This window comes from Streptomyces sp. NPDC051940 (genome assembly GCF_040680895.1).
Taxonomy (GTDB): Bacteria; Actinomycetota; Actinomycetes; order Streptomycetales; family Streptomycetaceae; genus Streptomyces.
Window position 1 is genome coordinate 1 of sequence record NZ_JBFAXR010000004.1, and the last position, 166,600, is coordinate 166,600.

Sequence of the window (166,600 nt, forward strand, 5' to 3'; positions counted from 1 at the left end):
GAGGCGCGCAGCGCAGATTCGGGGGGCCGGGGGCGGAGCCCCCGCAGCGGGACGCGACCAGCCGGGGGTCTGGGGGCGCGGCCCCCAGGAACCGGTGACGGCCCTCAGGCCGCCCCCGAAACCAACCCCGCGGAGCGGAGCGCCTGCGCCACATCCCGCCTCCGATGCTCAGAAACACGCCCCGCCGCCACAAGAACCGGCCGCGAAAGCCGCTCGGGCGCAGCCCGAACAAGCTCCACCGCCTCATCCGCCGTGCGGTTCCGCACGAACGCCGCCAGCAACGCCCCCGCCTGCTCCCCCGCACCGAGCCCGGCAAGAGCAAGAGCCGCGGTGGCGACATCCGCGACCGGCCGAGCCACGGACTGCCGCAACAACCCCTGGCTGTCCGGGTCACGCCCCGCCGCGGACAGCGAGGCCGCGACGGCCGCGAGCCGCTCCGCCGGCAGACTCGCGGCCTCCCAGAGCAGGGTCGTCACATCCGCACCGAGCCCCGACCGCTCCAGCTCCCCGACGAGATGGGGGAACTGCTCGGGCGGCCCCGCCGCAGCGATGCTCAGCTCCGCGTACGCCTCACCGCTGCGCCCCTCGGCCCGCAGCCGCCGCACGCGTACAACGGCCGCGGCGGCGGCACGCTGATCCTGCGCCGCACTCTCGGCACTGCGCCGCCCGCCACCGCGACTCCCCGCACCGCCGCTCCCCGCACCGCGACTCCCGGCCCGCGCGGAGGCGTCCGCACGGTCCGCCGCACCCCGCCCGCGGGCGGACCCCGCACCACCGGTGGCCCCCGCGAACCGGGCCCCGCGCGGCGCGGGAGCCCCGGCCGCCCCGGCGAACCGCGCCCCCCGCGGCGCCGCCGGAGCGGCGGGGGCGGCCGTGGCCTCGGGCACGGCGGTGCCCATGACCGGCAGCACCGGCGCCGCAGGCGCCTCCGCGGCCCCGGCGAACCGCGCACCACGCGGCGGCGCGAGCGCCGGAGCAGGCTCGGCCTCGGTCCGTGCCAGGCGCAGCGCCTCGATCCGCTCCCGCAGCTCGGCCCCGCGGGCCTGCGCACGCCGGTGGTCGTCACGCACCCAGGCGAGCTCGTCGGCGAGGCGCTGGCGGTCGTGGAGGTTGGCCGCGTCGGCGATGTCGCGGCGCAGCCGGGCCATCGCCTGCTCACTGCGGCGCTGCTCGTCCCCCATCACGGCAAGGCTCGACCGCAGCCCGTCCTCGCTCCCGTGGCGCAGGTCGACGGCGTGCAGCGCGGCGCGGTGCAGCCGGCGGGCGTGGTCGGCGGTCCGGGTGGCGGCCTGGGGGCCGCGCTGGGTCTCCAGGTCCGACAGCAGCGCCTCGACGACGTCCCAGGGCGGTATCTCGTCGCCGTCGACGCAGGCCCGGATACCGGCGGGATCGCTCTGCAGGAAGACCCCGTACCAGCCGGCGCCGGGATCCAGACCGCCCGCCAGCTCCCGGAAGAACGCGGTGAACGCCTGGGCCTCGGGGAGTCGCGGTTCGTCTCGCACCGGGTCGCCGTCCTCTCCGGGCCGCCTGGTCGTCCGGCCCGTCCGTCTGCTGCCGTCGTACGCCGTGCCATTCGACGGACCCGGGCACCGGACACGGCGCCGGCGGAGCCCGGTCCGCCTCCGGGCACCCGACCGTTGGGCGGCCCGGTCCCCGGCCGTGACCGGCCGGACGGGGCGCCAGTGCCCGGAGGACGGACACGCGGACCGCCGGCTGCCGGGCCGGGACGCCCCCGTGTCCCCGGCCGGCGCAGTGCCGGTGCGCTCTTGCCCCCGGATGGTTCAGCCGCATTCGACACCCGCCGTGTTACGAGGGCGCTACGGGGAGTTTGCGGGGACGGCACACCGTGTCCGGGACTGCGAACCGACGGAGCGGGAGCTTCATCGGCAAAAGGAAGGCAAAGGGGCGGAGGGCACAATCGCTGAGGTATGCCGCCCGTCCTGCTCCCGGCCTCGAACAACGGTCCGGTGCACCAGTAACATGCCGCCCCATGAATGACGGCATGGTCACCATCATCCTCGTCGCCGTGGGTCTGGTCGTCGGCTGCGGCCTCGGCTGGTACGGCCGCAAGTCCTCCACGAGCCGCGCAAGCGCCCGCCGCGAGCGGTTCTTCGGGCTGCCCGAGAACTCCGAGTGCCTCGTCGTGGTCAACCGCGACGCGAGCGGCAGTGACTGGACCGTCGCCAAGCACGACGTGTTCGCCCTGGTCGAGCTCGCCGCCGTGATCAAGGGGTGCGGCGCGCACCTGCAGATCGTCGCGCACGACACCGCGAACCAGGGCTTCGGCGACCGCACGGAGTTCTGCGTGGGCACCCCGATATCGAACCGCCGGATGGCCGCCCATATGAGCTCCCTTCTGCCGGGCGTACGGATCAACACCGACCCCGAGCCGGGGCCGGACCGGGGCGCGTTCGCGATCGGGTCCGAGCGCTACCGGCTCGACAGCGGCATCACCGAGCACGTCCTCCTGGCCCGGCTCACGGCGGGCCAGGACGCGCGTCCGGTGTTCATCTCCTGCGGCCAGCGCTCGATCACGAACCAGGCCGCGATGCGGTACCTGGCCCGTAACGAGGCCAAGCTCGCCCGCAAGTACGGCAACACCTCCTTCGTCCTGCTGCTGAAGGTCGTCAACTCCCAGTCCTACGGCCCCGACGTCGTCGAACTGGTCGCCGACGTCACCAAGGCCGCGAAGGCGCCGTCCCCGCTGCCGTCACCCGGCAAGGGCAACGGCAAGTCGGTGTAGCGCACCGCGGGTCAGGGGCCCGGGTCCGCGGCCAGCCGTATGGCCGGCTGCGGGGGCAGGTGCGCCCAGGCACGGGTCCCGACGGCGCTGCGGATGATGCCGCAGCGCGCGGCGAAGTGGTGAACCAGCAGCAGTCCACGCCCCTCCTCCGCGATGTCCGCCGTCACGGCCGGACACCCGGGAACACCGGGACGGTCCGGGCGCTCGCCACCGTCCAGGCGCTCGCCACCGTCCCGTCCCGGACGCCACGCGCCCGCGTCCGCCACCTCGATGCGGACCTCGTCCGCCGCGCGGCTGAGTTTCAGCTCCACGTGAGGTGAGCCACTGTGCCGCACCGCGTTGCCGACGAGCTCCGTGACGATCGTGCGGGCGGCGAAGGACGTGTCCTCGTCGGCGCCCCAGGCCGCCAGCACCGTCGCGGCGAAGGCCCTTATCTCCGGCACCGCCCGCTCGGTCGCCGCGAGCGCGCAGGCCGCGAAGGCCCCGCTCTGCTCGCCGGAGAGCCCGTCCCGCACCCCCCGCGAGGATGGTTCCCCGGGCGGCGTCACCTCGCCCCCGGCGGTCATGCCGCACCCCACGGAAGCTCGGCCCAGACCGTCGACGTACCGGAGAGCTGACTGACGGAGGAGCCGTAGCGGACGCCCTCACCGCGTACGAGGTCCATCGGGCGAACCACCCCTGCCGGGGATGGCGCCGCCCCCGGGGACTCCGGCAGTATGGCCGTCACTGTGATCCTCAACGTGCCTCCAGCCAGCAGCACTGCCACCTCGCAGGGTCTGCCGTCGAAGTTCAGCCGGGTGTCCGCCGCGAGAGCGGTGGCGATCCGGACCGCGTACGCGCCCAGTTCGTGGTCGTCGAGCACATCCGCCACGAACGCGCCGACTCGTGTCGCGTCCACCCCGGAAGGCAGCGCGAGGATTTCGGACAAAGGGTCCACTGGCACCCCCAGATAACAACCTTGTTGCCTAGGTACCAAAAATCTCCCTGAGTACCTAGCCTGTCAAGCGAGTTGCGGGAAAGGAGCCCGGAATGGGCGACACGAGGCCGGTGTACCAGCGGATCGCGGACGATCTGCGGGACCGTATCGACAGCGGCGATCTCAAGGTCGGGGCGCAGATCCCGTCCCGTTCCGAGCTGAAGCGCGCGTATGAGGCGAGCGATCAGACCGTGGACCGCGCGGTGCGCGTGCTGAAGGCCGCCGGATATGCCCAAGGGCAGTTCGGCCGGGGCGTGTTCGTGACCGACCGGACGCCGCTGGGCACCCTGCTGCGCACCACCGGCGCCGTGGACTCGCCGTTCGCCGCACAGATCTCCGCCGCGGACACCTCGCTCAGCTGGGAGGCCACCTCCGTCACCACGCCGGCGCCGCGGAACATCGCGGAGCGGCTGGGCATCGAGGCGGGCGACCGCGTGATGTGCACCCAGTACGAGTATCTGGCGAACCGCAAGCCCGTGCAGCTCGCCACCAGTTGGGAGCCGCTGGCGATCACCGAGGGCACGGACGTGGTCTTCCCCGAGCGCGGCCCGTACGCCAAGCGCGGCGTCCGCGGCCGGATGGCGGCCATCGGCGTGCGCGTGGTGCGGGCCAGCGAGCTCGTCGGCTCGCGCGCGGCGACGAGCGCGGAGGCGGAGACGCTGGGCTGCACGCCGGGCCAGTGCCTCACCGTGCTCGAGCGCACGCACTACGACGAGGACAACCGGCCGGTGGAGACCTCCGACGTCGTGGTCCGCGCTGACCGCTGGCGGCTCGAGTACGTCATCGACTACACAGCCTGAGACAAGGAGCCCCGCAGGACCCGTACGGGCCGGCTCCCTCACCCACGACCTCATCGCCCACCCCCGCGATCCGTCCGACTACCAACAGTGACGAATCTAGCGGGCAGGTCTGACAATCCGTGACGGGGCGGCCCTGACGTGGGCGTTTACGGGGGAACGGAGTCAGTCCTCCGAGACCTCCGCGTACAGGTGGGCCAGCTCCGGCGTACCCGTCTCCGCCCAGGTGTGGCCCATCTCCACCACGTCGATCTCGCGGCCGGAGTCCAGCTCCACCACGGGCTGGTCGTCCGACGCGATCACCCAGTGCGCGCCCGGCACCGTGCGGACGATCACCGTGCCGAGGTACAGACCCGCGTCGTTGCCGAGCCAAGGGAGCACCTCGGGATCGTCCCGCCAGCGCGGAACCAGCTGGTCGAGGGCCTGCAACGACGATTCGGAGTCGTCGAGTTCGACGCCGGACACCGCCGCCTGCGAGCGCAGCAGTTGGCATTCGGAGAGGAGTTCCGCGATCCCGGACTGATCCGTCTCCCGGGCTGCAGGGTCGTCGCTGGAGAGCGCGGACGCACCGGGGGCCGCGCCGTGCTTCCGGCGCCAGTTGTCCAGGAAGGAAATGTTCATATCCCTACGGTCGCAGACCGACCAGCGCGAACGCCACAGGCACGCGCAAAGCGGATCACCACGCTCACCTTTCACTCACGTCACGAAGCCGCGCTCCGAAGGGCGGGCGACTCGCCCCATGATCACCAACAGCCACGCCCGCAGGCATTCTTGACCCGTCACTCGTGTCTCTCTACGTTCGTGGCGCCCCTGTCGTCACACGGGAGGATCCTCCCTTGGCACCGACCCTGGCACCGACACGCTCGATCACCGTCAGCCTGCTCGCCCTGGCCGCCCTCTGTGCGTCCCAGCCTGCCGTTTCCGCCGCCACAGACGCCGTCGCGGCCCCGACCGCTCCACGCCCCCTGGAGCAGTTCTTCGACAACACCGCCATCAGCGACGACTTCGCCACCGGCGCCGCCGACCTCGACGGGGCCGGCAACTCGATCTCCGCGCAGGACCTCATGGCCGCCGGCTGGCACCCCGGACAGCGGCTCACCCTGGACGGCGCCGGCCACGAATGGCCGCGCTACGGCGACGGGGCGCCGGACAACGTCCGCACCGACGGCCAGACGGTGAAGCTGCAGGGCCGCGGCAACGCGGTGTCCTTCCTCGTCGCCGCCTCCACCGAGGGCGCGGCGGGCTCCGCGGCCACGGGCACGGGCACGATCCACTACCGCGACGGTTCGACGGGCTCGTACACCCTCACCGCCCCCGACTGGCGCTCCGGTCCGCACGCGACGAAGGCCGTGGGCCTCCCCCACCTCAACACTCCGGGCGGCCAACTCGCCGAGAAGACCCGTCTGTACGCGGTCACGGTGCCCGTACGCCGCGGCGCGATGATCGACGCCGTGACGCTCCCGGCCGATCCCGGTCCGACCACCGATCTGCACGTCTTCGCCGCCTCCGTACGCCCCGAGGCGGACGGCTGGACGGGCAGCTGGGGTGCGGCGGCCTCCGGCTATCCCGCGGTCGGCCCGTGGACGGACCGCACCCTGCGCCTCGTGGTGCACACCAGCGCCGGCGGTACGGCGGCGCGGATCCGGCTGGCCAACACGTTCGCGGCGGCCCCCGTCACGGTCGGCGGGGCCACCGTCGCGCTGCGGGCCGACGGCGCCTCCGCTGCCACGGTGCCGCAGCCGGTGACCTTCGACGGCGGCCGTCCGTCGGCGGTGATGCCGGCCGGGGCGCAGGCTGTCAGCGATCCGGTCGGCTTCGACGTCCCCGCCGGGGCGGATCTGCTGGTCAGCTTCCATCTCCCCGGCACGGTCGTCTCGGCCCCCGTGCACAGCCTCGCCCTGCAGACCTCGTACGTCTCGGCGCCGGGCAGCGGCGACCGCTCCGGCGACCAGGGCGGCGAGAACTTCACCGGGCAGATCCGCACCTGGCCGTTCCTCACAGGCGTCGACGTGTCCGGCGGCCCGGGCTCCGTGGTCACCCTCGGCGACTCCATCACCGACGGAACGGCGACCACCCCCGACACCAACCGCCGCTGGCCCGACGTGCTCGCGAGGCGGCTGCGGGAGCGGCCGGGAGCCCCCGTGTACGGCGTGCTCAACCAGGGCATCTCCGCGAACCGGGTCGCCTCCGACCGCTATCAGGGCGACGGCGTCAGCACGGACCTGGGCGGCGTCAGCGCGCAGAACCGGCTGGAGCGCGACGTCCTCTCCCAGACCGGCGTCCGTACGGTGCTCGTCTTCGAGGGCGTCAACGACGTCCGCTGGGGCTACTCCGCCGCGGACGTCATCGACGGACTTCGGCGGATCGCCGAACGGGCGCACAGCCGCGGGCTGCGGGTCGTGGCGGCGACGATCCTGCCCTGCGCGGGCGAGCGGATGTGCACCGCGGAGGCCGACGCCCAGCGGGAGGCGGTCAACGCGTTCATCCGCGACAACGGCGGCGTCTTCGACGCGGTGGCCGACTTCGACGCGGTCGCCCGTGATCCGCAGCGCCCGCAGGCGCTCCTCCCGGCGTACGACAGCGGCGACCACCTCCACCCCAACGAGACGGGCCTGACGGCCCTGGCCGAGTCGGTCGACCTGGGCACGCTCGTGCCGTGAGCCGGGGCGGCGGGGGTGGCGTGCCGGCCGCTCCCGCCGCGGTGGCGGTCCGCTTCTGGGGCTCCATGTTTACAGGTCCAGGTCCACGACCACCGGGGCGTGGTCCGACGGGGCCATGCCGGCGGGGGCGTCCTTCTTGCCCGGGCGGCGGGCCTCGCGGTCGACGTACGCGTCCTTCACGGCCTGGGTGAAGGGGGCGTTGCCGTAGACGTGGTCGATGCGCATGCCCTTGTTCTTCTGGAAGCCCAGCTGGCGGTAGTCCCAGAACGTGAACGGGATGTCGTACTTCAGGGCGCGCGGGTAGACCTCGTCCAGGCCCGTCTTCTGCAGCTCGATCAGCGCGGCCCGCTCGGCCTCGGAGACGTGGGTGGCTCCCTCGAAGAGGGCGATGTCCCAGACGTCCTCGTCCTTCGGGGCGACGTTGAAGTCACCCAGGACGGCGAAGGGGCGGCTGCCCGTGGCGTCCTCGGCCACCGCCGTGCGCAGGGCCTCCAGCCACTGCAGCTTGTACGCGTAGTGGGCGTGGCCCACCTCGCGGCCGTTCGGTACGTACAGCGACCAGACGCGGACCGGGCCGCAGGTCGCGCCCACGGCGCGGGGTTCGACGACTCCGTCGTACTCCGGCTGGCCGGGGAGGTCGCGGGTCACGTCGTCGAGGCCGGTCTTCGAGATGATCGCGACGCCGTTCCAGCGGCCGTCGGCCACGATCGCGGCTTCGTAGCCGAGCTCGCGGAGGGCTTCCGTGGGGAACGCCTCCGGCGTGCACTTCAGCTCCTGGAGGCAGACGATGTCCGGCTCCGTCGTGCGGAGCCAGGTCAGGACGCGGTCCAGGCGGGTGGTGATCGAGTTGACGTTCCACGTCGCGATACGGAGTGCCATGCGGCAAACCTATCGCGTGGGTCTGACACCGGGTGTCCTCGCGCGGTCGCCTCACGCTGCGGGGGCTCCGCCCCCGGGCCCCCTCGTCGGCGCTGCGCGCCATCCGGCCTCAAACGCCGGCCGGGCTTCGACCCGCGGTGCGGTCGCGCTGGCTGACGCAGTCGGCGCTGCGCGCCTCGTCCTCAAACGCCGGACGGGCTGGGGTGCGGTCTCCGCCCTCCGGCGAGGGACGGGGTTCGGGTGCGGTCGCGCCGGCTTAAGCAGTCGGCGCTGCGCGCCTCGTCCTCAAACGCCGGACGGGCTGGGGTGCGGACTCGGGTCTCAGACCTCCACGCTCTCCCCCGGTGTCAGGCGGAGGTGTTCCGCTCCGGCCACGCCTGGGCCGTTCGGGCCCAGCATTCGGTCGTAGATCAGGGGGGCCACGTCCGACAGGAGGGCGTTGTGGATGTCGATCGCTCGGGTCGGCTTCAGTTCGCGGACGTAGTCGATGACTTCCGCGATCTTGTTCCACGGGGCCATCACCGGCAGCAGCAGCGTGTCCACCGGGCGGTCCGGGACCGTGAGCGCGTCGCCGGGGTGGAAGACCGAGCCGTCCACGACGAAGCCGATGTTCGTGATGCGCGGGATGTCGGGGTGGATCACCGCGTGGAGTTCGCCGTGGACCTCGATGTCGTAGCCCGCGGCCGTGAACGTGTCGCCGTGGCCGACCGTGTGCACGCGGCCCGGGTACGCCGCCGCGAGCTGGGAGGCGACGCTGGCGAGGGTCCACAGCTCGCAGCCCGGGTTCGCGTCCAGGGCGGCGCGCAGACGCTGCTCGTTGAAGTGGTCGACGTGCTCGTGCGTGACCAGCAGCGCGTCGGCGTCCGCCGCCGCGTCCTCCTCGGTGAAGGCTCCCGGATCGATGACGAGAACCCGGCCGCCCGTCTCCAGCCGGACACAGGCGTGGCCCTTCTTCGTCAGTCGCATCGACTGCTCGCCTCCCTCGATCAGGACGTCGGAACGTCGGAACGTCGGACGTCAGTCGTCAGAAATCAATGGTGGACACCACCCGGACCGCCGGATGGTTGAAGCGGTCGTACGAGACCGCGATCTCCACGTCCGGGCCGCTGCCCGGGCGGTCGATCCTCGTACCCCACCAGGTGCGGCCGTCGTTGAGGTCCCAGCCGACCTTGTCGGCCTGAGCCTTGGTGATGGGCACGTAGCCCTTCTTCAGGTCGGCCTCGGAGGTGCCGGCGTCCTTCAGGAAGATCGGCAGCTTCATGGGGCTGGTGTTGAACTCCACCCACAGGGTGCTCGACTTCCACGAATTCGTCTCGTAGTGCCGCACCGTGCCGGCCTTCTCCGGCATGGGCACCTCGTAGATGCGGCGCTGCACCTTCGTGGGCCAGCCGTCGGTGAGGTTGGTGGCGTTGGCCTTCTCCGCCTTGTCGCGGCCCGCGTCGCGGCTCTGCAGGAACGAGATGCAGAGGTAGACCAGCGGTACGCCGATCAGCAGGGCGATGATCGTGCGGCCCTTCCAGCCGGGCGGCAGCCGGCGCGGGACGTACTCCTGCTCCGCGTCGCCGGACCCGTCCCCCGGCCGGGGGCCGTCGCGCCCGTCGTCCCGGCCGCCCTCGTGCGAGGGCCCGGACGGCTGCTCCGGGCCGGACCCGGACTCCGTCAGCATTACTTTCCGACCACCTGTGCGAATCGTTCGTAGCGTTCCACCCGCCGCCGGTTCGTACGCCGGAAGCGGCGGGCGACCAGCCGGGCCAGGTCCGCGGCGCCGACGAGGCCCGCGTCGTTGCCGAGCTGCGCCTTGGCGATCCGGGCCTCCGGCCGGTAGCCGCGGCCGGTCAGCGAGCGCCGGAAGGCGTCGCGGGCGGGGCCGATGAGCAGGTCGTCGGCCGCGCTGACGCCGCCGCCGATGACGAAGCAGCCGGGGTCGAGGGCCGCTGCGAGGTTGGCGAGGCCGACGCCGAGCCACTGGCCGATGTCCTGCAGCAGCTCGACGCACATGGCGTCGCCGTCGCGGGCCAGCTCGGTGATCAGCGGGCCGGTGATGTCGCCGATGCGGCCCTGGACCTTGTCGATGATCCCGTACGCGACGGGCGACTCGGCGGCGGCCAGCTCGCGGGCCTCACGCACCAGGGCGTTGCCGGAGCTGTACTGCTCCCAGCAGCCGCGGTTGCCGCAGGGGCAGCGGTGGCCGCCGGGCACGACCTGCATATGGCCGAACTCGCCGGCCACGCCGAACTTGCCCCGCTTGACCTGGCCGTCCTCCAGGATGGCCCCGCCGATGCCCGTACCGAGCGTGATCATGACGAGGTAGTCCTCGCCGCGGCCGGCGCCGAAGCGCCACTCCGCCCACGCGGCGGTGTTGGCGTCGTTGTCGACCATGACGGGGACGCGCAGCCGGGACGACAGGGCGTCGCGCAGGGGCTCGTCGCGCCAGGACAGGTGCGGGGCGAAGAGGACGCGGGAGCGGTTGGCGTCGACCCAGCCGGCGGCGCCGATGCCCACGGCGTGCACGTCGTGCCGCTCGGACAGGTCCAGCACCAGCTCGACGATGGTGTCCTCGACGACCTTGGGGCTCTTGGACTTGTCCGGGGTCTCGGCCCGCATCCGCTCGAGGATGTTGCCGTCGGCGTCGACGACGCCGGCGGCCACCTTCGTACCGCCGATGTCGATGCCGACGGTGGGCACCCTGGGTGCCGTCAGGTGCGACCTCCGCTCGCGGCTGCTGACGCTGCGCAGAACGGTGGCGCGGGCGGCTCCCTTGGGCTGCACTCTTTCGCGGTTCGAGGTCATCGCTTGTGATTCTGCCTTACGGCGGGGGGCGCCGCTCCCTCCGGGTGGGGGTTCGGCGCCCGTCTCGTCACACGTCGTGACCGCCGATGTGGTCGGGGACGGGGGCGCGCTCCAGCTCGTGGGAGAGCTGTTCCAGGTCGCCGCCGCCCGCCATCTCGCGGGTGAGCTCGTCCAGGTCGATCTCCGCCTTGGAGTGGCTGCCGGCCATCGCCCCGCGCTTGAGCAGGATGAACCGGTCGCCGACGAGATAGGCGTGGTGCGGGTTGTGTGTGATCAGGACCACGCCGAGACCGGCGTCCCGGGCCGCCGCGACGTACTTCAGCACGACGCCGGACTGCTTGACGCCGAGGGCCGCGGTCGGCTCGTCGAGGATGAGCACCTTCGCGCCGAAGTACACCGCACGGGCGATGGCCACGCACTGCCGTTCGCCGCCGGAGAGGGTGCCGATCGGCTGGTCGACGTCCCTCAGGTCGATGCCCATGCGCAGCAGCTCGTGGTACGCCGTCCTGCGCATCGCCTCGACGTCCAGCCGCCGCAGCGGGCCGCGGCCCTTCGTCGGCTCGGAGCCGAGGAAGAAGTTCCGCCAGACCGGCATCAGCGGGACGACGGCGAGGTCCTGGTAGACGGTGGCGATGCCGCGGTCCAGCGCCTCGCGCGGGTTGGCGAGCTTCGTCTCCCTGCCGTCGATCAGGAAGTGGCCGGCGTCGTGCTGGTGCAGCCCCGCGATGATCTTGATCAACGTGGACTTGCCGGCGCCGTTGTCGCCCAGGACGCAGGTGATCTCCCCCGCGTGGACCTCCAGCGAGACGCCCTGGAGGGCGCGGATGTTCCCGTAGTACTTACTGACGTCGCGCAGCTCGACCAGCGGGCTGGCGGCGGGCTCCGGCGTACGCTCCACAGACGTCATTTCGCGGCCTCCGCCCGCTTGCGGACCCATGCGTTGAGCAGCGTGGCGAGCAGCAGCATCGCCCCTAGGAAGAACCAGAACCAGTCCGCGTCCCACTGCGCGTACACGATGCCCTGCTTGGTCATGCCGAAGATCAGGGCGCCGATCGCGGCGCCGATCGCCGATCCGTAGCCGCCGGTCAGCAGGCAGCCGCCGATCACGGCCGCGGCGATGTAGTGCAGCTCCAGGCCGCGGCCCTCGGCGGACTGGATCACGCCGAACGAGAAGAGCAGGTGCTGCCCGGAGATCCAGGCGCCGAGGGCGACGCCCAGATACAGGCCGATCTTGGTGCGGTGGACGGGTACGCCGACCGCGCGGGCGGCCGGTCCGGCGCCGCCGACCGCGAAGATCCAGTTGCCGGCCCGGGTGCGCAGCAGGATCCAGGTGGCGACGGCCACCAGGACGATCCACCACAGGATCGTCACCCGCAGGTCCCAGGAGCCGATGCTGAGGGTGGAGGAGAAGACCGCCTTGGCGGACTCGAAGCCCTCCATGTCGGAGATCGACTTGGTGGAGACGGTGCCGTTGACCGCCTTGGTCACGCCGACGTTGGCGCCCTGGAGCATCAGGAACGTGCCGAGCGTGATGATGAAGCTGGGCAGCCCCGTACGGACCAGCATGTAGCCGTTGAAGAAGCCGATCGCCAGGGTGACCAGCAGGGAGATCAGGACGCCGACCCAGACGTTGGCGGTCAGCTGGTACGAGAACATCGACGACACGAGTGCGGACGCCGTGACCAGCACACCCGCCGACAGGTCGAACTCGCCGCCGATCATCAGCAGCGCCACCGGCACGGCCATGATGCCGATGGTCGACGCGGCGTAGAGCACCGTGTCCATGCTGCTGAGGAAGCTGTCGGTGATGGCCGAGAAGAACACGAACACGGCGACCGCGCCGATCACCGAGCCCAGCTCGGGGCGGCTGACCAGCTTGCTGAACAGCGAGCGGTGCGCGAGCCGCTCGTCCTCCGTGTCCGTCTTGGTGAGTGTCTGGCTCATCGGGTCCCCCGCTTCGCGTACTCCTCGAGCTCCGCGGCGTCGTCCTTGGTGACGATCTGCGGACCGGTGAGCACCGGGAGACCGCCGCCGAGCGTGTTCGCGTTGTACCGGTACAGCCAGATCAGGTCGACCGCCTCGTAGCCCTGGAGGTACGGCTGCTGGTCGACGGCGAAGGCGAGCATGCCGTCCTGGAGGGACTGCGCGACGCCCTCGTTGAGGTCGAAGGTGGAGATCTGCGCGTCGCTGCCGGCACTCTGCTTGGCCTTCACGGCGGTGTTCGCGAAGGGGGCGCCGAGGGTGACGACGGCGTCGACGGCCTTGTCGGCCGTCAGCTTGGCCTCGATCGACTGCTCGACCGAGGGCATGTTGGTGCCCTCGACGTAGAGGTTCTCCACCACGCCGTCGAAGGTCTTCTTCACGCCGGCGCAGCGCTCCTCGTGACCGACGTTCCCCTGCTCGTGCAGGATGCACAGGGCCTTCTTGCGGCCCGTCCCGTTCAGCTTCTCGCCGACCGCCTCGCCGGCGATCGTCTCGTCCTGGCCGATGTGGGTGAGCGCGCCGAACTCCTTGGACTCCTTGGTGCCGGAGTTGATCGTCATCACCGGGATGCCCGCCGCCACGGCCTTCTCCACCACGGCCTTCATGGCCTCCGGCTTCGCGAGCGAGACGATCAGCCCGTCGACGTCCTGGTCGATGGCGTTCTGCACGAACTGGGCCTGCTCGTTGCCCTCGGGGCTGGCCGCGTAGGTGAAGTTGATGTTGTCCTTCGCGGCGGCCTCCTTGGCGCCCTTCTGCACGATGTCCCAGAAGGTGTCGCCCTGGCCCGAATGGGTGACCATGGCCACGGTCCAGCGCGGGGTGCTGACGGCGGGCCTGCCCCCGGCCTCGGCCGCGGCCTCCTCGGCACGCTTGCCGCCGGTGCTGCTGCATCCGGCCGCAAGGACTCCGACCACGGCCGCCAGCGCCCCCCAGACCCTCGTCCCCGTCAGTGCCGCGCGCTGTGCCACAGCCAGTGTTCCCTTGCGTAGTGCGTCCTGGTACCGCCGGAGCGCGGTAGCCGCCCGGCTACCGGAATGACCCGCTCCGACGGCCCCAGTATGTGTCACTACGTACGAACAGGTGCTCACCGGGTACCGGCGTCCGTGTACTTCTTCAGCGCGGGCGCGTCCTCGGCGGTGACGATCGCCGGGCCGGTGAAGACGGGGCGGCCGCCGCCGATGACGTTGAGGTTCTGCTTGTACAGCCACAGCTCGTCCACGGCGAGGTAGCCCTGCAGATACGGCTGCTGGTCGACGGCGAAGGCGACCTCGCCCTTCTCCATCGCGTCCATGACGGCCTTGTTCAGGTCGAAGGTGGAGATCTCCGCGCTGCTCTCCGCGCCGCCCTTCGCCTTCACGGCGGCGGCCGCGATGTCGGCGTTCAGGGCGACGACCGCGTCGATGTCCTTCGACGCCGTCAGCTTCGCCTCCACGGCGGCCTCGACGCCCGGCCGGTTGGTGCCCTCGACCTGGAGGTTCTCGATCGTGCCCTGGAAGGTCTTCTTGACGCCGGCGCAGCGCTCCTCCAGCGACACGTTGCCCTGCTCGTGGATCAGGCAGACGGCCTTCTTCTTGCCGTCGGCGTTCAGCTGCTCGCCGACCGCCTCACCGGCGACGCCCTCCTCCTGGCCGAAGTGCACCAGGGCGCCGTACTCCTTCGCGAACTGGGCGCCGGAGTTGATCGACACCACGGGTATGCCGGCGGCGACGGCCTTCTCCACCACGGCCTTCATGGCGTCCGGCTTGGCGAGGGTGACGATGATGCCGTCGACCTTCTGGTCGATGGCGCTCTGCACGAGCTGCGCCTGGTCGTTGGCCTCGGGGCTCGCGGAGTAGTTGAGCTTGACGTTGTCCTTGTCCGCGGCGACCTGGGCGCCGCTCTTCACGATGTCCCAGAAGGTGTCGCCCTGGCCCGAGTGGGTGATCATCGCGATGGTCATCCGCGCGGTGTTCGCCTTGCCCGCGCCGTTGCTCTCCGGCTTGTCCTCCGAGTCCTTGCCCCCGGAGTCGCTGCAGGCGGTCAGGGCCATCGCGAAGACGGCCGTCGCGAGCAGAGCCGTCGTACGAGCCATCCTGCTGTACGCCATGATCGTTCCCCGCCTCTCGTCACGGAGCCGCCTCGGTGCGGCTGACGGAGTTGTAGCGGGGGCGGTCTGCGGCGTCAATGCCCCTTGTCATAACATTCTGACGAACGGCGGGAGTTGGGCGGCGAACGGCGGTTCAGCGGCGCTCGGGCGGCTGAAACCAGAGGACGGCGGTTCAGCCGCGCTCCAGCAGCTGGAACTCGAAGGTGTAGCGCGACGCCCGGTAGAGATGCGTTCCGAACTCCACCGCACGCCCCGTCACGTCGAACGCCGTCCGCTCCATCGCCAGCAGCGCCGCCCCCTCGGGCTCCCCCAGCAGCTCCCCCTCCTGCGCGCCGGCGGCGCGCGCCCCGATGATCTGGCGGGCGCTGTGCAGGGTGATACCGGCGCGACGCATCAGCACGTACAGCCCGGTGGCCTCCAGCTCGGCCGTGGGCAGGGGCAGCAGGCCGAGCGGCAGGTGGTTCCGCAGATACGCCATGGGCTCGCCGTGTGTCAGCCGCAGCCGCTCGATGACCGCGACCGCGGTCCCTTCGGCGACGCCGAGGGCGCCCGCCACGGCGGCGTCGGCCGGCTCGGTGTCGTTGCGCAGCACGCGGGTGCCGGGCTGCTGCCCGGCGGCGGCCAGATCGTCGTACAGGCTCGTCAGCGCGAGCGGACGGCGGACCTGGCTGTGCACGACCTGGGTGCCGATGCCGCGGCGGCGCACCAGCAGCCCCTTGTCGACCAGGGACTGGATGGCCTGGCGCACCGTGGGGCGGGACAGGCCGAGCCGGGCGGCCAGGTCGATCTCGTTGCCCAGCAGCATGCCGGGGGCGAGGCCGCCGTTCTCGATCGCGGCCTCCAGTTGCTGGGACAGCTGGAAGTAGAGGGGCACCGGACTGTTCCGGTCCACGCTCAGCTGGAGGGATCCCCCGGACCCCGCGTCGCGCCTCGCCACGGCCATCAAGTTAACCGCCAGGGCGGGCGTGAGGAAGACGTCACGTCCAGTTGTCCGGACAACCGATTGACAAGGCCCGCGACCCGGGGGACGTTGGGGCCCATGCGGATCGGCGTGATGGGCACGGGGCGGATCGGGGCTTTCCACGCCGCCTGTCTGGCGCGGCATCCCGACGTCCGTTCGCTGGTGGTGACGGACGCCGATCCGGCGCGGGCGGCGGAGGTCGCCGCGCAGACGGGGGCGCGGGCCGTACCGACGCCCGACGAGGTGCTCGCCTGCGGCGTCGACGCCGTGGTGGTGGCCGCGGCGACGTCCGCGCACGCGGAGCTGATCGGCACGGCGGCGCGCGCGGGGCTGCCGGTGTTCTGCGAGAAGCCGGTGGCGCTGGACCTGCCGGGCACGCTGGCGGCCCTCGCGGAGGCCCGGGCGGCGGGCGTCGAACTGCAGCTGGGTTTCATGCGGCGCTTCGACGCGGGCTACCGCGCGGCCCGCGAGGCGGTGCGCACGGGCGCGCTGGGGCGGCTGCACACCGTACGGGCGACGACCTCGGACCCGGCGCCGCCGCCGGCCGCCTATCTGCCGCTGTCCGGCGGGCTGTACCGGGACTGCCTGATCCACGACTTCGACATCCTGCGCTGGATCACCGGCCGGGAGGTGACGGAGGTGTTCGCGTACGGGTCCGACGCGGGCCCGCCCGCGTTCCGCGAGGCGGGGGACGTCGACACGGCGGCGGTGCTGCTCACCCTGGACGACGGGACGCTCGCCACGGCGACCTCGACCCGGGTGAACGGCGCCGGCTACGACGTACGGATGGAGCTGGCCGGCGAGCTGGACCAGATCGCGGTGGGGCTGGACGCACGCACCCCGCTGACCTCCGTGGAGCCGACCGCACCGCCGCGCGGCGGCAAGCCGTGGCAGGGCTTCCTGGAGCGCTTCGCGCCGGCGTACGAGGCGGAGCTGGACGCGTTCCTGCGGGTGGCGCGCGGTGAGCTGGCGAACCCGTGCGACGGAGGGGAGGCGCTGAGCGCCCTGTACGTCGCGGAGGCGTGCGAGGTGTCGCGGCGGGAGCGGCGGCCGGTGGCGGTGGCGGAGCTCATGGCGTGACGGCGTTCCCCCGACGGCCTAACGGGAGCCGCCGGGGTCGGCCCGCCGCTGCCAGGAGCCGCCCGGGTCGGCCCGCGGCTGCCAGGAGCCGCCGGGGTCAGCCCGCCGCGGCCTCCACCAGCCGCTCGAGGTCCGCCAGGTCCGCCTCGAACTCCTCGTCCAGGTCCAGCGGCAGGTCCAGCCACCCGGCGAGCGCGGTGTGCCGGGGCAGCGCCCCCTCGGGCAGCCGGCCGCGGCGGTCCCGCGGGTCGAGGGTGCCCGGCGCGAAACGGCCTCCGTTCTCCGAGGCGACGAAGCCGAGCACGAACGTGCTGAACAGCCGCTCCATGCGCGGCACCTGGGACGGCGGCACGCCCGCGTCGAGCAGCGCGCCGTAGAGCTGGTCGACGAAGGCCACCGCGTCCGGTGTCACGGCGGGCCGGGAGAAGAGCAGGCCGACCACCCACGGGTGCTCCGCGGAGTGGCGGCGGGCGACGCGCGCGAAGGCCCGCAGCCGCACCCGCCAGTCGCCGGCGGCGGCCGCCCGCCATTCGGCGTCCTCGAGCAGGGTCGCCAGCGCCGTGCCGACCATGCCGTCGAGCAGCGCGGCCTTGCTGCCGACGTGCGGGTACAGCGCCATCGGCGTGACGCCCACGCGGTCCGCGACGGCGCGCATCGACACGGCCGCCAGCCCGCGTTCGTCCGCCAGGTCCATGGCCGTCTGCAGGATCTCTTGTCGTCGTCCGCTCACATCTATACAGTGTAGATCTATACGGTGTAGATCATTTACCTGCGCTCGATCCACAGGGGGTCCCGATGCTCGCGGCGGACGCGCTCCGCAAGACCTACGGCCGCACCCCGGCCCTGGACGGCTTCAGCCTGACCGTCGCGCCCGGCGAGATCGCCGGGCTGGTCGGCCACAACGGCGCCGGGAAGACCACGTTCGTCGAGGTCGTCACGGGGCTCACCCGGCCCGACGCCGGCTCGGTGACCATCGGCGGCGTCGACGCGCTGCGCCGGCCGCGCGCCGCCCGCCGGCTGTTCGGCGTGGCCCCGCAGGAGCCCGCGCTCTACGCGCCGGCCACCGTCCGCGACCATCTGCGGCTGTACGGCGCGCTGGCCGGGTTGCGCCGGCAGGCGCTGAACCGGGCGATCGGGGCGGTGGCGGAGGAGCTGCGGCTGACCGGTCAGCTCGACCGCCGGGCGGGGCTGCTCTCCGGCGGCCAGCGGCGGCGTACGCAGGCGGCGACGGCCCTCATCGGCGATCCGCCGCTGCTGCTGCTCGACGAGCCGACCGCCGGCGCCGACCCGGAGACCCGGGACGCGCTGCTGGCGGCCGTCCGGTCGCGCGCGGCGGCGGGCGCCGCCGTCCTCTACACCACGCACTACCTCCCCGAACTCACCGGCCTCGGCGCCACGCTGGCCGTCGCCCGCGCGGGAAGGGTCATCGCCCGCGGCACGCGGACGGAGCTGCTGAAGGACCTCCCCGGTGAACTGCGCCTGGTCCTCGACCCGTCCGGCGCTCCGCTCCCCGCGACGAGCGGAGCGCGGATACGGGACGGGGTCGCCCATCTGACGACCCGTGACCCCGCCGGCGACCTGGCCGCCCTGCTGGCCGCCGGCTGCCGCCCCTCCTCCGTCGACGTACGCAAGCCCGGACTGGACGACCTGTACCACTCCCTCGCGAAGGACACCGCCCGTGCCGCATGACAGCGCCCTCCGTCTCGGCGCCCTGGTCCGCCTCAACACCGCGCTGCTGCTGCGCGAGTCGGGTCCGCTCGCCAGCCGGCTGGTGATGCCTCTCGTCCTGCTCACGCTGCTGCGCCCCCTCTACCAGGCGGCACAGGGCGACGAGGCGGGCAACGAACAGGCGGTCGTCGGTGTGCTGGTGATGTTCTCCCTGCTGGCGATGAGCCTCGTCGGCACGGCCGTCCTCACCGAGCGGGTCTGGCACACCTGGGAGCGGCTGCGGGTGACCGCCGCCCGGCCGGCCGAGCTGCTCGCGGGAAAGGCGGTGCCGGTCCTGGTGGCGCTGCTGGCGCAGCAGGGGCTGGTGCTGGGGTACGGCGTATGGCTGCTGGACCTGCGGCTCGACGCCCCGGCGCTCCTCGGCGTCGCCTGTCTGGCCTGGACGCTGGCGCTGCTGGCCATGGGGGCGGCGCTGGGCGCGGTGGCGCGCAGCTTCGGGGAGCTGTCGGCGGCCTACGACATCGGCGGCATGCTGCTGAGCGCACTGGGCGGAGCCCTCGTGCCCCTCTCACAACTGCCGCACTGGGTGGGCACCGTCGCGCCCCTCTCCCCCGGCTACTGGGGCTTCGGGGCGCTGCGCGGCGCCCTGCACGGGGACGCGGGCGCGGTGTTCACGGACGCGGCGGCCCTGCTCGGGTTCGCGGTCGCGGCGGCGCTGGCGGCGGCGTACGCCGTGGGCCGCGGGCGGGCACGGTCGGACCGGCTGTGAAGGGGACTCTCAGAGCGACCCGAAGACCTCGCCGAACACCTCGTGGAACTCCGGGAACGTCTTCTTCACGCACCCCGGCTCGTCCAGCGTCAGCCCCGGCGTGCGCAGCCCGGTCACGCTGAAGCCCATCGCGATGCGGTGGTCGCCCCGGCAGCCGATCTCCGCCGCGGCGGGCGTGCCGGGGTGGATCTCGATCCAGTCCGGTCCGGTCTCGGCCCTGATGCCGAGGCGCCGCAGGTTCTCCGCGCAGGCGTCGAGCCGGTCGCACTCCTTCACCCGGGTGTTGGCGACGTCCTCGATCCGCACCGGGCCGTCGGCGAACGGCGCGAGGGCGGCCAGCGTCGGCATGGTGTCGGAGATGTCGCGCATGTTGACGGTGATCCCGCGCAGCCGCCCGGTGCCGCGGACGGTCGTCGCCCCGGCCCCCACCGCGACCTCCGCGCCCATCGCCCGCAGCGCCTCCACGAACCCCAGGTCGCCCTGCAGCGCGCCCCGTCCGAGACCCGGAACGGTGACCTCCCGGCCGGTGAGAGCGGCGGCCGCGAAGAAGTAGCTCGCCGTCGAGGCGTCCGGTTCGATGGCGTACTCCGTCGCCCGGTAGCCGCCCGCCGGTACCTCGTACACCTCGCCGTCCCGCCGCACCTCGACACCGAAGGCGCGCATCATCGCGAGGGTGATGCCGACGTACGGGGCGGAGACCAGCTCCGTCACCCGGATCCGCAGTCCGGTCCGGGTGAGGGGTCCCATCAGCAGCAGCGCGGTGAGGAACTGCGAGGACAGCCCCGCGTCGAGGGTGACCTCACCGCCCTCGACCCCGCGCGCCCGGACGCGCAGCGGCAGGTGTCCCTCCGCCTCCTCGTGCGTCAGCTCGACGCCCAGGTCACGCAGCGCGGCGGTGAGCGGTCCGACGGGGCGGCGGCGCATCTGCGCGGAGGCGTCGAAGCGGAACTCGCCGTGCCCGGCGGCGGCGAGCGGCGGCAGGAAGCGGGCGGGCGTCGCCCCGTCCCGGGTGAAGACGTCCGCCGTCTCCGCCGCGGGCCCCTCGGGCCGCCCGTGCACCCGCCAGACACCGTCCCCCTGCTCGATCCGGTAGCCGAGCCGGGACAGCCCCGCCGCGAACGCCTCGGTGTCGTCCGACAGCAGCGGCCGGCGGAGCGTCGTCACGCCGTCGGCGGCGGCCGCGAGGAACAGCGCGCGGTTGGTGAGGGACTTGGATCCGGGTACGGCGGCGAGGCTCATGGCGCGACCCTATCGACGGCGGTGTCCGGCGCAGCGGGGCTGTTCACAGGGTGATACGAGGGCTTGCGCCGGGTCAGTCCGACCCCCGCCAGGACGACCGCCATCCCCGCGAGCACCCGCGGCCCCGCGTCCTCGCCGAGGACGACCGCGCCGAGCGTCACCGACACGACCGGCAACAGATAGCCGACGGTGGCCGCGCCGGTGGGGCCCTCCGTTTCGATCAGGCGGTAGTTGAGGTAGAACGTCGCCCCCGTGCCGAAGACGCCGAGCACCGCCACCGCGACCAGGGCGGTGGCGTCCACGCGGTCCGGGAGCAACCCGCCGGTGAGCGGCAGCGCCGGGGCGCTGAGGGCCGCCGCGGTGAGCAGTTGGGCGGCGGAGACCGCGACCGGGCCCGCGTCCAGCCCGGTGAGGGTGCGGCCCATGTACGCGAAGGCGACGGCGTAACTCGCCGCGGCGGCCAGCAGCATGAGCGCGCCCCAGCTCGCGAGGCCGTCCTGCCGCCACGGCGCGAAGATCAGGGAGACGCCGGCGAACCCCAGCAGCAGCCCGAGGAGTCGGACGGGGCGCAGCCCGCGCTCCGTGCCGAGGGCGAGGCCCAGCAGCAGCGAGAAGAGCGGGGTGGTGGCGTTGAGGACCCCCGCGACACCCGAGTCCACCGTCCGCTGCCCGAGGCCGAAGAGCGTGAAGGGCACGACGTTGCACAGCAGCGCCGCCACGGCGATCCGGAGCCAGGCGCCGCGCCCCCGCGGCAGGGGCCGCCCGGCCCGGCGGGCGAGGGCGAACAGGACGGCGCCGCCCAGCACGGTGCGGGCGACGGTGATCTGCACGGGGGTGAGGCCGTGGTCGAGCGCGACTTCGATCCACAGGAAGCAGGAGCCCCAGAGCAGGGCCAGCGCTCCCATCCGGGTCGCCGTGGCGGTGAGCACGCGGTGCCTCCTTCTGTGGATTCCCGGGCCCGTGCGGACTTCCCCGCGTCGGTCCGGACTTGCCCAGCCGGTGTGGACTCCCCCGGCCGGTCCGGCCTCCAGCATCCGCAGCCCGATCACGTAGGACAAGCACAGGTTCCTGCACCCTGGATTAAGCTCTGCTACATGCTCGACACCCGCCGCCTCCAGATGCTCCGCGCCGTCGCCACCACCGGCTCCGTCAGCGCCGCCGCGGCCAACCTCGGCTACACGCCCTCCGCCGTCAGCCAGCAGATGACCGTCCTGGAACGGGAGGCCGGTCTGCCGCTGCTGGAGCGGATCGGACGCGGGGTGCGGCTCACGTCCGCCGGCCGGCTGCTCACCGAGCACGCGGGGCGGATCGGCGACGAACTCGCCGCCGCCGAGACGGCACTCGCCGCGCTGCGCGAGGGACGCACCGGACGGATCGCGGTGCGCTACTTCGCATCCGCCGGGGGCGGTCTGCTGCCGGTCGCCCTCGCCCGCTTCCGCGAGGAGCACCCCGGCGTCGAGGTCGAGCTGAAGCTGATCGACCCGGCCGACCCGCTGCCGGAGGTGAAGGAGGGGCGCGCCGATCTGGCGCTGGTCGTCCGCCCGCCGGGACGCGGCGGCCCCGGCGTCCGGCTGCTGCACCTGCTCGACGATCCGTATCTGGCGGTGCTGCCGCAGGGGCATCCCCTCGCGGAGCGGGAGGAGATCGCGCTGACGGAGCTCGCCGGTGAGCCGTGGGTGGACAGCGAGGTCGGCGGTCCGTGCCGGGAGCCGCTTCAGGAGGCCTGCGCCGCCGCCGGGTTCAGCCCGTCGTACGGCGTGCAGAGCGGCGACTACGGCTCCGCGCAGGGGTTCGTGGCGGCGGGCCTCGGCGTCGCGCTCGTACCGCGTCTGGGGCTCGCGCAGCGGCACCCCGGGGTCGTCGTCCGCCCGGTGCGCGGACCGGAGCCCGTACGCGTCATCCAGGCGGCCGTGCGGGAGGCCGCGCTGGGACTGCCGGCGGTACGGGGGCTGCTGGACACCCTGCGGAACGCGGCGGGGCCGCCGCCCGCCTGACGAACACGGCGGACCCGTCCCCCGCTCGACGCGGCAGTCAGGCGAAGCGGCGGACGACACGCGGCAGTCGCGGCCCGCTGCGCACGGCGGCTGGTACAGAGGGGAGCGGTATGTCCGCCGACCCCCAGCGAAGGCTTCTCCGTGCGCCATCCCGCCGATCCGGTCGCCGTCCGGCCCTCACTCCGGCGCGTACGGCTCTGGACCGTGTTCCTGACGCTCTTCACCGTGGCCGTGGTGGCCGCGGATCTGGCCACGGACCGGCAGTACTGGATGGGGATCATGCTGCTCCTCGCCCCGGCGGCCGCCGCCGTCGAGCTGTCGCCGGCCAGGACCGCCGTCTTCGGCATGCTGGCCGTCACCTTCCTGACCGGCCTGTACGGCTTCGATCCGGGGCCGTGGCCGCCCATGGACTCCTGGATCACCATCGCCACCGTGGCCGTCGCCGCGGCCGGCTGTGTGGCGGCGAGCTACCGGCGTGAGGACCGCTGGCTGGAGTTGGCCCGCTCCCGTTTCACGGTCCGGGTGCTGCAGCAGACACTGCTGGAGGAACTGCCCGTCACCACCGACGAGGTGGATGTGGCGGGCTTCTACCGGGCGGCGGAGGCGGAGACCAACGTCGGCGGCGATCTGTACGAGATCGTGCCCTCGGCGTACGGCACCCGCGTGCTCATCGCCGACGTCCAGGGCAAGGGGCTGGCGGCCGTGCAGCTGGGCGCGGCGGTCATCACCGCGTTCCGCGAGTCGGCGTACCACCAGTCCGATCCGCTCGTGGTGCTGCAGCGCCTGGAACAGGCCATCGCCCGCCACCGCGCCCGTATTCGGGCGCGCGAGGACGCGCGGGACGAGCGCTTCGTCACGGCGCTGCTGCTGGACTTCGCCGCCGACGGCCGCGTGCGCTTCCTGCACTGCGGGCATCCGCTGCCGGTCGTGGTGAGTACGCACGACACCCGCAAGGTCTGCTGTGCGAAGCCGGGGCTGCCGCTCGGGCTGCTCGACCTGGACGGCGACCCGCGTCCGCTGCACGACGTGTCCCTGCGGCCCGGTGAGCGGCTGCTGCTGTGCACGGACGGCGTCGTGGAGGCCCGCAACGCCTCGGGCGCGTTCTATCCGCTGGCGCGGCGGCTGCGGCGGTGGGCGGCGTTGCCGTCGCCGGACCTCGTCCACGACCTGGCGGTCGACCTCGACGTCTACGCCGCGGGCCACGCACCCGACGACCAGGCGGCCCTGCTGGTCACTCCGCGCACCGGCTGAGGGTCACCACCGCACCGGCACCCTCTTCGGCCCGCGGATCAGCATGCCCGGACGCCAGTCGGCCGCCTCGCCGTCCAGGGCCAGCTCCGGGCACCGCTCCAGCAGGCCGCGCACCGCGATCCGGGCCTCGAGGCGCGCCAGCGGGGCGCCCAGGCAGTAGTGGATGCCGTGCCCGAACGCCAGATGGCCCTGCGTGTCGCGGCGGATGTCGAACGCGTCGGCCGCCGGGAAGCGCGCCGGATCGCGCTCCGCGGAGGAGATCACGACGCGGACCACGGCGCCCGCCGGGATCGTCACGCCGCGGAAGTCGACGGGCGCGGCGGTGAAGCGGTACGTCGAGGTCTCCACCGGACCGTCGTAGCGGAGCATCTCCTCGACGGCCCCGTCCAGCAGCCCGTCGGGGTCGGCGCGCAGGGCGGCCAGTTGCCCGGGGTGGGTGAGCAGGGCGTGCACGCCGTTCGCGATGAGGTTCACGGTGGTCTCGTGGCCCGCGACGAGCAGCAGGAAGGCCATGCCGATCAGCTCCCGGCGGGACAGCGCGTCGCCGTCCTCCTGCCGGGTCCTGATCAGGGCGCTGAGCAGGTCGTCGCGGGGCTCGGAGCAGCGCTTGTCCTCGATCAGCTCGTCGAGGTACGCCTCCATCGCGGCCACGGCGGCGTTCGTGGCCTGGGCGGAGGTCGGGGAGACGATCGCGTTGGACCAGTCGCGGAAGGCGGCCCGCTGCAGATCGGGTACGCCCAGCAGTTCGCAGATGACCGTCATCGGCAGCGGGAACGCCAGGGCGTCGACGAGGTCCGTGCGCCGGCCGGGTGCCGCCAGCATGGCGTCGAGCAGTTCGTCGGTGATCTCCTGGACACGCGGGGCGAGGGCGGCGATCCGGCGGCCGGTGAACTCGCGTGCCACCAGCCGCCGCAGCCGGGTGTGCCGGGGCGGGTCGGACTCCAGCATGTGCTCGTCGATCGGGGAGGCGTCGACGGCCTCCCCCGGGCTCATCAGGGCGCGCCAGTTCTTGGTGAACCGGACATCGGTGAGGGCCTCGCGCACGGCGTCGTAACCGACGATCAGCCAGAGCTCGCCCTCGTCGCTGAGCACGCGGTGCACGGGGCCCTGTTCGCGGAGCTTGGCGTACACGGGATAGGGGTTGCGGGTGAACTCGTCGCCGTACGCCGTCAGATCCACCGTCCGCTCCCTCCGGCGGACGGACGTGCCCGCCGGAGGGAGAACGGATGACGGATACAGGGGGTTCCTGGACGTCACCCCTACCGTCGTCGCGTCAGCGCCCCCGCCCCGGCGCCGCCAGCAGGCCGAGGACGGCGTCCGCCATCGCCTGCTCGCCCTTGGCGTTGGGGTGGAAGGGGGCGGCCGGGTTCGCGGGGACGAGCGGTTCGACCCAGCGGTCGGCCGGGGACTTGCAGATGTCGTGGCCGACCGTCGCCGCGTAGCTGTCGGCGTACTGCGCGCGGTTGCCGGCGGCGACGGTGCGCAGCATGTCGTTGAGCCGCTTCTCCGTGTCGCGCAGATACGGGATGTCCTTGTCGGCCATCATCACCGCCGGGCGGCAGCCCACACCGTCGTCCGGGACGATCACCGGGTAGCCGACGACCACCACACGGGCGCGCGGGGCGCGGTCGTGGATGGCGTCGATCACCTTGTCGACCTTCGCGGAGGCGTCGGCGATCCGCGCGGCCAGCTCGTCGGTACCCGTCGCCGTGTAGCGGCGCTCGCACGGGTTGCCCGTGGGGTCGGTGAAGCTGAGGGCCGTACAGGTGCCGATGATCTCGCCGAAGCCGATGTCGTTCCCGCTGATGCCCAGGGAGACCAGGGTGGTCGTCTTGTCCAGGGCGTCCAGCTGGGGCGGGTTGCTGCCCTGCTGCTCCCACATGTGGACGGTACGGGCGCCCCCGCAGCTGGCGTCCTTGAAGGTGGCGACGCCGAGCGCCGCCGCCGTGAGGGACGGGTAGTTGTGGTCGGAGCGCTCGCAGTCCCCGTTCACCACGGTGGGGATGCGCGGCCCCGAGGTGTACGAGTCGCCGAGGGCGACATAGTGCTCGGCGGGCGTCGCCCCGGCCGGAGCCGCGGTTCCCGCGACGACGAGGGCCGCCGCCCCCGAGGCGGCGAGCGCGGCGACCGCCGAGCGCCTCGGCTTCTTCCACCCCTGCCGGTCGATCCCGCTGCTGCCGCACGTCGTTGTGCGCCCCTGCTCGGCCATGGCCGTCCCTCCGGTCCCCACCCAGCGGATCCCCTGTGGATCACGTACTGGGCAGTACATTCGACGGCCGGTGAGGGTCTGTCAATGCGCCTGACGGATGATGGCAGTTGCGCGCACCCACGCAGGGAGGAAGAACGGATGGCACAGCAGTCGGTCCGGTTGCGGCCCGTGGCGGAGGAGGACCTGGAGTTGTTCCGCCGTTTCGGCTCCGAACCGGGGCTGATCGGTCTGGACTGGGGCGGGTTCCGCAATCCGCACGCCCCCGCACGGCGGTTCGCGGAGGACGGGTACCTGGCGGAGGACAACGGACGGCTGATGGTCGAGACGGCCGAGGGCGAGACGGCGGGGTTCGTCGGCTGGACGTCCCGTACGTACACGGGGCCGCGCTCGGCGTTCTGGGAGATCGGGATAGCGCTGCTGCCCGAGTTCCGCGGCCGGGGCCTCGGATGGCGGGCGCAGGCGGCTCTCTGCGACTACCTCTTCATGCACACCCCCGTGCACCGGATCGAGGCCGCCACCCATCCGGAGAACGCGGCCGAGCAACGGGCGCTGGAGAAGGCGGGCTTCACCTTCGAGGGCACGGTGCGGGGTGCGGAGTTCCGCGCCGGGCAGTGGCGCGACGGGCTCGTGTACGGACGGCTGCGGACGGATCCGGCGCCGGGGGTCTGAGGGCGCTCCCGGGACGGCTCCCGGACGGCCTCCAGACGGCTCCCGGAGCTCAACGGCTCCGGGAGCCGAAAAGGAGCCCCTCAGACCTCTCCGAGCCGCGCCAGCAGGTCCGCCACGCGCTTGGCGACCTCGTCGCGGTCGCCGGCCGCGAGGGCCGAACCCATGCCGCAGGCGACCGCGCCCGCCGCGATCCAGTCGGGCGCGTTCTCCACGGTCACCCCGCCGGTCGGCAGCAGCGGCGCCTGCGGGAGGGCCGCCCGTACGTCCTTGATCCAGGACGGCTGGTGGCCGGAGGCGGGGAACAGCTTGAGCGCGTCCGCGCCGAGTTCGAGGGCGCGGACCATCTCCGTGGGGGTGGACACCCCGGGGAAGACCGGGATGCCGTAGCGGTGGCCGGTCTGGATGACCTCGGCGTTGAGGTTCGGCGAGACCAGGAAACGGGCGCCGGCCTCGATGGCGCGGCCCGCGGCGGCCGCGTCCAGGACGGTGCCGGCGCCGATGACCGCGTCGTTCACGTCGGTCTCGCGGCGCAGGGTGGAGACCAGTTCCAGGGCGAACGGGGTGGTGAGCGAGATCTCCAGACTGGCGATCCCGGCCGAGAGCAGGGTGTCGGTGGTCTCGGCCGCCTGGTCGTAGGACGGGCTGCGGACGATGGCGAAAACCCGCTGCGCCAGCGCGGCTCGGGTGATCTCCCAGCGGTACAAGGCAGTTCCCTTCGGGTGGATCGTGCTCCGGGTGGGGCCGGATGGTCCTGGGGTACGGACGGGAGGCGGGGGCGGTTCAACGCCGGGCGGGGTCGCCGCCCGCGTCGAGGCGGCTGAACTCGCCGCCCTCCGAACGTGCAGGCCGTTCAACGCTGCACCGAGTCGCCGCCCTCCGTGAACGCGGTCAGCGCCCGGTCGCGCGCGGCGGCGGAGGGCAGACCGTCGGTGTCGGTGGCCGACTGGACGACGAGCGCGGCGACGCACGCCGCCTCCGCGAGCGCACGCGGCGTGGGCAGCCCGCGCAGCCAGGCGGAGAGATATCCCGCCGCGAACGCGTCGCCGGCACCCACCGGGTCCGCGAGCGGCACGCGGAACGGCGGCTGGTCGTACCGGGGGCCGTCCGCGGTGAGAGCGGTGGCGGAGTGGTCGGCCCGCTTGAGGACGACGGTGTGCGCGCGGCCGCGCAGCAGCCAGTCGGCGGTCTCGTCCGCGCCGCGGCCGGCGAGCAGTTCCAGCTCGTCCTCGCCCGCGAACACCAGGTCCGCCTGCGGAAGCAGCGGCGCGACGGTCTCGGTCCAGCGCTCGGGGGCGGCGAGCTTGCGCCGGATGTTCGGGTCGAAGGAGACCGCGGCGCCGGCGGCGCGGGCCAGTTCGATGAGCTTGGCGGTGGCCTCGGCGGCGGACGGCGACAGCATGGGCGTGATACCGGAGATGTGCAGCAGCCGGACGCCGTCGAGGGCCTCGGCCCGGATGTGCTCGGGGGCGAGCCGGGAGGCGGCGGAGCCCGCACGGTAGTACTGGACGTCGATCGCGCGCTGCGGATGGCTGTCGCGCAGCAGCAGGCCGGTGGGGGCGTCCGGGTCGCTCTGGGCGTACGAGACGTCGACGCCGTCCGCGCGCAGCTGGCTGAGCACCGCCTCGCCGGCCGGGTCGGCGCCCACGCGGCCGAGCCAGCGGGCGCGGTGGCCGAGACGGGCCAGTCCGGCGGCGACGTTGGACTCGGCGCCCGCGACGGAGCGGCGGAAGTTCACCGCGCGGTCCAGGGGGACGCCGGGCTCCGCGAGCATCAGCAGCATCGCCTCGCCGCAGGTGACTGCCTCGGGTGACGAATCCGGCATGGCCCCTCCCTGAGCGCTGGTTCCTCCGAACGTTATCCCGAAGGGGCGCGGTCCGGCCCGCCGCCCCCTGGGGCCGCCGGGGCCCACGGGGCACGACGTACCAGAGCGATGTCCATCAGCGCGGGCGGAAAGTCCATTGCCTTCACCGGAGTTGAGGGCGAGCCTTCAGCGGAGATTGTCGTGGACGCAACACAGCCGCCACCCGCACGGGAGGAACTGGATGCACCGCACAGCACTGGCCGCTCTCCTCGTCCTGGCCTTCGGCCTGTCCCTCACCCCCTCCGCCGCCTCCGGCGCTCCGCCCGGCGGCAGCCCGCCGCCGATCACCCCGGCCCCGCGGTCCGCCGAACCGCGCACCGACACGGTCACCGTCACGTCCACCGTCGACCTGGTCGCCGGTCCCGACGCCGACGCGCCCGCCGTACGCGCCGTCGAGGACGCCCTGTACGCGGCGGGAGCGGACACCGTCCGCCGTACCGCGACGGCGGCCGGCGGCGACCGGCTCGCCGTCTACCTCGACGGCGCCGGATCCGCACTGGACGCCCTCGGCATCCCCGGCCACGCGGGGCTGCCCGCGGAGGGGTACGTACTCGGCGCCGGAAAGGCGGCCGGTGACACGGCGGGACGGATCGCGCTGGACGGCGTCGACGCCACCGGCACGTTCTACGCCGCCCAGTCGCTGCGCCAGCTGCTCCCCCACCGCTCCGACCCGGGCGCCCGCGTCGGGGGCATCGCGGTCCGGGACTGGCCGGGCACGGCCTGGCGCGGCGTCATCGAGGGCTTCTACGGCATCCCCTGGTCGCACGAGTCGCGGCTGGACCAGCTGGACTTCTACGGCGCCCACAAGATGAACATCTACGTCTACTCCCCGAAGGACGACCCGTATCTGCGGGAGAAGTGGCGCGACGCCTATCCGGCGGCGGAGCTGGCGACGCTGAAGGAGCTGGTCGACCGCGCCCGGGCGAACCACGTGGAGTTCACCTACGCCCTCTCCCCCGGCCTCTCGGTCTGCTACAGCTCCGACGCGGACATCGCCGCCCTGAACAACAAGTTCCAGACCCTGTGGGACATCGGCGTACGCACCTTCGCCGTCCCGCTGGACGACATCAGCTACACGAGCTGGAACTGCCCCGCCGACCAGACGGCGTTCGGCACGGGCGGCGGCGCCGCGGGCAAGGCGCAGTCGCATCTGCTGAACCGGGTCAACCGCGAGTTCATCGCCACCCACGAGGGCGCGAGCCCGCTGCAGATGGTGCCGACGGAGTACTACAACGTCTCCCCGTCGCCGTACAAGCAGGCCCTGAAGGACCTCCTCGACCCGGACGTGCTGGTCGAGTGGACGGGCATCGGCGTCATCGCGCCGACGATGACCGTGGCGCAGGCGCAGAGCGCCCGCTCGGTCTTCGGCCACGAGATCCTCACCTGGGACAACTACCCGGTGAACGACTACGTCCAGCACCGCCTGCTCCTCGGTCCGTTCACCGGGCGCGAGAAGGGGCTGCCGGGCGCGCTGGCGGGTATCACCGCCAACCCGATGAACCAGGCGGCCGCCTCCAAGCTCGCCCTGTACACGGTGGCGGACTACGCCTGGAACGACGGGGCGTACGATCCGCGCGCCTCGTGGGAGGGAGCGCTCAAGGAGCTGTCGGGGGGCGACACGAAGGCCGAGGCGGCGCTGCGCGCCTTCGCGGACGTCAACTACAGCTCCCGTCTGGAGAAGCAGGAGGCGCCCGAGCTGTCGGCCGCGGTGGCCGCCTACTGGGCGGGCGGTGCGGCGTCCGCGCTGGACGCGCGCCTTCGCGAGCTGCAGGCGGCGCCCGGTGTGCTGCGCGAGCGGCTGCCGGAACGGGCACTGGTGGAGGAGTCCGCCCCGTGGCTGGACGCGACCGCCGACTGGGCACGGGCGATGCGCACCGCCCTGTCGGCCGTCGAGGCGGCGCGCTCGGGCGACGCGGCGACCGCGTGGCGGCTGCGGCAGCAGGTGCCGGGGCTGGTGGCGTCCGCGCGTGCGCACGTGTACGTCGGTCTGGGCGGCTCCCGGGTGCAGGTGGCCGTGGGCGAAGGGGTCTTCGACACCTTCGTCGCCAAGGCGCTCGCCGAGCACAACCGGCTGCTGGGGGTACGGGGCCGTCCCACGGCGTTCAGCAGCCTCGGCGTCTACTCCGGCAACGCGGTCTCGCGGATGGCCGACGGCGACGACTCCACGTTCTACTGGAGCGACTCCTCGGTGCGCACCGGCTCGTACGTGGGCATCGACCTGGGCTCGGTGCAGGACGTCTCCGGCGTCCGGCTGGCGATGGGCAAGTCCTCCAGCCCGAACGACTACATGCACCAGGGCGTCCTGGAGGTGTCGGACGACGGCAGCAACTGGACGGCGCTGACGGCCTTCTCGGGAACCGCCGAGGTGACGGCGACCGCCCCCGCCGGTACGAAGGCCCGCTACGTCCGGGCGCGGGCGACCGCGTCGCAGGACTACTGGCTGGTGGTACGGGAGTTCGCGGTCACCGGCGGTGACACGGCGACCGTGGCGGGCGGACCGCCCGGAGCCCTGGCCGCGGCGGCGGACGGGAACCCGGACTCGGCGTACACGGGGGCGCGGGCGCCGGAGCCGGGCGAGGCGCTGACCGTCTCGTTCGCCACACCGCGCGCCGCCTCCGAGGTCGTCGTCCTGCGCCCGGAGAGCGGTGTCGCGGCGCAAGCGGACGTCGAGGTGCGGGTGGCCGGTGAGTGGCGTCCGCTCGGCGCGCTGACCGGCGCCTACAGCGCGCTGCCGACGGGCGGCGTGCAGACGGACGCCGTGAGGCTGCGGTGGCGCGAGGGCACGGAGGTGCCGGCGGTGGCGGAGGTGATCGTCCGCTGACACGGCGGACCAGGGGGCGCTCCGGCCGGGGCGCCCCCTGGGCTCCGGCCGGGGGGCACCCCGGCTGTCAGACCCCCCGGGTAGGTTGGGTGGACCGCACAAGGAGATCCACATGGCCGACCGTCCCGCTGTCCTGTTCGTCACCGACCTCGCCTACCCGGCGCGGGGCCGGCGCTACTGCGACGAGGACATAGCCCTGACCTCCCGGCTGCGCGAGAGCTTCGACATCGCCCTGTGCCACCCGCTGGACGCCGCCGCACTGATGGACCCCTACGACGTGGTCGTGGTCCGCAACAGCGGCCCCGTCCTGCACTACCAGCGGGAGTACGACGCCTTCCGCGAGCGGGCCGCCGCCCGCGGCACGCGCGTCTACAACCCGCTCACGGGCCGCGGCGACATGGCCGGCAAGCAGTACCTGCTCGACCTGACGGCGGCCGGTCATCCGGTCATACCCACCGTCGACCGCCGCGCCGACCTGCACCTGCTGCCCGCCGCGGCCGAGTACGCGGTCAAGCCGAAGGCCGGCGCGGACTCCATCGGCCTGTCCTTCGTACCCGCGGACCGGCTGCCCGGCCTCGACTACGGCGGCATCCTCGTCCAGCCGCGCGTCGACTTCCGCTACGAGGTGTCGTTCTACTACATCGACGACACCTTCCAGTACGCCCTGTACGCCCCCGACCCCGACCGCCGCTGGGTCCTCGAGCCGTACGAGCCGACGGGCGAGGACCTCGCCTTCGCCCGCCGGTTCATCGACTGGAACACCCTCGACCACGGCATCCAGCGCGTGGACGCCTGCCGCACCCGCGACGGCGGGCTCCTCCTGGTCGAGCTGGAGGACCTCAACCCGTACCTCTCCCTGGACCTGGTCCCGGACGCCACGCGGGAGGCCTTCGTGGCGGACCTGACGAGGTCCCTGCACCGGTATCTGGACACCCCGACCCCGTCCTGAGCGGGCGCTACTCCGCGCCCCGCCGCCCTCCGAGCAGCTCGATGACCAGGGAGAGCGGCTGACCCCGAAAGGACCGTCAGGCCCTCGCGCTCCCCTCGGCGCGAGGGCCTGACGGACGTCCGCGGGTCAGCCCTCCAGCTCCACGTGGCGGGACGCCAGGTCCTTGGCGCCGGCCTCCGTCAGACTGCCGTACAGGCGCAGGCGGGAGATGCCGCCGTCGGGGTATATGGCGATGCGCACCCGCTGTCCCACCACCGGCTCGGGGAGGACGAACCGGTGGTTCGTGTCCGGCTGCAGACGCGTGCGCGGGAGGATCTCCGTCCACTCGTCGCCCTCGGCCGAGGCGACCGACAGGGAGGCCCAGCCCGCCGCGTTCCCCTTCAGGTACGCCGTGTCGATCTCGACCGCCCGGATCTCCGCCTGCGCGGCGAGCGCGTAGCGGATCCAGTCGTGCCCCCTGTCGCGGCGGCGGCGGGTCTCCCAGCCGTCGTCCATCTTCCGGGAGCGGCCCGGCTGGACGGTGTTGGTCGCCGGCGAGTAGAAGCGGTCGGAGGCGTCCTCCACCCGGCCGCCGTTCTCCAGCGCCGCGAGGTCGAACGTGCCGAGCGCCGCCAGCCACACCGGGTCCGGCGCCACCTCGCCGTACACCCGCAGCCGGGCGATGCCGCCGTCCGGGTACTGGCGCAGGCGCAGATGCGTGAACCGGCGCTCCAGCGCGACCTCGAAGCCGTTCGCGGCGTGGCCGCCGATCTCCGTGCGCGGGACGATCACCGTCCAGGTGACGCCGTCCGCCAGGAGGTCCTCGGGCGAGGGCGAGCCGGCCACCGAGGTGCCCTCGACGGACACGTACTTGCCGTAGTTGCCGCGGAAGTGCGCGGTGTCGACGACGATGCCCCGGATCACGCCGGGGGCGCCCAGGCGGACCAGCGCCCAGTCGTGGTCCTCGTCCGCCGGGTGCGGCTGTTCGGCGGAGACGCCGCGGCGGCGGCGGGTCTCCCAGCCGTCCATGACCTTGCCCTTGTGCCCGAACGCCTCGGGGTCGAAGAGCGCGGGCCCGGGATTGAGGAGGTTCTCCCGCTGGGCGAAGAACTCGTCGTTCGCGGCGATCACACCCGCGCCGAGCCGGCGGTCGGCGAGGTCGGCGTACACGGCGAAGGGGAAGTCGGCGGTGCGGTAGTCGGCGTAGGGGTCGCCGCCGCCGTACGGGCCGGCGTCACCGGTGAAGCGGGGGGTCGCCGCTGTGGACGTCATCGTGGAGTGCTTCCTTTCGGCTGACGGATGGGGTCGGTCGGTCATGCGCGGCGCAGGAGTTCCCCGCGCGGCTCGGTGAGCACGCCGTGGTCGGCGATGCGGACGCCGCGCAGCCACGTGGAGGTGACGACGCCCTGCAGCGTGCGGCCCGCGTAGGCGGTGACGCGGTTGCGGTGCTGCAGGTCCGCTGGGTCGACGGTGAACGTGCGGTCCGGGTCCAGCACCACGAAGTCCGCGTCGCGGCCCGGGGCGATCGCGCCCTTCTGCGTCAGCCCCGCCAGCTCCGCGGGCGCCGTCGACATCCAGCGCGCCACGTCCGCCAGCGTGCGGCCCCTGCGGCGGGCCTCCGTCCAGATCGCCGGGAGGCCCAGCTGCAGGGAGGAGATGCCGCCCCAGGCGGAGGCGAAGTCCGCCGTCTTCAGGTCGGCGGTCGACGGCGAGTGGTCGGAGACGACGCAGTCGAGCGTGCCGTCCAGCAGGCCGGCCCACAGGGCGTCCTGGTTGGCGGCCTCGCGGATCGGCGGGCAGCACTTGAACTCGCTCGCCCCGTCCGGCACCTCCTCCGCCGTCAGCGTGAGGAAGTGCGGGCAGGTCTCCGCCGTGATCCGTACGCCCTCGGCCTTCGCCTCCGCGATCAGCGGCAGTGCGGTGGCGGACGACAGGTGCAGGATGTGGACGCGGGCGTCGTACTGCCGGGCCAGGGCGATCAGGTGCTCGATCGCGCGGTCCTCCGCGGTGTGCGGGCGGGAGGCCAGGAAGTCGGCGTAGCGGGCGCCCGGCACCTGGGGGGCGGCGTCCAGTACGGCGGGGTCCTCGGCGTGCACGATCAGCAGTCCGCCCAGGCCCGCGATCTCGGCGACCGCCGACTCCAGGGCCTCGCCGCCCAGCTGCGGGAACTCCTCGACGCCGGAGGGCGACAGGAAGCACTTGAAGCCGAAGACGCCGGCGTCGTGCAGGGGCTTGAGGTCGTTGAGGTTGCCCGGGATCGCGCCGCCCCAGAAGCCCGTGTCGACGTGGACCTTGGGGCGGGCGACGTCCTGCTTCACGATCAGGGCGCGGCGGGTGGTCGTCGGCGGCAGGCTGTTCAGGGGCATGTCGACGATCGTCGTGATGCCGCCGGCCGCGGCGGCGCGGGTGGCGGTCCAGAAGCCCTCCCACTCCGTGCGGCCGGGGTCGTTGACGTGCACGTGGGTGTCGACGAGGCCGGGCAGTACGACGTGGTCGCCGGCGTCCTCGACGCGGGTGCCTCGCGGGGGCGGCGTGTCGTACGGCTGCACGTCCGTGATGCGGCCGGCGGTCACGCTCACGGCCGCGGGGCGTTCCCCTTCGGGGGTGAGGACGCGGCGTGATCGCAGTACGAGGTCGATGGGCACCGGTTGCCTTTCGTGTCGGTTGTTGTCGCCTTCCGCTGTTCGCCTGCGGCGGGCATCGGCTGTGGTCGCGTCGGGCGGCGAATGGTGCGGTGCCGCTGCGCCCACCCGTGCCGCCCCAGCGGCACGACTGCCCGCAGCATTGCGCTTCCGCGCGGCGATGCGGCGGCGCCCCTCCGCAACGTGCAGCGTCGCCCGGGGACGGCCCGCCCGCAGCGTTACGTCGGCGGCGGGGTCGGTCGTCTCCAAACGACCGACCCGTCCATCGACCCATCGCGAATTTCAACGAACTGTTGAAGCGGAGTCTTCATCGAACCGTGCGGGGCGTCAAGGGCCACCCGTGTGGATTCGTCGGGCGCGTTGGGGTGGGGGTGGTCGGTTTGGAGGATTCCACATAACGGAAGGGGGCTTCCGGCCGATAAGCTCAGCCGTACCCGCCAGGAAAGGATCATCAGACGTGGCCGAGCCCAAGACCTCCGGCGGAGGCGGCGTGCAGTCCCTGGAGCGCGCGTTCGACCTCCTCGAGCGGATGGCAGACGCCGGCGGCGAGGTCGGACTGAGCGAGCTGTCGCAGAGCAGCGGGCTCCCCCTGCCGACCATCCACCGCCTGATGCGCACCCTCGTGGCCTGCGGGTACGTCCGCCAGCAGACCAACCGCCGGTACGCCCTGGGCCCGCGCCTCATCCGCCTCGGCGAGAGCGCCTCGCGGCTGCTCGGCACCTGGGCCCGCCCCTATCTGGCGCGGCTGGTCGAGGAGACCGGCGAGACGGCGAACATGGCGCTGCTCGACGGCGACGAGGTGGTGTACGTCGCCCAGGTGCCCTCCCGGCACTCGATGCGGATGTTCACCGAGGTGGGCCGCCGCGTGCTGCCCCACTCCACCGGCGTGGGCAAGGCCCTGCTGGCGCACACGCCGGACGACGAGGTACGGGCGCTGCTGGCCCGTACGGGCATGCCGGCCGCGACCGAGAAGACCATCACCACCCCGGACGCCTTCCTCGACGCCCTCGCCCGGGTGCGCCGCGACGGCTACGCCGTGGACGACAACGAGCAGGAGATCGGCGTCCGCTGCCTGGCCGTCGCCCTGCCCGACGCGCCCACCCCGGCGGCGGTGTCGATCTCCGGCCCCGCGGGCCGGGTCACCGACGTGGCCACGGATAAGATCGTTCCCGTACTGCAGCAGGTGGCGCGGGAGTTGTCCGAGGCTCTCGCCGATACGACGGGGGTGGCGCCGTGACGCGTCCGGTGTTCGAGGAGCAGGTCGAGATACGGGGCGAGGGCCTGGTCCTGCGCGACTGGCGGGAGGACGACGTCCCCCTCATGCCCGCGCTCTTCGACGACCCCGACATCGCGTACTGGACCCCGCTGCACTCCCCCTTCGACGAGGAGGCGGCGAGCAACCGGCTGAAGAAGTCCCGCGAGAACCGCGCCGAGGGCAAGGCGCTGCAGCTGGCCATCACCCTCGACGGCGACGACGCCCCGCTGGGCGAGGTGCTGCTGATGCGCACCGGCCATCCGGAGGGCGTGCTGGAGATCGGTTACGCCGTGGGTCCCGCCCACCGCGGGCAGGGGCTGGCCGCCCGGGCGGTCCGGGTGATGACGGCGTACGCGTTCGCGGAGCTGGGCGCCGACCAGGTCGTACTGGAGCTGGAGGCGGAGAACGCCGCCAGCGTGGGCGTGGCCCGCGCGACGGGGTTCCGGCTGCTCGACGTACCGCTGATCCCGGGCACGGAGAAGGGCCGCTCGTTCGAGCTGCAGACATGGGGGCAGGACCGGCCGTGACGGCCGGCCCGTCCCCCGTACGGCAGGGCGCCGCCGCCGAGCGGCGGCGCGCGGCCGCTATCCGCCGTCCCTCGCGCGCGGGACCTCCGCGCCGAACAGGTCGATGACCTCCCTCAGCTGCGCCACCCCCGCGGCCAGCGCGCTCACCGAGCCCACCGCTCCGGCCACCGCCAGCAGCGCGCGGCGCAGCCGGGGGACCTCCGGCGTGCCCGTCTGCGCCATGGCGGCGAGTTCGGCGAGGGCGTCCTCCGCGACCGAGCGGTCCGAGAGTTCGGCCGAGAGTGCCGCGAGCTCGCGGCGCACCCGCGACACGGCCGTCCGCAGCGCCTCGACACGCGGATCCTCGACACCCCGCACAGCCCGGGACTCCACGTCGTACGCGCCCTCCGCCGGTGCGCCGTCCACGGGCCTTCCACCCGTACGATCCTTTACCACTGACCTTCCCCCTTGCTGCCCTGACCGGCGGCCTGCCGCGGTGGTCAATCGCGGCGGGCCGCGGATCAGTTAACGCCACTTGCGCACCGACTCGCTACAGACCCAGGGATATTCAGATGAATCTGCCAAACGGAACGAACGAATCCGGTCCGATTGTGGCAGGTCTGCTGCTGGCCGCGGGCGGCGGGCGGCGTCTGGGCGGCCGGCCGAAGGCCCTGCTCACGATGGGCGGGCAGCCGCTCGTGGAGCGGGCGGCGGAGGTGCTGCGGGCCGGTGGCTGCGGTCCGCTGCACATCGTGCTCGGGGCGGGCGCACAGGAGGTGCGGGAGCGGACCCGGCTTGACCGCTGCCGGGTGATCGTCAACCCGGACTGGGCCGAGGGCATGGGCGGTTCCCTGCGGGCGGGGCTCGCCTCGCTCGCGGCGACGGACGCGGAGGCCGCCCTGGTCATGCTGGTCGACCAGCCGCGGATCGGCCCCGAGGCGGTCGCCCGGCTGATCGCGGCGTACGGGCGGGGGGCCGCCCTGGCCGCGGCGGCGTACGACGGCGAGCGCGGGCATCCGGTGCTCTTCGCCCGTCGGCACTGGCCGGAAGTCGCCGCCCGCGCGTCGGGCGACCGGGGCGCACGGGATTTCCTGCGCGCCCATGCGGGCGAGCTCACGCTCGTGGAGTGCGGTGACGTCGCGGCGCCCGACGACGTGGACACCCCGGAGGACCTGGGACTGCTGGAGGCCTGAGGCCCGCGGCTGCCCGCTCGCGGTCAGCCCTCGATCACGCACGGCCGGCCCGCTCGCGGTCAGTCCTCGATCACGCACGGCCGGCCCGCTCGCGGTCAGTCCTCGATCACGCACGGCCCAGCCCGCTCGCCGTCAGCCCTCGATCGCGTACGCCCCCGCGGCGATGTCCTCGAAGAGCGTCGGGCCCGTCGGCGTCCAGCCGAGGGCCTCCCGCGTGCGGTCGCTCGACGCGGTGACGTCCATCCCGAAGAAGCGCCCGATCCAGCCGAAGTGCGCCTCGGCGTCCGCCGGGTCGACGGGCACCGCGGGTACGCCGAGGAAGCCGCCGATCGCGTCCGCTATGTCGCGGGAGGGCAGACCGGTCTCCGCCACCGCGTGCATCCGGGAGCCCGCCGGGGCCTCGTCCAGCGCGAGCCGCACCATGCGCGCGGCGTCGGAGCGGTGGACGGCCGCCCAGCGGGTGGAGCCGTCACCGACGTAGCCGGCCGCGCCGCGCTCCTTCGCGATGCGCGTCAGCTGCGCCGTGAACCCGTGGTCCCCCATGCCGTGCACGGTCGGGGAGAAGCGCAGCGCCACGGGGCGCACGCCCCGGTCGGCGTACTCCAGGGCGAGGTTCTCGCTGCCTCCGCGCATCGAGTCGGCGCCGTGGAACGGCGAGGCGTCGTCCTCGTTCACGGGGCGTCCCGTGACGCCCGAGGCCAGCCCGGAGGCGAACAGGAACGGGCGGTCGCTGCCCTTCAGCGTGTCGAGCATCCTGCGGACGGCGGCGTGCTCGGTGCGGCCGGCGCCGGCGTAGTCGGTGAAGTCGTGCTTGAAGGCCAGGTGGATGACGCCGTCGGCGGACTCCGCCGCGGCGGCCAGGCCGTCGAGGTCGTCGAGGCTTCCGCGGTGGGCGGTGGCGCCCTTGGCCTCCAGGCCGGCCGCCGATCCGGCGGAGCGGGCGAGGCCGACGACCTCGTGGCCGTGGGCGAGGAGTTCGTCGGTGACGGCGGAGCCGATCCAGCCGGAGGCACCGGTGATGAAGACGCGCATGGCGGTTTCCTTTCGCTTCAGGCCATGTCAGTGACTGACATCCACCGTAACATTCGATGTCAGGCACTGTCATCACTACACTTCTCCCATGAGTCGCTGGGAGCCGGACGCACGAGGGCGGATGATCGACGCCGCGATGGAACTCTTCGCCGAGGGCGGCTTCGAGCGCACGACCGCCGGGGACATCGCCCAACGCGCCGGGGTCACCGAGCGGACGTTCTTCCGGCACTTCGCCGACAAGCGCGAGGTGCTCTTCGACGGCTCGCGGACGCTGGAGCGCACGGCGTACGACGCGATCGTCGCCGCGCCCGCCGGCGCCTCGCCGCTCGACGCGGCGGTGGCCGGGATGGCGGCGGGGGGCGCGCTGCTGGAGGAGCGCCGGGAGCACGCCGTACGGCGGTCGCGGATCATCGCGGCCAATCCCGGTCTGCAGGAGCGCGAGCTGCTGAAGCTCGCGGCGATGACCGTGACGGCGGCCGAGGCGCTGCGGGCGCGCGGCGTCGGCGAACCGGCGGCGGAGCTGGCCGCGCACAGCGCGGTGACGGTGTTCCAGCTGGCGTTCGCGCGCTGGATCGCGGCCGGGGAGCCGCCCCCGTTCGCCGTGTGCGTCGCCGAGACGGCAGAGGCGCTGCGCGCCCTGCGGTGATCCCGGCGTCCCCGGTCCGACCAGCCGCGGGACCTCCTCGTCCGCCGGCCAATCCCCCGGCCCGCCGGCTCCGAACACCCAGTAGGGAGGCTGCGGCGCGCGCCGCGGCCGGAGCCGAGGGAGCTGTGTTGCGATCCATCGACGTGGCCGCGAGGCCCCAGCCCGATCCGTCGGACAGCCCGCTGGACGGGCTGCTGACGCGGGTCGCGCGGGGCGACCGCGAGGCCTTCGGGGCGGTGTACGACGCGGCCGCGGCGCCCGTGCTGGGCCTGGTGCGGTCCGTGCTGCGCGATCCGGCGCAGTCGGAGGAGGTGATGCAGGACGTGATGGTGGAGGTGTGGCGTACCGCGGCCCGCTTCCGGCCGGAGCGGGGCCGGGCGATGACCTGGATCCTGACCCTCGCGCACCGCCGCGCCGTGGACCGGGTGCGCTCGGAGCAGGCCGCGACGAACCGTGAGCGCAAGGCGGCCCTGCTGGCTCCCGGCACGCCGTTCGACGAGGTGACCGAGCAGGTGGAGGCCCGGCTGGAGCACGCGCAGGTGCGCCGCTGCCTGCGGGCGCTGACCGAGTTGCAGCGGGAGTCGGTGACGCTCGCCTACTACCGGGGGCTGACCGGCGCCGAGGTGGCCCGGCTGCTGTCCGTACCGCTGGGCACCGTCAAGACCCGCCTGCGGGACGGACTCATCCGGCTCCGCGACTGCCTGGGGGTGACCGCATGACCGCCGCCGACCTGCACACCGCGACCGGTGCGTACGTCCTGCACGCGCTGCCCGCCGACGAGCGCGCCCGCTTCGAACGGCATCTGGCCGCCTGCGCCGCCTGCGCCCAGGAGGTACGGGAGCTGGCCGCCACCGCCGCCCGGCTGGGGCTCGCGGTGTCGGTCCCGGTCGCCCCGGAGCTGAGGGCCCGGGTGATGAGCCGGATCGACACCGTACGGCAGGAGCCGCCGCGCACCGCCGGCCTGCCCCGGCCCCGGCGCCTCGCGGGTGACGCGGGCCGCTTCGTGCTCGCCGCGTGCCTGGCCGCCGCGGCGGCGCTGGGCGGGGTGGCCGTCTGGCAGCACCAGGAGGCCGAGGACGCGCGGGCCGGAGCGCGGGCGATCGAGGAGCGGGCCGCGCGGATCGACGCCGTCCTCGGCGCGCCCGACGCCAAGGCCGCCTCAGGTGCCATGCCGGACGGCGCCACCGGCACGGTCGTCGTCTCCCGGGAGCGGGACCGCGCGGTGTTCGTCGCCGCGGGGATGCCGGAGCCGCCCGCGGGCAAGGTGTACCAGCTGTGGTTCGACGACTCCGGGACGATGCGTCCGGCCGGCCTGCTGAGCGGCAGCGGCGCGGTCCTGATGGACGGCCCCGTGGGCGACGCCTCGGGGATGGGCGTCACGGTGGAGCCGGCGGGCGGCTCGGAACAGCCCACGTCGGCGCCGGTCGGGGCCGTGCGGCTGCCGGTGTGAGATCGGCCGGATGACGCCGCCGGTGGCTCACTCCTGAGGGTGATGTCGGCGAGCCTGACCAATCCCCGGGCCGCCGGTGATCCGAATGTTCCACGTGAGCACAGGATGGAGCAGAGTGGGCCGCGGGGCGGCCGCGGCGGTCTGCGGACTGCTGGCGGCGGCCGCGGCGCTGGGCGCGGCGGAGCTGGCGGCGGCGTTCGTCAGGCCGGAGGCGGCCCCGCTGACCTCGGTCGGCGGGGCGGTCATCGACGCCACGCCGCAGCCCGTGAAGGACTGGGCGATTCGCACCTTCGGCACCGACGACAAGCTGGTGCTGCGGATCGGCATCCTGACGCTCCTGGCGCTGTTCGCCCTGGCCGTGGGCCTGCTGGCGCGGCGGCATCGGCGGACGGGGGCGGCGGCGGTCCTGGCGTTCGGGGTGCTGGGCGCGGCGGCGGCACTCGGCCGGCCGGGCGGCGGACCGGGCGACGCGGTGCCGTCGCTGGTCGGGGCGGTCGTCGGGGCGGGCGTGCTGTACGGGCTGGCGGGGATCCTCACCCCGGCACCCGCGGCCGTTCCCGAGGCCCCGCCCCCGACCGGCCCGCACGAGACACCCCCGACCGGCCCGCACGACACACCCCCGACCGCCCCCCACGACACACCCCCGCTCCCCGCCGCCACCCGGCGCCGCTTCGTCACCGCCGCCACGGCCGTCGCCGCCGCGTCCGCCGGGGCCGGTCTGCTGGGGCGGGAGGTGGCGGACCGGCGTAACGCCCCGGCCGTGGCCTCACGCCGCGAGATCCGGCTCCCGGCTCCCGACTCCCCCGCCCCGCCCGTGCCGCGCGGCGCGCAACTGGGCATCAAGGGGATCGGCCCCTTCTTCACCCCGAACCGCGACTTCTACCGCGTGGACACCGCCCTCGTCGTACCACGGGTGAACGCGGACCGCTGGCGTCTGCGCATCCACGGCGACGGTGTGCGCGAGCCGCTCACGCTCGACTACGCCGAACTCCTGCGACGCGAGCTGATCGAGCGGGACATCACGCTCAACTGCGTGTCGAACGAGGTCGGCGGCCCGTACATCGGCAACGCCCGCTGGCTCGGCGTACGGCTGGCGGACGTGCTGCGGGAGGCGGGCGTGCGGCCGCCGTCGCAGGGCGGCCCGGCGGACCAGCTGGTGGCCCGGTCGGTGGAGGGCATGACCATCGGGACGCCGGTGGAGACCGTCATGGACGGGCGCGACGCGCTGCTCGCCCTCGGCATGAACGGCGAACCGCTCCCCTTCGACCACGGCTTCCCGGTCCGCATGCTGGTGCCCGGCCTGTACGGCTACGTCTCCGCGTGCAAGTGGCTGACGGACCTGGAGCTGACGACCTTCAGCGCGTACGACGCGTACTGGGTCCAGCGCGGCTGGGCCGAGCGGGCACCGGTGAAGACGCAGTCCCGGATCGACACGCCGAAGCCCTTCGCCCGCCCGGCCGCCGGCCGCGTCGCCGTCGCCGGTGTGGCCTGGGCGCAGCACCGCGGCGTGGAGCGGGTCGAGGTACGGGTGGACGACGGCCCGTGGCGGGCGGCGCGCCTCGCCGCCGAGGACACGTCGGACACCTGGCGCCAGTGGGTCTGGGAATGGGACGCCACGCCGGGCAGGCACACCCTCCAGGTCCGGGCCACCGACGGCACCGGCGACACCCAGACCGCCGACCGCGTCAGCCCCTTCCCGGACGGGGCCACCGGCCGGCACTCGGTGGTGGTGACCGTGACCTGACCCGCCTCGGGCCCGCCCGAGATCCCCCGTAACCCCTGAAGCACAGTGCCCTCAGCAAGGAGTGAACCCTCATGTACACCCTCACCCGCCGCCTCGCGGTGACAGTCGTCGCGGCCACCGTCCTGCCCCTCTCGCTCGCCGCGTGCGGCAGCGACGACGGCGCCAAGGACCGGGCGAGCGGCACCAGCACCTCCGCCGCACAGGCGGCCGACCCCACGAAGAGCGCCGGGGGGTCCGCCCCCTTCGGTCCGGGGTGCGCCGCCGTACCGAAGGACGGCGCGGGCAGCTTCGCGGGCATGGCGAAGGACCCCGTGGCCACCGCGGCCTCGCACAACCCCGCCCTGTCCACGCTGGTGTCGGCGGTGAAGCAGGCCGGTCTGGTGGACACGCTCAACAACGCGAAGAACCTCACCGTCTTCGCGCCCACCAATGAGGCCTTCGCCAAGATCCCCAAGGCGGACCTGGACAAGGTGCTGAGCGACAAGGAGCAGCTCACCAAGATCCTCACGTACCACGTGGTGGGTGAGCGGCTCGCCCCGAAGCAGCTGGAGGACGGCACCTTCAAGACGCTGGAGGGGAGTGAGCTGACGACGAAGGGCTCCGGAGAGGACTTCACCGTCAACGACACCGCCAAGGTCGTCTGCGGCGACGTGCAGACCTCGAACGCGACGGTCTACGTCATCGACACCGTCCTGATGCCTCCCATGTGATCCGGCACGGAACCCGCCGACGAGGCGGCGCCCGGGGGCAGCGCACCCCCGGGCGCCGCCCGTTCGTGCTCCGGCACGCGCCGGTACGTGTCGGCGCCCGCACGGTGCGCGACCATGGGGCAGGAGCGGTGTCTCGACATCAACAGACCGTTGAAATTCCGCGATAAGGAAACTAGTCTCCACAGGTCAGAAGCGATGCACGCCGTCAAGATGCACGCCGTCAAGGAGTGACAGCCATGTCCGCACCAGCGCCGTCCCCGCTGGCCGTCGTCGAAGCCGAACCGGTCGCCCGCCAGGAGGAGGTGCTCACCGACGCCGCGCTCGCCTTCGTGGCGGAGCTGCACCGCCGTTTCGCGCCGCGCCGGGACGAGCTGCTCGTACGCCGGGCCGAGCGGCGGGCGGAGATCGCCCGCACCTCCACCCTCGACTTCCTGCCGGAGACCGCCGCGATCCGCGCGGACGACGGCTGGCGGGTGGCCCCCGCCCCCGCCGCGCTCGAGGACCGGCGGGTCGAGATCACCGGGCCCACCGACCGCAAGATGACGATCAACGCCCTCAACTCCGGCGCGAGGGTCTGGCTGGCGGACTTCGAGGACGCCTCCGCGCCCACCTGGCACAACGTCGTCGACGGCCAGGTCAACATGATCGACGCCTACGAGCGCCGGATCGACTTCACCGACCCCCGGTCCGGCAAGTCCTACGCCCTGAAGCCGAACGAGGAGCTGGCCACCGTGGTGATGCGGCCCCGCGGCTGGCATCTCGACGAGCGGCACCTGACCGTCGACGGCCGGCCCGTGCCCGGGGCCCTGGTCGACTTCGGCCTGTACTTCTTCCACAACACGAAGCGGCTCATCGACCTCGGCAAGGGGCCGTACTTCTACCTCCCGAAGACCGAGTCGCATCTGGAGGCCCGCCTCTGGAACGACGTCTTCGTCTTCGCCCAGGACTACGTCGGTATCCCCCAGGGCACCGTCCGGGCCACGGTCCTCATCGAGACGATCACGGCGGCGTACGAGATGGAGGAGATCCTCTACGAGCTGCGCGACCACGCCTCCGGGCTGAACGCGGGACGCTGGGACTACCTCTTCTCCATCGTGAAGAACTTCCGCGACGGCGGCCCCCGGTTCGTCCTCCCGGACCGCAACGCGGTGACGATGACGGCCCCGTTCATGCGCGCGTACACCGAACTCCTCGTGCGCACCTGCCACAAGCGCGGCGCGCACGCCATCGGCGGGATGGCCGCGTTCATCCCGTCCCGCCGCGACGCCGAGGTCAACAAGGTCGCCTTCGAGAAGGTCAAGGCGGACAAGGACCGCGAGGCCGGTGACGGTTTCGACGGCTCCTGGGTCGCGCACCCGGACCTGGTGCCGCTCGCGATGGCGTCCTTCGACGCCGTCCTGGGCGAGAGGCCCCACCAGAAGGACCGGCTGCGCGAGGACGTCTCCGTCGCTGCCGCGGACCTGATCGCGGTCGACTCGCTGGCGGCGAAGCCGACGTACGACGGGCTGGTCAACGCCGTCCAGGTGGGCGTCCGTTATATCGAGGCGTGGCTGCGGGGCCTCGGCGCCGTCGCCATCTTCAACCTGATGGAGGACGCGGCCACCGCGGAGATCTCCCGCTCCCAGATCTGGCAGTGGATCAACGCGGGCGTCGTCTTCGAGAACGGCGAGAAGGCGACGGCCGAGCTGACCCGCCGGATCGCCGCCGCGGAGCTGGACGCGATCCGCGCCGAGCTGGGCGAGGAGGCCTTCGCGGCCGGCAAGTGGCGGCAGGCGCACGATCTGCTGCTGAAGGTCGCCCTGGACGAGGACTACGCCGACTTCCTCACGCTGCCGGCGTACGAGCAGCTCGCCGGCTGAGAGCCGCTGAAGGGGCCGCCGTCGGTACGGCGGCCCCTTCCGTCGTACGAACCCTCAGCCCGCCGCCATCGCGAAGACGTGGAGGCGCGGGTTGTCCGGCAGGGAGACGAGGGCCACCCGGCGGGCCGGGTCCAGGGGGACCGAGTTGTAGAAGACCCGGTAGCCGTAGCCGTGGTTGGCCGGGCCCGAGGCGGTGAGCCGGTAGCCGCACTCGGCGACCAGTTCCGCGCCGCCGAGCGGCTCGCGGCCCGCCCAGTTCGGGAAGTACACGTCGTGCTGCTCGGCCGTGCCGTCGGTGTAGACGACGGTGACGGCGCCGGTCTGCCCGAACACGCCCGCGCCGAGGAAGCCGAGCCTGCTGCCCTGCGCGTCGAGGCGGATCGTCGCCGCCCCGGCCACGTTGTCGGGCGCCTCCGGCGGGCCGTCCGGCCAGCGGAACGTCAGGCCGTCGCGCTCCACCACGGCGCCCGCGGGCAGCCCGGCGGCGGCCAGCGCCTCGGCGGAGAAGCCGTTGGTGCCGTCGAAACGCGCGTACTGGGGCTGGGCGTCGGCCGAGATACCGCTGTTGCCGTACGCGGCGGCCAGACTCTCGGCGGGCGTCTGCACGCGGGCGGTCAGCTCGGTGCGGACGCCGCCGGCGTACACCGTGACGACCGCCTCCGTGCCGTCGGGGGTGTCCGCCGGGGGCGTGACGCGCCAGGTGTACGTGGCGCGGTCGTAGCCCTTGACCGTGGGGACGTCGCCGGGCTCCCAGCCCGCGGGCTCCGCGCTCCAGCCGTCGGGGAGGTCCAGCGCGGGTGCCGGTTCCAGCGGCGTGGGCCGCCAGTTGGCGAGCGTCGCGGTGAGCTGGGCGGCCAGGCCCGGCACGGGGCGGCCCGGGGCGAGGACGGCGGTCAGCTGCGGCTGCGGGTGCAGCAGCGCCGCCACCGCGCGCGCCTCGTCCAGCGGGTCGCCGGACGGCTGGACGGGGAACGGGGTGCGGTCGCGGCGGAACGCCTCGCCGTACGCGTACCAGTCGACGGTCTCCGGGGTGCTGCCCGAGACGAGGGCGGCGCGCAGGGCGGTGAAGTACCGGCGCCAGCGCGGCTTGTAGTACGCGCCGACCAGTCCGGCCCAGTCGCGGTTGGCGTAGTCGCGGTTCACGGTGGCGGCGGCGCGGGTCTCGCCCCAGGTGGTGAGCAGCGTACGGGCGTCCTCCTCCAGCGCGTCGCGCTCCGCGTCGTCCGCGCCCCAGCGGCGGGCGTCGGCGATCCAGCGGCCGACGAGGAACTCGCCGCGGGTCGCCAGCAGCCGGTCGAGGGCGTCCATCAGCGTCAGCCATTCGGCGGTGGACTGGTCGAACTCCGCGACGTCCCGCGCCTCGTACGCCGTCTTCAGCCGGGGCAGCAGCACGCGCGCCCGGTCCACCAGCGCCTGCCGGGCGACGTTCACCAGGTCCCAGCGGTACGTGTCGGTGTGCCCGATCCCCTCCGCCGCGCGCAGCAGGTCCTGGAAGGCCGGGTGCAGGGCGTCCGGGGCGTAGCCGAGGGACTGGGGGGCGTTGGGCGCGGCGCGGGTGGCGGACAGCGAGGGCTGCGCGTTGAAGAGGGAGTCGGGGCCGCCGCCGCCCACGGTGGAGCTGTAGCAGGTGCGCTGCAGGGTCCGCCAGGCCGATTCGGCGGCCTCGTCGCGGCGGCCGTAGCGGCGCAGCGGGTACGCCGTGATCCACTCAGTCAGGTCGATGGGCCGGTCGTGCCAGTGGGCCTCGGCGAAGAGGGTGCCCCACACGGGGTTGGTGTCGACGCCTTCGTTCACCATGCAGGTGCCGGCGAGCTTGTCGGCGCCGGGGTTCGCGGCGAGGGCGGGCAGGTTCGCGGTGGGGGCGAGGGGCCCGTACAGGCCCGTGCGCCCGCCGTAGTTGGTGAGCTGGCCCCAGGTCCACTCGGTGCCGGAGAACTGTCCGCTGCCCTGCCAGCGCCCGCCGGTGAGGTCGAGGACCAGCACCCGGGTGCGGTCGAGCGCGGCGAGCAGCTCGCGGCGCGGGTTGGAGCCCCACGCCTGGACGTACCAGCGGTAGTCGGGGACGGACGCCTTGAGCGACCGCTCGATGCCCAGGCCCGCCTCGGTCAGGTCGACGCCGCCGGACTGGCCGCCCTCGTGCAGCAGGTCGATGGCCTGCGCGTGCAGCAGGCCGAAGCGCTCGCGCTGGGCGGCGTACCAGACGGCGGCGACCTCCTGGAACAACGGGTCGGTGGAGTCGAGCCAGTCGGGCCGCTCATAGCCGTACCACTGGCCCTGTTCGACGACGTGCGCGCCCGGGTGCCGGGCGGCGAAACCATTCGGCACGGAGCCGGAGAAGCCGGGCGCGACGGGCGTGATGCCCAGTTCGCCGAGCCGGGTGAGGATGCGCGAGCCCAGTTCGACGCGCTTGGCCAGCAGACCGGTGGAGACGCCGCCGCCGGAGCCGAAGAGGTTGCTCATCCACTGCCAGGGCTGGTGGCAGGGCAGCGATATGTGGCGCAGCGCCTCGGCGCCGGTGTAGCCGAACTGCCGCCAGGTGTCGTACCACAGGACCTCCATGCCGGTGGTGACGAGCAGCTCGTTCACACCGCCGGCGGCGAGCAGGTCCAGCTCGCGCTCCCACTGGGACCAGGACCAGTTGGGGTTGGTGTAGCCCATGACGCAGAAGTTGTACGCGTACCGGTGGGCCAGCTCCGTGGTGCGGGTGACGGGGGCGGCCGGCAGCGGGAGGCGGGCGGGCAGCTGGTCGCCGCCGCGGGAGACCTGGCCGTGGGCGTGCTGCTCCAGATACCAGGTGAAACCGGACAGCAGCGAGCTGGTGTCGGTGCCGGTGATCTCCACGGCGCCCTCGACGGCGCGGAAGGTGAAGGCGGCGGGCCCGGCGGAGGGCGCGATCCGCAGCGCGAACCGGTCGGCGAGGAGAGGGGCGAGCCGGCGGATCGCGGAGCGGGCGGCGTCCGTGCCCGGTCCGTCGGCCAGGGCGGCGGCCGCCGCGGCGGCGACGGGGAAGGCGGGCAGCGCGGGCAGCACGAAGGAGGCGGCCGTGGCACCCGTGGCCGCCAGGAATGTCCGGCGCGAGGGCTGGATGCCTTCGGGCATGAAGGGACTCCTGTCGGTCGGCTGTGCTGCGTGCTGGCGGGCGGGGGCCCGGCGGCCCTCGGATGATCCTAAGAGGTCGGAGGGCCGCTGGTAAGCGTGCGGGTGGGAACGTACGGAAACCGTTCACCGTTCCGACGGGCGGCACCGCGTGCGCCCCGGCACGGGCCCGTCCGGGTCGGCGGCGGCGCGGGCGCGCGGGCGGACGGTCACCAGGGCGATACCGCCGCAGCAGACGGCCAGCAGCGCCAGTTCGTACGGCCCCGGCGCGGGCGAACCGCCGAGCGCCCACTCCCCGATCCGTACGGTGAACGGCACCGCGAGCTGCAGCGCGGCGACGAACACGGGGCCGCGGAGCAGGATGAGGCGGTGCTGCACCAGATAGGCGGGGGCGTACACCGCGCCGCCGAGCAGCACGATGCCGCCCCACTGGGCGGGGGTGGGCGGATGGGCGAGCAGCGCGGGCAGGGAGAGGGGGACGAGCAGGACGGACGCGGCGCCGAGGAGGACCGGCAGCACCGCGAGCGGCGGCAGGGCGGCGAGGCTGCGGCGGTAGAGGAAGGTGTACGCCGAGAAGCCGGCCGTGGCCCCGGCCGCGAGCAGCAGCCCGGCCGCGTCGAGCGGGGCGCCGTCCGCGCCGAGCGCCGCGTAGCCGGCGGCGGCGGCCGTGGCCAGCAGCGCACCCGCCGCCATCCGCGCGGAGGCGCGCTCGCCGAAGAAGAGAGCTCCGATCACCACGGAGAAGCAGGGGAGCAGGGCCACCGTCACGTTTGTCAGTGATGTACCTATTCGCGGCATTGCGAGCAGCGTCCCGGCCGCGTACCCGGCGAACCCCAGCAGCGCCAGCGCCGCCACCGCCCCGGGCCGCGCCAGCACGGCGCGCGCCCCCGCACGCCCCTCGGGCCGTGCGGCGGCCAGCGCGCACAGGACCGCGGCGCACACGGCCGTACGCCCCAGCGCCACCCCGAGCGGCTCGGTGTCCGCGGCGAGCTCGCCGGACAGCAGCCAGGTCAGTGCCAGCAGGGCCACCAGGCCGGCGGCAAGGAGAGGGGTGGTGGGCCGCTGGGTGCCCGGTGCTGTCCGTCGGCTGTCCTGGAGCACCCGGCCTCGTTTCGGATCGTCGGCGGACGGCTGTCACCGCGGCGGATTTCCGCCACCTTCTGGCATAACCCCGATGATGGGGGCGTCCGTCGGCCGGGTCAACCAGGCATGTGCCCGTCCGGCGGGCGGCGTTGCCAGGTGAAAACCGACCACCGATGGTGACTGGCGCCCACGCGCCGCGGACTCCCGGCCGCCTAGCGTGGGCGGCATGCCGATGCAGCAGTGGTTCCGCGACGCCAAGCTCGGGATCTTCGTCCACTGGGGCGTGTACGCCGTGGACGGGGTGCCCGAGTCCTGGGCCTTCTACACCGGTCAGGTGCCGTACGAGCAGTACATGAAGCAGCTGGACGGCTTCACCGCCGACCGCTACGACCCGGGCGCCTGGGCCGACCTCTTCGCCCGCGCGGGCGCGAAGTACGCCGTGCTCACCGCCCGGCACCACGACGGGGTCGCGCTGTGGGACACGGGCCAGGGGGAGTTGTCGGTGGTACGCCGTACGCCCGCCGGGCGGGATCTGCTCGGCCCGTACGCGGAGGCGATGCGCGAGCGGGGGCTCCAGGTGGGCTTCTACTACGCGCACAACGACTGGAGCCACCCCGACTACGCCACCGCCGTCCACCCGCAACCGCCCGAGGAGTGGGTCGCGGACAACCGTTACGCCTCCGCCGCCCCCGGCGCCGAGGACCCGGAACGCTGGGCCGCGTATCTGCGCTACCGCGACGAGCAGGTGGCCGAGCTGATGGAGCGCTACCGCCCGGACCTGATGTGGTTCGACGGCGAGTGGGAGCGCGCGGAGGAGCAGTGGGGCATCGACGCGCTCGCCGACCGGATCCTGTCGGTGAACCCGGACGCCGTCCTCAACGCCCGGATGCTGTCGCGCGGCGACTACACCACGCCCGAGCAGGGGCTGCCGGTCGTGCCGCCGGACGGGCCGTGGGAGCTGTGCCTCACCGTCAACGACTCGTGGGGCTACCAGCACGGCGACGACAACCACAAGTCGGTCGGCCAGCTGGTGCGCTACTTCGCCGAGGTGATCGGCATGGGCGGCAACCTGCTGCTCGACGTGGGCCCGAAGGCGGACGGCACGATCACGGCGGAGCAGGCCGACCGGCTGACCGGCCTCGGCGACTGGATCGCCCGCCACCGGGACGCGGTCCACGGAACCGTACGCGGACTGCCGCCGGGCCACTTCCACGGCCCGAGCACGCTCTCGCCCGACGGCCGCACCCTCTACCTGATCTGCTACGACCCGCCACGCGAGCACTTCGCCCTCAACGGCCTGCGCACACCGGTCCGCAGGGTGTCGGTGCTGGGGACGGGCACGGAACTGGCACACCGCCGGACGGGCGGGCTGCACGACGTACCGGGCATGCTGTGGATCGACGCCCCCGCACCGGCGGACGCGGACCCGCACGCCACGGTCCTGGCACTGGAACTCGACGCCGCCCTGGACCTCTACCGCGGCCGAGGCCGCGACTGACCACCGCTCGGGCCGGGCCGGCCCACGAGCGTCCGGCCGGCGCGGCCCGGCTGCAGGAGCTGAAGGATCGCCAACCGGCGGGGAGCGAGGAGTGGTTCGCGGTCCGCGTGCTCCTGAACACGGTCCTCTTCGACGCGGACCGCCTCGTGGAGTGGATCGGCGGACCCACCCTGACTTCGACAGCGAGCACTGGCGGCCACGCCACTGCCTCAACCCCGCCCGCCGGGCCGCGCTATGGCGGGGCCACGACACCTGGGCCGGCCAGACCGGGCCGGGACGCATCAGCGGCCGCGGACCGCCCGCGGGGACGCGCCGAGTTCGCGGCGGCACGCCTTGTTGAACGTGTGCAGGTCCGCGATGCCCACCGTCGCCGCTATCGCCGGGATGGAGAGCGTGGACTCGCGCAGCAGATGGCCGGCCAGCTCCAGCCGGCGGCGGCGGATGTACGCGACGACCGTCAGGCCCGTCGCGGCGCGGAACAGCCGGATGAGGTGGTTGTGCGAGACACCGGCCGCCGCGGCCACCTCGGGGACGGTGAGGGGGGTCGAGAGCCGGTCCTCGATGTACGCGAACGCCGTCGCCAGGGCGTCCCGTCGGCCCCGCTCGCGGGGTGGGGTGTGATCGAGGCGCGCCGCCCGCCAGAGCGCCGCCCACACCTCCGCGTCGGTACGCCGCGGGTCGACCGGCGCGGCGGCGAGGGCCTGGCGCAGCTGGGCGCGCAGTGGCGGAGCCTGGGTGGCGGCGTCGCGTACCACCGGGACGGCGGTCCCCTCCTCGCCGTCGGTGGCGAAGTGGACGTACAGGTGCTCGGAGCGGCCGCCGTAGCGGAACTCGACGACCGCGCCGGGCGGTACGAGGCTGACGCAGCCGGGCCGGACCCGGTGGACCTCGCCGTCGACGACGAGGTCCGCCTCGTATCCGTACAGATGGAACTGCCAGAGCCCCGGCAGGCGGAACACCTCGCTCGCCACGTCGGTGCCGTGCACGCCGACGCCGGCCGCGGACACCCGCGGCGGCCGGTCGAGCGGCAGCAGGGCGGTACGGCCCGGGACCTGCCAGTACCCTCCCGTCACGGCACGGGTCCCGCCTCGTGGCCGGTGCGGTGGCCGGTGGCGGCGTCGAGGCGGGCGCCGGGGCCGGTGAGGCGGACGGTCAGCTCGGCCGTGGTGACGGCGGGGAAGGCGTGGACGCGGCGTACACCCACGGTGTGCCCGGCGGCGAGCACCGTGTCGCCGTGCAGGATCCGGTGGGAGGTGACGCGCTGGCCCGCGGTCAGGTCCTCCGCCAGCTCGAGATGGTCCAGGGTGACGGGCTCGGGGAAGCGCACCACGTACTCCCCCTCGGTCCGCGAGGTGAGGTCGGCGCGCAGCGGCCGGGCGAAGCGCTGCCGCAGTTCGTCCGTGAACTCCAGCAGCCGCGCCCGGTCGTGCGGGTCGATCAGCCCGCGCCGGTCGGGCGGCACGTTCAGCAGCAGGCCGGCGCCCAGGCCCACCGAGCGGTACCAGATGCCCAGCAGGTGCTCGCGGGACTTCAGCGTGTCCAGGTCGTCGGGCTGCCAGAACCAGTTGGCGCGGATGGGGACGTCGCACTCCGGCGGCAGATAGCGGGCCTCGCCCAGGGCGACGGTCTCGTCGGTGTAGAGGTTGAGGTCGGTCGAGCCGGTGACGTACTCACAGGGGTCGGCGGCGAGGCCGTCCTCGTTGCCCACCCAGCGGATGGTGGGCCGGCCCATGTTGAAGACCATGGCGTCCGGCTGGTGTTCGTCGACGACGGCCATGATCCGGTCCCAGTCGTACGCGCGGCCCTCCGACCCGGCGCCGTCGAACCACAGCTCGTAGAGCGGGCCGTAGCGGGTGCACAGCTCGGTGAGCTGGCGGACGTAGAAGTCGTCGTACGCGGCGGGGTCGGCGTAGCAGGCGGCGTTGCGGTCCCACGGGGAGAGGTAGAGGCCCAGCGGCAGGCCCGCCGCCCGGCAGGCCTCGGCGAGTTCGCCGACGACGTCGCCCCGGCCGCCGCGCCACGGGGACGAGGCGACCGAATGGGCGGTGGTCGCGGTGGGCCACAGGCAGAAGCCGTCGTGGTGCTTGGCGGTGAGGACGACGTACCGGGCACCGGCCGCCAGCGCCGTCTCGGCCCACTGCGCGGCGTCCAGCTCCGCGGGGTCGAAGCGCGCCGGGTCCTCGGTGCCGTCGCCCCACTCCTGGCCGTAGAAGGTGTTGACGCCGAAGTGGAGGAACAGGCCGAAGCCGTCGCGCTGCCAGCGCAGCTGGGCGGGGGTGGGGGCGAGGGACACGTTGCTCCTGTCAGGCCGAGCGGTGCAGGTCGCGCTCCGACACCGGGTGCGCGAGGGGCAGTCCGCGGGCGAACCGGTCGATCTCGGCGATGGCGGCGTCGGCCATCCGGCCCAGCTCGTTGCCGAGGGAGCCGGCGACGTGCGGGGTGAGCAGCACGTTGGGCAGGTCGAAGAGCGGCGAGTCGGTCGGCAGCGGATCCGGGTCGGTGACGTCGATGACCGCCTCGATCCGGCCGGTGGCCAGCTCGGCCACCAGCGCGTCGGTGTCGACGAGGGAGCCGCGGGCGGTGTTGACGAGGGTGGCGCCGTCCGGCAGCAGCGCCAGCCGGCGGGCGTCGAACATGTGCCGGGTCTCCGGCAGCTGCGGGGCGTGGATGGAGACGACCGTGCTGCGCCGCGCCAGCTCGTCCAGCTCCACCCGTTCCACGCCCAGCCCGGCCGCGTCCTCCTCGTCCAGATACGGGTCGTACACCAGCACCTCGAGGTCGAACGGGCGCAGCAGGCCGATCACCAGGCGGCCGATGGTCGAGGCGCCGACGATGCCGACCGTGCGGCGGTAGTTGCCCGCGCCGGTGAAGAAGGGCAGCGCCTGGAAGGCGTCGCGCTGCTCGCGGAACGCGCGGGCGCTGGGCAGCACCCGCTTCCCCGCGAGGAGGATCGCGGCGACCGTGAACTCGGCGACGGGCACCGCGTTCGCCGCGGCGGCACTCGACACCGCGATGCCGCGCCGCCAGACGGCTTCCGTGGCCAGTTGCTTGACGGAACCGGCCGCGTGGACGACGGCACGCAGCCGGGGCATGCGCGCCACGGCCTCCTCGGTGAGGGCCGGGCAGGCCCAGTGGGTGAGGAGCACCTCGGTGGTGGCGAGGGCCTCGGCCTCGGCCGCGCCGAGCTCCGGGCCGAAGGTGGTGAGCAGCAGACCGGTGTCGACGTCGGCGACCGCGGCGAGCTTGTCCAGCACCCCCTCGGCGCGCAGGGCGTCGCGGACACCGGCGTTCATCGCCAGCAGGGTGCGCGGCCGGGGGGTGCCGTTCGGGGCGTGCAGGTTCAACGGTCCGCCTTCTCGTGCCAGCATGCGCTTACTTCACCGCGCCCGTGGTCAGTCCCGAACGCCAGAAGCGCTGCAGGCAGACGAAGGCGACGATGAGGGGGACCACGGCGACCAGGGCGCCGATGATCGTCAGAAGATAGTACTCAGGGTTCTGGTGGGCCGCCCGGCTCCAGATCGCCAGGCCCAGGGTGACCGGGTAGAGCTCGTCGTCGCTCAGCATGAACAGCGGGAGGACGAAGTTGTTCCAGGCGGCGGTGAAGGAGAACAGGAACAGCGTGACGAACCCGGGCGCCAGCATGGGCAGGGCGACGCGGAGGAAGACGGCGAACTCGCCCGCCCCGTCCACCCGGGCCGCCTCGATCACCTCGCCGGGCACGTACCCCTCGGCGAAGACCCGGCCGAGGTACACGCCGAACGGGCTGACCAGCAGCGGGATCAGGACGCCCCAGTAGCTGTTGTCGATGCCCGCCTCACTCGCCAGCAGGTACTGCGGCAGCACCAGCACCGGGGAGGGCACCAGGATGCCGAGCAGCACCAGGCCGAACAGCTTCTCCTTGTGCGGGAAGTCGTAGACCGCGAAGGCGTAGCCGACCATCATGCTGAGGAAGGTCGTGGCCAGGCAGCCGAAGCCGAAGTAGACCACGCTGTTGAGCAGCCAGCGGCCGTAGATGCCGTCGCCGAAGGCGAACAGGTCGCCGAGGTTGTCCAGGAAGTGGAAGTCGGCGAAGGTGAACCCGCCCGTGCCGACCAGATCGCCGTGGTCCTTGGTGCTCGCGATGACCAGCCAGGTCAGCGGCATCAGGGTGTAGAGGGAGAACAGCCCGAGCAGGCCGTTCACGACCGACCGGGAGGTCCAGGAGCCGTCGGAGACCCGGCGGGGGCGGGAGCGGGGGTGCGCCGGCGGCACGGCCGTCGCGGCGGGTCGCTCGGAGACGGTGCGGGTGCTCATGCTGCCTTCCAACGGTTGCCCAGCTTGGTGACGACGAAGGACAGGACCCCGGCCAGCACCGCGACCAGCAGCGCCGCGGCGGAGGCGAGTCCGGGCCGGTGGTCGATGAACGCCGCCTTCTGTACGAACTGCACGGGCGTCCAGTCCGGTCCGATCTCCTTCGAGGCCGTGTTGAGGATGAACGGCTCGTTGAACAGCTGCACCGAGCCGACACACGTGAACAGCACGCTCATCACGACCGCCGAGCGGATGTGCGGCACCTTGATCTGCAGCGCGGTACGGACCGCCCCGGCCCCGTCCACCCGCGCGGCCTCCAGCGTCTCGCGCGGCACGGCCTGCAGGGCGGCGTACAGGATGACCATGTTGTAGCCGACGTAGTGCCAGGTGACGATGTTGACCACGGACGGGACCGCCCAGGTCGAGCCGAACATGTCGATCTCGAACCCCGCGCCGCGGAACAGGTCCATCACCGGGCTCAGCGAGGGCGAGTAGAGATAGAGCCAGATGATCGCGGCGATGACCGTGGGCACGGTGTACGGGAGGAACAGCGCCAGCTGGAAGAGCCTCTTCGCCCGGGCGACCGCGGAGTCCAGCAGCAGCGCGAGCAGCAGCGCCGAACAGGTCATCAGGGGGATGTAGAGGACGACATACCCGGCGATGTGCCCGAACGCGGCGCGGAAACTCTCGTCGCCCAGGGCGTCCGTGTAGTTGCCGAGGCCGACGAAGACGTTCTCGACGCCGCCGAAGCCGAGGCCGGCGGACTGCTCCTCGTACAGGCTGGTCCAGGCCGCGTAGCCGACCGGGGCGAGCAGCACGGCCGCGAACAGGACGAAGAACGGTACGAGGAACGCGGCCGCGGCCCGCCGCTGGGCGCGTCGCGGGGAGGGGGTGGCTGCCATGGGGACTCCTGGGGGACGTGGACCGGGGAGGGGCGGTCGGCGGCCCCCCGCATCCGCGGGGGACCGCCCCGGCCTCACTCCGCGGTCTTCAGGCCGCGGTCGGCGAGCGCCTTCTCCGCGGCCTGCTGCGCCGCGGCCAGCCCGGCCGTCCAGCCGCCCTTGGCGACTGCGGCGTTGAACGCCTCGTCGACGGTGCCCTGGACCGGGCCCCAGGTCCAGCCGGGGACGATGGTGGGGATCTGGGCGGCGGCGGTCTCGTAGATGTCGTTGGCGAAGTAGCCCTGCGACACCTCCGCGAACCTGGTCCGGGCGACGTCCTGCAGCTCCTGCTTGACCGGAAGCGCGCTGCTCGGCGCCTCCGCGTTCTTCAGCCGGGCCTCCATCGCCGCCGGGTCGGTGGTCATCCACTCGGCGAACTCGACGGCCTCCTCGACGTGCCCGCTGCCCTTCGGTACGGCGACGGAGGTGCCGCCCCACATGCCGGTGGCCGGCTTGCCGTCCCAGGTCGGCAGCGGGGCGGTCGCCCACTTGCCCTTGAGCTCGGGCATCTGGGCGATCAGCCCGCCGCCGCTCCACGGGGCGCCGATGAAGGAGGCGATGGTGCCGTTCTTCTTCGCGGCGCCCTCCTCCTCGCTCCAGGAGACGAGGTTGGCGGCGAGGTCGTCCTTCACCAGGCCGTCGAAGAACTTCGCGGCCTTCTGCGCCGCGGCGTCGTCGACGTCCACCGTCCAGGCGTCGCCCTCGATGCCGAAGGCGGCGGAGCCGGCCTGCCAGAACAGGCCGTTGATGACCGGGACGTCGCCGCCGGCGGGGACGTTGGTGATCCGGACCTTCTTGTCGGCCTTCTTGATCTTCTCGGCGGCGGAGCGGAACTCGTCCCACGTGGCCGGGACCTCGACACCGGCCTTCTCGAAGAGGTCGGTGCGGTAGTAGAGCAGCTGCGGGGTCACGTCGAACGGCACGCCCCAGGTCTTGCCGCCGGGGCTGACGAGCGACCGGATGTTCTCCGGGAAGGTCTTCACCAGCTCCCCCGCCGGCCCGCTCAGGTCCTCCAGCTGCCCCTGGCTGGCGAACTCCGGCAGCCGTCCGTACTCCATGCCGATGATGTCGGGCGCGTTGCCGCCCTTGATCGCGCCGCTGATCTTGGCGTAGCCCTCGACGCCGCCGGGGATCTCGGTGAAGTCGATCCGGATGTCCTTGTGCGTCCGGTTGAACTCGGCGACGACGTCCTTCTGGCCGACCATCCACGACCACATGGTGAGCGTGACGGGCTTGCCACCACCGCTCTCGGCGTCGGCCGAACCACCGTCGCCGCCGCCGCAGGCGGTGGCCAGCAGCGCCAGGGAGACCGCGGAGGCCGCGAGGGCGACGGATCGGTACGTGCGGGAGATGGGCTTCATTGCTCTGGCTCCTACGGTGACCAAGGGCACGACTCACGCCGGCCCTGCGGCGACGGGGGTGGACGCGGGTCATCATTTGCGCCGGAACGATCGCGGGTCAAGAACGAACGAACGAATCGATCAAAACGATCAGCTTCGGATTCGCGCACCCACAACGCTGCGGGAAGCGCAGCGACAACGCGGGGGCACGCACAGCGGCAACGCGGGCGGGCGCGCGGCGAGCACAGCCGCGATGCTGCGGGCAGCTGGGCCGCCCAGAGGGCGGCACGGGTGGGCGCAGCGGCACCGCACCCGACGGCGGTACGCGACCACGACCAAGCGAACGCGGGGCCACCCGCAGCGAAAACGACGGGGCGCGCACGTCAGCGCGCGAGACAGGACTCCCGCACACTCACCGACGGCACGAGCGTCACGTGCCGAGCCGCCTTCCCCCCATCACCGGCGGCGGAAAGCCGCCGACGCATGAGGCTGACCGCCGCCTCCCCCACCGCCCGCCGAGGCGGCGCGACGGCCGTCAGCGGCACATGCGCGAGGGCCGCCATCTCGTCCTCGTACGCGACCAGCGACAACTCCCGCGGCAGGTCCAGCCCCAGCTCACGGAGCCGCTGGACCACGTCGATCGCCATCTGGTCGTTGTGCAGGACCGCCGCCGTGACACCGTCCTCCCGGACCAGCCGCCGCAGCCGCTCGGCCGCGTCGTCGAGCGCCCGCGGCCCGGGCAGGTCCTCGATCTCCACGCCCGCCGGCTCCGCGGCCCCGAGCGCCGCCATCGCCGCGTGATACCCCTCGCGCACCTGCGGGGACGTCGGGTTGTCCTGGGAGCACAGCGCGATCCGGGTGTGCCCGAGCGAGGCGAGGTGGTGTACGGCGGCGGCCGCGCCCAGCACATGGTCGGACCGCACGCTGTCCAGCTCCGCGAGCCGCCCGCCGGGCGGGATCCGCCGGTCCACGAGCACCACGGGCACCGGCATGTCCAGCAGCTGGCGCTCCTGCTCCGGGCTGGGCAGGCCGAGCTCCCAGCTGGGCATCAGCAGCAGTCCGTCCACCCGGGCGTCGAGCATCCGCTCGATCTGCGCGGTGTCCTCCTCCGGCCGGTAGTGGGCGATGCCGAGGACGAGCCGTCCGCCGCACGCGGCGACCGCCTGCTGCGCCCCGTGCACCAGCTCGGCGAAGTAGTGCTGCAGACTCGGCACGATCATGCCCAGCACGGGTCCGGCCGCGCCGCCGCCCGGCGCGGCCGTCGCCCGCGCCCCGGCGTCCCGGGGCCAGCTCACCGAGCCGTGCAGCCGGGTGAGCCGGCCCTGTTCGGCCAGGGTCTCCACATCGCGGCGGACGGTGACGGCGGAGACGCCCAGTTCCTCGGCGAGTTCGGCGACGCGCAGCGTGCCGCGCCGCCGGACGATCTCCAGCACCCGCTCGTGCCGCTGGTTGACGTGAAGCCGCATCCGTCCTCCTGCCGATCCCCCGCGGTCCGCTCCCGGCGCCACCGTACTCCATCGATCGTATCGATCAATACGGTCGTCTCGACCAGCCGTAGAGACAGGAGCGCCGACGGCAACACCAGCGGCCGGGAAGCGGCAGCAGCATCGGGAAGCGGCAGCAGCGCTACGCCCCGACCGGACCGTCGCCCAGCGGGTTGAGCAGCTCCGCGTCCCCCTCGAAGGCGTGCAGCAGCAGATCGGTCATCGTGAAGACGCCCTTGCGCCGCGCCGGAAGCGTCGGCCGCCAGTGCCGGTCCTTGACGATGGAGTGCACGCTGGCCTCCATCGCACGGTGGAAGACCTCCGCCACCAGCTGCCCGCCGACACCCGTGAGCCGGCCGGAGTGCAGCCGGTTGGTCTCGGCCTCGCGCAGGATGTGGAACCACAGCGGCGTGTGCTCGACGATCTCGTCCTGCTCGGCCGGGTCCAGGCCGGTGAGGCCCGCGCCGCCGGCGCCCTCCAGGATCTTCTCCCGGGTGAGCGGGGGGATGCCCATCTCCTTGGCCAGCTGCGGACCGGTGGCCAGTTCGACCATGGCGGCGCGGGCGAGGTTGCGGAAGGCCAGATTGCGGTGGTCGACGGGCGGTTCGCCCTGGCCGCGGCCGCCGAACGTGCCCGTGGGCAGCGTGGCCAGCGGGTCGACCAGGAGCGTGTCGATCCGCTTGGCGACGTTGAAGTCGGCCGCCGGGACCACCAGGTCCTTGCGGTCGGCCTCGGAGAAGTCGAAGAGCCGGCGGAAGTCGGCGATCCAGTTGCTGGGCAGGCGCAGCAGGTCGCCCAGGTTCGGGTCGTCGAGGTCGCTGAGGTCCTCGGGGCCGGGCCGGGGGCTGAGGTTGCCCGCGGTGCCGCTGAAGCGGAACAGGGCGCCGAGCGTGGCGGCCTGCCCGGGACCGGACGCGTTGAACACGCGGTTCCACTGGTACCGGGCGCGGACCATGCTGTGCCCGAGGCGGTACGCGGCGACGGAGAACTCGACCGGCATCGCCCCCCGGTCGCCGGGCCGCAGCACCTCGAACGGCCCGTCGCTGCCGGGTGCCAGCTCGAAGCAGCGCCGGCCGCCGAGGAAGACCCGTTCCACGATGTCCGGGTCGACGATCCGCGGCAGGAAGTCGGTGCGGAGCATCCACTGGTAGTGCTTGACGACGGTCTCCCGGGCGCGTTCGAAGAGCAGCCGCTCGGGGACGCCCCGGTCGGCGAGGTCGTCCAGGACCCGGTTGTGGAAGCGGATGAAGGCGTTGTGGAGCTGGGCGACGGCCAGGTTCTCGTCGTTGCGGGCGTCGGGGATGAGCGCCGCGCGCATGTCGGCCCTGGTGCCGCCGGCCGCCTCGCCGGCGCGGGGCAGGTCGAAGCCCTGCTGGTCGGTGTTGGCCGGCGGCAGTCCGGCCGGGAAGCCGACGCCGAGCGTCGTGCCCGTCCTCAGCCGCCCGCCCGCGGTGTAGAAGCGGCGGCTCGACGCGTGCCGCGGGCCCAGTCCGTACAGGGAGTCGAGGTCCAGCGAGGGCGAGCGGCCCTGCAGCATGTCCTCGACGTCGACCGGCTCGCCGAGGGCGACCTGGGAGCGGTCGAGGGTGAGGTCGTGGTCGACGAACTGGCCGAGGTAGGTGAACCCGGCCGGGATGCCGGGCACGGAGTCGGGGTCGGCGGTGGTGGTGCCGGTGGTCATGGCCCGGGCCAGTGTGGCCTGCAGCTCGGGGCTGAGCTGGACGCCCTTGGCCCGGCTGAGGCGGGAGAAGCGGAAGCTCTGCTGGTGTTCGGCGGAGGTGGGGCGGCGGGAGTGGCTCCGGCCGCCGGCGGATTCGATGATCCGTCCCTCGTTGACGATGAAGTACGACTCACGGCTGTGGCGGTGCGCCATCTCTGATCCCCCGTGGATGTGTGGTGTGCGGCCCGGACCGTGCGGGGGACGGCGACTCGCGTCCGCCCCGCCCCGTCCCGCGCCCGCGGGTCCGGGGTGCGCGGACCGCTCTTGAGGGGAAGACGGGTACGGGAGGGGGAAGAGTTCCATCCGATTCGGGAGGTTTCGTAACGCCTTCGTCCGACAGCAAGCGCTTGCGCGAGACCCGGGGTGATCGTCAGGATGGGGGCCATGCGCGAACTGCCCCTCCCCCGCCATGATCTGTCGCCGTACACCGGCTGGACCCGGTCCCACTGGGAGGCGGTGGCGGACCGGCTGCTGGACGCGCTGGTCCCGTACGCCTCGCCGGGCTTCGCCCAGTACCGGCTGCCGGGGCGGACCAGCGGCTCCGGCGTCGAGTCGGACGGGCTGGAGGGCTTCGCGCGCTCGTTCCTGCTGGCGGGCTTCCGCATCGCGGGCGCGCGCGGCGAGGTCGACGAGGCGCTGATCGAGCGGTACGCGGCGGGGCTCGACGCCGGTACGGCGCGGGGCGGCGGCGAGGCGTGGCTGCCGGTGACGGACTACCGCCAGCCCATGGTGGAGGCGGCGTCCATCGCGATCGCCCTGCACGAGACGCGGCCGTGGCTGTGGGACCGCCTCGACGCGGGCGTCCAGGAGCGGGTGGCGGACTGGCTCGGGGGTTTCGTCGGAGCGCGTCCGCACGACAACAACTGGCGGCTGTTCCAGGTGGTCAGCGAGCAGTTCCTGGCCTCGGTGGGCGCCCGGTACGCGCAGGCGGACATCGATGGCGGGCTCGACCGGATCGAGGACTGGTACCTCGGAGACGGCTGGTACACCGACGGCGAGGGCCGGCACTTCGACTACTACAACGGCTGGGCGATGCACCTGTACCCGCTGCTGTGGACGCGGATCGCGCAGGCGTCGCCGGGCGGCGACGGCGGCCGGGGCGAGGTCTACCGGGAGCGGCTGCGGGCGTTCCTGGCGGGCTACCCGCACTTCTTCGGCGCCGACGGCGCCCCCGTCCACCAGGGCCGCTCGCTGACGTACCGCTTCGCGGCGGTCGCGCCCGTGTGGATGGGGGCGCTGGCGGACTGCACGCCCCTCTCCCCCGGACTGACCCGCCGCCTGGCCTCGGGCACCCTGCGGCACTTCACGGAGCGTGGAGTGCCGGACGAGCGGGGGCTGTTGACGCTGGGCTGGTACGGCGAGCACCTGCCGACGACGCAGACGTACTCGGGGCCGGCGTCCCCGTACTGGGCGAGCAAGGGCTTCGCGGGCCTGCTGCTGCCGCCGGAGCACGAGGTGTGGACGGCGGTGGAGGAGCCGCTGCCGGTGGAGGAGGCCGACTTCGCGGTGCCGCTGCGCGGGCCGGGCTGGCTGCTGCACGGCACGCGGGCGGACGGGGTGGTCCGCCTGCTCAACCACGGCGCCGACCACCAGCCGCTGGACCCGGCGGCCCCGGCGTGGCCGGTGGACCCGCACTACGCGAAGTTCGCGTACAGCACCGCCACGGCACCGGAGACGGGCGCGGAGGCGTGGCGGGAGGGCGTCGACAACCACCTAGCGGTGCTGACGGGTTCGGACGCGGCGCCCGGCAGCCAGCGGGAGCGGATGCACGACGCGGAGGTCTCGCCGGCCGGCGCGTCGTCGTGGCACGAGGGCCCCGGCTTCCGCGTCACCACGACCTCCCGGCTCCACGGCCCGTGGGAGGTCCGCGTCCACCGCGTCACGGCCCCCGCGGGCGCGACACTGCGCGCGGGCGGCCACGCGGTGGCATCGCCCGCGGAGCCGTCGGCGACGACGGGCGAAAGCTGGGCGCAGACACGCACGGCGGACGGCCTGACAAGCACGATCGCCGGCGTGTACGGCTGGGACACCGAGCCGGGGATCGCGCGCGCCACAGACGCGAACGCCTTCGGCCCGCACTCGGCGACCCCGTACCTGACGCTGACGGACCATCCGGGAGGCACGACGGTGCACGTCGCGCTGGTGGGCCTGACCCGCGGGCCGCTTCCCGCACCGGAGGGCGTCGTCGTACGGGAGGAAGGCGCCGAGGTGGTCGTGGACTTCCCGGACGGGAGCGCCGTCCGGGGCTGACCGCCTGCCCGGCCGGGTCCCGAGCACCTGTTACGCACTCACCCCCTTCACCGCACCCCTCAGCGGCGCTATGACGACAGTGCTGCCCCGATGGCAGCGGTGTGGCCTGTGGACCGTTGAGACCTTGGGGGGTTGCCATGCGGCCATTGCGTACCACCGGAAAGATCGTGCTGGCTGTCATGGCCCTGCTTGCAGGGCTGACGTCGGCCGCTGCCGGATCCTCGCCCGCGCAGGGCGGGGACGGCTCCGACAGACTCGAGTTGTACAAGGCGACCGTCGATGCCGCCGCGCTGCAGGGTCTGCAGCGCCGCGGCTACGACATCGCGAACGTGAGACAGCAGGCCGGCGGCACCCAGGTGGAGCTGGTGCTGACCGACGCGGAGCGCGACCGGCTGCGGGGGCAGGGCATCAGCCTGACCCTGTACCGCGACGCGAAGGGCCGCACGCAGCGCGAGCGCGCCGCCGCGGAGGCCGCGGGCGGGTTCACCGTGTACCGGTCGTACGACGAGCCGGGCGGCATCCGCGACGAGCTGTACGACGTGGCGCGGAGCAATCCGGGGCTGGTGAAGCTGGAGGTGCTCGGCAAGACGGGCCAGGGGCGGGAGTACATAGCGCTGAAGGTGACGGCCGGCGCGCGCGGCGTCGCCGACGGGGCCCGGCCCGCCGTGCTGTACGCGTCCACGTACCACGCCCGCGAGTGGATCGGGACCGAGGTCAACCGCAGGCTCCTGCACTGGTACCTCGACCGCTGGCGGGCCGGCGACCCGTCGGTCAAGAGCCTGCTGCAGACCACCGAGCTGTGGTTCGTGCTGGTCCACAACCCGGACGGCTACCAGTACACGTTCGACCACGAACGGCTGTGGCGGAAGAACCTCCGCGACAACGACGGCGACGGTGTCATCACCGGCAGCGACGGCGTCGACCCCAACCGCAACCACTCCGAGCACTGGAACTACGACGACGAGGGCTCGTCGTCGCTGTTCCCCAGCCAGACCTACCGCGGCGCCGCGCCGGAGTCGGAGCCGGAGACCCGGGCGATGGCGGGCCTGTTCGACAGGGTCCCGTTCAAGTTCGCGATCAGCTACCACTCCTACGGTCCGCTGCTGCTGTACCCGCAGGGCTGGCAGACGCTGACGCCGTCCGCCGACGACCCGGTCTACGTGGCGCTCACCGGCCGCGACACCGACCCGGCGGTGCCGGGCTTCAACCCGGGGGTGTCGGCCGACCTGTACACCACGAACGGCGAGTTCACGGACTGGGCGCACGCCACGCGCGGCACGCTGGCGTGGACGCCCGAGCTGGAGGAGGGCTGCGCGGGCTGCGGCTTCGTCTTCCCGGACGACGAGAGCCTCGTCCAGGCCGAGTTCGCCAAGAACCTGGACTTCGCCCGCCGCGTGGCGCAGTCCGCGCTCGACCCGGACGACCCGGTCTCGCACATCGGTCTCGACACCAAGAACCTGTACGTCGACGAGTCGGCGATCGACCCGTGGAAGACCAACTGGCCCACCTCCGACCTCAGGGTCGACGTCTCCTACGCGGGCGGCTCGTCGCAGCCGGTCGAGGTGCTCGCCAAGCGGGCCGCGGGGCGGGTGACCCTCCACTACACGGTCAACGGCGGCCCGGAGCGCACCGCGAGCACGAAGGAGTCCCCGGACGGGGAGCGCTACGGGGGCAACAACGCCTACAACGTCTACTACCACTACCTGCGGGGCAGCATCCCGGGCCTGCACGTCGGCGACTCGGTCGCGTACTGGTTCACGGCGCGCCGGGACGCCACCGAGCACGTCGCGTTCGACGTGGTGGAGGACAGCGACGACGCCCGCGTGCTGATCGTGGCGGCGGAGGACCGCACCGGCGCCTCCACCTCCCCGGCGTACGCCAGCACCGACCCGGCGACGCCGAACCAGCTGTCGTTCTACGAGGACGCGCTCACCGCGAACGGCATCGGCTACGACGTGTACGACGTCGACGCCCGCGGCCGCCGGGCGCCCGACCACCTGGGCGTGCTGGGGCACTACGACGCCGTGGTCTGGTACCGCGGCAACGACGTGCACGTGCGCGAGCCCGGCTGGCCCGGCGGCAACGTCTCCCGCCTCGCCGTGGACGAGACGCTGGAGATCCGGCAGTACCTGAACGAGGGCGGCAGGCTGCTCTACACCGGCCAGTGGGCGGGCGCCACCGAGAACGGCGTCGGCGGCAACCAGCTCTACGACCCGGTGGCGAACGCGGCGTGCACGACCGGCGCGCCGGAGGTCCGGGCGCGGTGCCTGAACTGGGGTGACAAGAACGACTTCCTCCAGTACTACCTGGGCGCCTATCTGTACGTCTCCGACGCGGGCTTCGGCGCCGACGGCAACCCGTTCCCGGTCAACGGGGTGGCCGCCCCGTTCATCGGTCCGCCCGCCTCCGGCTGGACGCTGGGCGGCGGCACGAGCGCGGACAACCAGGTGCACAACGCCTCGTTCCTCGCCACCAGCGGACTGCTGGACCCGGGTACGTACCCGCAGTTCACCAGCTCCGTCGCGGCGAAGTGGGACCGCCCCGGCGGCCCGTTCGCGCCGCACACCGGCGACTTCTACGCGTCCTCGGGGATCGCCGACATCTCATACAAGCGGCTAGCGCACACCGTGGACGTGCCGGCGGGCGGGGCCACGGTGTCGTTCTGGACCTCGTACGACACCGAACCCGACTGGGACTTCGTGTTCGCCGAGGCCCACACCGTCGGCCAGGACGACTGGACGACGCTGGCGGACGCCAACGGGCACACGACCCAGAACACGGGGCAGAGCTGCCTCGCCGAGAACTCCGGCGGCTGGCGCACCCTGCACCCGCACCTGGACCACTACCAGACGCAGAACGGCGCGTCGGTCTGCGATCCGGCCGGCAGCACCGGGGCGTGGCACGCCGCGTCCGGCAACTCCGGCGGCTGGCAGCAGTGGCAGGTGGATCTGGGCGCGTTCGCGGGCAAGCAGGTGGAGGTCTCCGTCTCCTACGCGAGCGACTGGTCGAGCCAGGGTCTCGGCGTGTTCGTCGACGACTTCACCGTGTCGACGGGCCAGGGCACGACGTCCTTCGAGGCCGGTCTGGACGGCTGGACCGTCCCGGGGGCGCCGGCCGGCAGCTCCCCGAACTCGAACGACTTCGCCCGCATCACGTCCGCCGGCTTCCCGGAGGGACCGGTCGCCGTCACCTCCGACACGGTGTACTTCGGCTTCGGCCTCGAGGGCATCACCGAGGCCGCCGACCGGAACGAGGTGATGGGCAGGGCGATGGCCCACCTGCTGTCGTAACCGCCGACCCGCCGCGTGGTGTCCAAGCCACGGACGCCGCGCGGCGGTCCGGTCCCGGCGAGCCGGCTCTCAGGAGGCGTCCTCCCACCAGTCCGCGATCAGCCCGACCAGGCCCGCCACCCGGCGCAGCAGCGCCTCGGGGTCCGTGTCCCGGGCGTAGTTGGACGTGCCGACGTCGTCGCGGACCGCGCGGTCGAGGACGGCCGGCGCGAACCAGCTGTACTTGGCGGCTCCGCAGGCCTTCACAGCGGTACGGACCGCGTCCGGCGAACCCGTCCAGCCGCCGTCCGCCAGGCCCGCGACGTACGCGTCCACCGCCTGCTCGGCCAGCTCCGGCAGGAGGCCGGGGTCCATCAGGCCGTCGGTGAAGCTGTCGACGACGAGGTTCGCGATGTCCTCGCCCAGCGCGCCCTCTCCCACGAACGACCAGTCGAGGAGGACCGAACGGCCGTCGGCGTCGATCAGGTTCGCGGGCCAGACGTCGAGGTGGCACAGCGTCCGCTCGGCGGCCCGGGCCGCCTTGAGCGCCACACCGCGCTCGGCCCACAGCCGGCGCAGGCGCTCCCGTACGAACGCGGGCCAGACGGCCGCCCGCGGGTCGTCCCAGCGCGCCGGCGCGGGGTCGACGGACCGGCTCGGGCCCTCGGCGAGGTACGACGTCAGCCAGTCGCGCGACAGCCAGGGCGTGTCCGGCACCCGGCCGGCCCAGCGCGCCTGGCCGGCGCCGAGTTCGTACGCGAAACGGGCCAGTCTCGGCACGGTCCAGGCGAAGCCCTCGGCGCCGGACTCCTCGCCGAGCCACAGCTCGACCCGTCCGTCGTCCCGGTGGTGCGAGGCCAGCACCTCCGGGACGGTGACGCCGTCGAAGGCGGTGGCCGCCAGGCCGCTGGTGTAGGCGAGTTCCTCGCGCCGCCAGTAGTTCCAGTGGGCGGGGTCGTCGCTGGTGGGCCAGTAGAGGGAGGGGTCGCCGTGGGGCGGCGGGTTGTAGACCTTGAGGACGGCGGAGCCGGCCGTGCCCCGGATCCGCCAGATCCCGCAGGTGGCGTCGTTGTTGGTGTTGTGCCGCAGCACCTCGGCGGCGACGGGGTCGCCGAGGTGCTCCGGCACTCCGGCGGGGGTGAGGGTGTGGTCGTCGCCGAGATCCAGCATGCGGTTCAGCTTAGGCGGGCTGCTTCTCCGGCACCGGCAGCTGGTTGAACGCGTAGTAGAGCGCGAGCAGTCCGTGCACGGCGAGCGTGAGCGGCGCGGAGACGAACGCGAGGCCGACCGTGACCGGGTAGCCGATCGACCCGAGCGCGAAGCGCGTGCGCATCCGGCGGGCTGCGGCCGTGTCGACGCGGTCGTCGAACAGGTGGCCGGTGCGGGTGAGATGCCACCACAGCGCGGTGTAGGCGGCCGCCATCAGCACCATCACCCCGCTGTAGACGACGGCGGCGGTCCGGCCCGAGTCCCCGTCGCGGAGGTACTCGGCCATCATCGCGGCCGGCCAGGGCATCACCGCGACGGTCATCAGGAGGAGGAGGTTGAGGAAGAGCAGTACACGGTCGACGCGCTCGACGTAACCGAAGATCGTGTGGTGGTTGACCCAGGTGATGCCGATGACCAGGAAGGTGACGACGTAGGCGGCGTACGAGGGCCACTGGGCGCCCAGCGCGTGCCAGAGGCTTTCGCCGTGTTCTGTCTCGGGGACCTTGATCTCCAGTACGAGGAGGGTGATGGCGATGGCGTACACGCCGTCGCTGAAGGCTTCGACTCGGCCGGATTCGTTCATGAGGCGTCATCGAAGCAGAACTCGGGCCTCCCGAAGGGATGTTCGCTGTGAGATGAGCGGGACGGACCCCCGAAGGCGGGCGGCGCGCCCCCCGCGGCCGCGCCACCCGCCCCGTCCCGCTCCGGCTCAGGCCGTCACGCGCTCCACCTCAGGCCGTCACGCGCTCCGTCAGCGGGATGATCGCCGTCGGGGCGTGGCCGGGTTCCGTGGCCAGTTCCTCGAACTCCTTCACCGCGCTGATGTCCGCCGTCGGGCTCATCGCGATGTTGGTGATCCGCTCCAGGATCGCCTCCACGACGACCGGCACGCGGTGCTCGGCCGCCAGGCGCCTCGCCTCCGCGAAGGCGGCGCCCAGCTCGTCCGGGTCGGTGACCCGGATCGCCTTGCAGCCCAGGCCCTCGGCGACCTTCACGTGGTCGACGCCGTAGACGCCGATCTCCGGGGTGTTGATGTTCTCGAACTCCAGGTTGACCTCGAAGTTGATCTCGAGGCCGGCCTGCGCCTGGCGGATCAGGCCGAGATAGGCGTTGTTGACCAGGACGTGCACGTACGGGATGCGGTGCTGGGCGCCGACCGCCAGCTCCTCGATCAGGAACTGGAAGTCGTAGTCCCCGGAGAGGGCGACGACGGGCGTCGACGGGTCGGCGACCGCGGCGCCCAGGGCGGCCGGGATGGTCCAGCCGAGCGGGCCGGCCTGGCCGCAGTTGATCCAGTGCCGCGGCCGGTAGACGTGCAGCATCTGCGCGCCCGCGATCTGGGAGAGGCCGATGGTCGTGACGTAGCGGGTGTCGCGGCCGAACGCCTTGTTCATCTCCTCGTACACCCGCTGCGGCTTGATCGGGATGTCGTCGAAGTGCGTACGCCGGTGCATGGTGCCCTTGCGGCGCAGGTGCGACTGGATCCACTCGGTGCGGTCGGGCAGGCCGCCGGCCGCCTTCAGCTCCTTCGCCACCTCGACGAACAGCTCCAGCGCCGCCCCCGCGTCGGAGACGATGCCGTAGTCCGGGGCGAAGATCCGGCCGATCTGGGTGGGTTCGATGTCGACGTGCACGAAGGTGCGGCCCTCGGTGTAGACGTCGAGCCGGTAGCCGGTGTGGCGGTTGGCCCAGCGGTTGCCGACGCCGAGGACGAAGTCCGACTCCAGGAACGTCGCGTTGCCGTAGCGGTGGCCGGTCTGCTGGCCGACCATGCCGGCGTTCAGCTCGTGGTCGTCGGGGATCGCGCCCCAGCCCATCAGGGTGGGGACGACGGGCGTGCCGGTCAGCTCGGCGAACTCGACGAGCAGGTCGCAGGCGTCGGCGTTGATGATGCCGCCGCCGGCGACGATCAGCGGGCGCTCGGCCTCCACCAGCATGCGGATCGCCTTCTCCGCCTGGGCGCGGGTGGCGGCGGGCTTGTAGAGCGGGAGCGGCGCGTACGTCTCCGGGTCGAACTCGATCTCCGTCTGCTGGACGTCGATCGGCAGGTCGATGAGGACGGGGCCGGGGCGGCCGGAGCGCATCAGATGGAACGCCTCCTGGAAGACGCCCGGGACCTGCGCCGCCTCCAGCACGGTGGTGGCCTTCTTGGTCACCGGCCCGGCGATCGCGGCGATGTCGACGGCCTGGAAGTCCTCCTTGTGGAGCTTGTCCGTGGGCGCCTGGCCGGTGATGCACAGGATCGGGATCGAGTCGCCGGTCGCGGAGTAGAGCCCGGTGATCATGTCGGTGCCGGCGGGGCCGGAGGTGCCGATGCAGACGCCGATGTTGCCGGGCCTGGAGCGGGTGTAGCCCTCGGCCATGTGCGAGGCGCCCTCGACGTGGCGGGCGAGGGTGTGCGCGATGCCGCCGGCTTCCTTGAGGGCCTTGTAGAAGGGGTTGATCGCCGCGCCGGGCACGCCGAAGGCGACGTCGACGCCCTCGCGCTTGAGGATCTCCACTGCCGCTCGGGCGGCGGTCATACGAGCCATGCGCTTGCTCCCGCGTCTCTGGATATTCCGTATTACGGAAACTATGTTTTGCTATGTGAAAGCAATGTAGGCGCGCGCCGAGGCGACGGTCAAGGGGCGGCGATGACTGCGGGATCCGGGAAGGGAGCCGGGGCGGTCCGTCATGTCGTACGGACCGGGCGGCTCGTCAGGCGCAGGTGTCGGGGGTTTCCACTGCTAGGACCAGTTTGCGGAGGAGGGTCGCGAGTGTGGCGCGTTCCGCGGGGGTGAGGGGGGCGAGGAGGGCCAGTTCGCCCTCGTCCTCCGAGGTGAGCTGGCGTTCCAGGGTCGCGTTGCCCGGCGGGGTCAGGGCGACGTGGACGCGGCGGCGGTCCGCCGCGTCCGCGACGCGGGTGATCAGGCCCGCGTCCTCCAGCGGGGCCAGGCGGGCCGAGAGCGCGCCGCGGGTCAGGCCGAGCTGGTCGGCGAGCTCCGACGGGCTCGCGGTGTACGGCGGTCCCTGGCGGCGCAGTATCAGCAGGACCTTGAACTGCCACTGCCGCAGATCCCCCGCGGCCAGCGACTCGCGCCGCGTCGCGGCGATCCGGCGCCCGAGGAGCGCCAGCCGGGCGATGATCGCCTCCTTGACCGCGTCCAGACCGTCGATCTCCCGCGCCCAGACCGCCACGTGCCGGTCGACTGAGTCCTCCATGGCCACCCCCAAAGTAGTTTCCTTGTGGATAGTTTTTCGGATAACTACCGTCCCCCGCATGCCTGTTTCCCACCTCAACGAGGCCGGCGCGACGACCCGCGCCCACGTCCCGACCGACCGGATCACCACCACCGCCGTGGAGCTCGCACGAGCCGCGCGGTGGCAGAGCGCCGCGGCGCTCCTCGACTCCGCCGAGCCCGCGGACGCCGCGGACGAGGCCCGTATCGCGATCGCGGCGGCCGAAGTCGCCCTGGAGAGCGACTGGTTCGCCGGCACGTCACTCGCCCACGGGCGTATCGAGGCGGCGAGGGCCCGCTGCGCCGAGGCCGCGGAGCTGGGCGAGACCGAGCGCTGGGACCTGGCGTTCCTGGGGCTGCGGTACGCGTACGGCCGGCTGGTCCTGGCCGACGGGGCGTTCCACCCCGGCCCGGAGGGCAAGGACCCCGCCGCACTCACCGCCGTACGCACGCAAGGGCTGGAGCTGCGCGCATCGGCGCCCGACGGCGTACGACGGGGGTGGGCGGAGTTCTATCTCGGGGTCACCGCCGACAACCTCTTCGGCGAGCGGGACAGCGCCCCAGCGCACTACGAGGCGGCCCTGCACGCCGGGGACGGCCATGACGACCGCCTGGCCCGCGAGGCCCTGCGCCACCTCGGGGACCACGCCCTCGACGCGGGCGACCGTCCGCTGGCGCGGGCGCACTGGGAGCGGGCGACGGCTCTCGGGGCGCGGGCGGGTCTCGTCTCCGGCATGCTCACCCAGCAGTTCCTGCTGGCGGTCCTGGCCCGGGACGAGGGCGACGAGGCGGGCGCGGTGGCGCTGGCGGGCGAGATCGAGCGCTGGGCGCATGAGGTGGGCGCGGCACGCGTCGAGGCCCAGGCAGCGGCCTTCCGCGCGGGCGCGTGACGACGCGCGGGCGACGGGCCACGGCCCGGGCGGCGGGGGCGTAACGCCACCCGCCGCCCCCGCCACCCGCACGCCCCCGCAAGGGCGTTCACGCGTCGCAGAAACCGCTCTTCTTCAGCACCTCGTTGATCCCCTTGCCCTGCTCCTCCGAGATGTACATGTCGCCCTGCGCGAAGCGGTCCGCGGCGGCCTGGTCGAGACCGCCCTCCCCCGCCCGTATCGCCTCGCACTGCTCCCGGGCGGCGTCCATCGTCGCGTCCTCGTCGGCGCCGACCACGGCGGGCCCGACGGCCCGCAGCGCGTCGAGCAGCGCCTCCCGGTCCGAGCCGGACGCGGCCGGGGGCGCGGACGACGGCGCGGACGACGGCGCCCCCGACTCCCCGGGCGACTCGCTCCCCCCGGCTGCGGTCGTGGGCGTGGCCTCGTCGCCGCCCGTGCCGCCACCGCCACCGCAGCCGGTGACGGCGAGGAGCAGAGCGGCGGCGACGCCGACGACGGTGGTGCGGATGCGCATGGTCCCCCTCGGGATGATCGTGCTCGAGGGGCCCATCCTGCCCCCGCCGGGCGGCCGGGCGCCCGCGGTGTCGCCGTTCCGTGACAGGAGTCGCACCCGGTACGCACAGGCAAGCCGTCGCTTGCGCTTGATATGCAAGCCGCCACTTGCCTATGGTGGAGCCGTGGCAGACGAACTGTTCAAGGCGCTGGCCGACCCCACCCGCCGGCTCATCCTCGACGAGCTGGCGGAGCGGAACGGCCAGTCCCTGTTCGAGCTGTGCACCCGGCTCGCGACCAAGCACGGTCTCGGGCTGACCAGACAAGCCGTCAGCCAGCACCTCGCCGTGCTGGAGAGCGCCGGTCTGGTCACGGCCCGGCGCGAGGGCCGCTTCAAGTACCACGATCTGGACACCCGGCCGCTGCAGCGCATAGCGGCCCGGTGGCTCAGCCCGAAACCGCCGGAGGGCACCCCATGAGGATCCATCTGACCAGTGTGTTCGTCGACGACCAGGACAAGGCGCTGGCCTTCTACACCGACGTCCTGGGCTTCGTGAAGAAGACCGAGGTCCCGCTGGGCGAGGACCGCTGGCTGACGGTCGTCTCGCCGGAGCAGCCCGACGGCACGGAGCTGCTGCTCGAGCCCTCCGGGCACCCGGCGGTCGGCCCGTACCGGGCGGCGCTCGCCGAGGACGGCATCCCGCTCGCGTCCTTCGCCGTGGACGACGTACAGGCGGAGTACGAGCGGCTGCGCGGCCACGGCGTGCAGTTCACCCAGGAGCCGCTCGCGATGGGGCCGGTGACGACCGCCGTCTTCGACGACACCTGCGGGAACCTGATCCAGATCGTCCACAACGCAGGCTGACCGCGCACCGGTGGCCGGGGGCGTCGGCGTACCCCGGCCACCGGCCGTTCCGGCCGTCCCGGCCGCTCAGTGCGCCGCCAGCGGCGCGCCCTCCGCCACCCGCGCCCGCCGGCCGCGCAGATGGTTGAACGCCAGGTTCAGCACGATCGCCACCACGCACCCCGTGCTGATCCCCGAGTCGAGCACGACCAGCAGGTCCTTGGGGAACGCGTGGTAGAACTCCGGCGCCGCGATCGGGATCACCCCGATCCCGACGGAGGCGGCGACGATCAGCGCGTTGTCGCCGCGCTCCAGCGCCGCCCCGGCCAGGGTCTGGATCCCGGACGCCGCGACCGAGCCGAAGAGCACGATGCCCGCACCGCCCAGCACCGGCAGCGGCACCAGCGCGATGACGGAGGCGGCGACCGGACAGAGTCCCAGCAGGACGAGGATGCCGCCGCCCGTCGCGACCACGAACCGGCTGCGCACCTTCGTCATCGCCACCAGCCCGATGTTCTGCGCGAACGCGGACGCCATGAAGCCGTTGAAGAACGGCGCCAGCGCGCTGCCGAGGGCGTCGGCCCGCAGCCCGCCCTCCAGGGTCCGCTCGTCGGCGGGGCGGTCCACGATCTGGCCGAGGGCGAGCATGTCGGCGGTGGACTCCGTCATGCACACCAGCATCACGATGCACATCGAGACGATCGCCGCGACGGAGAACTGCGGCGCCCCGAAGTGGAACGGCGTCGGAAAGCCCACCAGGTCCGCGTCCCGGATCGCGTCCAGGCTCGTCATCCCCAGCGGGGCGGCGATCAACGTGCCGGCGACGAGGCCCAGCAGGATCGCGATCTGCTTGAGGAACCCGGTGAGCAGCCGCCGCAGCACCAGCACGATCACCAGGGTCAGCGCCGCCATCCCGACGTTGCGCAGCGAACCGAAGTCGGCCGCCCGGTCGTTGCCGCCCTGCGCCCAGCGGAAGGCGACCGGGAGCAGCGACAGCCCGATGAGGGTGATGACGGTGCCGGTGACGACCGGCGGGAAGAAGCGGACCAGCTTGCAGAAGTACGGGGCGAGGAAGAAGCCCAGCAGCCCCGCGACCATGATCGAACCGAAGATCACGGGGATCGCGTCGTCGGGGCGCTGCGACGTACCGATCGCGATCATCGGCGTCACTCCGGCGAAGGACACGCCGTTGACGAACGGCAGCCGTGCCCCCACCTTCCAGAAGCCGATGGTCTGCAGCAGGGTGCACAGACCGGCGGTGAACAGGGACGCCCCCATCAGGAAGGCGGTGTCCCGGGCGGACAGGCCGACGGCCGGCCCGACGATCATCGGCGGGGCCACCACACCCGCGTACATCGCGGCCACGTGCTGCAGTCCGCTGGTGAACATCCGAAGCGGCGGCAGGGTCTCGTCGACCGGATGCCTCCCGCCGTCGGCGGTGTCTTGCGCATTGCTCTGAGCAGGCACGGATGCCTCCTGTCGGTTACACGTGTACGAGACGTGGGTGTCAGGGAGGTGGTGCGCGGCCGCTCCGCGGCGGGGGGTTTCTCCGGGGCTCCGCCCCGGACCCCTTCGCCGTGTCGTGGCCGGGTCGTCAGCTGGTGCTACTCGTGGGGGCGGTGCCCGGGGCGTGCGAAGCGCCCCGGGCACGGCTGACCTGCGGAGCGGCGGTGTGCCGCCGTCCGCGGTCCCGGCAGGGAGCCGTCCCTCCCGGCCGGAGTCGGTGGTGTGTCAGGCGCCGGCCGCGATCCGGGCCAGGCGCCGCGCCTCCTCACGGGTGGAGCGGGCGATGGCGTCCTCGTCCACCGTCGTCAGACGGCTGTCGGCCACGATCTGGCGGCCGTTGACGAACGACGCCGTGACCGGCGCCGCGGCGCCGAAGACCAGGGCCGTCACCGGATCGGCGATCGAGGCGTGGGCCAGGGTGTCGAGCTTCCAGAGCACGAGGTCCGCGAGCTTGCCGGACTCCAGCGAGCCGATCTCCGCCGCGCGGCCGAGGACCTGGGCACCGCCGTAGGTGCCGAGCCGCAGCGCCTGGCGGGCGTTCAGCGCCGACTCGCGGTGGGCGCCGAGCCGGTTGATGAGCAGCGCGTTGCGCAGCTCCGTGTGCAGCTCGCCGGACTCGTTGGACGCCGTACCGTCGACGCCGAGGCCGACGGGGACGCCGGCCGCGAGCATGTCGGGGACGCGGGCGATGCCCGCCGCGAGCCGGGCGTTGGACGACGGGCAGTGCGCGACGCCCGTCCGGGTACGGGCGAAGGCCTCGATGTCGGAGTCGTTCATGTGGACGCAGTGCGCCATCCACACGTCCTCACCGAGCCAGCCGGTGGACTCGAAGTAGTCGGTGGGGCCCATGCCGAACAGCTCGTGGCACCACTTCTCCTCCTCGACCGTCTCCGAGCCGTGAGTGTGCATCCGTACGCCCTTGCGGCGGGCGAGTTCGGCGCCATGCCGCAGCAGTTCGGTGGAGATGGAGAACGGCGAGCAGGGGGCGGCCGCGATCTGCACCATCGCGTCGAACGAGGCGTCGTGGTACCGGTCGATCGTCTCCTCGGTGCCGGCGAGGGCCCCTTCCAGGGTCTCGACGGCGAAGTCCGGCGGCAGCCCGCCGTCCTTCTCGCTGCGGTCCATGGAGCCCCGGGCGAGGGTGAAGCGCACGCCCGTCTCCTGCGCGGCGCGGATGATCGCGCCGGAGAGGTCGCCGGCACCGCGCGGGTAGACGTAGTGGTGGTCCATGGCGGTGGTGACGCCGCCGCGGGCCATCATCGCGAGGGAGCCCTGGGCCGCCGAGTAGCACATGGCCTCGTCGATGCGGGCCCAGGTGGGGTAGAGGGCGACCAGCCAGTCGAAGAGGTTGTGGTCGGTGGCCATCCCCCGGGTGATCCACTGGTAGAAGTGGTGGTGGGTGTTGACCAGGCCGGGCGTGGCGAGGTGGCCGGTGGCGTCGATGCGGCGGACGACGCCGGTGAGGCCGTCGGGGGCCGCGCCGGGGCCCAGGGACTCGATCCGGTTGCCCGCGATGACGATGTGCCCCGTCGCGTACTCCGTGTCCTGCGCGTCCACGGTCGCGATGGCGCAGTTCTCGATGACGATGCGCTGAGCTGCACTCATGGAGTGTGTCCTCGTGCTTCCTTGTGGGTCGGGCCCGGCCGGGCGGGGTGCCGGCCCGGGTCCGCGGGTGGTTGTGCGCAGATGCCCCCGCTCCCCCGTGGACCGGTGCGGGGCCGGAAGTGAGCCCCGCACCGGTCGACGCCCGGCGCGTGCGTCGGGGGAGGACTGTCAGAGGTTGGTCATGTCGACCGGGATCCTCGCCTCGGCGCCGTCGCGCAGCACCGTCGCCTCGATCAGCCCGTACGGGCGGTCCGCGGCGAAGTACACGGCGCCGTCGGCGGCGTCGTTCTTCAGCCCGAAGGGCTCCAGGTCCAGCCGGAAGTGGTGCTTGTTCGGCATGGAGAAGCGGATCTCGTCGATCTCGGCCCGGTTCTCGATCACGCGCGAGCCCATCTGGTACAGCGTCTGCTGCAGGGAGAGGGAGTAGGTCTCCACGAAGGCGTGCAGCATGTGCTTCCTCGCCTCCGCGTAGGACTTGTCCCAGGCGGGCGGGCGCTGTTCGCCGCCGGTCCAGGTGTGCCGCCACCAGGAGGACACGGACGTGGCGAGGATCCGGTCGTAGTCCTCCTGCAGCGTCGTGTACTTGTCCTTGACGTAGCCCCAGAACTCCGACGCCGTGGTGTTCATGACGGTGAGGTCCTTCAGCCCGGTGAGGACCTCGAACTCCTCGCCGTCGTACGTGATCTGCGCGACCCGCGTCTCCTGGCCCTTGCGGACGAAGGAGTGGCGGACCTCGTCCGCCCCTATGAAGCGGGAGCTGGCGTCGGAGGCGGCCAGCCGCTCCCAGGCGTACTCCTCGATCCGGATCCGGGCCCGGTGGATCGGCTCCTGGCTCTCCACGAAGTGCCGGGCCAGCTCGATGCCGAACGCCTCCGGCGACTCGATGCCGTGCTCCTTGGCGAAGGCGAACACGGTGTTCTTGGTGGTGTCCGTCGGCAGGACGTTGCTGTTCGAGCCGGAGTAGTGCACCGCGTCCATGTCGCCGGAGAGGGCGACGGAGACGTTGAGGTCGCGGATGTGGTGGGTGTCGCCGTCCCGCGTGATCTTGACGACGCGGTTTTCCGCCTTGCCGTACTGGTTCTGGCCGAGAATCACCGGGCGGGCAGGGTGGGAATTGGCTGTCATTGGCTGCTAGCTCCCTCGGTAAACGGAGTAGCCGAACGGGTTGAGCAGCAGCGGTACGTGGTAGTGCTCGCCCGGTACGACGGCGAACGTGATCGCCACCTCGGGGAAGAACACGCCGCTGTCCCGTGTCGCGGGGGCGTCCTGCTGTGCCTCGGCTTGCTTCTTGGATACGAAGTACGCCTCGGTCGCGAAGCCGAGCCGTACCTGGTGCGTGCCTTCCGGCGGGACCGGGAGGTCCTTGCACCGGCCGTCGGCGTCGGTCGTGGAGGAGCCGAGTTCGGTCCACTCCCCGCCGGTCAGCGCCGACAGCGTCACCGGTACGCCCTCGGCGGGGCGGCCGACGCTGGTGTCCAGGACGTGCGTGGACACCGATGCCGTGGTCTGGGTGCTCATGGCGGTCCTACTCTCCCTCTGCCAGCCGGCGCAGCCTGATGCGGTTGATCCTGCCCAGCTGTTCGCGGACGGTCTCGCGTTCCCGCTCCGGCGTGTTGCCGATGCGCTCCTTGACGGCCGCGAGCATCTGCTCGCCGCTCAGCCCGGTGGCGCAGATCAGGAAGACGTGCCCGAAGCGGTCCTGGTACCGCAGGTTGAGCTCGAGCATCTCCGCCTTGAGCGCGTCGGACGCCCCCGCCATGCCCGCCTGCTCGCGGGAGGAGGTCGCGTCGCCCGCCTTCGGCCGTCCGATGGGCGGATGCCCGGCCATCGCCTCGTCGAGGTCCGCGGGCGTGAGCGCCGCCGTGGCGGCGTCGCTCGCGGCGTACAGGGACTCGGCGTCGGCGTAGGGGCGCCCGGCGGCGACCGCCGCGCCCCAGGCGGCGCTGGCACAGACCTCGTGCAGCAGCCCGGCGGCCGTGGGCGCGTCGGATGCGTTGAGCCGGCTGAGACCCGGCAGTGCGCTGGAAGTCACACGGGCAAGCTAATTTCGCCACTGGCCGTTCGTCAACAGTTTGTTGAAATGAGTTGGCGCGCGTCGCGGTCCGGGGATCAGCCCTTGGCCGCGTTCTCCCGGTTCAGATAGTTGTAGACGGTGAAGCGGCTGACACCCAGTGCCGCGGCCACCGTCTCGACGCCATGGCGTACGGAGAAGGCGCCGCGGGTCTCCAGGATCCGCACCACCTGCTGCTTCGTCTTGCGGTCGAGCTCCGCGAGCGGCATCCCGTGCCGCCGCTCGAGGTCGGCCAGGATGTGGTCGAGCGAATCGGACAGATGGGGCAGTCGTACGGCGACGACGTCCGCGCCCTCCCAGGAGAGCACCACGTCGTCGCCCTTGGCCTCCGCCGCGGGCACCAGCTCGCCACCCATGGCGTCGACGAGCGGCTTGACCGCCGCCACGAACGGGTGCCCCGCCTCCTCGCTCACGCCTCGCCCTCCCCGATCACGTTGACCTGGAGCGAGACCCGGGTGGCACCGGCCGCCAGCGCCTTGCGCAGCAGCTGGTCCACCGCCGTCAGCACGGCGTCGGCGCCGCCCTCGGCGGTGTTGCCGAAGGGCCCCACGTCCACGGCGTCCAGCGCTGCCGACTCCACGACCTCCCGCGCCACGACGGCATGCGGCGGCGCTACGTCGAGGTCGAAGGGCTCGGTCGTGAATTCCACTCTGAGTCGCACGGTGTCCCCTGGCGTCGGCTGTGACCTGCACATGGTCTCATGTCGTCGTACGCAGGGCCCCCCAGGTCTGCGGGCCCACCTCGCCGTCCACGACGATGCCCTTCGCCGTCTGGAAGCGCTTGACCGCGGCGAGGGTGTACGAGCCGAACTCGCCGTCCACGCCCGCCGACCCGATGCTGTAGCCGCGCTTGGTGAGCATGCACTGGAGCTGGACGACGCGCTGGCCCGTATCGCCTTGCACGGTGTTCTCGGTGCCGTAGTAGTACGTGCACTGGGAGATCCACGGCGGCGTCGTGGGCGCCGTCGAGGACTGCCCGGGGGACGGGCTCGCCGTGGTGCCTCCCGTGGTGCCGCCCGAGCCCGAGCCGCCGGAACCCGAGCCGCCGGACGTGGCCGTCGGGTCGGCCGAGGCGCCGGAGCCGCCCGTGCCGTCGCCGGACGTCGCCGTGCCGCTCGGGGACGCGGACGCCTTGTCCTTCTTCTTCTTGCCGTCGCCGGACGAGGCCGAGGCGCTGGGTGACGCCGACGTCTCCCCGTCGGACGGGGTGGCCGTCGCGGAGGACGTCGCCCCGGCGTTGGGGTGCTCGTCGGCGGGCTGGCGGGTGAGCTGGAACGCGCCGACCGCCACCGCGCACACCGCGACGCCCGCCACGACGGCCGCGATCGTCTTCCCGCGGCCCCGCCGCCCGCGGGCCCCGTGCGCCTCGGTCGTACCGGTGTCGCCGGGGTACGGCGGCATCCCGCCGTACGCCCCCGAGGAGCCGGGCATGGCGTGGGCGGTCGGCTGGCCGTAGGCGCCGGGGGGTGTGCCCGGGGAGTAGGCGCCCGGGGGTGTGCCCGGGCCCGGCGCCGCACCCGGGCCGTACGCCCCGGCCGGGGCCGGCGGTCCGTACGTACCCTGCGGCGCGCCCGGCGGCGGGCCGAACCCCGCGATCGGGGCACCCGGTGTCACGCGCATCGTGGGGGTGCGCAGATGGTCCGTCTGCTGGACCGTGGCCTGCTCCAGCACCTCGCGCGCCTGCTTACGGGCCCGCAGCCGGCCGTTCAGCGGCTCCGGCCACTCCACGCCCGCGGCCCGCGCGGCGGCCACGTCCGTCAGCTGCGCGGCGGTGAGCCGCGCGGCGGGGTCCTTGGCCAGGCACGCGGCGAGCAGGTCCGCCAGCGTCGCGTCGACGGCGGCGACCTGCCCCATGACCTCGGCCCGGGGCTCCTCGAAGGCGACCCGGTGCATGACGTCGACGCCGGTGCCGTCACCGAAGGGCGAGCGCCCGGTGGCGGCGTAGATGACCGTGCCCGCGAGGGAGAAGACGTCGGAGGCGGCGTCGCAGCGTCCGTCGCGCAGATACTCGGGCGACATGTACGCGGGCGTGCCGACCCGGCTGCCCGACACGGTGATGGAGGAACTGTCGGCGGCCTGCGAGATCCCGAAGTCGATGACGTGCGCGCCGTCGGGCGACAGCAGGACGTTGGACGGTTTGAGGTCGCGGTGGACGACGCCCGCGACGCCCAGCGCCGTCAGGGCGCGGCCCAGCTCGGCGATCAGCCGCCACAGGCCGGACGTCCCCAGCCGGCCGGACTCGCGGACGGCCTCGGCGAGGTTGATCCCGGGCACGTACTGCGTCGCCATCCACAGCACGCCGTCGTGGAACCCGGTGCCCAGCAGCATCGGCGCGTGCGGGGTGCGGACCCGGCCGTGCACGGCGGCCTCCCGCTCGAACCGCCGCCGGAACTCGGCGTCCTCGGCGTACTCGGGCCGGATCACCTTCACCGCCGCGAGCCCCGGCCGGTCGTCCGCCGGGCGGGCGAGATAGACCCGCCCCATGCCGCCGCTGCCGAGCAGCCCGAGCGGCGCGTACGGACCGACCCGCACCGGGTCGGACGCCTGCAGCGCGTTCGCGCCCGCCACCTTCAGGGCCGCATCGCCCGATGTTGGCGTATAGGGTGGTTTGGGTTGCTGATCCGACATCTGTCCCCCGAATGTGCCCACGTAACAACTGCCGCCTGCTCCTCGGCAGTTGCGCAGACGCTATACCGGCGGCGAAGCGCCCTGCCAGTCGAGCAGGTGAGCGACGCGGGAACGCCGCGACGGTACAGACGCCGCGTTCCGGCGCCGGGGTTCCGCCCCCGCCTGACACAGGCAGCCGGTTCTCGCGGTGGGGTCCCGGTGTCGCGCGCCGCGCGTGAGATCCGACGCCCGCCCGCCGGCCGGCCGTACCTTCTGAGGGCTGGACAGCGCCATTCACTCCGCACTCGACCGTTGGGGCCGCCATCGTGACCGGACGCACTCCCGAGCCGACCGGGAGCCCGAGCCCGAACGAGACCTCCGGCGAGGCCCGCTGGCCGATGGCGCTGGCCGTCCTCACCGCCATGGGGCTGACCGTCCTGCTCCCCGACGACTTCCGTATGGCGCCTCGCTGGGTCATCCCTGCCGTCGAGGGACTGCTTCTGCTGGCGCTCATCGCCGGCGACCCGGGCCGGATCGACCGGCGCTCGGCCGCCCTGCGGACGATGTCGATCGCTCTGGTGGGGGTTCTGGCCTTCAGCGCCGTCTGGTCGACCGTTCAGCTGGTCGACGACATCCTCCATGCCGGGTCGGAGACCAGCTCCGCCGTCAGCCTGCTGCAGATCGGCGGCACGGTGTGGGCCTGCACCGTCCTCGCCTTCTCCCTGCTGTACTTCGAGCTCGACAGCGGTGGGGCCGCCGCCCGGGCCCACCACATGCCGGCCACGCCCGCGCTCGCCTTCCCCCAGCACTTCGAGCCGCGGCTGAGCAGCGCCGACTGGCGGCCCCGCTTCATCGACTACCTGTACCTCGCGCTCACCAACGCCACCGCCTTCAGCCCCACCGACGTCATGCCGCTGGCCCCCTGGGCCAAGATCGCCATGGGCATCCAGTCCCTCGTCTCCCTGCTCATTCTCGGGCTCGTGGTCGCCCGTGCCGTCAACGTCCTCGCCTGAGCTGCGGGACAGCGAGCCGGCGGGCCGGAGATGCGCAGGGCCGCTCGGCCGGCACCGGAGGTGCCCGCGGGTGTGGACCGTGTCGGCGTTGCACCGGAAGGAGGCATGTACGGCCGTCTAGTCTCGGGCCGTGAGGTATGCCGAGCAGCGCGCCGAGGGCGCGGGACCGTTCACCACCCGGGTCACCTGGCGTCTACCCGGTGGCGGGGAGGCGGTCTGGGAGTCGCGGCTCGCGCGGCGCCGCGGAATCCTCACCGTCCCGGCACCGGGCTCGCGGGCCGGCCGTCGTGTTCGTGCCGACGAGGTGGCGGTGCGCCGCCTGCGCAGGCTCAACGTCGTGGCCGCGACCGCCTTCGTCATCGGCGGGGCCCTCTTCGCGGCCGGTGCCGGCGTCGCCCAGTTCGGCTCCGGCGACGCGACCGAGCTCGCCTCGATCTACTTCGCCGGCGGTCTGTTCTTCAACACCGGCGGCTACGCCTCACTGCTGCAGGTGATCAACGCGCCCCGCCACGTGGTCGGCGGCCAGGCACTGGTCACCCGCCGCTGGCGGTGGTGGAGCTACGAGCCGACGCGGGTGGACTGGCTGAGCGTCTTCCTCCTGTTCACCGGCACCCTGGTGTTCGGCGTCAACCTGCTGGACTCCTTCCTCCAGGGACTGGACGTTCACCAGGTCAACCGGCTGATCTGGGTACCCGACGTGGTGGGCTGTGTGCTGTTCCTGGCCTCCGGGCACCTCGCCCTGGTCGAGGCCTGCCACGGCAGGCCCCGTCTGCTCCCGCGCAGCCTCGGCTGGTGGATCGTCGCGGTGAACCAGCTCGGGTCCGTCCTGTTCATGGTCTCGGCCCTCGCCGCGTACACCCGGCCGGTCACCGGCAGCCCGGTCAACATCGACATCGCCAACTGGGGCACCCTGACCGGCGCGCTGTGCTTCTCCCTCGGTGGCGTCCTCCAATTCTTCGAGCGCCCGTAGAGCTCCGCCGGCCTTATCCGAGGGCCGGCCTCATCAGCGCGTTCAGTCGCAGCAATCGCAGCAGCACTTGCACGGATTGCCGCAGCCACCGCCGCCGCAGCAGCCGTCGCCCGAACCGCCGAAGCCATGGCCGCCGCCCGAACCGCCGGAGGAGCCGCCCGAGTGGCCTCCGCCGGAGCCGCCCGACTGGCCGCCACCCCGGCCGCTGAACCACCCCTCGCCGCCGGAGCCGTCCCTGCCGGAGCTGTCCCGGCTCGAACCGCCCCCGCCGCTGCCGTCGCCGTCGCCGAACTGCGGCGGCTCCGCGTCATCCGGGCCCGAGTCGTCGTCGCAGCGGCAGCAGTTGGAGCACAACCCGCACTGGCCGCACAGCCGCCGCCACTCGCCGCACCGCCGGCACCGCCCCTCCGACGACCGGCCCGACGCTCCCTCGGGGGCATGCCGGTGCCGAGGGCGGAAGACCCGGTCGACGGCACGCTCCAGCTCACCGCCCAGCAGCGCGCGTACCAGCCGGTCGTCGACGAACACCGCCTCCGACAGCGCGAGCCGGATCCCGTGGACGGCGTCGTCGCAGAGCCGGCGTACCTCGGCGCGGTCCGCGCCGGTCACGGCGATCGGATTCCAGGCGCCGGACGCCTCATCGGTGTCCAGGTCCTCCACCGCGTCGAGCAGATGCGCCAGCCGGCCGAACAGCCGGCCGGCCTCCGCCAGCGGTCCCGCGTTGTCCGGCCGGCCGGTGAGCACCGCGGTGTGGGCGAAGGCGGCGGCGGTCGCCGTCTCCGTGGGCTCGGTGACCGTCAGCAGCGAGCCGCCGGGGCCGGTCAGCCGCTCGATCTCCGGCTGGCGCTCCAGCGCCGTCAGCAGCACCGCGGTGTCGAAGCCGAGCCGTTGACCGCCCGCGGCGCCCGCCCGGTCCCAGCCCTGGGCGATCCGGCGTGCCGCCACCTTCACCGGGCGGCGCCCCAACAGGCCGTCACCGTCGGCCATGTGATCGCGGATCTTCGCCGCGGCGAGCACCAGCGACACCGTGGCCGCCAGCCTCGCACCCTCCCCCTGGGCCACGTCCGCCGACCGCATCCCGCGCAGCGGGCACGGACCGGCACCCCGCCGCCAGTCGCCGGTCCGCTCCGACTGCGCCTCGGTCAGCACCGAGACGATGAGGCCGTCGTAGTTGGTGGCGACCCTCGCGAACTGCCCGTACTCGCTGCGCAACGTCAGGCACAGGCCGCACAGATGCGCCATCCACTCGGTACGCAGCCCCTCGCCGAGGCGATGACGGCAAGGCCTGATGATTCCGAACACCGGATTCTCCCCCCGCGCACACAACGCCGGCGCACGGCCGGCACCCCAGATGGCCCATTGTGAGGGATCCCCGGCCGCCTTCACCCGGACGTCGGGGGTTACGCAGCGGATGACGAGGGTGTCCCGGTCGAGGGTGGCACGGGCGCGCCGACCGTAGACGTCGACCGCGGCGGGACGAGCGATGGTCATCCCCCGAGACTCTCCCGCCGGGGAACAGCCCCCCGGCTATCGGAGTGAAGCCACGCGATCACGCATACGATGAACGAAAACCGGCACGGGCAGCCCGTCGTGCCGGACGCCGGGAGCACGCAGAGCGGAGAAGAATGGCACAGGCCACAGACGCGGCGCGGACCGTCATCCTGACCGTGGACGACGACCCGGGGGTCTCCCGCGCCATCGCCCGCGATCTGCGGCGGCGCTACGGCGGCGGCTACCGGATCGTGCGCGCCGAGTCCGGCGAGTCCGCGCTGGAGGCGCTGCGCGAGCTGAAGTTGCGCGGCGATCTGGTGGCCGTCATCCTCGCCGACTACCGCATGCCCCAGATGAACGGCATCGAGTTCCTCGAGCAGGCCATCGGCGTGTACCCGGGCGCGCGGCGCGTGCTGCTGACGGCGTACGCCGACACGGGCGCGGCCATCGACGCGATCAACGTTGTCGACCTCGACCACTACCTGCTCAAGCCCTGGGACCCGCCGGAGGAGAAGCTCTACCCGGTCCTCGACGACCTCATCACGGCCTGGCGCTCCAGCGACTACCGGCCGGTGCCCGCCACCAAGGTCGTCGGCCACCGCTGGTCGGCCCGCTCCTCCGACGTACGGGAGTTCCTGGCCCGCAACCAGGTGCCGTACCGCTGGTACTCCTCCGACGAGCCGGAGGGGCAGCGGCTGCTCGACGCGGCCGGGGCGGACAGGCGGGCGCTGCCCCTGGTCATCACGCCGGACGGCACCGCGCTGGTCGAGCCGGAGACGCCGGAGCTCGCCGCCCGGGTGGGGCTCGCGACACAGCCGGCCGCGGACTTCTACGACCTCGTCGTCATCGGCGGCGGCCCGGCCGGGCTCGGCTCCGCGGTGTACGGGGCCTCCGAGGGCCTGCGGACGGTGCTGGTCGAGCGGTCGGCGACCGGCGGGCAGGCCGGGCAGAGCTCCCGGATCGAGAACTACCTCGGCTTCCCCGACGGCGTGTCCGGCGCCCAGCTCACCGACCGCGCCCGCCGCCAGGCGAGCCGCTTCGGCGCCGAGATCCTCACCGCGCGCGAGGTCACCGGGCTGGAGGTCAACGGCGCCGCCCGCGTCGTACGCTTCTCCGACGGCTCGGCGATCGCCGCGCACAGCGTGATCCTCGCGACCGGCGTGTCCTACCGCCAGCTCGGGGCGGCGGGCTGCGCCGACCTGACCGGCCGCGGCGTGTACTACGGCTCCTCCCTCACCGAGGCGTCCTCGTGTGAGGGGCACGACGTGTACATCGTCGGTGGCGCGAACTCCGCCGGGCAGGCGGCGATGTATCTGGCCCGGGGTGCGAAGTCGGTGACGCTGCTGGTGCGCGGCGAGTCGCTGGCGGCGTCGATGTCGCACTACCTGATCCAGCAGATCGAGGAGGCGCCGAACATCACCGTACGGCCGCGCACCGTCGTCGAGCAGGCGCACGGCGCGGACCATCTGGAGCGGCTGACGCTGCGGGACACGGTGACCGGCGGCACCGAAGAGGTCGACACCCAGTGGATGTTCGTGTTCATCGGCGCGGCCCCGCTGACCGACTGGCTGGAGGGGACGGTGCTGCGGGACGAGCACGGCTTCATCCTCGCCGGGCCGGACCTCACCCCGGACGGACGGCCGCCCGCCGAATGGGAGCTGGACCGGCCGCCCTACCACCTGGAGACGAACATCCCCGGGGTGTTCGTGGCGGGCGACGCCCGCGCCGAGTCCGCGAAACGTGTCGCCTCCGCCGTAGGAGAGGGAGCCATGGCCGTCATGCTCGTCCACCGCTATCTGGAGCAGTCGTGAGCGGGCACCCGCTGCCCTGCGACCCGCAGGAGATCGGCTCGCTGTTCCTGTTCGAGAAGCTCACCCAGGAGCAGCTGGGGCGGCTGTGCGCCGAGGGACGGGTGGAGCGGTTCGACCCCGGTCCGGTGTACACCGAGGGCGACGAGGCCACCTGCTTCTACGTCATGATCGAGGGCACCGTCGTGCTGTACCGCAAGGTCGGCGGCGACGACGTGGAGGTCAGCCGCACCTCGCAGCGCGGGGTGTACGCGGGCGCCATGCAGGCGTATCTGGGCGACCGGGTGCCGCAGAAGTACACCAACTCCATGCGGGTGACCGAGCCCACCCGCTTCTTCGTGCTGCCGGCGGAGTCGTTCGCGTACGTCATGCGGGAGTGGTTCCCGATGGCGGCGCATCTGCTGGAGGGGCTCTTCTTCGGCTCCCGGAACACCCAGCGCGCCATCGGGCACCGTGAACGCCTGCTGGCGCTCGGTTCGTTGTCCGCCGGGCTCACCCACGAGCTGAACAACCCGGCCGCGGCCGCCGTCCGCGCCACCGCCACGCTGCGGGAGCGGGTCGGCAAGATGCGGCACAAGCTGGCCGTCATCGCACAGGGCCCCTACTCCCGGGAGGCGCTCGCCGAGCTCATCGAGATCCAGGAGCGCACCGCCGAACGCGTCGCCAAGGCACCGGCGCTGAGCCCGCTGGAGGCGTCCGACCGGGAGGACGAGCTCAGCGACTGGCTGGAGGACCACGGCATCGCGGAGGGCTGGCGCATCGCGCCCGTCTTCGTCCAGGCGGGCCTGGACACGGACTGGCTGGAGCAGGTCGCGGCGACCGTGCCCGAGGACATCCTGCCGGGGGCCGTCGGCTGGCTGAACTACACGGTCGAGACCGAGCTGCTGATGGACGAGATCGCCGACTCCACCACCCGGATCTCCCATCTGGTCGACGCGGCCAAGCAGTACGCCCAGCTCGACCGGGCCCCGCACCGCGACGTCGACGTGCACGAACTCCTCGACAGCACCCTGCTCATGCTGTCCGGCAAGATCGGCCCCGGGGTCCGGGTGGTCAAGGAGTACGACCGCTCCCTGCCGGCCGTGCCCGCCTATCCGGCGGAGCTGAACCAGGTGTGGACGAACCTCATCGACAACGCGGTGGCCGCCATCCGCGCCACCGGCGGCGACGGCACCCTGACGGTGCGCACGGCCAAGGAGGGCGACCGGCTGCTGGTGGAGTTCCGCGACACGGGCACCGGTATCCCGCCGGAGATCCGCAGCCGTGTCTTCGACCCCTTCTTCACCACCAAGCCGGTCGGTGAGGGAACCGGTCTCGGTCTCGACATCTCCTGGCGGATCGTCGTCAACAAGCACCGCGGCGCCCTGCAGTTCGAGTCCGCCCCGGGCGACACCCGGTTCCAGGTACTGCTGCCGCTGACCGCCCCGCAGACCGAGGCCGAGAACGAGAACGAGAACGAGAACAGCGAGGAGCCCGCATGACCGAGACCGACGGCATCGACCCGACCGCCGCGCCGAGCGGCGACGGCTGCACGGACTGCGACGCGGTCGGCGGCTGGTGGTTCCATCTGCGGCGCTGCGCGCAGTGCGGCCACGTCGGCTGCTGCGACTCCTCGCCGGCCCAGCACGCCACCGCCCACTTCAAGTCCTCGGGGCACGCGCTGGTGCAGAGCTTCGAGCCGGGCGAGGACTGGTTCTGGGACTACGCCTCCGACACCCTGTACGAGTCCGGCCCCGCCCTCGCCCCGCCGGTCAGCCACCCGGCCGACCAGCCCTCCCCCGGACCGGCCGGCCGCGTCCCGCAGGACTGGGCAGGGCAACTCCACCGCTGAGAACGCGGTCAGCGCACCTGCCCCCGGGCGAAGTACGCCGCCAGCTCCGGGTCCGGGGCCGGCACCGGCCGCGGGGTCCCGCCGTCGCGCAGGGACTCCGTGGCCCGGACCCCGGCCGCCACCGCCATCCGGGCGGCGACCGGCGAGGTGTCCGTCGTACCGCCGTCGCGGACGAAGCGTACGAACTCGTCGATCAGCAGGGGGTCCGCGCCCCCGTGGCCGGCGGAGTCCTGGGCGGCGGGGATCTCGTGGACCTCGTCGGCGTCGGCGCGGTAGCCGGAGCGCCGGGAGTTCCAGACCTGCACGCGGCCGCCGGGGCCGTCGCCGAAGTTCTCCAGCCGACCCGCGTCGCCGATGACGGTGTAGTTGCGCCAGTAGTCGGGGGTGAAGTGGCACTGCTGGTACGCCGCCAGCACCCCGTTGTCCAGCCGCATGTTGAGCAGCGACACGTCCTCGACGTCGATCACCGGGTTCAGCCCGCGCTGCGTGGCGGGCGGCCAGTGGCCGTCCTTGGTGTACCAGTCGTCGTGCTTGGGCTCGCCGGGGGCGCGGCGGTGCGGGTTGGCACCGTACACCATGAGGTCGCCGAGCGCCTGCACCTCGGCGGCGTACCCGCCGGCCAGCCAGTGCACGACGTCCAGGTCGTGTGCGGCCTTCTGCAGCAGCAGGCCCGTGGTGTGGCGGCGCTCGGCGTGCCAGTCCTTGAAGTACCAGTCGCCGCCGTATCCGACGAAGTGCCGCACCCACACCGTCCGTACGTTCCCGACCGCCCCCCGCGAGATCAGCTCGCGCATCAGGCGTACGACGGGCATGTGCCGCATGTTGTGGCCGATGTACAGCCGGGTGCCGGTCTCGTACGCGGTGCGCAGGATCTCGTCGCACCGCTCGACGGTGATGTCGAGGGGCTTCTCGACCAGCACCGGCTTGCCCGCGCGCAGCGCCGCGCAGGCGAGGTCGGCGTGCGTGTGGTCGGGGGTGAGGACGAGGACCGCGTCGACCTCGGGGTCGTCCAGCACCCGCCGGTGGTCGGTGTGCAGGGCCGACCCGGGGAGGCGGTCCCCGGCCGCCGCCAGGGCGGCCGGGTCGGGATCGGCCACGGCCGTCACCGCGGAGCCTTCGCCGGGGCGGTGCGCGGTCAGGGCGAGGCTGGAGCGCAGGCCGAAGCCGAGCACGCCCAGACGAAGGTCGTCGGTCACGTCGTGGGTACCGTCCAGTCGGGATGGCCGGGCATCGGCGGGTTGGTGGAACCGAAGAGCCAGTCTCGCAGGAAGGTGTCCAGCGCCGGGTCGGCGGTCAGGTCGACGACGTGCCGGATGAAGTCCTCGCTGCCGACGCAGTCGTCGCGGAAGCGCTGCGGCCAGACCTTCATGATCTGGTCGAACCTCGTGTCCCCGACCCGGCGGCGCAGCGCGTACAGCACGAGCGCCCCGCCGGAGTAGATGTTGAAGCCGCCGAGGGCCTTGGGCAGTCCGGGCGGGCCGTTCAGGGCGCGGTCCGGGCCGAGCTTCTCGTAGATCGTCTTCATCTGCGCCTCGAAGTCCTCCCAGCCCCGCTCGGCGCTGTACAGGCGCTGGTAGTACACGGCCGGGCCCTCGTTGAGCCAGGCCTGCTGCCAGTCCTTCGGGGTGACGGAGTCGCCGTACCACTGGTGGACCAGCTCGTGGATCATGGTGTTCTCGTACGTCGGGTGGCCGGCGGCGCTGAGCTTGAACCAGGCGGTGGCGAACAGCGACAGCGTCTGGTTCTCCAGGGCCGCCTTGTAGCCGTCGTAGATGTGCAGGCCGTAGACGCTGAACGGGTAGCGGCCGAACTTCCGCTCCAGCCAGTCCAGATGGTCCGGGGTCCGCTCCACGATCGGCGCGTACTTCTCCTCCTGGCCCTGCGGTACGACGTGCCGCAGCCGCAGTCCGGTGCGGCTGGTGCCGTACAGGTAGGTGCCCTTGACCACCGCGATGCCGAGCAGTTCGGTGGCCATCTTCTCGCGCAGGGCGAAGTGCCAGACCGTACTGCCGTCGGCGCGGGGGGTCTTGCCGGTCAGCTCGCCGTTGGCGGCGGCGACGTAGCCCTCGGGGGCGCTGATGTGGAAGGTCCAGGTGGCCTTGTCGGAGGGGTGGTCGTTGCAGGGGAGGAAGGTGTCGGCGCGGGAGGACTGGGCGGCGGCCGCGAAGCCGCCGTCGGTGCCGAAGTTCCAGCCGGTGAGTCCCGCGCGCGGGGCCTTGCCGTTGCCGCGGTAGCGGACCTCGACGGTGAAGGGGGTCCGGTCCAGGAGGGGGGCGGCCGGGGTGACGGTGAGCTCCTGACCGGAGGCGCCGGTGCCGAGCTGCCACCCGGCGGGCCGGCCGTCGACGGTGACGGCGTCGATGACGTGCCCGTCGGTGTCCAGGTTGAACGCCGAGAGGTCCTGGGTGGCCTGGGCGTTCATCGTCACCACGCCGGTGAAGTCGTAGCTGGACGGGGTGAAGTCGAAGGTCAGGTCGTAGTGCGTGACGTGGTAGCCGCCGTTGCCCAGCGTCGGGAAGAGGGGGTCGCCGAGTCCCGGCGTGCCGGGGGTGGGCGTGGGCGCCTCGGCGCGGGCGGCGGCGGTCCCGGTGGCGAGGGCGGCGGCGGTGGCGGCGCCCAGGGTGAGGGCGCGGCGGCGGTCGAAGGTCGTCACTTGGCCGCCCCCTTGCCCTGCTGCAGCGCGTCCTGGAACTCGGTGCGGGCCTGCTCGCCGCCCTGCGCCAGATAGTCCTTGACCAGGTCGTCGTAGGCGCTCATGGGCTTGCGGCCGGAGATGATGTCCTTCAGGCCGTCCGACTTCAGGGTGAACAGGCTGCCCGCGCTCTTGGAGTCCCAGGTGGGCGAGGAGTAGGCGGCGTGGTCGTTCGGGATCAGTTTCGGGACGAGCTTCGTGTACGCCTCATGGACGTACCGCACGCCGTCCTCGGAGGCCGCGTCGAAGACGGCCGGGACGGCGGAGGCCAGGAACTTCCACGGGACGGACACGTCCAGCGCGCCCTGCTCGGTCAGCACCGGGTTGCCCTTGGCGTCGCGGGTGAAGTCGGTGCCCTCCACGCCGAAGTTGATCAGCGTGTACTCCTCGCTGCCGAACGGGGCGGCGGCGAAGTCCGCCAGGCCCAGCAGCTGCTTGACGCGCTTGCCGTCGGCCTTCTTGACGAAGACGTACGAGAGGGCCACGTTGTCCGGCCAGGCGACGGCCGAGGAGCCGATCGGGGTCATCGGGCGCGGGTCGAACTTCGCGTCCACGGCGGCCATCGCGGCCCGGTAGCCGGTGCTGGGGGCGAGGTAGCCGGGCATGCCGTCGTAGACGTAGGCCGCCTTGCCGTTCTTGAAGAAGCCGGTGTACTTCTCCTTCTGCGCGCCGGACATGGCGAGCGAGCCGGGGTAGTAGCAGCCGGCCTCGTACAGCTCGCGGGCGGTCTCGACGGCGCTGCGGTACTCCTCCGTCTCCAGGTCCAGGGTGAACTTCCCGCTGGCCTTGTCCAGCCGCCAGGAGTAGGGGGCCCCGGCCGACATCGCCAGCAGGTTCGTGACGCCGGCGCTGATCGCGTACTGGTCCTCCTTGGGCCGGGTCAGCTCCTTGCACAGCTCCACGAAGGCGGGCAGGTCCGCGATGTCGTCGAGGCTGGTGACACCGGCCTGAGCGAAGAGGTCGTGGCGGTAGAAGCCGGCGCCGCCGGATCCGGTGCGGGAGATGGGGACGCCGTAGAGCTTGCCGCCGAAGATGCCGCCCTGCCAGGCCGGTTCCGTGATGGCGGCGAGGTTCGGGTAGTCGTTCACCTTGGTGCCGGCGAGGTACGGGGTGAGGTCGGCGCAGGTGGCGGCGAGGAACGCGGCCTTGTTGTCGGCGCCGCCGGACTCCGGGTACATGAAGATGTCGGCGACGTTGTCGCCGGCGACCATGGTGGAGAACTTCGTCGGGTAGTCGTCGGCCGGGACGATCGTGATGTCGACCTGCCCGCCGAGCCGCTCCTCGATGGCCTTCCAGGCGGCGTTCTTGTCCCGGGCCGGGGGCGGCGGCGCGTACGTCTGGAGGGTGGCCCGTACCGTGCCGGCGCCCTTCAGCGGGGCGCCCTTGACGGAGCGGGCCGGCTTCGCCGGGTAGGTGAAGTAGCCGTTGGGGATGCCGTCGGCGGTGCCCGGGAGGTCGGGTGTGAGGCCGATGTTGCGCGGGGTGGTCTTCGGCAGCAGGGCGGCGCTCTTCGCCTCGGCCTTGGCCGTGGTGCCGCCGTCGCCGCAGGCCGCGAGGAGGGGGGCCGCGGCCAGTCCGAGACCGGCGCCGAGGCCGAGGCGCAGCAGGGAGCGGCGGTTCAGGGGTGTGGCGCTGGGGGCGTTGCGCGGGGTGGGGCTCGACACCTGGGGTCTCCTTGGAAGAGGGGAACGGGGCGAGGGGGGTGACGGAGCAGGGGGCGGCGCCGCTTCAGCCCTTGACGGCGCCGGTGAGGACGCCCTTGGTGAAGTAGCGCTGCAGGAAGGGGTAGACGAGCAGGATCGGTACGACGGCGATCACGAGCACGGCCATCTGCACGGCCTGCTGCGGCGCAAGCGCCTCCCCGGCCACGGACCCCTCCAGGGCGCGGCCCTGCAGCACGAAGGTGCGCAGCACCATCGGCAGCGGCCACTTCTCGGCGTCGTCGAGGTAGAGCAGGGCGTTGAAGAAGGCGTTCCAGTACGTGACGGCGTAGAACAGGCTGATCACGGCGATCACGGCCTTGGACAGCGGCAGCACGACACGGGCGAGGACGCGGAAGTCGCCGGCGCCGTCGACCTTGGCCGCGTCGTACAGCTCCTGCGGGAGGTTCATGAAGAACGACCGCAGAACGACCAGGTTGAACGCGCTGACCAGGGCGGGCAGTACGAGGGAGGCGAAGGTGTTGTACAGCCCGAGCTCCTTGACCAGCAGGAAGTTCGGGATGATGCCCGGATTGAAGAGCATCGTGAACAGCGCGGTCATGAGGATGAAGCGGGAGAACGGCACGTCGCGGCGGGACAGCCCGTACGCCATGCCGACCGTCGTCAGCAGGCTCGCCGCCGTGCCGGCCACCGTCACCAGCACGCTGACCAGCAGGGCGCGCAGGACGACGCCGCCGCTGAAGATGGTGCGGTAGGCGTCCAGGGTGGGGTGGTCGGGCCACAGGACGAGGCCGCCGCTCCTGATGATGTCCGTCTGGGTGGCGAAGCTGGTGCCGACGACGGCGAGCAGCGGGTACGCCACGGCGGCCACGACCGCCGTCAGCACCAGGGCCTTCAGTGCCGTACCGGGGACGGTCGGCTTCTCCATCCACGGCGGGCGGAGGGACTGTTCAGCGGTCCGCACTGCGGTACACCCCTTCGTGGCCGAAGATGTGGGCGAGCTTGTTGGCGCCGAGCACCAGGGCCGTGCCGACGAGGGCCTTGATCAGGCCGACGGCGGAGGCGGTGCCCCACTGGTTGTCGCGGACGCCGTGGTAGTAGACGTAGGTGTCCAGCACCTCGCCGGCGTCGGGGCCGACCGCGTCGCGCTGGAGCAGGATCTGCTCGAAGCCGACGGACAGGACCATCCCGAGGTTGAGGATCAGCAGCAGGATGATCACCGGTGCGATGCCGGGGAGCGTGACGTGCCACAGCCGCCGCCACCGGTTCGCGCCGTCGATGGCCGCCGCCTCGTACAGCCCGCGGTCGATGGACAGCAGCGCGGCGAGGATGATGATCGTGCCCCAGCCGGCGTCCTTCCAGACCAGCTGCAGGGTGAGCAGCCAGGGGAACGCCTCGGGGTCGCCCATCATGTCGTAGCGGGGCAGGCCCGCCGAGTCCAGCAGGTCGGGTACGACGCCCGCGCCGCCCAGGATCTGCTGGAAGACCGAGACGATGATGACCCAGCCGATGAAGTGCGGGAGATAGACCACGCTCTGCACGAAACGGCGCAGCCTGCTGCTGAGCACGCTGTTCAGGAGCAGGGCGAGGGCGATCGGCACGGGGAAGAAGAAGACGAGCTGGACGACCGCGATCTCGAGGGTGTTGACCAGGGCCGACCAGAACTTCGGGGCGGCGAGGACGGCGGTGAAGTTGTCCAGGCCCACCCAGGGGCTGTGCATATAGCCGAGGTAGGGCTCGTAGTCCTGGAAGGCCACCATGAAGCCGAGCACCGGCACATAGTGGAAGAGCAGGAAGTACAGCAGGCCGGGCAGGGTGAGCAGCAGCATCACCTTGTCGCGTTTGACGCGCTGCCAGAGCGTGGGCCGCCGGTGCGGGGGCCGCGCCGGCCGGCTCGTGGTGCGCTGCCGGTCGGCCGTCGCCGGCGGCGAGGTTGCCGTGTCGGTCATGGTGCCGGAACGTAGTAACCGCTTAACCTCGTCGTCAATACATCTGAGGAAACAAGCGAGTTACCGGTGCAGACCCCAGCCTCCGTATGCGTAGGTAACCGGACATTCCATCTCGCTGTCCCGGCCGACGGGTTGACGGCAAGGTCGAGTTCTCCTTAGTTTCCAGTCGTCCCGTAGTACACGCTTACTGCCCGGAGGCAGGGTGCGATCCACTGACGAGGTTGTGCGGCGACCCCGCACGCTGCTGGTCCTGTCTCCCGAGCTGCTCGACCAGGTGTTCCCCCCGCCGGTCCGGGTCCGCCTGGAGGAGGTCGCCGACCTGCAACTACCGTACGGACTCGACTCGTTCGACTCCGGGGAGGCGGCGGCGGCGCTGGCCACCACCGAGGTACTGCTCACCGGCTGGGGCTGCCCGCGCGTCGACACCAAGCTGCTGGCGCGCGCCCCGGAGCTGCGGGCGGTGATCCACGCGGCCGGAACGGTGAAACCGTTTCTGTCGCCCGAGGTGTACGACCGGGAGATCGCGGTCTCCTCCGCGGCGGCGGCGAACGCGGTCCCGGTCGCCGAGTTCACGCTCGCGGCCATCATCCTGGGGGCCAAGCGGGCGTTCCCGCTGGCCTCGCTGTTCCACGCCCGGCGCACCCACCGCACGGGCGACGACCTGGACCGCCACCACTGGCTCGGCACCAACGGCCTGACCGTCGGCGTGGTCGGCGGCTCCCGCACCGGCCGCCGGGTGATCGAGCTGCTGCGGGTGCTGGACGCCACGGTGCTGCTGCACGACCCGTACGTCACACCGGCCGAGGCCGAGCTGCTGGGCGCCGAACCGACCGACCTGGACTCCCTGATGGCCCGCAGCGACGTGGTCACCGTGCACGCGCCCGACACCGCCGAGACCCGGGGGCTGCTGGACGCGCGCCGGCTGGACCTGATGCGGCCCGGCACGCTGCTGGTGAACACGGCGCGCGGCGGGCTGGTCGACACGGAGGCGCTGACCCGGCATGTGGCGAGCGGCCGCATCGACGCGGTCCTCGACGTCACGGACCCGGAACCGCTGCCGCCGGGGCATCCGCTGTGGGACCTGCCGAACGCCTTCATCACCCCGCATCTGGCGGGGGCCCAGGGCAACGAGGTCGGCCGCCTGGGCGCGCTGGCGGTCGACGAGCTGACGCGCTTCGCACACGGGGTGCCGCTGCACCATCCGGTACGGCGCGGGGATCTGGAGCGGATCGCGTGAGCGGGGGGTGGGGGGCCGGCGGGGTCGGAGCTGCCAGAGGCGCTAAGGGTGCCGGAGGGGCCGATGGGCTCGGACCACGCGGAGCCGGGACCGTACCACTCGCCGCGCGGGCCGGGACCGGATCGCGGGCCAGCGAGGTCCCGGAGCGCGGACCGGGTCCGGTTCCGGGCCCGCAGGCCATAGGCTCGGCAGCGACACGGACGAGGCAGAGGATGAGCGGTATGCGCGGGAGCACGGGGGCGGACGGACAGCGCCGGGCCACGGTCACGGACGTGGCGAAACGCGCCGGGGTGTCGACGGCCACCGTCTCCCGGGTGCTCAACCGCAACTACCCGGTCGCGGGCGCCACCCGGGAACGCGTCGAGACCGCGATGCGCGAGCTCGGCTACGTCGTCAACGCGCACGCCCGCGCCCTGGCCGGGGCCTCCGGCCGCACGGTCGGCATCATCGTGACGGACGTGATCGACCCCTTCTTCGCGTACATCGCCCGCGGCGTGGAGCAGCAGGCCGCCCAGGGCGGCCGGCTCTGCCTCGTCTGCTGCACGCACGGCGACCCCAAGCGGGAGCTGGCGTACATCGACCTGATGCACGAGCGCCGGGCCGACGCGGTCATCGTGGTGGGCGGATCCGTCGCCGACCGGACGTACACCTCGGAGCTGGCGCGCCGGGCGCGGGAGCTGGACGCGGGCGGGTCGAAGCTGGTGCTGTGCGGGCGGCCGTCGCTCGGCGACCGGACGCCGACGGTGTCGGTGGAGTACGACAACGAGGGCGGCGCGTTCGCCATCACCGACCATCTGCTCACCCAGGGCCACGAGCGGATCCTGTACCTGGGCGGCCCGCCCGGCCTGTCGACGACCCGCGACCGGCTCGCGGGCCACCGCCGCGCGCTCGAACTGCGCGGGGTCACGCCGGATCCGGCGCTGGAGCAGCCCGGCGCGTTCAGCCGGGCGTTCGGCTACCGCCGGCTGACGGAGCTGATGCGGGACGGCCTGGAGTTCACGGCCGTCTTCGCGGCGAACGACATCGTCGCGGCGGGCGCGCTGCAGGCCCTGGAGGAGGCGGGCATACGGGTGCCGCGGGACGTCTCGCTGGTCGGTTACGACGACGTCCCGGTGGCCCAGGAGCTGCGTCCGCGGCTGACGACGGTGCACGTACCGCTGGAGGAGATGGGCCGCCAGGCGGTACGCCTCGCGGTCCCGGCGGAGGACGAGGACGAGTGGCGCGAACCCCTCAGCGGCGCGCTGCGGCTGGGCACGCACATCGTGGTACGGGACTCGGTGGCGGCCCGGGGGCGGCGGGGGTGAAGCCCCTGGCGGGGGTGTCCGCTCACGGCTGACGGTGGTTGAGGGTCGGGCACGGTGCGCGGTTTGTACGATCAGCCGATGGTGACCTTCGCCGTCGACGACGTGACGCCCGCCGCCGAACCGCTGCCCACGCGCCCGCTCCGCGAAGTGACGCCCGACGCCCTGGCGATCGGCGGCGATCCGGCACTGCCGGTCCTCGAACCGAACGGCGTGCACCCGCTGCTCGCCGCGACCGGGCTCGCCTTCGCCGGGCACCGCCCGCTGGTGCTGTCGCCGGACGCGGTGTGGCTGACGATCCTGCAGGGCGTGGCCCAGCACGTCCGGCTGCACGCGGAGGAGCTGCGGCCGCTGCTGGTGTCGCACGCGGGCCGCGAGCGGCTGGAGGTCGTCGTGCCCGGCGGGATGCCCGTCGACGCGGACTCCTGGCGGGACTTCGTGGAGTCGGTGGACAAGCTCCTGACCACCGAGTCGGCTGCGGCGCGACTGTTCGCGTGCGACTTCTCCACGAGCACGGACGTGGAGCGGACGGCGGGGCGCGTCGTGGCGCTCGACGCGTACGCGTCGTATTTCGCGGTGTGGATGCGCTTTGTGTGCGGCATCCCGTCGATCACCCTCATCGGTACGGCCGAGGACTGGCTCACGATCCGCGCGCGGGTGGACGCGATCGCCGAGACCTTCCGCTTGGAGACCTGGTGCCGGTCGCTCGCCCCGATCGCCGAGCAGTTCGCACGGGCGGCGGCGGGGGATGTCGACACGGCGTTCTGGCGCCGCATTTACAGCCCCATCGATGCCTACGGCGGCAGGGTGGTCACCGGATGGGCCGCACGGTTCTATCCGTATCTCCGCGACGCCGGGGTGTTCGGCCGGCCCAACCCGCTGCTGGAGCTGCCGCTCGGCGAACCGCGCGACGTGGCACCTGACAGCCGCGGTTTCTACCGGGGCCCGGGTGTGCGCAGCGACGACGTGCCGGCGACCCTGTCGCGCGTGGTCGTCAACGTCAACGACCGCGTCGCGGGCGACAACCGGGCCGTCGCCCTGCACGCCGGGCTGGTCGGCGTCACACAGGACGAGGACGGGGCGCTGCGGCCCGTGGCGGGCTGGCATCTCACGGCGGCGGCGGTCGAGATCGACGACGTGCTGGACAGGATCGTGCGCGACCACGCCACCACACCGCCGCTCCAGACAAGATCGCCGCACGGCGGCTCCGCCGAAGCCATGGCGGTCTACCGCCGCATCGGCTCCGCCACCCTGTTCGAGGGCGGCTCCAGCCCATGGCGCGTCCTTCCGGCCGACGAGCGCCGCATCGTGTGGCGGGGCCCGGGGGGCGGCATGATCACGGCGATGATCGACCTCGCGGGCGGGCGAAGCATCTGCGCGTTCGACGAACCCAGTACGCAGGCGACCCACTGGGTCGTCTGCCGCATCGAGGCCGCCACCGGCGAGCGCGATGAGCCGCCCGGCGCCCGCTACCACCTGATCGACGACCCGGCCGACATCCCCGTCTACGGCACCTCCCTGGCCTTCCTCCTCAACGCCGCGCTGGACTCCGGCGGTGACATCGCGCATCTGGAGACCGGCCGCCAGGACCAACTCGAAGAACTCACCGAACTCGACCGCGAGAAGTGAGCGCTTACTCCCGACCGCACCCCCTCCACCCATAGAAAACCGTAGTAACTCCCCACCCCCTCTTGCGCCTCGATAGCAACCGCTTACATCCTGACTCCGCACCCCGCCAACACCCCCAACCCGCCCAGGAGTCCGGATGCGCACCTCCCCCCTCAGCCGCCGCACCGCCCTGACCGCCCTAGCCGGGACCGGCGCCGCCACCCTGCTCGCCACCGGGTCCGCACACGCGACCACCGCCTCCGCGACCACCGCCGCCACCGCCTCCGCGACCGTCGACGCCACCGCGTTCGCCGCCGGGGAGCCCGAGCGGCTGCGGCTGGCCGCCGCGCTGCGCGGCAGCGACTTCATCCCCACCGGGCACTACGCCCCGCCGGGCCGGCGGATCCAGGTCGTCGTCACCCCGCTCGACGGCGTACTGCCGACGCTGCACATCGGGACGTACGACTACTACCACCTCGACCCCGCCCAGCGATCGCCCCGCACCTACCAGCTGACCGCCGGGCTCAACACCGTCACCGACCCCTACGGCGGCCCCGTCTACCTCCGTCTGGCCGGGGACGGCGAGCGCGCCGCCGTCTCCTTCGCCTCCGGCGCCGAGCGCATGGCCGCGTTCGAGCTGGGCCGCACCCCCGAGGGCGCGTTCCAGGACCAGCTCGACGCCCGCACCTCCTCCCCGTACGTGGAGCTCCTCTCCCCCTACGCGATCATCACAGTCACCCGCGAGGCCGCGCTGCTGTACCGCGACCAGGACCACACCGAGCTGATGAACCTGGTCGAGCGGCTCGTCGCCACGGAGGCCGAGGTGAGCGGCCTGGACGGATCACGCCCGCTGCACGCCCGCAAGGCGGGGCGCTACCACTTCATCGAGGTGACCCGGGTGCCGTCAGGCGTGGGCGCGTATGCCACCCACGGCTTCAACGGCTTCCCCCGCGCCTATCTCGACCGGCTGGTCACCGTCGAGGGCGTACGGGACCGCGGCTGGGGTTTCTACCACGAACTCGGCCACCTCCATCAGCAGTTCGCGTACAAGCCGGCCGCGCTCACCGAGGTCACGGTCAACATCTATTCGCTCGCCTGCCAGCGCGCCTTCGGCCAGCGCTCGAACCTCCTCACCGTGAACGCCACGACCGGCCTGAACTGGTACCAGACGGCGCTGCCCAAACTCGGCGCGGAGGGGCTGGACTTCGAGCGGGCCTTCGGCGCGTACGAGAAGCTCGTCTCGCTGCGCCAGCTGGAGCTGGCCTTCGGCACCCGGATCTGGCCCGAACTGCACCGGCTGATCCGGCTGGAGAACCCCCAGTCCGACTGGGCGACCCAGAACCATCTGCGCTACCGCGCCTTCGGCACGTATCTGAGCCGCGTCACGGGCCACGATCTGACGGACTTCCTGACCCGCAGGTGGGCCTACCCCATCGACGCGGCGGGGATCGCCGAGATGGCCGCGCTGGGCCTGCCCCAGCCGCCGGTGGACCCGAGCACGCTCACCGAATAGCAACCCCGCCAGAAAGAGGAGGACCACCCCCCACCATGCCCACGCCCCCCTACCTGCCCCTCCCCCCGACCGACCGCGTCCGCTCCCCCCGTACCGGCTGGACGCGGGCGCACTGGGAGGCCGTCGCCGACCGGATGCTGGACGCGCTGGTGCCGTACGCCACGCCCGGCTTCGCCCAGTACCGGCTGCCCGGCCGGGGCAGCTGGTCGGGCGTGGTCCTGGACGGACTCGAGGGCTACGCGCGGTCATTCCTGCTCGCCTCCTTCCGGATGGCCGGTGCGGCCGGGGACGTTGATCCCCGGCTCACAGAACGCTACGCGCGGGGTCTGACAAACGGCGTCGACCAGGCGTCCGGCGAGGCCTGGCCCCGGATCACCGACTGCTCCCAGCAGATGGTCGAGGCCGCGTCGATCGCCGTCGGCCTGCACGAGACCCGCCCCTGGATCTGGGACCGCCTCGACCCCCGGGTCCAGGAGCGGGTGGTCGACTGGCTCTCCGGCTTCGTCGGCCACCGCACCTGGGACAACAACTGGCGGCTCTTCCAGGTCGTTTCGGAGGAGTTCCTGGCCTCGGTCGGCGCGCCGCACAGCAGGCAGGACATCGACGACGGACTGGACAGGATCGAGGGCTGGTACGCCGGCGACGGCTGGTACACCGACGGCGACGGCCGCAACTTCGACTACTACGTCGGCTGGGCGCTGCACCTCTACCCGCTGCTGTGGTCGCGGATCGCCGGCCCGCACGGCGAGGAGCGCGCGAAGGTCTACCGCGAGCGCCTGCACGCGTTCCTCACCACCTACCCGCACTTCTTCGGCTCCGACGGCGCCCCCGTCCACCAGGGCCGCTCACTGGCCTACCGGTTCGCCGCCGTCGCCCCGGTGTGGATGGGCGCCCTCGCCGACTGCACCCCGCTCGCCCCCGGCCTCACCCGGCGCCTCGCGTCCGGCACGGTGCGCCACTTCGCCGAGCGCGGCGTACCGGACGAGCGGGGGCTGCTGCCGCTCGGCTGGTACGGCACGTTCCTGCCGGCCACGCAGCCCTACTCGGGGCCGGCGTCTCCCTACTGGGCGAGCAAGGGCTTCCTCGGACTGCTGCTGCCGCCGGACCACCCGGTGTGGACGGCCCGCGAGGAGCCGCTGCCGGTCGAGGAGGGCGACCGATACACCGCTCTGCCCGCCCCCGGCTGGCTCCTGCACGGCACTCAGCACGACGGCATCGTGCGCCTGGTGAACCACGGCAGCGACCACAACCCGCCCGAGGGCGAGGGCGCCGACGACCCGCACTACGCCAAGCTCGGCTACTCCTCCGCCACCGCCCCGGAGTCCGCCCCGCACGCCTTCACCCGCGCCGTCGACGGCCACATCGCCCTGCTGGGCCCCGACGGCACCCCGTCCCGGCGCACCCGCATCCACCCCCTGACCTGCGAGGACCGCCGTGCCTCCTCCTGGCACACGGCGCGGCTCCCGGACGGCGAGGGGACGATCCGTACCACCAGCCTGCTGCACGGCCCGTGGGAGCTGCGCGTCCACCACGTCGAGGCGCCGCGGGGCGTGCGCGTGCGCGAGGGCGGTTACGCCGTGGCGGGACGGATGCGGCCGGCGGCGGCACGCGGGGCGGGCTGGGCGACGGCCACCACGGCCGACGGGCTGAGCAGCGCGGTGGCCGGTCTGTACGGCTGGGACGCGAACGCCTCGGTCGAGCGCGACGTCCAGTCGAACGCCCTCGGCCCGCACTCCGCCGTCCCGTGCCTGCATCTCGCCGACCATCCCGGCGGCCGGACCGTGCACGTCTCGCTCGTCGCCCTGACCCGTGACGTACCGGAGCCGCAGGCGCTGCGGGAGGCGATCACGGTAGCCGTCGACGAGGAGGGGACGGTGGTCGTCACGCTCCCGGACGGCGGCTCCCTGCGCGTGGATCCCTGACGGGCAACCCCTGACAGGCCGGCGGACCCTTGACAGCCCCGCCGGCCTCCATGCACTCTCTTTCCATTCAGCAGAATCAATATTCCGCAATACGGAAGGAGCGCGCACCCCTCATGGGCTTCGAGAACGCACCCCTCACGGGCTTCGAGAACCAGCGCTTCGATGTGAACCTCTCGATCCTGTTCACCGAGCTCCCGCTGCTGGAGCGCCCCGCGGCCGCCGCGGCGGCGGGCTTCACGGCGGTCGAGCTGTGGTGGCCCTGGATCGACTCCCCCACGCCCGGGCAGGCGGAGACGGACGCGCTGCGCGACGCGCTGAACGACGCCGGCGTCCGGCTCGTGGGCCTGAACTTCTACGCCGGGCAGCTGCCCGGCCCCGACCGCGGCGCGCTCTCCGTCCCCGGCGAGGAGTCGGCGAAGTTCCGCGCGAACCTGAAGGTCGCCGCCGACTTCGCCCGGTCCCTGGGCTGCACCGCGCTCAACGCGCTGTACGGCAACCGGGTCGAGGGCGTGGACCCGGCGGTCCAGGACGAGCTGGCGCTGGAGAACCTCGTGCTCGCGGCCCGCGAGGCGGACCGGGTCGGCGCGATCCTGCTGATCGAGGCGCTGAACGCCCCCGAGTCGCCGCTGTGTCCGATCGTCAGCGCCCCGAAGGCGATCGAGGTCGTCGACAAGGTCAACGCGGCGACCGGCCTCGGCAACGCGAAGTTCCTGATGGACCTGTACCACCTGTCGATGAACGGCGAGGACCTCGAGCAGGTCGTCGACGCGTACGCGGAGAAGACCGGCCACGTCCAGATCGCCGACAACCCGGGCCGCGGAGCCCCCGGCACGGGGTCGCTGCCGCTGGCCGAGCTGCTGGGCCGGCTCCGGAAAGCGGGTTACGCGGGGCAGGTGGGCCTGGAGTACAAGGCCGGCCCCGCCGGGAGCGCGCAGTCGTTCGGCTGGCTGCCGCCGGAGCACCGCGCCGCGCGCTGAGCCCACGCATCCGCCCCGCGCGCTGAGCCCACGCACCCACGCCCCGCGCTGAGCCCACGCATCCGCACCGCACACCACAGAAGGACACCCTCATGAGCACCCTCCCCAAGATCGCCTGGATCGGCCTCGGCATCATGGGCTCCCCCATGTCGGAGCACCTGGTCAAGGCCGGTTACGACGTCACCGGTTACACCCTCGAGCAGGACAAGCTCGACCGGCTCGCCGCCGCCGGCGGCACCGCCGCCGCGAGCATCGCCGAGGCGGTGCGGGACGCGGACGTGATCATCACGATGGTCCCCGCCTCCCCGCACGTCGAGGCGATCGCCTACGGCGAGGACGGCATCCTGGAGAACGCCCGCTCCGGCGCCCTGCTGATCGACATGTCCTCCATCACCCCCCAGACCTCCGTCGACCTGGCGGCGAACGCCCGGGCGAAGGGCATCCGCGTGCTGGACGCCCCGGTCTCCGGCGGTGAGGCCGGCGCGGTCGAGGCCGTACTGTCGATCATGGTCGGCGGTGAGCGGGAGGTCTTCGACGAGGCCCGCCCGATCCTCGGAAGGCTCGGGAAGACGATCGTCCTGTGCGGCCCGCACGGCGCCGGCCAGACCGTGAAGGCCGCGAACCAGCTCATCGTCGCCGTCAACATCCAGGCCTGCGCCGAGGCCGTCGTCTTCCTGGAGAAGTCCGGCGCCGACATGGAGGCCGCCCTGGAGGTCCTGAACGGCGGGCTCGCGGGCTCCACCGTGCTGACCCGCAAGATGCAGAACTTCCTCAAGCACGACTTCACGCCCGGCTTCCGGATCGACCTGCACCACAAGGACATGGGCATCGTCACCGACGCCGCCCGCAACGTCGGCGCGGCCCTCCCGGTCGGCGCGGTCGTCGCCCAGCTGGTCGCGTCGCTGCGCGCCCAGGGCGACGGCGGCCTGGACCACTCCGCGCTGCTCAAGTCCGTGGAGCGGCTCTCGACCCCGGCGGCCTGACCCCGCCGCCCCACCGCCCCGCGGCTCGGCGGCCGAAAGGCAGCGCCGAGGCACCCCGAACTTCCGGACGGCGCCGCCGACACAGTCCTGTCGCGCCCAGGCGGCGCCGTCCGGAACACCCGTCCCACCGCACAGCCGTTACGAAAGGTCCCGCGTCCCACCATGGCCAAGCCCACGCTGACGACCGAGTCCGGCGCCCCCGTCGCCGACAACCAGAACTCCGCCACCGCCGGCGTCGGCGGCCCGCTGCTCATCCAGGACCAGCATCTGCTGGAGAAGCTCGCCCGGTTCAACCGCGAGCGCATTCCGGAGCGCGTGGTGCACGCCCGCGGCTCCGGCGCGTACGGCCACTTCGAGGTGACCGACGACGTCAGCGCGTACACCAGGGCCGACTTCCTGAGCAGCGTGGGCCGGCGCACGGAGCTGTTCCTGCGCTTCTCCACCGTCGCGGACTCCCTCGGCGGCGCCGACGCGGTGCGCGACCCGCGCGGCTTCGCGGTGAAGTTCTACACCGAGGAGGGGAACTACGACCTCGTCGGCAACAACACCCCGGTGTTCTTCATCAAGGACCCGGTGAAGTTCCCGGACTTCATCCACTCGCAGAAGCGCGACCCCTTCACCGGCCGCCAGGAGCCGGACAACGTCTGGGACTTCTGGGCGCACGCCCCCGAGGCCACCCACCAGGTGACCTGGCTGATGGGCGACCGCGGCATCCCCGCGTCGTACCGGCACATGAACGGCTACGGCTCGCACACCTACCAGTGGACCAACGCCGCCGGCGAGGCGTTCTTCGTCAAGTACCACTTCAAGACCAACCAGGGCGTCCGCAGTCTGAGCAGCGAGCAGGCGGCGGAGCTGGCCGGCCGGGACGGCAGCAGCCACCAGACCGACCTGCTGCAGTCCATCGAGCGCGGCGTGTACCCGTCGTGGACGCTGTACGTGCAGATCATGCCGGCGGCCGAGGCGGCGGAGTACCGCTTCAACCCGTTCGACCTGACCAAGGTCTGGCCGCACGCCGACCACCCCCTCCAGCGGGTCGGGCGGCTGGTGCTGGACCGCAACCCCGACAACGTCTTCGCCGAGGTCGAACAGGCCGCGTTCTCCCCGAACAACTTCGTCCCCGGCATCGGCCCCTCGCCCGACAAGATGCTGCAGGGCCGGCTCTTCGCGTACGCCGACGCGCACCGCTACCGCCTGGGCGTCAACCACACCCAGCTGGCCGTGAACGCCCCGAAGGCGACCACCGCGCACACCTACGGCCGCGACGGCCTGATGGCCGCCGACTCCCGGGGCCGGCGCGCCAAGAACTACGAGCCCAACTCCTACGGCGGCCCCGTCGAGACCGGTCAGCCGCTCTCCGCCCCGCTGGCCGTCACCGGCTGGACCGGCACGCACGCCGCCGCGCAGCACGCCAAGGACGACGACTTCCTCCAGGCCGGCGAGCTGTACCGGCTGATGTCCGAGGACGAGAGGAAGCGCCTCGTGGCGAACATCGCCGGGGGCCTGTCCCAGGTCTCCCGCGAGGACGTGATCGAGAAGAACCTCGCCCACTTCCACGCCGCCGACCCGGAGTACGGCCGCCGCGTGGAGGAGGCCGTCCGGGCCCTGCGCGAGGACTGACCGCACACCGTGCTTCCCGTGGTCCCGGGTCCGGATGAGGGGTGACCGGGGACCACGGGGACTCCGTCCGGCGCGAGCGGCGCCGGACGGCAACCCTCCACGAAGCGCGGGCACCCGGGACGGTCCCCGGGCGCCCGCGCTCCGTGTCGTCCGATCTCGGCCCGGAGATGGGACATTGCGTAGCGAGGCGGCTACGCTCGGCGCAATAATTGGCCCCGGTCTTCCGTCGCTACGGCCCCCAGGAGCTGCACATGGCCGAGAGCGTTCCGGTGCGATGCCCCGTGTGCCGCCGTGAGCACTCGTTCACCCCACCCACCTTCCCGTGCGCGTGCGGCGCGCCGCTGACGATGCCGCTGCTGCGCGGGGGTACGCCGGTGCAGATGCGGCAGCGCACCTGGCGCAACTCGTGGGTCACCGTACGCTGTCCGTCCTGCTCCCGGGCCGACGAATGGCCCCAGCCCGAGTGGACCTGCCCCTGCGGCGCCGTCATCCGCATGCCGGTGGCACCGCTGACGTCCGCCGCCCCCGCCCCGGCCGCCCCCGCGCGCAGGAAGCGGGAGACGCAGCCCGTGGACCGGCCGGCGTTCCGGCCCGTGACGATCCGCACCGCGCGGGACGCGGTGACGGCGGCGGCGCAGTATCTGAAGTGGCTCGGCTACGGCGAGGTCACGCAGGCGGAGGACCGGCCGGCGTCGGGCATAGACATACGCGGCAACGGGGTGCTGGCGCACGTGGACCCGACCACCGCCCCGACGCCGCTGCGCGAGATCGAGTGCCTGTGGCTCAACGGCCTCAACCAGTCCGCGATCGCGGTCTTCTTCTCCCTCGCCGGGTACGCCCGCGACGCCCGCTCCCGCGCGGACGAGCTGCACATCCCGCTGTACGTGATGGACCTCACGGGCACCCCGCAGCCGGTCAACGATCCGGCGGACGAGCTGATCCGGAAGGGCGCGATGGCGTTCTGACGGCACGCGGGCGAGCGGGCAGGTTTGCCCGAGGTGCGCCCACGGTAGCCGCCGGGCGCGGGAATCCCCGGCGGGCCGGGGTTGCTGTACGGATCATGGACATTCCGCTCTCCGTCCTCGACCGCTCACTCGTCAGGGCCGGCCAGGACCCCGGCCGCGCGCTGCGCGACACCGTGCGGTTCGCCCAGCAGGTGGAGGAGCTGGGCTTTCACCGCTTCTGGGTGTCGGAGCACCATGGGGTGCCGGGGGTGGCCGGTTCCGCCCCGACGGTCCTCGCCGCGGCCGTCGCCTCGGCGACCTCGCGGATCCGCGTGGGTACGGGCGGGGTGATGCTGCCGAACCACCGGCCGCTGGTGGTGGCGGAGCAGTTCGGGGTGCTGGCCTCGCTGTTCCCCGGGCGGATCGACATGGGCCTGGGACGATCGGTGGGCTTCACCGACGGGATCCGGCGGGCGCTGGGCGTCGGCAAGGACGGGGCGGAGGGCTTCGCGGCGGGGGTGCGGGAGCTGCTCGGGTGGTTCGACGGCGGACAGCCGGACTATCCGGGCGTACACGCGATACCGGCCGAGGGCCTCGACGTGCCCGCGTTCGTGCTGGCGGTGGACGGCGGCGCGGACATCGCCGCGTCCCTGGGGCTGCCGCTGGTGATCGGGGCGGGGCGGGTACGGGCGAAGACGCTGGAGGCCGTCGGGCGCTACCGGGCGGCCTTCCGTCCGTCGGACCGGGCACCGCTGCCGTACGTCGTGATCGCGGTCAACGCGGCCGTGGCCGGTACGGCGGAGGCGGCCGCGCGGCTGCAGCTGCCGGAGGCGTGGGCGACGGTGGTGTCGCGGACGCGGGGGGTGTTCCCGCCGCTGTCGCCGCCGGCGGAGGTGGCGGCGCTGAGGTTGACGGAGCGGGAGAGCGGCTATCTGGCCGAGGCCCGGGCATCCCAACTGCACGGCACCGCAGAGCAGATGGCCGCCGCGCTGCGCACCCTGGCAGCCGAGACGGGCGCGGACGAGCTGCTGCTCACGCTCAACACCCATGACCCGGCGGACAGACTGGACTCCTACCGCCAGCTGGCCGCCGCGATGTCGTCGACCGCGCCGGACGCCGTCACGGCGGGCTGAAGGCACAACCGAAAGCGGTCACGGCCTCACAGCCGTATGAACGGATCCCCCAGATGCCCGTTGGCCAGCACCCGGCCGGACCGGCGGGCCTCGGCCAGCGTCGCCTCGCGCACCGCGCGGGCGGCGGCCTGGTCCGACTCGGAGGCGTAGGCCACCGCCGGGTTCACCAACTGCACGGCGTGCACCAGCAGATCGCCGGTGATCAGCAGCTCGTCCCGGCCGGACGCGAGCAGCACGGACTGGTGCCCCGGGGTGTGCCCCGGCGTCGGCACGAGCGTGACGCCCGGCACGCCGGGCGCGAGCGGGGCGCGGCCGTCGACGAGGTCCAGCAGGCGCGCGGAGCGCAGCGGATCCAGCGCGTACCCGCCGACCGGTGACCCGGCGGGCAGGGCCTCGACCTCCGTGTGCTGCACGATGTGGCGGGCGTTGGGGAAGACGGGGCGGCCGTCGCGGCCGACGCACCAGCCGTAGTGGTCGGAGTGCAGATGGGTGAGCACGACGGCGGAGACGTCGTCCGGCTCGACACCGGCCTCCTTCAGCGCGTCGGGCAGCCGTCCCGTCGCCGGCGCCCAGCTGGTGGCGGGGCTGTGCTCGTGGCCGACGCCCGTGTCGACCAGCGCGGTCCAGCCGTCGGAGGCCCGGCGGATGACGTACGACCGGAAGTCGAGCCGCCAGCCGTCGTCCCCGGCGAAGGCCGCGGGGTCGAAGGCGCGGGCGCGCGCCCAGTCCGCCTCGGACGCACCGGTGAAGTTCCCGGCCAGCGGCAGCACGCCGGCGGCGTCGATCACGGGTATGACCTCGTACTCCCCCACCCGCATGGCGACTTCGCTGCTCATCGGCTCCCCTCCCACGGCGCGCGTTCCCGCGAATCTACACGAGGGGTCGGACAGACCGGCGCGGCCCCGCGGCCCCTCAGCCCGCCGCGAACTGTTCGCGCAGGGCCACCTTGCGGACCTTGCCGCTCACCGTCATCGGGAACTCGGCCACGATCCGCAGCTGGCGGGGGATCTTGTAGTGGGCCAGCCGGCCCTCGCAGTAGCGGGTGAGTTCGCCGGGGGTGAGGGGGTCCGCGGGGTCGCGGAGGATGACGCAGGCGAGGATCTCCTCGCCGTACTTCTCGTCGGGTATCCCGACCACCTGGACGTCCGCGATCTTCGGGTGGGTGTAGAGGAACTCCTCGATCTCCCGCGGGTACACGTTCTCGCCACCCCGGATGATCATGTCCTTGATCCGGCCGACGATCTCCACGCACCCGTCCTCCCGCATCAGCGCGAGATCCCCGGTGTGCATCCACCGTCCCGCGTCGATCGACTCGGCGGTCCGCTCGGGCAGCTCCCAGTACCCGAGCATCACGCTGTAGCCGCGCGTGCACAGCTCGCCCGCCGTGCCGCGCGGCACGGTGACGCCCGTCGCCGGGTCGGTGATCTTCACCTCGATGTGCGGCAGCACCCGCCCCACGGTGCTGGTGCGCCGCTCCAGATCGTCGTCGTGGCGGGTCTGGGTGGAGACGGGTGAGGTCTCGGTCATGCCGTAGCAGATGGACACCTCCGCCATGTGCATCTCGGCGACGACCCGCTTCATCACCTCCACCGGGCACGGCGACCCCGCCATGATCCCGGTACGGAGCGAGCCCAGGTCGTACGACGCGAAGTCCGCGAGCGCCAGCTCCGCGATGAACATGGTCGGCACGCCGTACAGCGAGGTGCACCGCTCCTGCTCCACCGCGCGCAGCGTGGCCTCGGGGTCGAAGGACGGCGCGGGGATCACCACGCACGCGCCGTGGCTGGTGGCGGCCAGGTTTCCCATGACCATGCCGAAGCAGTGGTAGAAGGGCACCGGCAGGCAGATCCGGTCCTGCTCCGTGTAGCGGATCGTCTCGCCCACGAAGTAGCCGTTGTTGAGGATGTTGTGGTGCGAGAGCGTGGCGCCCTTGGGGAAGCCCGTGGTCCCGGACGTGTACTGGATGTTGATGGGGTCGTCGCACGACAGCGCCGCCTCGCGCTCCCGCAGCCGCTCCGGCGGTACGCCGCGGCCGGCGTCCAGCAGCCGCTGCCAGGACGCGTCGCCGAGGTAGACGACGTCCCGCAGCGCGGGGCAGGCGCCGCGCACCTGCTCGACCATCCGCCGGTAGTCGCTGGTCTTGTACGCCGTGGAGGCCACGAGGACCTCGATCCCGGCCTGCCGCAGTACGTACTCCAGCTCGTGCACGCGGTAGGCGGGGTTGATGTTCACCGTGATCGCGCCGATCCGGGCGGTGGCGTACTGCACCAGCACCCACTCCGCGCAGTTGACCGCCCAGATGCCCACCCGGTCGCCCCTGCCGACCCGCAGCCCGAGCAGCCCGCGCGCCACCTCGTCCACGGCCGCCCCGAACTCCGCGTACGTCCAGCGGCGCCCGCTCGGCACGTCCACCAGCGCCTCGCGGCCGGGGTGGGCGGCGACGGCGCGGTCGAGGTTGCGGCCGATGGTGTCGCCCAGCAGCGGGGTGGCGCCGGTGCCGCTCGCGTAGGACAGCAGCTGCTCGCTCATGCGGGGGCCTCCTCGGGTTCGACGGCCTTCAGCATGCCGTCGGCCCGCGAACACCTGCAATGGTCCGGTACGGGGGCGCGCGGAGAACGCGGCGACCCCCGGAGGCGGAGTGCCTCCGGAGGTCGGCCGGTGCTGCGGCGTCGGGCTCGCTCGGCGGGTGCCGAGGGCTCAGTAGGCGCCCCAGACGTTGTCGATGGAGCCGTAGCGGTCGGCGGCGTAGTTGCACGCGGCGACGATGTTGGCGACCGGGTCGACGATGCTGGTCGAGGTGCCGGCCACGTGGTAGGCGTTGAACGTCGGCGGGATGACCTGGAGCAGGCCCTGCGACGGGATGCCGTTCTGGGCGTTGATGTCCCAGTTGTTGATGGCGTAGGGGTTACCGGAGGACTCCCGCATGATGTTGCGGTAGATCGACCAGTAGGAACCCGGGATGTCGTGCTGGTCCATCACTTTCAGCGCCTGGTCGATCCAGCCGTCCAGCTGGGCGCTGACACCGGCCGGTACATAGCCCGGCGTGCCGACCGTCGGCGTCGCGGCCTGCGCGGACGAGGCCAGCGGAACGCTGAGGGCGACGGTGGCGGCGGCGATGCCGGCGGCGGCGACGACGCGCTTACGGAAAGCGGTGGCGAGCATGGAGTGTCCTCTCCTGGGGGGCATGGGTCCGTCGCCACCCGCCGTCCCTGAGCGAGGCGCCATTCGATTTCCCGACGACGTCTAAGCGACTTGGGCATGTTTAGCCCACCGAAACGCGAAATGCACGCCTCTATCTACTAGCGTCGATAGGGGGTATTTCGGGCATTCGGGTGCCGCAGGACCGTCGGGATGCCGTTCCGCTTACGATGCCGCTTCGTATGTGAGACAGGCGATATGCCGTGGGTCACAGGGGCAGAATTACCCGGACCTAACTAATGCCGAATATCGGACATTTAGGGCATCGCGTATGAAATATGAGCGTTTTATTAGGGAGTCGTGAGGACGGGCTCAGAAGTCGACCGGCTCACGGATCAGCGGGCAGGTCATACAGTGCCCGCCGCCCCGGCCGCGGCCCAGTTCCGCGCCGACGATGGTGATCACCTCGACGCCCGCCTTGCGCAGCAGGGTGTTGGTCTGGGTGTTGCGGTCGTACGTGAAGACCACGCCCGGCTCCACCGCGACGGCGTTGTTGCCGCTGTCCCACTGCTGGCGCTCCGAGGCGTACTCGTCGCCGCCGGTCTCGATGACGCGCAGCTCCGGCAGCCCCAGCGCCTCGGCCACCACCGCGGTGAACGCGCGTGAGCCCTCGTCGGCGACCTCCACCCCGGCGGCCTTGTCGCTGGGCCGCAGGGAGAAGGCGTGCACGTCGTCCATGATCTTCGGGTACACGGTCACGATGTCGCGGTCGGCGAAGGTGAAGACCGTGTCCAGATGCATCGCGGCCCGCAGCCTCGGCATACCGGCGACGACGACCCGTTCCGCCGCGCCCCGCTCGAACAGCGCCCGCGCCACCTGGGTGATCGCCTGCCGGGACGTCCGCTCGCTCATGCCCATCAGGACGACGCCGTTCCCGACGGGCATGATGTCGCCGCCCTCGAAGGTGGCCTGGCCCCAGTCGAGCTCCGGGTCGCCCCACCAGACGGTGGACCCGCTGTACTCGGGGTGGAACCGGTAGACCGCCTTCATCAGCAGGGTCTCGTCGTGCCGGGCCGGCCAGTAGAGCGGGTTGAGCGTCACCCCGCCGTACAGCCAGCAGGTGGTGTCGCGGGTGTAGAGGGTGTTCGGCAGCGGCGGCATCAGGTACTCGCGTACGCCCGTGGACTCGCGGGCGAGGGCGATGTGCCCGGTGCGGAAGTCGTCGGGCAGGTCGGCGGTGGCGAGGCCGCCGACGAGGTACTCGGTGAGCCGCGCGGGCTCCAGCGTCTCGAGGAACGCGCGGGTGTCGTCCGCGAGCCCCACGCCCACCTGGTTCGCGGTGATCTTCCGGTCCAGCAGCCAGTCCCGCGCGCCCGGCAGGGCCATGGTCTGCGCCAGCAGCTCGTGCAGCTCGACGACCTCCACACCGCGCTGGCGCATCTTGTTGACGAAGTCCGCGTGGTCGCGCTGCGCGTTCTCCACCCACAGCACGTCGTCGAAGAGCAGGTCGTCGGCGTTGCTGGGGGTGAGCCTGCGGTGGGCGAGCCCCGGGCGGCAGACGAGCACCTTGCGCAGCCGGCCCACCTCGGAGTGGACACCGTGGGCGGCGGGGCTGTCGGTGGTGTGCTCAGTGGTCACGGCGTGCCTTTCGGGTTCACAGGTTGATCCAGCCCGCCGCCAGGGCGACGACGCCGACGACCGCGCCGGCCGTCGAGACGGCGAGGACGACGGCCTCACGCGGGGAGAACAGCCGCCGCCCCTGCTCCCGCCGGGCCATGACGAACAGCACCGTGGCGGGCGCGTAGACGATGAAGGACATCAGGACGAACCTCATCCCGGCCGCGTAGACGAGGAACGCCGTGTAGAGGGTCGCGACGACGGCGACCACCAGGTCCCGGCCGCCCGGCCCGGCGCGGCCGGACGTGTTCTGCTCCCGGACGAGCTTCACGGCGTACGCCGCCGCCAGCAGGAACGGGATCAGCGACAGGGCGCTCGTCAGGTCGAGGGCGAAGTTGAACGCGTCGTCGGAGAACATCGTGGCGAACAGCACCAGCTGGACCAGCACCGACGTCATCAGCAGCGCCGGCGCGGGGACGTCGTCGCCGGTGGACCGCCCCAGGAACCGCGGCATGTCGTCGTCCTGGGCCGCCACGTACAGCACCTCGGCCGCCATCAGCGTCCAGGCCAGATAGGCGCCCAGCACGGAGACGATCAGCCCGACGCTGATGAAGACCTGGCCCCAGGTGCCGACCGCGTATTCCAGCACCTCCGCCATCGAGGGCTGGCGCAGCTCGGCGAGCTCGGCCATCGGCATGATGCCGTACGACACGATCGTCACCGACGCGAAGATCGAGAAGACGCAGAGGAAGCCCAGCACGGTCGCGCGGCCCACGTCCTCGCGGCGCCGCGCGTGCCGGGAGTAGACGCTGGCGCCCTCGACGCCCAGGAAGACGAAGACGGTGGCGAGCATGGTGCCGCGGACCTGGTCGAACAGGGAGCCGGCGTAGTCCGCGCCGGCGAAGTTGTCGGCGAAGACGCCGGCGTCGAAGTAGAAGAGCGCCAGGACGATGAAGACCAGGATCGGGACGATCTTGGCCACGGTGACGATCCGGTTGATCGCCGCGGCCTCCTTGACGCCGCGCCGGATGAGCAGGAAGAACGCCCACAGCCCGATCGAGGAGAGCACGAAGGCCAGGAAGGTGTCGCCCTCACCCAGCGCGGGCCAGATCGACCCGATCGTCGACATGATGAGGACCCAGTAGGTCACGTTGCCGACGCAGGCGCTGGCCCAGTAGCCGAAGGCGGAGAAGAAGCCGAGGTACTCGCCGAAGCCGGCCTTGGCGTACGCGTACACACCGGCGTCCAGGTCGGGCCGCCGTACCGCGAGCATCTGGAAGACGAAGGCCAGCATCAGCATGCCCGTGCCGGCCACGGCCCAGGCGATGAGCGCGCCCGCGACGCCGGTCTCCTCGGCGAAGCGCCGGGGCAGCGAGAAGACCCCCGCGCCGACCATGGAGCCGACGACCATCGCCGTCAGGGTCACCAGGTTCAGCTTGGCCGCGTGCTGCTGGCCGGGGGTCTGCTGGGCCGTGCTCCGGGCGTCGCCCATCGTCACCGTCATGGGTTGGAACGGAATGCGTCCGACCCCTACAGCCTCCGGTGATCCCCGCCGCCCGCAACCGCAGGCGGCGGGGACTGGGCCACCCGGCGGGGTGCCTGCCCCGCTCAGACCAGGCGCAGGCCGTCCGAGCGGGGTGCCTGCCCCCTCAGACCAGGCGCAGGCCGTCCGCGACGACCCGGCCCGCGTGCAGGACGGTGCGGTCCGTGCCGCGGTCCATCACGGCGGCGGTGACCGTGTCGCCGGCCACCAGGACCAGGTCGGCGGCGTCCCCGGCGGCCACGCCGGGACGGTCGGCGGTGGACGTCAGCCGCGGCAGCGCCGGGTCGAGGATCGCGGCGCCGCCGCGGGAGGCGACGGCCCAGCAGTGCTCGATCAGCTCGTCGAAGCGGTAGCGGGCGGAGAACGCGAGCTGCCAGGTGCGGTCGAGCATGTCGCCGTTGCCGTACGGCGACCAGAAGTCGCGCTGCCCGTCCTCGCCCAGGCCCACCCGCACCCCGGCGGCCGTGAGGCCGGCCAGCGGCAGCGCGTTGTGCTGCTGGGCGGGCGCGACCGTGGCCATCGAGACGTCCAGCTCGGCGAACTCCTCGGTCAGCCGCCGGGTGGTGGCCTCGTCGACGTTGCCCAGCTCGTACGCGTGGGAGAGGGTGACCTTGCCCTGCATGCCGAGGGCGCGGACGCGCTCCAGGACCAGGTCCGTGCTGAACACCCCGAGGTGGCCGGGCTCGTGCAGATGGATGTCGACGGGCGCCTGGTGGCGTTCGGCGAGGTCGAAGACGATGTCGAGGTGGCGGACCGGGTCGCGGTCCAGGGTGCACGGGTCGATGCCGCCGACGACCGCCGCGCCCGAGGACAGCGCCTGGTCCATCAGCTCCGGGACGCCCTTCTCGCGCAGCAGACCGGCCTGCGGGAAGGCGATGATCTCCACGTCGCACCGGTCGGCGTGCGCCTCCTTGGCGGCGAGGACGCCCTCGAAGCGCTCCAGCCCGCAGTCGGTGTCGATCTGGGCGTAGCTGCGGACTCGGGTGGTGCCGCGCTCGATCATGCGGCCGAGGAGGCTGGTGGCGCGCTCGGCGACCGGCGGGTCCTCGCGCCAGTGCTCGCGGTCGTTCATCACCAGACCCCAGATGCCGGGCCGGCCGGTGTGCGGGCGGAAGGGCAGTCCGACGCGGGTGGAGTCCAGATGGCAGTGCACGTCGGAGAAGGACGGCATGGCGAGCCGGCCCCGGCCGTCCACGACCTCGCCTTCGGCCCCGTCGGCGCGTTGCGGGTCGTGCGGCAGTACGGCGGTGATCTGCCCGTCCCGGATCTCGATGTCGCTGGCCTCACGGCCCCAGGGACGGACGTTCACGATCAGCATGGGGTGACTCTCCTTGCGGTCGGTGGATGAAGGGGGTCCGGGGGCCGGCGGCCCTCAGTCGGCGGGCAGCACGTCCGCGAGGATCGCCAGGGACGGCTCGCGGCCGGTCTCGACGTGCGTGTACGCGAGGGCGGCCGCGAGGTCCGGCTTCCCGGCCTCGATCGCGGCGCAGATCTCCTGGTGCTCGGCGCACTGCACGCGCGGGTCGCGGTCCCCGGTGAGCGTGAACACCCACTGCACCAGGCCCAGGGAGGGCTGCAGGGTGGTCCGCAGCAGCCGGTTGCCGGTCATCGCGACGATCTCGGCGTGCAGCGCGGTGTTGGCGGCGGGGATCCGCGTCGCGTCGCCGCGGCGGGTGGCGTCCTCGGCGCGCAGCATGCGGCGGCGGAGCTCCTTCGTACTCCCGCCGGCGGCGCTGACCTCGGCGGCCCGCCGGGTGGCGAAGACCTCCAGGCTCAGCCGCAGGTCGAACAGCTCGTCCACGTCCCGCAGGGTGAGCCGGCGGACGCTCGCGCCGCGCCGCGGGGAGAGCTCCACCAGCCCGTCGGAGGCCAGCCGCGTCAGGGCCTCGCGGACCGGGATACGGGAGAAGCCGAGCGCCTCGGAGAGCTCCCGCTCGCGCAGCCGCGAGCCGGGCGGGTGCGCACCGGAGAGGATCGCGGCGCGCAGCGTCTGCTCCGCGCGGTCCACATGGGAGGGTTCGCTGTCCTGGGTCACCGGGGGGTCTCCTCGAAAGGCGGGAAGGTCGGCGGGAACAGCTCGTCGGCGCCGCGGCCCTGCACGTCGCGTTCGCCGTAAGCCGTCCGCATCTTCCCGAACAGCGCCTGCGCCCGGCGTCGTAGCGCGTCCGTGTCGACGCCCGGGATCCGCCCGTCGACGAGCACCCGCCGCCCGGCGACGACGGAGTGGGCGGCCTGCCGGGCGGTGCCGTTGAGGAGGAGGGTGCGCACCGGGTCGTCGAGGACGCCGTCGCGGAGGTCGTCCAGGCGGAAGGCCACCAGGTCCGCCTGCGCCCCCGGCTCGATCCGGCCCAGGTCGGTGCGGCCCAGGGCGCGGGCGCCGCCGAGCGTGGCGGCCTCGACGTACGCCTCGGCGGGGGCGGCGTCCGCGCTGCCGTCGACGACCTTGGCCAGGTGGACGCCCATGTCCATGCCGCGTATCAGGTCGGGCGGGAAGGAGTCGGTGCCGAGTGCCAGATTGATCCCGGCGCGGCGGTAGCGGCCGAAGGAGTGCAGCACGTCGCCGTAGCGCAGCGAGGTCTGCGGGCAGTGCACCACCGACACCCCGGCCCTCGCGAGGACGGCCAGGTCGCCCCGGTCCTCGCCGTGCACCCCGGGGTGTACGTCGAGCACGATGCCGTGCGGCACGACGAGCCGGGTGCCGAGCAGGCCGGTGCGCGCCAGCAGCTCCAGGGGCGTGCAGCCGTGCGCCTCACGCACCAGTTGGCGCTCCAGGGTGCCCTGCAGGCAGTGCAGCCGCACGGGTACGTCGCGGCGCAGCGCCAGGGCGGCGGTCGCCTGCATCAGGTCGGGGGTGAGCGTCTCGATCCGGCAGGGCAGCAGGGCGCCGTTGACCAGCGGATCGCCGAGCGCGCAGGCGTACTCCAGGAACCGCTCGGCGTCCCGCAGCCCCGCCCGCCCGCGCTCCTCGTCGAAGGCGACGCCGCGCCGGCCGTCGGCGTGGACGACGTTGACACCGGAGCGGTAGCTGGGGCCGAGGTAGCCGCGCAGGCCGAGCCGCCGCGAGACGTCGGCCATGGCGCGCAGGTCGTCGTACGTCTCGGCCCAGGCGCTGTGCACCTCGGACGCGATCGGCATGTACGTGGTGATGCCGTGCAGGGCGAGCTGGGTGAGCGCGTACTCGCGGACGAACGCGCGCTCCTCGGCGGTGAACACGTCGCGGCTGCGGTCGAAGTAGTCCCGCGACCACTGCAGCCCGGGGCCGTGCTCGGGCGACGCCCAGGAGTCGAGGACCAGATGGTCGATGTCGGTGAGGGCGTCGAGGTCGATGAGCCCCGGCAGCACGAGCGCCTCGCCGAGGTCCCGGTCGACGTCGACGGGCGGTCCGTCGTAACGCGGCCCGACGTGGACGAGGGTGTCGTCCTCCCACACCACCTCGCCGTCCCGCAGCAGGACATGCCCGCCGTTCTGGTACGCGAGGACGTGAGCGGCCCGCCATCGGGTGCGCATGAGGGGGCCTCCGGGCAGGTCGGCAGGTCGGGGTGCGTCGCCCGGACTCTAGCATTTGGCATACCAAATGAATCCAGGGGCCGGTGCGGGTGCCGCTCCAGCAGGGAGTTGTCCGATACGGGCGCATCCTCCCCTCTCGACGGTATACCGAATGGCCCGCCGCGATCTGGAACGTCCGGACGGATATCAGCGTCTCCCGTGGGGGCGGCGTCCAGGTGCGGTGAGGGGGGCTCGGATGGGGGCGGAGAGCGCGGCACAGGACGTACCGCCCGCCCGGGGGACGGTCCGGCTGCCGGGGCCGACGCCCGGTGCCGCGGCCCGGGCGCGGACGGCGGGGCTGGGGCCGTTCCTCCGCACGCTGGAGGTGTCCCATGAGGGGGACCCGCCGCTGGCCGGCGCGCGTCCTGAGGCCGAGCCCATGGCCCGGCGTGAGCGCGCCGCGCTGACGGTGCGGGTGGTCGCCCTGGCAGCGTGTGGGCTCGCTGCCCTGACCGGCCCGAACTTCCTCTGGTCCGTCACGGGTCACGGCGCGTATCTGCTGCTCTATCCGGCGGAGGTCGTGGGATTCCTGTCCTGGGTCGCCGGCCGGAAGCCGCCTCCGCCGCGCCCCGAGACGTATCTCCACCTCTACCGCGACGGCCTCAGCCTGCCGTGGGCGGACGGCTCCCTCGCCGTGCCGTGGGACGAGATCGTCTCGGACTACGAGGACATCGACCGGATCGAGGACAGTGCCTACCACTACCGCATCCGGCATCGACTCATCATGCGCGGGGGACGGGTGATCCGCCTGGAAGGCATCGCCGCGAAGTCGGGACACGGCGCACCCTCGCTGCATGGCGACGTGTGCGCGCTGACGCGCGTGCTCCGGTCGCGCGCCCTGGACCGCGTCCGGCTGGCGCTCGACATCGTGCTTCCGGCGGGCGGGACGCTTCGCTTCGGGCCGGTCAGCGTCGCATCGGACGGGCTGACCCTGTCTCCGTTCGCCTTCAAACGGGGCCGGGGCCAGCCCCCTTGGCATCCCGGCGGACACATCCCCTGGGAGGACCTGCGCAGCGTCAAGCTGGTCGGCCCCGGCGCGCTGCGGATCCGCACGGCGAGGGCGACGGCGTGGCTGGCGACCCGGGACGTACCGGAACTGGCCGCGCTGTGGGAGCTGCTGCGCGACCGGTCCCCCAAGTCACGTGACTCGCGGCCGAGTCTGTAGCGGCCGACGCGAGCAGCTGTACGCCCGCGTCGGCCGGGATCGGGTGGTCGCGGTGAAACAGGCGACCGTCAGGCCGCCGGCACGCGGTCCAGGAAGCCGAGCACGGTGCGGATGCGGCCGTCTCCGGCCAGGGTGATGACATCCGAACCGGCCACGGGGGCCGACCCGTCCGGCGCCACGAGCTCCCAGCTGAAGCGCGCGGTGTCGTGGTGGCCGTCCACGGTGCCGAGCGGCCGGAAGACGAAGCCGGGGAACTGCTCCTGCGCCGCGGCGATCACCGCGGCCAGGGCCTCGTGCCCGCTGACGTCCGCCAGCGGATCGGTGTAGCTGCCGTCGTCGGTCCAGGCGGCCGCGACGGCCTTGGCGCGGGCCTCGCCGTCGGTGGCGTTCCAGGCGTCGAAGTAGCGGGCGACGGCGTCGTCGTACGAAGGCATGGCGGAACTCCTCGTTACGGGGAAACAGCTGGTGGAACACGGTCCCCGGCCGGAGTGCGCCGGTCCGGGAACCGATGTCCCCCACCTTGCCGGGAGCGCCGCCGGGCGTCGATTACCGCTCAGGTAATGCGCGCCCTCACCACCGGTCGTAGTGCAGCACGTCCGTCAGCGGCTCCCGCTTCGCGGGCTTGAAGTCCGTCCCCGTGTAGTACGCCGTGGGGATCAGGGCCGCCTGGAAGACGTCGGACGGCAGGCCGAGGATCTCGGCGACCTCGTCCTCGTACGTCAGATGCAGCGTGGTCCACGCCGTGCCGAGGCCCCGGGAGCGGGCCGCGAGCATGTAGCTCCACGCGGCGGGCAGCAGCGAACCCCACAGGCCGCCCTGGTTGCCCTGGGGCAGCCGGCCGGACGCCACCCGCAGACAGGGGATGACCAGCGCCGGCACCTCGCCCATCCGGTCGGCGAGGTAGGCCACGCTGTCGTGCACGCGCTGCTGGACGGCGCTGCGGCGCGGATCGTCCGCGAAGAGCTTGCCGGCCGCCCCCTCGGACTCGAGATAGGTGTCGCACGCCCGCTTGTACACCGCCCCGACCGCCGCCCGCTGCTCGGGATCGGTGACCACCAGCCACTGCCAGGACTGCCGGTTGGACCCGCTGGGCGCCTGCAGGGCGATCGTCAGGCACTCCTCGATCAGCTCGCGCGGCACGGGCCGCGTCAGATCGAGGCGCTTGCGGACGCTGCGGGTGGTCGTGAGCAGCTCGTCGGGGGTCATACGGCGCACCTTCCAGCGGTTTTCGGGACCCGCAGCCTAACCAGCCCCCGGCGCCCACCGCGTCAGCCTCGCCCGGGGGTCACACGGGCGTACGACAGTCGCGGACACCGGTCAGCCGATCGTCGCCGCCGGCGGCACCCGCTCGGCGGCGATCCGGAAGACCGCCACGTAGTACTCGGCGGCGGCACAGCGCGCGCCCTCGCCGCCGACGGGCTCCGCCGACATCCGCTCCTCGGTGATCCGCAGGACGGCGCCGGTGGCCCGGCAGCCGGTGAGGACGAAGGCGAAGCGCCGGTCGCCGGACCGCGCGCCGGACCCGTCGTCAAGACCGGCGCCCGGGACCGCGTCCCGGAAGGCCCGCAGCTGGTCCGGCTGCGTGACCTCCGCCGCGCGGGGGCGTACCGGCCGCGGGAGCGTCTCGAAGGCGGCCTGTTCCGCCGGACCCGGCGGTCCGGGCGGCCGCCCGCCGACGTACACGTCGAGCGGCACCCGGGAGCGGGGGACGGCGAAGACCGCCACGGTGGTGTACGGCGCCTCGCAGTTCATGGTGCTGGTGGAGTCCCGCAGCCGGGTGGAGTACCCGGTGCCGGGCGCGTGAGTGAGGTCCGCCGAGCGGCCCCGCGCACAGGCGGTGCCCCAGACGAACGCCACCAGCGCCTCGCGCCCGAAGTCGACCCCGGCGAGCTCGCGTCCGAGGTCGCGGCGCGGCGCCCAGCCGGCGAAGGCGGTCGCGTCCGCGGGCGAACGCAGCACGGTCTGCACCTCGGCGCGCAGATCGGTGACGATCTCGAAGTGCACGAGCCGGGCGTCCACGCGCCGGTCCCGCCCGCCGCCGTCCGGCCCCCCGTCCGAGGAGCGCGCCCAGACCACGGCACCGGCTGCCACGCAGGCCACCGCCACCAGGATGACCAGCCCGCGTACCCCGTGTCGACGCACGGCTGTTGGACGCGTCGGACGGCCGGCCGGTTCCCGCACCCCCGCCTTCTCCCCGTCCCCCGGAGGGCGTAGGCTCTGCCGCGGCTCGGCGCAACGTGACCCCCATCAGTCACCCGAGCCGCTCGTATCACCCCATCCGACACACCCGTCGCACACATTTCACCAACTCGACTTCCCCGAGGGGTCGTTGAAACGCGGTGCGCTGCTAAGATCACCACACTTTTCCAGTGGGCTGGCAGCGCGTCGTACGCGCGTGCGGGGGTCAGTCTCCAGGGCCCCATCGCAAGGGAGCGGCGGTAGGTCCGCCGGCACGGCGAGCGACCGGCCATGGTCCGCGCTCGCCCGGACCGGCGAACCGATCGGCCGGTCCTGGGCGATGCGACGCGAAGAGAGTCTCATGACGTCATTGATCACCGATCCACTGTTGTGGATTCTGCTGGGTGTCGTTGTCCTCGCCTGTCTGGCGGTGATGCGCGCCCGGACCACCAACATCGCGCTCCGTACCCGGATCGACCACCTCACGGACGGCGCCCGGCAGCAGCACGCGGACCAGGAGCGGCTGTTCGCCGAGAACGCCGGACTGCGCGGCCTGCGCGACGAGGAACTGGCGCAGGTGCGCGGCGACGCGGCCGAGGGCACCAAGAACGTGCTGCGGTCCGCGATGCGGACCCTGCAGAGCCTCGCCCAGCAGCAGCAGGTCGTCATCAGCCGGCTGCAGAAGAAGTACGGCGAGGACTCCGAGATCCTCAGCGACCTGATGCAGGTCGACCACACCAACAGCCAGTTCAGCCGGCGCGCCCAGGGCATCGCCGTCCTGTGCGGCGGCTGGCTCGGCCGGCACGAGAGCGCGGTGACCGTCTTCGACGTGGCTCGCAGCGCCCAGGGCCGGATCCGCCAGTTCGACCGGGTGCGGATCAACTCGGACCAGAACGTGTGGGTGGTGAGCCGGGCCGTCGAGCCGGTCGCCGTCGCCCTCGCCGAGCTGCTGGCCAACGCCACCAACTCCTCCGCCCACGACAAGCCCGTCGAGGTCGGCATCCAGTCCGCACCCGCGGGCGTCTGCCTCATCGTCGACGACTTCGGCGTCGGCATGAGCCAGGAGGAGAAGGACCGCGCCAAGGCGCTGCTCTCGCCGTCCGGCCCGATCGAGATCACCAGCCTCGGCGACCCGCCGAAGTTCGGCTTCGCGGTGGCCGGGCAGCTCGCGCACCGCTTCGGCTTCAGCATCTCCGTCGATTCCATGTCCCCCTACGGCGGTGTCCGGGCGGTGATCCTCCTGCCGCGCGATCTCCTCACCACCGAGGCACCCGAACCGGTCGCGGAGGCAGTCGTGGAAGAACCGCATGCCGCGCCGCAGAAGATCAACGGCCCGCTCTCGAAGGGGCCGGTCGGCACCACGCGGGGCGGCCTGCCCAAGCGCCGGCGGATCTCCGTGGCCGTGGCGCCGGAGGCCGACGACACGGCGGACGACGGGACGGACGAGTCACCTCGTACCGCTGAGACCACCGCCGCGCAGCTGGGCGCGTTCCGACGGGGATCGCTGCTCGGGCGGGAATTGACGATCATGGAAGGATCCCAGGACCAGTGAATCCCGATCTTTCGTGGGTGCTGGACGATGTGCTGCAGGTGCGCGGCGCCCGGCACGCGATACTCGTCTCGGCCGACGGCCTGCTGCTGGAACGCGCCAGCGCCCAGAGCCCCGACGTCGCCGAACTCGGCCGGGACGACGCGGAGACACACGCCGCCGCCATGAGCTCGATGCAGTCGCTGAGCCGGGCGGTGGCGCCGTTCGTGAGCGCCGGCCAGGGCCAGTGGAAGCAGACGCTGATCGAGTACGACGGCGGCTGGATCTTCCTCATAGCCGCCGGCCGGGGGGCGTATCTGGCCGCGTCGACCGCGCTGGACGTCGACATGGAGGCGATGAGCTTCAGCATGCAGCGCCAGGTGGCCGCCCTCGGCAAGGCGATGACGACACCGCCGCGGCAGAACGCCGGTAGCGGCGCATGATCACACCCGGCGACGAAGAAGAGCAGCCGACCGCCGACTTCGTACGCTCCTACGTCATCGCCGGCGGCCATCACGTACCACCCGCGGACGAGCTGTCCCTGCATACGCTGATCACCCTCGCTCCCGACGCCGAGCTGCCCCGGTCCGCCAGCCCGGAGGTGCGCGCGATCTGGGAGCTGTGCGGTGGCGGCTATCTGTCCGTAGCGGAGGTGGCCGGCCATCTGGGCCTGCCCGTCGGCGTGGTCCGCGTACTGCTCAGCAGCCTGCTGGAGAACCGGCAGCTGCTGCGGCGCGGCGCGCCCGCCAAGGCCGAGGCCGTCGACAGAGAACTCATCAAGGAGGTGCTGCATGGGCTTCAGACCCGCTTCGGGTGAGAACGTCTATCTGCCGGACGCGGTCACCACCTCGGCGAAGATCCTCGTGGTGGGGCACTTCGCCGTGGGCAAGACGACGTTCATCGGCTCGCTCTCGGAGATCGCCCCGCTGCGGACCGAGGAGCGGATGACCCAGGCGTCGTTGCACGTCGACGATCTGCGCGGCGCGCCCGACAAGGTGACGACGACGGTCGCCCTGGACTTCGGCCGCCTCACCCTCAACGAGGAGCTGGTGCTCTACCTGTTCGGCACGCCCGGGCAGCAGCGCTTCATGCAGCTGTGGGAGGACATGGCGCGCGGCGCACTCGGCGCGCTGCTGCTGGTCGACCCGGCGCGGCTGGCGGAGTCCTTCCCCGTGATCGACCTGGTCGAGAAGTACGGGCTGGACTACGCGATCGCGGTCAACAGCTTCGCCACGGACGAGCGGTACGGCGAGGACGAGATCCGCGAGGCGCTCGACCTGCACGAGGACACCCCGGTCGTGTACTGCGACGCGCGCGACCAGACCTCCTCGGCCAAGGCCCTGATCGCGCTCGCCCGCCATCTGGTCACGCGGGCCGCCTGAGCGGCGCCCGTCACCCCGACACGGCGCCTATCCCCTGACGAGGCGCCCCCGACAACCAGACTCCCCGGGCGAGCGAGACACCCGGGACACGAAGGACTCCCCTATGGACTCTCACCAGGCCGGCACCGCGCCGGCCGAGCCGGCAAGATGCCCCATGCACACCGCGGAGTTCGCCGCGGACCCGCAGCGGATATACAGCCGGCTGCGCGAGCACGGTCCGGCGGCCCCCGTCGAGCTCGCCCCCGGTGTGGACGCCACCCTCGTCGTCGGGCACGAGACGGCGCTGGCGGTGCTGCGCAACACCGAGCTGTTCTCCCGTGACTCCTCCACGCACTGGGCCGCGCTGCTCGAGGGCCGCGTCCCGCTGGACACCCCGGTGCTGCCGATGATGGCCGCCCGCCCCGGCAACTGCATGTTCTCCGACGGCGCCGCGCATCTGCGGCTGCGCAAGGCCGTCGCGGACAGCCTGAACCGGGTCAGCACCAGCCGGCTGCGCCGCGACGCCGAGGTGATCGCCGACTATCTGATCGACCAGTTCAGCCCGCGCGGCACGGCGGACCTGCTCAACGACTACGCCCGGCTCCTCGCCCTGCTGCTGTTCAACAAGCTGTTCGGCTGCCCGGCGGACATCGGCGACCGGCTGGCCTCGTCGATGGCGGCCATCTTCGACGGCGAGGACGCGCTGCAGGCCGACAAGGAGCTGACCGCGGCGCTGCTGGAGCTGATCGCCCTCAAGCGGCGGCAGCCCGGCGACGACATGGCGACCTGGCTGATCCAGCACGAGTCCGGGCTGACCGACGCCGAGGTCACCGACTCGCTCGTGCTGCTGATGGGCGCGGGCGTGGAGCCCGCCCGCAACCTGATCGGCAACGCCCTCCTCCTGCTGCTGTCCGACGACGCGAACGCGAGCGGTACGGGCATGCTGATCGAGGAGGCGCTGGACGAGGTCCTCTGGAAGAACCCGCCGATCGCCAACTACGCGACGCACTACCCGCTGCAGGACATCGACCTGGGCGGCGTGCCGGTCGACGCGCGGACCCCGGTGCTGATCAGCTTCGCCGCGGCCAACAGCGACCCGGCGTTTACCCGGTCCGCGGAGGCGCGCGGTTCGGGCGCCCATCTGGCCTGGGGCGCGGGCCCGCACACGTGCCCGGCCAAGGACCCGGCGCGGGTGATGGCCGTCACCGCGATCGAGAAGATCCTCAAGGAGCTCCCCGACATCACGCTCGCGGTGCCCAAGCAGAACCTGCGCTGGCGCCCCGGGCCCTTCCACCGGGCGCTGTCCGAGCTGCCGGTGCGCTTCACGCGGACGCCCGCCCACCGGGTGGCCGCGGCGATGCCCGCGGCGGCGCCGGCTCCGGCCGCCGGGCCGGCCCCGGTACCGGCGCAGCCGGCGCCCGGTCAGTACGGTCCCGGTCAGTACGGTCCGGCACAGCCCGGTCCCGTACCGCACGGTTCCGTGCAGCCCGGCTCCGTACAGTCCGCACCCGGACAGCCGGCTGCCGGGGCCAAGCCCAAGGCGAAGAGGGGTTTTTGGAGCTCGATCGCCGATATCTTCCGGGTTTGACCGTTTGGCATGTGACAGGAGCAACAAGCGTCCGTGCATGACTCGGGGGTGAGGACGGGTATGTTCCGCGGGTCCCGGTAACGCCTTGACCCAAGGAGCTACTCTCCGTGACCGCAACCGACGACATAAGCGGCAGAACCGTAGACCGTCGTTCCGTCATATCCGTCCTGCGGCGACTGCACTCGCCGGAAGGGCAGTTCGACCCGTTTCCCCTCTACGAGGAACTGCGCGGCATGGGTGACGTCGTACCCGCCCCCTGGGGCGGGTACCTCGTCACGGGATACGACGCTTGCAGTCAGATACTGCGGGACACCGGCACCTGGCTCGTACCGGACATCCCCTGGCAGGACAGGCAGCCCGACCCGGAGCGCTGGCAGTCGCCGGCGACCCGGGAGATGAGCAGAACCCTCTCCCGGCTGAACGGCGACGCCCACACCGCCGAACGCCGCAGCGTCGGGAACCCCTTCGACCGGCGCACACTCGGCGCCATGCTGGCGCGCATCGACGGCCATGTCGCCGACATCCTCGACGACCTCGACTCGCAGCTGCGCCGCAACGGCACCGCCGACTTCGTCACGGCCGTCAGCGAGCAGCTCCCTGTACGCGTCTCCGGGGACTGGCTCGGGATACCGGCGAAGGACCGCGAGTACCTCGTGGACCTGACCCACCGCCAGGCGCACGCCACCGAACTCCTGCCCACGAAGCGCGAGCTGGCGGTGTCCGCCGACGCCACCCTCGAACTGCGCGCCTACTTCACCGACCTGATCCGGCGGCGCCGCGCCCGTCCGGGCGACGACGTCGTCACCAAGCTCATCGCCTACTGGGCCGCCCAGTACCCCGACGACCGGACGAGCGCCGACGAACACGTCTACATCCTCACCATGTTCCTCACCGTCGCCTCCCTGGAGACCACGCAGACCCTGCTGTCCGTACTCCTGCGGCATCTGACCGAGGAGCCCTCCCGCTGGGTCTGGCTGCGCGCGCACCCCGAGCACATCGACGACGCCGTCGAGGAGGCCCTGCGCTTCGATCCGGCCATCCACATCAACAGCCGCTACGCCGCCGAGGACACCGTGCTGTGCGGCGTGCCGATCGCGCGGGACACCGTCATCCACGGACTCTTCGCGGCGGCCAACCACGATCCGCGGGTCAACGCCGACCCGGACCGGTTCGACATCGTCCGCAAGGGCAGCCATCTGACCTTCGGCAGCGGTGCCCACTACTGCATGGGCGCCCCGCTGGCCCGGCTGGAGGCCCGGTCCCTGCTGGCCCAGCTGCTGGGCCGCTTCCCGGGTCTGCGCCAGGTCGCCCCTCCCACCTACGCGCGTCGCATGGTCTTCCGCCGTATGACGTCCCTGGAGCTGACCGCATGATCCCCCACCGGCTCGCGACGGCGGCCTGGACGTACCACAAGACCCTGCGCACCGCCCTCGACGACCGGGTCCTGCACATCGAGCTGCACAAGCCCGACGAGGGCAACGCGGTGACGGACAGGATGCTGGACGAGCTGCTCGCGGTCCTCGACGACCGCGATCCGGCCGTCCGGGCCATCGTCCTGTCCGGCGCCGGGGAGGACTTCTGCCTCGGCGGCGACCGCACCGAGTTCGACGAGTACCTCGCCCAGGACCCCACCGGCGGCGGAGTGCGGGCCTCGGGCACCCGGGCCCGCCGCGTCTGCGAGGCCCTCACCGCCAGCCCCGCGGTCACCATCGCCAAGGTCCACGGCAAGGCCATCGGCGCCGGCGTCGCCCTGGCCCTGGCCTGCGACCTGCGCGTCGGCGCCCAGAGCGCGACGTTCCGCCTCCCGGAGCTGGCGCTCGGCCTGCCGACCGCGTGGGGCGGGCTCCTCCCCCGGCTGCTGAACGAGGTGGGCGCCGCCCGGGTCCGGGAGATCGTCCTGACGGGCCGGTCGTTCGACGCCTACGAAGCCCAGTCGATGTCCGTCCTGCAGAAAGTCGTCCCCGAGCACCACCTCGACGACGCGGTCGACGCCTGGGTCCGCCCCGTGCTGCGCCGACCGGAGGGCGCGCTGCGCGTCACCAAGGCCCTGTTCAACGCCTACACGGCGGCGACCCACCTGGCCGACGCCCGGGTCCTGGAACCCGAACTGGTGGCGGCGGTCGTCTCCGCGACGCGCTACGGACAGCAGGACCGCTGAGCCGACGGCACCGGCCCGGGGACGCGGTGGCGCCCCCGGTCCCGGCCCGCCCCCGGACACCTCAGACGTAGTCCTCCTCGCGGTACTCCGCCGCCGACCCGGCGGCCGTCGCCTCGCGGAGCTGGACGCGGCGGATCTTGCCCGAGACCGTCTTCGGCAGGTCCGCGAACTCCAGCCGGCGGACGCGCTTGTACGGGGCGAGGGTGGCCCGGGAGTGGGCGAACAGGGCCTTGGCCGTGTCCGGTCCGGGCTCCCAGCCGGCCGCCAGCACGACGTACGCCTTCGGCACCGCGAGCCGCAGCGGGTCCGGCGCCGGCACGACGGCGGCCTCGGCGACCGCCTCGTGCTCCAGCAGGGCGCTCTCCAGCTCGAACGGGCTGATCTTGTAGTCGCTGGCCTTGAAGACATCGTCCGCCCGGCCGATGTACGTGATGTAGCCGTCCCCGTCCCGCGAGCCGATGTCGCCCGTGCGGTAGTAGCCGTCCGCCATGGCCTCCGCGGTGCGCTCCTCGTCGCCGTGGTAGCCCGTCATCAGGCCCACCGGGCGGCTGTCGCCCAGGACCAGGCAGATCTCGCCCTCGTCGCCGGCGACACCCGTCACCGGGTCGAGGAGGGCGATCTCGTAGCCGGGGGTGGGGCGGCCCATCGAGCCGGGCTTGAGGGGCTGGCCGGGGGTGTTGGCGATCTGGACCGCCGTCTCCGTCTGGCCGAAGCCGTCGCGGATCGTCAGCCCCCAGTCGCGCCGTACCGCCTCGATGACCTCGGGGTTCAGCGGCTCGCCCGCCGCGACCGCCTCGCGCGGCGGAGTGGCCAGGGCCTTCAGATCGGACTGGATCAGCATCCGCCAGACCGTGGGCGGGGCGCAGAAGGTCGTCACGCCGCCCTCGTCCATGGCCGCCATCAGCTTGCCCGCGTCGAAGCGCGTGTAGTTGTAGATGAAGACGGTCGCCTCCGCGTTCCACGGGGCGAAGAGGTTGGACCAGGCGTGCTTGGCCCAGCCGGGCGAGGAGATGTTGAGGTGCACGTCGCCGGGGCGCAGGCCGATCCAGTACATGGTGGCGAGATGGCCGACCGGGTACGAGGTGTGCGTGTGCTCCACCAGCTTCGGCTGCGCCGTGGTGCCCGAGGTGAAGTACAGCAGCAGGGTGTCGTCGGCGCCGGTCGGGCCGTCCGGCTCGAAGGCCGCGGGGGCGGCGTAGGCGTCGTCGTACGCGTGCCAGCCCTCGCCGCCGCCGTCCACCACGATCCGGGTGTAGTCGCCGGGCACGTCGTCGAACTTGGCGGTGTCCTCCGGCCGGACGATCACATGGCGGGCGCCGCCGCGCTCGATGCGGTCGCGCAGGTCGGCGGGGCCCAGCAGCGGGGTGGCGGGGATCATCACGGCGCGCAGCTTCATGGCGGCGAGGGCCGTCTCCCACAGCTCCAGCTGGTTGCCGAGCATGACGACGATCCGGTCGCCGGCGCCGACCCCGCGGTCCCGCAGCCAGTTCGCGACGCGGTTGGAGCGCTCGGACAGCTCGGCGAAGGAGAAGCGGGTGGCCAGGCCGCTCTCCTCGACGATGTGCAGCGCCGTGCGGTCGTTGCCCTCGGCGATCCGGTCGAACCAGTCCAGCGCCCAGTTGAAGCGCTCCGGCCGCGGCCAGGTGAAGCCCGCACGGGCGGCCTCGTAGTCCGTCCCGCGGGCGAGCAGGAAGTCCCGGGCGGCGCGGAACTCGTCGGTTGCGGTCACGTGTCCTCCTCATGGCACGGGCGTGTCGTTAGCATCGTGGTCCCGGGCCTGTCAGGCGACTACCCCCGTACGGGGGTGGCGGCGTGTCGCGGGACGAGCGCGCGAGGAAGGTGCCGTGGCGGAGTCGGACGACAGCGCGGAGATCAGCGCCGGTGTGGCGCGGCTGCGGCGCGTCAGCGGGCTGCCCGTCGCGTTCGGCGGGCCCGTCGGCGACGGCGGGCGGCAGCTGCGGATCAGTGAGCTGGCCGGGGCGGTCACCGGTTCCCTGCGGGGGCTGCGGGTGGCGCTGGGCAGCGGGCTGGGCGGCAAGGCGGTGGCCCTGTCGCGGCCGTGTGCGGTGACGGACTACCCCGCGGCGCGGTCCATCAGCCACGAGTACGACGGACCCGTGGGCGCGGAGGGTCTGCGCACGGTGCTCGCCGTGCCGGTGGTCGTGCGCGGGCGGGTGCGGGGCGTGCTGTACGGGGCGCTGCGCGACACGCTGCCGCTCGGCGACCGGACGATGTCCGCCGCGATGGCCGCGGCGCGGGAGGTCGAGCAGTCGCTGGCGGTACGGGACGAGGCGGCGCGGCTCGCGGCCGCGGCTCCGACGGCCGCCTGGGAGGAGGTCCGCGCGACGCACCGCTCGCTGCGCACGCTGGCGCCGCGGATCGCGGACGAGGCGCTGCGGGCGGAGGTGCTCGCGCTGTGCGACCGGCTGGGCGCGGCCTCCGGGGCCCCCGCTCCCACCGGGACGCCGTCGCCGGGGCTGCTGTCGCCGCGGGAGCTGGACGTGCTGGAGTGCGTGGCGGAGGGCGCGTCGAACGCGGCGGTGGCGGAGCGGCTGGGGCTGCGTCCGGAGACGGTCAAGGCGTATCTGCGCTCGGCGATGCGGAAGCTGGGCGCGCACAGCCGCCTTCAGGCGGTGACGGCCGCGCGCCGGTCGGGGCTGCTGGACTGAGGGCTGACGGCCGGGGCCGCGGTCAGTGGCGTGCGGTCAGGGCCTCGAAGGCGACGAGCGGGTCGTCGTACAGCCGGGTGCCCGCCGAGCCGCTCACCGCGTACCGGTCGGCCGGACCCACGCTGCCCCAGGGCCGGCGCTCGTACAGGCGCAGCAGCCGGTCGTCGCAGCGGGCGCAGACGGCCCACAGGAGCGGGTCGTACACGGCGTCGATCCGGTCGTCCGGCGCCAGCCGGGCTTCGACCAGATGACACGGCGTGCCGCCCTCGTCGACGGCGGGGAGCGCCATCACCTGCCCGGCCAGGTTCTCCCACTGCCCCCACGACTCGGCGACGGCGGCCAGCCGGGCCCGCTGCCGGCCGGTGACGGCGGTACCGGTCTCCTCCAGCGCCTCGGTGAGTGCGGTGACGGCCGCCTCCTGCTCGCCGATGTCCCAGGCGTCCAGGGGCCATTCCGCCCGCTCGGCGGGCAGCAGCGACACCAGGGCGAGGAAGACGGGCCGCTGCTCGATCGACGTGGTCACCGGTCGTGGTCCCTCCGCAGCACGGACATCAGATACGCGTCGTGCCGCACACCGTCCCACAACAGCGCCTCGCGTTGCACGCCTTCGCGTACGAAGCCGGCCTTCTCGTACGCCCGTATCGCCCGGTGGTTGAAGGCGAAGACCTCCAGCCAGACGCGGTGCAGGCCGACCTCGCCGAAGGCGTGGCCGAGGACCAGGCCGATCGCCTCGCTGCCGATGCCCTTGCCGCAGCGGTCCTCGCGCAGGGCGATACGGAAGGCGGCGGACTCGTTGTGGGGGTCGACCCGGAGGAGGGCGAGTTCGCCGAGGAAGTCGCCGGTCCCGCGGTCCTCGACCGCCAGGTCGAGGCGGTCGGGCTGCCCGGCGCGGGAGGCGCACCAGCGGTGGATGGTCTCCGCGTCGTGCCGGATGTGGCTGCCGGTGAGCCGGAAGAGATCCGGGTCGTCGCCCATCGCGAGGAACTCCGGCGCATGGCGTGCCTCGATCGGCACGAGCGTGACGTGAGGGCCGCGCAGGGTGGGTTTGCGGGCGAGGGTGGTCATGTCGATCACCCAGCCCTTCTACCCCGTGGGCGGGGCGCGCGGCCACGGGTTTTCGGCGGGCGGGCGGGGTTCGGGGGTCAGATGTCGTACGCCACCGGGTGGCGCGGTTCGTACAGGCCGAGCTCGCCGCCGCCCGGCAGCCGCAGCGACGTCAGCCGGCCCCAGCCCTGGTCGGTGACCGGGGAGGTGAACTCGACGCCCCTGGACATGAGTTCCGCCACCGTCGACTCGACGCTGTCGCACATCAGGTACAGCTGGTGCTTCGGCTCCCCGTCCGTCGGATGGACGGCGGCCTCCGCCGGCGGCAGCCGGAAGATGAGCCAGCCGCGGCCCGCGTCGACGTGCGGATAGCCGAGGACGTCCCGCAGGAATGCGCGGTCGGCCTCCGCGTCGCGGCTGTACAGGATCACATGCGCTCCGTTAATCACAAATCGACCATAGCCCCACAACCGGCCGATGCCACGTCTCGCATGCCGGACCCCGATTTCTCATCCGGACGGCCCCCGGCTACCGTCGGATCGTCACCCACCACCCGATACGCGAAGGACCGTGACCGCCATGGCGCAGCAGCTGCTGTTCGTCCCCGTCAGCAACGGGTCGGACGGATACGCGCTGCGAATGTTCCGCACGCCCCTCGGCACGCGGACGGCGGTGGCCTTCACCAGCGAGCAGGCGCTCGTACGGGTGCTGGGCCCGGCGCAGCCGTGGATCCGGCTGGCCGAGTCCGCGGTCCGTTCCCTCGCCGCCCCGCTCGGCGCCCGACGCCTCACCGTCGACCCGCTGCTGACGGCCCGCCAGCCGCGCCCGGTGGACGACACCGCGGACGCGATGGCACTCGCGGTGGCGGTGTCCTGCTAGTCCCGGCGCGCGCTAGCGCACCGCGCCGACCCGCACGTCGTGTGCTGCCCCCGAGGCCGTCATCTCCAGCACCCCGGCGGCTTCCCGCTCCACGTCCGCCAGTTCGGACCGGCTGAGCGCCGCGAACGGTTCGACCACCATCGTGGCCGCGCCGTCTCCCTCCTCGATACGCCAGATGCCGCGCAGGAATCCGTCGACGAGGAACACGCAGTGGTTCGAGTTCCCCTGCCAGGTGCGGCCCCGGTACTCCGCGGGCACCACGCGCGTGCGGTCGGCGTGCGACAGCACGAGGTTGTCGTACTCCGGAAGGAAGCGCGGCGGCGCGGGCGTGTCCGGGTCGGGCAACGGGGCGTCCGGTACGTCGTACAGCTCGACGCCGTCCGGGCCGCGGAGGGCGCGCAGTTGCGGGCGCAGCCGGTCGAAGACGGCGCGCAGCCGGGTCCGGCCGCACCACAGCTGCATGTCCTTGACGGAGGCGGGGCCGAAGGCGGCCAGATAGCGCAGGACGACGGGGGCGAAGTCGGCCTCCTCCTCCAGGGGCCTGCCCAGCCACGACTCCACCGTGGTGAGGGTGGCCTGCCCGCTCCTCCCCCACAGGCCGCGCGGCGGCACCTGGACGAGGGCGAGCCGGGCGCGGGCGGCGATGCGCAGGGCGAGGGGGTCCGCGTCCGGCCAGTGCGCGCGCAGCTCGGTACCGATCTGCTGCCCGGTGCGCGGCTCCTCCTCGACGAACGCGCGGGCGAGGGCGGCGAGGCGGTCGAGGTCGACGCCGGGCAGGCCGGGGAGGAAGTTCTTCAGCTCCCGTTCCAGGGCGGGCTGGCCGAGCTGCCGCAGGACGGGCGTGTCGTCGGCGGTGAGCAGGTGGACGGTCGAGCGCATCGCGACGATCCGCACCGCGGCGCGGCTCTCCAGCAGTCCGGACAGCTCCATCGGGTCGAAGTCCGCCAGCCGGGCGGCGAGGGAGTAGTACGGCGGCTTCTGGTTCTGGGCCTGCAGGCCCAGCAGGTGCGCGACGGCGTCGTGGGCGGTCATCGGGGCGCGGTCCAGCAGCAGCTGGCGGGCGAGTGTCGCCCGGTTGAGCTCGCGGGTGGTGAGAACCTTGGGCCCGGATGGTGTCGTCATGCTCCTCACGGTAGGGGGGATTGCGGACAGGTCCGGTCCTCAAACGGACCGGGGGTTCGCCGATGTCGTCGAGGAGGAGCGGTACGTGGAGGACGTCGAGGAGCACGGTTCGGCGCCGCCCGCCCGGCGGGTGTCCCGGCGCTGGCTGTCCTGCGCGCCCGGTCCGTGGGCACTGGTGGCGGCGCTGGCGGGGGGCCTCGCGCTCGCCGCCGTGAGCGTGCCGGTCGTGTTCCGGCTGGCCGACGCGGACGGGCCCGTGCCGGTGCCGCAGGTGCTGGCGTTCTGGCCGTGGCTGCTGCTGCCGGGGGTGGTGGGGCTGCTGCTGGCGGGCCTCGCGCGGTGGCCGCTGGGGATGGGGTGGGCGGCGGCGCTGCTGGCGGCGACCGCGTGGTTCGTCCAGCCGTACGGGCCGGACGCGCCGGAGGGTGAGGGGCAGCCGGTGGCGCGGATGCGGGTGCTGTCGGCGAACATCGAGTTCGGTCAGGCCCTGGACGAACTGCTCGCCGTGGTACGCCGCGAGCGGCCGGACGTGGTGTCAGTCCAGGAGTGCGAGGCGCGGTGTGTGGCCGCGCTCGGAACGGCGCCGCTGCGGGCCGCGTATCCGTACCGCGTGATCGGCGCCGAGGCGGGGTCCGCCGGGTCGGCGCTGCTGAGCGTCTACCCGCTGAGCGACGAGCGGACGGTGCCGGGGACGTTCGCCATGCCGGGCGCGACGGCCGACGTGCGCGGTCGCCCGGTGCGCGTGCAGGTCGTGCATCCGTATCCGCCGATGCCCGGTTCACTGGACGTGTGGCGCAGGGACCTGGGGGCCGTACGCGACGAGGCGGCGTCGCGGACGCTGCCGGTCGTGTTCGCCGGGGACTTCAACGCCTCCCAGGACCACGCGGCGTACCGCGCCGTCCTGGACACGGGGCTGTACGACGCGGCGACCTCGGTGGGCCGCTCGCGCACGGCGACCTGGCCGGCGGACTCGGCGCTGCCGTTCCGGACGCAGATCGACCACGTGCTGCTGAGCGGAACGCTGCGGGCGGGGTCCGTGGACTTCGTCGACCTGCCTAGCTCGGACCACCGGGGGCTGCTGGTGGAGGTGGAGATCCGGTGAGGCGGTCGGCCCGCACGTACCGGTGAGGCGGCCGGCCCGCACGCACCGCTGCCGCCGTCAGGCCCGCACGTCCCGCTGCGCCCGTCAGGCCCGCCGGCCCCGCACGCACAGGCACTCCCCGTCCCGATCCACTCCGGCCGCCCGGAAGCCCGCCTCGTCGAGCGTCCGTTCGGCCTGGGCGGCGACGGCGTCGAGCTGGGGGCCGGACGGCGGGGGCAGCTGCAGGAACACGTACAGGGAGCCGCCGGGTGCGAGCACCCTCCGTACGGCCGTGACGGCGTCCGCGTCCGTCCACAGGAGGCGGACGTTGAAGGCGTACGCCTTGTCGAAGGCGGGCCCCGAGAGCTGCGGTACCGGCGGCCAGTCGCCGACCCGGAACTCCGCCCGCCCCTCGGCGACGGCCCGCGCGTTGCGCCGGGCCGCGGCGGCGGCCATCTTCGCGGAGCGGTCGACGCCCAGCAGGCGCCCGTCGCCGAGGTGTTCCAGCACGGACGCGGCGGTGAGCCCGGGCCCGTAACCGATCTCCAGCAGCCGCTCACCCGGCTCGGGAGCGACGAGGCCGGCCGCCCAGCGGTGTCTGCTCATGGGAGGCAGTATGCCGGGAGCGGCGGGGCCCGCCGGGGCCCCGCCGCCGTGTCGCGGTCAGCCGTGGATCACCGCACCCAGTACACGACGGTGATCACCTTGTCGCCGTTGGCGAAGTCGCGGACGAAGGTGTCGCGCGCGCCGTCGCGCGCCACGAGCCGGCCCCAGGAGGCGCGGTCGTCGCCGACCTGCGGGACGGACTGCGTCTGGTCGACCGTGGAGAACGAGTCGAGGTGGGCGTAGATCGCCTCCAGCTGGTCGAAGTCGTGCGCGTTGGGGTGGAGGTTGGACGGCGGTCCGTCCGGGTCGGACGTGTAGTCCATGCACGTGCCGAGGTTGGGGTTGTCGAAGTTCTCGTCCTGGTGGTCGAGCCCGAAGGTGTGTGCGACCTCCTGGCACATCACCAGCAGCCGCCAGGCGGGGGTGTTGTACGTCGCGGTGTTGAAGTACGTGTCGTTCATCTTGGCCGTGCCGGAGGTGATGTGCGTGCCCCCGGTGACGGAGATCGACGCCAGGCCCAGCCAGCCGTTGTTGCCGTAGGTGCGGTTGCACACCTCGACCCGCCCGCTGGTGGCCTTGCAGCTGCGGGTGGACTGGCCGGCGACGATCGTGGTGTCGAGGACCGTGGACTGCGACCAGTCGGCGGAGGCGGTGGACAGGTAGCTGTCCCACGCTGCCGTGACGTTGTCGCCCAGCTTGAGGGTGAAGGGGTTGCTGGTGCGGGCCCAGTGGTACGAGCCCCACGCGTGGTTCGCCTGAGCCGGGGTGCCGAACGTCAGGACGGACAGTGCCGCGGCCGCGACCACGGCGAACAGCTTGCTGCGTAACGCGTGCTGTCTGCGCATGAGGGGTCTCCTCGGTCTCCGGTGGGGGGCGTGGAGAACGTAGTCCCGGCCGCGCAGCTTGGCAAGGACACTTCAAGGTCGGCTTCGCCCCCGCCGGATTGTCAGACCCTGGCGATAACTTCTCCGATTACGGACCGGTGTTCGGGCGGTCCGGCGAGAACAGACCGGGAGGGGCTGTGACGTATCTGGTCACGCTCGATCAGGAGGAGATCGAGCGGCTCGCGGTGCAGGCGGGCACGGAGCGGATGGGGCCGTACTGGCAGTTCTACGAGGAGGTGCGGCTGGGATACCGCGGGCAGGCCGCGGAGGAGATAGTTCCGCTGCTGCGGCAGGCGGCGGAGTGGTGCGGGCTCGACTTCGCCGAGGGCGACCTGCGGGAGCAGGCGGAGGCCGTCAGCGAGGAGCGGCACTATCTGTTCCGGGTGCTGGTGGCGTAGGGCCTGGCCCGGCCGTCGGCGAGTGGGAAGGTCACCCCTACGGCCGTGGCCGAACGCGGCGAACGGGTGCTGGTCGAGGGTGCGTTGGCCTGCGCCCAGGCGGGCGACGGCGCGCGCGGACCGGCACAGTGCCGACGCGCCTGCCGGAACCGCTCAGGCCACGTCCCCGATCCGCCCGAGCCTCCCGGAGCCCTCATGGTGGATCGGCGTGTGCGCCCCGAGCAGCGGTACCCCCGTGCCGCCGCGGCGGGTGGCGACGATCTCGCCGGCGATCGACACCGCCACCTCCTCCGGCGTACGCGCGCCGAGGTCGAGGCCGATCGGGGAGCGCAGCCGGGCCAGTTCGAGGTCCGTGACGCCCTCCTCGCGCAGCCGGCGGTTGCGGTCGAGGTGGGTGCGGCGCGAGCCCATCGCGCCGACGTACGCCACCGGCAGCCGCAGGGCCAGCTTCAGCAGCGGTACGTCGAACTTGGCGTCGTGCGTCAGTACGCACAGCACCGTACGGGCGTCGACCTCGGTCGACTCCAGATACTCGTGCGGCCACTGGACGACGACCTCGTCCGCCTCGGGGAAGCGGGCGCGCGTCGCGAAGACGGGCCGCGCGTCGCACACCGTGACCCGGTAGCCGAGGAACCTGCCGATCCGCACCAGCGCCCCGGCGAAGTCGATCGCACCGAAGACGAGCATCCGCGGCGGCGGGACGCTGGCCTCCACCAGCGCCGTCACCGGCTGCCCGCACCGGCTGCCGTCCGCGCCGATCTCCACGGTCGCCGTCCGGCCCGCGTCCAGCACCGCGCGGGACTCGGCCGCCAGCGTGGTGTCCAGGTCCGGGTGGCCGCCGACGGTGCCGTCGTACGACCCGTCGGGCCGTACGAGCAGCGCCCCGCCCAGCAGCTCCGCCGGGCCCTCGACCAGCCGCGCGAGCGCCGCCGCCTCCTGGGAGACGGCGGCGGTCAGCGCGGAGACGAGCACCTGGCGCACGGGGTCGGCGGCCCGTACCGGCATGACGAGGATGTCGATCTCGCCGCCGCAGGTCAGGCCGACCGCGAAGGCGTCCTCGTCGGAGTAGCCGAAGCGCTCCACGACGGTCTCGCCGCTCTCCAGCGACGACTGGCACAGCTCGTAGACCGCGCCTTCCACGCACCCGCCGGACACGCTGCCGAGCGCGGTGCCGTCCGCGTCGACGGCCATGGCCGCCCCGGGCGGCCGGGGCGCGGAGCCGCCGACGGCGACGACCGTGGCGACCGCGAAGTCGCGTCCCTCGGCGATCCACTCGTTGAGCTCGGCAGCGATGTCCAGCATGGTGGTTCGGCTCCTTACTTGACCCCGAGCCAGTGCTCGATGGGGTTGAGTGCGAAGAAGATCAGGAAGACCACGGTGAGCGCCCACATGAAGGCGCCCGGTTCGCGCCACTTGCCCTGCGCGGCCTTGATGGCGGTGTAGGCGATGACGCCCGCGCCGACTCCGGCCGTGATGGTGTAAGTGAACGGCATCAGGGCCACCGTGAGGAAGGCCGGTACCGCAACCGCCCGGTCGCTCCAGTCGATGTGCCGGGCGTTCCCCATCATCATCGCTCCGATGACGACGAGGGCCGCGGCGGCGACCTGGCCGGGCACCATCTGGGCCAGCGGGGTGAACAGCAGCCCGCAGGCGAACAGCAGTCCGGTGACGACGGAGGAGAGTCCCGTGCGGGCGCCCTCGCCGACTCCGGTGGCGGACTCGATGAAGACGGTCTGGCCGGACGCGCCGGCCGTACCGCCGATCGCGCCGCCCGCGCCGTCGATGAACAGCGCCTTGGACAGGCCCGGCATCCGGCCCTTGTCGTCGGCGAGCCCGGCCTCGGTGCCGACGCCGATGATGGTGGCCATCGCGTCGAAGAAGCCGGCCAGCACGAGCGTGAAGACGATCATGCCCACGGTCATCGCGCCGACGTCGCCCCAGCCGCCGAACTCGACGTCGCCGAAGAGGCTGAAGTCCGGCGCGGAGGTGATCTTGTCGGGCAGCTCGGGGACGGTCAGCCCCCAGATCCCGGCGTCGAGGTCGGCGACGGCGTTCACGACCATCGCCACCACCGTGCCGGCGACGATGCCGATGAGGATGGCGCCGGGGACGTTGCGGGCCTGCAGCATGAAGATCAGCAGCAGGGTGACGGAGAAGATCAGCACCGGCCAGCCGGCGAGCTGGCCGCCGGTGCCGAGCGTCACGGGGGCGGAGCCGTGCGGGTCGCCCTTGCCGACGAAGCCGGCGTTCACCAGGCCGATCAGGGCGATGAACATGCCGATGCCGATGGTGATCGCGTGCTTGAGGGCCAGCGGGATGGCGTTCATGATCATCTCGCGCAGGCCGGTGGCGACCAGGAGCATGATCACGACGCCGTAGATCACGCACATGCCCATGGCCTGCGGCCAGGTCATGCTGGGCGCGACCTGGGTGGCCAGCACGCCCGACACGGACAGGCCGGCGGCCAGCGCCAGCGGCACCTTGCCGACGAAGCCCATCAGCAGGGTGGTGACGGCCGCCGCGAGCGCGGTCGCGGTGATCAGGCCGGCGTAGGCCAGCTTGTTCCCCTGCGCGTCCGGGCCGGAGAGCAGCAGGGGGTTGAGGAGCAGGATGTAGGCCATCGCCATGAAGGTGGTGAGGCCGCCGCGGACCTCGCGGCCGATGGTCGATCCGCGCTCGGTTATCTGGAAGTACCGGTCGAGCCGCCCTCTTGCGGCAGGCGGCTGCGGGGCTGCGCCCGCGTCCTCCCCGGTGATCTGCGTTCTGACTGACGACTGGGTCATGTGTGCCTACTCCCAAGGTTCATAGGGGCACCCGCCTCACTGCGGGATTTGGGATGGTGCGTTGGCTGCACGACCCGGGGGACGGCCCGAGACGGTGTGCTCCGCGAGCCCTGGTCTCCAGGGACACGGAAGGTCCTGCGGTTGCTGCTCCGGGCGGTGCGGGCGGCGGAAGTGCGTGACATTCCCGTACGTCACACCGCCCGGAGGTCTTCATGGGTCCGGCCGGCGTCAGTCCGGCTGCGTGCCGGTCAGCGCCTCGGGGCGCACCGGGACCCGGTTCAGCGCCAGCCCCGTCGCCTGCCGGATCGCGGCGACCACCGCCGGGGTGGAGGACAGGGTGGGCGCCTCGCCGACGCCGCGCAGGCCGTACGGCGCGTGCGGGTCGGCCAGTTCGAGGACGTCGACCGGGATGGTCGGCGTGTCGAGGATCGTCGGCAGCAGGTAGTCCGTGAACGACGGGTTCTTCACCTTGGCCGTCACCGGGTCGACGATGATCTCCTCCATCATCGCGATGCCCAGGCCCTGTGTCGTACCGCCCTGGATCTGCCCGATGACCGACAGCGGGTTGAGCGCCTTGCCGACGTCCTGGGCGCAGGCCAGTTCGACGACCTTCACCAGGCCCAGCTCCGTGTCGACCTCGACCACCGCGCGGTGCGCGGCAAAGGAGTACTGGACGTGGCCGAAGCCCTGCCCCGTACGCAGGTCGAACGCCTCCGTCGGGCGGTGGCGGAACTCGAGCTCGATGTCGATCGGCTCCTCGTCCTCCAGCAGCTCCACCAGGTCGGCGAGCACCTCGCCGCCGTCGGTGACCACCTTGCCGCCCTCCAGCAGGAGTTCGGCGGTGGCCCACGCCGGGTGGTACGTGCCCTTCTTGCGGCGCCCGATCTCAAGGACCCGCTCGCGCACCGCCTCGCAGGTGTTCTTCACCGCGCCGCCCGTCATGTACGTCTGCCGCGAGGCGGACGTGGAACCGGCGGAGCCGACCCTGGTGTCGGAGGGGTGGATGGTGACCTGCTGGACGCCCAGCTCCGTACGGGCGATCTGGGCGTGCACCGTGATGCCGCCCTGCCCGACCTCCGCCATCGCGGTGTGCACCGTGGCGACGGGCGCGCCGCCCACGACCTCCAGCCGCACCCGGGCGGTGGAGTAGTCGTCGAATCCCTCGGAGAAGCCGACGTTCTTGATGCCGACCGCGTAGCCGACGCCGCGTACGACGCCCTCGCCGTGCGTGGTGTTGGACAGGCCGCCCGGCAGCGCGCGGGTGTCGGCGGGTCCGCCCGCCGTCTCCCACTGCCGCTCCGGCGGCATCGGCATGGCCTTGACGCGGCGCAGCAGCTCAGCGACCGGCGCCGGGGAGTCGACCTCCTGGCCGGTCGGCATGACGGTGCCCTGCGACATCGCGTTCAGCTGCCGGAACTCCACCGGGTCCATCCCGACGACCGCCGCCAGCTTGTCCATCTGCGCCTCGTACGCGAAGCACGCCTGGACCGCGCCGAAGCCGCGCATCGCGCCGCACGGCGGGTTGTTGGTGTAGAGGCCGACGGCCTCGATCTCCACGTCGTCGACGACGTACGGGCCGACCGAGAGCGACGAGGCGTTGCCGACGACGGCCGGCGTGGCGGAGGCGTACGCGCCGCCGTCCAGCACGATCCGGCACTTCATGTGCGTGATCCGGCCGTCGTTGGTGACGCCGTGCTCATAGTGCATCTTCGCCGGGTGGCGGTGCACATGGCCGAAGAAGGACTCGAAGCGGTCGTAGACCATCTTCACCGGCTTGCCGGTGCGCAGCGCCAGCAGACAGGCGTGGATCTGCATCGACAGGTCCTCGCGGCCGCCGAACGCGCCGCCGACGCCGGACAGCGTGAGGCGCACCTTGTCGACGGGCAGGCCCAGCACCGGGGCGATCTGCCACAGGTCCTTGTGCAGCCACTGGGTGGCCACGTACAGGTCGACGCCGCCGTCCTCGGCCGGCACCGCGAGCCCCGACTCGGGGCCGAGGAACGCCTGGTCCTGCATGGCGAACTCGTAGTCGCCGGTGACGATGTGGTCGGCCCGGGCGGCCGCGGCCGTCACGTCGCCGCGCACGATGGGCTGGCGGTGCACGATGTTCGGGTGCGGGACGTGCCCGATGTACTCGTCGTCCCGGTCCGGGTGCAGAATCGGCGCGTCGGGGGCGAGGGCGGAGGCCTCGTCGGTGACGACGGGCAGCTCCCGGTACTCGACCTTGATCTTGTGCGCGGCGCGCCGCGCCGTCTCCGGGTGGTCCGCCGCGACCAGCGCGACCGGCTCGCCGTGGTGGCGGACGACGCCCGCGGCCAGGGCCGGGGTGTCCAGCAGCTCCAGGCCGTAGTTCTTCACCTCGGACGGCAGGTCGTCGTAGGTGAGGACGGCGTACACGCCCGCCTGGGCGAGGGCCTCGGAGATGTCGATGGAGACGATCTCGGCGTGCGCGACGGGGCTGCGCAGGATGTGGCCCCACAGCATGTCCTCGTGCCACAGGTCGGAGGAGTACGCGAACTCGCCGGTGACCTTCAGGGTGCCGTCGGGGCGCAGGGTCGACTCGCCGACCCCGCCCCTCGTGGCGGACCCCTGCGTCAGGTTCGTGGGGGTACGGACCGGGGAGGCGGCGGCCCTGGTCGCGGTGCCGGCCGTGCCGGTCTCGACGCCGGCCGTGTCCGTATGCGTGCCGACCCGGTCGGAAGTCTCGGTGCCAGCCATGTCAGACCGTCTCCTCCTGGCGGGCGGCCGCCAGGCGGACCGCGTCCATGATCTTGTCGTAGCCGGTGCAGCGGCACAGGTTCCCGGAGAGGGCCTCGCGGATGTCGGCGTCCGACGGCGAGGAGTTGCGCTCCAGCAGCTCGTCGGCGGCGACCAGCAGGCCCGGCGTGCAGAAGCCGCACTGCACGGCGCCCGCGTCGATGAACGCCTGCTGTACGGGGGAGAGCTCCTGGCCCTCGCCGGTCCGGGAGTCCTGCGCGGGCCTGGCCTGCCAGCGCTGGGCGGTGTCCAGGTCGACGCCGCAGCCGTCGGAGGCGCACGCCCGGCCCGGATGCTCGGCGGAGCGGTGCTGGGCGTAGTCCGCCAGACCCTCCACGGTCACGACCTCGCGGCCCTCGGCCTGGCCGGCGGCCACGAGGCAGGCGCACACGGGCACGCCGTCCATGCGGACCGTACAGGAGCCGCATTCGCCCTGTTCGCAGGCGTTCTTCGAGCCGGGGAGGCCCATCCGCTCGCGCAGCACGTACAGGAGGCTCTCGCCCTCCCAGACGTCGTCGGCGGTCTGCTCCCTGCCGTTCACGGTGAACTTGACGCGCATCACGCCGCTCCTTCCATGGTGCGGCCGGTGCCGCGGTACGACTCCCAGGTCCAGCCCAGCGTGCGGCGGGCCATGATGCCGACCGCGTGCCGGCGGTACTTCGCGCTGCCGCGCACGTCGTTGATCGGGTTGCAGGCCGCGGAGCACAGCTCGGCGAACTGCGCCGCGACCGACGGGGTGATGGTGCGGCCGCTGTCCCAGAAGCCGCCCTCCTCCAGGGCCGCGTTCAGGAACTCCTCGGCCTCCTTGGCGCGGACCGGGGTGGGGGCGGCGGAGCCGATGCCCGTACGGACCGTGCGGGTGTCCGGGTGCAGCGCCAGGCCGAAGGCGCACACGGCGATGACCATGGCGTTGCGGGTGCCGACCTTGGAGAACTGCTGCGGGCCCGACGCCTTCTTGATGTGCACGGCCCGGATCAGCTCGTCGGGCGCCAGGGCGTTGCGCTTGACGCCCGTGTAGAACTCGTCGATCGGGATGAAGCGGGTCCCGCGCACCGACTCCGCCTCGACCTCGGCGCCGGCGGCCAGCAGCGCCGGGTGCGCGTCGCCGGCCGGGGAGGCGGTGCCGAGGTTGCCGCCGACGCCGCCGCGGTTGCGGATCTGCGGGGACGCCACCGTGTGGGAGGCGAGCGCGAGGCCCGGCAGGGGGTCGCGCAGGCTCTCCATGATCGCGGTGTACGGGACGGAGGCGCCGAGCCGGACGTTCTCCTCGCCGACCTCCCACTCGTACAGCTCACCGATGCGGGTCAGGTCCAGCAGGTACTCGGGCCGGCGGTGATCGAAGTTGATCTCGACCATCACATCCGTGCCGCCCGCGATGGGCACAGCGGTCGGGTGCTCGGCCTTCGCGGCGAGCGCCTCCCCCCAGCTGGCGGGGCGCAGGAAGTCCATGGGGTTCTCTTCTCGACTCTTCGGGGTCTGTGCGAGGGGCCCTGTGAAGGGGGATGTTCATGACCTGTTAACGCGGTGTGGGCCCAGTACACCGACGTGTCCCCCGACTGGCGTAGTCACCGAAAACATGAAGCGATTGGCAGGTCGGAGCGCTCGCCTTGTAGATTCGAACGAAAGGCGACCCTCTGTCGCCTCACGGAAACCTCCGGTCAACGACGGAAACAGGACGGCAGGCAAGATCATGAGGCTGCGCGCGCTGCTGGAGACGGAAGCTCTGGGCCTGCGCCTGCTCGGCGGCGAGGACGAGCTGGACCGTCCGGTGCGCGGCGTCATGACGACGGACCTGCGCGATCCGAGCCGGTATCTGAGCGGCGGCGAGCTGGTGCTCACCGGTCTGGCCTGGCGGCACGGTCCGGAGGACTCCGAGCCCTTCGTACGGATCCTCGCCGGCGCCGGGGTGGCCGGGCTGGCCGCCGGCGAGGCGGAGCTGTCGGGGGTCCCGGACGATCTCGTCGCGGCCTGCGCCCGGCACCGGCTGCCGCTGTTCGCCGTGGACGAGAAGGTCGCCTTCGCGACCATCACCGAGCACGTCGTACGCCAGGTCTCCGGCGAGCGCGCCGGGGACCTGGCGGCCGTGGTCGACCGGCACCGGCGGCTGATGTCGTCGGGCCCCGCGGGCGGCGGCGGCCCCGAGGCCGTACTCGACCTGCTGGGCTCCGACCTCGACCTGCGCGCCTGGGTCCTCTCCCCCACCGGCCGCCAGATCGCCGGCACGGCCGCGGACGGCCACCAGCTGCCGCCCGAGACCTGCGCCCGGCTGGCCGGCGAGCATCTCGCGGCGATGCGGCGCGGACGGCTCGGGCCGCACCGCACCCGGCTCGCCGGGACGGTCTACTCCCTCTTCCCGATCACCCAGGGCAGCCGGGACCTGCGCGAGACGGTGCTCTCTGACTGGCTGCTGGCCGTGGAGGCCGACGCCGGGGAGTGGCCGGAGGAGCGGCTCGACCTGCTGCAGGGCGTGACGCAGCTGATCGCCGTGGAGCGCGAGCGCCGCGACGCCGCCCGTACCGTGCGGCGCCGGCTGGCCCAGGAGGTGCTCGAGCTGGTGCAGGCGGGCGCGGCGCCGGCCGAGATCGCGGCCCGGCTGCGGGTCGCGGTGCCGGTGCTGCTGCCCGGGGTGGGCGCGGCGCCGCAGTGGCAGGTCGTGGTGGCCCGGGTGGACTGGGACGGCGGCGAGGTGCCGGCCGGCGGACCGGTGGCCCAGGCGCTGCTGGAGGAGGTCCTGCTCGACCCGGCGGCGTCCGGCGCGGGGCCGGCCGACCGGATCGCCGTCGCCCATACGGGCGAGGAGGCGGTGGCCCTGCTGCCGCTGCCCGCGGTGGGCGGCGGCGCGGAGGGCGCGGAGCTGGGCGCCCAGGCGCTGCTCGACGCGGTGGCCCAGCCGCTGGCCCGGGGCCTCGCGGACGACGGCCGGCTGACCATCGGCGTCAGCGCGGCCGTGCACTCCTCGGAGGGTCTGCGCGGCGCGCTGGAGGAGGCCCGCCACGCCCGCCGGGTCGCCGCGGCGCGCACGGGGCGCGTGTGCGCGGCGGGCCACGAGGAGCTGGCGTCGCACGTCCTGCTGCTGCCGTTCGTCCCCGACGACGTCCGCCGCGCCTTCACGGCCCGGCTGCTGGACCCCCTGCGGGACTACGACCGCCGCCACCGGGCCGACCTGATGGAGACCCTGGAGGCGTTCCTGGCCTGCGACGGGTCGTGGACGCGGTGCGCGACGCGGCTGCATCTGCATGTCAACACCTTGCGCTATCGGGTCGGCCGGATCGAGCAGCTCACGGGCCGGGACCTGTCGCGCCTCGAGGACAAGCTGGACTTCTTCCTGGCGCTGCGGATGAGCTGAGCGGCCTGCGCTCCCTGCGGACACCGCGGCGGCGCGCCCCGACGCGCCAGGCGGGGCGCGGAGTTGCGGGCGCCGCGCCCGCTGCTCCCGCGGCACCGCCGGGACACGGCCGGCAAGGTCGTCCCGCCCGGGGACGACACGCCGCGGCCGTGCACGGCCCGATCCGCGTGTCGGAGGCGGCCAGGTCGCGCCAGGGGTGACAATCAAAGTCAACTTCTTGTGAAAACGTTCACCAAAGCACTTGGCGTGGGCCTCCACTCATGCTGAGATTCACGCAGATCCATCTGCTCCATCTGCTCCATCTGCAACTCTCACGCTCAACGGTGCGCCTCGGGAGGCAAGGTGGCGGATACCGCCATGGCAGGGCTCGGTTCCACGGTGTCGGACGATCCACTGGACCGCGCCATCTGGCGGTTGCGCTCCCGGGCTTGCTGGGACGACGCCGCGGCACTGCTGGAGCAGCAGGCGGTCACGGACGCCGGGGCCGCGCTGCGGCGCGCGGCGCTCCTCGTGGAGCAGTGCATGTACACCTCCGCGGGCTGGCAGCCCGCCGAGGACGCGCTGCGGCTCGCGGAGTCCCTGGCCGACGGGGACGAGGAGCGCGGCGCCGCCGCGTGCGAGCGGGGGTATCTCGCGTACGTCTCCACGCTGTTCCACGACCGCGACCGGTCCGACGAGGCCCGGTCCGCCCTCGGCCGCGCGGCCGCCCTGCTGCGGCCGGGGTCCCCGCGCCGGCCGCTGCTGGACTACCGGCGCGGACTCATCGCCCAGCACGTGACGAAGCACGCCGACGCCGCGGAGGCCGCGTTCCGGCGCGCGCACACGGCGGCGGCCACCCAGGGCGACCTGCTGCTGCGGTCGTCCACCAGCCGGCATCTGGCCGCGCTCGCCGTGCAGGCGGGTGAACTGGCCGAGGCCCGCGAGGGGTTCGCCGAGTCGCTGCGCATCCGCGAGGAGCTGGGGTACCTGGTCGGCACGGCGCCGGCGCTCATGGCCCTGGCGGACGTCGAGCCCGAACCGCAGGCAGGACGGCTGCGGGCAGAGGCCGCGCGGCTGGTGCGGCTGCTGGGCGGGGTGCCGTCGTGGCTGGCCAAGCAGTTGGGGGTCACGGCTACCCGGGGGTGAACGCGGTCAGATCCCCCGCGCCACCCAGCCCCGCTCGTACGCGTGCCAGCCCAGCTGCAGCCGGGTCGTCGCGGCCACCAGCTCCATCAGCCGCTTCACCCGGCGCTGGACGGTGCGCAGGCCCAGGTCCAGCTGCTTGGCGACGCTCGCGTCCGTGAGGCCGGCCAGCAGCAGGGACAGGATCTGCAGATCCGTCGCGTCCGGGCCCTCGTCGTCCTCCGCCAGCCGCTCGCCGCCGCCGTCGTCGTCCGATGCCAGGCGCAGCGGCAGCGACTGCTGCCACACGCTCTCGAACAGGCCCGTCAGCGACTCCAGCAGCCCGCTGGCGTGGACGACCAGCGCGGCCGGTTCCGAGCCCCGGCTGGTCAGCGGGACCATCGCCACCACGCCGTCGGCGATGACCAGCTTGGTCGGTACGCGCTCCGCCAGCCGCACCGCCTCGTCGCGGCCGAGCGCCTCGACGGCGTCGGCCACGCCGGTCGGCCCGGCCAGCACCTCGCGCTCGATCACCACGCGGTACCGGACGCCGCGGTCGGCGGCCTGCTCCTCCGCGCGGTTCTCCCGGCTGGAGACGGCGGTCGGCGTGCCGGTGACCAGGGCGCAGACCTCGCTCGTGGCGCCCAGTTGGAGCTGGCGGAAGCGGTGCGCCACGGCGGCGGCGCCGGTGACGACCTCGATCAGGTCGTGTACGGCGGGCTCGGCGGCCTCCGCCCGGTACTCCTTCGCCAGCAGCGACGCGGCGAGCTCCGCCTGCTCCAACTCGTGCCGCTGCTGCGTGAGCAGGGCGCCCAGCGCCACGGCGGGCGGAGCGGCGACCCAACGGCCGGGGCGGGCCGAGGACTGCGCGGCGAGCCCCTGGCGCTCCAGCCGGCGCAGCGTGCGCACGGCCTCCTCCTCCGGGAGGGTCAGCCGGTGGGCGAGCTCCGGGACCTCGGCGGCCCCGAGGCCGACGAGGGCACGGTAGGCGGACTCCTGCACCTCGTCGAGACCTATCGCGCTCAGCACGCCTGACCAGCCCTCCCACGTCCACAAGGGTCGTCCTTTGGCGGAAAGACGTCACGTCGTAAACCCGCCGGGACATCATCACCCGAACACCCACCCCCTTGCCAAGCCCCAACCGGAACCCGCCGCTTCGTGCGGCCCGGTCCTTCGGGGCATACGGGACGGAGGGGGCGGACGCCGGGCCCGCTCCCGGGGAGGTCGGGCGGGTTTGCGCGAGACGGTTTCCGGGGGCGGCTATCTGTGGACAATAAGGGCATGGTGCAGCAGGGGGACGCGGACAAGGGCAGCGCCGGCCAGGGCGGCGACTGGTGGGATCACCTGTACGAGGAGGGGGCCCCCGACACGGGGCCGCCGGCACGGGCGGCGGACACGCTCGACGACCGGTTCGACTCGGCGGCGCGGACGGTGGGCGGGGCGGGGGCCGACCCCCCGGAGGCCGCGCCGGTGGCGCCACTGGGCGCACCCCTGCCGCCGCCCGACCACTCGACACAGGGCACGCTCCGGCTCCGCCGCGATGCGGGGGTGGGGCGGCGGGAGCCCGATCCGCGCGAGGAGCCGCAGGACCGGCGGCCGGGAGCCCCCGGCGAGCTCCGGGACGAGACAGGGTCCCCCGTGGGAGCCCCACCGGACGCGGCGCCGGACGACACCGCCGGCACGCTGCCGGCACCTCCTGCACAGCAGGTCCCTCCCGCGCAACCCGCCCCGCCCGGGCAGCCGGAGCCCGTCGAGCGCCTGGCCCCGCCCACGCAGCCGGAGCCCGTCGAGCGCCCCGCCCCACCCGCGCCCGCCGCGGAGCAGCCCGCCGCCCCGCCCGCGCACGCGGACCCCGAGGAGCGTCCTGCTCAACCGGCGCACCCCGCTCAGAATCTCGCCGTTCCACCCGCGCCCCTCGCGGAGCAGCCCGCCGCCCCGCCCGCGCAGCGCTCCTCCCCTCCTGGCCCCGAAGCCTCACCACGCCTCACCCCCTCCCCCCGCCCCGCAGCCGCCCATCTCGGCGACCGGCCCCCGACCTACCAGCCCGAGCCGACGGCCCTGCCGTCCGTCACCGCCGCCGGGCTCGCGGACCTCGTGCCCGACACCGCCCTCGACGGCGCCGCCTACGGCACGATGACGCTGCGGTGCGCCACGACGCGCGGGGACTCCGCGCGCTTCCGGGGCGAGCAGCGACGGGACGCGCTGCTCACGGCGCGGTTCGGGGCCGGGGACAGCGCGCTGGTCCTGGTCGCCGTCGCCACCGGAGCCCGCGGCGGCGCCCCCACCCATCTCGCCGCGCACGACGCCTGCCTGTGGATCGGCGCCTCGGTCGGGCGCAGTCACGCCCGGCTCGACCAGGACATCCGGGAGGGCCGGCGCGGCTCGCTGAAGTCCGGGCTGCACCGGCTGACGGGCCGGATGTACGGGCTGATGCGCGCCAAGTCCGCCGAACTCGGCCTGGGGCACGACGAGTACACCGCCACCCTGCGCTGTCTGCTGCTGCCCGCCGACCCCGCGTGCCGGATCAGGGTGTTCTTCGGCACCGGTCAGGGCGGGCTGTTCCGGCTGCGGGACGGCTCCTGGCAGGACATCGAGCCCGAGCCGGGCGGCGCGGAGGGCGGGCCGGTGGTCGGCTTCGGCTCCCGGCCCAAGGTCCCCGACCCGCGCGCGGAACCGCCCGCCAGCCCGCCCACGCTGGCCGACCCGGCCGGCGAGCCGGTGCAGCCGTTCTCGTTCCGCGCCTCGGTCGCCCAGCCCGGCGACACGCTGCTGATGGCGAGCGCGGGGCTGGCGGAGCCGCTGCGCGGCGAGCCCGCCCTCGCGGGCGAGCTGGCCCAGCGGTGGCAGGGCGCTCCGCCCGGTCTGGCGGCGTACCTCGCGGACGTCCAGTTACGCGTGAAGGGTTACGCCGACGACCGGACGGCCGTCGCCGTCTGGGAGAGCTGAAATCCGGCCGGCACCGGCGTGTCGTTGCTCTGAAAGGGTGGAAACCGGCGACACACGGCAGTAAATCACTCCCGGTGAGGAAGTGGTCTGGGCGTATTACCCGATTACTCCCTCGAAGGGACCACTGTCACTCATGAAGTTCCACCGCACCGCCGCCGTCCTGTGCTCCGTCGCCGCCATAAGTGCTCTGGCCGCCCCGGCCTACGCCGCCTCGTCCCCGGACTCCTCGGGGACGGCCGCGGCCAGGGCGGCTGAACTGCCCTTCACGGAAGGCTCCGCCGAGCTGTCCGTGAACTCCCGGGCGGTGGCCCTGGCGCCGGGCGCGAGCGGGCCCGTACAGGCGAGCAGCTCGGTCAACCTGGACGTCTCGGGTGAACTCACCGCCGCCGCGCAGAAGGTCGACGGCGGTACGGCGGTCCTCGCCGACTTCCGTGTGCTGAACCGGGCGACCGGCGTCGCGGCCGTGATCACCGAGGTACGGGTCGACCTGGCCACCGGCAAGGTCACCGGCCGGGTCAACGGCGGCGCGACCGTCACGCTCGGCACGCTCGACCCGGCGGACATCGACGTCAACGCGGACGGCAGCGTCCAACTGCGCGGCGACATCGAGCTGGACGCCAAGGTCAAGGCCCAGCTCCGCGCCCTCCTCGGGCTGAGCCTCTGGGCCGATCTCGACCTGGACCTCGACCTGGACGTGCGCATCGACGTGCAGTTGGCGCTCTCCCTGGGCGTGGACCTGCGACTGCGCCTCGACCTCGGGGACCTGCTGCGCGTCAGGCTCACCCTCTAGCACGACGGCACCACGCCGCGCCCGGCACCGGATCCTCCGGTGCCGGGCGCGTCCGCGTCACCCGAACTGCTGCTCAAGCGCGGACAGTTTCTGCTCCAGTGTGTCGAGCCGGGGCGCCGCCTCGTCCTCCCCGGCGCCCGCCCGGCGCGGCTGCTCCGCGGGCCACTCCGCGCGCTCCCGCTCGGCCGGCCCCGGCTCCACGGCGGGCCGTCGGCGCAGGGGCAGCTGCACGGCCTCGCCCGACGCGGAGCCCTGCTGGGCCCAGTCGGCCGAGGGACCCTGCTGGGCCCATTCGCCCGACGGGCCGCTGCCCCGGCCGAGCGCCTTGACCTGGGCCCGCTCCAGCCGCGACTGACGACGCGCCTCGGCCCGGCTGCGCTCCTTGTCCCGGCGCTCCTGGCGCACCTCCTCCACGGCCTCGTCGAGGCTGCGTACGCCCTCCAGCAGCATCAGCGACCAGGCGCGGAAGGTCTCGCGCGGCGCCCTCATCCAGCGGACCACGCGGATCTGCGGCAGCGGCCGGGGCACCAGACCCTGCTCGCGCAGGGCGGCGCGGCGGGTCTGCTTCAGCGCGCGGTCGAAGAGGATCGCGGCGGAGAGCGACATCCCGGCGAAGAACTGCGGCGCGCCCGCGTGGTCCATACCGCGCGGCGCGTGCACCCAGTTGAACCAGGCGGCGGCGCCCGCGAAGAACCACACCAGCATCCGGCTGCCCAGGGCGGCGTCGCCGTTGCTGGCCTCCCGGACGGCGATGACGGAACAGAACATCGCGGCTCCGTCGAGGCCGAACGGGACCAGATACTCCCAGCCGCCGCTCAGGCTGAGGTTCTGCCGGCCGAAGCCGACCAGGCCGTGGAAGGAGAGCGCGGCCGCCACCGCGGCGCAGCAGAACAGCAGCAGATAGGCCAGGCTGCCGTAGAGCGTCTCCTTGCGCCGGCGGCGCTGCTCGCTGCGCTCCCAGGAGTCCGTCTCGGCCTCGGCGGGCTTCCTGCCCCGCAGGACCAGCAGCACTCCCGCCCCCACGCCGCACAGCAGTACGACCGCGGGGAGCAGCCAGCCCAGCCCTATCCCGTTGAATTCCATTGCCTTGCCCCTTGTTGCTGCTGACGTGCCCCGTACCGGGCTCGGGTCCCGGTGAGGCCCTCCGTGCATCGCGGAACGAGCTCAGGCGCCATCCTGGCGGAATCTGTTCGTCCACCCGGCGATTTGGGATTCATCCACACGATGGGGTGGAGTTGACGCGATTGTGCTTGTGGGGAGTCTGGGAAGCCCGATATAGGCGCCGGGCGGGGATGCGGCCAACTCGCGGCCGCCGCACGCGCGTTGGGAGGGCTACGGGGCCAGCCGGGCGATCCGGTCCGCGTCGCACGTACGGGGGCAGGTCACGCACGTGTCCTCGGGGCGGAGCGTGTAGAAGAGGCAGCAGCTGGCGCGGTCGCGGGTGGCGAGGTCCTCGCCCTTCGGGCCGGCGAGGGTACGGAAGTCGGCGCCGCCCGCGTACGGCTTGGTGGTGCGGCCGCCGCCCGGGAGCAGCAGACCGGTTTCGGCCATGGCCCGCTCCTCCTCGCCGAGCAGGCTGCCGATGTACCACAGACCCTCGACGATCTCGTCGGTCGCCATGCCCCACAGGGCGCGCCCGCGCCTGCGCATGCGCGGGCCGAAGACGGCCAGGAGCGGGGTGAGGTGCTCGGCGATCGCGGCGCGGACCTCCGCGCGCAGCGCCTCCTCGTCCCGTACGACGGTCGCCGCGGGGTCGTCGGCGAACGGATCGCCGGGCAGGCAGGCGAAGGCGCCGGGGCGCAGCGCGATCCGGCCGGCCTCGCGGTTGAAGTGGACGGCGGGGACGGGGATGCGCGGCACGCGGCGGTGCAGGAACCAGGGCAGGGTCACCAGCAGGCAGACGGGCCAGGCGTAGCGGTGCAGGCCGAAGCTGGCGACGACGTCGGGGCGCGCCTGCTGTCCGTAGTCGCGCCGGACCTGGTCGTCGTCCCAGGCCAGGAAGGCGTCCAGGGCCTCTCCGCCTGCGGCGAGCGCGGCCGTGGAGACCCAGCCGGCGGCGGGGTCCGGGTCGGGGTCGGCGGCGGTGAGTTCCGTCACGGCGAGGCCGGCGTAGACCTCCGTCAGCCGCGCGTACGCCGCGGTCAGCGGCGAGCGCCGGGCCCCCGCGGGGGCGGTCTGGAGCACGGGCGAGGTCATACGGGCGGCTCCACCGGGTTACGCGCTGACGAGGTAAGCCTTACCTTACCGGGGGCCGGGCCGGGTGTCGCAAGGGGCACCCGTGGCCTAGGGTGCGGGGCGATGAGTACGGGTGATGCGGGATCCCTGGGGCGCGCGGCGGCACGGTCGCGGGCCGGCGACCGCGTACCCGAGCAGCGGACGGCCGGTGACGGGGCGGGGCGGCCCGCCGCGCCGCTCGGCCGGGGCTCCGTGCGCGGGCAGATCCTCGCCGAGCTGCGCGCGGCCCTCGCCGACGGGCGGCTGCGGCCCGGCGACGTGTACTCCGCGCCCTCCCTGGCCGCGCCACTGGGCGTCTCGCCGACGCCGGTGCGGGAGGCGATGCAGATCCTTGCGGCCGAGGGGGCGGTCGAGGTGCTGCCCAACCGGGGCTTCCGGATCGTGCCGCCGCCGGTGGGCCGGCACGTGGCGGAGGTCCGGGTGCTGCTGGTGGTCCCGGTGGTGCTGGGTTCGGCCCACGACCTGCCGGCGCTGCGTCTGCTCGCCCGGTCGCCGGGCGAGGAGGCGGACCGCGCCTTCCACGAGGCGCTGCTCGCCCCCGCGGCGAACCCGGAGCTGCTCCGCGTCGCAGCCGACCTCCACACCCGCGCGGGCCTCCCCGCGTCCTCCCCCCAGGCCCGCCTCGCCCTGCTGGACGCCTTGGCGGCGGGCGACACCGCCCTGGCCACGGAGCGCCTCAGGGCCCTCTTGGGGGCGTAACGCCCTGGGGCATCCCGCCCCGCTGCTCCCCCCACGCCATGGCCGGGCCTCGGCGGCCTGGGGCGTACGCCCCGGACGGCCCACTCGCCACGGGGCCGCGCCGATGAGTTTCCGGCGACGGGCGAGTCATCCAATGGTGACCGGCGCATCGGCGGAAGGGTGGACCTCATGACCAAGGTGATCAGCATGGCGAGTATGTCGCTCGACGGGTTCATCGCCGGGCCCGGGGAGAGCGGGTTCGAGCACCTCTTCCACTGGCTCCAGCACGGGGACGTGGAGGTCAGGGCCGCCGACTGGACCTTCCACATCGATCCCGCCAGCAAGGCGCTGTGGGACCGGCTCGTCGAGGGCTGCGGGGCGACCGTCATCGGGCGGCGGCTGTTCGATCTGACGGACGGGTGGCACGGCAACCCGCCCGACGGCGCCCCCGTCGTCGTCGTGTCGCACAGCGTCCCGGAGGGGTGGGCGGAGCGCGAGACGGCCGTGCCGTTCGAGTTCGTCGACGGGATCGGCGAGGCGATGGAGCGGGCGCGCGCGCACGCGGGCGGCAAGTGGGTGGCCGTCAACGGCGGCACCATGGCCCGCCAGTTCCTGGAGGCCGGCCTGCTCGACGAGGTGTGGGTGGCCCTGGTCCCCGTACTGCTGGGCGACGGCGTCCGGTTCTTCGAGGGGCTGACGCAGGCGCCCGCGCTGCTGGACGGCCCCGTGGAGACCGTCCAGGGACAGCGCGTGACGCATCTGCGCTACGACGTACGCAAGTAGCGGAGGGAGCGCGAGCAGGCGCTCACAGCCGCGCGGCGAGCCAGCGCAGCTGCGCGTCGCGCTGGTGCGCCGTGCCGCCCTCGTGGCCGTTCCACGGGTAGACGACGATGTCCTTGTCCGCGCCCGCCCAGTGGTTGTACGACGCGTACACGGTCGACGGCGGGCAGGTGAGATCCATCAGCGCGACGGAGTACAGCGCCGCTCCCCGCGCGCGGGCGGCGAAGTTCATCCCGTCGAAGTACGAGAGCGTCATGAACACGCGCTCCTCCGACCCGTGCTGCGTGGCCAGGAAGCGGACGATCTCCTGGTACGGGTCCTTGTCCGTGATGGTGACCGCGCGCCGGTAGTGCGTCAGGAACGGGACGTCGATCAGCGCGGCCCGGACGCCCGGGTGGAGCCCCGCCACGGCGGTGGCGATGCCGCCGCCCTGGCTGCCGCCGCTGACGGCGATCCGCTCGCCGTCGACGGCGGGGTGCGAGGCGGCGACGTCGACGGCACGCACCGCGTCGGTGAAGACGCGGCGGTAGTAGTACTCGTCGGCGTGCAGGATGCCGCGCGTCATGAAGCCGGGGGCCTGCGGGTTGGCGCCGCCGTACGGGTCGGGGGTGGCGCCCATGTTGTTGTGCGACACGGCGCCCTGGCCGCGGGTGTCGACGACGAAGACCGCGCGCCCGGTGGCGGGCCACAGCAGGTGGTCGTGCGGCAGGCTGCGGCCGCCGCCGTAGCCGATGTAGTGCATGACGCAGGGCACGGGGCCCTCGGCGTTCTTCGGGACGATCAGCCAGGCGGCTATCCGGTGGCCGCCCCAGCCGGCGAAGGAGACGTCGTACACCTCGACGGAGGGCAGCGCCGCGTCGTACGGCGTGAACGCGGCGTCGGACGCCTGCTCCGCGGCCTCTTCGAGGGTGCGCTTCCAGAACGCGTCGAAGTCGGCCGGCTCGGTGCGCTCCGGACGGTAGCTCCTCAGGTCCTCGAGGGACAGGTCGAACAGCGCCATACGGGCTCCCCATCAGTGGTTTCGTCCGCGCGCGGTGCGGCGCGCGGCGGTCATCCTCTCCCGTCGCCGAACACGACGGCAAGCGATTGCCAGGCCCTAGGCGCCCGGCGGCGGAGCCGTGCTCTGCCGGACCACCAGCGAGGTGGCCAGCTCCACCTGCTCGGGCTGCGCCCCGCCCTGCGAGAGCAGCATCCTGAAGGCGGTCGCCGTCATCGCCTCCAGCGGCTGGCGGACGGTCGTGAGGGGCGGCGCCGACCAGGAGGCCACGGACACGTCGTCGAACCCGGTGACGCTGACGTCGTACGGCGCCCGCAGCCCGCGCTCCGCGAGCGCCTGAAGGACGCCGAACGCCTGGCCGTCGCTGCCGGCGACGATGGCCGTGGGCCGCTCGGGGGCGTCGAGCAGGGCCAGCGCCGCCTGGCGTCCGCCGGTGGGGCAGAAGCCGGCTGCGGTCCGCACCAGCGCCTCGTCGACGGGCAGCCCCGCCTGCAGCAGCGCCGCCCGGTAGCCGTCGAGGCGGGCGCGCGCGGACCAGGTCTGCGCGGGGCCGCCGACGGCGGCGATACGGCGGTGGCCAAGGTCGATCAGATGGCGGGTGGCGGCCAGCCCGCCCTGCCAGTTGGTGGCGCCGACGGAGCGGACGCCGGAGCCCGGTTCGACGGGCGGGTCGATCACGACGAAGGGCGTGCCCTTGGCGTCCAGCCGGTCGCGCGCCGCCTCCCCCGGCAGCCGGTGCACGGTGAGCACGCCGTCCGTGCCGCGCTCCACGACGTGCTCCAGCAGGGCGTCCAGCGCCTCGTCACCCGCACGCTCCGGCAGGCTGTTGATGACGATGCGGCAGTCCTCCTCGGCCGCGGCCTGCACCGCGCCGCTGACCAGGGCGTCGGCCCAGGGGCTGTTGAGGCCGCCGATGACGAGGTCGACGAGGCCGCTGGGGCGGGCGGTGCGGTAACCGGCGTCGGCCAGCATCCGGGTGATCCGCTCGCGGGTGGCGGGTGCCACGTCGGTCCGGCCGTTGAGCACCTTGGACACCGTGGACACCGAGACACCCGCCTGGTCGGCGAGCCGGCTGAGGGTGATCTGGCCAGTCACCGAGCCACCTCCTTTTCGAAAACCACGGCCACCCTATCCCGGGAAAACGATCCGACGTCAAGGGGGTTGACCGGCACGACTCGGGATCCGTAGCGTCGACAGCGGGCGAAAACTTATCGAAAACCACTGCCTCACGCGAACCACTCAGCACGCACCCGCAGAGTCCACGAGAGGACATCCATGACCGAGCCGCTGGCCGTGCAGCTCTACACCGTCCGCGAACAGCTCGCCGCCGACCGCAAGGGCACCCTCGAGGCCCTGGCGTCCTGCGGCTACCGGTCCGTCGAGGCGTACGACGTGCTCGACGGCCCCGAGGAGCAGCGCGCCGATCTGGACGCCGCCGGCCTCACCGTCTGCTCCGCCCATGTGCCGGCGCTCGGCGAGCGGGCCGAGGACGCGTTCCGGGGCGCGGGCGTGCTCGGCACGGACACCGTGTTCGTGCCCTATCTGCCACCGGAGCGCTTCGCCGACGGGGACGGCGTACGGCAGGTGGCGCGCGATCTGAACGAGGCCGCCAGGCGCGCGGCCGGCCACGGGCTGCGCCTGGGGTACCACAACCACGAGTTCGAGCTCGCGCAGCACGTCGGCGGCCGTCCGGCGCTGGAGGTGCTGGCCGACCAGCTGGACGACGAGGTGCTGCTGGAGGTCGACACCTACTGGGCGGCGGTCGGCGGACAGGACGTCGTACCGCTGCTGCGGCGCCTCGGCGGCCGGGTGACCCATCTGCACATCAAGGACGGCCCCCTCGACAAGGCCGAACCGATGACCGCTGTCGGCGCCGGACGGATGGCGATGGGAGCGATCGTGGCGGAGGCCGTGAAGCCCCCCGCGAAGAAGCTCATCGTCGAGCTCGACCGCTGCGCCACCGACATGCTGACCGCCGTCCGCGAGAGCCACGAGTGGCTGGAGGCCCACCGATGAGCTTCGGAGTCGCCGTGGTCGGCTGCGGCAACATCAGCGACCAGTATCTGACCAACCTCACCGCCTTCCCGGACCTCGAGGTCCTGATCTGCGCCGACCTGGACGAGGCCCGGGCCCGCGCGCAGGCGGAGAAGTACGGCGTGCCGGCCTCCGGCGGCGTCGGGCAGGCGCTCGCCCATCCCGGCGTCCGGCTCGTCGTCAACCTCACCGTCCCCTCCGCGCACTACGACGTCGCCTCGGCGGCTCTCGCCGCCGGCAAGCACGTGTGGAACGAGAAGCCGCTCACGCTGGACCCGGACTCCGGCCGCACCCTGCTGAAGGAGGCCGCGCAGGCGGGCGTACGGCTCGGCTGCGCGCCGGACACGTTCCTCGGGGCCGGGCTGCAGACCGCGCGCCGGCTCATCGACGAGGGCGCGATCGGCGTACCGCAGACGGCGCTGGCGCTGATGCAGTCGCCCGGACCGGAGTCCTGGCACCCGAGCCCCGAGTTCCTCTTCCAGCGGGGCGCCGGACCGCTGTACGACATGGGCCCGTACTACCTCACGACGCTGGCGTCGCTGTTCGGTCCGGCCGAGCGGGTGGTGGCGACCGGCCGCCGCTCGCGCGAGACGCGGGTCATCGGCTCGGGGCCGAAGGCGGGCACCGAGTTCCCGGTGGAGGTGCCCACGCATGTGGCGGCGCTGATCGACTACGCCGCCGGGCAGTCCGCCTCCGTCATCCTCAGCTACGAGTCGCCGCTGTCGCGGCACGGATTCGTCGAGATCACCGGTACGGAGGCCACCCTCGCCCTGCCCGACCCGAACCGTTTCGACGGCTCCCTGCGGCTGCGCACGGCCGGCTCGGACGACTGGACGGTGATCGGGTCGGCGGGGGCGACCGCGGGGCGCGGCATGGGCGTGCTGGACATGGCACGCTCGATCGCGGCAGGTGTGCCGCACCGGGCGAGCGGGGAGATGGCCCTCCACGTGCTGGAGACGATGGCGGCGGTCGAGGTCTCCGCGGCGGAAGGGACGTTCCAGCCGATAGCCGGTCAGTTCACCATTCCGGAGGCGTTGCCGTCGTCGTGGGATCCGGGGGACAGTTCTCTCATCATCTGAACCTTGGGTAATATCCCGGCTTCATGAAGATCGCGCGCCGTACGCTGCTGGCGCTCTCCGGGTCCGCCGTCCTTTTCGGCGGTATGAGGTTCACTTCCGTCCCCGCGCCGAGGGACGTGGACCTGGTGGTGTACGGCGGTACTTCGGCGGGAATCGCCGCCGCCGTGCAGATGCGGCGGATGGGCGGAACGGTGGTGGTCCTGGAGCCGAGCCGGTTCCTCGGCGGGCTCACGACCAGCGGGCTCGGCTTCACGGACATAGGGGCGAATTCGTCCATCTCGGGGATCGCCCGCGAGTTCTACCGGCGTGTCGACTCCCGGCAGACCGGCGTGCGCTTCGCCCCCGGCTCGCCGGCGCGGTTCGCCTTCAAGCCGGGGGTGGCCGCGGCCGTGATGGCCGAGCTGGTCCGTGAGGCCGGGGTGCCGGTGGTGTTCGACGCGCGGCTCGTCGCGGTCGGCAAGGCCGGCAACCGGCTCACCTCCGTGATGCTCGAGGACGGCACGGTCTACCAGGGCCGGATGTTCATCGACGCCACGTACGAGGGCGATCTGATGGCCCGGGCCGGCGTGTCGTTCACCGTCGGCCGGGAGGGCAACGAGCGCTACGGCGAGCTGCACAACGGTGTCCAGCACCGCTGGAAACACCAGTTCAACGTGCGCGTCGACCCGTACGTCACCGAGGGCAGCCCCGGCAGCGGACTGCTGCCGGGCATCTCCCGCGAACCGCTCGCGCCGGACGGCACGCCGGACGACCGGGTGCAGGCGTTCTGCTACCGGATGTGCCTGACGCAGGCAAAGAACCGCATCCCCTTCACCCGCCCCGACAGGTACGAGCCGATCCGGTACGAACTGCTGCTGCGCTACATCCGGGCCGGGTGGCCGGGTCCCTTCTTCACCACGCACTTCGTCGGCGACGGCAAGACCGACTCCAACAACTACGGCGCGTTCTCCACGGACGGCATCGGCCTCAACTACGCCTACCCGGCCGGCTCCTGGGGACGGCGGGAGAGCATCGCCGACGAGCAGCGCGCGTACCAGCAGGGCCTGTTGTGGTTCCTGTCCACCGACCGGCGGGTGCCGCCGGACATCCGCTCCTACGTCCGCTCCTGGGGCCTTCCGTCGGACGAGTTCCGGAGCACGGACGGCTGGCCGCCGCTGCTGTACGTGCGCGAGGGGCGGCGCATGGTCGCCGACTACGTGATGACGGAGCACGACTGCTCGGGGCAGGCGCGGGCGAGCGACTCCGTCGCGCTCGCGTCGTACACCATGGACTCGCACAACTGCCAGCGCGTGGTGATCGACGGCGCCGTGCGCAACGAGGGCGACGTGCAGGTGCGGGTGCGCGAGCCCTACCCCATCAGCTACCGGTCCATCGTGCCGCGCGAGAAGGAGTGCGAGAACCTGCTGGTGCCGGTGGCCGTGTCCGCGTCCCATATCGCGTACGGGTCGATCCGGATGGAGCCGGTGTTCATGATGCTGGCGCAGTCCGCGGCGACGGCGGCGCGGCAGGCGATGGACACCGGCGTCGCGGTGCAGCGGCTGCCGATCGCGCCCCTGCAGCGGCGGCTGCGGAAGGACGGTCTGATGCTGGAGTGGCTGCCGCCGGCCGCGAGTCTGGGCCAGCCGGTACAGCGGGACGACCCCCATGGCGGCGCGGTGCTGCGACGGAAAGCGGTCTGACGGAGAGCGGTCTGACGGAGAGCGTCCGGCCGCGGCGCGGCCCGTGTCCATGGGAAACGGGCCGCGCGGCGCGCGCCGTCAGTTGTCCTTGCCCTTGAGCTGCCGCGCCGCGCGGCCGCTGTTCTCCCGGCGGCGCCAGACACGCCGCTGCTCGGCGCGCAGCCGGGCGTCGGTGCGGGCGGCGATATGGGCGTTCTCGCGGAGCAGCTTGCGGTAGCTGTCCATCCGGCGCTCCGACAGCTCGCCCGTCTCGAGTGCCGCCAGCACCGCGCAGCCCGGTTCGACGGTGTGCGAGCAGTCGTCGAATCGGCAGCCCTCGGCGACCTGCTCGATCTCGGCGAAGACCTGGGACAGCCCGTCCTCCGCCTCCCACAGGCCGACACCGCGCAGCCCCGGGGTGTCGATGACGACCCCGCCGCCGGGCAGCGGGATCAGATCGCGGGTCGTCGTCGTGTGCCGGCCCTTGCCGTCGCTGTCGCGCGCCGCCTGTACGACCTGGGCGTCCTCCCCCAGCAGGGTGTTGGTCAGCGTCGACTTGCCCGCACCGGACTGGCCGAGCAGCACCGACGTACCGCCGGCCAGTGCGGCCCGCAGCTCCTCGACGCCCTCGCCGGTGGAGGAGGAGACGGTGAGCACGTCGACGCCGGGGGCGGTGGTCCGCGCGTCTTCGACGTAGTGGCCGAGCACCACGGGGTCCTCGATCAGGTCGGCCTTGGTGAGCACGATGACCGGCTGGGCGCCGCTGGCCCAGGCGAGGGAGAGCAGGCGCTCCAGACGCGGCAGGTTGAGGTCGACGGCGAGCGATACGGCGATCACCGCGTAGTCGACGTTGGCGGCCAGCACCTGGCCGACGGACTGCTTGGAGGAGGCGGACCGCAGGAACGCGGTGCGCCGGGGCAGCAGCGCCCGTACGGCCGGCCTGGCGCCGGTGGTCAGGGCCGCCCAGTCACCGGTCGTGGGCAGCTTGGTGGGATCGGGCTCCGGCCCGAGCGCCGTCTCGGCCCGGACGGGGCCGTCGGCGGTGAGCACGTCGCAGGCGCCGCGGTCGACGCGCAGGATACGGCCCGGGATCAGGCCCTCGTCCGCGAACGGGGCGAAGGCGTCGTCGAGTACCGCGTTCCAGCCGTAGGGCTCGAGAGAACGCGTGGAAAGAGCGGGGAAAGACACGGTTGACCCTTCACAGGGTGGCCCCGGCGTGTGGTGAGGTCGTATCAGCCGGCGGCCACGGAGGTGGAAAGACGATTGCGGGCAGCGCCCGGAGCAAAGACGGCCATCGGACACACCTCCTGGTCTCTCGCACGGAAGGACAACGGGGGAGACTGTATCCCGGCCGTCCGGGGTTGGCGAGCGGTTTTTCCACGGGCCTCCGCCACCGCCCGGCGGGGCGGCGCCGCTGCCCGTGAACGGGCGCGGTGCCGCCGCCCCGCCGGGCGGATCGGACCAGGTCAGACCAGTGCGGTGAACAGCCTGACCCACTGGTCCGGGCCGACGTGCCCCACCACCGTGTCCCGGCCGATGCCCGCCCGTTCCAGCGCGGCGTCCACGCCCTGGTGACGGGTCCTCAGCGACGCGCGCAGCGAGCCGCCCACGCCGCTGAAGCCGAGCCCGACCAGCTCCCGCCAGCCCGCCGGGTCGGGCAGCAGGGGCGTCACGCGCCGCTCGACGCGCAGGATCGCGGAGTCGACCGACGGCACCGGGCGGAAGCTCTCCCGGCCGACCGTGGCGCCCAGCTCCCAGGAGAACCACGGCCACGTCCGCACGGTCAGCAGGCTCCAACGGCCGTAGTCACCGGTGCGTTTGCGGGCGTACTCCCGCTGCGTCAGCAGCGTCGCCGAGGTCAGGGACGGTGCGCGCAGGCACCAGTCCACGATCCGCGACGTGATCGCGTACGGGATGTTGCCGACGACGGCGAACGGCTCCCGCGGCGGAGTGGCCCGGGTGAAGTCCCCTCGTACGACGTCGAAGCCCCGGGCTCTGAGCTTCGCGGCGAGCAACGGGTCGATCTCGTAGGCCCGTACGCGGTCCGTGCGCCGGACGAGGGCGCGGGTCAGGGCGCCCTCGCCGGCGCCCGGCTCCAGTAGAAGACCGCGGGGGCGGGCGGTGTCCACGATCGTGTCGACGGCGTGCGGGTCGACCAGGAAGTTCTGCGAGAGCTCGCGCCGCGCCCGGTCCCGGGGCGTGCGGCCGCCGCCGCTGTTCCTGATGTTCTTCTGGGTGTGCGAGTAGTTTCCGTGAGCGAAGTTGTGCGCCACAGCGACTGCCCTTTCGGGTCCTCGAGATGAAAAGGGATCTCGAAGGGCCCTGGGCGCGCCTGCGGACGCGGTCCGCGGAGGGTGCGTCCGCTAGCGGGCCTGGGCCCGGCGGTGACGCAGCCTGATGAAGAAGGCGGGTGACGACATGCCGGCGACGCTACGAGCCGGGGCGTCGCGCGTCAAAGCGTTTTACGGAGGGTTGCGGCCGCGACCTGCGCGGCCGTCAACCGTCCGCCGTCAGGGATGCACCCACACCTCCGACAGCCCCACGGCCCCCGTCCCGTGCAGCCGGACGCGTACGTACCGGGCCTGCGTGTCGGTGTCGAGCACCGTCGGCCGCAGCGCCCGGCCGGTCACCGGCACCGTCGTCGCGTCGGAGAAGTCCGGCGCCGTCGCCAGCTGGATGTCGAATCCGGCCGTCGTCATCGAGGCGTTGTTCCACACCTCGACCTGGCCGACGTGCTGCACGGAGCCCAGATCCACCTGCCACCAGGCACCCGGCTCGGCGAGCGTGCGGCTGTCGGTGGACGTGTCGCCGTCACCGGCCGCGGCGGCCGCCGCCGTGCCGGACGTCGAGGACTGCGTGGCGGTGCCGATCCGGACGAGGTCGGGGCGCGGCCGCTCGGTACGGCCGCCCTCCGCGCCCGCCGCCTCGGCGACCCGCAGCGCCGCCTCGGGCAGCGCGTCGAGCTTCGTGGCGTTGTCGCGCATGGCGGAGCCGCGGCCGGACAGCGCGGGGGCGTCGGTGTCGGTCCAGTTGCCGGTGGCGAGGTTGTCGATGCCGTAACCGGCCCAGTTGGAGACCCACTTGTAGCCGATCCGGGTGATGACGTTGCCGGTGACGAGGATGTGGCTGGACTGCTCGTCGAGGTAGACGCCGTTGCCGTCGCGCTCGGTGTTGCCGTACGCGCTGCGGTTGATGTAGTTGCCGGAGACGACCGTGCCGGGCTGGGCGCCCTGGGTGTAGATCGCGCCGCCGTCGTGCTGGTCGTACTCGGTGAGCATCACGTTGGTGATGCGGTTGGCGGTGATCCGGTTGTCGCGCAGCACCGACTGCTGGGCCTCGGGCTGGTTCCAGCCCCAGCCGACGGAGATGCCGGAGTACGGCAGCCGGTCCAGGGTGTTGTGGTCGACGGTCAGCTCCGCCTCGTAGCCCGCCCAGATGCCCACCGCGTCGGTGTACTCGACGCCCGTGCGGCGGATCGTGTTGTACGCGACGGTGTTGCGCTCCCCCGCCAGCGCGGCCGGCGGGTTCGGCTCGGTGTCGCCGACGTAGACCGCGCCGGACGACAGGTCGGTGAAGGCGCTGCGGGTGATGCTCGAGTCCTGGGTGCCAGCCTCGAAGACCACGCCCGCGCCGCCGAGGCGCCGGAAGTCGGCGCCGTCGACGGCGATCCGCCGCCCGCCGCGGACGGTGAGGGCGGCGGCCGGTTTGGTGTAGTGGCGGCCGGCGTGGTCGACCGGACCGGTGGCACCGGTGAGGGTGAGACCGGCCTGGGTGCCGGCGTAGCCCTCGTCGGTGTCGGGCTGCCGGTACGCGGAGTGGGCGAAGCCGATGCCCTCGATCCGTACGTCGTGGGCGCCGTCGAGGACCATCAGGCGCTCGGTGGCCGGGGTGGCGGCGCGGGCATGGGCCATGTCCTCGCCGGGGCGGGGCAGGTAGGTGACGGTGCGCGCGGCGGAGTCCCAGACGAACTCGCCGGGTGCGTCCAGCAGTTCGCTGGCGTTCTCGAAGAAGGCGACGCCCTTGTAGCGGGTGGAGTCGACGGTCGTGGTGTCCCAGGCGGGGCCCGTGCGACCGGTGCCGGAGGCGGAGTTGGCCCAGCAGGGCTGGGCGAAGGTCAGCTGGTCGCCGGTGACGGCGGTGATCCGGCAGTGGTAGTTGCGCCAGCGGATGCGGATGACGGCCTCGGCGTCGGCGGGGCGCGCCCAGGAGGCGATGCCGGTGGCCGTCGCCCCGGTCATGCCGGTGGCCGTGGCGTCGCAGACGGAGGCGGCGCAGGCGGCGCCGCGTGCGCGTACGGCGCGGGTGCCGTCGACGAAGAGCTGGCGCGGTGTGACCCCGGCGGGGACGGGGGCGGTCCAGGTGCCGTCGGCGTTCGGGGACCAGTCGCGCAGGGTGCGGCCGCCGGAGAGGACCGGTTCGGCGCCGGGGGCGGCGGCCCAGGTGACGGTGTGCCCGTCGGCGCCGGAGTCGGCCCCGGTGAGGGTGAGGGGTGCGGTCAGCTCGTAGGTGCCGTCGGCGAGTTCGACGCGTACGTCGCGGCCGTGGACGGCGCGGGCGGCGTCCTGGGCGGCGGGCAGGGCACAGGGGTGGCCGGCGGTGCAGTCGGCGCCGGAGCCGTCGGCGGCGGCGTACAGGACGCGGGGCGCCTCGGCGGCGTGCACGGACGGGACGGGGGCGAGCAGGGCGATCGTGGCGGCGGCTAGTACCGCGGCGGTGCGGGTACGGGTCATGGGGCGGCAAAATAGTAACCGCTTACGCCAGACGTCAACAGCGCAGCGAAGAACGCCAGTTCAGGCTGTGGAGAGCGGTCAGCGCACGGACGGCGCGATTCTCCGGTCCACACACGAACACCTCCGATCCGCCCGAGGAAAGTCGGCGACGCACCCTTGCGCCCGTATAGCAATCGCTTACATGCTGTCCGGCGCAGCGCGAACCCCCCTGTGTCGACCTCCCCGGAAGGCGCCCATGGACCTCACCCGCCGCCAGACCCTCGCCCTCGCGGGCAGCACCGCCCTCACCGCGGCGCTCGCCGTCCCCGCCGCCGCGGACGACGCCGGGGATCCGTACGACATCCTCCTCGCCCGCGCCGAACTGCAGCTCACCGGCGGCGCCTTCGACCCCGCCGACCCGGACTTCGCGGCGGCCGTGGGCGCGCTGGACGCCCAGGCGGACGCCTGGTGGCAGTCGCTCGACACCTCCGCCGGCCGGATCGCGCTGTGGGCGGACCTCTCGCCCGCCTCCGACCCGGCGGTGTTCGGCCAGAGCTACCAGCGGCTGCGCACCCTCGCCGTCGCCTGGCGCACGCCCGGCACCCGGCTGCACGGCTCGGCGGAGGCCGCGGCCGTCCTGCTGGAGGCGCTGCGCTTCCTGCACGCGGTGGGCTACCACCCGGCACGCTCCGAGACCGGCAACTGGTGGTTCTGGGAGATCGGTTCGCCGCGGGCCCTGATGGACACCTGCGTGCTGCTGCGCTCCCTGCTGCCGGCCGAGGACCTCGCCGCCTACGTCGCGACGGTGGCCCGCTTCGTCCCGAACCCCGACCGCCGTACCAACTCCCCCAGCCTGTCCGAGACCGGCGCCAATCGCGCCGACAAGGCCGTCATCGTGGCCCTGCGCGGACTGCTCGCGCGCGACGCGGCGGTCGTCGCGCTGGCCCGCGACGGGCTGTCGGACGTCCGGGACGCGGGCCGCAACAGCCTCTTCAAGTACGTCACCTCCGGCGACGGCTTCTACCCCGACGGCTCCTTCGTGCAGCACTCCTACGTCGCCTACACCGGCACGTACGGCAGCGTCCTGCTCGGCGCCGCCGGCGCGCTGATCGCGCTGCTCGCCGACTCCGAGTGGGCGGTGACGGATCCGGCCGTCTCGGTGCTGTACGAGGCGGTGGACCGGTCGTTCGCGCCGGTGGTCTTCGACGGGCTGATGATGGACGCCGTACGCGGCCGGGCGGTCTCCCGCGAGCGGGCCGGCGACCACGACGACGGAGCGGCGGCCGTCACGTACATCCTGCAGCTGGCCGCCGGCGCCCCCGCGCCGTACGCCGAGCGGTGGCGCGCGCTGGCCAAGGGCTGGATCCTGCGCAACACCGTCACCCCGTACACCGGGCTGGTCGGGATACCGGCGCTGGCCCGCGCGCGGGCCGTCCTGGACGATCCGGCGGTGCCGGCCGCCGGACGCCGGACGGGGCACTTCGCCTTCGCCGACATGGACCGCACGGTGCACCGCCGCCCCACCTGGGCGCTCGCCCTCTCGCTGTCCTCGCGCCGGATCGCCGCCTACGAGGCCGGCAACGGCGAGAACCTGCACGGCTGGTACACGGGCGACGGCATGACGTACCTCTACGACGGGGACGACCTCGGCCAGTTCGGCGACGGGTTCTGGGCCACCGTCGACCCGTACCGGCTGCCGGGCACCACCGTCGACACCCGCCCCCGCACGGACCTGGGCACGGGAGGCGGCACCTCGACGTACCGGCCGGCGAACGCCGTCGCGGGCGGCGCGGTGCTCGACGGGCGGTACGGGGCGGCGGCGATGGAGCTGGTCGCCGCCGGGAGCACGCTGCGGGCGAGGAAGTCCTGGTTCTTCCTCGACAACGCGGTGATCGCGCTCGGCGCCGGCATCACGGCGAGCGACGGCCGCACCATCGAGACGGTCGTCGAGAACCGCAACCTGCACGCCGGCGGCACCCCGGCGTTCCTCGTCGACGGCAGCCCGCAGCCGGTGGCGGACGGCTGGTCGGCGGAGCTGACGGGCGCGCGCTGGGCGCATCTGGAGGGGACGGGCGGTTACGTCGTCCTCGACGGTGCCGCCCTTCGCGCGCTGCGAGAGGAGCGCACGGGCACGTGGCGGGCGGTGAACACCGGCGCGGACACGGGCGGCAGCACCACCCCGGTCACCCGCCGCTACCTCACCCTGTGGTTCGACCACGGCACCGCGCCGTCCGCCGCGACGTACGCGTACGCGCTGCTCCCGGGCGCGACCGGCGCGCTGACGGAGGCGTGGTCGGACTCGCGCCCCGTCCGTGTCCTGGCGAACGACGCCGTCGTCCAGGCGGTGGAGGCCCGCCGCGACGGCCTGACGGCGGCGCACTTCTGGTCGGCGGGCAGCGCGGCGGGCCTCACCGCCTCGGCCCCGTGCACGGTGCTGGTCCGCCGCCGCGACGAGGGCGTGTCGGTGTCCGTCGCGGACTCCGGACGGACGGTGGACACGGTGACGGTGGAGCTGCCGTTCCCGGTGGAGACGGTCGTACGGACGGACGCGACGGTGTCGGTGACACCCGGCCGCCGCCCGCAGGTCACGGTGCGGACGGGCGGCTCACGCGGTCACAGCCACACGGCGGAGCTGGCGTAGGCGGGCGGGACGGCAGCCACCATCGGCGTAGGCGGCTGCCCCGGCGCACCAGGCGGCCGGCGTCGTCGTGCTCGTAGCGGTTCGCGCCTGCGCGC

147 protein-coding genes are annotated in these 166,600 nt (G+C 73.0%); 63 read left to right on the forward strand and 84 right to left on the reverse strand.

The window, feature by feature from the left end; all coding sequences use genetic code 11:
• Positions 1-104: 104 nt before the first annotated feature.
• Positions 105-1,502, reverse strand: a complete 1,398-nt coding sequence (locus tag AB0M28_RS02915; RefSeq protein ID WP_365396673.1) for a hypothetical protein — start codon at positions 1,500-1,502, stop codon at positions 105-107.
• Positions 1,503-1,990: 488 nt separating this feature from the next.
• On the opposite strand from AB0M28_RS02915, the gene AB0M28_RS02920 reads away from it, so the two are divergent.
• The gene (locus AB0M28_RS02920) at positions 1,991-2,743 is read left to right on the forward strand and encodes a hypothetical protein (protein ID WP_365396675.1); all 753 of its coding nucleotides are present in this window, start codon (positions 1,991-1,993) and stop codon (positions 2,741-2,743) included.
• Positions 2,744-2,754: 11 nt separating this feature from the next.
• On the opposite strand, the gene AB0M28_RS02925 is transcribed toward AB0M28_RS02920, so the two are convergent.
• Together AB0M28_RS02925 and AB0M28_RS02930 are read right to left on the reverse strand one after the other, a co-directional pair.
• Complete coding sequence (locus AB0M28_RS02925; RefSeq protein ID WP_365396678.1) at positions 2,755-3,258, reverse strand: ATP-binding protein; 504 nt, start codon at positions 3,256-3,258, stop codon at positions 2,755-2,757.
• A 47-nt stretch (positions 3,259-3,305) separates the two neighbouring features.
• Positions 3,306-3,641, reverse strand: coding sequence for a hypothetical protein (locus tag AB0M28_RS02930; RefSeq protein WP_365396681.1), 336 nt, complete (start codon positions 3,639-3,641; stop codon positions 3,306-3,308).
• Positions 3,642-3,772: 131 nt separating this feature from the next.
• On the opposite strand from AB0M28_RS02930, the gene AB0M28_RS02935 reads away from it, so the two are divergent.
• Entirely contained in the window at positions 3,773-4,519 is a 747-nt protein-coding gene (locus AB0M28_RS02935; protein WP_365396684.1) for a GntR family transcriptional regulator, read from the forward strand.
• 162 nt (positions 4,520-4,681) lie between these two features.
• Here AB0M28_RS02935 and AB0M28_RS02940 read toward each other — a convergent pair whose 3' ends face one another.
• Positions 4,682-5,137, reverse strand: coding sequence for a DUF6278 family protein (locus tag AB0M28_RS02940; RefSeq protein WP_365396687.1), 456 nt, complete (start codon positions 5,135-5,137; stop codon positions 4,682-4,684).
• Positions 5,138-5,403: 266 nt separating this feature from the next.
• On the opposite strand from AB0M28_RS02940, the gene AB0M28_RS02945 reads away from it, so the two are divergent.
• Positions 5,404-7,176, forward strand: coding sequence for an SGNH/GDSL hydrolase family protein (locus AB0M28_RS02945; RefSeq protein WP_365397079.1), 1,773 nt, complete (start codon positions 5,404-5,406; stop codon positions 7,174-7,176).
• A 69-nt stretch (positions 7,177-7,245) separates the two neighbouring features.
• Here the strand turns inward: AB0M28_RS02945 and AB0M28_RS02950 are convergent, their stop codons facing one another.
• The 9 genes from AB0M28_RS02950 to AB0M28_RS02990 all read right to left on the reverse strand — a co-directional run bounded on the left by AB0M28_RS02950 (position 7,246) and on the right by AB0M28_RS02990 (position 15,851).
• Positions 7,246-8,055 carry an exodeoxyribonuclease III gene (locus AB0M28_RS02950; protein WP_365396690.1) on the reverse strand — a complete coding sequence of 270 codons (810 nt, stop codon included), beginning with the start codon at positions 8,053-8,055 and terminating at the stop codon, positions 7,246-7,248.
• 321 nt (positions 8,056-8,376) lie between these two features.
• Positions 8,377-9,021 carry an MBL fold metallo-hydrolase gene (locus AB0M28_RS02955; protein WP_365396693.1) on the reverse strand — a complete coding sequence of 215 codons (645 nt, stop codon included), beginning with the start codon at positions 9,019-9,021 and terminating at the stop codon, positions 8,377-8,379.
• A gap of 58 nt (positions 9,022-9,079) precedes the next feature.
• Positions 9,080-9,721: a hypothetical protein gene (locus tag AB0M28_RS02960; RefSeq protein WP_365396696.1), complete on the reverse strand. Its 642-nt coding sequence runs from the start codon at positions 9,719-9,721 to the stop codon at positions 9,080-9,082.
• Positions 9,721-10,845, reverse strand: coding sequence for an ROK family glucokinase (locus AB0M28_RS02965; RefSeq protein ID WP_365396699.1), 1,125 nt, complete (start codon positions 10,843-10,845; stop codon positions 9,721-9,723). The genes AB0M28_RS02960 and AB0M28_RS02965 overlap by 1 nt, the downstream gene beginning before the upstream one ends.
• Positions 10,846-10,912: 67 nt before the next feature.
• Positions 10,913-11,752, reverse strand: a complete 840-nt coding sequence (locus AB0M28_RS02970) for an ATP-binding cassette domain-containing protein (RefSeq protein ID WP_365396702.1) — start codon at positions 11,750-11,752, stop codon at positions 10,913-10,915.
• Positions 11,749-12,789 carry an ABC transporter permease gene (locus AB0M28_RS02975; protein ID WP_365396705.1) on the reverse strand — a complete coding sequence of 347 codons (1,041 nt, stop codon included), beginning with the start codon at positions 12,787-12,789 and terminating at the stop codon, positions 11,749-11,751. Before AB0M28_RS02975 ends, AB0M28_RS02970 begins: the two co-directional genes overlap by 4 nt.
• Complete coding sequence (locus AB0M28_RS02980; RefSeq protein WP_365396708.1) at positions 12,786-13,796, reverse strand: sugar ABC transporter substrate-binding protein; 1,011 nt, start codon at positions 13,794-13,796, stop codon at positions 12,786-12,788. The genes AB0M28_RS02975 and AB0M28_RS02980 overlap by 4 nt, the downstream gene beginning before the upstream one ends.
• A gap of 116 nt (positions 13,797-13,912) precedes the next feature.
• Positions 13,913-14,914 (reverse strand): substrate-binding domain-containing protein, encoded by a 1,002-nt coding sequence (locus AB0M28_RS02985; RefSeq protein ID WP_365396711.1) that lies wholly within the window; start codon positions 14,912-14,914, stop codon positions 13,913-13,915.
• 172 nt (positions 14,915-15,086) lie between these two features.
• The gene (locus AB0M28_RS02990) at positions 15,087-15,851 is read right to left on the reverse strand and encodes a GntR family transcriptional regulator (RefSeq protein WP_365396714.1); all 765 of its coding nucleotides are present in this window, start codon (positions 15,849-15,851) and stop codon (positions 15,087-15,089) included.
• A gap of 102 nt (positions 15,852-15,953) precedes the next feature.
• Here AB0M28_RS02990 and AB0M28_RS02995 point away from each other — a divergent pair, with 102 nt between their 5' ends.
• Positions 15,954-16,955: a Gfo/Idh/MocA family oxidoreductase gene (locus AB0M28_RS02995; RefSeq protein ID WP_365396717.1), complete on the forward strand. Its 1,002-nt coding sequence runs from the start codon at positions 15,954-15,956 to the stop codon at positions 16,953-16,955.
• A gap of 97 nt (positions 16,956-17,052) precedes the next feature.
• Here the strand turns inward: AB0M28_RS02995 and AB0M28_RS03000 are convergent, their stop codons facing one another.
• Complete coding sequence (locus tag AB0M28_RS03000; RefSeq protein ID WP_365396720.1) at positions 17,053-17,685, reverse strand: TetR/AcrR family transcriptional regulator; 633 nt, start codon at positions 17,683-17,685, stop codon at positions 17,053-17,055.
• Positions 17,686-17,750: 65 nt separating this feature from the next.
• Between AB0M28_RS03000 and AB0M28_RS03005 the strand changes: the two genes are divergently transcribed.
• Both AB0M28_RS03005 and AB0M28_RS03010 read left to right on the forward strand, forming a co-directional pair.
• Positions 17,751-18,644: an ABC transporter ATP-binding protein gene (locus tag AB0M28_RS03005; RefSeq protein WP_365396723.1), complete on the forward strand. Its 894-nt coding sequence runs from the start codon at positions 17,751-17,753 to the stop codon at positions 18,642-18,644.
• Complete coding sequence (locus tag AB0M28_RS03010; protein WP_365396726.1) at positions 18,634-19,392, forward strand: ABC transporter permease; 759 nt, start codon at positions 18,634-18,636, stop codon at positions 19,390-19,392. The genes AB0M28_RS03005 and AB0M28_RS03010 overlap by 11 nt, the downstream gene beginning before the upstream one ends.
• Before the next feature lie 9 nt (positions 19,393-19,401).
• Here AB0M28_RS03010 and aroA read toward each other — a convergent pair whose 3' ends face one another.
• Both aroA and AB0M28_RS03020 read right to left on the reverse strand, forming a co-directional pair.
• Positions 19,402-20,631, reverse strand: a complete 1,230-nt coding sequence (gene aroA / locus AB0M28_RS03015) for a 3-phosphoshikimate 1-carboxyvinyltransferase (protein ID WP_365396729.1) — start codon at positions 20,629-20,631, stop codon at positions 19,402-19,404.
• Complete coding sequence (locus AB0M28_RS03020) at positions 20,628-21,536, reverse strand: DMT family transporter (RefSeq protein WP_365397082.1); 909 nt, start codon at positions 21,534-21,536, stop codon at positions 20,628-20,630. Before AB0M28_RS03020 ends, aroA begins: the two co-directional genes overlap by 4 nt.
• 189 nt (positions 21,537-21,725) lie before the next feature.
• Between AB0M28_RS03020 and AB0M28_RS03025 the strand changes: the two genes are divergently transcribed.
• Positions 21,726-22,625 (forward strand): LysR family transcriptional regulator, encoded by a 900-nt coding sequence (locus tag AB0M28_RS03025; protein WP_365396732.1) that lies wholly within the window; start codon positions 21,726-21,728, stop codon positions 22,623-22,625.
• A gap of 141 nt (positions 22,626-22,766) precedes the next feature.
• Positions 22,767-23,876 (forward strand): PP2C family protein-serine/threonine phosphatase, encoded by a 1,110-nt coding sequence (locus tag AB0M28_RS03030; RefSeq protein WP_365396735.1) that lies wholly within the window; start codon positions 22,767-22,769, stop codon positions 23,874-23,876.
• 3 nt (positions 23,877-23,879) lie between these two features.
• On the opposite strand, the gene AB0M28_RS03035 is transcribed toward AB0M28_RS03030, so the two are convergent.
• Both AB0M28_RS03035 and AB0M28_RS03040 read right to left on the reverse strand, forming a co-directional pair.
• Positions 23,880-25,055 (reverse strand): cytochrome P450, encoded by a 1,176-nt coding sequence (locus tag AB0M28_RS03035; RefSeq protein WP_365396738.1) that lies wholly within the window; start codon positions 25,053-25,055, stop codon positions 23,880-23,882.
• 94 nt (positions 25,056-25,149) lie between these two features.
• Positions 25,150-26,085 (reverse strand): SGNH/GDSL hydrolase family protein, encoded by a 936-nt coding sequence (locus AB0M28_RS03040; protein WP_365396741.1) that lies wholly within the window; start codon positions 26,083-26,085, stop codon positions 25,150-25,152.
• A 138-nt stretch (positions 26,086-26,223) separates the two neighbouring features.
• Between AB0M28_RS03040 and AB0M28_RS03045 the strand changes: the two genes are divergently transcribed.
• Positions 26,224-26,754, forward strand: a complete 531-nt coding sequence (locus AB0M28_RS03045) for a GNAT family protein (RefSeq protein ID WP_365396744.1) — start codon at positions 26,224-26,226, stop codon at positions 26,752-26,754.
• Between the two features lie 80 nt (positions 26,755-26,834).
• On the opposite strand, the gene AB0M28_RS03050 is transcribed toward AB0M28_RS03045, so the two are convergent.
• Together AB0M28_RS03050 and AB0M28_RS03055 are read right to left on the reverse strand one after the other, a co-directional pair.
• Positions 26,835-27,458 (reverse strand): bifunctional 4-hydroxy-2-oxoglutarate aldolase/2-dehydro-3-deoxy-phosphogluconate aldolase, encoded by a 624-nt coding sequence (locus tag AB0M28_RS03050; RefSeq protein WP_365396747.1) that lies wholly within the window; start codon positions 27,456-27,458, stop codon positions 26,835-26,837.
• Between the two features lie 146 nt (positions 27,459-27,604).
• Positions 27,605-28,576 (reverse strand): sugar kinase, encoded by a 972-nt coding sequence (locus AB0M28_RS03055; RefSeq protein WP_365396750.1) that lies wholly within the window; start codon positions 28,574-28,576, stop codon positions 27,605-27,607.
• A gap of 220 nt (positions 28,577-28,796) precedes the next feature.
• On the opposite strand from AB0M28_RS03055, the gene AB0M28_RS03060 reads away from it, so the two are divergent.
• Both AB0M28_RS03060 and AB0M28_RS03065 read left to right on the forward strand, forming a co-directional pair.
• Positions 28,797-31,436, forward strand: coding sequence for a beta-N-acetylglucosaminidase domain-containing protein (locus tag AB0M28_RS03060; protein WP_365396753.1), 2,640 nt, complete (start codon positions 28,797-28,799; stop codon positions 31,434-31,436).
• 112 nt (positions 31,437-31,548) lie between these two features.
• Complete coding sequence (locus AB0M28_RS03065; RefSeq protein ID WP_365396756.1) at positions 31,549-32,385, forward strand: hypothetical protein; 837 nt, start codon at positions 31,549-31,551, stop codon at positions 32,383-32,385.
• Between the two features lie 126 nt (positions 32,386-32,511).
• On the opposite strand, the gene alc is transcribed toward AB0M28_RS03065, so the two are convergent.
• Entirely contained in the window at positions 32,512-33,636 is a 1,125-nt protein-coding gene (alc, locus tag AB0M28_RS03070) for an allantoicase (RefSeq protein WP_365396759.1), read from the reverse strand.
• A gap of 41 nt (positions 33,637-33,677) precedes the next feature.
• A complete protein-coding gene (gene allB / locus AB0M28_RS03075; protein ID WP_365396762.1) occupies positions 33,678-35,009 on the reverse strand; it encodes an allantoinase AllB in 1,332 nt (443 codons plus the stop codon).
• 454 nt (positions 35,010-35,463) lie between these two features.
• On the opposite strand from allB, the gene AB0M28_RS03080 reads away from it, so the two are divergent.
• Positions 35,464-36,243, forward strand: coding sequence for an IclR family transcriptional regulator (locus AB0M28_RS03080; RefSeq protein ID WP_365396765.1), 780 nt, complete (start codon positions 35,464-35,466; stop codon positions 36,241-36,243).
• Complete coding sequence (locus AB0M28_RS03085; RefSeq protein WP_365396768.1) at positions 36,240-36,788, forward strand: GNAT family N-acetyltransferase; 549 nt, start codon at positions 36,240-36,242, stop codon at positions 36,786-36,788. The genes AB0M28_RS03080 and AB0M28_RS03085 overlap by 4 nt, the downstream gene beginning before the upstream one ends.
• Before the next feature lie 57 nt (positions 36,789-36,845).
• On the opposite strand, the gene AB0M28_RS03090 is transcribed toward AB0M28_RS03085, so the two are convergent.
• On the reverse strand, positions 36,846-37,193 hold the full coding sequence (locus tag AB0M28_RS03090) for a DUF5955 family protein (RefSeq protein WP_365396771.1): 348 nt from the start codon (positions 37,191-37,193) through the stop codon (positions 36,846-36,848).
• A gap of 185 nt (positions 37,194-37,378) precedes the next feature.
• Here AB0M28_RS03090 and AB0M28_RS03095 point away from each other — a divergent pair, with 185 nt between their 5' ends.
• On the forward strand, positions 37,379-37,960 hold the full coding sequence (locus AB0M28_RS03095; protein WP_365396774.1) for a nucleotidyltransferase family protein: 582 nt from the start codon (positions 37,379-37,381) through the stop codon (positions 37,958-37,960).
• 132 nt (positions 37,961-38,092) lie between these two features.
• On the opposite strand, the gene AB0M28_RS03100 is transcribed toward AB0M28_RS03095, so the two are convergent.
• Positions 38,093-38,992, reverse strand: coding sequence for an SDR family oxidoreductase (locus tag AB0M28_RS03100; RefSeq protein ID WP_365396776.1), 900 nt, complete (start codon positions 38,990-38,992; stop codon positions 38,093-38,095).
• A gap of 88 nt (positions 38,993-39,080) precedes the next feature.
• On the opposite strand from AB0M28_RS03100, the gene AB0M28_RS03105 reads away from it, so the two are divergent.
• The 6 genes from AB0M28_RS03105 (at position 39,081) to aceB (ending at position 45,401) form a co-directional block, all read left to right on the forward strand.
• Positions 39,081-39,638 (forward strand): helix-turn-helix domain-containing protein, encoded by a 558-nt coding sequence (locus tag AB0M28_RS03105; RefSeq protein WP_365396779.1) that lies wholly within the window; start codon positions 39,081-39,083, stop codon positions 39,636-39,638.
• 137 nt (positions 39,639-39,775) lie between these two features.
• Positions 39,776-40,357 (forward strand): ECF RNA polymerase sigma factor SigK, encoded by a 582-nt coding sequence (sigK, locus tag AB0M28_RS03110; protein ID WP_365397085.1) that lies wholly within the window; start codon positions 39,776-39,778, stop codon positions 40,355-40,357.
• A complete protein-coding gene (locus AB0M28_RS03115; RefSeq protein ID WP_365396782.1) occupies positions 40,354-41,088 on the forward strand; it encodes an anti-sigma factor in 735 nt (244 codons plus the stop codon). Before sigK ends, AB0M28_RS03115 begins: the two co-directional genes overlap by 4 nt.
• A gap of 85 nt (positions 41,089-41,173) precedes the next feature.
• A complete protein-coding gene (locus AB0M28_RS03120) occupies positions 41,174-42,832 on the forward strand; it encodes a molybdopterin-dependent oxidoreductase (protein ID WP_365396785.1) in 1,659 nt (552 codons plus the stop codon).
• A 71-nt stretch (positions 42,833-42,903) separates the two neighbouring features.
• The gene (locus AB0M28_RS03125; RefSeq protein ID WP_365396788.1) at positions 42,904-43,542 is read left to right on the forward strand and encodes a fasciclin domain-containing protein; all 639 of its coding nucleotides are present in this window, start codon (positions 42,904-42,906) and stop codon (positions 43,540-43,542) included.
• 236 nt (positions 43,543-43,778) lie between these two features.
• Positions 43,779-45,401 (forward strand): malate synthase A, encoded by a 1,623-nt coding sequence (gene aceB, locus AB0M28_RS03130; RefSeq protein ID WP_365396791.1) that lies wholly within the window; start codon positions 43,779-43,781, stop codon positions 45,399-45,401.
• A gap of 54 nt (positions 45,402-45,455) precedes the next feature.
• Here aceB and AB0M28_RS03135 read toward each other — a convergent pair whose 3' ends face one another.
• Together AB0M28_RS03135 and AB0M28_RS03140 are read right to left on the reverse strand one after the other, a co-directional pair.
• Positions 45,456-48,500 carry an alpha-N-acetylglucosaminidase TIM-barrel domain-containing protein gene (locus AB0M28_RS03135; protein ID WP_365396794.1) on the reverse strand — a complete coding sequence of 1,015 codons (3,045 nt, stop codon included), beginning with the start codon at positions 48,498-48,500 and terminating at the stop codon, positions 45,456-45,458.
• A gap of 123 nt (positions 48,501-48,623) precedes the next feature.
• Positions 48,624-49,598 (reverse strand): DMT family transporter, encoded by a 975-nt coding sequence (locus AB0M28_RS03140; RefSeq protein ID WP_365396797.1) that lies wholly within the window; start codon positions 49,596-49,598, stop codon positions 48,624-48,626.
• 208 nt (positions 49,599-49,806) lie between these two features.
• Here AB0M28_RS03140 and AB0M28_RS03145 point away from each other — a divergent pair, with 208 nt between their 5' ends.
• Positions 49,807-51,078 (forward strand): alpha-L-fucosidase, encoded by a 1,272-nt coding sequence (locus AB0M28_RS03145; RefSeq protein WP_365396800.1) that lies wholly within the window; start codon positions 49,807-49,809, stop codon positions 51,076-51,078.
• Positions 51,079-51,359: 281 nt separating this feature from the next.
• Here the strand turns inward: AB0M28_RS03145 and AB0M28_RS03150 are convergent, their stop codons facing one another.
• The 8 genes from AB0M28_RS03150 to AB0M28_RS03185 form a co-directional block, all read right to left on the reverse strand.
• A complete protein-coding gene (locus AB0M28_RS03150) occupies positions 51,360-52,151 on the reverse strand; it encodes an AraC family transcriptional regulator (RefSeq protein WP_365396803.1) in 792 nt (263 codons plus the stop codon).
• Positions 52,148-53,371 (reverse strand): alpha-L-fucosidase, encoded by a 1,224-nt coding sequence (locus AB0M28_RS03155; protein ID WP_365396806.1) that lies wholly within the window; start codon positions 53,369-53,371, stop codon positions 52,148-52,150. Before AB0M28_RS03155 ends, AB0M28_RS03150 begins: the two co-directional genes overlap by 4 nt.
• A gap of 10 nt (positions 53,372-53,381) precedes the next feature.
• Positions 53,382-54,446, reverse strand: coding sequence for a hydroxyacid dehydrogenase (locus AB0M28_RS03160; RefSeq protein WP_365396809.1), 1,065 nt, complete (start codon positions 54,444-54,446; stop codon positions 53,382-53,384).
• 4 nt (positions 54,447-54,450) lie between these two features.
• Positions 54,451-55,371, reverse strand: coding sequence for a carbohydrate ABC transporter permease (locus AB0M28_RS03165; protein ID WP_365396812.1), 921 nt, complete (start codon positions 55,369-55,371; stop codon positions 54,451-54,453).
• Positions 55,368-56,270, reverse strand: coding sequence for a sugar ABC transporter permease (locus tag AB0M28_RS03170; RefSeq protein ID WP_365396815.1), 903 nt, complete (start codon positions 56,268-56,270; stop codon positions 55,368-55,370). The genes AB0M28_RS03165 and AB0M28_RS03170 overlap by 4 nt, the downstream gene beginning before the upstream one ends.
• A gap of 74 nt (positions 56,271-56,344) precedes the next feature.
• Complete coding sequence (locus AB0M28_RS03175; RefSeq protein ID WP_365396818.1) at positions 56,345-57,670, reverse strand: sugar ABC transporter substrate-binding protein; 1,326 nt, start codon at positions 57,668-57,670, stop codon at positions 56,345-56,347.
• Positions 57,671-58,032: 362 nt separating this feature from the next.
• Positions 58,033-59,115 carry a substrate-binding domain-containing protein gene (locus AB0M28_RS03180; protein WP_365396821.1) on the reverse strand — a complete coding sequence of 361 codons (1,083 nt, stop codon included), beginning with the start codon at positions 59,113-59,115 and terminating at the stop codon, positions 58,033-58,035.
• A 160-nt stretch (positions 59,116-59,275) separates the two neighbouring features.
• Complete coding sequence (locus tag AB0M28_RS03185; protein WP_365396824.1) at positions 59,276-61,006, reverse strand: heme peroxidase family protein; 1,731 nt, start codon at positions 61,004-61,006, stop codon at positions 59,276-59,278.
• A gap of 231 nt (positions 61,007-61,237) precedes the next feature.
• On the opposite strand from AB0M28_RS03185, the gene AB0M28_RS03190 reads away from it, so the two are divergent.
• Both AB0M28_RS03190 and AB0M28_RS03195 read left to right on the forward strand, forming a co-directional pair.
• On the forward strand, positions 61,238-63,103 hold the full coding sequence (locus tag AB0M28_RS03190; protein WP_365396827.1) for a DUF2264 domain-containing protein: 1,866 nt from the start codon (positions 61,238-61,240) through the stop codon (positions 63,101-63,103).
• 146 nt (positions 63,104-63,249) lie between these two features.
• Positions 63,250-66,393 (forward strand): M14 family zinc carboxypeptidase, encoded by a 3,144-nt coding sequence (locus AB0M28_RS03195; RefSeq protein ID WP_365396830.1) that lies wholly within the window; start codon positions 63,250-63,252, stop codon positions 66,391-66,393.
• A gap of 69 nt (positions 66,394-66,462) precedes the next feature.
• On the opposite strand, the gene AB0M28_RS03200 is transcribed toward AB0M28_RS03195, so the two are convergent.
• The 4 genes from AB0M28_RS03200 to AB0M28_RS03215 form a co-directional block, all read right to left on the reverse strand.
• A complete protein-coding gene (locus tag AB0M28_RS03200) occupies positions 66,463-67,542 on the reverse strand; it encodes a hypothetical protein (RefSeq protein ID WP_365396833.1) in 1,080 nt (359 codons plus the stop codon).
• 10 nt (positions 67,543-67,552) lie between these two features.
• Complete coding sequence (locus AB0M28_RS03205; protein ID WP_365396836.1) at positions 67,553-68,164, reverse strand: TMEM175 family protein; 612 nt, start codon at positions 68,162-68,164, stop codon at positions 67,553-67,555.
• A gap of 148 nt (positions 68,165-68,312) precedes the next feature.
• Positions 68,313-70,112 carry a glyoxylate carboligase gene (gcl, locus tag AB0M28_RS03210; RefSeq protein ID WP_365396839.1) on the reverse strand — a complete coding sequence of 600 codons (1,800 nt, stop codon included), beginning with the start codon at positions 70,110-70,112 and terminating at the stop codon, positions 68,313-68,315.
• A 166-nt stretch (positions 70,113-70,278) separates the two neighbouring features.
• The gene (locus AB0M28_RS03215) at positions 70,279-70,782 is read right to left on the reverse strand and encodes a MarR family transcriptional regulator (protein ID WP_365396842.1); all 504 of its coding nucleotides are present in this window, start codon (positions 70,780-70,782) and stop codon (positions 70,279-70,281) included.
• A gap of 58 nt (positions 70,783-70,840) precedes the next feature.
• Here AB0M28_RS03215 and AB0M28_RS03220 point away from each other — a divergent pair, with 58 nt between their 5' ends.
• Complete coding sequence (locus AB0M28_RS03220; protein ID WP_365396845.1) at positions 70,841-71,689, forward strand: hypothetical protein; 849 nt, start codon at positions 70,841-70,843, stop codon at positions 71,687-71,689.
• Positions 71,690-71,777: 88 nt separating this feature from the next.
• On the opposite strand, the gene AB0M28_RS03225 is transcribed toward AB0M28_RS03220, so the two are convergent.
• Positions 71,778-72,203, reverse strand: a complete 426-nt coding sequence (locus AB0M28_RS03225) for a hypothetical protein (protein ID WP_365396848.1) — start codon at positions 72,201-72,203, stop codon at positions 71,778-71,780.
• 163 nt (positions 72,204-72,366) lie between these two features.
• On the opposite strand from AB0M28_RS03225, the gene AB0M28_RS03230 reads away from it, so the two are divergent.
• Positions 72,367-72,660 (forward strand): metalloregulator ArsR/SmtB family transcription factor, encoded by a 294-nt coding sequence (locus tag AB0M28_RS03230; RefSeq protein ID WP_365396851.1) that lies wholly within the window; start codon positions 72,367-72,369, stop codon positions 72,658-72,660.
• On the forward strand, positions 72,657-73,046 hold the full coding sequence (locus tag AB0M28_RS03235; RefSeq protein WP_365396854.1) for a VOC family protein: 390 nt from the start codon (positions 72,657-72,659) through the stop codon (positions 73,044-73,046). The genes AB0M28_RS03230 and AB0M28_RS03235 overlap by 4 nt, the downstream gene beginning before the upstream one ends.
• A 66-nt stretch (positions 73,047-73,112) precedes the next feature.
• Here the strand turns inward: AB0M28_RS03235 and AB0M28_RS03240 are convergent, their stop codons facing one another.
• The 8 genes from AB0M28_RS03240 to AB0M28_RS03275 form a co-directional block, all read right to left on the reverse strand.
• Positions 73,113-74,492 carry a nucleobase:cation symporter-2 family protein gene (locus AB0M28_RS03240; RefSeq protein ID WP_365396857.1) on the reverse strand — a complete coding sequence of 460 codons (1,380 nt, stop codon included), beginning with the start codon at positions 74,490-74,492 and terminating at the stop codon, positions 73,113-73,115.
• 264 nt (positions 74,493-74,756) lie between these two features.
• Complete coding sequence (locus tag AB0M28_RS03245) at positions 74,757-76,136, reverse strand: 8-oxoguanine deaminase (RefSeq protein WP_365396860.1); 1,380 nt, start codon at positions 76,134-76,136, stop codon at positions 74,757-74,759.
• A 168-nt stretch (positions 76,137-76,304) separates the two neighbouring features.
• Positions 76,305-77,261, reverse strand: coding sequence for a factor-independent urate hydroxylase (gene pucL, locus AB0M28_RS03250; protein WP_365396863.1), 957 nt, complete (start codon positions 77,259-77,261; stop codon positions 76,305-76,307).
• Positions 77,262-77,267: 6 nt separating this feature from the next.
• On the reverse strand, positions 77,268-77,654 hold the full coding sequence (gene uraH / locus AB0M28_RS03255) for a hydroxyisourate hydrolase (protein WP_365396866.1): 387 nt from the start codon (positions 77,652-77,654) through the stop codon (positions 77,268-77,270).
• A gap of 7 nt (positions 77,655-77,661) precedes the next feature.
• The gene (uraD, locus tag AB0M28_RS03260; RefSeq protein WP_365396869.1) at positions 77,662-78,168 is read right to left on the reverse strand and encodes a 2-oxo-4-hydroxy-4-carboxy-5-ureidoimidazoline decarboxylase; all 507 of its coding nucleotides are present in this window, start codon (positions 78,166-78,168) and stop codon (positions 77,662-77,664) included.
• Positions 78,169-78,245: 77 nt separating this feature from the next.
• A complete protein-coding gene (locus AB0M28_RS03265) occupies positions 78,246-78,620 on the reverse strand; it encodes a helix-turn-helix domain-containing protein (RefSeq protein ID WP_365396872.1) in 375 nt (124 codons plus the stop codon).
• Entirely contained in the window at positions 78,617-78,868 is a 252-nt protein-coding gene (locus AB0M28_RS03270; protein ID WP_365396875.1) for a hypothetical protein, read from the reverse strand. Before AB0M28_RS03270 ends, AB0M28_RS03265 begins: the two co-directional genes overlap by 4 nt.
• A 37-nt stretch (positions 78,869-78,905) precedes the next feature.
• Positions 78,906-80,834 (reverse strand): protein kinase, encoded by a 1,929-nt coding sequence (locus AB0M28_RS03275; RefSeq protein WP_365396878.1) that lies wholly within the window; start codon positions 80,832-80,834, stop codon positions 78,906-78,908.
• A 305-nt stretch (positions 80,835-81,139) separates the two neighbouring features.
• Here AB0M28_RS03275 and AB0M28_RS03280 point away from each other — a divergent pair, with 305 nt between their 5' ends.
• Both AB0M28_RS03280 and AB0M28_RS03285 read left to right on the forward strand, forming a co-directional pair.
• On the forward strand, positions 81,140-81,826 hold the full coding sequence (locus AB0M28_RS03280; RefSeq protein WP_365396881.1) for a hypothetical protein: 687 nt from the start codon (positions 81,140-81,142) through the stop codon (positions 81,824-81,826).
• Positions 81,827-81,956: 130 nt separating this feature from the next.
• Positions 81,957-82,796, forward strand: a complete 840-nt coding sequence (locus AB0M28_RS03285; protein WP_365396884.1) for a hypothetical protein — start codon at positions 81,957-81,959, stop codon at positions 82,794-82,796.
• A 42-nt stretch (positions 82,797-82,838) separates the two neighbouring features.
• Here AB0M28_RS03285 and AB0M28_RS03290 read toward each other — a convergent pair whose 3' ends face one another.
• Positions 82,839-84,098: a DUF5685 family protein gene (locus tag AB0M28_RS03290; protein ID WP_365396887.1), complete on the reverse strand. Its 1,260-nt coding sequence runs from the start codon at positions 84,096-84,098 to the stop codon at positions 82,839-82,841.
• Positions 84,099-84,421: 323 nt separating this feature from the next.
• Between AB0M28_RS03290 and AB0M28_RS03295 the strand changes: the two genes are divergently transcribed.
• From AB0M28_RS03295 to AB0M28_RS03305, 3 genes are read left to right on the forward strand one after another with little or no spacing between them, the layout of a single operon-like run.
• On the forward strand, positions 84,422-86,098 hold the full coding sequence (locus AB0M28_RS03295; protein ID WP_365396890.1) for an FAD-dependent oxidoreductase: 1,677 nt from the start codon (positions 84,422-84,424) through the stop codon (positions 86,096-86,098).
• Positions 86,095-87,576 carry an ATP-binding protein gene (locus AB0M28_RS03300; RefSeq protein ID WP_365396893.1) on the forward strand — a complete coding sequence of 494 codons (1,482 nt, stop codon included), beginning with the start codon at positions 86,095-86,097 and terminating at the stop codon, positions 87,574-87,576. Before AB0M28_RS03295 ends, AB0M28_RS03300 begins: the two co-directional genes overlap by 4 nt.
• Entirely contained in the window at positions 87,573-87,926 is a 354-nt protein-coding gene (locus AB0M28_RS03305) for a UBP-type zinc finger domain-containing protein (protein WP_365396896.1), read from the forward strand. Before AB0M28_RS03300 ends, AB0M28_RS03305 begins: the two co-directional genes overlap by 4 nt.
• An 8-nt stretch (positions 87,927-87,934) precedes the next feature.
• On the opposite strand, the gene AB0M28_RS03310 is transcribed toward AB0M28_RS03305, so the two are convergent.
• The 5 genes from AB0M28_RS03310 to AB0M28_RS03330 all read right to left on the reverse strand — a co-directional run bounded on the left by AB0M28_RS03310 (position 87,935) and on the right by AB0M28_RS03330 (position 94,228).
• The gene (locus AB0M28_RS03310; protein WP_365396899.1) at positions 87,935-89,122 is read right to left on the reverse strand and encodes a Gfo/Idh/MocA family oxidoreductase; all 1,188 of its coding nucleotides are present in this window, start codon (positions 89,120-89,122) and stop codon (positions 87,935-87,937) included.
• Positions 89,119-90,579, reverse strand: coding sequence for a M1 family metallopeptidase (locus tag AB0M28_RS03315; protein WP_365396902.1), 1,461 nt, complete (start codon positions 90,577-90,579; stop codon positions 89,119-89,121). The genes AB0M28_RS03310 and AB0M28_RS03315 overlap by 4 nt, the downstream gene beginning before the upstream one ends.
• On the reverse strand, positions 90,576-92,282 hold the full coding sequence (locus AB0M28_RS03320) for an extracellular solute-binding protein (protein ID WP_365396904.1): 1,707 nt from the start codon (positions 92,280-92,282) through the stop codon (positions 90,576-90,578). Before AB0M28_RS03320 ends, AB0M28_RS03315 begins: the two co-directional genes overlap by 4 nt.
• A gap of 64 nt (positions 92,283-92,346) precedes the next feature.
• Positions 92,347-93,207 carry a carbohydrate ABC transporter permease gene (locus tag AB0M28_RS03325; protein WP_365397087.1) on the reverse strand — a complete coding sequence of 287 codons (861 nt, stop codon included), beginning with the start codon at positions 93,205-93,207 and terminating at the stop codon, positions 92,347-92,349.
• A gap of 22 nt (positions 93,208-93,229) precedes the next feature.
• Positions 93,230-94,228: an ABC transporter permease subunit gene (locus AB0M28_RS03330; RefSeq protein WP_365396907.1), complete on the reverse strand. Its 999-nt coding sequence runs from the start codon at positions 94,226-94,228 to the stop codon at positions 93,230-93,232.
• Between the two features lie 250 nt (positions 94,229-94,478).
• Here AB0M28_RS03330 and AB0M28_RS03335 point away from each other — a divergent pair, with 250 nt between their 5' ends.
• The 10 genes from AB0M28_RS03335 (at position 94,479) to AB0M28_RS03380 (ending at position 107,466) form a co-directional block, all read left to right on the forward strand.
• A complete protein-coding gene (locus AB0M28_RS03335; protein WP_365397090.1) occupies positions 94,479-95,465 on the forward strand; it encodes a hydroxyacid dehydrogenase in 987 nt (328 codons plus the stop codon).
• Positions 95,466-95,686: 221 nt separating this feature from the next.
• Positions 95,687-96,769, forward strand: coding sequence for a LacI family DNA-binding transcriptional regulator (locus AB0M28_RS03340; protein WP_365396910.1), 1,083 nt, complete (start codon positions 95,687-95,689; stop codon positions 96,767-96,769).
• 78 nt (positions 96,770-96,847) lie between these two features.
• Positions 96,848-98,395 (forward strand): DUF4419 domain-containing protein, encoded by a 1,548-nt coding sequence (locus AB0M28_RS03345; RefSeq protein ID WP_365396913.1) that lies wholly within the window; start codon positions 96,848-96,850, stop codon positions 98,393-98,395.
• Between the two features lie 136 nt (positions 98,396-98,531).
• Complete coding sequence (locus AB0M28_RS03350; RefSeq protein WP_365396916.1) at positions 98,532-99,887, forward strand: M60 family metallopeptidase; 1,356 nt, start codon at positions 98,532-98,534, stop codon at positions 99,885-99,887.
• Positions 99,888-99,922: 35 nt separating this feature from the next.
• Positions 99,923-101,809, forward strand: coding sequence for a DUF2264 domain-containing protein (locus AB0M28_RS03355; protein ID WP_365396919.1), 1,887 nt, complete (start codon positions 99,923-99,925; stop codon positions 101,807-101,809).
• 113 nt (positions 101,810-101,922) lie between these two features.
• Complete coding sequence (locus tag AB0M28_RS03360) at positions 101,923-102,786, forward strand: TIM barrel protein (protein WP_365396922.1); 864 nt, start codon at positions 101,923-101,925, stop codon at positions 102,784-102,786.
• 92 nt (positions 102,787-102,878) lie between these two features.
• On the forward strand, positions 102,879-103,769 hold the full coding sequence (locus tag AB0M28_RS03365; RefSeq protein ID WP_365396925.1) for a 2-hydroxy-3-oxopropionate reductase: 891 nt from the start codon (positions 102,879-102,881) through the stop codon (positions 103,767-103,769).
• 162 nt (positions 103,770-103,931) lie between these two features.
• Positions 103,932-105,389, forward strand: a complete 1,458-nt coding sequence (locus AB0M28_RS03370; RefSeq protein ID WP_365396928.1) for a catalase — start codon at positions 103,932-103,934, stop codon at positions 105,387-105,389.
• Positions 105,390-105,640: 251 nt separating this feature from the next.
• A complete protein-coding gene (locus AB0M28_RS03375; RefSeq protein WP_365396931.1) occupies positions 105,641-106,354 on the forward strand; it encodes a hypothetical protein in 714 nt (237 codons plus the stop codon).
• 95 nt (positions 106,355-106,449) lie between these two features.
• Positions 106,450-107,466: an MsnO8 family LLM class oxidoreductase gene (locus AB0M28_RS03380; protein ID WP_365396934.1), complete on the forward strand. Its 1,017-nt coding sequence runs from the start codon at positions 106,450-106,452 to the stop codon at positions 107,464-107,466.
• A 26-nt stretch (positions 107,467-107,492) separates the two neighbouring features.
• On the opposite strand, the gene AB0M28_RS03385 is transcribed toward AB0M28_RS03380, so the two are convergent.
• The 8 genes from AB0M28_RS03385 to AB0M28_RS03420 form a co-directional block, all read right to left on the reverse strand.
• Positions 107,493-108,302 (reverse strand): MBL fold metallo-hydrolase, encoded by an 810-nt coding sequence (locus AB0M28_RS03385; protein ID WP_365396937.1) that lies wholly within the window; start codon positions 108,300-108,302, stop codon positions 107,493-107,495.
• A gap of 76 nt (positions 108,303-108,378) precedes the next feature.
• Positions 108,379-109,995 carry an AMP-binding protein gene (locus AB0M28_RS03390; RefSeq protein ID WP_365396939.1) on the reverse strand — a complete coding sequence of 539 codons (1,617 nt, stop codon included), beginning with the start codon at positions 109,993-109,995 and terminating at the stop codon, positions 108,379-108,381.
• A 168-nt stretch (positions 109,996-110,163) separates the two neighbouring features.
• Positions 110,164-110,628 carry a transglycosylase SLT domain-containing protein gene (locus AB0M28_RS03395; RefSeq protein WP_365396942.1) on the reverse strand — a complete coding sequence of 155 codons (465 nt, stop codon included), beginning with the start codon at positions 110,626-110,628 and terminating at the stop codon, positions 110,164-110,166.
• 348 nt (positions 110,629-110,976) lie between these two features.
• Positions 110,977-112,242 (reverse strand): arginine deiminase, encoded by a 1,266-nt coding sequence (locus tag AB0M28_RS03400; protein ID WP_365396945.1) that lies wholly within the window; start codon positions 112,240-112,242, stop codon positions 110,977-110,979.
• Positions 112,243-112,258: 16 nt separating this feature from the next.
• Entirely contained in the window at positions 112,259-113,713 is a 1,455-nt protein-coding gene (locus AB0M28_RS03405; protein ID WP_365397093.1) for a basic amino acid/polyamine antiporter, read from the reverse strand.
• Positions 113,714-113,870: 157 nt separating this feature from the next.
• Positions 113,871-115,082 carry an amidohydrolase family protein gene (locus AB0M28_RS03410; RefSeq protein WP_365396948.1) on the reverse strand — a complete coding sequence of 404 codons (1,212 nt, stop codon included), beginning with the start codon at positions 115,080-115,082 and terminating at the stop codon, positions 113,871-113,873.
• 54 nt (positions 115,083-115,136) lie between these two features.
• Complete coding sequence (locus AB0M28_RS03415) at positions 115,137-115,799, reverse strand: GntR family transcriptional regulator (protein WP_365396951.1); 663 nt, start codon at positions 115,797-115,799, stop codon at positions 115,137-115,139.
• Entirely contained in the window at positions 115,796-117,271 is a 1,476-nt protein-coding gene (locus AB0M28_RS03420; protein ID WP_365396954.1) for a chlorohydrolase family protein, read from the reverse strand. Before AB0M28_RS03420 ends, AB0M28_RS03415 begins: the two co-directional genes overlap by 4 nt.
• Positions 117,272-117,506: 235 nt before the next feature.
• Between AB0M28_RS03420 and AB0M28_RS03425 the strand changes: the two genes are divergently transcribed.
• A complete protein-coding gene (locus AB0M28_RS03425; RefSeq protein WP_365396957.1) occupies positions 117,507-118,475 on the forward strand; it encodes a hypothetical protein in 969 nt (322 codons plus the stop codon).
• A 68-nt stretch (positions 118,476-118,543) separates the two neighbouring features.
• On the opposite strand, the gene AB0M28_RS03430 is transcribed toward AB0M28_RS03425, so the two are convergent.
• The 3 genes from AB0M28_RS03430 to AB0M28_RS03440 form a co-directional block, all read right to left on the reverse strand.
• On the reverse strand, positions 118,544-118,909 hold the full coding sequence (locus AB0M28_RS03430; protein ID WP_365396960.1) for a nuclear transport factor 2 family protein: 366 nt from the start codon (positions 118,907-118,909) through the stop codon (positions 118,544-118,546).
• Positions 118,910-119,045: 136 nt separating this feature from the next.
• The gene (locus AB0M28_RS03435; RefSeq protein ID WP_365396963.1) at positions 119,046-119,681 is read right to left on the reverse strand and encodes a nitroreductase family protein; all 636 of its coding nucleotides are present in this window, start codon (positions 119,679-119,681) and stop codon (positions 119,046-119,048) included.
• A gap of 111 nt (positions 119,682-119,792) precedes the next feature.
• On the reverse strand, positions 119,793-120,575 hold the full coding sequence (locus tag AB0M28_RS03440; protein WP_365396966.1) for a hypothetical protein: 783 nt from the start codon (positions 120,573-120,575) through the stop codon (positions 119,793-119,795).
• 439 nt (positions 120,576-121,014) lie between these two features.
• Between AB0M28_RS03440 and AB0M28_RS03445 the strand changes: the two genes are divergently transcribed.
• From AB0M28_RS03445 to AB0M28_RS03475, 7 genes are all read left to right on the forward strand, one after another.
• Positions 121,015-122,205, forward strand: coding sequence for an ATP-binding protein (locus tag AB0M28_RS03445; RefSeq protein ID WP_365396969.1), 1,191 nt, complete (start codon positions 121,015-121,017; stop codon positions 122,203-122,205).
• Complete coding sequence (locus tag AB0M28_RS03450; protein ID WP_365396972.1) at positions 122,202-122,624, forward strand: roadblock/LC7 domain-containing protein; 423 nt, start codon at positions 122,202-122,204, stop codon at positions 122,622-122,624. Before AB0M28_RS03445 ends, AB0M28_RS03450 begins: the two co-directional genes overlap by 4 nt.
• On the forward strand, positions 122,621-122,998 hold the full coding sequence (locus AB0M28_RS03455) for a DUF742 domain-containing protein (RefSeq protein WP_365396975.1): 378 nt from the start codon (positions 122,621-122,623) through the stop codon (positions 122,996-122,998). Before AB0M28_RS03450 ends, AB0M28_RS03455 begins: the two co-directional genes overlap by 4 nt.
• A complete protein-coding gene (locus AB0M28_RS03460) occupies positions 122,973-123,563 on the forward strand; it encodes an ATP/GTP-binding protein (protein ID WP_365396977.1) in 591 nt (196 codons plus the stop codon). Before AB0M28_RS03455 ends, AB0M28_RS03460 begins: the two co-directional genes overlap by 26 nt.
• A gap of 154 nt (positions 123,564-123,717) precedes the next feature.
• Entirely contained in the window at positions 123,718-125,130 is a 1,413-nt protein-coding gene (locus AB0M28_RS03465; RefSeq protein WP_365397096.1) for a cytochrome P450, read from the forward strand.
• A 107-nt stretch (positions 125,131-125,237) separates the two neighbouring features.
• The gene (locus AB0M28_RS03470; protein ID WP_365396980.1) at positions 125,238-126,503 is read left to right on the forward strand and encodes a cytochrome P450; all 1,266 of its coding nucleotides are present in this window, start codon (positions 125,238-125,240) and stop codon (positions 126,501-126,503) included.
• Complete coding sequence (locus tag AB0M28_RS03475) at positions 126,500-127,288, forward strand: enoyl-CoA hydratase/isomerase family protein (RefSeq protein ID WP_365396983.1); 789 nt, start codon at positions 126,500-126,502, stop codon at positions 127,286-127,288. The genes AB0M28_RS03470 and AB0M28_RS03475 overlap by 4 nt, the downstream gene beginning before the upstream one ends.
• 61 nt (positions 127,289-127,349) lie before the next feature.
• Here the strand turns inward: AB0M28_RS03475 and AB0M28_RS03480 are convergent, their stop codons facing one another.
• Positions 127,350-129,017 carry an AMP-binding protein gene (locus AB0M28_RS03480; protein WP_365396986.1) on the reverse strand — a complete coding sequence of 556 codons (1,668 nt, stop codon included), beginning with the start codon at positions 129,015-129,017 and terminating at the stop codon, positions 127,350-127,352.
• Positions 129,018-129,132: 115 nt separating this feature from the next.
• On the opposite strand from AB0M28_RS03480, the gene AB0M28_RS03485 reads away from it, so the two are divergent.
• Entirely contained in the window at positions 129,133-129,957 is an 825-nt protein-coding gene (locus AB0M28_RS03485) for a helix-turn-helix transcriptional regulator (protein ID WP_365396989.1), read from the forward strand.
• A 22-nt stretch (positions 129,958-129,979) separates the two neighbouring features.
• On the opposite strand, the gene AB0M28_RS03490 is transcribed toward AB0M28_RS03485, so the two are convergent.
• From AB0M28_RS03490 to AB0M28_RS03500, 3 genes are all read right to left on the reverse strand, one after another.
• Positions 129,980-130,480 (reverse strand): hypothetical protein, encoded by a 501-nt coding sequence (locus AB0M28_RS03490; RefSeq protein WP_365396991.1) that lies wholly within the window; start codon positions 130,478-130,480, stop codon positions 129,980-129,982.
• The gene (locus tag AB0M28_RS03495; protein WP_365397099.1) at positions 130,477-131,022 is read right to left on the reverse strand and encodes a GNAT family protein; all 546 of its coding nucleotides are present in this window, start codon (positions 131,020-131,022) and stop codon (positions 130,477-130,479) included. The genes AB0M28_RS03490 and AB0M28_RS03495 overlap by 4 nt, the downstream gene beginning before the upstream one ends.
• 77 nt (positions 131,023-131,099) lie before the next feature.
• Positions 131,100-131,432 carry a VOC family protein gene (locus AB0M28_RS03500; RefSeq protein ID WP_365396994.1) on the reverse strand — a complete coding sequence of 111 codons (333 nt, stop codon included), beginning with the start codon at positions 131,430-131,432 and terminating at the stop codon, positions 131,100-131,102.
• Positions 131,433-131,580: 148 nt separating this feature from the next.
• Here AB0M28_RS03500 and AB0M28_RS03505 point away from each other — a divergent pair, with 148 nt between their 5' ends.
• Positions 131,581-131,880: an SAV_915 family protein gene (locus AB0M28_RS03505; protein ID WP_365396996.1), complete on the forward strand. Its 300-nt coding sequence runs from the start codon at positions 131,581-131,583 to the stop codon at positions 131,878-131,880.
• Between the two features lie 12 nt (positions 131,881-131,892).
• Here the strand turns inward: AB0M28_RS03505 and AB0M28_RS03510 are convergent, their stop codons facing one another.
• Positions 131,893-133,002, reverse strand: coding sequence for a winged helix DNA-binding domain-containing protein (locus AB0M28_RS03510; protein WP_365396999.1), 1,110 nt, complete (start codon positions 133,000-133,002; stop codon positions 131,893-131,895).
• Between AB0M28_RS03510 and AB0M28_RS03515 the strand changes: the two genes are divergently transcribed.
• Positions 133,001-134,104, forward strand: coding sequence for an endonuclease/exonuclease/phosphatase family protein (locus AB0M28_RS03515; RefSeq protein WP_365397001.1), 1,104 nt, complete (start codon positions 133,001-133,003; stop codon positions 134,102-134,104). The genes AB0M28_RS03510 and AB0M28_RS03515 overlap by 2 nt on opposite strands.
• An 84-nt stretch (positions 134,105-134,188) precedes the next feature.
• Here the strand turns inward: AB0M28_RS03515 and AB0M28_RS03520 are convergent, their stop codons facing one another.
• Both AB0M28_RS03520 and AB0M28_RS03525 read right to left on the reverse strand, forming a co-directional pair.
• Positions 134,189-134,689, reverse strand: coding sequence for a class I SAM-dependent methyltransferase (locus tag AB0M28_RS03520; protein WP_365397004.1), 501 nt, complete (start codon positions 134,687-134,689; stop codon positions 134,189-134,191).
• A gap of 68 nt (positions 134,690-134,757) precedes the next feature.
• The gene (locus tag AB0M28_RS03525; protein WP_365397007.1) at positions 134,758-135,534 is read right to left on the reverse strand and encodes a hypothetical protein; all 777 of its coding nucleotides are present in this window, start codon (positions 135,532-135,534) and stop codon (positions 134,758-134,760) included.
• 176 nt (positions 135,535-135,710) lie between these two features.
• Here AB0M28_RS03525 and AB0M28_RS03530 point away from each other — a divergent pair, with 176 nt between their 5' ends.
• A complete protein-coding gene (locus AB0M28_RS03530; RefSeq protein WP_365397010.1) occupies positions 135,711-135,971 on the forward strand; it encodes a hypothetical protein in 261 nt (86 codons plus the stop codon).
• 153 nt (positions 135,972-136,124) lie between these two features.
• Here AB0M28_RS03530 and AB0M28_RS03535 read toward each other — a convergent pair whose 3' ends face one another.
• The 5 genes from AB0M28_RS03535 to AB0M28_RS03555 all read right to left on the reverse strand — a co-directional run bounded on the left by AB0M28_RS03535 (position 136,125) and on the right by AB0M28_RS03555 (position 142,960).
• Positions 136,125-137,273, reverse strand: coding sequence for an XdhC/CoxI family protein (locus AB0M28_RS03535; RefSeq protein WP_365397013.1), 1,149 nt, complete (start codon positions 137,271-137,273; stop codon positions 136,125-136,127).
• Positions 137,274-137,287: 14 nt separating this feature from the next.
• Positions 137,288-138,754 carry an NCS2 family permease gene (locus AB0M28_RS03540; protein ID WP_365397015.1) on the reverse strand — a complete coding sequence of 489 codons (1,467 nt, stop codon included), beginning with the start codon at positions 138,752-138,754 and terminating at the stop codon, positions 137,288-137,290.
• 228 nt (positions 138,755-138,982) lie between these two features.
• Positions 138,983-141,472, reverse strand: a complete 2,490-nt coding sequence (locus tag AB0M28_RS03545; RefSeq protein WP_365397018.1) for a molybdopterin cofactor-binding domain-containing protein — start codon at positions 141,470-141,472, stop codon at positions 138,983-138,985.
• 1 nt (position 141,473) lies between these two features.
• Positions 141,474-142,070, reverse strand: coding sequence for a (2Fe-2S)-binding protein (locus AB0M28_RS03550; RefSeq protein WP_365397021.1), 597 nt, complete (start codon positions 142,068-142,070; stop codon positions 141,474-141,476).
• Positions 142,070-142,960, reverse strand: coding sequence for a xanthine dehydrogenase family protein subunit M (locus AB0M28_RS03555; protein WP_365397023.1), 891 nt, complete (start codon positions 142,958-142,960; stop codon positions 142,070-142,072). Before AB0M28_RS03555 ends, AB0M28_RS03550 begins: the two co-directional genes overlap by 1 nt.
• Before the next feature lie 241 nt (positions 142,961-143,201).
• Here AB0M28_RS03555 and AB0M28_RS03560 point away from each other — a divergent pair, with 241 nt between their 5' ends.
• Together AB0M28_RS03560 and AB0M28_RS03565 are read left to right on the forward strand one after the other, a co-directional pair.
• The gene (locus AB0M28_RS03560; protein ID WP_365397026.1) at positions 143,202-144,857 is read left to right on the forward strand and encodes a PucR family transcriptional regulator ligand-binding domain-containing protein; all 1,656 of its coding nucleotides are present in this window, start codon (positions 143,202-143,204) and stop codon (positions 144,855-144,857) included.
• Positions 144,858-145,214: 357 nt separating this feature from the next.
• On the forward strand, positions 145,215-145,982 hold the full coding sequence (locus tag AB0M28_RS03565; protein ID WP_365397029.1) for a hypothetical protein: 768 nt from the start codon (positions 145,215-145,217) through the stop codon (positions 145,980-145,982).
• Positions 145,983-145,988: 6 nt separating this feature from the next.
• Here the strand turns inward: AB0M28_RS03565 and AB0M28_RS03570 are convergent, their stop codons facing one another.
• Entirely contained in the window at positions 145,989-146,987 is a 999-nt protein-coding gene (locus tag AB0M28_RS03570; protein ID WP_365397032.1) for a helix-turn-helix domain-containing protein, read from the reverse strand.
• A gap of 252 nt (positions 146,988-147,239) precedes the next feature.
• Between AB0M28_RS03570 and AB0M28_RS03575 the strand changes: the two genes are divergently transcribed.
• Together AB0M28_RS03575 and AB0M28_RS03580 are read left to right on the forward strand one after the other, a co-directional pair.
• Positions 147,240-148,904 (forward strand): protein phosphatase 2C domain-containing protein, encoded by a 1,665-nt coding sequence (locus AB0M28_RS03575; protein ID WP_365397034.1) that lies wholly within the window; start codon positions 147,240-147,242, stop codon positions 148,902-148,904.
• Between the two features lie 133 nt (positions 148,905-149,037).
• Positions 149,038-149,694 (forward strand): hypothetical protein, encoded by a 657-nt coding sequence (locus AB0M28_RS03580; protein ID WP_365397037.1) that lies wholly within the window; start codon positions 149,038-149,040, stop codon positions 149,692-149,694.
• Positions 149,695-149,751: 57 nt separating this feature from the next.
• On the opposite strand, the gene AB0M28_RS03585 is transcribed toward AB0M28_RS03580, so the two are convergent.
• Entirely contained in the window at positions 149,752-150,777 is a 1,026-nt protein-coding gene (locus AB0M28_RS03585) for a DUF2637 domain-containing protein (protein WP_365397040.1), read from the reverse strand.
• A gap of 249 nt (positions 150,778-151,026) precedes the next feature.
• Complete coding sequence (locus AB0M28_RS03590; RefSeq protein WP_365397043.1) at positions 151,027-151,890, reverse strand: (2Fe-2S)-binding protein; 864 nt, start codon at positions 151,888-151,890, stop codon at positions 151,027-151,029.
• A gap of 102 nt (positions 151,891-151,992) precedes the next feature.
• Between AB0M28_RS03590 and AB0M28_RS03595 the strand changes: the two genes are divergently transcribed.
• Both AB0M28_RS03595 and AB0M28_RS03600 read left to right on the forward strand, forming a co-directional pair.
• A complete protein-coding gene (locus AB0M28_RS03595) occupies positions 151,993-152,628 on the forward strand; it encodes a GntR family transcriptional regulator (RefSeq protein ID WP_365397046.1) in 636 nt (211 codons plus the stop codon).
• 168 nt (positions 152,629-152,796) lie between these two features.
• Positions 152,797-153,390, forward strand: a complete 594-nt coding sequence (locus AB0M28_RS03600; RefSeq protein ID WP_365397049.1) for a dihydrofolate reductase family protein — start codon at positions 152,797-152,799, stop codon at positions 153,388-153,390.
• 22 nt (positions 153,391-153,412) lie between these two features.
• Here the strand turns inward: AB0M28_RS03600 and AB0M28_RS03605 are convergent, their stop codons facing one another.
• Both AB0M28_RS03605 and AB0M28_RS03610 read right to left on the reverse strand, forming a co-directional pair.
• On the reverse strand, positions 153,413-154,387 hold the full coding sequence (locus AB0M28_RS03605; protein WP_365397052.1) for an acetylxylan esterase: 975 nt from the start codon (positions 154,385-154,387) through the stop codon (positions 153,413-153,415).
• 96 nt (positions 154,388-154,483) lie between these two features.
• Positions 154,484-155,479: a LacI family DNA-binding transcriptional regulator gene (locus AB0M28_RS03610; RefSeq protein ID WP_365397055.1), complete on the reverse strand. Its 996-nt coding sequence runs from the start codon at positions 155,477-155,479 to the stop codon at positions 154,484-154,486.
• A 180-nt stretch (positions 155,480-155,659) separates the two neighbouring features.
• Between AB0M28_RS03610 and AB0M28_RS03615 the strand changes: the two genes are divergently transcribed.
• From AB0M28_RS03615 to AB0M28_RS03625, 3 genes are read left to right on the forward strand one after another with little or no spacing between them, the layout of a single operon-like run.
• A complete protein-coding gene (locus AB0M28_RS03615; RefSeq protein WP_365397058.1) occupies positions 155,660-156,400 on the forward strand; it encodes a sugar phosphate isomerase/epimerase in 741 nt (246 codons plus the stop codon).
• Complete coding sequence (locus tag AB0M28_RS03620) at positions 156,397-157,497, forward strand: Gfo/Idh/MocA family oxidoreductase (RefSeq protein ID WP_365397061.1); 1,101 nt, start codon at positions 156,397-156,399, stop codon at positions 157,495-157,497. The genes AB0M28_RS03615 and AB0M28_RS03620 overlap by 4 nt, the downstream gene beginning before the upstream one ends.
• Before the next feature lie 23 nt (positions 157,498-157,520).
• Complete coding sequence (locus AB0M28_RS03625) at positions 157,521-159,176, forward strand: FAD-dependent oxidoreductase (RefSeq protein WP_365397064.1); 1,656 nt, start codon at positions 157,521-157,523, stop codon at positions 159,174-159,176.
• 78 nt (positions 159,177-159,254) lie between these two features.
• On the opposite strand, the gene rsgA is transcribed toward AB0M28_RS03625, so the two are convergent.
• The 3 genes from rsgA to AB0M28_RS03640 all read right to left on the reverse strand — a co-directional run bounded on the left by rsgA (position 159,255) and on the right by AB0M28_RS03640 (position 163,885).
• The gene (rsgA, locus tag AB0M28_RS03630) at positions 159,255-160,343 is read right to left on the reverse strand and encodes a ribosome small subunit-dependent GTPase A (protein WP_365397067.1); all 1,089 of its coding nucleotides are present in this window, start codon (positions 160,341-160,343) and stop codon (positions 159,255-159,257) included.
• Between the two features lie 278 nt (positions 160,344-160,621).
• Complete coding sequence (gene erm / locus AB0M28_RS03635; RefSeq protein WP_365397070.1) at positions 160,622-161,428, reverse strand: ErmE/ErmH/ErmO/ErmR family 23S rRNA (adenine(2058)-N(6))-methyltransferase; 807 nt, start codon at positions 161,426-161,428, stop codon at positions 160,622-160,624.
• A gap of 237 nt (positions 161,429-161,665) precedes the next feature.
• A complete protein-coding gene (locus AB0M28_RS03640) occupies positions 161,666-163,885 on the reverse strand; it encodes a right-handed parallel beta-helix repeat-containing protein (protein ID WP_365397073.1) in 2,220 nt (739 codons plus the stop codon).
• Positions 163,886-164,120: 235 nt separating this feature from the next.
• Between AB0M28_RS03640 and AB0M28_RS03645 the strand changes: the two genes are divergently transcribed.
• Positions 164,121-166,505 (forward strand): polysaccharide lyase 8 family protein, encoded by a 2,385-nt coding sequence (locus AB0M28_RS03645; protein WP_365397076.1) that lies wholly within the window; start codon positions 164,121-164,123, stop codon positions 166,503-166,505.
• Positions 166,506-166,600 lie beyond the last annotated feature (95 nt).

Excerpts from the sequence above, each read along its gene's own strand:
- AB0M28_RS02920 (WP_365396675.1), top strand. The coding sequence starts at position 1,991 with ATGAATGACGGCATGGTCACCATCATCCTCGTCGCCGTGGGTCTGGTC.
- AB0M28_RS02935 (WP_365396684.1), top strand. The coding sequence starts at position 3,773 with ATGGGCGACACGAGGCCGGTGTACCAGCGGATCGCGGACGATCTGCGG.
- AB0M28_RS02940 (WP_365396687.1), bottom strand. The coding sequence starts at position 5,137 with ATGAACATTTCCTTCCTGGACAACTGGCGCCGGAAGCACGGCGCGGCC.
- AB0M28_RS02950 (WP_365396690.1), bottom strand. The coding sequence starts at position 8,055 with ATGGCACTCCGTATCGCGACGTGGAACGTCAACTCGATCACCACCCGC.
- AB0M28_RS02955 (WP_365396693.1), bottom strand. The coding sequence starts at position 9,021 with ATGCGACTGACGAAGAAGGGCCACGCCTGTGTCCGGCTGGAGACGGGC.
- AB0M28_RS02960 (WP_365396696.1), bottom strand. The coding sequence starts at position 9,721 with ATGCTGACGGAGTCCGGGTCCGGCCCGGAGCAGCCGTCCGGGCCCTCG.
- AB0M28_RS02965 (WP_365396699.1), bottom strand. The coding sequence starts at position 10,845 with ATGACCTCGAACCGCGAAAGAGTGCAGCCCAAGGGAGCCGCCCGCGCC.
- AB0M28_RS02970 (WP_365396702.1), bottom strand. The coding sequence starts at position 11,752 with ATGACGTCTGTGGAGCGTACGCCGGAGCCCGCCGCCAGCCCGCTGGTC.
- AB0M28_RS02975 (WP_365396705.1), bottom strand. The coding sequence starts at position 12,789 with ATGAGCCAGACACTCACCAAGACGGACACGGAGGACGAGCGGCTCGCG.
- AB0M28_RS02985 (WP_365396711.1), bottom strand. The coding sequence starts at position 14,914 with ATGGCGTACAGCAGGATGGCTCGTACGACGGCTCTGCTCGCGACGGCC.
- AB0M28_RS02995 (WP_365396717.1), top strand. The coding sequence starts at position 15,954 with ATGCGGATCGGCGTGATGGGCACGGGGCGGATCGGGGCTTTCCACGCC.
- AB0M28_RS03005 (WP_365396723.1), top strand. The coding sequence starts at position 17,751 with ATGCTCGCGGCGGACGCGCTCCGCAAGACCTACGGCCGCACCCCGGCC.
- aroA (WP_365396729.1), bottom strand. The coding sequence starts at position 20,631 with ATGAGCCTCGCCGCCGTACCCGGATCCAAGTCCCTCACCAACCGCGCG.
- AB0M28_RS03020 (WP_365397082.1), bottom strand. The coding sequence starts at position 21,536 with ATGGGAGCGCTGGCCCTGCTCTGGGGCTCCTGCTTCCTGTGGATCGAA.
- AB0M28_RS03025 (WP_365396732.1), top strand. The coding sequence starts at position 21,726 with ATGCTCGACACCCGCCGCCTCCAGATGCTCCGCGCCGTCGCCACCACC.
- AB0M28_RS03040 (WP_365396741.1), bottom strand. The coding sequence starts at position 26,085 with ATGGCCGAGCAGGGGCGCACAACGACGTGCGGCAGCAGCGGGATCGAC.
- AB0M28_RS03045 (WP_365396744.1), top strand. The coding sequence starts at position 26,224 with ATGGCACAGCAGTCGGTCCGGTTGCGGCCCGTGGCGGAGGAGGACCTG.
- AB0M28_RS03055 (WP_365396750.1), bottom strand. The coding sequence starts at position 28,576 with ATGCCGGATTCGTCACCCGAGGCAGTCACCTGCGGCGAGGCGATGCTG.
- AB0M28_RS03060 (WP_365396753.1), top strand. The coding sequence starts at position 28,797 with ATGCACCGCACAGCACTGGCCGCTCTCCTCGTCCTGGCCTTCGGCCTG.
- AB0M28_RS03065 (WP_365396756.1), top strand. The coding sequence starts at position 31,549 with ATGGCCGACCGTCCCGCTGTCCTGTTCGTCACCGACCTCGCCTACCCG.
- alc (WP_365396759.1), bottom strand. The coding sequence starts at position 33,636 with ATGACGTCCACAGCGGCGACCCCCCGCTTCACCGGTGACGCCGGCCCG.
- AB0M28_RS03100 (WP_365396776.1), bottom strand. The coding sequence starts at position 38,992 with ATGCGCGTCTTCATCACCGGTGCCTCCGGCTGGATCGGCTCCGCCGTC.
- AB0M28_RS03105 (WP_365396779.1), top strand. The coding sequence starts at position 39,081 with ATGAGTCGCTGGGAGCCGGACGCACGAGGGCGGATGATCGACGCCGCG.
- AB0M28_RS03115 (WP_365396782.1), top strand. The coding sequence starts at position 40,354 with ATGACCGCCGCCGACCTGCACACCGCGACCGGTGCGTACGTCCTGCAC.
- AB0M28_RS03120 (WP_365396785.1), top strand. The coding sequence starts at position 41,174 with ATGTTCCACGTGAGCACAGGATGGAGCAGAGTGGGCCGCGGGGCGGCC.
- AB0M28_RS03125 (WP_365396788.1), top strand. The coding sequence starts at position 42,904 with ATGTACACCCTCACCCGCCGCCTCGCGGTGACAGTCGTCGCGGCCACC.
- aceB (WP_365396791.1), top strand. The coding sequence starts at position 43,779 with ATGTCCGCACCAGCGCCGTCCCCGCTGGCCGTCGTCGAAGCCGAACCG.
- AB0M28_RS03135 (WP_365396794.1), bottom strand. The coding sequence starts at position 48,500 with ATGCCCGAAGGCATCCAGCCCTCGCGCCGGACATTCCTGGCGGCCACG.
- AB0M28_RS03145 (WP_365396800.1), top strand. The coding sequence starts at position 49,807 with ATGCCGATGCAGCAGTGGTTCCGCGACGCCAAGCTCGGGATCTTCGTC.
- AB0M28_RS03160 (WP_365396809.1), bottom strand. The coding sequence starts at position 54,446 with ATGCTGGCACGAGAAGGCGGACCGTTGAACCTGCACGCCCCGAACGGC.
- AB0M28_RS03165 (WP_365396812.1), bottom strand. The coding sequence starts at position 55,371 with ATGAGCACCCGCACCGTCTCCGAGCGACCCGCCGCGACGGCCGTGCCG.
- AB0M28_RS03170 (WP_365396815.1), bottom strand. The coding sequence starts at position 56,270 with ATGGCAGCCACCCCCTCCCCGCGACGCGCCCAGCGGCGGGCCGCGGCC.
- AB0M28_RS03175 (WP_365396818.1), bottom strand. The coding sequence starts at position 57,670 with ATGAAGCCCATCTCCCGCACGTACCGATCCGTCGCCCTCGCGGCCTCC.
- AB0M28_RS03180 (WP_365396821.1), bottom strand. The coding sequence starts at position 59,115 with ATGCGGCTTCACGTCAACCAGCGGCACGAGCGGGTGCTGGAGATCGTC.
- AB0M28_RS03185 (WP_365396824.1), bottom strand. The coding sequence starts at position 61,006 with ATGGCGCACCGCCACAGCCGTGAGTCGTACTTCATCGTCAACGAGGGA.
- AB0M28_RS03190 (WP_365396827.1), top strand. The coding sequence starts at position 61,238 with ATGCGCGAACTGCCCCTCCCCCGCCATGATCTGTCGCCGTACACCGGC.
- AB0M28_RS03200 (WP_365396833.1), bottom strand. The coding sequence starts at position 67,542 with ATGCTGGATCTCGGCGACGACCACACCCTCACCCCCGCCGGAGTGCCG.
- AB0M28_RS03205 (WP_365396836.1), bottom strand. The coding sequence starts at position 68,164 with ATGAACGAATCCGGCCGAGTCGAAGCCTTCAGCGACGGCGTGTACGCC.
- gcl (WP_365396839.1), bottom strand. The coding sequence starts at position 70,112 with ATGGCTCGTATGACCGCCGCCCGAGCGGCAGTGGAGATCCTCAAGCGC.
- AB0M28_RS03215 (WP_365396842.1), bottom strand. The coding sequence starts at position 70,782 with ATGGAGGACTCAGTCGACCGGCACGTGGCGGTCTGGGCGCGGGAGATC.
- AB0M28_RS03220 (WP_365396845.1), top strand. The coding sequence starts at position 70,841 with ATGCCTGTTTCCCACCTCAACGAGGCCGGCGCGACGACCCGCGCCCAC.
- AB0M28_RS03225 (WP_365396848.1), bottom strand. The coding sequence starts at position 72,203 with ATGCGCATCCGCACCACCGTCGTCGGCGTCGCCGCCGCTCTGCTCCTC.
- AB0M28_RS03235 (WP_365396854.1), top strand. The coding sequence starts at position 72,657 with ATGAGGATCCATCTGACCAGTGTGTTCGTCGACGACCAGGACAAGGCG.
- AB0M28_RS03245 (WP_365396860.1), bottom strand. The coding sequence starts at position 76,136 with ATGAGTGCAGCTCAGCGCATCGTCATCGAGAACTGCGCCATCGCGACC.
- pucL (WP_365396863.1), bottom strand. The coding sequence starts at position 77,261 with ATGACAGCCAATTCCCACCCTGCCCGCCCGGTGATTCTCGGCCAGAAC.
- uraH (WP_365396866.1), bottom strand. The coding sequence starts at position 77,654 with ATGAGCACCCAGACCACGGCATCGGTGTCCACGCACGTCCTGGACACC.
- AB0M28_RS03275 (WP_365396878.1), bottom strand. The coding sequence starts at position 80,834 with ATGTCGGATCAGCAACCCAAACCACCCTATACGCCAACATCGGGCGAT.
- AB0M28_RS03295 (WP_365396890.1), top strand. The coding sequence starts at position 84,422 with ATGGCACAGGCCACAGACGCGGCGCGGACCGTCATCCTGACCGTGGAC.
- AB0M28_RS03305 (WP_365396896.1), top strand. The coding sequence starts at position 87,573 with ATGACCGAGACCGACGGCATCGACCCGACCGCCGCGCCGAGCGGCGAC.
- AB0M28_RS03325 (WP_365397087.1), bottom strand. The coding sequence starts at position 93,207 with ATGGAGAAGCCGACCGTCCCCGGTACGGCACTGAAGGCCCTGGTGCTG.
- AB0M28_RS03330 (WP_365396907.1), bottom strand. The coding sequence starts at position 94,228 with ATGACCGACACGGCAACCTCGCCGCCGGCGACGGCCGACCGGCAGCGC.
- AB0M28_RS03340 (WP_365396910.1), top strand. The coding sequence starts at position 95,687 with ATGCGCGGGAGCACGGGGGCGGACGGACAGCGCCGGGCCACGGTCACG.
- AB0M28_RS03345 (WP_365396913.1), top strand. The coding sequence starts at position 96,848 with ATGGTGACCTTCGCCGTCGACGACGTGACGCCCGCCGCCGAACCGCTG.
- AB0M28_RS03350 (WP_365396916.1), top strand. The coding sequence starts at position 98,532 with ATGCGCACCTCCCCCCTCAGCCGCCGCACCGCCCTGACCGCCCTAGCC.
- AB0M28_RS03355 (WP_365396919.1), top strand. The coding sequence starts at position 99,923 with ATGCCCACGCCCCCCTACCTGCCCCTCCCCCCGACCGACCGCGTCCGC.
- AB0M28_RS03360 (WP_365396922.1), top strand. The coding sequence starts at position 101,923 with ATGGGCTTCGAGAACGCACCCCTCACGGGCTTCGAGAACCAGCGCTTC.
- AB0M28_RS03365 (WP_365396925.1), top strand. The coding sequence starts at position 102,879 with ATGAGCACCCTCCCCAAGATCGCCTGGATCGGCCTCGGCATCATGGGC.
- AB0M28_RS03370 (WP_365396928.1), top strand. The coding sequence starts at position 103,932 with ATGGCCAAGCCCACGCTGACGACCGAGTCCGGCGCCCCCGTCGCCGAC.
- AB0M28_RS03375 (WP_365396931.1), top strand. The coding sequence starts at position 105,641 with ATGGCCGAGAGCGTTCCGGTGCGATGCCCCGTGTGCCGCCGTGAGCAC.
- AB0M28_RS03380 (WP_365396934.1), top strand. The coding sequence starts at position 106,450 with ATGGACATTCCGCTCTCCGTCCTCGACCGCTCACTCGTCAGGGCCGGC.
- AB0M28_RS03385 (WP_365396937.1), bottom strand. The coding sequence starts at position 108,302 with ATGAGCAGCGAAGTCGCCATGCGGGTGGGGGAGTACGAGGTCATACCC.
- AB0M28_RS03390 (WP_365396939.1), bottom strand. The coding sequence starts at position 109,995 with ATGAGCGAGCAGCTGCTGTCCTACGCGAGCGGCACCGGCGCCACCCCG.
- AB0M28_RS03395 (WP_365396942.1), bottom strand. The coding sequence starts at position 110,628 with ATGCTCGCCACCGCTTTCCGTAAGCGCGTCGTCGCCGCCGCCGGCATC.
- AB0M28_RS03405 (WP_365397093.1), bottom strand. The coding sequence starts at position 113,713 with ATGGGCGACGCCCGGAGCACGGCCCAGCAGACCCCCGGCCAGCAGCAC.
- AB0M28_RS03410 (WP_365396948.1), bottom strand. The coding sequence starts at position 115,082 with ATGCTGATCGTGAACGTCCGTCCCTGGGGCCGTGAGGCCAGCGACATC.
- AB0M28_RS03420 (WP_365396954.1), bottom strand. The coding sequence starts at position 117,271 with ATGCGCACCCGATGGCGGGCCGCTCACGTCCTCGCGTACCAGAACGGC.
- AB0M28_RS03425 (WP_365396957.1), top strand. The coding sequence starts at position 117,507 with ATGGGGGCGGAGAGCGCGGCACAGGACGTACCGCCCGCCCGGGGGACG.
- AB0M28_RS03430 (WP_365396960.1), bottom strand. The coding sequence starts at position 118,909 with ATGCCTTCGTACGACGACGCCGTCGCCCGCTACTTCGACGCCTGGAAC.
- AB0M28_RS03435 (WP_365396963.1), bottom strand. The coding sequence starts at position 119,681 with ATGACCCCCGACGAGCTGCTCACGACCACCCGCAGCGTCCGCAAGCGC.
- AB0M28_RS03445 (WP_365396969.1), top strand. The coding sequence starts at position 121,015 with ATGACGTCATTGATCACCGATCCACTGTTGTGGATTCTGCTGGGTGTC.
- AB0M28_RS03455 (WP_365396975.1), top strand. The coding sequence starts at position 122,621 with ATGATCACACCCGGCGACGAAGAAGAGCAGCCGACCGCCGACTTCGTA.
- AB0M28_RS03460 (WP_365396977.1), top strand. The coding sequence starts at position 122,973 with ATGGGCTTCAGACCCGCTTCGGGTGAGAACGTCTATCTGCCGGACGCG.
- AB0M28_RS03465 (WP_365397096.1), top strand. The coding sequence starts at position 123,718 with ATGCACACCGCGGAGTTCGCCGCGGACCCGCAGCGGATATACAGCCGG.
- AB0M28_RS03475 (WP_365396983.1), top strand. The coding sequence starts at position 126,500 with ATGATCCCCCACCGGCTCGCGACGGCGGCCTGGACGTACCACAAGACC.
- AB0M28_RS03495 (WP_365397099.1), bottom strand. The coding sequence starts at position 131,022 with ATGACCACCCTCGCCCGCAAACCCACCCTGCGCGGCCCTCACGTCACG.
- AB0M28_RS03505 (WP_365396996.1), top strand. The coding sequence starts at position 131,581 with ATGGCGCAGCAGCTGCTGTTCGTCCCCGTCAGCAACGGGTCGGACGGA.
- AB0M28_RS03515 (WP_365397001.1), top strand. The coding sequence starts at position 133,001 with ATGCTCCTCACGGTAGGGGGGATTGCGGACAGGTCCGGTCCTCAAACG.
- AB0M28_RS03510 (WP_365396999.1), bottom strand. The coding sequence starts at position 133,002 with ATGACGACACCATCCGGGCCCAAGGTTCTCACCACCCGCGAGCTCAAC.
- AB0M28_RS03520 (WP_365397004.1), bottom strand. The coding sequence starts at position 134,689 with ATGAGCAGACACCGCTGGGCGGCCGGCCTCGTCGCTCCCGAGCCGGGT.
- AB0M28_RS03525 (WP_365397007.1), bottom strand. The coding sequence starts at position 135,534 with ATGCGCAGACAGCACGCGTTACGCAGCAAGCTGTTCGCCGTGGTCGCG.
- AB0M28_RS03535 (WP_365397013.1), bottom strand. The coding sequence starts at position 137,273 with ATGCTGGACATCGCTGCCGAGCTCAACGAGTGGATCGCCGAGGGACGC.
- AB0M28_RS03540 (WP_365397015.1), bottom strand. The coding sequence starts at position 138,754 with ATGACCCAGTCGTCAGTCAGAACGCAGATCACCGGGGAGGACGCGGGC.
- AB0M28_RS03545 (WP_365397018.1), bottom strand. The coding sequence starts at position 141,472 with ATGGCTGGCACCGAGACTTCCGACCGGGTCGGCACGCATACGGACACG.
- AB0M28_RS03550 (WP_365397021.1), bottom strand. The coding sequence starts at position 142,070 with ATGCGCGTCAAGTTCACCGTGAACGGCAGGGAGCAGACCGCCGACGAC.
- AB0M28_RS03555 (WP_365397023.1), bottom strand. The coding sequence starts at position 142,960 with ATGGACTTCCTGCGCCCCGCCAGCTGGGGGGAGGCGCTCGCCGCGAAG.
- AB0M28_RS03560 (WP_365397026.1), top strand. The coding sequence starts at position 143,202 with ATGAGGCTGCGCGCGCTGCTGGAGACGGAAGCTCTGGGCCTGCGCCTG.
- AB0M28_RS03565 (WP_365397029.1), top strand. The coding sequence starts at position 145,215 with ATGGCAGGGCTCGGTTCCACGGTGTCGGACGATCCACTGGACCGCGCC.
- AB0M28_RS03575 (WP_365397034.1), top strand. The coding sequence starts at position 147,240 with ATGGTGCAGCAGGGGGACGCGGACAAGGGCAGCGCCGGCCAGGGCGGC.
- AB0M28_RS03580 (WP_365397037.1), top strand. The coding sequence starts at position 149,038 with ATGAAGTTCCACCGCACCGCCGCCGTCCTGTGCTCCGTCGCCGCCATA.
- AB0M28_RS03585 (WP_365397040.1), bottom strand. The coding sequence starts at position 150,777 with ATGGAATTCAACGGGATAGGGCTGGGCTGGCTGCTCCCCGCGGTCGTA.
- AB0M28_RS03590 (WP_365397043.1), bottom strand. The coding sequence starts at position 151,890 with ATGACCTCGCCCGTGCTCCAGACCGCCCCCGCGGGGGCCCGGCGCTCG.
- AB0M28_RS03595 (WP_365397046.1), top strand. The coding sequence starts at position 151,993 with ATGAGTACGGGTGATGCGGGATCCCTGGGGCGCGCGGCGGCACGGTCG.
- AB0M28_RS03600 (WP_365397049.1), top strand. The coding sequence starts at position 152,797 with ATGACCAAGGTGATCAGCATGGCGAGTATGTCGCTCGACGGGTTCATC.
- AB0M28_RS03605 (WP_365397052.1), bottom strand. The coding sequence starts at position 154,387 with ATGGCGCTGTTCGACCTGTCCCTCGAGGACCTGAGGAGCTACCGTCCG.
- AB0M28_RS03615 (WP_365397058.1), top strand. The coding sequence starts at position 155,660 with ATGACCGAGCCGCTGGCCGTGCAGCTCTACACCGTCCGCGAACAGCTC.
- AB0M28_RS03620 (WP_365397061.1), top strand. The coding sequence starts at position 156,397 with ATGAGCTTCGGAGTCGCCGTGGTCGGCTGCGGCAACATCAGCGACCAG.
- AB0M28_RS03625 (WP_365397064.1), top strand. The coding sequence starts at position 157,521 with ATGAAGATCGCGCGCCGTACGCTGCTGGCGCTCTCCGGGTCCGCCGTC.
- AB0M28_RS03640 (WP_365397073.1), bottom strand. The coding sequence starts at position 163,885 with ATGACCCGTACCCGCACCGCCGCGGTACTAGCCGCCGCCACGATCGCC.
- AB0M28_RS03645 (WP_365397076.1), top strand. The coding sequence starts at position 164,121 with ATGGACCTCACCCGCCGCCAGACCCTCGCCCTCGCGGGCAGCACCGCC.